A 224,530-nucleotide genomic window follows, 5' to 3' on the forward strand; every position below is an offset into this window, starting at 1 on the left:
CCCCCGACTCACCCGGCTCCCTCGCCTCACGGCCCCGTATAGGCTCAACAGCCGTAAGGCCGAGGTTGGTTGAGGCGAGGAGATGGCATATGGGCGTGGCGATCCGGGCGGCGGGCGAGGGTGACCGGGGGCTGGTCGTGCGGCTGCTGGACCAGGCCTTCCAGGACGATCCGGTCAGTGGCTGGGTCTTTCCCGGGGACGAGTACCGCCGTACGACCCACCACCGGCTGATGGCCGCCTTCACCGACATCGTGCTCGACGAAGGCCGGATCGATGTCGCCGAGGACGGCAGCGCGTGCGCGTTGTGGCTGTCCGTGCCCGCCGAAGCGCATGACGCCGTCGACGACGGGCCCGCCCAGCTGCGGGCCGCCGTCGACCCGGGGAACGAACGCGTCGAACTGATCGGCCGGCTGACGGCCCGGATCCACCCCGCCGGCCGTGCCCACGAGTACCTGTGGATGATCGGCGTGGCACCGGAGCGCCAGGGCGAGGGGATCGGCGGCGCGCTCGTCCAGCACGTCCTCGATCGCTGCGACCGGGAGGACCTGCCCGCCTATCTGGAGGCCAGCAGCGCTCGCAGCCGCGTACTGTACGAGCGCCTCGGGTTCGAACTCGCCGGGCGCCCCCTGGAGCTTCCGGACGGCCCGCGGATGTGGCCGATGTGGCGCGAACCCCGCGGCTGACCCGGTAGCCCTCCGGTACGACCGTCCAGCTCTCCGGTGCGGGCGTCGCCACGACCCCTCCACCAGTCCCTCCGGCACCCCGGCGCCAGGCCGTACACCGCCGTCCAGGACACCTGGCAGGGGCAGATGCCCCAGGACGGGAGAAGGTCGTCGCGGCCCGTGCAGCAGGCGCACAGGGTGACCGCGGGCACCCCGGCCGCGGCGTCCACCGCGCGGAACGTCAGTGCGGCTCGGGCGTGCCGAGGTTCGGCAGCGGATTCGCGGTCACCGACTTCGCCCTGGAGCGGGTGCGCACGTTCGGCGACGGAGTACTCGTCCGTACGTACGCGCGGCGGCGCCGACCGGCCTACGCTGAGGGCATGGACAGCTCAGAACGCGTCTGTCCGGAGTGCGGACAGCCCGTGGAGACGGTGGTCAAGCGCCACAAGACACTGGGGGCATGGGTGCCGGTATGGGTGTCGGGCCCCTGTAGCAACCCCACGTGCGAGGCATACGCCCCCCGGGCCGCCGAGTCCGGCGAGCCCGGGGAGACAGCCGCGAAAAAAACCTGAGACCCGTGTCGAGAAGCCCGGCCCGGCTCCGACGTCCCCTGTGAGAGCCGCCCGCTACGGGCGGCGCGAGCCGAAGGAGCTCAGTCATGAAGTACCTGGTCATGGTGCAGTGCACGCAGGCGGACTACGAGGGCATGAGCGGCAAGGCCAACGAGCACTCCCCGGCCTGGAGCCAGGAGCACGTCCAGGCCATGTACGCCTTCATGGGCGCCGTCAACAACGACCTCGCCGAGAGCGGCGAGCTGGTCGACGCGCAGGGCCTGACCGAGCCGGCGAAGACCCGGCTGGTCGGCCTGGGCGACGACGGCAAGAGCGTGATCACCGACGGCCCGTACGGCGAGACGAAGGAGCTGCTGGCCGGCTACTGGGTCCTGGACTGCGCGAGCCTGGAGCGCGTCACGGAGATCGCCGAACGCATCATCCAGTGCCCCCAGCCCGCCGGGGCCACCAACTACCCCGTGGTGATCCGGCCCATCGACAGCGGCTCCGCGGACGTCTGAGCACAGCCGCATGGGCCGAGCCGCCGAGGTCGAGGACTTGCTGCGCCACAACGCGCCGCAGGTCCTCGGCGCGCTGGTGCGCCGGTACGGGCACTTCGACACCGCCGAGGACGCCGTACAGGAGGCGCTGCTGGCGGCGACGGACCAGTGGCCCTCGGCGGGAGTGCCGGACAACCCGCGCGGCTGGCTGATCAAGGTGGCCTCGCGGCGGCTGACCGACGCGCTGCGGTCGGAGGAGGCGCGACGGGCCAGGGAGGAGAGGGTGGCGGCGCTGACTCCGCGCGATGCGTTCACCGCCCCGCCACCGGGAGTGGACTGGGCGCCCCGCGAGGACGACACCCTCACGCTTCTCTTCCTGTGCTGCCACCCGGACCTCACCCCGCCCGCCCAGATCGCGCTCACCCTGCGTGCGGTCGGCGGTCTGACGACGGCGGAGATCGCCCGCGCGTACCTGGTCCCCGAGACGACGATGGCGCAGCGCATCAGCCGGGCCAAGCAGAAGGTGCGGGGGGTGCGCTTCGGGCGGCCGGACAGCTGGCAGAACCGTCTGCCCGCCGTGCTGCACACCCTCTACCTGATCTTCAACGAGGGCTATACGGCGACGTCCGGAGCGGTGCTGCAGCGCCGTGAACTGGCCGGCGAGGCGATCCGGCTGACCCGTACCGTCCACCGGCTGCTGCCCGACGACGGAGAAGTGGCCGGCCTGCTGGCTCTGATGCTGCTCACCGACGCCCGCCGCGCGGCACGCACCGGCCCGCACGGCGAACTCGTGCCCCTCGACGAACAGGACCGCGCCCGCTGGGACAAGGCCGCGATCGAGGAGGGCGTAGCGCTGGTCATCCGGGCGCTGTCCCGGGGCGGCGCGGGCCCCTACCAGGTGCGCGCGGCCATCGCCGCCGTACACGACGAGTCGCCGTCCGCGGAGGCGACCGACTGGCAGGAGATCCTCGGTCTGTACGAGGTCCTGGTCCGTCTGGTCCCGGGCCCCGTCGAACGCCTCAACCGCACGGTGGCCGTCGCCATGGTGGACGGTCCGGAGGCCGGGCTCGCCGAACTCGACCTGCTGGAACCGCAGTTGGGTCACCGCCTCGACGCGGTGCGCGGCCACCTCCTGGAGCGCGCGGGCGACCACGAACAGGCCCGCTGCGCCTACGAGTCGGCGGCAGCGGCAACCCTGAGCCTTCCCGAACAGCGCTATCTCCAGGGGCGGGCGGCACGGCTGAAGCCGTAACCTGGGCCCATGAACGGTGAGTTGGGGGGAACGCGCCGCCGCATGTGGCGCCGGGCCGTGCTGGTGTGGGCCATCACCGTGGCCGTCGGCGGAGGGCTCACCCTGTGGCTGCAGGACTCCACGCGGCCGCGGCCACCCGTCGGCTGGGAGCGCGAGAACCCCTCCGAACCGGCCGCCCCGCTACTGAAGGCCACCGCCTGCCCGATCGACGAGGGAGCCACGGCCTACGCGTGCGTGTACGCGTGGCCCACTCCTTGAGAGAAGGCCGATGAACCCGGGCAGGGGACGCGGTACGGCAGGCGGGTTCACCGTTCCATGAACCGCAGCATGTTCCCCGCCGGATCCCGGAAAGCGCAGTCCCGGACCCCGTACGGCATGTCCGTCGGCTCCTGGATCACCTCGGCGCCCGATTGCCGGACGCGGGCGAAGAGGGTGTCGCAGTTTTCGGTCGTGAAGTTGACGCCGCGCAGCATGCCCTTGGCCAGCAGCTGCTCCATCGCCTCCCGGTCGGCGGGGGACAGGTCGGGGTTGGCCGCCGGCGGCTCAAGGACGATCGACACGTCCGGCTGCAGCGGCGACCCGACGGTCACCCACCGCATTCCCTCGTACTTGACGTCGTTGCGGATCTCCAGGCCCAGGACGTCGCAGTAGAAGGCGATCGCCTTGTCGTGATCGTCGACGGCGATGAAACAGTTGTTCAGTTTCAGGTCCATGTATCCAACCTAAGGTCGTTACCGGCGCTCCGCCCGTGTCGGGCGGGTGTACGCCCGCGCCACACAGGGCGGGATCACCGCGCTCTCCTCGTGCGAGCGAGCCCGGTAGGAGCTCGGTGTCTCGCCGACCAGCTCGGTGAACCGGGCGCTGAAGGAGCCGAGAGAGGTGCAGCCCACCGCCATGCACACCTCCGTCACGGTCATGTCGCCGCGGCGCAGGAGGGCCTTGGCCCGTTCCACCCGGCGGGTCATGAGGTAGCCGTACGGTGTCTCGCCGTAGGCCTCCCGGAAGCTGCGCTGGAAGTGGCCCGGCGACATGAGCGCGGTGCGTGCGAGGGCCGGGATGTCGAGGGGTTCGGTGTACTCGCGGTCCATGCGGTCGCGCGCCTTGCGCAGCCGCACCAGATCCTCACGGTTCACCACGTCAGCATCGCACGATCCTCACCGTCCGGGTGCCTGGTTCTGGAGCGGGCTTTGCCTCACGTTCGCCTGCCGTATGGAAGCGCTTGTTCCCATGAGGCAATGGACCACATCACGTTCCTCGTGGCGGTCGTCATCGTCACGGCACTGGCTTTCGACTTCACCAACGGATTTCACGACACCGCGAACGCGATGGCCACTTCCATCGCCACCGGCGCCCTCAAACCCAAGACAGCGGTGCTCATCAGCGGAGTTCTCAACATCGGCGGTGCGTTCCTGTCCACCGAGGTCGCCAAGACGATCTCCGGCGGCATCGTGGACGATGCCCTCGTCAGTCCGGGGATGATCTTCGCGGGGCTGGTCGGGGCGATTCTGTGGAACCTGCTGACCTGGCTGGTCGGGCTGCCGTCCAGTTCCTCGCACGCCCTGTTCGGCGGGCTCATCGGCGCCGTGTGGGTCGGCGCGGGATCCAACGGCGTGCACTTCGACAAGGTGGTCGACAAGGTACTGATCCCCGCCGTGGCCTCGCCGGTCGTGGCCGGCGTCGCGGCCCTGATAGCCACCTACCTCGCCTACAAGCTCACCGCCCGCGGCCGCAAGGACTCGGTCACCAAGGGCTTCCGGCTCGGTCAGATCGCCTCCGCCTCGCTGGTCTCGCTCGCCCACGGCACCAATGACGCGCAGAAGACCATGGGCATCATCACGCTGACCCTGATCTCCGCGGGTGCGCTCGGGCACGACGCCGGCCCCCCGGTGTGGGTGATCGGTTCCGCCGGTCTCGCCATCGGCCTCGGCACCTACATCGGCGGCTGGCGGATCATCCGCACGATGGGCAAGGGCCTGACCGAGATCCAGTCCCCGCAGGGCTTCGCCGCCGAGACGGCCTCCACGACCGTCATCCTCACCTCCGCCCACCTCGGCTTCGCCCTGTCCACCACGCAGGTCGCCTCGGGCTCCATCCTCGGTGCGGGCCTCGGCCGGCGCCTGGCGGAGGTGCGCTGGGGTGTCGCCGGCCGCATGGTCGCCGCCTGGCTGATCACGCTGCCCGCGGCCGCGCTGGTCGGAGGCGTCTCCGCGAGCGTGGTCAAGCACGGCGGAAACCTCGGCACCGTCGTCGTCGCCCTGGTCGGTGCCGCCGTGGCCGCCGGCATCGTCGTCGTCTCGCGCCGCAACCCGGTGCACGCCGACAACGTCAACGACCACCACGAGGTGGCCATCCGCACCGAGCCGCCGGCCAGCGTCGGCGCGGCCGCCTGAGACACGGAGAGTTCGCATCATGAACATCGACTGGAGCGCACTCGGCCAGGTCACAGGGGTGAGCATCGGCGTCACCGTGGCCGTGGTCGTCGTCTTCGCCCTCGGCGTCCTCGGCCTCTCCCGATTCGAAGGGGCACGGCAGGACGGCGGTGGGACCGGCGCTGGAACCGGTGGCGGGGTCTCGTCCCTCGGTCTCGCCCAGGCCGGCCTGTGCTTCCTCGCCTGCGCCGCCGTAGTGGCGTACGGGATATACCTCATCGTGCCGCAGTTCCACTGACCCCGGGAGCAAGGATGAACATGCCGCCCCTGCTGTCCGAGTCGGCCGACCTGACGGTCGACTACACCGACCCCGACGACCCCGTACTCATCCGCCCGGACGGAAGCCCCATCGACACCTGGCGGGAGAACTACCCGTACGGGCACCGGATGGAGCGCAAGGAGTACGACTGGCACAAGCGGCTCCAGCAGATCGAACTGCTGAAGCTGCAGAGCTGGATCAAGGAGACCGGGCGCCGGCTCGTCATCGTCTTCGAGGGACGCGACGCGGCCGGCAAGGGCGGCACCATCAAACGCTTCACGGAGCACCTCAACCCCCGCGGCGCACGCGTGGTGGCGCTGGAGAAGCCGACGGAGCGCGAGAGCGGCCAGTGGTACTTCCAGCGCTACGTCGAACACCTGCCGACCGCGGGCGAGATCGTGCTGTTCGACCGGTCCTGGTACAATCGGGCGGGCGTCGAGCGGGTCATGGGCTTCTGCTCGGACGACGAGTACCGGCGTTTCATGCGCCAGGCGCCGCTGTTCGAGCGGATGCTCGCGGACGACGGCGTCGACCTGCTGAAGTTCTGGTTCTCCGTCTCGCAGGGCGAGCAGCGCACCCGCTTCACCATCCGCCAGGTCGACCCGGTACGGCAGTGGAAGCTCAGCCCCATGGACCTGGCCTCCCTGGACCTCTGGGACGACTACACCGCCGCCAAGGTCGCCATGTTCCGTGAGACGGACACCGAGTACGCGCCCTGGACGGTGGTGAAGAGCAACGACAAGAAGCGCGCCCGCGTCGAGGCCATGCGCAGCGTGCTGGCCCGCTTCGACTACTCCGACAAGGACGAGGAGGTCGTCGGCAGCCCCGATCCACGGATCGTGGGCGCGGCGCCGGGCCTGCTGGAGGCGGGGGAGGACGACAACGACGGTCGTCAGTAACGCCGAAGCCGTCAGGAAAGCGGAAGAGGCCCGGCCGGTTTCCCGGCCGGGCCCCTTCGGTGTGCCCGTGGACCCGCGATGGTGCACCGATCGCCGGTCCTCGCGAACCGGGCGGTCGTCAGGCCTTCTTGGTCTCCCAGAAGATCTTGTCGATCTGGGCGATGTAGTCCAGAGCCTTCTGGCCCGTGGCCGGGTCGGTGGACGCCTTGGCGGCCGAGAGGGCCTTCAGGGCGTCGTTGACCAGCTGGTGCAGCTCCGGGTACTTCTCGAAGTGCGGGGGCTTGAAGTAGTCGCTCCAGAGCACCGAGACGTGGTGCTTCGCGAGCTCGGCGCGCTGCTCCTTGATGACGGTGGCGCGCGCCTGGAAGTGCGGGTCGTCGTTGCCGGCCATCTTTTCCTGGACGGCCTTCACCGACTCCGCCTCGATGCGGGCCTGGGCCGGGTCGTACACACCGCAGGGCAGGTCGCAGTGTGCGCTGACCTTGACCTTGGGGGCAAACAGGCGGGAAAGCATGGAGCGTTCCTTCCTCGTGATCGTCTTCTCAGGTGCGACATTACTCCCTGGGAGAGGCGTTTTCGCGAGTGCCCCCATGGGCTTAGGACAAAAGTCCGGGGTCAGACTGAGACTGGTGGAGGAACGTACCGGGGAGGTGCCGGGGATGCCGGAGCTGTCGCAGGACGTCGAGCGCGAAAGGGCTCTGCTGCCCTTCGGGGTGGCCGAGGTGACCGGGCCGTCCATGGTGCCCACGCTCCACCACGGGGACCGTCTCGTGGTGCAGTACGGGGCCCGGGTCAGGCCCGGTGACGTGGTCGTCCTCAGGCATCCGTTCCAGCAGGACCTGCTGGTCGTCAAGCGGGCGACGGAGCGCCGCGAGGGCGGCTGGTGGGTGCTCGGCGACAACTCCTACGCGGGCGGTGACAGCACGGACTACGGGACCGTCCCGGAGGACCTCGTGCTGGGCAAGGTGCGGTTTCGGTACCGGCCGCTCAGGGCGGGTCAGCGCTCGCCGTTCGCGCTCGCGCGCTGGGCGCTGTCGGCCGCCAGGCCTGTCTTCCCGGACCGGTCGGCCTCCAGGCGCTTGCGGGCGCGGTAGGCGGCCACGTTGGCGCGGGTCGCGCAGCGGTCGGAGCAGTAGCGCCGGGAGCGGTTCGTCGACGTGTCCAGGTAGGCGTTGCGGCACGGCGCCGCCTCGCACAGGCCCAGACGGTCGACGCCGTACTCCGTCAGATGGAACGCCAGACCCATCGCCGCGATGGCCGCGAAGCCCGCGGTGGCGTTCGACGGGTGGTCCGCCAGGTGCATGTGCCACAGCGGGCGGCCGTCGTCGTCCCGGTGGTCGTGGCCCGAGATCTGGGGGCTCACCGGGAACTCCAGCAGCAGCGAGTTGAGCAGGTCGACCGCGAGGGTCTCGTCCCCCTTGTCCGCCGCCTCGAAGACCGCACGCAGCCGGGCCCGGACCGAGCGGAAGCGGGTGACGTCGGCGTCCGTGGCGCGCCGGGCCGCCGACGCGTTGGCGCCGAACAGCTCACGGACGGCCCCGACCGTGGTCAGGGAGTCGTTGCCCCGGGCCGGCTCCTCCGTGTTGACGAGTCGCACGGCGTAGTCGGAGTAATAGGCCAGTTGCACTTGTAGTCCTTACAGAGGAGCTCTATGGTCGTGTGCGGGAGGAGGTAACGGCTGCCTACGCTCCCAGGGTATTACGCGACGGACGGGAGAAGGGGACTCCATGAACACCACGACCCACACCGGTGCGGCGGGAACCGACTGGCAGGCCTGGCAGTCGAGCTGGGACCGGCAGCAGGAGTGGTACATGCCGGACCGCGAGGAGCGGTTCCGGATCATGCTCGACATGGTCGAGGCCTGTGTCGGGCCCGAGCCGCGCGTCCTGGATCTCGCCTGCGGCACCGGCAGCATCACCGCGCGCCTGCTGAGCCGCTTTCCCAAGGCCGTCAGCACCGGCGTCGACCTCGACCCGGCCCTGCTCGCCATCGCCCGCGGCACCTTCGAGGGCGACGGCCGAGTCACCCTCGTGGAGGCCGACCTCAAGGACCCCGAGTGGCCCGCACGGCTGCCGTACGAGACGTACGACGCGGTCCTCACCGCCACGGCCCTCCACTGGCTGCACAGCGAACCCCTCGCGGACCTGTACGGCCAGGTCGCCGAACTCGTCCGCCACGGCGGCGTCTTCATGAACGCCGACCACATGATCGACGAGACCACGCCCAGGATCAACGCGGCGGAGCGGGCGCAGCGGCACGCCGGTATGGATCAGGCCAAGCGGAACGGCGCGCTGGACTGGGACGAGTGGTGGCAGCTGGCGGCCGAGGACCCGGTCCTCGCCGAGCCCACGGCCCGCCGCTACGAGATCTACGGCGAGCACGCCGACGGCGACATGCCGTCCGCGGCCTGGCACGCGCGCGTGCTGCGCGAAAAGGGGTTCGGGGAGGCGCGGGCGGTGTGGTGCTCGCCGTCGGACACGTTGGTCCTCGCGTTCAAGTAGGTCCTGGCGCGGCGCACTTGTGCGTCAAGGGTCGCTTGCGGAGTTGCGCATAAGTGCAATCGTCCTAAAGGATCTTCCCTGACCGCCTGACCGCCTGACCGCCTGACCGCCTGACCGCCTGACCGCCTGACCGCCTGACCGCCTGACCGCCTGACCGCCTGACCGCCTGACCGCCTGACCGCCTGACCGCCTGACCGCCTGACCGCCTGACCGCCTGACCGCCTGACCGCCTGACCGCCTGACCGGGGGTGGCCGTCGTGCCGCCCGCCGAAAACGAGGGAAAAGGTACGCAATGAAGATCAAGAGGACAGCCGCCGTTGCGGTCATGTGTGCGGCGCTGCCCTTCGCGGGGCTGGCCGCGGCGCCTGCGGCCTACGCGGAGTCCGGCCACGGGGGCTGCTCGACCTACTCGAACATCGACACCTTCCCCGACGACAACCACGTCATCATCTGGAAGTCCTGCATAAGCAAGAAGTCCAACGGCGTGGGGCACCCGAGTGCGATCGTCTCCATGGGCAAGAAGCACGCGAAGTGCACGATTCTGATCAGGGTTCTCACGACCGGTGAAAGGATCGTGTCCAAGAAGTCCTACCCTTGCCCCAGCGGCAAGGTAGTCAACAAGAAGTACGCCGGCAAGGACTTTCGCGGCAGTGGGCAGTACACGACCTTCGTGCAGATGAAGGGGATCAGCACCGAGGGCAATCTCTCGCCGCGCAGCCCCTGGCTGAACCTGTAGTGACCGCAACGGCGGATGGTGCCCGCCCCTGTGTGGGGACGGACATCATCCGCCGTCGGTGGATTCTCAGAGGACCTTCGACAGGAACGACTGCGTCCGCTCGTGCTGAGGGTTCGTCAGGACGTCGCGCGGGTTGCCGGATTCGACCACCACGCCGCCGTCCATGAAGACCAGGCTGTCGCCGACCTCGCGGGCGAAGCCCATCTCGTGGGTGACGACGATCATCGTCATGCCGGACTCGGCCAGGTCGCGCATGACGTCGAGGACGTCGCCGACCAACTCGGGGTCGAGGGCCGAGGTCGGCTCGTCGAAGAGCATCAGTTTCGGGTCCATGGCGAGCGCCCGGGCGATGGCGACGCGCTGCTGCTGGCCGCCGGAGAGCTGCGAGGGGTAGCCGGCGGCCTTGTCGGCGAGGCCGACCCGCTCCAGCAACTGATGGGCGCGCTCCCGGGCCTGGGACCGGCTGACACCCTTGACCTGGACCGGGGCCTCCATGACGTTCTCTACGGCCGTCATGTGCGGGAACAGGTTGAAGCGCTGGAAGACCATGCCGATGTCCCGGCGCTTGACCGCGACCTCGCTGTCCTTCAGCTCGTAGAGCTTGTCGCCCTTCTGGCGATAGCCGACCAGTTCCCCGTCGACCGACAGCCGCCCGGCATTGATCTTCTCCAGGTGGTTGATGCACCGGAGGAAGGTCGACTTGCCGGAACCCGAAGGGCCGATGAGGCAGAAGACCTCGCCGGCTTTCACCTCCAGGTCGATGCCCTGGAGGACCTCGAGCGGGCCGAAGCTCTTGTGGACACCCTCGGCCTTGACCATCGGGATGCTGGAGTCGCGCACGGGCGTGTCCGTCTTGCTGAGCTTGTCGGTCATGCCGCGCCTCCCTTCGGACGGCCGATGGACAGCAGGTTCTTCCTGATCCTCTGCAACGGGGTGGGCGGCAGGCTGCGGCTGGAGCCGCGGGCGTAGTACCGCTCGACGTAGTACTGCCCGATGCTGAGGATCGAGGTGAGGATCAGGTACCAGGCGGCGGCCAGGAACAGCATCTCCACCGGCGCGCCGGAGGTCTGGCCGATGTCCTGGGCGTAGCGCAGGAGCTCGGGGTATTGCACTGCCGAGACCAGCGAGGTGGTCTTCAGCATGTTGATGACCTCGTTGCCCGTGGGCGGCACGATCACGCGCATGGCCTGCGGGATGACGATGCGGCGCAGGGTCTTGCCGTGGCTCATGCCGAGGGCGTGCGACGCCTCCGTCTGTCCTTCGTCGACCGAGAGCAGACCGGCACGGCAGATCTCGGCCATGTACGCGGCCTCGTTGAGACCGAGGCCGAGCAGCGCCGTCAGGAACGGCGTCATGAAGTCCGACCAGTAGTTCTTGTAGATCGGCCCGAGGTTGATGTACTCGAAGACCAGACCGAGGTTGAACCAGACGAACAGCTGGACCAGGACCGGGGTACCGCGGAAGAACCAGATGTAGAACCACGCGATCGACGAGGTCACCGGGTTCTTCGACAGGCGCATGACGGCGAGCAGGACGCCGCCGACGATGCCGATCACCATCGAGGTCACCGTCAGGAGCATCGTCTGGCCGACGCCCTTGAGGATGCGGCTGTCGAAGAAGTAGTCCGGAACGGCACCCCAGTTGATCTTGCCCTGGGCGAACGCGTAGATGATCGCGACCAGGACCCCGATGGCGATCACGGCGGAGACGTACCGCCCGTAGTGCCGGACCGGGATGGCCTTGATGGCCTGCGGTCCGGCCGGGGGAGTGTCCTCGGGGCCCGCCGTCTTGTTGATGTCAGCAGTCACGGGTATTGCCTTTCAGTGGCCGCGGGCCGCGGTCACTTGCCGCCGTTGACGGTGGCTGCCTTGACGGCGCCATCGGCGACGCCCCACTTCTGGATGATCTTGTCGTACTCGCCGCTCTTGATGATCGCGTCGAGCGCGGCCTTCAGGGCGTCCCGCAGCTGGGTGCTGCTCTTGGCGACCGCGATGCCGTACGGGGCGGCCTCGACCTGGTCGCCGACGATCTGGAAGTCCTTGCCGCCGCCGGAGGTCTTCACGGCGTACGCGGAGACCGGGAAGTCGGAGGAGCCGGCGTTGACGCCGCCCGCGCGGACGCGGGTCTGGGCCTGCTGGTCGTTGTCGAAGGACTCGATGGCGAGCGTCTTGCCGGCCGGGCACTTCTTGGCCTCGGCCTTGGCGAGGTCCTCGGAGACCGTGCCGCGCTGCACCGCGATCTTCTTGCCGCACAGGTCGGACCAGGACTTGATGCCCTGGTCGTTGCCCTTCTTGGTGTAGATCGAGACACCGGCGTTGAAGTAGTCGACGAAGTCGACGCCTTCGCCGACCTTCTTGCCGGTCTTGGAGTCGATGCCCTCCTGGCGGTCCTTGGTGTCGGTCATCGCGGACATGGCGATGTCGTACCGCTTGGAGCGCAGACCCGTGATCAGGGTGTCGAAGGTGCCGTTCTGGAAGTCGAACTTGACGCCGAGCTGCTTGCCCATGGCGGCCGCGAGGTCGGGGTCGATGCCGGCCGTGTTGCCGGAGCTGTCCTTGAACTCGACCGGCGCGTACGCGATGTCGGAACCTACCTTGATGACGCCCTTGTCGCGGATCGAGGCCGGCAGCTTGTCGGCCAGCGGCGCCGTGCTCGTGGACGTGCTGCTGGCCGAGTCCTTGTTCTTGGTCTGGTCACCGCAACCGGTGAGGATCAGGGCGCCTGCGACCGCGATCGCACCGACCGCTGCCAAACGGGTGCGTGCGGCGGTCGTACGACGGGTGGAGCTTGCGGTCATTTTGGGTTCCTCCGGCGGATGGGTGGAGTTGCCGATGAGTCGACGAGAACACACACCTTCGGGTGTCACGACCTCGTGTGTTTACGGCATCTTGCCATTCGGACTCAGCCGTTCAGACGACCCGCCATGTCAAAATCAGATAACGGGTGACCCCCGAACCGCACCAGGTTGGTACAACATGGCCGGACCATCTGCGGGAATCCGCCGTTCCGGCCGTAAGTTCTCCGGCTCGTCCCGTGATACGGGATGCGTGCTCCGAGGCGTCGATCACTGTTCGACCGCTGGTCAAGGGTTCGTCGAGGATGTGTCCCCATATTTCGTGACGATCCTTGTCGCCGGGACGTGACCTTCCGGTTCCACGGTGTGACCTTGGACTTATTGGACTCGTCTCTGCCCGGTGCGTCCGGTAAGAAGGTTCTTTACACCCCTCATCCGGGGCTCAGGGCGCGTGTGCGGCGCGCCCGTCGCGTACGACCCGTACGCATCACCGAAACCGGGTCGGACGCGGTGCCCGCCCACCCCTCACCAGGAGTGGCCACCCTCAACCAATGAAGACTTAAGGGGTAAAACAAAGTGGCAGCGGAGATCGTCAATCCTCGCAGCGACAGCAAGACGGATCAGGACGGCGGGGCCGAGCCCCTCGATTCCTTCGATCCCGCGTTCGCGCTGCACCGCGGCGGCAAGATGGCTGTGCAGGCCACCGTGCCGGTCCGTGACAAGGACGACCTGTCCCTCGCATACACACCGGGCGTCGCGCGGGTGTGCACCGCGATCGCCGAGCAGCCGGCACTGGTCCACGACTACACGTGGAAGTCGTCCGTCGTGGCCGTGGTCACCGACGGCACGGCCGTGCTCGGGCTCGGCGACATCGGCCCCGAGGCCTCCCTTCCGGTGATGGAAGGCAAGGCGATTCTGTTCAAGCAGTTCGGCGGCGTCGACGCCGTGCCGATCGCGCTCGCCTGCACGGGCGTGGACGAGATCGTCGAGACCGTGGTGCGGCTCGCCCCGTCCTTCGGCGGCGTCAACCTGGAGGACATCTCGGCACCGCGGTGCTTCGAGATCGAGCGCAAGCTCCAGGAGCGGGTCGACATCCCGGTCTTCCACGACGACCAGCACGGCACGGCGGTCGTGACGCTGGCGGCCCTGCGCAACGCCGCGCGGCTCACCGGCAAGGGGCTCGCCGATCTGCGGGCCGTCATCTCCGGCGCCGGTGCGGCCGGTGTGGCCATCGCCAAGATGCTGGTCGAGGCCGGCATCGGCGATGTCGCCGTCGCGGACCGCAAGGGCGTCGTCTCGGCCGACCGGGAGGACCTCACGCCGGTCAAGCGGGAGCTCGCCTCCTTCACCAACAAGGCCGGCATCACCGGGGCCCTTGAGGCGGCCCTGGAGGGCGCGGACGTCTTCATCGGCGTCTCCGGCGGTACGGTCGCGGAGGAGGCCGTCGCCTCGATGGCCGAGGGGGCGTTCGTGTTCGCCATGGCCAACCCGAACCCCGAGGTGCACCCGGACGTCGCGCACAAGTACGCGGCAGTCGTGGCGACCGGGCGGTCGGACTTCCCGAACCAGATCAACAACGTGCTGGCGTTCCCGGGCATCTTCGCCGGTGCGCTGCAGGTGCGGGCCTCCCGGATCACCGAGGGCATGAAGATCGCGGCGGCCGAGGCGCTGGCAGGGGTCGTCGGCGACGACCTCGCTGCGGACTACGTCATTCCGTCGCCCTTCGACGAGCGGGTCGCTCCGGCGGTCACGGCGGCTGTTGCGGCGGCCGCCCGGGCCGAGGGTGTTGCGCGGCGCTGACTCGCCGCGTCGGCTGAATGGCCCCGCCCGTTCGGATGCTGACTCTGTCGGGGATCTTGGCGGTCTGCTCAGTCTCTGGCGGACCGCCAAGACCTTGGCCGGGTGATTCCGTGCTGGTCCAAGTAGTTCTGGAAGGCGGTCGGCGGCCGGGACGGAGGTGCTTCTCCGGTCGGCGGCCGTCGGCTGAGGCGCTCGATGCTCGCGGCGATGGCTGTGAACACGTGCTGTAAGTGGGCTTTGTGCTGTCCTCGGTAGCGGCAGCGGCGCAGGCCGTGTCCGTGGGCGAGCTCGTTGATGGTGCCTTCCACTCCGGAGCGGACCGCGTAGCGGGCCTGCCATTCGGGTGTCTGCTGTTCGGCGCGGACGCGGAGTTGCAGGTCGCGGAGTTCTCGCGGGGGGAAGCCCACGCTCCGGGCGCTGTCGGCGGTGGTCGTGCAGCGGGTGCGGACCGGGCAGGGACGGCACTGGCTCTTGGTGAACCGTGCGACGATCAGAGGTGCCGCGGTGGGTGAGGAGGTCGGGTAGGGGCCGTGCCATCCTGCGCTGGTCTCGCCCTGCGGGCAGGTGACCTGCCGGCGGTCGAAGTCGATGTGGAAGTCGTCGCGGCCGAAGCCGTTGTTCCTGCGGTTCTGGCGGGTGGTGTTGACCGGCAGTGGTCCGGTGACCGTGACCTGGTGTTCGCGGGCTGCCTGTTCCAGATGGACCAGGGAGGTGTAGCCGCCGTCGACCAGATGCTCGGCGGGCAGCAGCCCGCGGCGCTTGAGCCGGGTGTGGATGCCGGGCAGAGCCTTCGCGTCGTAGCTGGTGGCGTCGGTGGTCGCCACATCGGTGATCACGTTGACGCCGTCAGGAGAACAGGTCTCGGTGAGATGTGCGACGAACCCTCTCCAGCGGGTGACATGTCCGCGGCGCGCGTAGCGGGCCGTCGGGTCGTAGGGCGAGACAACCGCGACGGCCGAGGGCGGCAGCCCGCCGTCCTCGGCGGTGCGCCAGCGCAGGCGGCCGGCCCCGTCGCGGTAGTAGTTCTGAACCATGATCTGCCGCAGGGCCTGGACCCGGGGCCCGGACAGGCGTTCCGGCCCGTGCTGCCCGAGGTGCCCGATTAGCCGGGCGGCGTCGTTGCCAGTGGCGAGGATCCTGGTCTTGGGGCGGGTGGGGTTCTTGCCCAGACGGACCGGGCGGCCGTAGCGGCGCCCCCACTCCTCGTCGACCAAGCCGGTCAGCAAGTGCGGAGCTATGCCGGCCAGCTCTTCCAGCGCGGCGCGGACAGCTTCGGTGACCAGTTCCAGGCGGGTCAGGTCGCGCACCGCGGCCAAGACGTGGGTGGAGTCCGTGCGCTGGGTGGTGCGCTCGCGGACGAGACCGGCCTCCTTCAGGCGCGCGAGCGCGAGGTCCAGGAGACGGTCGGCTCGGCCGTCCTCGGTGAGACGGTCGCGGAAGTCGGCCAGCACGCTGTGGTGGAAGCCGGGATCGTCCAGTTCCATGGCCGGCGCGTACTTGAAATCGATGCGGCAGCGAACCGCTTCGGCCGCCTGCCGGTCCGACAGGCCGAGCAGGAACTGCAGCACGCAGACGGTGGCCAGCTGGGCGGGTGAGAGCCCCGGGCGCCCGTCACGCGGGTACCAGTCGGCGAAGTCCTCGTCACGCCACAGCCTGCCCAGGTGGTCTCTCACCCACATCGCCGTCGTACCGCCCGGATTGCTCGCTCGCGCCATCCGCACGGTCAGAGAAGGGACTTGCTCACCAGAACGGGCACGGAGCGACAACGGGCACCTCGACATCTGCATCGGTCCTGAACAGATCCGAGGACGCCCGTTGATCATGCTGCCCCGCCGGGGATCCTCAAGATCCCCGACAGAGTCAGCATCCAATTGGGCGGGGCCAATTCTTTGCCTGCTCGCTCGCCCGTTCGGGTGGACGAGGGGTGGATAGGGGTCGATGGTGTGGACGGCGTCTGTGGGTGGTTCGCCGCCGGACGGGCTGCGATGCGCCGGGGCCGGGCCGGGCCGGGTCGGGGCGCGGGGCACGCGAGGTACGGGGCCGGGTCGGGATGCCGCAGCGCCATCCTTGTCGCAAGAACGCCACCCCTGTGACAAGAGGGTGTGTGTCACAGCGCCTCCCGGTTCCGTCGAGGCGGGGCGCCGCCTATGGTCAACTTCATGTTCGCCGTCTACGCCGCCCGAATCGACCGCGACCAGCCGCTCAACGGCCTTGAACTGGGGGACCGTCCGGCTCCCCCGGCCCGGTCCGGCTGGAGTGTCGTCAACGTCAGGGCCGCCTCCCTCAACCACCACGACCTCTGGTCCCTCAAGGGCGTGGGTCTGCCCGAGGACAAACTGCCGATGATCCTCGGCTGCGACGCCGCCGGTGTCGACGAGGACGGCAACGAGGTCGTCCTGCACTCCGTGATCGGACAGAGCGGTCACGGTGTCGGCCCCAGTGAACCCCGTTCCATCCTCACCGAGCACTACCAGGGCACCTTCGCCGAACAGGTCGCCGTGCCGACCTGGAACATCCTGCCCAAGCCCAGGGAGCTCTCCTTCGAGGAGGCCGCCTGTCTGCCGACGGCCTGGCTGACGGCGTACCGCATGCTCTTCACCAACGCGGGTGTACGGCCCGGCGACTCGGTCCTCGTCCAGGGCGCAGGCGGTGGTGTCGCCACCGCCGCGATCGTCCTCGGAAAGGCAGCGGGGCTGCGGGTCTTCGCGACCAGCCGTGACGAGGCCAAGCGGAAGCGGGCCGTGGAACTGGGTGCCGTCGAGGCGCTCGAGTCGGGGGCCCGGCTGCCGCAGCGGGTGGACGCCGTCATCGAGACCGTCGGCGCGGCGACGTGGTCGCACTCCGTGAAGTCGCTGAAGCCCGGCGGCACGCTCGTCATCTCCGGTGCGACGAGCGGTGACCGGCCCTCCCACGCCGAACTGACGCGCATCTTCTTCCTGGAGCTCAAGGTCGTCGGTTCCACGATGGGCACCAAGGACGAACTGGAGGACCTGCTCTCCTTCTGCGCCGCCACCGGAGTGCGTCCCGTCATCGACGAGGTGCTGCCGATGGACCGGGCCCGTGAAGGCTTCGAACGGATGGCGTCCGGCGAGCAGTTCGGGAAGATCGTGCTCACCAACGGCTGAGGGCCGCGCCCGCACCTTCTGTCATCAACGGCCGACCTGGCTGCCCGCCAGGTCGGCCGTCCGCGTTTGTCAACCATGGTTGACAGAGTGGGGGTGTCAATGTAAGTTGACACCATGACCGAAGCAACGGATCTCGCCGAGCGCGCGGGCGACCGCGATCCACGGGTCGGACTACGCGCCGTCGCCGCGCTGCGCAGGCTGCTGGAGCAGTTGGAGTCGGTGCAGGTGCGCAGTGCGCGCAATCAGGGCTGGTCGTGGCAGGAGATCGCCGCGGAACTCGGTGTGAGCAGGCAGGCCGTGCACAAGAAGTACGGGAGGCATTGATGTTCGAGCGGTTCACGAAGAACGCCCGCGTGGTGGTGCAGGCGGCGGTTGCGCACGCGGACGGGGCGGGGGCACCTGTCGTCGACACCGAGCACATGCTGCTCGCGCTCCTCGACCGCGAAGGCAGCCGCGCCTCGTTCGCGCTCGCCTCGCTCGGGGTGGCCGGTGAACGCAAGGAGTCGGTACGGGAGGCGGTGACCGAGGCCCGACGCCGGGCCGGACTGTCCCAGGCCGAGACCGACGCCCTGGCCGGGCTGGGGATCGACGTGTCGGAGATCGTCGCCCGGGTCGAGGAGGTGCACGGAGTCGGGGCCATGTCCGGCGGCCGCAGGGACAAGGGCTCGTGGTCCGGGCGGCATCCCTTCAGTCGCGGTGCCAAGCAGACCCTTGAGAAGTCGCTGCGCATCGCCGTCGCCCACGGCGACCGGCACATCGGGGACGAGCACATCCTCCTGGCCCTGACCGTCCGTCCCGGTCTGGCCAGCGAACTCCTCGCCGACCGTGGCGTCACGCACGAGTCACTGACCCGGGTGCTGTACGGCAGCTCAGAGGCGAAGGCCGGCTGAACACGGGCGGCGCGCACACCGGGTTCGCCCTGGAGGACGGTTGTCCCGCCTCTCTGCTGCAGGGAGGGCAGGCGCCCGGAGAGGGGTGGCGGCTGGTGGTCCGACTGGCCTCCCGCGCGCTGCCCTTCCGCGTCAACGTCGGTGACGCGGACTTCGGTTACGTCTTCCTCTCGCTGGACGGCGAGCAGGGCCGCTTCCTGTGGAGGTGTGCCTGAGGCTTCGCCGGGCGCACCGCCGGAAGCGGCCTCCGATGCCGTGACTCAGACCCTCGGCGCGCGCAGTATGGCGCCGATGTGTGCCGCCGCCGTCGACAGGTGGCGGCGGGCGTCGCGGAGCTGGTCGTCCGTGACGCCGTGGTCGCGGGCCGCGTCGCGGATGTCGTCCCGGAAGCGGTCGAGCAGACGGTCCAGGTCGCGGGTCGGGTCGCCGGTGGCATCCTCGTGCGCCCAGGAGGGTTCGTACTCGGCGGGGAAGTCCTCCTTGGTGTGCGAGTACTCGGGCTGCGGGGCCGAGGCGCCGGCGGTGCCCCGGCCGAACCCGAAGTCCTTCCCGAACTCCTTGCCGAAGTCCTTTCCGAAGTCCCCGAACTCCTTGGCCAGTTCGGTCAGGCCCTCGCGCACCCCCGTCGGCCAGTCGCCTCGCGCGAAGTGATCCTGCACCTGCTCCTGCACCCGTCGGCCGATGCGCTGAAGCTCCTCCTGTGCCTGGGCCCGGGCCCGCTCCTGCGCCTCCTTGGCCTGGCGCCGAGCCTGTTGTGCCTCCTCGCGGGCCCTTCGGCTCTCGTCCTTGGCGCGCCGGGCCTGCTCCTTCCACTCCTGCTTGACGCGGCGCATCTCCTCCTTGGCGGTACGCCACGACTCCTTGTCGGCGTAGTCGGCGAAGTCCCCCAAGGGGGAGTCCTGTTCGCCGCGTCCCTTGGTGCCACCACCGCGGCGCGCCTCGCTGGCAGCGGCCCGCATCTCGCGCCGCAGATCGCCCGCCGCGCCGCGCACATCGGCCCGGATCTCGGCGGCGAGCTCCGCCACCGACTCGCGGATCTCCACCTCCAGGTCGGCCAACTCGCCGCTGCGGTCGGCCAGTTCGGCGCGGCCCGCGTCCGTGATGGCGTAGACCTTGCGGCCGCCCTCGGTGGTGTGGGTGACCAGGCCCTCGGCCTCCAGCTTGGCCAGACGGGGGTAGACGGTGCCTGCCGACGGTGCGTACAGCCCCTGGAAGCGCTCCTCCAGGAGGCGGATCACCTCGTAGCCGTGGCGCGGGGCCTCGTCCAGCAGCTTCAGCAGGTAGAGGCGGAGGCGGCCGTGGGCGAAGACGGGAGGCATGTCAGAGCACCTTCTTGTCGGTCGTGCCGTCGGCCGGGGCGTCACTCGCACCGTCGCCCCCGCCGGAAACGGAATTGTCCCCCGAGTCGCCGTGCGGTTCGGCTGCCGGGGTGCTTGCCGGGCCGGCCTCCGTGGCCGTGTCCTCGGCCGGCGGTCGGATGTTCTCGGTGCGGATGTCCTGAAGGGCGATGTCCTCGGGGCCGGTGTCCTCGGGGTCCACGTCCCAGGGCTCGTCCTCGGCCGGAGGCCTGCGCAGCAGGGCGATCGAGCCCGAGACGGTCGTCGCCTTCAGGCTGCCGCTGCCCGTACCGAGCCGGCCGGTGATTCTCTTGGCGCCCCACTGGCCGCTGACCCGGAGATCCTCGAAGGCGTTGGAGACGGTGCCGCTCGCGGTGTTCGCCTCCACCTGCGCGTCCGCCGGGTGGGGGAGCCGGATGGCGATCTCGCCCGAGACGCTGGTCAGGCTGATGTCGGTCGGACGGCCGGCCGGGTCCAGGTCGACGATCATCGAGCCGCTCACGGAGTCCGCCTTGACGGACGACCCCGCCTCGACCACCGTCAGGTCCCCGGAGACGGAGTTGAACCGGAGGTCACCGCTGAGGGCCTGCGCCTCCACGTTCCCCGAGACGGTGTCCGCGCGGACCGGGCCGGTCAGCCTCACCAGTGTCGTGTCACCGGTGACGCCCTTGACTTCCGCGCGTCCGTCGAGCCCGGACACCATGGCCGCGGCGCCGACGACACCCACCTCGACGCGCGTGTCGGCCGGGACGGCGAGGGAGACGACGGCGCTGCGCCGCCAGCCCTTGCGGTCGAGCCACTTGAGGAAGCCCTTCCAGGGGAGGTCCTCGTAAGCCACGGTCAGGGTGCCGCCCCGCTGGCTCACCGCCAGCGGCGGACCCTCGATCTGGGTGACCTCCAGGCGGGCGGAACCTTCGTCGGTCCCCACCACGTTCACCGTTCCGTTGACGATGCGTACGTGGAGCTCCTGTACGGGCTCGTCGAACGTCAGTTTCCTGGGTTCCGTGACGGACCACTCGGACATGGTGAGACCTCCCCGTCGCAACGCGCCATATCGCGTCTCCTGCAATTCACGATATATCGCGGTCGTCGAAAGTCAAGACACGTCGAGACACCCGTTCTGGTGATCTGCGCTTCCCCGAAAATGAACGATGGCCCCAAGCGCCCTGGTTTGTGGCCATGTCGATGGAGGCCCTTCGCAGCGGTTCCGCCGGTCCTGCCTGGACCGCCCCCGGTGCCCTGCTGCTCTGCCGGGCGGAACCAGGGTCCGTCGCCCCGCCGCCCACCTGCTGCTGTGCGAGCGCATGCTGCTCACCGGCGCGGGCTCGGGCCGGAGCGTGCTCGTCCCCGAGGGTTCGCCGTGGCTGTACGGCGATGAGCCCGTCGACCGCGTCCTGACCGGCTGGGCCACCGCCCTCGCCGTCGGCGTCCCCTGGCCCGTGCTCGCCCTGTGGGGGGGCGTCTACCGCGCCGGATACATGCTCGGGTCCGGCTTGCGCCGACCGGTCGGCTACATCTGGCTCGCGAACGGCACGCCGGCCGGCGAGGACGGGGCCACGCACACCTTCGCCAACCGCCTGGGCCTGGACCCCGTACGGGAACTGCGGTCCCTCGAAGAACTGACGAAAGCGGACTCCGGAGCGGACGCCCGCGCCCGTCTGCGCGGCCTGCTCGCGGTCCTCACGCGCGCGGACGTGTCCCCGCCCGCCGGCCGCACTCCCGGCGAACCCGCCGACCGTCTCCACGAGACCACGTCCGGCCGGCCCGGACACCCAGCAGATCGAGTTGCCGGCCGGCGCGAGGCGGTGCGCACGCACTCGACGCGGTCGACCGCGGTCGGCTGGGCCCCTGGATGCCCTGGGCAGGCAGCAGGCACCCCGAAGGCGCCTGCCCTGTCCCTGGCCCAGGCGGCGGCGCGCCTCCCGCTCACCGTGCGGGGCCCGCGGCGGCGCAGCGGGGGACGGACGGCCCATGGCGGGCGCGCTGCTGCCGGGGAACGGGGCGGTGGGGGTGGCGTACGAGCCGATGCGGCCGTGCGACTGATGGCCGGTCGGGCTATGCGTCGTCCTCGTCCTCGTCGTCCAGCCGCGCCAGCCATGTCGCCAGGCGCTCCACCGGCACTTCGAAGTCCGGATTCAGATCGACGAACGTCCGCAGCTGTTCGGCGAGCCACTCGAAGGTGACTTCTTCCTCGCCACGCCGCTTCTCCAGTTCTTCGATGCCACGGTCCGTGAAGTACATGAGGCCAAGGATAAGTGTGCTGAAACGGCCGGGCCGCACCCCGCTCGGGGGTGCGGCCCGGCCGCGCGTGACAGAGGCCGCGACTACGCCTCGAACACCTCACGCACCAGCTGCTCCTGCTCGGACTGGTGCCGCTTCGCGGAACCGACCGCCGGGGACGAGCTGTGCGGGCGCGAGATGCGGCGCAGGCGCTCGCCGTGCGGGACGTCCGCGCCGACCGCCAGGTCCAGGTGGTCGATCAGGTTGAGGGCGATGAACGGCCAGGCACCCTGGTTCGCCGGCTCCTCCTGGGCCCACAGGTACTTCTCGACGTTCGGGTACTTGGCGATCTCCGCCTGGAGTTCGGCACCCGGCAGCGGGTACAGCCGCTCGACGCGCACGATCGCGATGTCCGTGGCGCCGCGCTTGGTGCGCTCGGCCTCCAGGTCGTAGTACAGCTTCCCCGACACGAAGACGACCTTGCGGACCGCGGCCGCGTCGACCGTCGAGTCGCCGATGACCGGGCGGAACTGACCCGACGTGAACTCCTCCGCCTTCGACGCGGCGGCCTTGAGGCGCAGCATCGACTTCGGGGTGAAGACCACCAGCGGCTTGTGGTGCGGGTTGTGCACCTGCCACCGCAGGAGGTGGAAGTAGTTCGACGGCAGGGTCGGCATCGCGACCGTCATGTTGTTCTGCGCGCAGAGCTGCAGGAAGCGCTCGATCCGGGCCGAGGAGTGGTCCGGGCCCTGGCCCTCGAAGCCGTGCGGGAGGAGGAGGGTGACGCCGGAGGTCTGGCCCCACTTCTGCTCCGCCGCCGAGATGTACTCGTCGACGATCGTCTGTGCGCCGTTGACGAAGTCGCCGAACTGCGCCTCCCACATCACGAGGGACTCGGGTCGGGCCAGCGAGTAGCCGTACTCGAAGCCCATGACCGCGTACTCGGAGAGCAGGGAGTCGTAGACGTTGTAGCGCGCCTGCTCTTCGGAGAGGTACTGGAGCGGGGTGAAGTCCTCGCCCGTCTCGCGGTCGATGAGGACCGCGTGGCGCTGGCCGAAGGTGCCGCGGCGGGAGTCCTGGCCGGACAGCCTGACCGGGGTGCCCTCCAGCAGCAGCGAACCGATGGCGAGCGTCTCGCCCATGCCCCAGTCGATCGTGCCGTCCTCGACCATCGTCGCCCGGCGCTGCAGCTGCGGAAGCAGACGGGGGTGGACGTGGAAGTGGTCGGGGATGTTGACCTGGGACTCGGCGATCCGCTTGACGACCTCGGAGGAGATCGCGGTGGTCACCGGGACGGGGAACTCGGCCTGCGGGTCCGACACCGGGGCGACACCCGGCTGCGAGGTGGCCTCGCGGACCTCGGTGAAGACCTTCTCCAGCTGGCCCTGGTAGTCCTGCAGGGCCTGCTCGGCCTCTTCCAGGGTGATGTCGCCGCGACCGATCAGGGACTCGGTGTACAGCTTGCGCACCGAGCGCTTCTTGTCGATCAGGTCGTACATCAGCGGCTGGGTGAAGGCCGGGTTGTCCGACTCGTTGTGACCGCGGCGGCGGTAGCAGATGAGGTCGATCACCACGTCCTTGTTGAACGCCTGGCGGAACTCGAAGGCCAGCCGCGCGACGCGGACCACGGCCTCCGGGTCGTCGCCGTTCACGTGGAAGATCGGGGCCTCGATCATGCGGGCCACGTCGGTCGCGTACATCGACGAACGCGAGGACTCCGGCGCCGCCGTGAAGCCGACCTGGTTGTTGATGACGATGTGGACCGTGCCGCCGGTGCGGTAGCCGCGCAGCTGCGACATGTTCAGGGTCTCGGCCACCACGCCCTGGCCCGCGAAGGCCGCGTCGCCGTGCAGGGCGACCGGCAGGACGGTGAAGTCCGTGCCGCCCTTGTTGATGATGTCCTGCTTGGCGCGGACGATGCCCTCGATGACCGGGTCGACCGTCTCCAGGTGGGAGGGGTTGGCGGCCAGCGAGACCTTGATCTGCTCGCCGTCCAGGCCGGTGAAGGTGCCCTGGGCGCCCAGGTGGTACTTCACGTCGCCGGAGCCGTGCATCGACTTCGGGTCGAGGTTGCCCTCGAACTCCCGGAAGATCTGCGCGTACGACTTGCCGACGATGTTCGCGAGCACGTTCAGCCGGCCGCGGTGGGCCATGCCGATGACGACCTCGTCCAGCCGGGACTCCGCCGCGCTGTCGAGGACCGCGTCCAGCAGCGGGATGACGGACTCGCCGCCCTCCAGGGAGAAGCGCTTCTGGCCGACGTACTTCGTCTGCAGGAAGGTCTCGAAGGCCTCCGCCGCGTTCAGGCGGCGCAGGATGCGCAGCTGTTCCTCGCGCTCCGGCTTGGAGTGCGAGCGCTCGATGCGGTCCTGGATCCACTTGCGCTGCTTGGGGTCCTGGATGTGCATGAACTCGACGCCGGTGGTGCGGCAGTACGAGTCGCGCAGCACGCCGAGGATGTCGCGCAGCTTCATCAGGGACTTGCCGGCGAAGCCGCCGACCGCGAACTCCCGCTCCAGGTCCCACAGGGTGAGGCCGTGCTCGGTGATGTCCAGGTCGGGGTGCTTGCGCTGGCGGTACTCCAGCGGGTCGGTGTCGGCCATGACGTGGCCGCGGACCCGGTAGGAGTGGATCAGCTCGAAGACGCGCGCGGCCTTGGTGACGTCGTCGTCGTGCGAGGCGTCGATGTCCTTGAGCCAGCGGACCGGCTCGTAGGGGATGCGCAGGGCCTCGAAGATCTCGTCGTAGAAGCCGTTCTCGCCGAGGAGGTAGTTCGCGACGACGCGCAGGAACTCGCCGGACGCGGCGCCCTGGATGACCCGGTGGTCGTAGGTCGACGTGAGCGTCATGACCTTCGCGATGCCGAGCTTGTTCAGGGTGTCCTGGGAGGTGCCCTGGAACTCCGCCGGGTAGTCCATGGAGCCGACGCCCATGATGACCGACTGACCGGGCATCAGACGCGGGACCGAGTGCACGGTGCCGAGGCCGCCCGGGTTGGTCAGGGAGACCGTGACACCGGTGAAGTCGTCCATCGTCAGCTTGCCGTCGCGGGCGCGGCGGACGATGTCCTCGTAGGCCTGCCAGAACTCGAAGAAGTTCAGCGTCTCGGCCTTCTTGATGCCGGCGACGACGAGCTGGCGGTCGCCGTTGGGCTTCACCAGGTCGATGGCCAGGCCGAAGTTGACGTGCTGCGGCTTGACGAGGGTGGGCTTCCCGTCCTTCTCCGCGTAGTGCCAGTTCATCGACGGCATGGCCTTGATGGCCTGCACCATCGCGTAGCCGATCAGGTGCGTGAAGGAGATCTTCCCGCCCCGGGCGCGCTTCAGGTGGTTGTTGATGACGATGCGGTTGTCGAACAGCAGCTTCACCGGGACCGCGCGCACGGACGTGGCCGTGGGCAGTTCCAGCGAGGCGTTCATGTTCTTCGCGACGGCGGCGGCGGGGCCGCGCAGCGTGACCAGCTCCGGCCCGTCGGGGGCCGCGGGCGCGGCCTTGGCCGCAGCAGGCTTGGCCGCGGCGGGCTTCGCCGGAGCCGGAGCAGGGGCCGCGGCGGCCGGCTTCGCGGGAGCGGGCGCCGGAGCGGCGGCCGGGGCCGGTGCGGGAACCGCGGGGGCGGCCGGAGCCTGCGCAGCCGGGGCGGGGGCCGCGGGCGCCGGGGTGGTGGCCCCCGCCGCCGCATTACCCGCCGGAGCCGGGGCGGCAGCGGCGCCCGGCTTGTAGTCGGCGAAGAAGTCCCACCAGGCTCGGTCTACCGAATTCGGGTCCTGGAGGTACTGCTGATAGATCTCGTCGACGAGCCACTCGTTGGGGCCGAACGCCGCAGCGGGGTTCTTGCCCGCTTGGTCTGCGTCGGTCGAGATGCTCGAGTTACTGGGGGACTGTGGCGACACGGCGGCAACCGCCCTCTTCCGCTTCACAAGGTGATGGACAGCGGAAATAAAGGCTACGCCCCCAAGACCCCGAAGGTCAGGCCGGGCCGGTTCATCGTCGTGTAAGTCACACCGGAAAGCGTGTTTCGGGCCTGGAAATGGCGGGAAACAAACGCGGTTTCGCTACAGATCAGAGGCACTGGGAAACACCGACACAGGCCCTGCACGCGCGGCGTACGGGCATCGGCCTGATCACACGTGTCCAGCAGCGCGGACGTCGGTGGATCTTGAGGCTCCGGTTCGGACTTTACGTCAACTTTGAACGGATGTCTCTCCCGGGAGGGTGACGAGGATCCGGCAGCCACGCTCGGATTCGGCCACTCCGATCCCGCCTCCGTGGAGGTCGACCGCCCAGCGGGCGATCGCGAGCCCGAGGCCCGTACCGCCGTCGCCGCCCTGCCCGTTGGACGCGCCCGCGCCGCCCCGGTTGAAACGCTCGAAGACCCGGTGCCACTCCGAGCGCGGAATGCCCGGACCCTCGTCCAGCACCTCCAGCTCCAGCGACTCCGACTGCAGCCCGCGCCGCGCCTTCACGGTCACGCGCCCGTGCGGCGGACTGTGCTTGACCGCGTTGTCGATGAGGTTCGCCACCACCTGGTGGATGCGCTCGGGGTCCGCGTGCGCCGTCAGTTCCGGCGGGGACACGTCGAGGTGCAGATGGACGTCCGTACGGGTGTGGCTGCCGGAGCCCGAGGCGATGCCCGCGCGCGCGGGCACGGCCATGTTGGCCTCCTTCAGCACGCCCGACAGATACGGCCAGACCTCGAAACGCCGCTGGCGCAGCGGTACGACGCCGTTGTCCAGCCGGGACAGGTCCAGCAGCGTTTCCACCAGCCGGCCGAGGCGCTCCGTCTGCTTCAGAGCCGTGCGCATGGTCTCGGGGTCGGCGGTCGTGACGCCGTCGACGATGTTCTCCAGCACCGCCCGCAAGCCCGCGATGGGAGTGCGCAGCTCGTGCGAGACGTTCGCGACCAGCTCCTTGCGCTGCCGTTCCTGGGCCTCCAGGTCGTCGGCCATGCGGTTGATCGTCTGCGCGAGGTCGCCCAGCTCGTCGCGGCGGTTCTCGCGCACCCTGCGGGTGTAGTCGCCGTGTGAGATGGCCCGGGCGACCGCGTTCATGTCGTCCAGGGGTGCGGTGAGCGAATGGGCCACGAACTGCGTGATCAGCAGTGTGGCGACCATCGAGAAGACAGTGATGAAGCGCAGCTCCGTCGCCGTGCGCATCGCGATCATCATCAACCCGGTGGTGATGAGGACGGCGATGACGACCAGTGCGCCCAGCTTGGTCTTGATCGAGAACGGGCGGACGCCGCCCCAGGGCTCCTCCCCGGGGCTTCTCCGTGCGGGCGGACCGCCACTCATGGCGTCGGGGTCTCCAGCGCGTAGCCCACGCCGTGCACCGTGCGGATCCGCTCGGCGCCGATCTTCCGGCGCAGTGCCTTGATGTGGCTGTCGACGGTCCGGGTGCCCGACGCGTCGGCCCAGTCCCACACCTCGGCCAGCAGCTGCTCACGGGAGAGCACCGCGCGCGGGGTGTTCGCCAGGCAGACCAGCAGGTCGAACTCGGTGGGCGTGAGATGCACGTCCTCCGAGTGCACGCGCACCCGTCGCTGGGCGTGGTCGATCTCCAGCTCGCCGAGCCGGAGGATGCCGCTTCTGGGCGTAGCCGCCGCCAGCGCGGCACGCTCCACCCGGCGCAGCAGCACATGCACGCGCGCGGCCAGCTCTCGCATGGAGAACGGCTTGGTCATGTAGTCGTCGGCGCCGACCCCGAGCCCGACCAGCATGTCGGTCTCGTCGTCGCGCGCGGTGAGCATCATCACCGGCACCGGGCGCTGGGCCTGCACACGGCGGCAGACCTCCAGGCCGTCGAAGCCGGGCAGCATGATGTCGAGGATCAGCAGGTCGGGCTGCCAGGCCTCGGCGGTGTCGACGGCCGCCGGACCGTCACCCGCGGTCTGCACGAGGAAGCCCTCGGCGCGCAGGCGGGCCGCGATGGCGTCGACGATGGTCGCGTCGTCCTCGACCACCAGGACCCTGCGCTGCGCGCCCGGGGTCGCTGTCGTGCCGTTGTGGGATGTGTGGGTCTGCTCCATCGCCCGCCCCTGAGTTGCTTTCGGAATCCGTGGGGTGATCCGTATTTACTGGCGCAGGCATGCGCATGCCTGCGCACGCTTGCGATTGACGCTTGAATGATCTGCGCCAGGCAAGCAGGGTACGGGGAGTCACCGCGCCGCGGCTATCCAGGTCGGACGGCGATGTGCACGACGTCGGGAACGCCCCGGGCAACCGGGATCTCTTCGGTACGCACCTGTTGGAACCCGGCATTCCACAAGGTTTCTTCGAAATCCGGAGACGGCTGGGCGGACCACACCGCCAGTACCCCGTCCGGCTTCAACACCCTTGTGCAGCTTGTCAGTCCGGCCGGTGAGTAGAGATCGTCGTTGCCCTCGGTGACCGTCCAGCCGGGGCCGTTGTCGATGTCGAGGCAGAGGGCGTCGTACGTGTCGGATGTCTCATTGACGTAAGTGATCAGGTCCGCCTCGACGATCTCCGTGCGGGGGTCGGCGAGGGCCCGCGCCGAGAAGGCGGCGAGGGGGCCGTCGCGATGCCAGTCGATGATGGCGCGCTCGCGCTCCAGGACCGTGATCGCGCCCCAGTAAGGGTCGGCCGCCGCGTGCGCCAGGGAGAACCCCACGCCCAGGCCTCCGATCAGCACGTCCGGTTGCGTGCGCCGGCCCAGGGCGGCACGTGCGATGTCCACGAGGAGCCGCTCCGAGCGGCCGTCGGAGGTGTCCATCAGGAAGCAGCCGTTGGCGATGATCTGCAGCAACGCGCCGTGCCGGCGCAGCACGACCTCGCCGTACGGTCCCTCGCGCCGGTCCAGGACCAAAGGGGTGTCGCGGCTGGCGGTCATGGCCCCATCCTGCATGGGCTGCAGGGCGCGCCGCGGGCCTCACGCCGCGAGTGCCGTGAGAAAGAGGAGCGCAGGCGAGCCGTTGGGTGGCGCTGGGGGGCTCCGGTGGGGACGAGCTGGTCGCCGTACGCCGCCGCAGCCACCGTTTCCGGGGCGGTGAAGGCGTTCGAGGAACGGTGAAGGACGGCGGGAGGACGATCGGGCGGCACCCGGCACCGCCGTGAACCGATGCGCGCGGACCTCCGCGGCGACGCCATCGGCGACGCGTCCGTCCACCGCGCCGGAGAACGGGACCCGGCGACCCGGCCGACGCGCGCCGGCATCGGGGCCGATGGCACGGAACTGCCCCCGGACGCGTAAGAAGCCTGAGAGGTTGCTGTGAATCGCCTCTCGCGTGGCGTCGGTCACAGACAGGGGCCCCTGTGGTTGCCGAGGGTGGGGCGCAACAGAAGGAGCGCCTCACCGTGGAACCCACCGCGACGGCCGAGAACGAGCCCTCGGTCGCGCCCGCGCCCGGCGCGTCCGGGCTCCTGGACGGTATGCCCCGCCAGCGCGGCCCTGCGAGCATCGCGGCGCCCAGCCTGCCGGTGCCCGTCCGCACGGCCCGCGCCCTCCGTCCCTGGCGCCTCCTGCCGACCCCCACCGGCACCCCGTTCACCTTCGCCTACGCGGCCGTCCTGGTCCTCACCTCACTGATCACCGCGTATGCCTCCCCGTCTCTCCTCCACACCCTCTACCAGGCCTCCAGTACCGACGTGGCGCACCTCGTGCAGACGCCCGTCCTGGTGCTGCTCGCCAGCGCCCTGTGGGTGGCGGGCGGGATCACCTCGCCGTACATGGTCGTGTTCCTGCTCGTCCTGACCGCGCTGGAGCGGCGGGTGGGCGGGGCGCGCGCGGCCGTCGTCTTCCTGCTCGGGCACGTCCTGGCCACCCTCGCGACCGAGGGCACGGTGGGTCTCGCGGTCCTGGTGGGCCACCTCCCCGACAGCTCCCTGCACCGCCTGGACTACGGCATCAGCTTCGGCGTGGCCGCGGGCGTCGGCGCCCTGGCCGGACTGCTGACACCGTGGCTGCGCTGGCCGTTGCTGGCGCTGTTCGGCGGGATGCTGGTCGAGGACCTGATCGAGTTCACGGACCCGATGACCAACTGGGGCCACCTGATCTCGCTGGCGATAGGCATCGCGACATGGCCGATGGTCAGACGCCGGCACCGGGACGGTCCCGGCGCGGCCCGCTAGCGGCCCTGGGAGGCCCGGGGTTTTTGGGAGTCGCAGCCTGTGAGCGAGGGCGCGGACCCGCAGCGCCGTTCCTGTGAACGGCGTCGGGGGTTTGTGGCGTCGGCTATGCGAGGCCGGCATGCCCCGTTCAGGGCCGGCCCGCCGGGCCCACGAACCTCGCGCTCGTCAGCGGAGCCACGGCGCGCCAGCCCAGCGCCTCGTACAGCGCCCGCCCCGCCGGTGTCCCGGCCAGCACGCCCGTCTCGGCGCCCTGCTCGGCCGCCGCGCGCTGCAGGGTCCGCATGACCACGCTCCCGAGCCCCCGTCGCCGATGTGCCGGCGCGGTCTCTATCCGGTCGGCGACCGCCGTCGCGCCGTTCGCCGCGATCTGCCCGCGGGCCGCGAGTGACCCGTCCGGCGCCGCGACCAGCACCGTGGTGACACCGCCCCGCGTCCAGCACCGCAACCGGTGGCCGTACGGAACCTCGGTCTCCTCTGCTCCCGTCAGCGGAATCGTCATCAGATGCCCCGGCTCCGGATCCACCCACCAGCCCGCCCCCACCCACTCCCGCGCCACCGACGGATCCTGGAACACCTTCAGCCAGACACCGGCCCCGGACACCGAGCCGGCCACCTTCCGCACGGTGTTCTCGTCGACATCGTCGTTCGTCGCGCCGAAGACATGGCGCGAGACCTGGTCCACCAGCCCCACGTCGACCGTCCAGCCCCACGGTTCCGCCATCGGGGGAGCGGCCCGGCGCGAGAGGACCCACCCGTGCACCCATGCCCGTACGACCTCGTCCACGACACCACCCCTGTAATAACTGCAATCCACTTTCATCTATTACTGAAACGAAGATATGCGCAGCTCACCCCTGACCGGCAGAGATGATCGCTCACGGCGAACACGGCCTCGGGAACATTCGTGGAGTCCCGTGCATTGAGTCGGCATAACTCAACTTGACTGCCGGAGGGTAGATCATGGCTTCGACGTCCACACCGCTCACCCTGCCCGTGCTGCCACTCGACGACGAGGTCGTGCTGCCCGGCATGGTGGTGCCGCTGGACCTGAACGACCCCGACGTACGCGCCGCGGTGGAGGCCGCCCAGGCCGCCGCCCGGTCCGAACCGGGCAAGCCGAAGGTCCTGCTGGTGCCACGCATCGACGGCGCATACCCGGGCACCGGCGTGCTCGGCACCGTCGAGCAGGTCGGCAGGCTGGCCGACGGCGACCCGGGCGCCCTGATCCGCGGCCGGGGCCGCGTGAAGATCGGCGCCGGCACCACCGGCCCGGGCGCGGCGCTGTGGGTCGAGGGGACGAGGATCGACGAGAGCGTGCCGGAGCCGCTGCCCGGCCATGTCACCGAACTGGTCAAGGAGTACAAGGCCCTCGCCACCGCCTGGCTGCGCAAGCGCGCCGCCTGGCAGGTCGTGGACCGCGTCCAGGCCATCGACGACGTGTCCCAGCTCGCCGACAACTCCGGATACTCGCCCTTCCTGACCACCGACCAGAAGATCGAACTGCTGGAGACCGCCGACCCGATCGCCCGTCTCAAGCTCGCCACCCAGCAGCTGCGCGACCACCTCGCCGAGCAGGACGTCGCCGAGACCATCGCCAAGGACGTCCAGGAAGGCGTCGACAAGCAGCAGCGGGAGTTCCTGCTCCGCCGCCAGCTGGAGGCCGTCCGCAAGGAACTGCGCGAGCTGAACGGCGAACAGGACGGCGAGGAGTCCGACGACTACCGCGCCCGTGTGGAGGCCGCCGACCTCCCGGAGCACGTGCGGGAAGCGGCGCTGAAGGAGGTCGACAAGCTGGAGCGGTCCAGCGACCAGTCCCCCGAAGGCTCCTGGATCCGCACCTGGCTGGACACCGTCCTCGAACTCCCGTGGAACACCCGGACCGAGGACGCGTACGACATCATGGGCGCCAAGGCGGTCCTCGACGCCGAGCACGCGGGCCTGGAGGACGTGAAGGAGCGGATCACCGAGTACCTGGCGGTGCGCAAGCGGCGCAGCGACCGCGGCCTCGGCGTCATCGGCGGCCGGCGCGGCGGTGCCGTCCTGGCCCTCGTCGGCCCGCCCGGCGTCGGCAAGACGTCTCTCGGCGAGTCGGTGGCACACGCGATGGGCCGGAAGTTCGTCCGCGTCGCCCTCGGTGGAGTGCGCGACGAGGCCGAGATCCGCGGCCACCGCCGTACGTACGTCGGCGCCCTGCCCGGCAGGGTCGTCCGCGCCATCAAGGAAGCCGGTTCGATGAACCCGGTCGTCCTGCTCGACGAGATCGACAAGGTCGGCTCGGACTTCCGCGGCGACCCCGCGGCGGCGCTGCTGGAGGTCCTGGACCCGGCGCAGAACCACACCTTCCGCGACCACTACCTGGAGGTCGAACTCGACCTCAGCGACGTCGTCTTCCTCGCCACGGCGAACGTCCTGGAGGCCATCCCGGAGGCCCTGCTCGACCGTATGGAGCTGGTCCGCCTCGACGGCTACACCGAGGACGAGAAGGTCGTCATCGCCCGCGACCACCTGCTCCCGCGCCAGCTGGAGCGGGCGGGCCTGGACGCGGACGAGGTGACTCTCGACGAGAGTGCCCTGCGCAAGCTCGCCGGCGAGTACACGCGCGAGGCGGGCGTCCGCACCCTGGAGCGGTCCATCGCCAGGCTGCTGCGCAAGGTCGCGGCCGAGCACGAACTGGGCGGGCGCGAGCTGCCGTTCACCATCACGGACGGCGACCTGCGCGCCCTGATCGGACGCCCGCACCACGTACCGGAGTCCGCCCAGGACCCGGCGGAGCGCCGTACCGCGGTCCCCGGTGTCGCCACCGGCCTGGCCGTCACCGGCGCGGGCGGAGACGTGCTGTTCGTGGAGGCGTCCCTGGCCGACCCGGAGACGGGCGCGGCGGGCCTGACCCTCACCGGCCAGCTCGGTGACGTGATGAAGGAGTCGGCGCAGATCGCGCTGAGCTTCCTGCGCAGTCACGGCGCCGAACTGGAACTGCCGGTGGCCGACCTGAAGGACCGGGGCGCCCACATCCACTTCCCGGCGGGCGCGGTCCCGAAGGACGGTCCGAGCGCCGGCGTCACGATGACGACGGCGCTGGCCTCCCTCCTGTCCGGCCGCCTGGTCCGCACGGACGTGGCGATGACGGGAGAGGTCTCACTGACCGGCCGGGTCCTCCCGATCGGCGGCGTGAAGCAGAAGCTGCTGGCGGCGCACCGCGCGGGCGTCACCACCGTCATCATCCCCAAGCGCAACGAGGCCGACCTGGACGACGTCCCCGCGGAGGTGCTGGACAAGCTCGACGTCCACACCGTCACGGACGTCCGCCAGGTCCTGGAACTGGCACTCGCGCCCGCCACGAGCGACGCGACGCCGAAGGTTCCCGTGGCGGCGTGACGGACGCCGCGGGATGAGGGAAGGCCCGGGCCCCGTGAGGGTGGCCGGGCCTTCGCCACATCTGTACGGAGGGATCAGCCGCACCGGTGTGCTACTGGCGTGGACATGCCAGGAATTGCCCCGGTAAAGAAGCTACGCACGTAGAAGAGAGGGTGGGAAGAGGGGCCGGATGCTGCCATTGGTCCAGCCCTGCGAAATACTTGGAGAGCTGCGGCAACGACGGGGTCTGGCGGAAACTTTCAGGATCGGGAAACCGAGGCAGGGGCTGACGTGCACGAAGGCGATAACGGGGACGAGCGCCGCCTCCCGGCGCAGGCGTCCCCGAGTGGCGCAGACCATGAGTACCTGTCGCTGGAGCGTGAACTCACGGTCCTGTTCAGGCGCGCCCGCGCCAACCAGGGCGAGATGGCCCGAGAGGTCCACCCCGACCTGGAGACGGCGGCGTACGGACTGCTCATCCGGCTGGACGAGTGCGGCCGGCAGCGTGCGACGGAACTCGCGGCCTACATCGGCGTCGGCAAGGCGACCATGTCCCGCCAGCTGCGCGCCCTGGAGGACCTCGGGCTGGTCGCCCGCGAACCCGACCCCGCCGACGGCCGCGCCTGGCTCGTCCACCTCACGGACGAGGGGCACCAGCGGGTGAGCAAGGTCCGCGACGCCCGGCGGGCGCGGTACGTCAGCCAGCTGTCGCACTGGGAGCGGCGCGAGGTGGCCGAACTGGCACGGTTGCTCGGGCAGTTGAACCGTGGAATGGAGAGGTAGGGGCGGCGAAGCGGAGGGGCGCCGCGCCCATCGCGCGGAGCGTCACAGCTCCACGTAGACCACCGTCGCGTCGTCGTGTGTCTTGCTCCGCCGCAGGAACACCCGTTCCGTGTCCGCGGTTTCGAGCGTCCGCACCCGCTCGACGAGCGCCCCCGCTCCCTCCTTCCGTACGAGCCGGAAGCAGTCCGCCCAGTCACCCTCGCGGAACTTCTCCACCCATCGCGTCGCCCCGTCGGTCAGCGCGGCCAGCGCACGGACCTCCCCGCGGGGGAGCGCCCCCGTCACGGCCCGCTCCGCAACCGACGGATCAGCGGCCGCCGTGAAGAAGCCGCCCTCCTTGTTCCGGACGGTGGAGTCCACCAGGGCGTCCGTCGCCAGGGCCGAGCGCGGCAGCCGGTGCAGGCGGTCGTCCAGTACGGCCGTCACCGAAGCCTGAGACGACTCCAGGAGCAGGGCCGAGTCGGACAGGACCAGGTACTCGACGGTCTTGAGTCCCCAGCGCGCCACAACGACCGTCGCCTGTGGGGTGCGTGGGTGAGAAAGGTCACAGGTATCCGCATGCGCCTCGGCCGTGCGGGCGATGGCCCGGGAAAGGGACTGGGACAGCGGAACATCCGGGAGGGAAACAGTCAGTTCGGTCAGGGCGCCACCGAGGCGGGCGACATACCAGGGGACCGAATGCAGACAGCCCGTCTCGTCGCGCGGAGGCGTCACTCCGTCCAGCACGACGAGGGCGCCGCCCTGGCCGGAAGCGGGCAGGGCCACCGCGGCGAAGTCCTCGTTGGGGCGGGTGGAATCGCCGGGCTCCGAGACAAGTTCCGTACGCATCCAGCCAGTCTGCACGACGTCTTCACAGGGTTCGCCAAAAGGTGCCACTGGTTACCCAATCCACGCACCCGCGCAGGTCAGGCGCCTGGTTTGGGGTGGAATCCGTTGTTCCGGGAATGCGTGTCGGCGAATGGTGCCACCGCCGGGCGCAGACGTCCAACCGGCCTGCCGCGCAAGGCCGCTGCGCCCGTCCGAGGAACTTGCTCGCCAACTCCCCTCCGATGTTCACTCCTTCGGGTGGCGGGTCAGGTGATGCTCGGCCACTGCCCACCGGCACTGGGAGGGTCGGGGACCGTATCGGCGGTACGCACGGTCGGCGTCAGTTGACGGAGCGTCACCCGGGCCCATGAGTATCACGAGTCAGGAATGCGAGCACCGGTGCAGAAGACGCGGCCTCGTCGCACAGGCAAGCAGACGGACCCCGCAGCGGGCGCGGAGGGCGCGCCCGGCAGCACCGGCACCACCACCGGCAAGGGCCGGCCCACCCACGTACGCAACCGGCTCGTCGTCGCCGTGGCCGTCGTGGCCGCCGCCATCGCCGGCGCCGGTGCCCCCTCCGTCCTCGCCGCCTCCGGTCAGCTCAAGGACTCCCAGGACCTGGTGACGCTCGCCGAGCAGACCCAGGACGCCCTCAATCTCGCCCACTCGCTCGCCGACGAGCGCGACGAGGTGACGTCCTACATCGCCGCCGGCCGGGCCAAGTCCAAGGCACCCACCGAGCAGGCGAGCGCCCGTGTCGACCGGCAGGTCGAGGACCTGCGGGAGAACACCGGCACGTCCGCCTCGCTGCGCGGCGACCTGGACGGCATCGCCGCCCTGCGCCGCTCCGCGCTCACCGGCAAGAGCAGCGCTCTCCAGGCGCACGACGCCTACTCCGCCGCCATCACCGAACTGCACGGCCTCGCCGAGCAGCTGGCCCAGCAGGTGCCGCCCCGGGCCGGTTCGGGCGCGTACGCCCTCGCCGAGCTGGACTCCGCCGTCCAGCAGTCCGCCGCCGCCCGCGGGCTGCTCCTCGCCGCGCTCAGCGTGCCGACGTCCCAGCAGTCGGTCATCAGCCCCGTCACCGGCCTGCCGACCACGATCACCACCTCCTCGGCCGCCGACACCAAGCAGCGAGGCGCGCTGACCGCCGCCGCCCAGCAGGCCAGGCTACGCTCCGACGCGGCCCTGGCCGACTTCCACGACACCGCGCCCAAGGCCGCCCGGGCGTCGTACGACTCGACGGTCACCGGTGCCGAGGTCAACTCGGCCGAGCAGTATCTGGCCGCCCTCACCGACCAGCCGACGCTCTCCCAGTCCGAACTCGGCACCAGCGCCACAAAGGTCGACGCCGCGCTCTCCGCCCGGATCGACGCCATGCGGGGTGCGGAGTCCGCCCTCTACGACCGCCGCACCAAGGACCTCGCCCAGCTGCGCGACGACGACGTCAGCACGCTGGAGCTGCGCATCGCCGTCCTCGGCGCCCTCATGCTGCTCGCGGTCGGTGTCGCCACGGCGATGGCCCGCAGCCTCACGCGCCCGCTCTCCGTCCTGCGCCGCGGCTCGGCCCGGCTCGCCGAGGCGGAGGACCCGGCCGCCCAGGAACCGGTCACCTTCACCGGCCGCAACGACGAGTTCGCCCAGGTCGTCCGCTCCGTCAACGCCCTGCACGCACACGCCGCCGCCCTGCACGAGCGGATCGCCACCCTGGAGGCCGACCGCAAGCACCTGGTCGGCCAGCGGCAGAAGATGGCCGAGGCCCGCGAAGAGCTGCGCACCGATCTCGCCGACTCCGCCGCCCAGTTGGAGCGTCTGCGCGAGAGCATCGGCGGCAGGTTCGTGAACCTGGCGCTGCGCACCCTCGGTCTGGTCGAGCGCCAACTGGCCGTCATCGAGGGCCTGGAGGAGCGGGAACACGACCCGGACCGCCTCGCCACCCTCTTCAAGCTCGACCACTTCGCCACGGTGATGCGCCGGCACAGCGAGAACCTCCTCGTCCTCGCCGGCACCGAGCACGTGCAGCAGAGCGCGCATCCCGTGCCGCTCGTCGACGTCGTCCGTGCTGCGGTCAGCGAGATCGAGCGCTACGAGCGCGTCCGTATAGCCGTGCTGCCGCCGCACGCGCACGTCGCGGGCTTCGCAGCGGACGACCTCTCGCATCTGCTGGCCGAACTGATGGAGAACGCCACCACGTTCTCCCCGCCCGACCTGCCCGTCGAGATCTCCGGCTGGCTTCTGGAGAACGGCGAGGTCATGCTCTCCGTGCAGGACGAGGGCATCGGCATGACCGGCGAGCAGATGACGCGCCTGAACGCCCGCGTCGCCGAGTTCGACCCGGAGTCCCCCTACGACCACGAGGGCAACGAGGGACCCGGCCTCGGCCTCGGCCTCTACGTCGTCGCGCGACTGGCCCACCGCCACGGCGTCCGCGTCCAGTTGCGCGAGCAGAAGCAGGGGGGCGTCGCGGCGGTCGTGGTCGTGCCGGGCGGCCTGCTCGCCTCGGCTCAGCCGTCCGCCGTCCCGTCCGCCACCGCGCCCACCACGGGCGCCACCCCCGCCTTCTCCCTCCCCGGCGCCGACGCCGAGGCCAACTCCAACATCCTCTACGGCCGTTCGACCTCCACCGACCCCCTGGTCACACTGGCGGAGAACGCGATACGAGAGCGGCCGGAGCCGGAGCCGGAGGCCGTACCTGTACCGGCCGCCCCGACGGAACCGGAGCCCACGGCCACCCAGCCGCAGCCGACCTCCGACGACGCACCGCCGACCGCAGGCCCGCAGCCGGGGTGTGAGGGACCGGCGGGCATCGACCCGCAGCCTGGCTTCGGCGCACCGCCAACCGCAGGCCCGCAGTCGGTGTCCGATGCGTCGGCGGAATCCGAGGCGCGGTCGGAACTCGGTGCGCTGGCGGACGTTGAGCCGCTGTCGGTGTCCGATGTGCCGGCGGAGTTCGAGGCGCGGTCGGAACTCGGTGCACCGGCAGACGCCGAACCGCACTCGGTGTCCCATTTTCCGGCGTACGCCGAGTCGGAGTCCGCCGTACCGGCGGAATCCGAACCGCAGTCGGTGTCCCCTGTACAGGCGTACGCCGAGTCGGAGTCCGACATGCCGGCGGAATCCGAACCACACTCGGAGTCCGACGTACCGGCGTACGCCGAACCGCAGTCGGAGTCCCCTGTGCCCGACGTGCCGGCGGCCGAGGTCACGATGGAGCTGCTGATCTCGTCATTCGTGCCCGAGGCTCAGGACGAGCCGGTGGCCGAGACGCCGGAGAGCCACGACCGGCCCGCGCGTGAGACGGGCGAGGCCTACCCGCGGCCGGCGGCCGGGACGGTCCCGCTTCCGGCTCAGCGTGCGGCCGCCGACGCCGAGTTCGCCCCGCAGGGGCCACCCGCACCCGACGACGAGGGCGGTACGAGTGGTGTCGGTGGGTACACACCTGACGAAGGCGCCGCCGAGGCGGAACACACCCGCACTCCGGACGAGGAGCCCGTCACCGCCAAGGGCCTCCCCAAGCGCACCCCCAAGATCGTCGCCCCCACTCAGTCCGCGCCCCCACGCCGGCGCTCGGTGGATGCGGAAGCCCTCCGCAGGAGACTCGGCGGCTTCCGTCAGGGCGCCCAGGCCGGCTACCGCGACGTAGAGACGGAGATCGCCGAACGGACGGCCCAGACCCAGGTACCGGCTCAGGCACCGACCCGGGTACCGGCCACCGAACATGCCGTATCCGAAGAAGCCACGGGGGGCACCGTCGAGGAGGCAAGCAGTTGACCGCGCCCAGTACCTTCGGACTGAGCAGTGAAGCCCGCAATCTGCACTGGCTGCTGACGAACCTGGTCGAGGAGGTGCCGGGCATCCAGTCAGTGGCGGTTGTCTCCTCCGACGGCCTGCTCCTTCTCTCCTCCGACCCGGGCCGAAACGCCGCAGCCCGCGAGGCCCGCGGAACCAGGCCCACCGGCCCCAGGGGCTCCTCGGCAGACCTCGCCGCGATCGTCTCCGGCATCGGCAGCCTCACCATCGGCGCGGCCAAGCTGATGGGCTCCGGCAACGTGAAGCACACGATGGTCGCGATGGAAGAGGGCAGCCTGTTCGTGATGTCGATCAGCGACGGCTCGCTGCTCGGCGTGCACGGCTCGGCGGACTGCGACATGAGCGTGGTCGCGTACCACATGGCCCTGTTCGTCGGCCGCGCCGGCCACGTGCTGACCCCCGAACTCCGCAGCGAGCTACGGAAATCCCTGGAAACGCAGTCCACGGGGAGCACCCGATGAGCAGTACGCCCAAGAAGCTGCCGGTGCGCCGCGGCGACCGCAAGCCGGCCCGCGTGCGCCCGTACTCGCTCACCGGCGGCCGTACCCGCTTCGGCCACGTCCTCCTCGTGGAGACGTTCGTGGCGGCGCTGGAGGCCCCCGAGGAGCGCAAGGAACTGACGAAGGGGTCCCTCAGCACCCGGGTCATGCCGGAGATGCTCGCCATCGTCGAACTGTGCCGCCGCATGCGCACGGTGGCCGAGATCGCCGCGCTGCTGAAGATGCCGCTCGGCGTGGTCCGCGTGCTGCTCAGCGACCTCGCGGACCAGGGAAGAATCCGCGTGTACGGAACAGGTACCGGTCACGGCACGGGCCGTCCGGACCGGGCTCTGCTGGAAAGGGTGCTGAGTGGACTCCGTCGTCTCTGACGCCGCTCGCGGCGTCTTTCCGCTCCTCGACGAAGAGGGGCCCGAACAGCCCTGGCAGACGGATCGCACCCGCGCCCCCATCGCCACGAAGATAGTCGTGGCGGGCGGTTTCGGCGTCGGCAAGACCACTCTGGTCAGCGCCGTCTCGGAGATCACGCCCCTGCAGACCGAGGCGCTGATGACCGAGGCGAGCGAGGGCACCGACGACCTCACCGACACGCCCGGCAAGCTGACCACCACCGTGGCCATGGACTTCGGCCGCCTCACGCTCGACGACGACCTGGTGCTCTACATGTTCGGCACGCCGGGTCAGCAACGGTTCTGGTTCATGTGGGACGACCTGGTGCGCGGCGCGATAGGCGCCGTCGTCATGGCCGACACCCGCCGTCTGAAGGACTCCTTCCCGGCCCTCGACTACTTCGAGAGCTGCGGACTGCCCTACGTCGTCGCCGTCAACCACTTCGACGGCACCGAGCTGTTCGAACCGGCGGACGTGCGGGAGGCGTTGACGATCCCCGCACACATACCCGTAATGATCATGGATGCGCGGCGGAGGATCTCGGTGATCGAGACTCTCCTGTCCCTCGTCGGCCACGCGCTCGACGAGACCCCCGAGTAGTAGCCCCTCTTAGGAGTAGTCACCCGCATGCGGAAGATACTCGTCGTAGGAGCCGGTCAGTCCGGTCTCCAGCTCGCCCTCGGCCTTCAGTCGCAGGGGTACGAGGTCACCCTGATGTCGAACCGGACGGCGGACGAGATCCGTTCCGGCCGGGTCATGTCGACGCAGTGCATGTTCCACACGGCACTGCAGCACGAGCGCGATCTCCAGCTGAACTTCTGGGAGTCCCAGGCCCCGAAGATCGAAGGACTCGGCGTCTCGGTCGCGGCCCCCGGCTCGCACGACCCGGGCCCGACACAGCGTGCGATCGACTGGGTGGGCAGGCTCGACGGGTACGCGCAGTCGGTCGACCAGCGGGTGAAGATGGCCGGCTGGATGGAGACGTTCGCGCAGCGCGGCGGCCAGCTGGTCATCCACGGCGCGGCGGTCTCCGACCTCGACTACTTCTCCCGTACGTACGATCTGGTGATGGTGTCGGCGGGCAAGGGCGAGCTGGTGTCCATGTTCGGCCGGGACGCGTCGCGTTCGCCGTACGGCGAGCCGCAGCGCGCCCTCGCGGTGGCGTACGTCCATGGGCTCGGCCCGCGCCCGGAGCACCCGGAGTTCGAAGCGGTCCGCTGCAACCTGGTCCCGGGCGTGGGCGAGCTGTTCGTCATGCCGACGCTCACCACCTCCGGGCGAGCGGACATCCTCTTCTGGGAGGGCATACCCGGCGGCCCGCTCGACGTCTTCAACGGCGTCAAGGACCCGGCGGAGCACCTCTCCCTGACCCTGGAACTCATGGAGCGGTTCACGCCCTGGGAGTACGCGCGGGCCACCAAGGTCGAACTGACCGACGCGGGCGGCGTGTTGGCCGGCCGCTACGCCCCCACCGTGCGCAACCCCATCGGCCGTCTGCCCGGCGGCGGCCTGGTCCTCGGTGCCGCGGACGTCGTCGTCGCCAACGACCCGATCACCGGGCAGGGCTCCAACTCGGCTTCCAAGTGCGCCGCTTCCTACCTCTCCTCGATCGTCGAGCACGGCGAGAAGGAGTTCGACGAGGCCTGGATGCAGGCGACGTTCGACCGCTACTGGGACACCGCCCAGCACGTCACCAAGTGGACCAACGCCATGCTGGCCCCGCCGCCGGAGCACATCCTCAACCTCATCGGCGCCGCGGGCCTGCTCCAGCCGGTCGCCGACCGTTTCGCCAACGGGTTCAACGACCCGGCCGACTTCGAGAACTTCTTCTACGAGCCGGCCAGGACCGAGGCCTACCTCGCGTCGGTCACCGGAGCCTGCTCGCCGACCGCCTGATCACCGACCGTCCGGCCGTCGACCGGCTGATCACCGACCGTCCGGCCGTCGACCGGCTGATCACCGACCGTCCGGCCGTCGACCGGCTGATCATCGACCGTCCGGCCACCGTCCGGCCGGACGGCTCCCAGGACCGGATAGGTCGCGATCGGCGAGAGCTTCACCTTCTCGCCGGTGCGCGGCGCCTGGATCACCATGCCCCGGCCCACGTACATCGCGACATGCGTGGCCTCGGGGAAGTAGACCACCAGGTCACCGGGGCGCAGCTGGTCGAGCGGGATGCGCGGCAGCTGCGCCCACTGCTCCTGGCTGGTCCGCGGGATCGGCTTGCCCGCGTGGTCCCAGGCCTCTGACGTCAGCCCCGAGCAGTCGTACGACCTCGGGCCCTCGGCGCCCCACTGGTACGGCTTGCCCAGCTGCCGCACGGCGTACCGCAGCGCCCGGTCGCCCTCCTGCGACGCCTCGTTCTTGTCACTCAGCGCGCCGGACGCCGTGATCCGCTGCTGTGCCCTGTCGACCCCGTTCTTCTCCAACTCGGCGAGCGCGGCCAGCTGTTCGGGGGTGAGGGAGACGAGGAGTTCCTCGACGGCCTTCAACCGTCCCTGTACGTCGTCCCGGTCCTTCTTCTGCCGCGCGGCCAGGGAGAGCTGGTCGTCGAGTGCCTTGCGCGCCTTGCGGGCCAGGACGTCGGCCTTCTTCTCGGTGCCGGTCAGCCGGCCGACCGTCTCGGCCCGCTCCCGCGCCAACTGGCCGATCACATGGCCCTGGTCGAGCGCCTGCTGCGGGTTGCGGGCCAGCAGCAGGCGTACGTACGAGGAGATGTCGGTGCTGCCCTGGTACTGCTGCCGGGCCAGGCGGCCCGCCGCGCCCCGGCTGTCCTGCAGCGAGAGGCGGGTCCGGGCCAGCGCGCGGTCCAGACGGGCCACCTCGGCACGCTGCTTCTTCAGTTTCTCCGCGGTGGCGTCGTAGGTCTCGGTGGCCCGCTCCGCCTCGCGGTAAAGCCGCTGAAGGTCCGTCAGCTGCTGGGCGACGGTGCGTTCGCCGCCGGGCCCGGGCTCGGGCACGGCTGCGGCGGGCAGCGGTGCGAGGACGGCGCCGGCGGCCATCGCCGCCGTACACACCAGACGCAGAAGCCTTCCTGACACGTCATCACCTCCCGTGCGGGGCGGTCTCTCCGCTCCGTACAGTCAGCTCTTGACGTACGTGGCACGTAATCGCACCGGCTGTGCGCGGTTCGGCGCAATCACGTCACCCGTCGGTGTCGTCCGGCTTGCCGCCCGGCGTGGCGTCCGGACCGGTGTCCGGCTTGGACCACGGCCACTTCAGCCTGTCGATCCTGCCCGTGGGGTCGTACTCGTACTTCCACCCCTGCGGCAGTCCGAGGCGCTTGCTGTGGCCGCGTGGGACGCGCCGGTAGACGAGCACGGTGGGCGGGCCCCCGGCGGCGTCCGGGAGGGGGATGCGGTACGTCTTGGGCGGGTGCCCGGTGGGGCCCACGAGGACCGGCAGCACACGGCCGTCCATCGGGCCGCCCTCGAAGGGGGTGTGTTCGCTCTTCACGGCACCAGTGTCAGACATTCTCCGCCAGCGCCCGCACCAGCGCGGCGGTCTGCGGGTCCCGGCCCGCGGTCACCGAGAGGACGGCCGTGAACTGCTCGACCAGCCAGTCCCGCAGCTCGTCGACCGGCGGCTGCTTGTCCTCGTCGAGCCAGATCAGGGAGGCCGCCTCGACCGCGGTGATCCACATCCGTACGGTCATGCGCAGCAGCAGTCCGGGATCCGTGACCTCCAGATGGCTCAGGATGTGCTCCGCTGCGGCCCGGCGTACGCCGTCCACGATGGCGGTCGTCCGGGACGTCCCGACCACGCTGCCGCCCTGCAGCAGTGCGCTGAAGCCGGCGTCATGCTGGTCGACGAAGGCGAGATAGCGGTCGAGGGCACGGGCCAGACGGCGCAGGAGGGGGCCTTCGCGGGCCTCGTCGAAGCACTGCTGCAGTTCGTCGGCGGCGGACCGGAGCGCGGCTTCGTACAGCTGCTGCTTGCCGCCGGGGAAGTACCGGTACACCAGTGGCCGCGACACCCCGGCCGCCTCTGCCACGTCGTCGAGGGAGACCTCCTCGGGGGCGCGGTGTGCGAAGAGACCGAGAGCGGCTTCGAGGAGCTGACTGCGGCGCTCCTCGACGCTCAGGCGGCGGTAGGCGGGCGCGGCAGGCGTCATGGGTGCAGCGTAGTCGGGCGGCTGCACGTGCGTCGTGGCTGGTCGCACGGGCGCGACCCGGCCCGCACGCGGTGCTCTTCGGCCCGCACGCAGTGTCCTTCGGCCCGCACGCGGTGCTCTTCGGCCCGCACGCAGTGTCCTTCGGCCCGTACCCGGTCCGCACGTCGTGCCCGGCGGGCGACACCCGGCCCGCACCCCGCGCCCGTCGGCCCGCATCCGGCCGCGCCCGTCGGCTCCCACCCAGCCCGTACCCGGTGCCCGTCGGCCCCACCCGGCCCGCACCCTGCGCCCGTCGGCCCGCACAGCGCCCTTCGGCCCGAACGCGGCGCCCGTCGGCCCAGGCCCGGACCGCACCCGGTGGCCGTCCGCCCGCACCCGGCCCACCGACCCGCACCCGGCCCCTCGACCCGCAACGGCGGTGACGCCCTGTACGCCGGTGCCCGGCTGGCCCGGCGCGGCGCCGGGGTCGCCGCCGCCGGCCGCCCCCGCCCCGCATCAGGCCAGCAGGCCCGACGACCTCCACAGCCGCCGCCCGACGCCTCGCAGCACGCCTATGTCATCCAGAAAGTCGGTCAGCCTCTTCGCGCCGCTCTGCATGACCTCCCGCCGATGCCCGCTGGCCTTCACCTGTGCCATCGCCTCCCGCTGGTCCAGCCCGACGTTCGTGTAGACCTCGGGATTGACGAAGGCGACCGAGAACACCCGCGCGAACTCGCCGGAGGTGACCCGGGTGAACTCCTGCGACCACCTCGGCGCCGTCACCATCTGCCGCCGCAGCTCCTCACGGGCGTACCGGACATGCCGGGCCTCCTCGACCACGTGGATGCGCGTGACGCCGCGGACCAGCGGCTGCACGCGCTCGTCCGGGAACGTCAGCCGCTGCATCCAGTCGAGGACCTCCTCGCCGAGCAGGGTGGCCGTGAAGGAGCCCGGCGTGGTCGAGATCGTCTTGAACAACCGGCCCAGGTTCTGGTGCACGCGGGCCACCGGGTACCAGGGCGCGTCCCCGCGCTCGATCAGCCGGGCGAACATCTTCGAGTGCCGGCATTCGTCCTCGATCTCGGTGAGCGCGTACCGCACGTGCGCGCTCGTGGCCGCCTTGTCGTAGACGTGCCGGACCAGCAGCTGCATGAGGATGAGCTCGAACCAGATGCCCAGCGAGGCGAGCGCCGCCGCCTCGTGCTGGGAGAGCAGGATCCGCTGCTCCTCGCTCATCCGCTTCCACATCGGCGTCTCGTACAGCGACACCAGCTCCGGCGGCCAGAACCACTTGCCCTCCTCAAAGGGCGCGTCCCAGTCCAGCTCCTTGTCCGGGTCGAAGGAGTGCCTGGCGGAGGAGGCGAGAAGGCGCTCGGCCACCTGTTCGCGGTCCTTGAGCAGCCCGAGCGCATCGCGCAGACCGTCCAGCGCGTCGGCTTCCGTCAGGGTCGTCATGGTTCTCCCACCTAGTTACCCGGGGTCACATCCTCCACCGCTTATGAGACTGCTTGTCAGCAAGCTCGTCAATCCCCTGCGCGCGACTTGTTGACCCCGCGTCTACCACGTGTGAGCCTGCGGGACATGCCGACTTACGACCTGTACGCCATGGACGCGGGAGAGCCCCACTGGCAGGTGCCGGCGACCGGCGCGGCGCGTTTCGCCTGGGAGTACGACGACGGCCGTGACCGCCTGCTCGCCCTGTACCAGAAGGGCAAGGACAAGCAGTGGGACGGGCAGCGGCGGATCGACTGGGATCTGGAGGTCGATCCGTACGATCCGCTCGGGACCCCGGACGAGTCGATGTCCCTGTACGGCACCAGGCACTGGGCCAAGATGACCGACAAGGACAAGGGCGAACTGCGCAAGCACTACGCCTCCTGGCAGTTCAGCCAGTTCCTGCACGGCGAGCAGGGCGCGATGATCTGCGCCGCGAGGATCGTCGAATCGGTCCCCGACCTCGACGCCAAGTTCTACTCGGCGACCCAGACGATGGACGAGGCGCGGCACGCGGAGATCTACGGCCGTTTCCTGCACGAGAAGGTCGGGATGCTGTACCCGATCAACGACAACCTCCAGTCCCTGCTGGGCGACACGCTCCGGGACTCGCGCTGGGACATGCCCTACCTCGGTATGCAGGTCCTGATCGAGGGCCTGGCGCTGGCCGCCTTCGGCATGATCAGGGACACCACCGACAAGCCCCTCCCCAAGCAGATCCTGGCCTACGTCATGCAGGACGAGGCCCGGCACGTGGCCTTCGGGCGCATGGCGTTGCGCGACTACTACAAGCAGCTCAGCGACGCCGAACTGCGCGAACGCGAGGAGTTCGTCATCGAGGGCTGCTACTTGATGCGCGACCGGCTGCGGGGCGTGGAGGTGCTGGAGAACTTCGGCATCCCGACCGCGGAGGCCGAGGAGTACAGCGAGCAGTCCGAATTCCTGGCGCTGTTCCGGCAGTTGCTGTTCTCCCGCATCGTCCCCTGCGTCAAGGACATCGGGCTGTGGGGCAAGCGGCTGCAGCAGGCGTACGTGGACATGGGCGTGTTCGAGATGGGCGACTCGAACCTGGACCTGCTGATGGCCCAGGACGAGGAGATCGCGGAGCGGTTGGACGCAAAACGGTTCGCGGTGGAGGAGCAGGAGCGGGTGGCCGAGGTGACAGGGGCGATCGAGGCCGGCGCGGCCGAGGGGTGACGGACGGGCGCGGGGTGACGGACGGGCGCGGGGTGACGGTCGGGTGAGCGGTGACCGAGGGGGGACGGGCACCCGCATGGAGTAGCGTGCTGACGTGTCCACGCCTCCCCCGCCCCAGGGCCCCTACGGGCCGCCGCAGAATCCCTACGGCCGGCAACAGCCGCCCCAAGGCCCTCACGCCCCCGGCCCGTACGGGCAGCCGCCCGCGCAGCCGTACGGCCAGGCTCCGGTCCCGCCGTACGGACAGCCGTACCCCCAACAGCCCTTCCCGCAGCAGCCCTACGGCTGGGGTCCGCCGCCGAAGAAGCGGCGGGTCGGGCTGGTCCTCGGCATTGTGGGCGGGGCCGTCGGAGTGATCGTGGCGGTCCTGGTGGGGCTCGCGGTGCTCGGGTCGAAGGCCGAAAGCGGTTTTCCCGACGCCGACTTCGCCCTGACGCTGCCCAGGACGCTGCTCGACGGGCGCTACGAACTCACACAGGACCTCTCCGACACCCAGGGCCAGAAGATCGAGAAGGAGATGGACGGAGCCTGGGACGCCAAGGTCACCGATGCCAAGGTCGGGCAGTACAGCCTGAGCGGCGACGAGGCCCAGGGGGAACTCGTGGTCTCGGGCATGTACGGGCGGTTCCGGCACGTCGACAAGGGCCGCGACGGCATGCTGAAGGGCGTCGCCGAGACCGACGGCACGACGGTGGCCGTGCGGCCGAAGGACTTCCGGCCCGGTGGCTCCGGCATCACGGTCACCTGCGAGGTGGTCACCCACAAGCAGCTGAACACGACGCTGACCTACCCGGTCTGCGCCTGGGCGGACGACAACACGGCGGCGGTGGTCGCCGAGGTGACCGCGAAGACGATCACCCAGTCCCCGTCGGACGTCGACCTGGAGGCCGCCGCGAAGACGACCCTCCAGGTCCGCTCGGGGACGGTGAAGGCGATCCGCTGACGGCCGCCGCTAGACCGAGCACCCCAGACCGTCCGGCACCTGCAGCGGCACCGGCTCCGCCCCCTGCGCCGGGAACGCCGTCCGCAGGGTGAAGGCGTACGGCGTCGGGCCGTTCGCGCGCAGATGCAGTACGCGGGACTCCGCCTCGGCGACCGTGGGGCGGTGTCCGGACGGGACCCACCACAGGGCCACCATCGCCTCCTGCACCCGCTCGAACCAGTCCCTGCGGCGGGCGAGCATCTCGCGGTGACGGCCCTGGTACATGTACGCCGTCAGCGCGTCCGCGTCGCGCCAGACCGACATGTTGACGATCAGCCACTCGTCGCCGAGGACGGCCACGTCCGTCGCGTCGCCGGTCTCGTCCTGCAGCCGCCACACGAAACCGTCGGCGGCGTCCGCGTCGGCGTTCACGGGGTCGAGGTTGTCGACGAAGTCCTTCAACTGCTCGGAGTCCAGCGGGGCCCTGAGGCGGCCGATGTTCACCTGGGCGAGTTCGTACGCGACGGCAGAAGTCATGTACCGAACGGTAGGTCGGGCTGTCCGGGATTCATAACCCCCGTCTCATTCCCTGGAGTTGAGCACCGACTCCATCACCGCCCGGGCGATCGGAGCCGCCACCCCGCCCCCGGTGATGTCCCCGCGCTCCGCCGAGCCGTCCTCCACCACCACGGCGACCGCGACCTTCGGTTCCAGGTCGCGTTCGTCCTGCGCCCACGACACGAACCAGGCGTACGGCACACCGGCGTTGCCGATGCCGTGCTGGGCGGTACCGGTCTTGCCGCCGACGATGGCGCCGGGGATCGCGGCGTTGGTGCCGGTGCCCTCCCTGACGACGTCCTCCATCAGCTCCTTCATCCGGTCGGCGGTCTCCGGGCGCATCGCCTGGCGCGTGGGGCGCGAGCCCGCCGTGGCCACCGTGGCACCGCCCCGCGTCGTCGTCCGCTCCACCAGATACGGCGTCCGCACCTGCCCGCCGTCGGCCACGGCCGCCGCGACCATCGCCATCTGCAGCGGCGTGGCCCGCGTGTTGTACTGCCCGATCGACGACAGTGCCAGCTGCGCCCTGTCGACCCTGGTGTCGAAGGTGCTCGGCGTCACCGAGAAGGGGATCCGCAGATCCGCGTTGTTGAAGCCGAAGGCCTGCGCCGTCCGCGCCATGTCCGCCACGCCCACGTCGACACCCAGCTTCGCGAACACGGTGTTGCAGGACCACTCGAAGGCGTCCCGAAGCGGGGCGTCCTCGCAGCCCTCGCCCTCGTTCATCAGCGAGGTGGTGGTGCCCGGCAGCCGGTACGGGTCGGGCGAGCCGGTCGCCCTGTCGAGGTCCGTGACGACACCGGCGTCCAGCGCTGCCGCCGCCGTGACCACCTTGAACGTCGAACCCGGCGGGTACGTCTGCCGCACCGCCCGGTTGAGCATCGGCTTGTCCGGATCGGAGTTCAGCCGGTACCAGGACCGAGCCGTCGCCGCGGCGTTCCCCGACAGCACGGTGGGGTCGTACGAAGGACTCGACACCAGCGCCAGCACCCGCCCCGTCGACGGCTCGATCGCCGCCACCGCGCCCTTGCGCCCGTCCAGCCCTTCGTAGGCCGCCCGCTGCGCCGCCGCGTTGAGGGTCGTGACGACGTTGCCGCCCCGGCCCTGGGCCCGCGTGAGGCCGTTCACCAGGGGGAACGGCGAGAGCATCGGGTCGGTGCCGGACAGGACGGCGTCCCCGCTGTGCTCCAGGAGCGTCGTGCCGTACACCTGGGAGGCGAAGCCGGTCACGGGCGCGTACAACGGGCCGTCCCTGTAGGTCCGTTCGTAACGGAGCTGCTCGTGGGAGTCCCGGGAGCCGGTGACGCTCTCGCCGCCGACCAGGATGTCGCCGCGCGGCTGGTGGTAACGGGCGATGGCGGAACGGCGGTTGGCGACGTTGCCGTCGTAGGACTGGGCCTTGTAGATCTGCAGGCGGGCGGCGTTGACGAGGAGCGCGGCGAGCAGCAGGGTGCAGAAGAAGCCGGCGTGCCGGATGTGCTTCGTCATCACGCAGCCACCTCCCCGTCGTACTGGCTCGGTGCGTCGCACTGGCTTCGTGCCGAATGGCTCACCCGGATCAGCAGCGCCACGATCGCCCAGTTGGTCACCACCGACGAGCCGCCCTGCGCGAGGAACGGCATCGCCATGCCCGTCAGCGGGATCAGCCCGGTCACCCCACCCGCGATCACGAACACCTGGAGCGCCACGATCGAGGCCAGCCCGACCGCCAGCAGCCGGCCGAAGGGGTCGCGCAGGGCGAGGCCGGCCCGGTAGCCGCGCTCCACGAGCAGCCCGTAGAGGAGGAAGATCGCGGACAGGCCCGCCAGGCCCAGCTCCTCCCCGGCGGTGGCGAGGATGAAGTCGGACTTCGCCGCGAAGCCGATGAGGATCGCGTGGCCCACGCCCAGGCCCGTCCCGAGGAAGCCGCCCGCCGCGAAGGCGAACAGGGACTGGGCGACCTGGCCCGGGCCCTGGCCGGCCTCGATCGACGCGAAGGGGTGCAGCCAGTCCTGGACGCGGCTGTGCACGTGCGGCTCCAGCCAGCCGACGGCCACGGCGCCCAGGGCGGCCAGCAGCAGCCCGACGGCGATCCAGCCGGTGCGGCCGGTGGCGACGTACAACAGGACGACGAACAGCCCGAAGAACAGCAGCGAGGTGCCGAGATCGCGCTCCAGCACGAGAACGCCCACGCTCAGCAGCCAGATGGCGAGGATCGGGCCCAGCACCCGCCCCGTGGGCAGCTGGACCCGCCTGAACCGCCATACCTGACGTCCGGTGTAAGCCAGCGCGTTGCGGTTGGCCGCCAGATACGCGGCGAAGAAGACCGCCAGCAGCACCTTCGCGAACTCGCCCGGCTGGATGGAGAATCCGGCAACGTGGATCCAGATGCGCGCGCCGTTCACGGCCGGGAAGAGGATCGGGAGCAGCAGCAGGACGAGCGCGCCGACGACGCAGACATAGGCGTAGCGCTGCAGCACCCGGTAGTCGCGGAGCATCAGCACGACCACGGTGAACAGGGTGACCCCCAGCGTGGACCACACGAGTTGGGTGGGGGCCGCGTGGTCGTGCGGGGTCTCCAGGTCGAGCCGGTAGATCAGCACCAGACCGAGGCCGTTGAGCAGGACGCCGATGGGCAGCGGCAGCGGGTCGGCGTGGGGGGCGCGCAGCCGCACCGCGAGGTGGGCGAGGAGTGCGAGCACGCCGAGCCCGGCGCCGTAACCTGCGGCGCCGGGAGGGACGGTGCCGTTCCTGGCGAGGCCGACGGCGCAGTAGCCGTACACGGACAGCAGTACGGCGATGACGATGAGGGCGAGTTCGACGCCACGGCGCGACGGCGGGCGTACCGCGCGAGCGGGGACGTCCGCCTGTACCACGGTGGTTCCGGTGGTTCCGGCCTTGATCATGTCCGGAACCTACCCAAATCGTGCATCTTGTGATCTCTTGGTCTCAGCACCAGCGTGGCGGGGTTCCGATGGTGTCGATGTAGCGGGCCGAGCCCCAGGCCCAGGTGCCGTCCGTGAGGAGGTACCACTGGCGGTTGCCGTCCACGCTCTGGCCGTTGGTCCTGCAGAAGATCGAGACCCGCTCGCCCCGGTGAGCCACGCGGATCACCTGGCTGCCGCGGTTCGGCGCGCTGCGCAGCAGCAGCTCGCTCGCGGTCACGACGCCCCGGGAGAGCCGTTGGTCGTCGTGGTGGTCGTCGCCCTGGTTCCAGTCGCCTTGCTGGCCCGAGCCGTCCGAGTTGCCCTGGCCGCCCTGGCTGTCCTGACCGCCTTGGCCGCCCTGGCCGCCCTGGCTGAAGCCGGGGTCGCCGCCGTCGCCACCGCCCCAGTCGTCGTCCGCGAGGGCGGGAGCGACGGCCACGGAGGTGACGAGAGCGCCGGCGGCGGTGGTTATGGCGAGGCGGGTGAGTGTGGATCGCAGGGACATGGGAGTACCTCCACGAAATGGGGCGAGGCTGACTGATCGCCACATTAGGAGCAGTCAAACGGTGCCGCCCGTCACGCTGGTCCATAGGAGCGTCCCGCGCCTCGCGCCTTGCACCCTGCGGTTCGCGTCCCGCGCCTCGCACCCTGCGGTTCCCGTCCCGCGCCGGGCTCCGACTAGTGGCGGAGCGTCAGCGTGGCCACCGCCCCGCCGTCCACCGTGTTCGCGAACTCCAGCCGCGCCCCCAGCATCTCCGCCTGCCCGACGGCGATGGTCAGCCCGAGCCCGTGCCCCTTGGCGCCGCCCTCGGTACGGAAGCGCTGCGGCCCGTGCTCCACGAGATAGTCCGGGTACCCGCACCCGTGGTCCCGCACGGTCACCACCGGCCCGTTCACGGTCAGCGACACCGGCTTCCGCCCGTGCTTGTGCGCGTTCGCGACGAGATTGCCCAGCACCCGCTCCAGCCGCCGCCGGTCGGTCTCGACCAGGGCGTCCCGCAGTACGACGACCGAGGTGTCGGTCCCGGACACCCGCACCACCCGCGCCGCCAGCGCGCCCAGTTCCTCCGTGTCGAGCTCCAGCCGCTCCCGCCCGGTGTCGAGCCGGGAGATCTCCAGCAGGTCCTCGGTGAGCGTGCGCAACGCGGCCACCCGGTCCCGCACCAGCTCCGTCGGCCGCCCGGGCGGCAGCAGCTCGGCCGCCGCGTGCAGCCCGGTCAGCGGGGTGCGCAGCTCGTGCGCCACGTCCGCCGTGAACCGCTGCTCGCTCAGCAGCTTGCCCTGCAGCGAGGCGGCCATGGAGTCCAGCGCGGCGGCCACCGCGGCCACCTCGTCCTGGGGATGCGTCGTATCGTACGTGCGGGGATCGTCGACACGCGCGTCCAGGTCGCCACCGCTGATCCGGCGGGCCACCTGCGCCGTGGCATGCAGCCGCCGCGTCACCCGGGTCACCGCGAAGGCGCCCATCAGCAGCGTCACCCCGATCGCCAGCCCGGACGACCACAGGATCGACCGGTCGAGCCCGGCGATCGTGCGGGACTGCTGCGCGTAGTCGACCTCGATGGCCAGCGCCCGGTTCCGGTCCGCGGGACCCGCTGCCCACATCGTGGGATGCCCATGGTGATCGGCGACCATCGTGCCGCGGTCCCCGTCCACCGCCAGCTTCCGCAGCGCCGCCGGCAGGCCCGGGGGATCGACACCCGTGCCCGGCAGCAGCGTCTCCCCGGCCTCGTACGCCTTCGTCGCGTCCGCCAGCCGGGACAGCGCGAGTTTGCGGGCCTGGCCGACGGTCTGGTTGGTCACCGACACGTGCACCAGCACGCCGAGCATCGCGGCGAGCGCACAGCACATCACCGTGATGAAGAGGGCGGCCTTCACGGCGAGCGTGCCTGCCCACTGGGGGAGCGCGAGCCTCGTCATGGGGTCGCCGAGGGGGAGGCGGACGGGGAGGCGGCGGGGGAGTGGGACGCGGAAGCGGAGGGGGAGAAGGACGGGGAGGCGGAGGGGGTCGACAGACGCTCGCGCCTGCCGAGGTGCAGCATCTCGTCGTGGGTGAGCAGCATGACCCGCTGGTCCGGGTCCCAGGTCCACTGGAAGCGGTACTCGTAGTCGGCGAGGTCGGAGGGAGCGTGGATGATCACGGAGCGTCCGGCCAGCTCGACACCGCTCACGGCGTCGTTGTTGGACATGACCTGGATCACCCGGCCGCCCTCGACGGTGTAGACGCGCACGGCCGTCTGATTGCCGGGCAGCAGACGGAAACCCAGGGTCAGGTCGGCGTGTCCGTCACCGGTGATGTCCCGGTAGTAGGCCTTGAGCAGGGGGCATCTGGCGTTCACCGGCTTCTCGCCGCAGGAGGCCATCCGACGGGCCGTCTCGCGGTACGGCGCTTTCGAGCCGTCGTAGTCGTCCGGGTGATGGGCGATCTCCGCCTTCACCACGGCCACCGGATCCACCTTGCGGATGTCGCCGCCGGGGGCCGTGACGCCCTTCACGGCCTCGGCCTCGCCGTTGTCGTAGTTCCAGGCGGGACTGGAGGCGGGAGTCAGGCTCGGCCACAGCTTGGCCGGGCTGGTCGCGGTCGAGGTCGCCCCCGCGCCCTGCAGCCCGCCCGCGTCACCACAGCCCGCCGCCGAAAGGGCGAGAAGGGCGGTGACGAGCGCTGAGCGTGCGGCGCGAGTGCGGAGCACTGTTCTCCTGTGGCTGAGACTGATCGGTGACCTGGTACACCCTATTCGTCCGGCGAAACGATTAACCCGCTACTCGGCTGCTCGGGTGCCTCGCCACCCGGCCGCCTCGCTACCTGCCGGCCGGCCACGTGTTCGCTGGAGGCTCGCCCGCGGCTCTGCCCGGCCTGCGCCCGTGCTCCTGCGCGCCCGCGCGCCTACTCCGCCAGTTCCTCCAGCAGCCGGGCCGTCGGCAGCCCGGCCCGCAGATAGTCGACGAACAGATCGTTGTGCAGCGCCCACGGCGAGCGGTGGGAGCGGATCAGCCGGATCGCCTGCTCGGCGGAGTACCCCCGGCGGACCAGGGCGTGCGCGATGACCAGCCCCGAGCGGTTGTACCCGTGGTAACAGCGGACGAGGACCTTGCGGCCCTCGTCCAGTGCCTCACTCGCGGCCTGCGCCAGGCGCATCACGCCCGCGAGCTGTGTGCCGTCCAGCGGCCCGTCCGGAATCGCCCACACATGGTGCTCGACGCCGGGGTCCGGCCCGTGCCCCGGCAGTCTCAGCAGGGTCTGCACGAGATCGAACTCGCCCCGCACCACAGCGAACTCCAGTTGCCCGGTGTGACCCCTGAACTCGTGCCCGCCCATCCACAGTCCGGGCACTATCTCGCTCCATGGACTGCCCGGAGCCGGTACGTCGGGTTGCTTCCTGCGGGTACGCAACAAGGCCTCCCCAAGTGCCCCTCCCAACTCCTCTCAAAGGTAGCCGGGTTCTTGCCCGGGGAGCACCCCGCCTGTTCCCATGGTCAAGGGGTGATGGTGCATGACCGGACTGCGTGTCATACCGTCCTGGCGGCACGGCCAGGAGCGGCTCTACGTCTGCCACCCGGACGGGCGGAACATCGCCTGGTACGACCGTGAGGCCGCCCGGGTCAACCTGCTCAGCGAGGACGAGAGGGAACCGGTGCTGCAGGCCCTGGGCCCCTTCCTCACCGGCCCGGTCGCGGTCGGCCCGCCGCCGGTCCCGACCCCCGCCGAACTGGCCAGGCTCTCCCTCCACCCGGACGACGACCTGGCGCCCAACCGCCCCGGCGAGGCGCTGCTCATCGCCCTGGACCGGGACCCTGGGCCCAACCACCGTCTGCGTACGGACCCGCGCCGCCGGGCCCTGGCCGCCGAACAGGCGATCGGCGATGCCCTGGACCGCCTGGAAGGCGCGGGCTGGCACACCCTGCACTCCGTCCCGCTGCCCGGCGGCGACCGAGTCCACCACCTGGCGATCGGCCCCGGTGGCCTCTTCGCCGTCCACAGCCTCTACGCCCGCAAGCAGCGGGTGACGGTCGCCGACCCCATGGTCACCCTGGGCCGCCGCGACCCCCGGCCCCTCCTGCGCCGCGTCCGCGCCGACGCCGACCGGGCCTCGTACGCCCTGACCGCCGAGATCCACCCGATCCTGGCCCTCGCGGAACCCGGGGACGTCTCCATCCCCGCTCCGCTCCGCGCGGTCCGCGTCATGAAGGACACGGAACTCGAGAACCTGGCCCGCCTCGGCGGCGTCCTCAAGCCGGCAGACGTGGAGGCCCTGCACGCGATGGCACGGGACCGGCAGACGTGGACACGGGTGTGAGGGGCGCCGACGGCGGCTGACCGGGTGCGAGGCGGCCCGGCCCGACGGGGGCCGGCCGTTCCTTCCGGCCTGACGGGGGCCGGCCGTTCCTTGCGAGGGCGCGTCCCCCTCCCCTCCTGGTCCTCCTCCCCGGCCCCGCCAGTACGGCTGCTCAGGGCAGCGATCCCGCGCCGTCCGGATCGAGCAGCGGTGCCAGCAGGTCGCCGTAGTCCTGCACACGGGGCGCGATGTCGGTTGCCAGGAAGGTCAGTTGGGTGGGCGCCCCGCACTCCTCGACCTCGCTCCAGGTCACCGGCGCGGACACGGTGGGCTCGCGACGGGCCCGTAGCGTGTAGGGAGTGGCGGTCGTCTTCCGGGCGGCGTTCTGACTCCAGTCGACGAACACCTTCCCGGGCCGCAGACTCCGCGTCATCCGATGCAGGACGAGCCGCGGCATGGCCCGCTCGGCCTCCACGGCCAGCCCCTTGGCGTACTCGCTGACCTGGTCGGACGGAGTCGGCCGCACGGCGGCGAGCAGATGCAGCCCCTTGGACCCGGAGGTCTTGGCGCAGGCGTTGATCCCGTCCCGCGCGAGCCGCTCCCGCAGCCACAGGGCGACCTCGCAGCAGTCCACGACGGTGGCGGGCGGACCGGGGTCGAGATCGAAGACGACGCGGTCGGCGGCCCCGGGGTCCCCGACGACCCACTGGGGCGTGTGGAACTCGGTGACGAGATTGGCGGCCCACATCAGACTCGCCAGATCCTGTACGAGCACCATCTGTGCCGGGCCCTCCACCCGCGGTACCTCGGCGGTGGTGACCCAGTCGGGCGTACCAGGAGGCACGTTCTTGGTGAAGAAGACCTGCCCGTCGTGCCCGTCGGGATACCGCAGAAACGAAACGGGCCGATCCCGCAGGTGGGGCAGCAGGACGTCGGCGGTGGTGGCGTAGTAGTGCAGCACCTCGGCCTTGGTGAACCCGCTCCCGGCATACAGCACCTTCTCCAGGTTGCTGAGCGCGAGCCGTCTCCCCTCCACCTCTGTAATCGGCGTCATACGATGAGAATCTAACGCAAACTCCGCAAACTTTAAGATAACGGTGGAAACCGATCGAAAGGGTGCTGCACGTGCGATCCATATGGAACGGCGCCATCTCGTTCGGCCTGGTCAGCATCCCGATCAAGCTGGTCAACGCCACCGAGAGCCACTCGATCTCCTTCCGCCAGATCCACCTGGAGGACGGCGGCCGCATCCGTTACAGGAAGGTCTGCGAACTGGAGGAGAAGGAGGTGAGCGGGGCGGAGATCGGCAAGGGCTACGAGGACGCGGACGGCACGATCATCCCGATCACCGACGAGGACCTGTCCCACCTGCCGCTTCCCACGGCGAAGACGATCGAGATCGTGGCCTTCGTGCCGGCGGACCGCATCGACCCGCTCCAGATGGACGCGGCGTACTACTTGGCAGCAGGAGGCGCCCCGGCCGCCAAGCCGTACACGCTTCTCCGTGAGGCCCTCAAGCGCAGCAACAAGGTGGCGATCGCGAAGTACGCGCTGAGGGGGCGGGAGCGGCTGGGCATGCTGCGCGTGGTGGACGACGCCATCGCCATGCACGGACTGCTGTGGCCCGACGAGGTCCGCGCCCCCGAGGGCGTCGCCCCCGACACGAACGTCAACGTCAACGACAAGGAACTCGACCTGGCAGACGCCCTGATGGACACCCTGGGCGAGATCGACCTCGACGAACTCCACGACGAGTACCGCGAGGCCCTGGAGGAGGTCGTGGCGGCCAAGGCGGCCGGCGAGGCACCACCGGAATCACCGGAGCCGGCCAAGGGCGGCAAGGTCCTGGACCTGATGGCGGCCCTGGAGAAGAGCGTGAAGGCCGCCAGGGAGTCGCGCGGCGAGGAGGCGGCACCTTCGGAGGAAAAGGCGGAGGTCAAACGCCTCCCCGCCCGCAAGTCGGCCCGCGCGACCCCAAAACAGACCACGGGCAAGAAATCGACGTCGACGGCGAAGAAGACGGCCGCCAAGAAGACATCGGCGTCAGCGAGGAAGTCGACGGCGAAGACAACGAAGTCGACGCAGGGGACGAAGAAGACAGCGGCGAAAAAGACCACGAAAAAGACGACGCCCCGCAAACGCACGGCGTGACAATCCCCTACGCCCCGCCCGCGGGCCGCTGCACGCCCATTACGAACGTTCGGCGCCTCTCACCCTCGCTTCCTCATCCACGCCTGGAGTTGTTCCGCATCGGATCGATCTTGCACTCGTTGTGCGTGCGGCCTCGTGAGGTGCGGTAGAACCGGTTGCTCGTATCGCCGTAGGCGAAGTCGATGCGCCAGTGACAGAACCCGCTGCTCAATGCCCCGACGAAGGCGCAGTCGACGCCCGCGTTCTGATACGTGAGCTTGTTGCCGCTCCCTCGAATGACGTGTGCACAGGCACCCTGTCGGAACCTTGACCGTCATGCCGCCCACGCTGTATTCGAAGGTCTTCACAGGAGCCGAACCGATGGCGTCGGTAGCCTGGGCATCCCCGGAGGCGGTTAAGAGCAGGGGCTCCCGCCGTGAAGAGGGCGGTGGTGAGACGGGCGGCGTCCCGTCAGATCTTGATGACGGTGACGCGCCCGCGGCAGAGCGTGGCGACATCCTCGGGGTCAGAGGTGAGGACGGTGACGGGGCCGGGGGCGGCCAGCGCCGTAGCGCTGAGTATGGCGTCGATGGCGTACTTGTGGCCGTGCAGGCCGGCGTCGGCGAGGAGCGTGGCGGCGTGACGGGCGATGGACTCGGTGACCGGCTCGATGACGAGGCGGGACAGGGTCCATTCCAGAGCTGGGCGATTGATCCGCGGGTGGATCACTTCCACGAGGGTGGCTGCGGAAGCGATCACCCGTAGGTCGTCGGCGCGGGCGAGGGTGAGCCAGCCGGTGACCGTGCGGTCGCGCAGGACTGCCCTGGCCAGCCCCCCGCTGTCGAGGACCAGGGTGCCGCCGGGGGTGGCGGGGGAGGGGGTCACGCGGCGTTCGCCCCGCCTTGGGCCTGCTGCTCTCGGGCTTTGTGGAGTTGGTCGCGCAGAGCTTGAATCTCTTCGTCGGTGATGGGGCCGTGTTCGGCCTCCGCCACCGTGATGAGTTCGTTGAGGTTGTCCCGCTCGATCTGGCGGGCGACGGCTGCGGCGACGTAAGCGGACAGTCCGGAGGGGCCACCGCGGGCCTTGGCTGTATCCGCGCCACCTGCACTGCGCGCCCGCGGGATGGCGGGTGCCACGCCTCAGAAAATGACACTCTGTAGATGGTCAAGGGCTGCCTTCGCGAGGTCGTGAGACCCTTCACCGGTCCCCAAGGCGGCCTGGGTGGCTACCGGCTGCAGAAATCCTCGCAGGGTAGCGAGAGAGCGGCGGATCCGGCCTCGGTCCGGTGAAGGGGACACGACTTCGACGAGGATTTCGTTGGCGCTTGCGGAGGCGTCTTCGGCGTCCTCAGGGGGAAGGCCGAACTGAGAGAGTTGGGCGAGCGTTTGCGTTACTGCTTCCGCCAGCTTCTCGAATCCGGGGGTGACCTGCTCCATGGTGTTCTGGGTCTGAGTCACATTTTGGTTGTTCCAAGCGATCTGAGCTCCGTTCACGTCGCCGTGGAAGACCGGTCCGGTGTAGTGGTTGGTCGTTCCGGCGCTGCTCCTGCCGGAGTTCGCCGCGAAGTCGTCGGCACTGGCGCTGCCCGACATTGCCATGTCTCCACCCTTCGAGGTGAGGCGGGGGAAGGATAGGCCGGTCGTGTCCGGGGAGTCCGATCCGGCGGCGATGTAGCCCTGCTCGCAGAGGTACGCAGCCTGTTTCGCGAGTTCGGCGAAGGTGTAGGTCATGCCGGTGCGCTGCAGCGCGTCGGACCGGAGGAAGTCGTCCCAGCCGGGCGGGAACTGGTTCACCACCTCTTGCTCGTGCAGCCAGCCGATCATCGCGCTGCGCAGGGACACAGTTCGAGCAGCGGGATCGATCCGTTTGATGTCCAGCTCGCGGGGGCTCAGGCCCGACTCGGCCAGCTGGCGCGACGCCTGGGCGTAGCCGCCGATGATTGAGGTCTGGACCGTCGTCTTGGTGGAGCGCAGCTCGCAGGGCACCCAGACGGATTCCCCCTGCGGAAAAGTAATCACCCGAGCGTACGGCTGTCCCGAGTGGCCCAGGACGAATTCGCCGAGCGGCAGGACGGCTGGCGACCACCAATGCGGGCCGTTGACCGGGCCTGGTCCGTCGGTGAGCTGGGCGTACGACGGCGCGATCTCATCGGTCGTCCCGATGATCGGTGCCATTGACGTGTTCATGACGACGATCACGCAGATTCCGGCCCGGGTGCTGTTGTCGGAGATCTGCCGCAGCAGGCGGGCCGAGGACTCCTGGAACCCGGCGGGATATCCCGCCACGACGACGACCTGATGTGCCTCAGGGGAAACCCCGGGCTGAGCGTTGTAGGCATCCAGATTGTCGAACTCGTTCTTCAAGCAGGTGCGCTCGAGGACGGCCATCCGGTCAACCACGCGCAGCAGGGCAGACTCAATGCCGCCGGGATCGGTCCACACCTGACCGTCGATGATGAGCGAGTTGCTCTCGGCCAGATGGAGGAACGCTCCGGCGCTTCTGCCGCTGTGCAGCGCGTCGATCCACGTGATCTTGAGACGGTTCGGTGCGGCCTTGGACATCTGATCGGCGACGATCCCCTGCGCCGCCGCCATAGCCTCCGCGTAGGACAGACTCGGGCCGTCCGGTACGAAGACCAGGTTGGTGTTGCACAGGTCGATCCAGGGGAGACTGGCCCACGGGCGGTGCGGTAGCACCTTGCGCCGCATGAGCCACCGGGGGAACGCGCGTTCCTTGTACGAGTGGGCTGGATCCGCGGCCAGCCTGTCGCCGATGTAGGTGTCCTGCGGGAACGCGAACGATGCCAGATAAGAGTCCTCGCCCGGCTGCATGCGATCGGCGTACGGTTCGTAACCGTCAAGGGCAGTCTGCGATTGTCGCACCGACTCCTCGAACGAGGAGTTCGCGGCCGCCAGCGCCCTGCCCCAGGCTGCGACCGTCTCGCTGCACGCATGATCGATCTCCGGCGGGCGTGCCCCGGTGGAGCCTGAACCTCCCAGACTCCACCGGCCTGCTCTGATCGCCTGCTGAATTGCCGAGTTGAGGCCGGCCAAGGGCACCTGGGCCGCGCGGAGTGCGGCAGCGGATGACGAGCTGAGAGTCCCACGGGTCAGGTCCGCGCGGACTGCGGCGTCCACGCTGTTCAAGTACGTGAGTCTGTCATGCGCTTCTGCGGTTCGGCGGTGCAGTTCCAGGTTCTGCCCGGCTATCAGTGCGGCAAGCCCGTTGGGATCCTCCCTGGCCTCGTTCACCCATTCTGGGCTGGCGTCCGCTCCGGACGGGGCGGGTGGCGGATTTGACTCGTCTGCTGGAGTTCTGAGCATGGTGGTTTCCTCGCTACCGCCGCTGCTGATTGGTGAGTAACCGGCCGTCAGCCCAGCCGGCCCAGTTCCACATAGAGCCCGCAAACTCCGTGTTGGAGTTCCTCGATTATGGGATCGAGCGCCCTCTGTGCCGCGACGGGGGCGAGATTGCCGATGGATATCTGTTTGGCTTCGAAGTCTCCCGGGCCGCTCGCCCACGTCTGGATGTAGGGCCAGACGCTGTCGAGGCTGTGCGAGAGGGTGAGCGCCGCCACGCCTTTCAGGGCGACGTCAGTGCGGGCCGCCATGGTCTCGTCGAGAATCACAGACGCTGCCGCGTCGGCAACAGCGGATCCGGCTGAGTTGGCGACGGCTGTTGCCGACGCCTGGCGGGCAGCTTTCACGGCGGCCGTGTCGTAGAAGTTGTCCTTCTTGTAGTTGGCCGCCACGAATCTCTCCGTCTCGTCGGGGCCGCTGGAGAGTGCCATGACCAGTGTGCCTGCCGCTTCGGCTGTCTGGAGGTCACGGATCGGGGGGAGGCCGGCCAGAGCCGAGGCCAACTGCTCGCCGGCGCCCGGCACGAGCAACGACCAGCGTGGGACCCAGGTCCTGATGAGCCAGTCGAGTGCCATGCAGGCGCGCAGCGTCTCATGGTCTGCCGCAGTCGGCGGACTGTTTGTCGACGCAGAGCGCACTTCCTTGATTATTTCTTGCGGAAGTACCTTGTTGAGTTCCCGTCCGAGGACATTCATAACCGGCGAAGGAGTTCGCTCCGGGAGCCGTTGGGGCGGTGCTGGCTGACTCGGGACGGGATTTGGGTTTTTCCTGCCAAACAACGGCACTGGCACTCCATTTCTAGACCAGAGTTCGGCTTGCTTTGACGGTTACTGCGCGCAGTTCGCTGCAAGTCCCAACGGGCTTCGTTGTTCTCCCGGCAGTGCTCCTCGCTGGCAGGTGAAGCCTGAAGGGGAACTCTCAAGGCCGTGTTACGAGCTCGACGGGAGAAGTCGCTGGTACGTCGTCCGTTGCAGTCGGCTGGAGGAGTCGAGTGTGTAGGCGGGAACTTTCGGGGCCGCGCTGGACAGGAAGCCCGGCCCGCCGTTGTTCAGGATCGTCTTGCCGGCTTTTCCAGCGACGACCCAGTCGATCTCGACGGCGAAGGCACACAAGCAGGTGGTGTTGTCCAGGGTGAGCTCGAAAATCTCGGGATCGTCCGGCGAGATCTTGTAGGGGAAGGTCACCGGTGGGTGCGCAGCAGCCCCCGCGATGATGGGTGGATCACTCTTGTCCAGATCGGTCCGGAACGGTCTGACGTCAACTCCCGCTCCGCACCCTCCGTCCGCGACGGCGATGCCAGCGGTGGGAGGTGCTTTCCGCTGCAGGTCCAGCACGCGCATGCCCACCAGCAGTACGGCCTCTTTGGACGATGTCTGGCTGGTGATGTCGACGGCTACCGGCCCCAGACGCCTCTGCCCCCTTTGCTGTCCCCGCTGGTAGTCGTCGGCCGTCTCCGCGTAGTAGTTGACGCTGGAGGCACATTGCTCCTGCGCCTGGATGTGTACGTACGACGGGAGCTTCGCATTGCCGGGATTCACCGGGCGTGGCACTGGGATCCCCTGCGGCGTCCCTCCGGAGAACCCCAGCGCGTACACGGTGTACGCGCCTCCCGCGGCCAGAACCAGCGCCAGTGCCGCGAACACTCCCGTCTCCCGCCGCCGCCACCACTTCCGTGCCTGCGGCGTTGGCGGGGGCGGGCTGTAGTAGTGGATGTTCTGGACGCCCTCGGTCTGGAAGGGGCCGTGGAAGGTGTTGTCGCGGAATGCGAAGTCGTCCTGCGCGCCGTACGGTCTGTTGTCGTCGGTCATGATGCGGCGCCGCGATGGATGTGCTGGACGCCCTTTGCCTGGACTGCACCGCGGAAGGTGTTGTGGTGGAACTCGATGTGGTCTCCGCCAGGCTGGCTGCCGGGGGCTGGGGCAAGGGATTGGAGATGGGCCACCGCGTGTTCGAGGTCGGCGGCGAAGCCGGTGTCGGTTTCGTCGGCTTCCTCGAGTGCGAGCAGGACCCGCTGCCGGGTGCGGTCGCTGGGCGACTCGCGCCCGCTCGCCGCTTCCTCCGCCAGCCGGTGCAGCGCGGGGTCTTGGCCGAGTTTGCGGCTCACTACGTCGTGCAGGCGGTCCATTCCGGCGTCCAGCGCCCGGTCGACTTCCCCGTCCGCCCGGCCGGCCACGCGCTGAGCCTTCCGGACTGCCCACGCGAACAGGTAGCCGACAGCGATCTCGATGCCTGTCACCGCACCCCCCACGGCCAGTGCTGATCCCACATCAGACGGTACCGCCAACTGGGCGGCGAATCACGCTAATCGCCCGGAAAAGATGTCTTGCAACTGGGTATGTCTCGTGCAGGCGATGTCCTCCGGGACGACGGGGAGCGGTGAGACCAAGGCGGCGCGCGGTTTCGACCCGGCGGCGGTGTCGAGCGAGCCGCCGTCGGACATCAAGGCCGTCAAGCTGGCGCACGCGTTCCTGGACAGCTGGTCCAAGCAGCACCTCGACCAAGCCGCGAGCTACACCGACGCGTCGACCGCGGCCGTAGCGGCCCTGCGGGGGTACACGGACGGCCTGCACCTGAAGACGCTGACCTTCAAACAGGTCACCTCGGCGGGGCCGTCGACGGTGACGGCGGGCGCCACCAAGGTCACCTTCGCCGTCACGGCCCGGGTGGCGGGCGGCACCTGGACCTATCAGAGCGCGGTGGCGGTACTGCAGAGCACGAACGGCGAGTTGGCGGTGCACTGGAACAACTCGGTGCTCTATCCCGGCCTGGGCGACGACCAGTCGCTGACCGCGGGCAGGTTTCCCGCCGGTGTGAGCACCGCCAAGGTCGTGGCGAGTGACGGCAGGACCGACCTCGCCCGCTTCTCCTCGCTGCACGACATCGTGGCGACGATCCGCAAGAACGCCACTCCGACCGGCGGCAGCACCGGCACCGGCGTCGCCGTGGTCGACGCGGCCGGCGACGGCGTGAAGGCACTGCGGGTGTTCTCCAAGGGGAAGGCCCCCGTCTTCAAGACGACTATCGACGCCTCCCTCCAGGAGGTGGCCGAGACCGCGGTCAAGGACCCCCACCTTCAGGACAAGCCCGCCGGGACGGTGGCGCTGGACTGGAGGACCGGTCACATCCTCGCGATCGCCCATGCCGGCGCGGACGGCGACATCGCTGTCAACGGCATTAAGTCGCCGGGCTCCACCATGAAGATCATCACCTCGGCGGCCCTTTTCGACCAGGTGGGCCTCACCCCGAACAGTCCCGCCCCGTGTACGGACTCGCTGACGGCCAACAGCCAGCTGTTCCACAATGATTCTGGAGTGCGGGCCAATGCGGCCTCCACCCTCTCCCAGGCGTTCACGGTCTCGTGCAACACCGCCTTCATCAAGGAAGGCTTCCACTATCTCGTGCACGACGGAGACGCCTCGGCCCTGCACGACGAGGCCGTCAACGTCTTCGGTATGGGCAGCTGGTCCATCGGCGGCGGGGTCGCCACCACCGACCCGAGCATCCCGGGGGACGTCCAAGGCGGTGACCAGGCGGCCCAGTTCATCGGCCAGGGCAGGGTCACGGCCACCCCGCTGTTCATGGCGTCCGTGGCAGCCACGGTGCGGGGCGTCGGCTTCAAGCAGCCCGTCATCCTGCCCGGGCAGCACCAGGAAACCGCGCCCCGGTCCATCTCCGCCCGCACGGCCGGCTACCTGCAGTCGATGATGCGCTCCGTGGCCACCAGCGGCACCGCCGCACCACGCCTGGGCGGTCTGACGGGCGTCGGCGCCAAGACCGGCACCGCGGAGGAAGGCGACCACACCAACGGCTGGCTGACCGCCTACAACTCGAACATCGCCGTCGCCGCCCTGGTCGAAGGCGGCCGCTCCGGTGTGGACTCCGCCGGGTACGTCGTCCGGCACCTGCTCACCAGGAGCTGACGCATGGTCGGCAATGACAGTCGTGGGCGCGGCACCGTCCATTCGTTGGCCCTGGCCATCAACGCGTTTCGTCTTTGCTCGGGCGGGATCCTCTGTTGCTCATTCCAGGTCAGGCCGTGAGCCGGTAGGCGAGGTGTACGAGGCAGCTGCTGTGGGTGTGGTACCAGCGGTCTCGGGATCCCGTTGACCGCGGTGGCGCAGAAGGCGTGCTGGAGGCGAGCTTTCGGCAGTCCCCGGTAGCGGGCCCGGCGCATGCCGGAGGGGTCGCTCGCTGTAACTGACCTGCTCCCTACCGGAGGAGAGGCGTGGAACGGGATCTACGTCCCGAGCGGTACGGTGCGCAGGTGTCCTTGCCTCCGTCCGTATCGCGCCCGCTGCCCCGGTATGGCCCTCCGCGCCCGGGCGGCCTGCGGCGTCGGCCGTGGTGGCATCGTGCATGGGGGCTGTGCGCGGTGCTCTTGGGCGCTGTCGCAATGCTGTGGGCGGCCGGTGGGTTCACTGCCCTACCTTCGGCGGTGGCGGAAGAGCGGGGATTTCTCTCTGCGGTCCCGTGCGCCGAGGCCGGTATTGGTGTCAGCCAGGCGGACTGCCTGCACACCGTGCGAGCCACCGTGAGGGGAACGGTGATCCAGCACTCCGGGAGAGAGGATACGTACCGGCTCGAGCTGTCGGGCCCCGTTCCGGCGTCCGGGGCGCTCGACATGGGCTCTGCGGGCCCTCTTCTGAAGCGGTTGCACCCGGGAGACCAGGTGAGCGTCACCGTCTGGCGGCACTATGCAACGGCCGTCAGCCTGGGCGGTGTCACCCAAGAGACCAACGAGAACCCCGTGGGTGACCCGGATATCGACACTGCTCTGGCGCTGGGGGCGCTGGCCTGCGGAGCGTACCTGGTGTGGGCCGGTGGCTTCGCGCTGCTGGGAGCGCGCGGCACCGCCGAGCGTGGCTTGCCCGCTTGGCTGGTCCCGCTGGGCAAGGCCACAGTCGGTGCGGCGCTGGTGGCGTGGCTGGCGTGTCTTGTCGGCGTCGGGTGGGGAGGACCTGTGGCGGTGGTGGTGGCCTGGCTGGTGATGCTGCCGGTGGTGGGGTGGATCGCAGCGGTACGAAATCGCCACGCCTGGCGCCGCTGAGTAACCGCTGAGTAACTTGGGCGAGGGCTGTCTGCCCGGTGACCATCCGCGCGAGGTCGGCGCCGCGCAGCTTGCCGTAGGACTTGTGGATGTTGCGGCCTGAAGTACGTGTGCGGGTGCGGGTGTTGAGCCATGCGCCATGCGCCGCCTCCCTAGGGTGCGTCTCCTTGCGGTTCCGGTGGTACCGCGTTCAGTCCGCCCGCGTAGATACTGAGCATCTCCGGGGCCCAGCGGGTCATCCCGTCGACCGACAGCGGGTCCGTGCCGAGGACTTCGGCCAGGCGGTCGCGCAGCAGGAACAGGGCGAGGTCGTTGGCGAGGAGCAGGGCGGCGCGCACCGCCGGATCCCTTCCGGGGGCGGCCAGTCCCGCTGCCGCCAGGCCGTCCAGCGCGGCCCTGCTCGGTTCGTACAGGCGCCGGAACAGCAGCTGCGCGGCGTCCGTGTCAGACAGCAGGAGTCGGCGCAGGTAGCTGGGCAGCGGTGAGTCGTCGGGCAGGTGCCGGGCGAACACCTCGCTCAGCGAACTCGCCCCGGCCCCGGGATCCAGCAGCTCCGCCCCGCCGTCACCTGTCAGCTCACCGAGCATGGCCTCGAAGACGTCCAGGACGTACTGGTCGACCTCCTGGCGCAGGCCCTCCCTCGAACCCAAGTGTGCATGACCAGCCCTGGCGACACGTCGGCGGCTGCGGCGATCTGTCGCATCGTCACCGCCTCCCACCCGCTCGCGGAGAACAGGCGCAGGTCCTCGTCACGGATGACTGCGCGGGTGGTCCGGTCGTCACGGATTGAACGCATGTACAGGATACTAAACGAACGTTCAATCGCCGTCGAGGGGGGAGGCGCAACTCCTTGTGTCTACGGGGCACATCACCGGGTACGGGGTCTCGGCGGGAGCGTGCCCGCGTAGGCCGGAGCGGACGGCGGGGCGGTCGCGGTGGGCACGCCGTCCGGCAGCACCTCATCGGACTGCTGTGAAATGGTGACCGTGGGCGCGCCGCCGGGGGCGCCCGAACGGCCGGACGCCTGGGAGAGGGCCTTGACGGCCACGAGCACCGCGGCACAGCGTGCCGATCACTCCTGGGCGCTGGGCGACACCGACCGCCGACTCGGCCCCCCGAGTGCAAGTTTTGCACAGTGCAAAATCTGATCGCCAGAGCTATTGGGATGGGCTTGGTCTGGAGTTGAACCCGCGTAGTGCCTGGGCTTCACGGCAGCCGGGTTCCCGGGCCGGCGTTCAGGCGTACGAAGGGGATGGCCCGGCCGGCCTCCCGGAACCCGGAGTCGGTGCCGTTCGACGGCAGGCCCAGGAACGCGCACAGGCGGCGTGCGGTTCGTGGGTGGCGCCGGGCGTAGCGGGCCATGATCTCGGCGTTCTCGTCCGGTGTGGGGAAGTGGGCCGTGACGGCGTGACGGCGGGTGCCCACCTCGATGAGGGTCTTCGGCTCTGCGCGCAGATTGCGGTACCAGGCCGCCTTCGGGCCGAAGCCGGACGCGACGGTCCAACTGCCGTCGTCCGGCTCGTGCTCCACCACTTCGAGGACCACCCGCCGGTCGAGTCCGGTGACGCGGCCGGTGTGGTGCAAAAGGAGCAGTCGTTTGCCGAAGATCCAGCCCAGCCCGCAGCGGAAGAGAAGTATCGGCAGGCGGACGAGGAACCGCCGCCAGCCGACGGGGAGCCGGGGTCGGTCCGGTGCGGTCTGTCTGTGGGGCATCTTCGCCTTCCGACGTCGGACATGTCGGCTCTCGGCCTCTATTGGGTAAAGGGCTCGACCGAGAGCACCTTCCTCACAGAAACCTTTGCATAGTCTAAACGCGGGGAGGGGTGTCTGTGCCACAAGCGAATCAGACAGCTCTCATGCGCTGGAATTTCTCTGGAGGACGCATGACCGAGCGGACGCCGACTCAGGGTTCTGCGGTGTTGTCCTGGATGCCGGTGGCGGCGATGGCCGTGGTGGCCGGGGCGGATGTCGTCGCCGGGCCGGGGGTGGGACTCCTGCCGCTGGTCTCGCTCGGGCCGGCGTTCTCCAGTCTGGTCGGCGGATGGCGGCGTACGGCGCTGATCGGTGCGCTGGCGCTGCTCGTGTGCGTGGCACTCGGGCTGTACGACGGGCTGTTCGAGGAGCGGCGGGGCTTCACGGCGATGGCGTCGGTGGCGGGGGTCACCGGCGTGGGCATCGCGGCCGCGGTGACACGCTCGCGCAGGGAGGCGGAGCTGGCCAGTGTCCGGTCGATCGCGGAGGTGGCGCAGCGGGTACTGCTGCGCCCGGTGCCGCGGACTGCGGGCCCGCTGCAGGCGGCGGTGTCGTACACCTCGGCCGTCGCCGAGGCGCGGATCGGCGGCGACCTGTATGAGGTGGTGGCCTCGCCGCACGGGATCCGGGTGATCGTGGGCGATGTGCAGGGCAAGGGGCTCGCCGCAGTGGAGACGGCCGCCGTGGTGCTCGGCGCCTTCCGGGAGGCGGCCCACGACGAACCGGACCTGGTCGGGTTGGGTGAGCGGCTGGAGCGGAGCGTGGCCAGGGAGTTGGAGGGGGAGAAGTTCGTCACCGCCGTGCTCGCCGAGATCGGTTCGGACCACGGGGTCGTTTTCTTAAACTACGGTCATCCGGCGCCGATGGTCGTACGCCGCGACGGTGGCGTCGACTTCCCGCAGCCGCTCGCGTACGCCCTCCCCTTGGGACTGGGTGCCCACGGCAGCGAAGGGCCCAAGCCCTATCGGGTGGACTTCGCCCCCGGCGAGCAGCTGCTGCTGTATACCGACGGGGTCACCGAGGCCCGGGACGCGAACGGCTCCTTCTATCCGCTCGGCGAGAGGGCGGACCTGCTCAAGGAGCCCGATGCCGGCCGCGCCCTGGAGGGGTTGCGCGAGGACCTGGTGCGCCACGTCGCTGGACCGCTCCATGACGACGCCGCGATGCTGCTGCTGCGGTACCACGGTCATGGGGAAGGAAAATCTGTTCCCATCGGGTGAGGGGGCACCGCCTTCGGCACTGTAGAAAGGAGGTATGCCGGAGCGTGAGAACCCCGCGGGGACGATGGACGACGTCGATGCGGTCACCCGTGCGGTGCTGACCGCGTCCCGCCTGCTGGTGGCGGTCTCCGCCCGCTCGCTCGCCGAGGTCGAGGAACGGGTGACGCTGCCGCAGTTCCGCATGCTGGTCGTGCTGTCCACCCGCGGCGCCACCAAGCTGGTGACGCTGGCCGATCTGCTCCAGGTGGCGCCGTCGACGGCGATGCGGATGGTCGACCGGCTGATCGCGGCCGGGCTCGCCGACCGGCAGACCAACCCGGGCAACCGCCGCGAGACACTGCTGCAGCTCACCGAGGAAGGCCGGCGCACCGTCGAGGACGTCACCGCCCGGCGCCGCACCGAGATCGCCGCCATCGTCGAGCGGCTCTCCCCGATCCAGCGCCTGGCGCTCGTGGAAGCCCTGGGCGCCTTCAACAAGGCGGGAGGCGAGCCCCCCGCTCCCGCCCCGGACGACCCAGAACCGCATCCGCTCGGCTGGGTCGTCGACGGCGTGATGGCGCACGACACCTGACGCTCCTCCCAGTCGCTGTCACGATTCCCGGACGGCTCTTCTCCGAGTCCGAAAGATTTTGCATAATGCAAGGGAATTGGGAACGTCGGCTGCGTAGTGCTCCGGCAGTGCGCCCGACGCGTGGGCGCCGGTCGCGGAGTGCGTCTGCGAGCGGTGGAGTGAGCGGTCGCCGCGGACGGGAAGAATGCGGGGGGTGTGACGCGCGTGTGCCGGAAGCGTCATCACTCATCCCCGTTTGAGCGTCACCTGCTGGCGTACTTGCGCACCTCGGTGTGGGGCCCGGCGGAGTTCGTCGGGCGGCCGCCCTGGTGGCTCGTGGGAGAGGGGCTCCTGGCGGGGTTCCTCGGTGCCGGGGCGATCGTCGGCACGGCACTCTTCGGTGCCTGGACCGGCAGACTCTCGCTGGCCGACGGTGAGGCGGGCATGGTGTGCGCGGAGGCGCTGGCCGTGTATCTGTCCTTCGTCAGGGCCGGACGCGCGCTGATCGGCATCGCCGCGCTGCTCGGTGTGTGCCTCGCGCTACAGGCCCCGCAGGCAGCCGCCGGGATAGTGCTGGCCGAAAGGGGTCAGGTGCAGTCCGTGGTGGTGACGTCGGTCGAGGACGGCCGGGCGGCGGAAGGCGGGCATGCCCGCTATCTGTGTTCGGTGGCGGGCACCGACGGCGTCCCGCTCAAGGTGCGCATCTGGCGGGGCTGCGGAGAAGCGACCCGGCCCGGAGACGCGCTCGCCGTCGTGTCGGATCCCGAAGGACGGGTGCCCCCGCGCGGTGCGCAGGCGGGGGCCGGTGTGGCGGGGCCACTGCGCGACCTGACCCCCTGGGCCGCAGCCCTCATGGCGGGGAGCCTGGTCGCCGTCGTTCGCTCCTACCGGCTCTCCCGCCCCGCCGAGGCCGTGACCCCGTTCGGCACGGGTCAGGCCGGCCACCGCTGATCAGCCAGCCGAGGGGCTGGGCGTCGGGGAAGCGGTGTTGATGCAAATCGGGGCGGGCGGTGAGGACGACGATCGGGGCGCCGGCTGGGCTGCGTCACACCCCGAGGTCATCCGGCCGTGGGAGAGGGGGACGGCGAGGGCGTTGTGGCCGGGCCCGTCGGTACGCCCTCGGTCGGCAGTCCGGGGGGCACGGTGAGGGTGACCATGGGCGCCCCCGGCTGCGGCACCGGTGGTGTGACCTGGCTGGACGGAAGCTTCGGCGGGGTCGTCTCCTGGAAGTTGACCTGGTCGAAGTTGACCAGCCCGGTGTTCTCCATCTGCGTGATGTGGTCCAGGACCACGTCGTTGGCCTGGTCGGCCAGTTGGCGCACGAGGGTGTTCTTGGTGGTGGAGCGGACCTTGGCGATGGTGTTGAAGATCGAGCCGTGGGTGACGCGGAGGATGTTGGCGAAGTCGGAGTCGAACTGCTTGCCGGTGTCGGACTTGAACGTGTCCAGAAAACCCTGCTGCTGAGGGGTGGGCTGGTTGGGGATGGTGATGTTCAGCTCGGGTGCGATCTTGCGGCAGCTGGCGTCGAGTGCGGCGTGTCCGATGACCAGGTGCCGGCCTGCCTCGCGTACGGCCGCCGTCGTGCCCTTCTTCATGGCCAGGTCCCCTGAGGGGCCTTCCCACAATCCGGCGGAGCGCACGAAGACGACGAAGTTGCGGTCGGCCTCGGTGAGCGGCCCCCATGGGGTGCTGGCGATCACGCGCGACTGGTTCATGGACGCGTTCTGGATGCCGAGCATGCTCGGATAGGCCAGAGCGGCGAGCGTGACGCTCAGCGCGCCGCCCACAAAGACGGTTCCGATCGTGCTGCGCGATATGGGCATCGTGCCTCCCGGTGTGGACGGCGGGTACGTCGGCAGGTACGGGCCGGCAACGGAAAGAGAATCCTTGCTCCAGGTAAAGCTTGCACTATGCCAAGTTGGGTTTCTGGGTCTGCCGCCTCTTAATGGACCCGCAGCCACCGGGCCTTCGACGAGGTGCCGCTGCCGTCCGTGGCGACTGCTGTGTACCAGCCCGGCGGTACAAGTGACGGGTCGTCGGGGATGCGGACGGTGAGTGACCCGCTGGTGTGGTGGACCATGTCCAGGGCTACGGAACGATGGTCGAAGTCCGTGACGTGGGTGGCCGATCCGGGCCGCATGAGGCGGACTCGGGTGATGCTGGCAGCGTCGAGGGGAGCGGAGGGTGACCTCGGCACCGCGCTGGACATCGGTCGTGCCACCGAGTTCCAGGCGGGGACGGGCGCCGTGGAAGAGGTAGGGCGGTGAGTAGTTGTTCGAAGCGACCGGGGCGGGTGTTGGCCTGGTCGGAGAAGAGGGGGTCGGAGCCGAAGTCCGGCGGGCCCTCAGTACACGGCCGTGGTCGGTAATACCAGATGCATGATCCACATGCGCTGCCGGTATCCGCGCAGTGCCATGTCCTCAGCGATCGCCAGTGCGCTCGCCCCGGCTGGGGCCAGACTGACCCGGCTCAGCGCCTCCAGCCAGACCGGGGGCTGGTGGTGCGGCTCCATCGCCGTCACCTCTCGTGCAGGCGGGCGGCCGTGACACGCCCGGGCCGCATGATGCGCATCTTGCGGCTTTCGCAGGCGGGGCAGCGGGTGACTGCAGTGGTGACGGCACGCGCCTGCCACCGAGATGGTAAACGGCGGTGATCCGCGCGTGCTCGTCCACGGTCAGGTCGATGTCGTAGGTGTCCTCCCAGCCGTGCCCGCAGCCGTCTGTGTGCATAGTCCGCTCGGGGCGGTTCTGGTGTCCAGGCCCCTTACCAATTTTTGCGCAGTGCAAAACAGTCTGGGTGGGGTCTGGGTGGCCCAGGGCCTCAGGAGGCCGTGTGTACCGCGCGCAGCGCGCTCTGGTGGCTGAGCCAGCCGACCGGCTTGCCGCGTTCCGAGTCAAGGACCGGAACGCCGGTTCCGGCGGCCGACAACAGGGCGTGCATGGCCTGTGCGAGAGGTTGGTCCGCCGTGACCTGGGCGGGTGCCTCGGCGAGCTGCCCGACCCGGGTCGGCGCATTCTCCGGTTGTTCGGCGAGCGCTTCGGCCACTGATTGCGCGGTGACGACACCGACGTAGCGCCCGGTGTCGTCGACCACCGGGAGGGCGCCGTGGCCGGACAGGCTCAGCAGGTCGGCGGCGTCGGCCAGGGTGGTGGACGCGAACATGGGGGAGGGCAGTGTTTCCATGACCGCGTCGACGTGCTGGGTGCCGATCCGTGCGCCGGGGGCCGGGCCGTCGAGGTCGATGCCGCGGCGGCGCAGCTTGAGGGTGTAGATGGTGTCGCGCGAGATCAGCCGGCTGACGGCGGTGGCCAGCACGATCGCGAGCATCAGCGGCAGGATGATCGAGTACTCACCTGTGAGCTCGAAGAGGATGACCACCGCGGTGATCGGCGCGCGGGCCGCACCGGCGAACACGGCGCCCATGCCGACCAGCGCGTACGCGCCTACCGCGCCGGCCGAGTGGGGCAGCAGGTGGTGGACGCCGATGCCGTACGCCGAGCCCAGCATCGCCCCGATGAACAGGCTCGGGGCGAAGACCCCGCCGGAGCCGCCGACGCCGATGGTCAGGCTGGTCGCCAGCATCTTGCCGACCAGCAGCAGGAGCAGGAAGCCGACCGCGTAGCCGCCTTCGGTCGCCTTCTGCAGCACGGGGTAGCCGACGCCGTACATCTGCGGCAGGGTGAGCAACAACACGCCGAGCGCGAGGCCGCCGACCGCCGGGCGCAGCCACTCCGGGCCGCGCCAGAGCCAGTCGCAGGCGTCCTCGATCATGTACAGGAAGCGGGAGAAGCCCACACCCACCGCCGCGGCGCCGACGCCCAGCAGCGCGAAGAGGCCGTACTGGGTGAGATGGCCGACGTGGAAGTCCGGGAGGTTCAGGAAGGCGTTGTTGCCGAAGGCGGTGCGTCCGATGATGCTCGCGGTGACGCTGGCCAGGACCGTCGCTCCGAAGGCTTCGGCGCTGAAGGTGCCCAGGATCAGCTCCATGGCGAAGAACACGCCGGCCAGCGGCGCGTTGAAGGTGGCCGCGATGCCGCCCGCCGCACCGCACGCGACCAGGAGCTTCATCCGGCCCTCGGACACCTTCGTGACCCGGCCGAGCGTGGAGCCGAGGGCCGAGCCGATCTGCACGATCGGGCCCTCACGGCCCACCGAGCCGCCCGAGCCGATGCACAGGGCGGAGGCCAGCGTCTTGACCACGGCGACCTTGGGGCTGATCCGTCCGCCGCGCTGGGCGACGGCCAGCATCACCTCGGGCACCCCGTGGCCGCGCGCCTCCTTGGCGAACCGGTTCACCAGCGGCCCGTACAGCAGACCGCCGATGACGGGGGCGAACAGTACGAAGTACGGGCCGAGCCAGGGCAGGTGCGGATTGTCCGCGCCGGGCGAGGCGGCGTAGTCGGCGTGACCGGACAGCAGGTGCGTGAAGGTCTTGATGCACCAGCGGAAGATGACCGAGCCCGCGCCGGCCCCGGCTCCGACCGCGACGGCCAGGGTCATCAGCCCCCAAGGGGCGTTCCGCAGTCCTGCGAGTCTCGGTACGGGCGTGAAGCCACTCGTTGTGGTGCCCGTCATGTTCTGTCCGTTCGTTGTTGCCGGTATGGCGCTCATCGCTCCCCTTTCCTACCTTTGCATTATGCAAAACTAGTCAAGGGTGCGCGTCACGGGACCTTGTCCGCATGTCGGGGCCGAAGGGCCCCTTGGTGTGCGGGCCTGGTTGCGGGAGCGTGGCCAGGATGTCCTCATGCGGAGGTGAACGGTGGGTGATCAACTCTCCTCACCGGTGATCGTGGTCGGAGTGGACGGGTCTGAGGCGAGTCGGCGGCGCTGCGCTGGGCGGCCCGCCAGGCCGAACTGACCGGTGCGCAGCTGCGCCCCGTGCAGGCGTGGCGACTGCCGACCACCTACGGCATGCCGGTGGACTTCTCGGACGGCGACTTCGAAAAGCAGGCCCGCGGGAACCTGCGCGCTACGGCCGAGCAGACTCTGGGGGAGTATCCGGGTATAGCCGTCGCGCCTGCGGTCGTCGGAGGCCATCCGGCGGCGGTGCTGACCGAGGCGGCCAGGGACGCGGACCTGCTGGTGGCCGGCAGCCACGGGCACGGCGCCTTCACCGGAATGCTCCTCGGTTCGGTCAGTCACCACTGCTTGTACCACGCCACCTGCCCGGTTCTCGTCGTTCGGGCGAGCAGCGTCTGACCCTCCCGCCAGGGTCAGGCGGCTTCGGCGTGTGCCTCGACGTCCTCGATGCCGCTGGGGCGTCCGGCCATTGTCCATCGGACGTACAGTCCGGCCGCGATGAGCAGAGTGGCGGCCAGGGAGAGCATGGGCCAGCCGCGCAGCAGGTTCACCGCGAGGGTGAAGGCGACGGCCGCGGCGGCCAGGCCGTTGACCCAGGCCAGGGCCGTCTTGTGCTCGCGGGTGGCGAAGCGGGCCATGGCCACCAGCCCCACCAGGAAGCTGACGAACACGGCGACGGCGTAGAAGAGCACGAGCTCCTGTTCCTGGCCGGCCGCGGCCATGATGATCAGCGCCGCGGCGGCCAGGTAGACCAGGACCGACCAGTACGGGGTGTGGTGCTGGTTGGTGCGGCCCAGCACCGGCGGCAGTACACCGGGTCGCTCGGCCGTGCCGGACAGGGCCTTCAGTAGTCCGGGTCCGGCCTGGAAGGAGGAGCTCGCGGCGGCGAGCAGCAGCAGTGAGCTGGTCAGCTGGAAGGCGCCGTAGAGCCAGCCTGGTCCGGCGGCGGCGTGCGCGATGTCGGCGATCTGGGTGGAGTCGGCCCCGGGGATGCCGATGTGCAGCCGGACGGCAAGTGCGGTCAGGGCCAGGGTCAGGCCGCCGACGATCACGACGAGGAGGGCGAGGGTGCCGCGGCCGAAGCGGCGGCGGTGGGTGTCGTCGAGCTGGCCGAGCTGGGCGATCGCGGTGGACGGCGCCTCGATGCCGGTGGCCAGTGCCATCGCGACCGGGAAAGCCAGTACCACCGCGAGGACCGTCGAGTGGCCCGGGTCGGTCGTCGCGGCGGCACGGCCGACGGTGTGGGGCGAGGTGAAGCCCAGGACGAGGACGGCCACGGAGATGACGACGAAGGCGACGGTCATGACGGCGAACAGCAGCCTGCCGCCGTGCCCGAACCAAGTCAGCCCGGCCACCACGACCAGCAGTACCAGGGCCAGCGGGATGCGCCACGGGGACAGCCCCGGGAACAGGGCGATCACCGCGCTGGCCGCCGCGGAGATCGAGATGCCGATGGTCAGTACGAAGTCGACGACCAGGGCGCCGATGGGCAGGAATGTCCAACGCGGCCCGAAGGCCCGCGCGGCCGCGGCCGCCGCGCCGCCGCCCTTGGGGAAGCGCCGCACCAGCTGCCAGTAGTTGGCGGTGACGACCACGACGAGTCCGATGACCAGGCTCATCGTCGGAAGCAGCAGCGCGAGGTCGCCGTGCAGGGCGCGCAGTGCGGCCTCGATGGCGTACGCGACCGAGGAGACCGGGTCGGCGATCACCGCGAAGGCGAACGCGAAGAAGAGAACGGGGCGGCGCGGGCCACGGCCGCGCACGGCGAGGGACGGGGCTGTCGCGACGGCGGCAGCCGGCTTTGACGAGGTCACGCGAGGACCTTCCTGGGATGGTTCGTTCAGGACACTTCGCCGACCCGTCTTCCCGGCACACCGGTCATGACAGTACGTCAAGAGACCATCAGTGAGGCGTTAGGGAAGCATCAAGATTCCCCGCCTCCGGGTGGCCCGGACAGGACCATCTTGCCCTGAGCTTTGCATAATGCAAAAGTGGGGAGGGGGTGAACGCTCGGGGAGTGGAGAGGCGAAACGCACCGATGAGAGCAGTGATCTGCGGAGCCGGTATCGCCGGGCTGTCGCTGGCCGGCCGCCTGCACAACGTGCTCGGCTGGGAGGTCGTCGTCCTGGAGAAGGCTCCGCAGCCCCGCACCGAGGGATACATGATCGACTTCTTCGGGCCGGGCTACGACGCGGCCGAGGCCATGGGTGTGCTGCCCTGGCTGGAGGAGCTTGGTTATCCGGTTTCCGAGGCGGCCTTCCTCGACGACGACGGCCGGTGTCGCGCGCGGCTCGACTACGGCCGGTTCGCCCGTTCCCTGGACGGACGCCTGCTCAGCATCATGCGACCGGACCTCGAACTCGCCCTGCGGGAACGGCTGTCCTTCGCCGTCGGCCTGCGCTTCGGCGTCGGCCCGGCACACATCGACCCGAGTCCCTACGGCGTCCACGTCACCCTCACCGACGGCAGTTCCCTCGACGCCGACCTCCTCGTCGGGGCCGACGGACTGCATTCCACCGTGCGGGCCATAGTCTTCGGCGAGGAACAACGGTTCGTGCGCTATCTCGGGTACCACACCGCCGCTTTCACCTTCGACGACCCCCACGTCCACGCGGAACTGGGCGACCGGGTCTGCCTGACCGACACCGCCGGGCGACAGATGGGTCTCTACGCACTCAGGGACGGCGCGGTCGCCGCCTTCGCCGTTTACCGCAGTGCCGACCCCCGTCGTCCAGAGGATGCGAGGGCTGCCCTTTACCACGAGTACGGCTCCCTCGGCTGGCTCGTACCCCGCGCCCTGGCCGGGTGCCCGCCCTCCTCGCGGGTCTACTACGACCAGGTCGCCCAGAGCGATCTGCCCAGCTGGAGCCGGGGGCGGGTCGTGCTGCTGGGTGACGCCTGCCAGGCCGTGTCCCTGCTTGGCGGGCAGGGCGCCTCCCTGGCGGTCGCGGGGGCCTATGTCCTGGCCGACCAACTCGCCTGTACGCGTCGCGTCGAGGACGCGCTGCACGGCTACGAACGCCTGTGGCGGCCCGTCATCAGGGACAGACAGCGCACCGCCCGAAGAACGGCCCGCTGGTTCGTCCCCGAAACGGCACGGCGGCTGCGCGTCCGCCGAGCTGCCCTGCGCTTCGCCGGCCTACCGGGCGCGAGTCGTCTCGCCGGCACCTCACTGGCAGGGAAGCAGCGGCCCTCGCTGCGACAACTCGCCGCAGTGCCCGTCTAGTCGGACTCGGTTCCGGTACCGCCTCGGGCGCCGTGATCCCTCGGACAGGACCCACTCGGCGGCATTTCGTACATTTGGGAGACCCGCATGTCACCACGTTCCCGGCCCGGTCCCGGTGCCCTGACCCCTCGGCTGCGCGAAGCCCTGGACACCGCCGACTGCCGGTCGCTGGCCGACGTCCTGCACCCGTACGTGTGCTGGAACCCGTCCGACGGAAGCGGCCCGGGCTGTCACACCCGCTCCCACGTCCTCAGCCGGTGCGCCCGCCTGCACGCTCTCGGGCTGCGGGCCCATATAGAGGAGACCTTCACCTACCCGGCGGCTGTGGTCCTCGGCCTACGGATCCACGGCACCGTGCCTCCGGCCGACCCGCGGACCGTCGTATACCACGTGTTCGACGTCGCCGACGGACTCGTCACCCGCGTCACCGGCTATACCGACCGATCGCAGGCCCTCGACGCGGCCTTCCCCGGCGCCACGGCGGCGGGCCCGGGGCACTGAGACCCGCCCGGGAAGCGGCGGTCAGGTCAGGACGAGGCCACACGTGCCTGGAGGCGGACCAGCCCGGCCACTGCGAACTGGAGGGACACCGGCAGTGTGTGCCCGGCGGTGATGCCGCGGACGTGATGCAGTTCCACGCGCGGCCCGTCGCCGTGGAAGGTGACGGTGGTACCGGACAGCAGCAGGATGCCCGCGGTGGCCAGCGACCCGTTGCCCTCGGCGGACCTCCCGCCCACCAGGACGCCCCTTCCCTCGTCCGGAGTAGCGACCATGCCGAGGTGCTCGGGCACCGCACCGGCGTTGCGCACCGACATGGAGAGCGTGCTGTTCCTCCAGGTTGAGCCAACGAGTTGGAGTGCGGCACGAGCGCGAGGACCGCCGGGTCTCAGGCGGGGTGGTCGCGGGCGGCGAGGCGGGCGAGGTAGGCGTTGTAGGCGGCGAGTTCGGCGTCGTGGTCCCGGTCGGCCTGGCGGTCGGTGCGGGCGGCGGTGCGCCGGTCGCTGCCGGCCCACTGCACGAGCACGGCCATCAGCACGAGCAGGGTGGGGATCTCGCTGAAGGCCCAGGCGATGCCGCCGCCGGTGTTCTGGTCGGCGAGGGGGGTGAGGTGCCAGGTGGTCGGAGGGTGTGCGAAGAACGTGGCGATCAGGGTGGTCGACATCATCACGGCGATGCCGAAGAAAGCGTGGAAGGGCATGCCGATGAACAGTTCCAGCATCCGCAGCAGGTGGGAGGTGCGGCGTGGAGCCGGGTCGACGCCGAGAATGGGCCAGAAGAACAGCAGACCGGTCACCAGGAAGTGGGCCAGCATCCACTCGTGGCTGAGCCAGCTGCCCATCAGGAGATCGAACAGGGGGGTGAAGTACAGGCCGTAGAGGCTGGCGATGAACAGTGGCAGGGTGAACAGCGGCGAGGAGAACACCCGGGCCGCGCGACTGTGCAGGAACCGGGTGAGCAGTTCCCGGGGGCCGGTGCGGCCACGTGCGGCGGTGGGCAGGGCCCGCAGGGCGAGCGTGATCGGCGCTCCGAGCAGGAGCAGGATCGGGGAGAGCATGGACAGCACCATGTGCTGCACCATGTGGACGCTGAACAACTCCATGCCGTAGCCGCCCACGCCGGTGCAGGTGACCGCCGCGACGGTGAGCACGCCCGCGGTCCACCACAGGGTGCGGGCGATCGGCCAGCGGTCGCCGCGCCGCCGCAGTCGCCACACGCCCAGACCGTAGGCGGCCAGGGCGAGGAGACAGGCGAGGGGCTCCACCGGCAGCGGCTGGGGATGCCAGGCCAGCAGCCGCCCCAGGGTCGGCGGAGCGGTCGGCATCCACATCGGACCGGTCATGTTCATGTGCTGCACGCCTGTCATGTCATCCCTCCAGCAGGCTCTGGCCGACGTACTCGCCCGGCGCGGCGCCGCCCGGCACGGCGAAGACGGCGTTGGACTCGTGGCGGATGAAGCGGGTGAGGTGGTCGGCGCCGTCGAGTTTCGTCTGCACCTTGACGAAGGCGGCGGGGTCGGCCTGCCAGGCGATGAACAGCAGTCCCGCGTCCGGTTGCCCGTGGGTGTCGTAGCCGTCGTGGTAGGAGAAGCCGCGGCGCAGCATGGCCGCCTGGTCGTTGGACTCGGGGGCGGCGACGCGGATGTGGGCGTCGGCGGGGATGGCGAGGGCGCCGTGGGAGGTGAACTTGTCCAGGTCCATGGGTGTGGCCTCGCGCGCGTCGTCGGGGGCCGACAGGGGTGCGCCGGTGTCCTTGCGGCGGCCGATGACCTGTTCCTGCTCCGTGCGGGAGAGGTCGGCCCAGTCGTCGAGGCGTATGCGGATGCGGCGTACGACGGCGTAGGAACCTCCGTTCAGCCACGCCTCGTCGCCGTGACCGTCGGGGACGAAGATCCTGGCGGCGAAATCCCTGTCGGTGGGCTTGGGGTTGGCGGTGCCGTCGAGCTGGCCCATCAGATTGCGGACGGACTTCGAGTGGGCGGTGACGCCGGGGGCGCGGTTGAAGCCGCTCATCTGCCAGCGGACCTCGGCCGTTCCAGTCGCTTCCCGCTGGAGGATGCGCAGGGCGTGGAACGCGACGAGGGGGTCGTCGGCGCCGATCTGGATCCACAGGTCGCCCTCGCTGCGCTTCGGGTCGATCGCGTCGGACGGGAAGCGGGGGACGGGCACGAGCGCGCCCGGGGCGCGATGGGCCAGGCCGGTCCTGGTGAAGAAGGTGCGGCCGAATCCGAAAGTGATGCTCAGTCTGCAAGGGCCGGCGTCGAGGGCGATCTGGTCGTCGCCAGTGGGCGGGTGCCCCTGGGCCATCGCCTCGGCCGCGGTCGACCAGCGTCGCATCAGCGCGGCGGCCTCCTTGCGGCCGGCGTCTGCGCCCAGGTCGAAGGCGATGAGGTGGCCCACCGCCTGCGGGGCTGTGGTGATGCCCGCCTGGTGGATGCCGCGGAAGGGGACGGCGCTGTCGCCGACCGCGGTGAGCGGGGTGGGATCGTGTCCGGCGGCGTAGGCGACCGTGCCGCCGCCCGCCCCGGCCAGGAGTCCCACGGTGCCGGCGGCGCCCGCTGTACCCAGCAGCCGTCTGCGGGAGATGACGCGCTGTCCTTCGTGATGGTGTGTGCTGTCTTCGCGCATATCGAAGCCTCGTTGAACCTCTGGAGTACGGATGCCTGAGGGCGAGGGCCGCCGCTGTGGTCGAGCGCGCGGGCAGGCCCTCGCCGTGGGTCAGTTCGAGGGCTGGTACGTCGTCGGCTCGACCGGCGCCCGGACCGTGATGGAGTCGGAGGAGGCGAAGCGCAGCCGCAACGTGATCGTCTCGCCCACGGTCGGCTTCTTCTTGAAGCCCATCAGCATCAGATGGTCGCCCCCGGTGCGCAGCACCAGGCTCCCGCCCGCGGGGATGCTGAACGCCTGCACCGGTTCCATCTGGTTCTCGGCCGTGGTGCGGTGCATGGTGACGCTGGTGGCGGCGTCGCTGGTCACGCCGGTGAGTTTGTCCGGCTGCCGGCCGGTGTTGGTGACGGTGAAGTAGCCGGCGGCCATGTCGTCGGTCACCGGCTGCCGTATGTAGGCGCCCGTCACCTGCAGAACAGGGGTGTCGTAGGCCGGTGTCGCCGTCGGCGACGACGAACAGCCGGTCAGCGCGGTGGCGGAGACGAGGAGTGCGGCGGCGAAGGTGCGGGTCACGGCATCCGTCCCTTGACGATCTTCGGCAGGTCGGTGGCGTAACGCTCTTCGGAGGTTCCCGAGGTGTAGAAGAGGTGGGCCTTGTCGTCCTTGGGTGAGAACGCGAACACCTCGGCGCCGTGGCTGACGGTCACGCTGCCGTCCTGGTGTTTCACCGGTGCGGAGATGCCGACGCCCAGGCTCTTCGCCGCGCCCTGAATGCTGGTGAAGTCGCCGGTCAGGCCGATGAACCGGGGGTCGATGGCGCCGAGCCACTGCTTCAGGCGCCGCGGGGTGTCGCGGGTGGGGTCCGTGCTGACGAACACCACACGCAGGTCGCGCCGGTCGGCCGCCGGCAGTCTGCGCGCGGCCAGCGCGAGGTCCGCCATGGTCGTCGGGCACACGTCCGGGCAGTGCGTGTAGCCGAAATACAGCAGCGTCGGGTGGCCCGCGGTCTGCTCGACGAGGTCGTAGGAATGGCCGTTCTGGTCGGTGAGACGCAGATCGGGTTTCGCGTCCGGCGTGTCCAGCGTGACGGTGCCAGGAGTCACCGAGGAGGACGGGGTGGAGATGACGGCGGCCGGCTGGCCGGCCGACGCGTCGTCACAGGCGGCCAGGCCGAGACCGGCCGTGGCCACGAGCGTCGCGGCCACGGCGACGCGGCGCGCGGGAAAGACATGCATGAAGGGCTCCTGCAGGTGAAGCGGCGGCGTACAGCGATCTCCGGACAGGGCAGGGCGGCGTACGCACGGGTGGGAGAGGCGAGACGCCCTCGCTGTGCCGGCGCTTTGCGAGCAGCCGAACGGCATACGTACGGAGTGGAGTCCGAGGCGTGCACCGACAGCCGGACTGTCCGCCGCAGGCGGGGATCTCACCCGATGGCGCCAGGGCGGCCTCGCCCACCCCGCCGAGTTTGGACGCAGGAAGGTTCAGGCCGCCGGGACCGCCGAGGGCGGACCACGGCGGACGACGCACGCCGACAGGCGCCAGGAGAGCAACCGGCGGATGTCGGCTCGCGCGGCGGATGCGGCGAGCGCGCACCGCATCCGTTTCAGCAGTGCGGCGAGCGGAACCAGGAGCGAAGCGGCGGTGACGAGCAGGCCGCACAGCGTCCGCAGCAGGAGGCAGCGGGCCACCTGCCACGCTGTCACCGCCGGGAGCCGGACGGTCTGCCACACGGCGATCTCAGTGCGGCGCAGTACCCACCCCGTCACGACGACCGCGGCCACGTGCGCGGCGAGCATCGGAGGTGTGAGCATCGAGCCCAGCGTCATCGCGTGCCCGCCGTGACCGGTCATCCCCGCCATGGCCGGCACACTGTGTGCGGCGCGGGCCGGATCGATCCGTGCCTCTCGCAGGATCCTCGTCGCCCTCTCCGGCGTGAGCTGTGCCGATCCGGCGCCGCACAGGAACCGTTGGGCCAGAGCCACCACCTGAGCGGACCGGTCAGCGGGAGCCGGCGCCATGGAACCCTGGCCCAGGGAGAAGACCAGGTGAAGACCGGTCCCACCGGCCAGCAGGCTGAGCGCGATGGCGGGCAGGGAGCGTTCCCGACCGGCCAGCGGGCCCACCACGCACACCACGCCGGCCCAGCCGGCAGCCAGGGACCACACCGGGATCGCGGCGCCGGAGGCCAGCGCGTGCCCGCTCGCGGACAGCGCCACGCACACCGCCGAGAACACCGCGGCCCTCAGCAGTCTCAGATCGGTGGCAGCCCGTACCGGGATGTTCATGGCGCACGCCACTATTCCAGCCGCCCCCGCGGCGGTGAACGCCGGGGTGTTCTGTGTCGGCGGGCGGTGGCCCGGCCCGGCTGTCCGCCGCGCCGGGCCCGGTGGTTCACCCGGTGGCTCGCCTCCTTCCTGTCGGACGTGTCCCGCGCGTCATACGTACGGCGACGAGGCCCCCGCCCACGACCACGACGGCGACCGCCGCCAGGACGACGAGCGCGGTGGTGCGACCGAGTCCGAGGATCGTGTCGTCCGGGTCCGCGCTCGTCGCTGTGACCGGCGCGGCCAGGGCCAGGCCCTTGCAGGCGGTGGGAGTGGTCACCGCCCGGGCACTGTCGGCGACCTGGAACTGGAACGCGTTCGTCTGAGTGTCTCCGTCGGAGGCGGTGACGGTGTAGGTGAGGGTGTTCACCCCCGCCTGCAGGGGGCTGACGGCGGCGCAGGTGACGGAGCCGTCGGCCACCACGGGCCGCCCGACCGGCACCACGGTGCCGGTCGGGCCGACCAGGCTGACCTTCGGGGTGGTGCCCGGCTGCAACTGGGCGAAGGTCAACTCGACGACGCTGGTGCCGATGCCGACCGTGGAGCCGGGCGCCGGCGTCGCGTCCTTCAGCGCGGTGTGGGCGTAGGCGGGCGTGCCGCCGAACAGCAGCAGCACGCCCAGACACCCCAGCAGGGCGGCCGACGCCCTCAGAAATCGAAGTCCGCGCATGCGATCCGGTTGTCCATCGCTTCCATGGGGTGGACGACGAGGGCGACCGCGCCCTTGCCGGTCTTCTTCGCGTTACCGACCGTCGTCATGCCCATACCGGACTTGTCGGCGGTGAAGGTCAGCCACACCTCGTTCGGCGGCTTGGCCGCACCGCCCTTCGTGAACTGGAAGTGCTCGCCTCCGTCGGCGGCGGAGCAGTGCTGGGCGTGGAGATGGGCCATGTAGTGGTGGCCCGGCTTCAGACCGGTCAGGGACACCGTCACCGTGGTGCCCTTGGAACCCTGAGCCAGCCAGGCAGTGCCCTTGACGTCGTCCATGCCGGGCGGACGGGTGTCCAGCAGCTGGAACGCGCCCTTCACCACAGAGGCTCCGGACACCTTGTAGGCGGGGGTGGCCTTCGGGTCCCCGTACGACATGTTCATGTCGGACATGCTCTTAGAGGGGGACATCGAGGACGAGGCAGCGGCCTTCTGCGACGTGCTGCCCGAGGAGTCGCCTCCGCAGCCGGAGAGCAGGGTGGCCGTCGAGGCCACGGTGACGCAGCAGGTGACGAGACGGGCGAAGACGCGGCCCGTGTGTGGGTACGTGGACATGGAACTCCTGATCGATGGCGGGCGGGGCCGTTGCCGGCATCGGCACGTCGAAACGGCCGACATCAGGGCTCGGCCCGGGCCGGAGCTGGAGAGAAGGGGTCGACGGCATACGGGCGCATAGACCATCCGCCTGTCCCCAGGCCCCGCGGCCCGCCGGATTCAGACCGGGATCACGGTCCCACGGCGAGCAGTGGATCGGGAGACGGGCGGCTGACTGCCGAAGGGCTCCGGCGGCGGACCTCGGCGCACGACCGCGTATCTCAACGAGGCGGGCGTCGGCCGACAGCGCTCCTCACCGCCGGAGGCGGGCCCGCACGACGAGGGCCCGGGCTCGGGCACCGTACGGAAGAGGACCCGGCAGACCCGGCGCAGCGGCGCGAACACGACCGCCGCGAGAGCACCGCCGATCCGGTGGGCCGCCGTCTCACCCCGCCACAGCCACAGCCCGCAGACGACGGCGGCCAGCAGGTGCGCCAGAACCATCCCGGTGGAGCCCAGGTGGGGCAGGCCGGACGCGAGCGGTGAGCCGGAGGGCATCGTCATGGATCCCAAGGGCATTCCCATGGACCCCGAGTGGGGCACCGCCGTGCCCATGCGGGGGGACGTCGCGACGGGGGCGTGTGCCAGCTGGTGGGCGAGGGCGAACAGCAGGTGCAGCAACCCCTGAGTGACGACCGTGGCGCCGACGACCACTGCAGGGCCGCGCTCCCGCCCGGTCAGCCACCAGGCGCCCGAGACCGTCCCGGCAAACGCGTAGGCGATGGCCCACCAGGGCAGCGTGTCCCCGGACATGAGCGCGTGGCCCAGCGAGGTCGTGGTCACACAGACGGCCGCGAACACCGCGGCCCGCATCAGCCGCGAGACGTCGACGGCACCTCCGGCGACAGTGGACGCACCCGGCCCGGGGCTCGGTCCGCCGCGGCGGCTCCCCTGGGGCATCCGGTCACTCCTCGACATCAACGGCCTTGTGTCGGCTTGCCGTTACGTACGGACGGCCGGGTGGCGGTGTTCACGCGGCGCTACCAAGACGCCCCGCGTGGCAGCGCCTGCGGGTCATCGGCCGACCTTTACCGTCTTCGACACGGTGACCTGGTCGATGTCGGAGACCCGGACCGTGGCCTTCATCGTCCAGGTCCCGGCGATCGGCAGGTTGAGGGCGTCGCTGCCCCAGTAGCCGCGCTCGTCGACGAGCTTGGCGTCCAGTGGGCCGATCTGCTGGTCGGCGAGGGTGAAGGTCAGCCGTAGTTCGGGGATGCCGACGGGGCTGTTGTCGGCACCGTAGACGATCGCCTCCACCACGTTCCGGCCGACCCAGCCCGGTTCCAGGGTGACCTGCACCTTGCCGCGTCCCGACAGGGTGTTCTTGCCGGTGTCGTATGGGATCAGGGTCAGGGACACCTCGGGCTGCCCGGCCACCGAAGCGGCGGAGGCGGTCTCGGTGGCACGGCCCGTCTCGGTGCCGGTCAGCGCCGTCGTCAGCACGAGGACCAGCACACCGACCGCCACTTCGGTCAGGACGGACCTGCGCAGACCGCGCCGGTGTGTCTCCGGTCCGGCGGATTCGTCGGTGCCGTCCTCGCCCCTGTGAGCGGTGGGAGGGTTCTCGCCGTGTTCCACGGCCACCAGCACCCGCTCCTCCTGCGGCGCGTGAAGGATGCGGGCGGTCCAGCGCCGGGAGTACGAGGCCGCCAGCAGCATCGCCAGCACACCCCAGACCTTGAAGACGAGGATCCTGCCGTAGGTCGTGGAGAACGCGTCCCAGGAGCCCAGCCCGCGCCAGGACTGGTAGACACCGGTGACGGCCAGTACGGCCACCGAGACCAGGGCGACGTGGGAGAAGCGGGCGACGGCAGCGGGCGGGAGGGGATCGTCGTCCGGTGCCCGGTACAGCGCGAGCAGGAGTGCGGCCAGCCCTCCGAGCCATACCGCCATGGCCAGCAGGTGCAGCATGGCGGAAGCCACGGCCACCGGTACCTGGATGCCGACGGACGCGTGCTCGGCCGCCGCCCAGGTGGCGGCCAGGCCCAGGACGAGCAAGCAGGCGCTCGCCGTAGTACGCCGACCGGGCATCTGCTCCACCCGCCGGTTCCGCGCCGCCACGGCCACCACCACAAGCAGCATCAAGCGGGTCAGCAGCGCGAGTCCGGGCCGGCTGTCTGCCGTCTGCCGCAGCGTGCCCGGGTCGAACACGCTGCTCAGCCCGTCACCGCTGTCGTAGGGCCCTCGCAACAGCACCAGCAGCACCGTGGACACGAACAGCGCCCACCAGCCGACCAGGAACGGGCGGCGCACCACTCGCGCGGCCGTGGCCGAGCGCCAGCAGGCCACGACGAACATGGCGAGACCGATCAGCAGCGCCAGCCCGGCGTAGGCGACATAGCGGCCGACTCCGTACAACGCGCCGACGGTGGGATCCACGGCCGGCGGGGGAGCGGCGGCGGCGCGGATCGCCGACGGCTTGCCGACGGAGAAGGTGAAAGCGCCGGACACGGCGTGGCTGTCCGCCGAGACCACCCGCCAGGACACCGTGTACGTGCCCTGCGCCAGTCCGCTCACCAGCGGCACGCTGGCCGTGTTGCCCCGCCCGCCCGCGTGCCGGGGATCGCCGTCCGTCACCGGCCGGTTGTCGGGATCGAGCACCCGCAGGGAGTCCTCGACGAGTGCGACCGACTCGTCGAAGGTCACGGTGATCTGCCTCGGCACGGACTTCAGCACGCTGTTCTCGCGAGGGTCGCTTCCGGTCAGCACCGCGTGTGCCGAGGCGGGAGCCGCACCTTGGATGAGGGCATAGACAAGGACGGCGACCACCACCAGGAGCGAGCCGAACGTGCGCCGTCGGTTGGTCAGTTGTCCTTGCACCACGCCATGTCTCCGGGGCCGGTTGCTGTGTCATGGATACGTACGCAGGTGTATGGCGCCACGCTCACTTTGGCGATGCCCGACCAGCGGGCATTCTGCGCTCATTTGCGGTGACGGTCCGGCGACTGGTTCCCGACTGCGCGCGGGTGGGTCGCGCCACGCTCGCGTTACCCGCCTGGCGACCTTGACCGCGAGCGCCCGGGGAGCCGACGAGAACGGCCGACGCCGCCAGGGCGTGCCAGGGACCAGGGAGCCCGACGCCGCGCAGGACGAGGGAGCCCGAAACGCAGAGGAACCAGGACGTGACCACGACGGCGGACGAGGCCGCAACGACCAGGAGGCTCACAGCGTCGCACGAACTGTCGTGTCCGGTCCTACGAGGCTGCTGCCCGTTGGATCGAGTAACGACAGCAAACTACGCGGCTTGAGCGTCACCTCCTGCACCTTGGCGGACGTGACCGTCGTTCAGCATCTTTGGGTGGAGTGAATGGCGCCGTCCTGGAGACAGATCGGGCAGTCGCACTCCTGGCGCTCTTGCCCACGTCATCGGATGTCTCCGCGGCCTGCAGTCTCACCAATGGCCCCCGGACAGCAGTTGTGCGTTCGAGGGCGCAAGCGGAATGGGAACGGAGCAGCGGGCATTCGGGCGGAAACGGCAACGACCCACCAGACCGTTTGCGCTTTGGTGTGTTGTTCGGCACATTCAGGCAGGTCACGTGCGGTTTGCGAGTGGAAGTGACGTCGGGAAACCGAGACGCGCGGCACGGTCGCTACTTGGCGGCGTGTACAGCCAATGAGTCTTTGGTGAATGGCCTTTGAGCTGCGGAAATGAGTCAGAAGGAGAACGCGATCACGGTTGCCTCGCTCGAAAAGAGCAAACGGTCAAAAGACCGTGTGCGTTTTGACGTGAACGCAAAAACTCCCGACCTGTATTTCTGCAGGTCAGGAGTCTTTTCCGGAGTGCCCCCGGCAGGATTCGAACCTGCGCACACGGCTCCGGAGAGCATGCTCATGACATGCTTGATTATGGCCCTGACCTGCACGGGAGACGCGCGGGCTGCGTGGCTTCGCCTCGCTCACACGCCCCTCACACGCACGCCAGGAAGGGGCGGGAGGTCACTTCCGGCCGCTGAGATCGGACGGGAGGCGACAACATGAGGGGCTGCAACACCCCGGGGTGTTGCAGCCCTGTACTCAGGTCGGACAGGTGGGACACCCGCGAATCTCGCTGTCCCATCTGTTTGTGCAGGCCAGCGCTCTAACCGGACAGTCGGACACGTGGGACACCACCTTTGGCGCCCTGCGAGGCGCTGCGCCCTGTTCCGCCTGACGGCCGTCGCCGCGATGATGTCTGGTCATGAAGGAACTTGCTCTCGCTCTGGTGGCTGCGGTGTTCGGACTGGTGGGCACAGTTGTTGGTGCGCGGGCCGCAAAGAAGGGGGCCTTGATCAGTGCGCAAGTCACCTTGCAGCAAGTTCGCGATCAAGCCGACGTCGATCAAGCCCACTGGCTTCGGCAACAGCGGCTTCAGGCGTACGAAAGTTACCTAGCAGCCTGGGACGAGTGTCTTCGCATTGTTAACTCTGTGGGTTTGCCGGGAGACTCGGAATCGTCGAGGCTCAACCCGCTAAAAGAAGCAGCCGACCGGATGACAGAGCGTGCCCGGAGGATCGACATCCTGGGACCGGCCGAGGTGGCGAGGGCAGCGGAAGAACTCGCCGACAGCATGCGGCGTGACGTGGATATAGCCACCAAACTGCTGAAACTCACAGAGGAATACATTCCGACCAATGGCCGTATAACGACAGACACGGCGCCAGCCATGACGGCCGCTAGGGAGGCGCTGGACGAAGTCGCAAGGCAGGCGCAAGACATTACGGCGGAGGCAAATGGCAGCACTGGAGTGCCCCAAGGGGCGGCGGCTTTTTTCGCGAGTATCGATCGGGCCCAGGAACTCGCCAACGCTGCAATCTCCCGCGCGTATGAGGACACCGATGGGTTTTCCGAGTTCCTTGACCAAGCAACTGCGATCGTCGATGAACTGAAACACAACCAGGACGCCCGCGAGCGTACTCGCGAGCGGTTCACAACGGCTGCGCGTCAGACGCTCGCTTCAGCAACTCCCCCTGCTCCATAGCGACGGGAGGGGCTGCAACCCCCGCGGGGGTTGCAGCCCTGTACTCAGGTCGGACAGGTGGGACACTGGCGAATGTCGCTGTCCCACCTATTTGTGCAGGTCAGGGCTCTAACCGGACAGTCGGACACGTGGGACACTCCCTATGGCGCCCTACGTCGACCGAGGGCCACCGTGGGAAGCTGGAAGCAGTGAGCCGCTGTCAAGCGAGATCATTGAAGGGGAGGCTAGGTGCCGCCGGTCAGTCCGCGAGACACGTACCTAGAGGTCTCGGATTCTCTGCGTCAGAAGATCGAGAAGGGCAAGATTCTTGAGAAGCTGCCGTCTCAAGCGAAGCTGATGGAGAGCTACGGCGTGAGCCGCAGCACCATCGAGCGTGCGTTGGGTGACCTGAAGAGTAAGAGCGTGATCGAGTCTGTACAGGGGGCTGGCTGGTACGTGGCGGGGACGGGCGACCGCCGCCCACTCGTCGAGAAGGTGACGGACCTCTTGCGGACTGAGGGAGTCAAGGTCGGAGACCCCTTCCCCACCGAGAAGGAGCTGTGCGAGCGGTTCGAGGCTTCGCGGACGGCGATCCGCTCCGCCATTGCGCAGATGGAAGGACAAGGGCTCATCGGCAAGGGAGCGACGCGCGGGCGGGAAGTCCGCGCGCTTCCCATCGGGCAGGGGGACCGCAAGGCATGACGACGGGCGAGCGCACTGAATTCGACGCAGCGTCAGCCGAGAGTATTTTGCGGAAGGCGTGCGATGCCGCCCACTTGGATCCGGACCGTATCGAGATGCAGCGGTTTGGCGACCACGCTGTGTTTCGCATCGACTGCGGCCGGATCATTTCGCGCGTCGGTCGGAGCCCTGACCGACTGCCGTCCGTCCGCCGAGAAGTAGCCGTATCTCAGTGGCTCGCAGCCGAGGGATACCCGGCTGCCCGGCTCGTCACGGAAGCCCAACAACCCGTCGTAGTCGACGGCCATCCGGTGACCTTCTGGGAGGGATTGGCCGACGGCGACACGTATGCGAGTACGCGAGAGATGGGCGAATTGCTTCGGCGGCTCCACAAATTGGATCCGCCGCCCTTTTCGCTCCCTGAACTCCGGCCCTTCGACAAGGTGAATCAACGGTTGCAGCACGCCGCGATCCCGTCGGACACTCGGACCTATCTCGTCTCTCTGGCAGATGAGTTGGCGAGCGAGTACGACCGGCTAGCGTTCGCCCTGCCGACCGGTCACCTGCACGGAGACTTCAACGTCGGCAATGTTCTGCGTGATGCTGCCGGGCGCCCGAAGGTTATCGACCTGGACGGCTTCGTGATCGGTCCGCGCGAGTGGGACCTTATGCAGACGGCCATGTACTACGACAGCTTCGGATGGCACACAGAGGCCGAATACGCCGATTTCGTGGATGGCTACGGCTTCGACGTCCGGAAATGGTCCGGGTACGCCGTCCTTCGCAGCGTGCGCGAACTACTGATGGTCACCTGGCTTTCCCAGAACGCTGGCACGAATCCGCGCGCTGCCGAGGAAGTTGAGAAGCGTGTTGAGACGCTGCGCTCGGGAGGCTCGCGCCGCGACTGGGCGCCTTTCTAGGGACGTTCGTCGACCTGTAGCCAGAGGCGGAAGCCGCGGGCCTGTTCCGCGAATACCCGGAACTCCGCGGCTCGCTTCACGCCGTCTGTGATGCGGCCTTGGAACTCCCGTACATACTGTACGCAGCGCGCAGACTTCAGTCCCTCGCCGAGTTGCAGGGCATTGAGTGCGATTTCAAAGCCACGGCCGATCTCGCCCTGACCGAGGTACGCATCTGCCTGCACCATGGTCGCGAAGAAATCGCTTCGAGTATTCAGGCCGTCCCCGACGATGGAGCCCGCACCCCGCTCCGTCGCCTGCCCGGATCGTCCCAAGTCGCGGAAGCAATGGCCGATCTCGGCTGCAAGCTCAACTTCGTCGAAGTACGCGATGTACGCAGGATCGCTGTCGGCTGTCCGCTGACTGAGCTTGCGTTCCGCCTCCACTAGTACTACAGCCGGTGGTTTCACGGTGAGTGTGCGCGTGCGGCTCGGGTGCGGTAGTGGCTGGTTCGGGCTCGGGTCTGGTGGCGGGTGCGCCAGCGGTGCCAGTGCATGGCGAGCCAGGTCCGGGCGGTGCGTGCGGGGGCGAGGACGATCCGGTCGTACAGGCGGCGGATCTCGTTCACGGTCGGGGGTCGGGTGTCGTCGGTGGGGCGGGTATGAGCCGGCTCCGGACGGTGACCAGGAAAGCCATGGCGAGCATGCACACGGTGGTGTGCCGGTACCACGAGCACCATTTGCGGACCTCGTGTTCGTCCAGGCCCACCTGTCCCTTCGCGACCTGGAACGACTCCTCCACCATCCAGCGTTGTCCGGCGGCGACCACCAGCTCGGCCACGGTGGCGCCGGGGTGGGTGTGGCACAGGAAGTAGGCGATCTCCCGGACGAGTGCGCCGGTCTTCCTGTCCTTCTTGTTGGGCACGGTCGAGCGGCGGATCAGCAGGTGACGCTCCAGCCCGGTGGAAACGGAGGCGAGTTGGACGGCGGCCCAGTCGTACTCGCGAGGGCCCTTGGCGCCGTCCGCGCACGAGCGGCGCTCGAAGGCATCCTCGGGTACCAGCGCCCACAGCTCGCGGGCCTGCCGGGTGCGGCCGTCGGGCAGGGGCAGCACCTCGTCCTTCGGGATGGCGAGCACGTAGCGGACCTGGTGTTCCTCCAGCCAGGCGCGCAGTGCACGGCACTGCCCGTAGGCCTCGTCGGCCAGGAAGTAGGTGAACGGCACCGAGGCGGCCAGTGCCCGCTCCAGCATCCGCCGGGCCAGCTCCGGCTTGGTGGCCACCGCGCTCGCGCGTTCGGGCGGGACGCCCTGCTCGGCGCAGCGGCGTTCGTGCTCCGCGGTGGCGCCGGCCCAGTGCTTGCCGAGGTAGAGCTCGGCGTCGATCAGAGTGCGACCCCGGCGAGATCCGTAGGACAGGTGCACGCTGACCTGGGCGTTCTCGATTCTGCCCGCAGTTCCGGTGTATTGACGCTGGACACCGGCGGTCTTGGTGCCCTTCTTGATGTCGCCGGTCTCGTCCGCGATCAGCACCGCGTCGTCGGCGGCCAGGGCGGCGACCGCGTGGGCGCGGACCCGGTCGCGCAGTTCGTCCGCATCCCATGCGGCCTTGGCCAGGAAGCCCTGCAACCGGTCCGGGCTGGGGTGGCCGGCAGCCTCCGCGAGCTGCCACAGGTTCTTGCGCGGCACCTCGCTCAGCAGCCCGCGCACCATCGCCCGCAGATTCTCCCGGGAAGCCGGACGCGCAAACACATCGTCCACCGAAGCGCACAATGCCTCCAACTCCCCCTCAAGCTGCCGCACTTGGCCCTCGGTCAGCTCGTCCGTCCGCACCACGCCCAGCGGCAGTCTCAATCCCACGAACGGAGCAACGAGCCAACCACCGTCACGTCACGTGAACCACCGGCTGTAGTACTAGGGCAAGGTCGCAGCCCCGATCATCGCCGAGCCGGGCAAGGGCCCGGGCCTCCATTGCGATGTGATGTGCCGCCATCGTCGGCCCCAGGCTGCCGGCGGGTCCTGTGTACGCCGCACGCGCCAGGGTTGCGGCGTCCTGGTACCGACCGAGGAAGGTCGCCTGATGGCTCATCGCGGACAGGATGCTGCTGCCGAGCAGGCGGTCACCCGCCGCTTGGGCCATACGCAGCCCCTGAATGAAGTACCGCTGTGCGATGCCGTGTAGGCCGCTGTCGTACGACATAAATCCGGCGAGCAAGAGAGCTTCGGCTACGGCCGAGTGGAGTTCCTTGCCGATGGTGTCGGAGTACTTCCCCTCCAGCATCGGACGGACGTCCGTGTGAAGGTACTGAATTAGGGCTCGCCGGGCGTGGCCGCCGCCGAATTTCCCGTCAAGCATGCTGAACGCGTCCGCGGTTGAGCGCACCATCTCAATGTCAACCGCGCCGATCGCCCGGTTACCCAGCCGCGCTAGCTCTCCGTCGGGAGGGGCGACGATCCAGCGGAGGGATGCCGTGTTCCACGCGGCAGAGTCTGGGTGCGCTCGGACCAGAACCTCAGTCTCAGCAAGGTCGGCCCGCCATAGGTCGGTCACGGTCTTGGCCGTGGTTTCGGGCTTGTCCGCGAAGTCCAAGCCCAAGTCGGGCTGTACCGCAGAAACTGCCGCGTTGCCCATCCCGATGTCGTCGATCGTGAGTCGGCGCCCAAGCTTGCGCCCAATCGCGTCGGCGATGAACTGCGGCATGTTGCCCCGCGGGATCGAGCCGTTGAGCCACCTGCCGACGTACGTGTGATCACAGGTGACGTCTTCGCCCGATCGAGCGCCAGCGGTGATCACCGCGCGAGCAAGCGACTTGTTCGAGAAGTCAGCTTCCTGCATGAGCGCGGCCAGCCTGGCGTTCCGGTCTGCCATCGAACCCCCATGAGCGGCCGAAGTCCCAGCTTGACTCGACGTCACTCTACGCAGGTCAGGCCTGAGATGCAGGGGGGTTACACGTCGGAGTGCACGAGTGCACCCCCAAGTGCACGCTCCCGAAGTGCCCTCCGCTTGACGACAGTTGAGTCACCACCGCGAAGCAGGCGGTTTCGAGATCGAAAAAGCCAGAGCGCTTGACGACCCGGAATCGATCTGTCAGCGTGAGTGGTAGGTAATACACACCACGCACTGAGCGGGTGTGCAGCACCGATGTACGTCCGGCGGGTCCTGTGGCTTTGCGGCTACGGGAGCTCCTTCCAGGGGTTACCGCGCTCGCCGGGGAGTGCCAGTGCCTTGAGAACTGAACAGTGGACCGAGGAACTACCGCCTGTCCTCAGCACCAAGAAGGCGGCCCGCGCGGAGAACGACCCGCGCACTCTTCGACCTTTCCGCAGCTCAACGGCTGCGGCCGGTTGCCTGATCCGCATCTCTCGCAGGTGCGGTGAGGGGGAGCCGGGATCGTCTCGGACCTCCGTGACTTCGAGGGGGAACCTTCCATGCTGCTCGCCATCGGTGACGTCGTCCGTATCCGCAGCAACAAGGCGCTGGGCACGGTGGCCGGGATCGCCAGCCACCGCGCCGGCAACCTGGTCGACGTCCAGATGAACGGCAACACCCTGCGGCCGGTGAGGCCGCAGGACATCGAATTGGTCGCCCGCGGCTTCAAGCCGATGACCACCGGCCGCGCCATTGCCACGCTGCTGTTCTTCCTGTCGGAATGGCCTCTGCGGTTGCCAACGGCGTCTACGTCCGCGGCCTGGGTGCCAACTGGGCCACGGTCACCTTCGTGGCCTTCACCTCGGTGACCGCCTTGACCGGCGGACTGATCAACCTGTTCAACCGCCCGCGCCGGGTCCGTATCTGACCCGCCGCCGCTTCCGCTGAACGGCCGCCGTCTCGCCAAAGGCCTGCGGCCAGCTCCGGCTTCACGTCCCTCCAAACTGAGGAAGAACCATGAATCAGAACGACCTGGACAACATCGCCCACCGCATCGGGTCGGCCGCGATGGAGTTCGCCCCTGGCCACCGGCCGACCGCCGCTCAAGTGGCCGACGCCGCTTCGATCCTGCACGGCATGCTTCAGACTGCCGAGCCCTACGGCGTGACGTTCGCGGACTTCGACGGCGTCGCCCACTTCGCACGGCTGGCCATTCAGCTGGTCCAGTCCCGCGACGCGAGCCGGTGACCGCCGTGAATGCCGCCACCTTCGCCGCCGTGTTCGTCGCCCTGTACGTCGCTCACAGCGTGGGCGATCACTGGATGCAGACCTCCCACCAGTCCGCACACAAGGGCCGTCCCGGCTGGGTCGGCCGCCTCGCGGACGCCCGGCATGTCGCCACCCTGACGCTCACGAAGGTCGCCGTCCTGCTGCCGGTCGTCTGGCTGCTCGACCTGCGCCTGTCGGTGCTCGGCATGGTCGCAGGGCTCGGCATCGACGCAGTCACGCACTGGTGGGCCGACCGGCGCACCACGCTGGCATGGCTGGCCAAGGTGACCGGCAAGGGCGAGTTCTACCGGCTCGGTGCCCCGCGCGCCGGCATGGGCGACAACCCCAGCCTTGGGACCGGCGCCTACGCACTTGACCAGTCCTTCCACCACCTGTGGCTGCTGGTCGCCGCGCTGGTCATCGCCACCGTCTGACCCCGCATCACCGCCCCGGCATCTCGCCGTGAGGGCGCCGGATCGAATCCGGCCCGGGGCACTCACCCCGCCGCGCTCGCGGCCGGGGGTGCCGGAGCAGTCGCCGTCTCGCCAAAGGCCTGCGGCTGCTCCGGCTTCCTGTCCCTCCGATTCAGGAGCCTCCATGCACGCCTACATCGGCGGCCATCAGGCCGTGAACGACCTCGATTTCATCGAACTCGCCCTGGGTACCCCGCTCGAACTCTGGCTCGGGGTTGAGGGGGAGACCGAGATGGAGCGCGCGGCCCGGCTGGACGCCGCGCGGGACATCCTCGCCGAGAATCCGACCCTTCCCGACGACGTCAGCCGCATCGCCGCCGAGGCCATCGAGGCCTACGCGCCGGAGCTGTTCAACGTCCTGCCGCTGGCGCGCCCCGCGCGGCGCCGCCGGAGCTCCCGGAAGGGGGCCGCGGCATGACCACCATGACCGAGACAGTCCGGCCGAAGGTGCCGCCGCTGTCGAAGCCGGAACTGTGGCTGTTGGGTGCGGTCGCCGTGTTCGCGGCCGGGGTCGGCGGGCTGGGCCTCGCATCGTCGTTTGAGGCGGTATCGGCCGCGGGTGCCCGGTGGGGGTTTGCTTCCCCGTGGATGCTGCCGGTCGGCATCGACGTGGCCATTCCGGTGTTCACCGCGGCGTTCTTGCTGCTGATCCGCACGGACATGCCGTTGGGCTGGGTGCGGTTCGTGCCGTGGGCGCTGACCGGGGTGACGTGCTGGCTGAACATCGCGGCCGGGCAGTCACTGTCCGCGAAGGTGGCGCACGGCACCATGCCGCTGCTGTGGGTGGTCCTGTCCGAGGTGGCCGCCCACGTTTACGCCTCCCGCATCGGCGCGGTGACCGGCCGGCGGATGGAGAAGATCCGCCGTTCGCGCTGGCTGCTCGCCCCGCTGTCCACCTTCACCCTGTGGCGCCGCATGACCCTGTGGGAGATCACCTCCTACGGGGATGCGCTCGCCCGTGAGCGGGAGCGGCAGTTGGCCCGCGCGCAGCTGCGGCAGCGGTTCGGCCGTCGGTGGCGTTCCAAGACGCCCCGGCCGGAGCGGGTGCTGTTGAAGCTGGGGGAACTCGCCCCGGCCGGTGACGACGTCCCGCCGGTGCCGCCGCAGGATGCGGAGCCGCCGAAGCAGGACACGCCAAAGGCGCCGCGCAAGCGCCCCAGCAAGACGGCCAAGGGCAAAGCGTCCAAGGCGCCGCGGACCCCGGCGGAACTGCTCGCCGAGGCGCGCGAGGTGACGGCCGACTGGAGCGATGACGCGATCAACGCTGAGGCGTTGCGTACCACGCTGCACTGCTCGGCAGCCAACTCCCGTGTGCTGCGGGACCTGTTGCTGACCGAGCGGGCCGACGGCCGCCGCCTGCACCCCGTCGACGGCAACGAGGACGGCGAGGGGGCTGCAGCATGAACACCCTCGCCACGGTCCTGCTGTCCGCGCTGCCGCTGGCCGCGGGGTGGGCGGTTCACGTGTGGTGGCTGCGCGGCTGCCTGAACACGGCCCGGCGTGACCCGCTGACCGGGCTACGTACCCGCGACGGCTTCACCCGCCGCGCCGCCGTCCTGCTCAAGGACCCGCGGGCGGTCGTGGTGCTGGCCGACGTCGACCGCTTCAAGCACATCAACGACACCTACGGGCACGCCGCCGGGGACGCGCTACTTCAGGCGACTGCGGACCGGCTCGCCCACCACGTCGGCCGTACGGGGGTGGCCGGGCGGCTCGGGGGTGATGAGTTCGCCGCCGTCCTCATCGACGACCACGGCACCGCGGCCGACCTGCTCGCCGTGCTGCACGGCGTGCTTGCCCGGCCGGTGGACGGCCAGGACCCGGCCGTTCGCACGACCGTCTCGCTGGGTTGGGTACGTGCAGCGGACTTCCCCGCGGATGACCTGTCCGGGCTGCTGCGGCGGGCCGATGAGGCGATGTACGCGGCCAAGCAAGCCCGCGCCGGAACCCGCCGCGCGGGGCTGGGCTGGCTGTTCGCCACCGTCACCGGACGGCGCGCAGGCCGCACCGGCGCCCGCACAGACGCGGCCGTTGTGGGGGTCGCGGCATGAAGTCTCAACCCCTCGTTGGTGCCGCCGTGTTCACCGCGGTGATGCGTGCGTCCGGCTACCGCTGCCAGTGCGAGGGCGAGTGCGGCAAGGCGCACGCCAAGGGCGACGGCCGGTGCCCGCACGAGCACGACGGCTACACCAGCAAGCACGGGCGCCGGGTACGGCTGATGGCCGCACCCGCCGACCCGCTCGCCTCGGACGTCGCCGCCGCCCGCCTGGCCGCGGGCCAGCTGCGGGCCTGGTGCCCCGACTGCCACACGGCCGCCGCCCGCCGCGCCCGCGCCACGGCGCCCGTGGACGACGCGCCCGGCCTGTTCGACCTGTAACCCATCTGCTCACGGCGGGCCCTGCCGCCCGCCGACGACACACCGCCCCGAGGAGGGGTTGACCATGGCCAAGCCCAACACCAGCCGTCTGGACCGTGAGATCCGGCTGGCGGAACGCAAGATCAAAGCGGTGCAGAACGACGAGATGTGGCCGCTGACCGGTGCGGAGCGACGCAAGGTCAGGGGCGCCCTGGTGGGCGGCTCCTACCGGGTGCTGCGCGGCAAGAGCACGGGGCGCGCCGAACGCGCCCTGGAAGAGGCCTGGAACACCGTCAACGCCCGGCTGTCCGCCGAGCTGAGCGGGTTGCAGAGGGAGCGGCAGCGGATCGTGGACGAGGCCGCCGCCACCAAGGCCGCGAAGAAGTCTTCGGGGTGGTTCTGATGTTCCAGGCCGGTGACATCGTTCAGATCGTCTCGTGTGAGCGGGATTCCCGCCTGGTGGGCAAGCGCGGCTACATCATCGACGAGGCGCCGCCGTTCAACGGCGTCTGGGCCGTGCATGGCCTCCCCGGTGTGCTGACCGCCAACTCCGGCGGGTTCGAGGCCCACGAGTTGCGCAAGGTCGGCCACAACCCGAGCAAGGCGCCCAAGCCCCGCAGGGAGTCGAGGTGGTGGTGAGCATGGACCGCCGCTGCCCCGCCGCCCACCCGGACGACCCGACCCCCTGTGTCGGCGCGCACGATGCCGTGACCGTCCTGGACCGCAGCAATGCCGGAGCAACCGGCTGCGAGCATCACGCGGCCCGTTTGCTGGCCTCCTTGACGGGCGGTCGGGTGTTCTCTCACCCCGAGCACTACGGGGCCGCGACCCGCGTCTACCAGGCCGCGTGCGACCTGCGCCCGTTCGCCTGGTACGAGGACGCCCCGCGCACCGAGCCGTCCCAGCTCAGCCACACGGAGAACCGCGAGCGGCACGGCCGCTGACCCGCGCCGACGCGGCATGCAGCCCCGGCAACCACGCCGTGAGGGCGCCGGATCGAATCCGGCCCGGGGCACGCACCACCGGCCCGGCCGCACGACCCACACACATCGTGTGGGCACCTGTTGCGCACCTGGGCTGACCCTTTCCACACGGGCCCGACCGCTCACCTCCTACAGCGTTCGGCCGGGCCCACCTCCCGCAGATCCGGAAGGACTCTCAGTGAAACACCCCGACGACGACAACGAACTCTTCAACCGGCTGGAAGCCGAGATGGCCGACTCCGGCACCCCCGCGCGGGGCGAGGTGGTCGACCTCGACAAGGCCCGCACCGCCCGGGGCGAGTCGGCCGACTCCGCCCCCGACCGGTCGACCGACTCCCGAGCCCCCGAGTCGCCCGACTCGCAGCCGACCGAGTCGGGTGAGGGTGGGCCGACTCTGGTCGACCAGAAGGTGCCGACCGTGTCGGGCCCGGGTCTGGTCGACCGCATCAAGAACTCCAAGCGGCTGGACGTCTTCCCGGCATGGACGAAGTCCCGGGCGGAGTTCACCGAAGCACTCGGCTGGCTGGCCGGACACGTCGGCCACACCATCGCCTTCCACGCGGTCCGCGTACCGTTCCTCTACCTGCCCAAGCTGGTCTGGCGCTCCCCGCGCGGGGCGCTCAACCTCCTGGGTCGGATCGGCCGTTGGGCCATGGACGCCGAGGGCGAGCGGCTGCGCCAGTACACCGCCACGAGCGAGCAGGTCGACGAGTACCTGAAGCTCTCTCGGCAGCGCGATCGCCGGGTACGACTGCGGACCATCCTCACCATCCTGGGCGGCATCATCGCCCTGGGTATCGGCCTGTTCCTGGTCTTCGGGGCGCAGCCGATGACGCAGGTCATCGCCGTCACGCTGCTCGTGCTGGGCTGCGGGGTGGCGGGGGCGCCGGCCGATGCGCCGCTGGCCACCCGCGCGGTCATCAAGACCGAGGTACAGAAGCTGACCAGCGACATCGTGGTCAAGGCCATGGCCTCCATCGGCATCGGGCAGATTGCGTCCGCGGTCGCCAAGGGCCAGGACGGCATCCGGTTCGTCGCACCGATCACCCGCGAGGGGCCCGGCTGGCGCGCGGACATCGACCTGCCGCTCGGGGTGACGGTCGCCGACGTCGCCGACCGCCGCGCCCGACTCGCCTCCGGCCTGCGCCGCCCGCTCGGGTGCGTATGGCCGGACGCCGACCCCAACGAGCACGAGGGGCGCCTCATCCTGTGGGTGGGGGATAGGGACCTGTCCAAGACCGGCATCGTCAAGTGGCAGCTCGCGAACGCTCGTCGGCACGACATCTTCAAGCGCAACCCGTTCGGCATCGACCCGCGCGGGCGGGCTCAGTCGGTGCCGATGATCCAGCACAACATCCTGATCGGCTCGCTGCCCGGCCAGGGCAAGACCGCCTCGGTGCGGGTGCTGGCCTGCGGCGCCGCCCTGGACCCGTCGGTGGAGCTGTGGCTGCACGAGAACAAGGGCACCGGCGACCTGGACTCCCTGGAATGCGTCAGCCACCGGTTCGTGTCCGGCATCGACGACGATTCGATCAAGTACGCGGCCGATTCCCTGAAGCTGCTGCGGGCGGAGGTCATGCGCCGCGCGGCTGCGATCAAGAAGCTGCCGCGGGACCTGTGCCCGGACAAGCGCATCACCCGCGCCATTGCCGACAAGCGGTCGCTGAAGCTGTGGCCGCTGGTCGGCGTGTTCGACGAGTGCCAGAACCTGTTCGCCCACCCCAAGTACGGCAAACAGGCAGGTGAGGACGCCGAGTTCATCATCAAGCTGGGCCGCGCCCTGGGCGTGATCCTCATCCTTGCCACGCAGCGCCCGGACAAGGACTCGCTGCCCACGGGGATCAGCGGCAACGTGTCCATCCGCTTCGCCCTCAAGGTCGCCGGGCAGGTCGAGAACGACATGATCCTGGGCACGTCCGCGTACAAGAACGGCGTGCGCGCGACCTCGTTCCGCCCGGAGATCGACGCCGGTAACGGCTACCTCGCCGGGGCCACCGCCCTGCCGGTCGTGGTCCGCACCGCCTACCTGGACGACAACGCCACCCACGCCATCGCGCAGCGCGCACACGCGCTGCGCAAGGCGGAGGGCACGCTGTCCGGGCACGCGCTCGGGGAGGAAGCCGAGAGCACGTCCGGGCCGTCGTACGACCTGCTCGCCGACGTCGCCGCCATCGTGCCCGCGAGCGAAGAGCGGGTGTGGAACGAGCGGATCGCCGCCCGGCTGGCGGAACTGCGGCCGGAGGTCTACGGCGGCTGGAAGGGCGAGAACGTCACCAGCGCGCTCAAGCCGCACGGCATCAAGACCCGCGACGTGGCCGGGACGACCGACGACGGCACCCGCACCACCCGCCGCGGCATCGCCCGCGCCGACCTCCTCACCGTGATTGCGGAGCGTGACGATAAGCGGGGCGCCGCCTAGCCCCGAGCGGTGCTACCGGTAGCAGGCTGCCCTGCTACCGGTAGCACCCCCGCTAGCACCCCATATCGCACCTGATCTGCGATCTAGTAAATAGCACCCCACCTGCGGAAACCCCGAAAACCGCCCGGGAGGGCCCCTCGTGACCCCCATAGCCCTTGCTATCGCCTGCCTGACGCTCGTCACGCTCTGTTATGTCGGTGTGTGTGCGGGCAGCCCGTTCGGCACCTGCCGCAAGTGCCACGGCTTCGGCTTCGCCACCACCACCGACCGCAAGGGACGCCCCAAGCGCGGCAAGACCTGCCGCCGCTGCAAGGGCCGCGGCAAGCGCGTCCGCGTCGGCCGCTGGCTCTACAACCGCGCCTCCCGGATCTACCGCGAAGGCACCCGCTGACCCACCGGAAGGAGACCCGCCGGCATGGCCGTGACCATCTCCCTCGCCTTGCTCTTCGGCGCCCTGCTCGCCGTCCTGCTCCGCTTCGGATCACTCAAGCCGGGCGGCGCGTTCGTCGCCGTGATGTTCGGCTTCTACCTCGCCTCCACCGGCGCCGCCGACACCGTCAACCACCTCATGCGCGCCCTCGTCGACGCGCTGCCCAACCTGTGAGGAACGCCGTGAACGAACCCATCGTCGCCCGGCACTGGCTCACCATCGCCGCGCCCAAGGCGGCGCCCGCCGTGGCTACCACGACCGTGCTCGCGCTGGCCCGGATCTGGAACGCCAACGGCGCCGAACACTCCGTCGGCAACGCCGCCCTCATGACCGTCCTCGCCGCCGGGGCCGCAGCGGGCGGCGTCTCGCTGGCCCGCGCCGGAGAGGGCGTGCTCGCCGCCACCGCCTACGCCGTCTCCGGCAGCCTCGCCCTCGCCGGGGTTGCCGGATACTCCGACGGCCTGTCCCTGCCGCTGCTGCTGTGGGCGCTGGCCACCGTGCTCGCCTACTGCTTCGCCGCCCGCCACTGGCGCCAGGACCGCCGCGAGACGCTCGCCCACGAGCGGCAGGCCAGCGAGCGGCGCGAGGAACACGCCCACATCGAACGCGTCGAGACCCTCCGGGCTCAGACACAGGTGGAGGTGGCCCGCACCGGAGCCGCATACGCCGAACAGCTCGCCGCCGCTCTGGTCCACCGTGCCGCGCTGCCCGGCTTCGACCCCGTCGCCCTGGAGCGCACGGGACTGCCCGAACTCCCCGCCGCCGAGAGGAAGTCCGCATGAGTGCCGTCCTGTGTTCCGTCGCCGCCCGCATCGCCACTGCCCTGGATGCCGCCAACGGCACGGGCGAGCACGGAGCGGCGATGCGGCTGATCAAGGTCGTTGAGGAGGCGGGCGAGGCATCCGCCGCCTACATCGGTGTGACCGGCCAGAACCCCCGCAAGGGCACCACCCACACCCGCGCCGACGTCGCCGACGAACTGTGCGACGTCATCATCGCCGCCGCCGTCGCCCTGCACTCCTTCACCACGCACCCGCCCGCAGTCCTGAGCGCCAAGCTGCATGCCGCCGCCCGGCGGCTGAACGCCGACACCACCCACACCGCGCACTGACCCGAGGGAGACAACCGCCATGGCACGCAGCACCGTTGCCCGCCGCGCCACCTGGTACCCCGTGATCGACGACCGCCGCGACAACGGCAGGCGACTGACCGCCCACCAGGCCGCTACCAGCATCCGCAGCGCCCGCAGGCAGCCCGCCAAGGCCGTGGACGCCGTCCACGTGTACGCCACCACCGACCGCGACGGCACGCCGCTGCACATCGGCTACGTCCACTACACGCCCGGCTACTGGACCGGAGTCACCGACGTCATCGACGTCTATGAGATCCCCACCGACGCCCTCACCGACCTCTGACGATCCGAGAGAAGAACCGTGTTCGAGATCCGCGTCATCTGCCCACCCGGCGACGCCGACCGCATCAGCGCTGCCCTGTCCACCGCGTTCGACACCGGTCCGGCGCGGACGTACCCCACCCGCGACCGCAAGCACACACGGCTGTACTTCACCGCCACCCACCGCACCTCCGGCACCAGCCCGACCAACACTGAAAGCGAGTGATCCACATGTCCGTGGGAGAGACCCCCATCACCGTCGTCGGCAACCTCGCCGCAGACCCCGAACTGCGCTTCACCCCCTCCGGCGCCGCGCTGGTCAAGTTCTCCATCGCCTCCACCCCGCGCAGCTACGACAAGACGTCGGGCCAGTGGCAGGACGGAACCGCGATGTTCCTGCGCTGCACCGCATGGCGCGACCTCGCGCAGCACATCGCCGAGAGCCTGACCAAGGGCATGCGCGTGGTCGTCACCGGCCGTCTGCGTCAGCACAACTGGCAGAACGAGCAGGGCGAGAACCGCTCCATGCTCGCGCTGGAAGTCGACGACATCGGCCCCTCGCTGCGCTTCGCCACGGCCAAGGTCGACCGCGTGCAGCGCAACGGCGCCACCTCCGGCCCGGCCGCCGACGCGTGGAACACCGCGGCCCCCGCCGGGGCCGCTCCGACTGCGGGTAACGAGCCGCCGTTCTAGATACGCCCGGGGTGGGTGCCGTCTCGCCAAAGCCTGCACCCACCCCGGTTCTCCGTGTCCCTCCAAAGAACAGGAGAGCTACCAGCATGACGCAACTGCACCCCTTCGACCAGCAGACCTCAGCGTTTGACGCTGCGTCGCGGGGCTGGCACGGCTTCCCCCTCATTCCCGGTGACAAGCGCCCCGCCGTCCGCGACTGGGAGACCCGCGCCACCGTCGACCGCGAGCGCATCACGCGATGCTGGACGCACGCCCCCTACAACCTCGGCATCGCAACCGGCCCCTCCGGCCTGGTCGTCATCGACCTCGACACTCCCAAGGGCCCGGACGACACGCCGCCGGCCGAATGGGCGGCGCACGGCGTCACCGACGGCGCCGACGTGCTCGCCGTGCTCTGTAAGCGCCACGGCCAGCCCTTCCCCGCCGACACGTACACGGTCCGCACATGGAGCGGCGGCACACACCTGTACTTCACCGCCCCTGAGGGCGAGCCCCTGCGCAACACCGCCGGGGACAGCGCCCGCGGGCTGGGCTGGAAGGTCGACACCCGCGCGGCAGGCGGCTACGTGGTTGGCGCGGGCAGCGTCGTCAACGGCCACCGGTACACGACCGTCCATGACGCGCCCGTGGCTCCTCTGCCGGACTGGCTGACCGCTCTCCTGCGCCCGGCGCCACTGCCCCCGCAGCGACCGGTCACGGTCCCGCTGACCACCCGCGACCGGCGCGGCAAGTTCCTGAACGCCGCGCTCAAGGGCGAGTTGGCGCGCGTCGCCAACTCCGGCGATCACGAGCACAACAACGCGCTCTACATCGCCTCCGTCGCCCTGGGGCAGTTGGTCGCCGGGGGAGAGCTGGACGCGTACGAGGTGACCGAGAAGCTTGTCGAGGCGGCGCTGAGCGTCGGCCAGGGCGAGCGCGAGGCACGGCGCACCATCGCCTCTGGCCTGCGGGCCGGAGCCAATCGCCCCCGGACGGTCGCGGCATGAACAGCAATCCCGTTCCCCCACCCTCAGACGAGCACGACAAGGGCCGTAGCCCCATCCCCCCACTGCACCTCTACTCCGTGCCCACCGACCCCGAGACGGCCCCTGAAGCACCGCCGAAGCGGGAACGCCCCCGCACGGCGTGGACCGCGGATCAGCTCATGGCCGCGGACTTCCCGGAGCCGAAATGGGCCGTGCCCGGCATCCTCGCCGAGGGTGTGACCCTGCTCGCCGGTCCGCCCAAGGTGGGCAAGTCGTGGCTGTCCCTCGGACTTGCCCTTGCGGTGGCAGCCGGGGGACACGCGTTTGACTCCGTGCCGGTGAAGGTCGGCCCGGTGCTCTACCTCGCCTTGGAGGACACCCCGCGCCGTCTCCAGACCCGCATGGGCAAGCTTCTGGGAGGGCAGGCGGCTCCGGCCGGGCTGACGCTGGTCACCGAATGCCCGCCATTCCCTCAGGGTGGCAGCGAGGCCATCGCCGGATGGTTGGAGCGCAACCCGGACGCACGCATGGTCGTCGTTGACGTGTTCGCCAAGATGCGCGGTCCCGCTCCGCAGGGCGTGTCCGCGTACGACGCGGACTATGTCGCCGTCACCTACGCCAAGCGGATCGCCGATCACTACGGCATCGCCGTGGTGCTCGTCCACCACGTCCGCAAGATGGCCTCGGAGGACTTCCTGACCGAGGTGTCTGGCACCAACGGCATCGCCGGAGCCGCAGACGCCACGCTCGTACTGAAGCGGGCCCGCGGGCAGGCGGACGGCATCCTGCACGTCACCGGACGCGACGTCGACGAAGCCGAGTACGCGCTTCAGTTCCAAGCCGCCTCCGGTGCCTGGCAGATGCTCGATGGCCCGGTGACCGACCACACCATCGGCGACACCCGCGCGGCCATCCTCCGGCACGTCCGCGCCCACCCTGGCGCCCGACCGAAGGACATCGTCGCTGCGCTGCCGCAGCTGGATGCCGAGAACGTCCGCCGCACCTGCTCCCGCATGGCCGCGGACGGACAGCTCACGAAGGACGGCGCCGGTCGCTACTACCCGGACACCGAGACCCGAACAGAGGGCACGCCGGGGGTGTCCCAGCTGTCCGACTGTCCCAGTACCCCCCCTGACCTGCGGGGACAGGTGGGACCGCTGGAATCGGGACTGTCCCGGCTGTCCGACTCCCGTTCTGCTGACGAGAACTCGGAGGGAACTGACCGTGGCGCGTGACGAGATGCTCACGATCTCTCAGGTCATTGAGGAAATCGGCGTACCTCTGTCGACCTTCTACCGCTGGCGGCAAACGAGGAAGGGGCCGAAAGCCATCAAGCTCCCGAACGGGTCCGTGCGCATTCGTCGTTCGGAATTGGAGCGCTGGATTGCTGCTCTGGAGGAAGCCGCGTGAACCATCGCAAGACCAGTGCAAATCCGGGCGCTCGTGAGGGCGAGCGCCCGGCCGCGCCCGAAGAGCCCACGCTCTCTACCGACGTCCGGGTCTGGAAAGTCAGCAAGATTTCCAGCAAGTCGGCGCCTTACCAACTCCGCTGGAAAGTTGCCGGGAAGGTGTGTCACGCGACTTTCGCGACGTCGACTCTTGCCGAGAGCCGCCGATCTGAGCTGTGGCACGCCATGCGTAAGGGCGAGGCTTTCGATGTGGAAACGGGGCTTCCCGAATCTGAACTCCGAACAGCGGCAGAGAAGGCAAAGGCGAACACCCGGCCGGACCCGTCGTGGTGGGATTTTGCCCGTGAGTACATGGGAGTTCGTTGGCGAACTGCCGCAGCAAAGACCCGTGAGGGCCTGGCGGACAGCCTCGCTACCGCAGCTCTCGGCATGATGGGGGAGAGCCCGGGGGCGCCGGATTTGGAAGACGTGCGGCGTGCCGTGCGGTGGGCGGTCGTACCCAATCACAAGGACGAAGAGCCCCCGCCGGACTTGGAGAAGGCCTGCGCATGGCTCGCAGCTCATGCCCTCCCGCTGTCGGCTCTTGCGGACTCCAAGGTCGTTCGAGACGTGCACTATCGGCTGTCGTTCAGGCTGGACGACAAACCCGCGGCAACGGATACGTACAGGCGTCGCCGTCGCGGTTTCAACACGGCAATGGAGTACGCGATTCAGGAGGGGTACCTTGACGAAAATCCGCTCGCGGGATTGAAGCGGCCTACCTCTCAGGGAAGCGACAGAGTAGACCGCAGGGTTCTGGTCAACGAGACACAAGGGAGGCAACTCCTCATGGCTGTCTCATATGTCGGCTCCGTTCACCGCAACAGGGGGCGTCGCCTGGTCGCATTCTTCGGCTGCATCCTGTACGCCGCGATGCGTCCGGCGGAAGTGGTCGGGCTTCGGCTGGCTGACTGCCATCTTCCCGAAAAGGGATGGGGAACTCTGACTCTCCGTGAGACGCGTCCCATCTCGGGCAAGAGTTGGACCGACTCAGGAGATCGTCACGACAAACGGGGACTGAAATCACGGGAGCCTGGCACAGACCGGCCGGTACCGATTCCGCCCGTGCTCGTGGCGATGCTCCGGGCACACCTGAAGGAATTCGGCACAGCCAAGGACGGGCGGCTCTTCCCGAATGAGCGAGGGGACTTGCTCGGCACGTCCAGCTACTGGCGGGTGTGGCAGGAAGCCCGACCCCTGGCACTCCCCCCGGACAAGGTGGACTCACCCTTGGCGCGCAAGCCATACCACCTTCGGGCTACCTGCATCACGAACTGGCTCCGCGCCGGCCTTCCGGTAGCCGAGGTGGCCCGCCGTGCGGGCAACTCACCGGAAGTCATCCACCGCCGCTACGCGGGCGTCATCGACGACAGTGAAGAGGAGAACAACAAGAAGATCGAAAAGACCATGGGGTGGGACATCGACCCTCAGTGACTACCCGTCAGGGGCGCTACAGTCACCGATCATGCGAACGTATGGAAGGCGTGTAGCGCCCTTCATCCTTGTGACTCTGCTGGCTGGCTGTGCCACAAAGACCACAACGACAAAGGTTGGCGGGGTGACGACAACCGTCGTCCAAGACAGCCAGTGGGTCACGGCACTGATATCTGCTGGGGCTGTCCTGATCAGCTCGTTTCTAGCTGCATGGACGGCTCACCACTACACAAGCCGCACGGAGAAGGCAAGGCAAGACCACGCTGACAAGCAGGAAGATTCCAAGCGACGCCACGAGTCAAAGCTTGTCGAGGAGCAGCGAGTGAGAGACCAGGTGATCGCGACGGCGACGGTCATCTCCAAGATGCTCCAGGACTTCCGCGATAAAGCCGGGGCTGCTGCTCAGGCAGTCAACGTCGACGCAGCTGAGCTGTATGACGAGTGCACAACGCTTGTGCGCAAGCATCATGACGATGCGCTCCCCGTGATCGAGGTCATGCCAGACGCTGACCTCCGGGAGTATGCCAACCAGGTCTTCGAGGAGTACGGGTACTGGGCTGCCGACTCTGCAGACGCCATCACGAACGACACCAGCCTGCCCGGCGCAGGCGGCTTGGATAGCAGCAGAGCACGGTTCTATCACCACGCTCGGACGATCATCAGAAACGCCGCGGTGTGATCCACACGCTCCTCACACACAATCAGAGCGTTGTGGCCAACCGAACCGTAGCTCGAAGAGCTGCGGTTTTTCCATGATCGACGTGTTCTCGTCGGTGGGCCCGGGCAGCACCGGGGCGGGTGGTTTCCTCGTCCTGGAGGTGGTCGGTGCCGTCGGTGATCGCGTTGATGGAACGGCGTGAAGTGCGGGCTCGTGAAGTGCTGGACGGGGCGGAGGCGCGGCTGCGCGAGGCCGAGGAACAGGCCGCCGAGGCCCGTCAGCGGTGGGAGTTCGCCCGGATCGGGCGGGAGGAGCTGATGGACGAGCTTGCCGCGACGGGTGCGCAGGCGGCCACCGATGCCGGGGCGGTTGCCGATGTGCCGCAGGAGCCGGACAGCGAGGCCAAGGTGCCCTCGCGCAGGGGGCGTGAGGGCTATGACGAGCGGCCGTCGCAGTGGCACGTGGGCCTGGAAGGACGGTCGTTGTGCGGCATGTACCGGCAGATTTTCGAGACGGTCGTGGCCGCCGACGGCCTGGTGGACGTGGCCACGGTCGCGGACACCCTGGGGCTGGGACGGGAAAAACTCGCGGTGGAACGGGTGCGCCATCGCGCCTATGCCCTGCATGCGAAGGGCTGGCTGGAGCGGGAGAGGGGCCTGTTCAGGCCGGCTGCGGGCCCGGGCGGCGGCCCGGCCGGCGATCGGGCCAGTGCCGGCGCTCGCCGGCGATCCGGCGGGTGAGGGTGATCAGGCCGGCCCACCAGACCATCTGCTCGTGATGGTCCGGGCGGCGTTCGTGGTCGCGGTTGAGACGCCGGGCCCGCGAGAGCTGACCCAGGGTGCGTTCCACGACCCAGCGGCGGGCCAGGACGGTGAAGCCGCGTGTCCCGTCCGGGCGTTGAACGACCTCGACCCTCACGCCGTGCCGGGCGAAGGCATCGGCCAGGGGCTGCCCTTGGTAGGCGCTGTCGGCCCAGACGATTTTCAGCAGCCGTCCGGGCTCGTCCATGTAGCGGTCCAGGAGCGCGGGCGCGGGCTTGGAGTCGTGGACGTCGGCCGGGGTCACGATGACTTCCAGCAGGTCACCGCAGGTATCGGTGAGGATCGAGCGCTTGCGGCCGTCGCGCTTCTTGTTCCCGTCGAAGCCGCGTGACATCACGACCGTGTCCGCGCCGTCGACGGACTGCGCATCGATGATCCCGGCGGTCGGCTCCGCGCTGCGGCCCCTCGCCACCCGGTCGGCGCGGCGCAGCCGCTGGTACAACTCCCGGACGTATCCGTGCGCACGCCAGCGGCGGAAGAAGTCGTACACCGCCCGCCACCAGGGGAAATCCCGTGGCACGGCACACCACTTCGCGCCGTTGTCGACCACGTAGCGCACCGCGTCGATCATGTCGCGGTGGCAATGCGCCTCCGGACGGCCGCCCCTGGACTCCATCCAGGCCGGCATCGGCATCGACGCCCGGACCAAAGCCCATTCCGCGTCGCTCATGTCGGTCTCGTAGTACGACTCCCGCCGCCTTGGAGCGATCGCCCCGAACTGGTGGACGTAGCAGTCGCATTCCAGGGTGATGGGGTTGGACGTCTCGGGCACGGCAGTGGTCCACTGGGCGGGCAACGGGTCTCCTCGGAGGACTTGGTCGACTCAACCGTGTCCCTACCGAGGGGCCCGTTCTTTCATGCCCGCCACCCGCACCGCACGAGCGCCCGAACCGCCCCCGGCTACCGCTCGAACGCAATCCGATTGGCCACAACGCTCTCAGTGCGCAGCAATGAGAAAGAGCGGGAGTCAGTGAGACTGACTCCCGCTCTCTCATGTCGGCATTCGCCCTGGTCAGAGCTTAATTTTCGGTGTCTGACCGGCGAGTGCCCCCGGCAGGATTCGAACCTGCGCACACGGCTCCGGAGGCCGCTTGGAAACTGGGCAACGCAGCAGGTCGCGGCCATGCACGCGGCAGATTAAGCGGGACGAGTCCACGAATAGGCCACGGCTGGCTGAGCACCGCTTTGAGGCCTGGGCCGCTTCCTTGTCCTCCGCGTCGAGTTCGCCTACTAGCCCCCCGCACGTGAGCTCCATACCTGCCACGGAGGGGGCTCACGCGCGCGGAACGCCTGCTTAGTTCTGGTGCTCCGGAACGCAGTTGGCGCACGGCCTCCACCTGGTGGGCATGTGGCCATCGAGCGGGAAGGTAAGCAGTTCCCCGCCGCGGTATCCCCTCTGGAACAGGGTGCAGTCGGTGCCGGAGTGGTAGAAGTCGCTTGTCTCGGTGGTGACGAACTCAGCGTCGAGTTCCCACGTGCCGGGGCGCATGTAGCGTCCGTACCGCTCACGCACGCCGGCCCGGATGCTGCCATCCCGGTCACCCCGGCGCGTACGAGTATCGACGCCGCAGGCTTCGGCGAACTCGTAGACGTCGAAGTTGGGGTCGTGGTAGCCCAGGACTTGTGCGGTCACCCACATGACGTTGGTGCGGACGGCGTCCGTTTCTTTGCCGGTGAGTTCGCGGTCGTCGTGGTTGTTGTCGCTGGCGCGGTTGTGGCCTGCGCGGTCACGCCGGTAGGGCGCGTCCTGCCAGTCGTGATTGTTGATCTCGCGGGCGAAGTCGCGCGCGAGCTTACTGAGAGCCATAGTGTCCGCCGATAGGACGTAGAAGACGCCATCCCCCGACGGGCGGCGTCACCGCCTGTTCGGGGCGGCTATGCGACCGTACGTCCCGAAATCGTCCGAGCACAAGAGTCGGCCGGTACGGGCGGTGGTGTCCTTGAGCACAGTGAAACGGGTCCATGCAGCCACGCCGCTGGGCGCCAAGCAAACGGACCCAGGCCTCTGACCGGGCCTTCTTCGTGGCGCGAGTAGTGAGAACCGAGTGTCAGTGCATGGGCATGGTGGGGCCTGTTGCTGTCGTTGTAGTACCCGGCTGCTGTACAGCTGTCCCCGACGATCCTCGTTGCCCGGGTGCGACTGCCTAGGCCGCATGTCCTGGCGACTTTGATCGTTTTGAGGTGTGTCACATCTGAGGCTCAGAGTGAGGGATGATCCAGTGGAACTATGGCTGAGGAGACTTCGTGGATGCTGGCGATCTCGCTACGTGGGTGGGTTCTTCCTTCGCCGCCATTGCGGCGGGGGCCACGATCTGGACGCTCAAGAGCCAGCGCGACCAGATCGACGAGCAGCGTCAGTTCATTGCGGAGCAGTCGGCCACGCTGGCACTAGAACGGGCCGAGCTGTGGGCTGCTGCTCAGGACCGCAAGATTGCTCAGGCTCGGCAAGTAGGGATGACCGTGCAACTGTGGGCACGAAGTGGAGTCCCGGGAGACGCGAATGGTGAACCCATCCCCGACACCTTCAGGATCGAGGTACGCAACCTGAGCATCGAACCCATTCACGAGGTCACGGTCCGATTCGGGGAACAGGAGGCGCATGAGGCCTCAGCGGCCGTAGAGACCGACCTGATTCGTAGGGGCTTGACCGTAGTCACGGACGGGCCACGCCTGAACGTGCCCGTTCCGCTGGTCGGGGCTGGGCGTATCTACCTCTTCACTTCGGGCCCGTTGTTTGAAGAGGTCGACCGCCACCGTCCGGCCCTTCTCTTCACAGACAATGCTGGCGTCCGGTGGCGGCTCAACGAGCACGGCGACCTACGGGAGTTTGTGCCCGCTGGCTAGTTGCACGTCAGCCCAAGCGACGGTGCAAGACGGCCGTACTTGAGCACGCCCGGCTTGGGAAGCTTGGGTTTTCTAGAGCCAGTTGCGGTATTGGCCTGGGGCGGAGCGTGATCCAGCCTCGGGGAGATCCGTAGCCAAGTCCCCACTGTTCCCCGTGAGTCCCCGCAGGATCTGGCACGCGAATGGCACGACTTGCGCCCTCGCCTCAAGGCCCCCTGGGCGGAGACTCTGCCTTAGCGTCTGAGCCCCAGCCGACGACCGTCAGCCAGGATAGCGGGTGGGCCGCCGATCAGGCGCGCGTGTGCCAGGGCACCCACCACCGGGTCTCAGCCACGCTGTCCTGTGACGTCCGTCAGAGCAGCCGTGCCGGCGGAAGCGTGGTGATGATGCCTTGGGCGATGACCTCTTCGTCCCGAAGTAACTTGGGTGGGGGCGCTGCCTTGGGCTGGTGTGCCTTTCACCTGTGCTGATGGTTCGCAGGCGTTCGCGGTGTTCGCCGTTGTCCACTGACGTTGTCTCGCAGTTAGACACTCACCCGGCCAAGGGCTTAGAAGATGCTGGCACGTGAAGCCAGGCAAGAACGGCCGTACCAAAGAATCCTGACCTTCCTGGCATCGCTACGGTCTACTACCAATGGTCACTGGCTGGTAATCGACGCCATGTGGCTGAAATGCAACGAAGGTTCATTCGCAACTGGTAGCCTCACAAAAGGGATGAAGTACGGCATTACTTCCTTCGCTACAACTCGAGACGCTACTCTTCAGGTCACTGAGCGCGGCAGGGTAGTGACGGGGAGCTGCACAGTAGTTACGATCTTCGCCTGATAGACCGTCAACTGGGGTGGGGAACATGACGACTGACTCAACGGGAACTGCGCACGGGCTCGCTGACAAGCTCTCGTCGGATGATGGCAGCTCGGCCCAAGAGATCCCCGTAGAGATCAGTTTTGAGATAATCCGACTTTTCTCGGAGGGGCTCTACCAGAGCCCTCATAAGGCAATTGAAGAGCTGGTCTCCAACGGATTCGATGCTGGAGCGTACAACGTACACGTTGTTACGCCTAGGTCTCTTGCTGAGGATCCTGCCGGCTCCGATTCGTTATGGGTTCTGGACGATGGATGCGGCATGGACGCCGACGGGTTTCAGCGTTTGTGGCGGGTTGCCGAGTCCACTAAGGCTGCCGGAGAAACTGTGCGTGGGCGGGCGCCGATCGGGCAGTTCGGAATTGGCAAGCTGGCTGCCTATGTTCTTGCTCGGCGACTGACCCATATCAGCAAAAGAGACGGCCGATACTTCTACGCCTCTATGGACTTCCGGAAGGTAGAAGGGCGGCGGCAAAATGATCCTTCGGCCCCTCCGGTAGCAATCGAGCTTCACCAAGTTGAAGAAGACGATGCGCGAGATCTTCTCGCAGAGATTGAGTCCAAGGATCCCGCCGCATGGTCCCTTCTGTTTGGTGATAAGCCTGCCGAGAGTTGGACTGCGGCAGCTCTGAGTGACTTCAAAACGCTATTCGAGAAGTTCAAGCCTGGTGTTCTCAGCTGGGTACTTCGAACTGGCCTGCCGTTGAAGTCAGACTTCCGAATTTTCCTCAATGGTGCCGAGTTGCGATCCGCTAAAGAGGACGCTACGGTGCTATTTGAGTCCCCAGTAGGCGGATCAGGTGACAAAGTAGCGGAAAAGCTCTCGCTGGAAGTCACAGCGACTGGTCTCAAAATTCCGGGGCTCAATGGTGAGATCACCGGCAGTGTCACGCTATACGAGAAACCACTCGCTGCCGGGAAGTCCATGCAGTATGGTCGCAGCAACGGGTTCTTTATTCGTGTTCGCGGCCGTGTAATTAACCTAGAGGATGAGCTTTTTGGACTGGAGGCGCTCAACCATGCAGTCTGGTCCCGCTTCGCCCTCGATGTCGAGGCGGACGGGCTGAGGGAACACCTTCTCTCATCCCGAGAAGGTGTTCGTGATGTTCCCGCGATAGACCTCTTCCGGGACTATCTCCGAGCGAAGTTCAATGAGGCGCGGTCTGTCTATAGCGCTGAAAACAAGAACAAGCTTATCGGAATCGACCTAGCGCAATTGCTCCACGGAGCATCGCCAAGTGTGCTAGGTGACCCGCTGGTCTCGGCAGTTCGCCAAGCAATCACTCAAGAATTGCAGCCGTCTCACTATATCTCAGCACCCACACACGTTGAGGAAGAGAGCCGAGCAGAGTGGTTCGATGGCTTCCGTCTGGAGGTCATGCAGCAACCAATCCTTGATGTACAGCTAACTAAAATGGGGCCCTACGACCGCCTCGCCGAGTACGATGCGTCCAGCCGCGTGCTAAAAATCAACGAAGAGCATCCCTTCATCGCGAAAATCATCGCTCACTCGAAAAATCAGACCCCGGCAACTCTATTTGCTACGTCAGAAATTCTCACCGATGCGTTTCTACGTGAGGGCGGTATTCCTCCTGAGGTAACGGCTGAGGTATTCGCGCTGCGCGATAGGGCGTTGCGGCAAATCGCGGGTGACTACGGGCCAGATCCAGTAGAGGTGTTGCGCCACCTGTCAATAGCAGACCAGGACAAGGATGCGCTCGAAAAAGCTGTCGGCCAAGCTTTCATCGTCCTAGGTTTTGAGTATGAAAGGCGCGGCGGCAACAAGGGCGGCGCTGATGGCGTTCTGGATGCGCGTCTCGGGAAGAGTGAAACGCAGCTAGAGGATTTCCGTGTCGTCTACGACGCTAAGACCACTGCTAGTACAACCATTTCAGTTGATAAGGTGCACTTCGATGCGCTTTGGGACTTCAAGAATACCGAGTCGGCTCAATTCGGGTTCATCATCGGGAAAAAGTTCGCCGGACAGAATGACCCGGAATCGGCTGTAAACCGTCGGACGGCACAGGGTCGTGAGGACCGTCCCATGACGGTAATGCTTACCGAGCACCTGCGCCACCTGGTCGAGCTCCACTATCAATTCGGTATTACCTTGAATCAGATCAGGGCCCTGTTTGAGGAAGCGTTGACCGTAACGGAGGTGGGCTCATGGTTGCAGAATCTTGAGCGAGAGCTCTCCCAGGAGCAGCGTCCGGTACCACTTCGGAAACTGTTGAAAAAGCTGGAGGAGTGCAAAGAGGACACGCTAAGCGAGCCTAATGTCAATGCAGTTCGCGTCATGGATCCGCGTTTGAAGCAGTATGAGCCTGAACGTCTCGTGGCAGCGCTCCAAGCCGTGCAGACGATAGTCGGCAGTCGGTGGATTGAGGTCAACAAGACCAGCGGGAATGTGCGCTTGTCCCAAACAGCGGAGAGTATCATCAACGAGGTTGACAGGCGCCTACAAGACGACCTAGGTCTGCCTGCTGTTGCCGACGAGACCTCGGAGTCGTGATCGATGAGTACGCTTGCCCCGCATCCGTTTCCTGCCCGCATGGCACCCGAGCTGGCGTTACGAGCCTTGGAACGTCAGCCTGCAGGCAGTGTCGTCCTTGATCCAATGTGCGGTTCCGGCACTGTCCTCAGAACCGCTTTGATCGCTGGGCATCGAGCGATTGGTGTGGATATGGACCCGTTGGCGGTGCTGATGGCGAGTGTTTGGGCTAATCACCGTTCGGCGACTGGTCTCGCACAGGCTGCTGATGAAATCACCTCGGAAGCCGCTAATATGCACGCCGATGAAATCCATCTCCCGTGGATCGACGATGACCCAGAAACCAAGAAGTTTATCAAGTTCTGGTTCGCGGAGCCTCAGCGTAGCGACCTTCGAAAGGTTGCATATCTAGTTGCGCGGCGCAATGATCATCTCAAGGCTTCTCTGCAACTTTCGCTTAGTCGCATCGTAATCACGAAAAAGCGTGGGGCATCGCTTGCGCACGACGTATCGCACAGTAGGCCTCATAGGGTAGGCACCACTAACGACTTCGACGTCATGGATGGATTTCGTAAGGCTGCCGTACAGATAGAGCGTCGACTCCTTGTCGAACTTCCGGACAACGCGTCTGTTCGCTTGGGCGACGCCCGAAGCATGCCGTTCGTTCCGTCTGGGTCAGTTGATCTGGTTGTCACCTCTCCCCCTTACTTGAATGCGATTGACTATCTTCGTGGGCATCGAATGGCTCTAGTCTGGCTCGGCCATTCCGTCAGCGCTCTGCGAGAGATTCGTAGTGCCAGTGTTGGGACTGAGAGAGGGTTGAAGAGCGACGGCGCCTTGGAGGGTTTGGTTATTGATACTGACCTCGACTCTCTTCCTCAAAGGACGCTCGGAATCCTTTATCGATATGCTCAAGATATGAAGGGTGTGGTTGCGGAGCTACATCGAGTGCTCAAGCCGAGTTCGCTGGCGGTTTTGGTGGTGGGAAATTCCACGGTGCGTGGAACATTTGTCGATAATGCATCAGTTGTTCGGCGCGCCGCTGAGCAGTTGGGATTCGTAACTCAGGACATCTCTGAGAGGGATCTTCCTGCAAACCGTCGCTACCTGCCTCCACCTTCCTCTGCCGGAGAGGCGCTCGATCAGCGCATGCGGAAAGAAGTAGTTCTTACCATTCAGAAGTGATACGAGCTTCGGCTGAAAGGTAAGGTCGGCGGAGCGGCTTTGGCGCGAGTGATCATGGCCCGTAAGCTTCCGGCGCGTCGGGCAGTCTGCGGACCTGCCCGGTAAAGCACGACGTTGGGGCCACGATCTTCGAGGCTCGCGCCAAAGTGGCTCCGTAAAGCTGTGGAGCCGACCGCCCCAGCCACGACGTACCCCTTCTCTGGCATCAGGTGGCTGCATGCTTTGAGCGCGGCACGGACGCCGGCCGGGCTGGAGCGGGGCGGAGACAGGAGCGCAGGCCCGGCCGGGGGCCGGGCCGCGCGCGGTGAGCGGAGCGAACCGCCTTGAACCCGTAAAGAAGGTTGTTACTCAGGTGGTGGCTGGGATGTGCCACAGTGGGGCTGTGTACCGCTCCGGTTGGCTGTTGATGAGCAGTCGGCGCAGGTCATCGCGCTGTGAGCCGTCGAGGTTCAGGACCTCGGTGAGGTGGCGGAACGTCGTGTGAGTGATTCCGCGGCTTCGGGCCTCTGCCTCGAACTGGGCGAGTTGGGGCAGTACCGACTCGGCGTCGAGCTTCGGCCGTTGTTGCTCCTTGAGCCAGAGGGCCTTGTTGCGCTCGTAGTCGATTTCGGAGAAGCCACAGATCTCGCGGCTCAGTGCCTCCGCTTGGGCCAGGGTGGTTGTCGACATGACGGCGCGGGCCAACTCGTTGCGGCTCAGGGCCTCGTCCAGGTCGACCTCGTGGACCGTCGGGCTTTCGTCGGTGAGGGGGATGGGAAGTCCGGCGTCGCGGACCTCGCATGTACCGCGGACCCCTCGGGCTGTGGCCGCGAGCATGCCTGTTGCCTCTGAGGGGTGCCACTCCAGGACTGGGCTGATTGGCTCTGCGTCCTTCGCCGTGAAGGTTTGGACGACTGGGCCGAGCACGCCTCGCAGGTCCTCGTGTGACAGCTCGCCGTCCAGGCCGGGGCCTGCGATCAACAGGCGGATGGGTGCGTTCACTTGGCCGCACGCTGCCAGTGTCAGAGAGTCGGCGAGTGGGCTTTTCAGCGTCGGTTCGTCGCCTCGGGCCAACACGTCGCCGCCGACGTCCAGGAGATCGATCGAGGTCGGCTTTAAGTGGGAGACCAGATCTTCGACTTGGTGTGTGACTCCCTCGGCGCCGTACCTCGGGTCGATCAGCGCGAACCTGTGCCGGAGTTCTGCGGCGAGTCGTGGGAGCGTGGAACCTGCCGGTGCGACCGGGCGTGCATCCGCCGGCACCTTCCAGACTGCTGGGGTGAGCGGTTCGAGGCCGGTGAAGTCGTTGGCTCCTCGGGGGCCCGGTAGCGGGTCGATAAGCAGGCGGTCCCACGCGTACGTGAGGATCACCGCCTGGCCGCCGGTGTCCCCGTACAGGGCGGCGTCAAGCATTGCGGCGGCGACTGCGTCGCCCCCTCCTCCTGCTGCGACGATCAACCGCGTCATGTGCCCAAGACTACGGGGTCGGCTCTTGACCACTCACCCTATAGTGGCTAGAGGCTATAGCCACTTGGACGAGGAGGGGACATGCCTCAGATTGAGGAGGCGCAGCCGAAGTATCTTCAGATCGCACACTTCATCCGCGATCAGATCCTTCGGGGTGACTTGCGGCCGGGAGACGAGGTTCCCTCGGAGCGGCAGTTGGCGGCGGACTGGAAGGTGTCCCGGCCGACGGCGGCGCGGTCGCTGGAAGCGCTGAGCCATCAAGGGCTCGTCGAGAAGCGGCAGGGCTCGGGCACGTATGTGCGGAGCCTCGAAGTGAACCGCCGGGCAAGGGAGTTGTACGGGCGGGCCCGGCAGACCGGGAAGATCTACACCCCCGGTGAGTACGCGGTGATCACGTCGGCCGGGTGGCTGGACGCGCCGGATCATGTCGCTGAGGCGTTGGGTCTGGTGAAGGATCGTCGGGCCGTGCATCGCCGGCGTGTGACCAACAACCAGGACGGGCCCATCACGCTGTCCACTTCGTGGTTCGCGCCGGACGTAGGGCAGCGGGCGCCCAAGCTGCTGGAGCCGGAACGGATCCAAGAAGGCACTCTGATGTACGTCGAGAACACGACGGGGCGGCAGGGGAGTTACGCCGAGGATCGCATGTGTGCCCGGCAGGCGACGGACGAGGAGGAGGCAGACCTCCAGCTTGAACCGGGATCGGCTGTCTTGATCGTGCATCACGTCGTCTTTGACCTCCAGGACCGGCCGTTGGAGTTCGCTGAAGCCACCTACCCGCCGCAGCGTTGGGCGTTCGAGCAGGGTTATCCGCTCACCTGATGGTTCATCACTTCGGCGAACGGCTTGCGCGACGCAAGTGGCTAATGCCACCATCCAGTAAGTGGCTAAGGCCACTTGATCGGGAGGAGGCACGGTGTGACGAGTCAGCGGCCGGACCAGGGAGAGCACTTACCTTGCCGGAGTTGCCGGGGGCGTGGCTGGAAGCGGGTCAGTTCGCGTACGTCCCTGGCGCTCGCCGCTGCCGCCGACCGCACCCGTGCCACATCGAAGCGGCGCTGCCTCGACTGTGACGGCAGCGGCAAGGAGTGAGCGCGGATGGCTTACAGGATCGACCGCTACCCCTCTGAAGACTCGCCGAGGCTCGGAGCAATGACCTTGCATCCGGCACCGGAATCCGTACCCCGGGCGCGACGCTGGTTCCGGAAGTTCATCGCCCCCTACAATCCGGCCTGCTCGGTTGAAGACTGCGCGCTGATGATCTCCGAATTGGTCACCAACGCCATCCGCTATGGGCAGGCTGACGATCCCTGGGTAGTGCGGGTGGAGTGGTTCCGTGAGGAGACATCGCTGCGGGTCGACGTGCACAACCCGGGCTTCCCGGCGAACGTCCGGCTGAGGCGCCCGGACGCCAACGACGCCCACGGTCGCGGGCTGCTGCTCGTCGACTCAATCGCCGAGTCGTGGCACTCCGGGCCCAGTTGCTTCGGGGGGACGGTGGTCTCCTTTGTGGTCGCCGATGCCTGGCCGTCGTGACGAGGGGAATACCTTCTGTTGGTACTGCGCCGGCGGATTCGTCGCTAGTCTGGTTGACCAGTTGACTTGGCCAATCCTGACAGGCGGCGGCGTTCATGGCGTATGAAGTGGAGGCACCGAAGTACGTACGCCTCGCTCAGACGATTCAACAGCGCATCGAGGACGGCAGCTACCCGCCCGGCACCCGTGTGCCCAGTGAGAACCAACTGGTGCAGGCCTTCGGAATGTCCCGTCCAACCGTCGTCCGGGCGCTGGAACTGCTGAAGCGTGACGGCTGGCTGGAGTCCCGCCAGGGATACGGCACGCTGGTGCGCGGGCGTCCGGCAGTCGTCGAGCACAAGGAACGTCGGGGGAGTGAAGTGCTCGCGCGTGACGAGACGCAGACCCCGGGGCGGCTGGTCGAGGTCGGTCATGTACCTGTTCCGGCGCGCGTCGCCTCTGCGCTTGGGTTGCCGAAGCGCGCCAAGGTCCTCCTGCGCCGGTTCCTGGTCATGGACGACGGTGAACCCTCCGAGCTGGTCTCGTCGTACTTTCCCGCCGGCCTGGTCGAGGGCACCGAGTTGGAGAGTGTTGCCCCCTTGAGCGGCGGCGCCCGTGCTCACCTTGAGGCGCGAAAGAAGGCTCGCTTCGACCATGTGAAGGAGCGTGTCTCGGCTCGGCTGCCTGAGCGGGATGAGGCCGAACTTCTGGAGCTCCCGGACGGTGTGCCCGTCCTTAGCGTCCTGGTCGTCGCGTGCGACGCTTCCGGTCAAGCTCTGCAAGTCTCTGACGTGCTGCTTCCCGCCGATCGGCAGGAACTCGAAGACACTTATCGGCTGAGCTGAGCTGAGCCTGCGGGCTGCCCACTGCCTGGCTGTGATGGCCTGCCTCAGGTGCGGCGGGTGGCGAGTCGGTAGACCACGTATGTAAAGCCAAGGATGGCGTCGACCGCCGCCCACAGGCCGATGATGAGTCCCACGCCGATTGTGGTTCCGGCGCCGCCGGCGTCCTCGCACAGCTTCAGATGCGACGTCGTTTCTTCGGCTGTGGGGTCATCCCGCCCTGGTAGGAACTGCTCGGCGGGGATCCTTGCGGTGGTGTCGGCCAAGTGTCCGGAGGCGGTGCGGGCCCTTGCGAGTTGCGCGGATCCCATGACTGCGGTTCTTGAGCGCGGTGTTTTCTGCTCATGTCGCGCCTTCCTCTGTGTTGCTCGCTTCATGGTGCGCCTGCGCTATCGATGGCGCTCGTAGGTGGCCACTGAAGCAGCTTGACAAGTCAACTTGGCATCCCTAACGTCGAACTTGCTAAGTCAACTTGTCAGGTGGCGAGTTGATCGACTCAGAAGGAGAAATCTCTGTGCGTGTGATCCGCGTTGACGCCTCATCCGCCACGATCCTGCTGACCGAAGCTCCGGCGCCGAAGGTGCGCGACCGGCAGACCGGTGAGATCGCCAAGGACACCGTGAGCGGTGAGGCGCTGATGACCGTCGGCGTTGTCTTCATCGACGAGGGGGACTCGTCGCTCATCCAGGTCACAGTTCCAGAAAGCGGTGTGACGGAGGGCCTGGCCGTTGGCTCTCCGGTATCGCTGCCGGGCCTCATCGCCCGGCCGTGGGAGAGCGTGTTCAACGGCCAGCAGCGGCACGGCATCGCCTACCGCGCGACCGCGATCGCGCCGGGCGCTTTCCCGGTCGCTCAGGCGGGCTGATCGTCGTGACGGACCTGATCACGTTGGCCGAACTGGGCGGCTCGCTCGCTGTGATAGGTGGCGCCGCCTACGTCCGGCACGCCACCCCGGCGGCGTACTGGTCCACGGTCGGGCTGCCGGTCTCGGTGGCCCGGCTGCTGGCCTCGTACTCCTCGACCATGGACGCCTGCGGCCTGACCGTCGAACCGTCCCGGTTGCGGGTGTTGGCCATCAAGGCGACCAGCCGCCGGGAGATCCGTCCCGTCCCACCCCGCCGGGGCGTCATCCGTCCCACCACGACTGGCCTGCGTGTCCGGCTTCGGCTGGCCCCGGGCCAGGAACCCGCCGACGTCGTTGCCTCGGCGGAACGGCTCCGCCACGCCTGGAGTGTCCACGGCGTGTACGTGAAGGACGTGAAGCCCGGTGTCGTCGAACTGCGGCTCATCGGCTTCGACGTCCTGCGCAAGGTCCGGATGCCTCGGCGGAGCGATGGCGGGTTCCTGAAGGTGCCTGTGGCGCTGCGGGAGGACGCTACGGCGTTCTTACGCGACTACCGCGCCGTGCCGCATGAACTCGTCCTCGGCGCAACGCTGTCGGGCAAGTCCATGTACCTGCGGAACCTGATCGCCGGTCTGGCCCGGCAGCCCGTCGCTCTGGTCGGCGTCGACTGCAAGCGCGGCGTCGAATTGGCGCCGTTCGCCTCACGGTTCGCCGCGCTGGCGACCGACCCGGACGAGGCGGCTGAACTGTTGCCCGTCCTGGTCAAGGAAATGGAGGACCGATACGACCTCATCAAGGCCCGACAGGGCATCGCCCCCGGCACCCCCGACGAGGAGATCACCTCTGACATCTGGGGCCTGCCTGAAAGCGAACGGCCCACCCCCATCGTGCTGTTCGTCGACGAGGTGGCCGAACTCTTCCTCGTCGCCACACGAAAGGACGAGGAACGCCGAGACGAGATGGTCACTCACCTCATCCGCCTCGCCCAACTCGGCCGCGCGGCCGGCATCTACCTGGAGGTCTGCGGACAGCGCTTCGGCGCCGAACTCGGTAAGGGAGCAACCATGTTGCGGGCCCAACTCACCGGCCGCGTCTGCCACCGCGTCAACGACGAAGCCTCGGCCAAGATGGCTCTGGGTGACATCGCTCCCGAAGCGGTGTACGCCTCCTGCGCCATCGCTGCCGAGCTGCCGGGTCTGGCCGTGGCCGGTGACACTTCCGGCGGCTGGTCCCGCATTCGCACCCCCTACCTGTCCCTCGCCGACGCTGCGGCTACCTGCCGCGACACCGCCCTCCTAGCCCCGGACGTTCCGGCACTCACGCCCTTCCGGCCGTACGTCCCGCCCGTAGTCCCCGCGCGTCTCGCCTCCGAGACAGCGGAGGACTGACCGATGCGCAACCATCGAATCCGGCTTGATCCGGTCCTGGTCCAAGCCGCCATCGCCGCCGCCCTGTCCTTCGCCCACCTGCACGACCTCGCTGCGGCGGCCGGACAGGACGGCTGGAAGGCGTGGGCCTACCCGATCAGCGTTGACCTGCTCCTCGTGGCGGCGTGGCGACGGCTGCGCTCCGGCATGGCGAAAGCCGCTGGCTGGTGCTGGTTCGTCGTCGCGCTGACGGCGTCACTGGGGGCCAACGTCGCCACGGCCGGTCTGCTCGACCTGGGCGACGTCCCGGCCTGGCTGCGCATCCTCGTCGCCGGGTGGCCCGCGGTCGCCTTCCTTGGTGGAACTCTCCTCGCGCACGGCACCCCGGACGGCGAAGAGGTGCCAGTACCGGACCAGTACGAGGCCCCCGAGAGCGGCGTCACGCCGACTGCCCCCGAGCTGCCCGCCGTCGACCTGCAACCGGCTGCACAGCCCACCGCAGCTGCCGTCCCGCCCGCCCTCGTTGCCCTGGCCCGCAAGGTCGCCGACGACCACCGGACCCGAACCGGAACGGACATCGACACCCCAACCCTTCGTACCCGGCTCGGCGTCCCGCTCCCGCTCGCCGAAGCCATCGCTGCCCAACTCACCTGACCCCGGAGGACTTTCCACCTTGCGTCCGTCCACGCTCCGCGCGCTCAAGCGTGCCGCCGAGCTGACCCGACAGAACCACCTCACCGAAGCCGTGCTGATCGCCGAACCGGTGATCCTCGCCGCCGACAGCTACGAGGGCCACGAGATCTTGCGCTGGCTTGCCGACCACGCCGCCGACTTCACCGGCGAGTCACCAAAGGAGCTCCCCTGATGCCCGCCAACCGCCGCTTCCGCAACGTTGTCCGCATCGGACCCGTCCAGGTCGGCACCGCCTACGACGGCCGCGGACGCGAGAAGCACACCGCCGTCTGTATGGCCCCCCGCTGCGGCTTCTCCCACGACTACGACACCCGCGCCGCCGCCGAACTCGCCGCCCGCACCCACCGCTGCCACGTCCGCTGAGGAGATCCCGTGACCGTCTCGCTCCCGCTGGTCTTCGTCCTGGGCGTCGTCGCCTGGGCCGCGATCAAGTTCCTGGGCGTCCGCATGTGGGTCGCCGTTGTGATTGCCCTGTTCGGCTTCTGGCTCTCCCACACCTTCCTGGCCCCCGCCATCGAATCCGGCACCCGTTCCGGGGTCGGCGTCGTCAATGGCGACAACCGCTGAGAGGAGCTCCGCCATGTTCCGCCCCAAGCTGCCCGACGTCCCCACTCCGCAGTCGCCCCCAATCCCGCGGCAGCACCACCAGCACAGCCCGGCCCCAGCCGCTGGACGCTCGCTCAGCCCTTACGCGGGCCCGGTCGCCGTCGTCCTCGTCGGCGGGGTCGTCCTCACCGCGCTCCTGGCGGCCGTCGCCATCACGGCCATCTCCGTGGCCATCGCCGCCGTGGTCCTGCGCTCCCTGCTCAACAACGCCAACAGGCGCTGACTGGCCGCCGGGGCGGCAAACGCCGCCAAGCATCCCGCCGCCCCGGGGCACGTCCCTCCCAACCGCAGAACAGCCGAAAGGAAGTCCCATCATCACCCGGCAGACTCCGCCCCCGCTGGCGGAACTCTCCATGCTGGCCTCCCTCGGAACCATGCCCGAGCTGGCCCGCCAACTCTCCGGCCTGGGCGGCTGCACGCACCCGGTCCGTCTCGACGGCCACCGCACCGAATACGCGGTCGACACGGCGACCGGCGAGATCGGCCAAGCCTTGCGCCACCTCGACTCGACCGCCCTCCCTGCCGGCCAACTCCTCGTCCGCTGCAACAACCGCCGCGCAACTCGCTGCCAGGCCTGCGCCGAGACCTACCGTCGCGACACGTACCACCTGATCACCGCCGGATTGCGCGGCGGCAAAGGCACTTCGGACCAGGTCGGCACACACCCGCGCGTCTTCGCCACCTTCACCGCCCCCGGATTCGGCCCGGTCCATAACCTCCGATCCGACGGGCGCCCCTGTCGCTGCGGCACCCGGCACGACGAGGACGACAACGCGCTGGGCACTCCGCTGGACCCGGACCGGTACGACTACGAAGCGGCCGTGCTCTGGAACGCTCACGCCGGGCTCCTCTGGCGACGCTTCTCCATCTACCTCCGCCGGGAAGTCGCCAAGCGCGCCGGCCTCACCCAACGCACCTTCCGCGACCACGCACGCATCTCTTTCGCCAAGGTCGCCGAATACCAGAAGCGCGGAGCCGTGCACTTCCATGCGGTCATCCGCCTCGACGGCCCAGAAGGCGGGGACACCCCACCGCCCGCCTGGGCGACGGCAGAGCTCCTGACGGACGCCATCCAGGCCGCAGCCACGGCTGCACGCGTCGACGGCCCGGAGATCGACGGCCGCGCGCACACCTTCGCCTTCGGCCGCCAACTCGACGTCCGCACAATCCGATCCGCCGACTTCGACAACGACCAGGAGCTGACCGAACGGGCCGTAGCGGCCTACATCGCCAAGTACGCCACCAAAGGCGCTGAGACAGCGACCGGCACCCTCGACCGCCCCCTCAAGTTCCTCGCCGAGCTCGCCCAAGCACGCATCTCCGAACACGCCCGTCGCATGATCCGCGTCGCCTGGACCCTCGGCGCACGCCCCGAACTCGCCGAGCTCCGCCTTCGGGCCTGGGCTCACATGCTCGGCTTCCGCGGCCACTTCTCCACCAAGTCCCGCCGCTACTCCACGACCCTCGGCGCTCTCCGCAACGCACGCGCTGACTGGCGCCGTGCACAAGCCACTCACGCCGTGCCTCAGGAAGAAGAAACCACGTTCGTCCTCGCCCACTGGGTGTTCGCCGGCACCGGCCTGAGTGCTGGCGAAGCCTGGCTCGCCGCGTCCCTGGAACCGGCCCCCGGAACGGAAGGAGAACCGACATGGACCGCCGTCGCGACGAGCTGATGACCGTTCGCCAGGTCCTGGACGAGCTGGGCGGCGTTTCTCGCCGGACATTCTACCGCTGGCGGGAATTGGGGCAGGCCCCCGAAGCAATCAAGCTCCCGAACGGGGAACTCCGCGTGTGGCGGAGCGACTTCACCGCTTGGCTGCACGGCCTTGGAGAAGTGGCGTGAAGTCGCACGATGTGCGGGTGTGGGGCATCCGCAAGCGGCCATACAAAACACCGTCGTACGACGTGCGGTGGAAGGTCGGCGACGCGCCACCATTCTCCGAGACCTTCCGGACCAAGGCGCTTGCCGACAACTTCCGCGCGAAGCTGCTCCGGGCCGCGCAGAAGGGGGAGGCCTTCGACACGGAAACCGGTCTGCCGGACTCCATGGCACCGGTCAAAGGCTCCCTCACCTGGTACGACTTCGCACGGGCGTATGTAGCCATGAAGTGGCCGCACGCGGCTCCGAACTCTCGCGACAGCCTGAACGAGACCATGACACTCGTCACGACTCAGCTCCTGGGGGAGCGGCCCGGCCGTCCGGCAGACGATGTGTTGCGGCGGGCCCTGCGCGGTTGGGCCTTCGTCGTCCAGAGCGAGGAAGAGCACGCGCCGCCGGTGGACATCACGAACGCCCTCCGGTGGGTAGGCAAAGCCTCGCTGCCCCTGACGACGCTCAAGAACCCGGCAGACATCCGCAGCGTCCTCGACTCGCTCAAGCTCACCCTTTCCGGTGCCCCGGCGGCTGCTGAGACGGTGCGGCGTAAGCGGGCCGTCCTCTTCAATGCCCTGGCGTACGCGGTCGAGCGGGGGGACCTCCCGGAGAACCCGGTCACGCTTGTGAAGTGGAAGCTGCCCAAGGTGACCAAGGAAGTAGACCGCCGGGTCGTGGTGAACCCTCGGCAGGCTGCCGAACTCCTTGGCGCCGTTTCGTACGTCGGCGGGTACCGCCGGGCTCGTGGGCGCCGACTCGTCGCGCTCTTCGCCTGCATGTACTTCGGGGGTCTGCGGCCCGCGGAGGCCGTGGCCCTACGTCGTCCGGACTGCACGCTGCCGGACACCGGGTGGGGCTCGCTGATCCTGGAGAAGAGCCGTCCCACCGTCGGCAAGCGTTGGACCGGAACGGGAGAGGTCCACGACAACCGAGGCCTCAAGAATCGACCCGTGAACGAGACTCGCATCGTGCCGATTCCACCTCGCCTCGTGCGCATGCTCCGCACCCACATTGAGGAGTTCGGCACAGCCAAGGATGGTCGGCTGTTCGCCAACGAACGCGGGGGAGTGGTCGCCTCGACGACGTACTGGCGTGTCTGGGACGAGGCCCGGCACCTGGCGCTCACTCCGGAACAAGTGGCCTCGCCGCTCGCCGCCCGGCCGTACGACCTGCGGCACGCCGCGCTCTCCTCCTGGCTTAACGCGGGCGTGGACCCCACCGAGGTGGCGGAGCGCGCGGGCAACAGCGTCGAAGTGCTCTTGAGCCGGTACGCGAAGTGCCTCGACGGCAGGCAGGACCTTGCCAACCGACGGATCGCCGAACTCCTCGGGGAGGACGACGGCCAGGAGGAGGAGCTCGGCGACGAGTCCTGATCACTTACCCACACGCTTGCGGGATGATGGCCCCTGGACTACGTCCGGGGGCCTCGTCGTTTTCCGGGCTGACCTGCGGATTCCTGGCCCACGGCCAGTCCACGCATAGTCCACAGCCCCCGACATACAGCCGCTCCGAGCGGCACACGCCTGCACATACGCGAAGACCCCGGCCTCAGCGTTTCCGCTGGTGACGGGGTCTTTGGGCACCTCATACAGGGTGCCCCCGGCAGGATTCGAACCTGCGCACACGGCTCCGGAGGCCGTTGCTCTATCCCCTGAGCTACGGGGGCGTGACCGCTGCGCTGTGGGCGCTGCGACGGGTAGAACCCTACCAGCTGATCCAGGGTGTTCATGAACGGGTTTTCCGACGTCGATCGGGGCGCCACCCCTCCCTGCCCCCGCCGCCACCTTGCTGTTGTCCGCCCGTCCCCCCTGCCGTTGCTCCCACCTTTGTGCCCCCTGCCCCCGTGCCCCCTGCCGTCGCTCCGGCTGTTACCCCTGCCGTTGCTCCCACCGTCGCCTGCCCGCCACCCCACCGCACCCCGCCCACCCCCCGCTCAGGGCGGAAGTGGGGAAAACCCGGACGCGGTGGCCGGTCCCGACCTACTCTCGAGTTGTGCCAGGCGCGTCGGGTCGGGTGCTTGTTGTGGACGACAACAAGGTCATCCGGCAGCTGATCAGGGTCAATCTCGAGCTGGAGGGTTTCGAGGTGGTGACCGCGGCTGACGGTGCCGAGTGTCTGGATGTCGTTCATCAGGTGCGGCCCGATGTCGTCACCCTCGATGTCGTCATGCCCCGCTTGGATGGGCTCCGCACCGCGGCCCGGCTTCGGACCGATCCGCGCACCCGTGACCTTCCTCTCGCCATCGTCAGTGCCTGCACCTCGTACGAGGTCGAGACCGGGCTGGATGTCGGCGTCGACGCCTTCCTCGCCAAGCCCTTCGAACCTGCCGAACTCGTGCGCCTCGTGCGGGAGTTGGCCGAGCGGGGGAGGAGTGGGCGGGGCCGGGGCGATGGTGGCGAGTCGGGGCTCGGGAGTGTTCTCGGCGTGGGGGAGACCGAGCGGGCCGGGCGCGCCGGCGGCTGACAGGCGCCCGTGCCGAGCCGTGTCCGGTGTCCTCCCTGCCGGCCGGGTGCGCCTCGTCCACATCCCGGACCCTCGCCCAAACCGGTTCGCATACCCACCCCCCTCCTCCCATACGCTTGTCCCGTGACCCCCGTCGAGCTCTCCCGTACCGTGCTGTGCGCGGTGCGTCGTGCTGTCGACGAGGGGGAGCTGAGCGTGGCCGTACCGCGACGGGCCGTTGTCGCGCCTCCCGGGCCCGGTGGCTGTGGTGACTACGCCACCAACATCGCCCTCCAGCTCGCGCGGCCGGCCGGGCTGCCGCCTCTGCGTGTCGCGGAGATCCTGCAGCGGCACCTCGTCCGGACGGACGGTGTCGCCGAAGTCGTCGTCACCGGGCCGGGGTTCATCAACATCAGCCTGCAGGGGGCAGCGGGTTCCGCCGCAGCCAATCTCACCCGCGAGATCCTCCGCGCGGGCGCTGCGTACGGTCACGGCGACGCCCTCGCCGGGCAGGTCGTCGAGGTGCGTATCCCGTACGACGTCCGAGCCGAAGTCGTCGCCGACGCCCTCGTGCGCATCGTCGGATCCCAGGGCGGTCGCGTCGAGGTCGCCCACGGCGAACCCGTGAACCTGCGGCCCGTCCCGGCGCCCGACGACCCCGCCCTCCTCGGCCCCGATGCCGCACGCTGGGCGCTCCTGCACCCCGCAGCCCACGACCGGCCCCGTATCACCGCCGATCACCTGGTCCAGCGCGAGAGCAACCCGCTCTTCCGCGTCCGTTACGCCCACGCCCGCACCCGGGCCCTCAGCCGTAACGCCGCCGACCTGGGCTTCACCCCCGAGCCCGGTCACGTGGAAGCAGAAGTAGAAGTAGAAGTAGAAACACAAGCAGAAGCACGCGCAGAAGCACGCGCAGAAGCCCAAGCCGAAGTGGACGCATGCCCGAAGGACGACATCAGCCGTCTTCTCGCCGTCCTCGCAGACCACCCCCGTGTCCTCGCCCGTGCGGCAGCGCACCGCACGCCCGACAGTCTGGCCCGGCAGCTCGTCACCGTCGCCGATGCCGTCCTCGCTGTCCTGCCCAGCGTGCTCCCGCGCGGCGACGAGAAACCCTCGGCCGCCCACCGTGCCCGGCTCGCGCTCGCCGAAGCCGCCGGGGCGGTGCTGGCCGGTGGCCTGTCCTTGCTCGGCATCGACGCACCCCTACACCTCTGAAAGACGACTGAAGATGAGCCGTTCCGCACACCCCGCCGGGCCCCGTCACGCCGACGTCCTCCCCGAGGGTCATTACTCCGCCCCGCCCACCGATCTGAACGACCTCGATCCGAAGGTGTGGGCCCAGACCGTCAGCCGGGACACGGGCGGTGTCGTCACCGTCGGTGGCATCGACGTCAAGCGGATCGCCGAGGAGTTCGGCACGCCCGCCTACGTCCTCGACGAGGCCGACTTCCGGGCGCGGGCGCGGGCCTGGCGCAGTGCCTTCGGGGCCGACGCCGACGTCTTCTACGCCGGCAAGGCGTTCCTGTCGCGTGCCGTCGTGCGCTGGCTGCACGAGGAAGGGCTCAATCTGGACGTGTGCTCCGGGGGCGAGCTGGCCACCGCCCTCTCGGCCGGCATGCCCGCCGACCGCATCGCCTTCCACGGCAACAACAAGTCGGCGGAAGAGATCCGGCGGGCCGTCGAGGCGGGTGTCGGGCGGATCGTGCTCGATTCCTTCCAGGAGATCGTCCGGGTCGCGCACATCGCGAAGGAACTCGGCAGGCGGCAGCGCGTGCAGATCCGTATCACCGTCGGTGTGGAGGCGCATACGCACGAGTTCATCGCCACCGCCCACGAGGACCAGAAGTTCGGCATTCCGCTGGCCGGCGGGCAGGCGGCGGAAGCGGTCCGCCGTGCGCTCCAGCTCGACGGGCTCGAACTCATCGGGATCCACAGCCACATCGGGTCGCAGATCTTCGACATGTCCGGGTTCGAGGTCGCCGCGCACCGGGTGGTCGGGCTGCTGAAGGACATCCGTGACGAGCACGGTGTCGAGCTGCCGGAGATCGACCTCGGGGGCGGGCTCGGGATCGCGTACACGAGCGACGACGACCCCCGTGAGCCGCACGAGATCGCCAAGGCGCTGACCGAGATCGTCACGCGGGAGTGCGAGGGCGCCAAGCTGCGCACCCCTCGTATCTCCGTCGAGCCCGGGCGGGCCATCGTCGGGCCGACCGCCTTCACGCTGTACGAGGTGGGCACCATCAAGCCGCTCGACGGGCTGCGCACGTACGTCTCCGTCGACGGTGGCATGTCGGACAACATCCGGACCGCGCTGTACGACGCCGAGTACAGCGTCGCCCTCGTCTCGCGCACCACCGACGCCGGGCCGATGCTCGCCCGCGTCGTCGGCAAGCACTGCGAGAGCGGCGACATCGTGGTGAAGGACGCGTTCCTGCCCTCCGACCTGGCACCGGGTGACCTCATCGCGGTGCCTGCCACGGGCGCGTACTGCCGGTCCATGGCCAGCAACTACAACCACGTGCTCAGGCCGCCCGTCGTCGCCGTGAACGACGGCGAGGCCCGTGTCATCGTCCGCCGCGAGACAGAGGAGGACCTCCTGCGCCTCGACGTCGGGTGAGTCATCCCGAGGAAGAGCGGCAGGAAGAGCGGCAGGAAGAGCGGCGGGACGGGCGGGTGGAAGATCTCCTGTCTTCCACCTCCGTACAAATGAAATCGATGTCTCACGATCCGGACATGGGATAGAAACTCCCGTCCGGTGAGTGAGACTGGTCGAACCGTAGACGGTATGAGGAAACGAGGTCGGATGATGCGTACGCGTCCGCTGAAGGTGGCGCTGCTGGGCTGTGGGGTTGTCGGCTCAGAGGTGGCGCGCATCATGACGACGCACGCCGACGACCTCGCCGCCAGGATCGGGGCACCCGTGGAACTCGCGGGTGTGGCCGTACGGCGGCCCTCCAAGGTCCGTGAGGGCATCGACCCCTCCCTCGTCACCACCGACGCCACCGCGCTGGTCAAGCGCGGCGACATCGATGTGGTGGTGGAGGTCATCGGCGGGATCGAGCCCGCCCGCTCCCTCATCACCACCGCCTTCGCGCACGGCGCCTCCGTCGTCTCCGCCAACAAGGCGCTGCTCGCCCAGGACGGCGCCGCGCTGCACGCCGCCGCCGAGGAGCACGACAAGGACCTCTACTACGAGGCCGCCGTCGCCGGCGCCATCCCGCTGATCCGCCCGCTGCGCGAGTCTCTCGCCGGCGACAAGGTCAACCGCGTGCTCGGCATCGTGAACGGCACGACCAACTTCATCCTCGACAAGATGGACAGCACGGGAGCCGGGTACCAGGAGGCGCTCGACGAGGCCACGGCGCTCGGGTACGCCGAGGCCGACCCCACCGCCGACGTCGAGGGCTTCGACGCCGCCGCCAAGGCCGCCATCCTCGCCGGCATCGCCTTCCACTCGCGGGTGCGCCTCGACGACGTCTACCGCGAGGGGATGACGGAGGTCACCGCCTCGGACTTCGCCTCGGCCAAGAACATGGGCTGCACCATCAAGCTGCTCGCCATCTGCGAGCGGGCCCAGGACGGCGGATCGGTCACCGCGCGCGTGCACCCCGCCATGATTCCGCTGAGCCACCCGCTCGCCTCCGTGCGCGGCGCGTACAACGCCGTGTTCGTGGAGTCCGACGCGTCCGGGCAGCTCATGTTCTACGGACCCGGTGCGGGCGGTGCGCCCACCGCCTCCGCCGTGCTCGGCGACCTCGTCGCCGTCTGCCGCAACCGACTCAGCGGGGCAACGGGGCCCGGCGAGTCGGCGTATGCCGCGCTGCCCGTGTCGGGCATGGGTGACGTCGTCACCCGCTACCACATCAGCCTCGACGTCGCGGACAAACCGGGTGTTCTCGCCCAGGTCGCCACCGTGTTCGCGGAGCACGGTGTGTCGATCGATACGGTTCGGCAGCAGGGCAACAACGGCGAGGCCTCCCTGGTCGTCGTCACCCACCGCGCGTCCGACGCCGCTCTGAGCGGGACCGTCGAGGCGCTGCGCAAGCTCGACACCGTGCGGGGTGTCGCCAGCATCATGCGGGTTGAAGGAGAGTAACCAGCAATGACCCACCAGTGGCGCGGAATCATCGAGGAGTACCGGGACCGGCTGCCCGTCTCCGACACCACTCCGGTCGTGACGCTCCGCGAGGGCGGCACGCCCCTCGTGCCCGCGCAGGTGCTCTCCGAGCGCACGGGCTGCGAGGTCCACCTGAAGGTGGAGGGCGCGAACCCCACCGGGTCCTTCAAGGACCGCGGCATGACCATGGCCATCACCCGGGCCAAGGAGGAGGGCGCGAAGGCCGTGATCTGCGCCTCCACCGGCAACACGTCGGCCAGCGCCGCCGCCTACGCCGTCCGCGCGGGCATGGTGTCGGCCGTTCTCGTTCCGCAGGGCAAGATCGCGCTCGGCAAGATGGGCCAGGCCCTCGTGCACGGCGCCAAGATCCTCCAGGTCGACGGCAACTTCGACGACTGCCTCACCCTCGCCCGCGCGTTGAGCGACAACTACCCCGTGGCGCTGGTGAATTCGGTCAATCCCGTGCGCATCGAAGGCCAGAAGACGGCCGCCTTCGAGATCGTCGACATGCTCGGCGACGCGCCGGACATCCACGTCCTCCCGGTCGGCAACGCGGGCAACATCACCGCGTACTGGAAGGGCTACCAGGAGTACGCCGCCGACGGCATCGCCACGCACACCCCCCGGATGTGGGGCTTCCAGGCCTCCGGCAGTGCCCCGATCGTGCGCGGCGAGATCGTCAAGGACCCGTCGACCATCGCCACCGCGATCCGCATCGGCAACCCGGCCTCCTGGCAGTACGCGCTGGACGCGCGGGACCAGTCCGGCGGCTTCATCGACGAGGTGACGGACCGTGAAATCCTGCGCGCCTACCGGCTGTTGGCCGCGCAGGAGGGCGTGTTCGTCGAGCCGGCGTCCGCCGCGTCCGTCGCCGGACTGCTGAAGGCCGCGGAGCAGGGCAAGGTCGACCCGGGCCAGCGGATCGTGTGCACGGTCACCGGCAACGGCCTGAAGGACCCCGACTGGGCCGTCGCCGGCGCCCCGCAGCCGGTCACCGTCCCGGTCGACGCGGTGACGGCGGCCGAGCGCCTCGGTCTGGCCTGACCGGGAACTCCCTCCAACGGGTGCACAGGGGGCTTACGACGCGCATCGTGCGCCTCCTGTGCGCCCTATGTCGCCACGGAAGCTTCCTTCGATAGGCTGTACTGAACCCGCCCGCCGCATATGCCTCCGCACATGGAGCATGTGGACGGTGCCGCGCCGTCATTGCGGCCTGAGGGTCCTGGTACGTCGCCGATGTCGTATCGAAAGTCTTCGACCATCACGCAGCTCAAGGAGAGTCATCGAGAGATGGCCGGTCCCGCCTTCCGCGCCGCCGCCGTAAGGGTGCGCGTCCCCGCCACCAGCGCCAACCTCGGCCCGGGCTTCGACGCCTTCGGCCTGTCGCTGGGACTCTACGACGACGTCGTGGTCCGGGTGGCCGACACCGGGCTGCACATCGACATCGCGGGTGAGGGCAGCGGCACGCTGCCGCGTGACGAGAAGCACCTCCTCGTACGGTCCCTGCGCACCGCCTTCGACCTGCTCGGCGGGCAGCCGCGCGGCCTGGAGATCGTGTGCGCCAACCGCATCCCGCACGGCCGCGGCCTGGGCTCCTCCTCGGCCGCCATCTGCGCCGGCATCGTCGCCGCGCGCGCCGTGACCATAGGCGGAGAGTCGAAGCTCGACGACACGGCCCTCCTGGAGCTCGCGACCGAGATCGAGGGCCACCCCGACAACGTGGCGGCCTGTCTGCTCGGCGGTTTCACCCTCTCCTGGATGGAGGCGGGCGCCGCGCGTGCGATCAGGATGGACGCCGCCGATTCCATCGTTCCGGTGGTTTTCGTGCCCGGAAAGCCGGTCCTGACCGAGACCGCGCGCGGCCTGCTCCCGCGAACCGTGCCGCACGTCGACGCCGCCACCAACGCGGGCCGTGCGGCCCTGCTCGTCGAGGCCCTCACCAGGCGCCCCGAGCTGCTGCTGCCCGCCACCGAGGACCGCCTCCACCAGGAGTACCGCGCGCCCGCGATGCCGGAGAGCGCAGCGCTGGTGGAGCGGCTGCGGGCCGACGGAGTCCCGGCGGTCATCTCCGGAGCGGGACCCACCGTGCTGGCGTTGGCCGACGCCGACAGCGCCGACAAGGTCGCCCATCTGGCAGGCGAAGGGTGGGCCGCCAACCGGCTCGAACTCGACGCCCAGGGAGCGAGTGTGCTGCCGCTCGCAGCCGCCAGTGACATGTAAAAACCGGCGGTTGCCGGATTTCGAGAGGGGGAATGTTTGTTGGATCCGGTAGTGTTAATCTCAAGTCTGCACCCGACCCCACCATGGCGAGGTGCTTCCTGTCCCCGTCCGGGACAGACATTCTTCCGGGAGCCTCCCAAGCCGCACTGTGTTCCGTACGACGTACGCGGGCAGTACCTCGTACGCGGGCACTGAGCGACTTGCCGGGCACGCTCCGGAACAGGTGCGACCAGGCCACGTGACACCTACATCGGTGCCGCGGTCACGGCCTCGGGAAGCGCCGTCCCAGAAATTGCCTCCGCCACTTTTGGCGGACCACCGCCCCGGCACGGTCCACACAGCAAGGACCGCAGCCGGAAGCACAACCGGTCGCCGAGCCAGACAGGCCGACGTCCGCTCCAGGGAAGGACCCTTCGTGAGCGACACCACCGATCTGATGGGCGCACGTGTCGAGGAGACCGCTGCCGCGCCCGCCACGGACGCCTCCGCGCCTGCCACCGGTGCAGGCTCCCGGCGACGCCGCGGTACCGGCCTCGACGGCATGGTGCTGGCAGAGCTGCAGCAGGTCGCATCCGGCCTCGGCATCAAGGGCACCGCGCGCATGCGCAAGAGCCAGCTGATCGAGGTCATCAAGGAGGCGCAGGCGGGAGGTGGCGCCGCGGCCCCCAAGGCCGAGGACGCCGCCGAGACCAAGCCCAAGCGCCGCGCAACCTCCAAGGCTCGTACGGGCGACGACGCAGCGCCCGCCGCCGCGAAGAAGGCCGCCGCCCCGGCCGAGAAGGCTGTGGCCCAGCAGCAGATCGAGATTCCCGGCCAGCCGGCCGGTGGCCCCTCGCGCGATGGGGGTACCTCCCGCGCGAGCGAAGCCGAGCGCGGGGGAGAGGCCGAGCGTGCGGGAGAGGACGCTCCCGCCGAGCGTCGTCGTCGCCGTGCCACCTCCGAGGCCGGCGCCCCGGTGTCGAGCACCGAGACGATCGTCGCCGAGGCGAAGAGCGAGCCCAAGGCCGAGAACCCGGCGCAGAGCCAGCCGCAGGGCGACGCCGGTGACGGCGACGGCCGCCAGGGCCGCCGTGACCGCCGGGACCGCGACCGCGGGGGCCGCGGTGACCGCGACCGCCGCGGCAGCAAGGGCGACGAGCAGCAGGGCGGCCAGGGCGGTGGCCAGCAGCGCCAGGAGCGCCAGGACCGAGGGGACCGGCAGCAGCAGGGCGGCGCGCGCCAGGACCGCCAGCAGCGCGACAACGGGCCGCAGGACGACGATGACTTCGACGGCGGCCGCCGCGGCCGTCGGGGCCGTTACCGGGACCGTCGTGGCCGTCGTGGCCGTGACGAGATCGGCGGCGCCGAGCCGCAGCTCGCCGACGACGATGTCCTGATCCCCGTCGCGGGCATCCTCGACATCCTCGACAACTACGCCTTCATCCGTACGTCGGGCTACCTGCCGGGCCCCAACGACGTGTACGTCTCCCTCGCCCAGGTCCGCAAGAACGGCCTGCGCAAGGGCGACCACGTCACCGGTGCCGTGCGCCAGCCCAAGGACGGCGAGCGCCGCGAGAAGTTCAACGCGCTCGTCCGCCTCGACTCGGCGAACGGGATGGCGGCCGAATCCGGGCGCGGCCGCCCGGAGTTCAACAAGCTGACGCCGCTGTACCCGCAGGACCGCCTCCGTCTGGAGACGGACCCGGGCGTCCTCACCACCCGCATCATCGACCTCGTCGCGCCGATCGGTAAGGGCCAGCGCGGTCTGATCGTGGCCCCGCCGAAGACCGGCAAGACCATGATCATGCAGGCGATCGCCAACGCGATCACGCACAACAACCCCGAGTGCCACCTGATGGTCGTCCTGGTCGACGAGCGTCCGGAAGAGGTCACCGACATGCAGCGGTCGGTGAAGGGCGAGGTCATCTCCTCGACCTTCGACCGCCCGGCCGAGGACCACACGACGGTCGCCGAGCTCGCCATCGAGCGTGCGAAGCGCCTGGTGGAGCTGGGCCACGACGTCGTCGTCCTGCTCGACTCGATCACGCGTCTGGGCCGTGCCTACAACCTGGCCGCGCCCGCTTCCGGCCGCATCCTGTCCGGTGGTGTCGACTCGACCGCCCTGTACCCGCCGAAGCGCTTCTTCGGTGCCGCGCGCAACATCGAGGACGGTGGCTCGCTCACCATCCTGGCGACGGCCCTGGTCGACACCGGGTCCCGCATGGACGAGGTGATCTTCGAGGAGTTCAAGGGCACGGGCAACGCCGAGCTCAAGCTCGACCGGAAGCTCGCCGACAAGCGCATCTTCCCGGCGGTGGACGTCGACGCGTCCGGTACCCGTAAGGAAGAGATCCTGCTCGGCAGTGACGAACTCGCCATCACCTGGAAGCTGCGGCGGGTGCTGCACGCGCTCGACCAGCAGCAGGCGATCGAGCTGCTGCTGGACAAGATGAAGCAGACGAAGTCGAACGCTGAGTTCCTGCTGCAGATTCAGAAGACGACGCCGATGCCGGGTAATGGTGACTAGTCGCCGTTGAGCCGGTGGCTGTTCGTCGGCCGCGGGTTCGTCGTGGCTGATCGCGCCCACGCGGCGGAGCCGCATATTGATACGGCCCCGCGCCCCTTAAGAGCCTGCCCTCCGTCACGCAAGTGACGGAGGGCAGGCTTTTGGCGCTGATAGGGACGGGCGTCCTGTTGTGCCCCTTTCACGTCCTGTCTCCCTGGGGGGGAACTCTTTGCGCACGCCCTTGTCCGGTAGCGGTCGTCGTAGACGCCGGATTCGTATTGCACTGCCCATTGCCGCGGCCGGAGTGGCCGCCGCGGCTGCCGGTGCGTTGCCGGCCTCGTCCGCGGGTGCCGCCACCGGCGTACCGGCACCGACGGCCAAGCCCGCCACCAGCACCGTCTCGACCACCGTGCTGAAGAGGCGCATCGCCGGCGCGCTCGCCAGCGACGGCACCGCGGGACAGGCGACGCCGAAGTCGTCCCTCAGCGCGAGCACCACCGGCTCCTCCGTGAGCCCCTACGTCATCGGCGGCACCGACACCGCCGTCACCTCGGCGCCCTGGATGGCGCAGCTCTGGTACTACGACGACCAGGGCACCACCGACGAGAGCGACGACCTCGGCTTCTTCTGCGGTGGCACCGTCGTCTCGCCGACGAAGATCCTCACCGCCGCGCACTGCGTCAAGGACGAGAGCGGCAAGAGCTACGACTGGAAGGCCTACGGCGCCGTCCTGACCGGCACCTCGCAGCTGCCGGCCACCGACAGCTCCGGCCACACCGACCTGCACGGCGGCACCGTCTCGCTGCCGCTCAGGCAGTGGAACCACCCGTCGTACAGCGCGACGACCATCAACAACGACGTCGCCGTCCTCACCCTGGCCTCCCCGGTCACGGCGACGCCGCTGCGCATGACGACATCCGGCGACACCGCCTCGTACGCCGGCGGCACCAGCGCCAGGCTCTACGGCTGGGGGCGCACCGCCTCCACCAGCCAGGACATCTCCGAAACGCTGAAGTCGACCACGCTGACCATCCACGCCGACAGCACCTGCTCCGGCGTCTACGGCAGCGGATACGTCAAGGGCCACATGATCTGCGCCGGCTCCCAGAGCGGCAGCGACAGCGGTACCAAGGCGGCCTGCAACGGAGACTCCGGCGGACCGCTGGTCGTGAACAACCGGATCGTCGGCGTCGTGTCGTGGGGCGTCGCGAACTGTGTGAAGAAGGGCTACTACAGCGTCTTCTCGAAGGTCAGCACCTACGTCGGCGCCGCCTACGCGAACGTCGACGACGCCGACCTCGGTCACAAGGACGGCAAGGCCGACCTGTTCGTACGCAGCTCCTCGACCAAGGAGGCGTTCGAGAAGGACTCCCAGGGCACCTCGCTGGCGGCACGGGTCTCCCTGGGGTCGTACGACGGGGTCAACCTCGTCCTGCAGACCGACCTGAACCGGGACGGCTACCAGGACATGGTGGTGCGCCAGAGTTCCGGCGGCGACGTCTACTGGCTGCACTACGTGCCGGCCGGCGGCTCCTGGGCCAGAACGAAGATCTTCACCGGCTGGACGACCCGCACCCGCATCGTCGCCCCGGGCGACATGACCGGCGACTACCTTCCGGACCTGCTGTCGGTCGACTCCGGCGGCACCCTGTGGATCTACCCCGGCAAGGGCAACGGCGCCTTCGCCTCCCGGGTGAAGGTCGGCACCGGCTGGAACCAGTACAACTCCCTGCGCGGCAAGGGCGACTTCACCGGCGACGGCAAGGCCGACCTGCTCGCCCGCAGGAGCAGCACCGGGGACCTGTACCTATACAAGGGCACCGGCAAGTCCGGCACGGACGCCTTCTCGGCCCGCGTCAAGGTGCGCAGCGCCTGGACCGGCTACAACGCCTTCGACGCGGTCGGCGACGTCAGCGGCGACGGCAGGGCCGACTTCCTGGCCCGTACGCCCGGAGGGACCCTCTACCTCTACAAGGGCACCGGTAAGGCCACCACGGAGATCTTTGCCACAAGGGTCTCGGTCGGTACCGGTTTCCAGCAGTACGACCTCTTCGGCTGAAACAGCAGGTGAGCGAGTTACGCCCGCGCGCTTTCGTGACGCTCTGTGCCCAACCTTCCACGGGTTGGGCACACTGCGTTGTGCAACCCTTTCTCGAGTTCCTCCGTCTGACCGTACGGAGCGACGATGGTGCGGTACGACGTGTATCCCGTACCGACCGACAGGCCTGTCCCTGAAAGCAGGGGGTAACCGACCGTAACGAGAACGAGGAGCACATGTCCGCCGAGAGCACGCCTGGACCCGGCATACCGGGAGAACCCGGTACCAACGGCACGCGGGGCAGCACCAAGGGCCGTCGCCGCAAGCCCCGCAGCAAGCGCCGCAAGGGTCTTCTGATCGCGGCCTGGACCACCGCGGGCATCGTCGTGGTCGGCGGCACCGGGGCCGGATACGTGTACTTCAAGCTCAACGGCAACATCAAGAGCGTCGACATCGACTCGGCGCTGGGCACCTCACGGCCGACGAAGGTGGACAACGGCTCGGAGAACATCCTCGTCCTCGGCTCCGACTCCCGCTCCGGCAGCAACAAGAAGCTCGGCGGCGGCGCGGACGACGGCAGCGCCCGCTCCGACACCGCGATGATCCTGCACGTGTACAAGGGCCACAAGCGGGCCAGCGTGGTCTCCATCCCCCGTGACACCATCATCGACCGCCCCGAGTGCACCGACGGCAAGGGCGTCACCCATGACGCCGCGACCGGCGTGATGTTCAACTCCGCGTACTCCACCGGCGGTGCCACCTGCGCGGTGAAGACCGTCGAGTCCGTCACGGACATCCGCATGGACCACTATCTCGAGGTCGACTTCAGCGGCTTCGAGAAGCTCGTCGACAAGCTCGGCGGCGTCCAGGTCACCACGACCAAGGACATCAAGGACTCCAAGAGCCATCTGGACCTCAGGGCCGGCAGTCACAAGCTCGACGGCGAGCAGGCCCTGGGCCTGGTCCGCACCCGGCACGGCGTCGGCGACGGCTCCGACCTCGGCCGCATCCAGCTCCAGCAGGCCTTCATCAAGGCACTCGTCGACCAGGTCAAGCACATCGGTGTCTTCTCCAACCCGAAGAGGCTCTACGACCTCGCCGACACCGCCACCAAGGCCGTGACGGCCGACTCCAAGCTGGGCTCGGTCAACTCCCTGATGTCCTTCGCGAACGGACTCAAGGGCATCGGCTCCTCGAACATGCACATGGTCACGATGCCGGTCCAGTACGACCCGGCGAACCCCAACCGCGTGATCGTCGAGAAGTCGAAGGCCCAGCAGGTGTGGACGGCCCTCAGAAACGACCGGCCGATCCCGAAGACGGCCACCGAAGGCAATGCCACGGGCGAAGCCAGGGGCGTCGTCGGCTCCGGCAGGGAATAGATCACCCCAACCCCCGGTTTTGGGGGATGGCCCCAGTCCTGGCAGACTGGTACGTCGGCTCCGGTTCACGCCTCCGCAATCCGCGGCTGCGACCCGGCGCCCTCCCGAAACTAGGAGACACCTTGAAGCGCGACATTCACCCCGAGTACGTCGAGACGCAGGTCAGCTGCACCTGTGGCGCGTCGTTCACCACCCGTAGCACGATCTCCAGCGGCACCGTCCGTGCCGAGGTCTGCTCCGAGTGCCACCCGTTCTACACGGGCAAGCAGAAGATCCTCGACACCGGTGGCCGTGTGGCCCGCTTCGAGGCCCGCTTCGGCAAGGCTGCAGCCGGCTCCAAGAAGTAGCGAGCTCCAATCCGCCGGTCCACGGCCGCGCCCTGAAACAGGCGCGCCGGGACCGGCGTTTTTGGTCGCCCGCCTTCCCCCTCTTTCCGCATTTCAGGAGCCCAAGATGTTCGAGGCCGTCGAGGAACTCGTCGGTGAGCACGCCGACCTGGAGACGAAGCTCGCCGACCCGTCGGTCCACGCCGACCAGGCCAACGCGCGCAAGCTGAACAAGCGTTACGCCGAGCTCACCCCGATCGTCGCCACGTACCGCTCCTGGAAGCAGACCGGCGACGACATCGAGACGGCGAAGGAATTCGTCGCCGACGACCCGGACTTCGCGGCTGAGGCCAAGGAGCTGGAGAAGCAGCGCGAGCAGCTCACCGAGAAGCTGCGTCTGCTGCTGGTCCCGCGTGACCCGAGTGACGACAAGGACGTCATTCTGGAGATCAAGGCCGGTGCCGGCGGTGACGAGTCCGCGCTCTTCGCGGGCGACCTGCTGCGCATGTATCTCCGGTACGCCGAGCGCGTCGGCTGGAAGACCGAGATCATCGACTCGACCGAGTCCGAGCTGGGCGGCTACAAGGACGTCCAGGTCGCCGTGAAGACCAAGGGCGGGAACGGTGCCACCGAGCCCGGGCAGGGCGTCTGGGCCCGCCTGAAGTACGAGGGCGGCGTGCACCGCGTGCAGCGCGTGCCGGCGACCGAGTCCCAGGGCCGTATCCACACCTCCGCGGCCGGTGTCCTCGTGACACCCGAGGCCGAGGAGGTCGACGTCGAGGTCAACCCGAACGACCTGCGCATCGACGTCTACCGCTCCTCAGGACCCGGCGGGCAGTCGGTCAACACCACCGACTCCGCCGTGCGCATCACGCACATTCCCACCGGAGTCGTCGCCTCCTGCCAGAACGAGAAGAGCCAGTTGCAGAACAAGGAGCAGGCACTGCGTATCCTGCGCTCCAGGCTGCTCGCAGCGGCGCAGGAGGAGGCGGAGCGGGAGGCCGCCGACGCCCGCCGCAGCCAGGTCCGCACCGTCGACCGCTCCGAGAAGATCCGTACGTACAACTTCCCGGAGAACCGCCTCTCGGACCACCGCGTCGGCTTCAAGGCCTACAACCTGGACCAGGTCCTGGACGGCGACCTCGACGCGGTGATCCAGGCCTGCGTCGACGCGGACTCGGCGGCCAAGCTGGCAGCCGCGTAAGGCGCACGTACGCACGACCTAGTACGACACGGAGGACTTGCGTGAACCTGCTGCTCGCAGAGGTGGCACAGGCCACCCAGCGGCTGGCCGACGCCGGCGTGCCCTCGCCGCGCAATGACGCGGAGGAGCTGGCCGCGTTCGTGCACGGCGTGAAGCGGGGCGAGCTGCACTCCGTGAAGGACTCGGACTTCGACGCCCGCTACTGGGAGGCCATCGCCCGGCGCGAGCAGCGCGAACCGCTGCAGCACATCACCGGGCGGGCCTACTTCCGCTACCTGGAACTCCAGGTCGGACCGGGGGTGTTCGTGCCGCGCCCGGAGACCGAGTCCGTGGTCGGCTGGGCGATAGACGCCGTGCGCGCCATGGACGTCGTGGAACCCCGCATCGTCGACCTGTGCACCGGCTCCGGCGCGATCGCGCTCGCGCTCGCCCAGGAGGTCCCGCGCTCCCGTGTACACGCCGTGGAGCTGTCCGAGGAAGCCCTCCAGTGGACCCGCAAGAACGTGCAGGGGTCCAGGGTCGACCTGCGGCAGGGCAACGCGCTCGACGCCTTCCGCGACCTCGACGGCCATGTCGACCTGGTCGTCTCCAACCCGCCCTACATCCCGCTGACCGAGTGGGAGTACGTCGCTCCCGAGGCACGGGACTACGATCCCGAACTCGCCCTGTTCTCAGGGGAGGACGGCCTCGACCTCATCCGCGGTCTTGAGCGGACCGCACACCGGCTCCTGCGCCCCGGCGGCGTCGTCGTCATCGAGCACGCCGACACCCAGGGCGGCCAGGTGCCGTGGATCTTCACCGAGGAACGGGGCTGGGCCGACGCGGCCGACCACCCCGACCTGAACAGGCGCCCCCGGTTCGCGACGGCCCGCAAGGCGCTGCCGTGAGCACCGCCCAGACTCTTTCCCGGAAGTACGTGTACGAGGAGGCCCGCTAGACATGGCACGGCGATACGACACCAACGACGCGACGGACCGTACGACGGGTCTGCGCGAGGCCGCGTCCGCCGTCCGTCGTGGCGAGCTGGTCGTCCTCCCGACCGACACGGTGTACGGCATCGGCGCCGACGCGTTCTCCTCGGAGGCCGTCGTCGATCTGCTGGAGGCCAAGGGCCGGGGCCGCAACATGCCCACCCCCGTGCTGATCGGCTCCCCGAACACGCTCCACGGCCTGGTCACGGACTTCTCCGAGCTGGCCTGGGAACTCGTCGACGCCTTCTGGCCGGGCGCGCTCACGCTCGTCGCCAAGCACCAGCCGTCCCTGCAGTGGGACCTGGGCGACACCCGTGGCACCGTCGCCGTGCGCATGCCACTGCACCCCGTCGCCATCGAGCTGCTCACCGAGGTCGGCCCCATGGCCGTCTCCTCCGCCAACCTCACCGGCCACCCGGCGCCGGAGGACTGCGACGCCGCGCAGGAGATGCTCGGCGACTCCGTCTCCGTCTACCTCGACGGCGGCCCGACGCCCGCCAACGTCCCCTCCTCCATCGTCGACGTCACCGGCCCGGTGCCGGTGCTGCTGCGAGCGGGCGCGCTGTCGGCCGACGAGCTGCGGAAGGTCGTACCCGACCTCGAGGTGGCGAATTGACGGCCCCTGACGCGGGGCGTGGCATAGGCAACGGGGACCGTGCCACGGAGATCACGACGACGTTCGTCGGGCTTCCACGCGACTGTTTCCGCATCCTCCACGTCAGCACCGGCAACGTATGCCGCTCGCCCATCACCGAGCGGCTGACCCGCCATTACGTGACGCAGCGGCTCGGCGTGCTGGGTGGCGCGCTGATCGTGGAGAGCGCGGGCACCTGGGGCCACGAGGGCGCCCCCATGGAGGCGAACGCGGAGGCGGTCCTCGCCGACTTCGGCGCGGACGCCTCCGGTTTCATGGGCCGGGAGCTGCTCGACGAGCACGTCATCATGGCCGACCTCGTCCTGACGGCGACCCGCGACCACCGCGCCCAGGTCATCTCCATGGGCCACTCGGCGGGCCTGCGCACCTTCACACTGAAGGAGTTCACCCGCCTGGTGCGGGCGATCGACCCGGCGACCCTGCCCCCGCTGGAGGAGGGTGTGGTCGCGCGCGCCCGGGCCCTGGTCCGCGCGGCGGCGGCTCTACGCGGGTGGCTCCTGGCGCCGACGGCGGAAGCGGACGAGGTGTACGACCCCTACGGCGCCCCGCTGACCTTCTTCCGGTCCGTCGGGGACGAGATACACCAGGCGGTGGAACCGGTCGTCACGGCGCTCACCGGTGTACCCGCAAGGGCGTAACAACCGAGCATCTCACGGGTCCCGGGCCTACATTGGTCGTACGTCACCGTCGACGCCCCGGAGCCCATCATGCCGGTCATCCGTACCCTTGAGGCCGATGTCCTGCGCCGGCAGGACCCGGAGCTGGCCGAGATCCTGCTCGGTGAGCTCGACAGGCAGTCGACGACGCTGCAGCTCATCGCCGCCGAGAACTTCTCCTCGCCCGCCGTGCTGTCCGCGCTCGGCTCACCCCTGGCAAACAAGTACGCCGAGGGCTATCCCGGTGCCCGGCACCACGGCGGCTGCGAGATCGTCGACGTGGCCGAACGCCTCGCCGTGGACCGCGCGAAAGCCCTGTTCGGCGCCGAGCACGCCAATGTGCAGTCGCACTCCGGGTCCTCCGCCGTACTGGCCGCCTACGCGGCGCTCCTGCGGCCCGGCGACACCGTCCTCGCCCTCGGCCTCCCGTACGGCGGTCACCTCACGCACGGCTCGCCCGCCAACTTCTCCGGCCGCTGGTTCGACTTCGTCGGGTACGGCGTCGACGCGGAGACCGGTCTCATCGACTACGAGCAGGTGCGCACGCTCGCCCGTACCCACCGCCCCAAGGCGATCGTGTGCGGGTCGATCGCCTATCCCCGGCACATCGACTACGCCCTTTTCCGCGAGGTCGCCGACGAGGTCGGCGCCTATCTCATCGCCGACGCCGCCCATCCCATCGGACTCGTCGCGGGGGGCGCGGCGCCCAGCCCGGTGCCGTACGCCGACGTGGTCTGCGCGACCACGCACAAGGTGCTGCGCGGGCCGCGCGGCGGGATGATCCTGTGCGGTGCCGAGCTGGCGGAGCGGGTCGACCGGGCCGTTTTCCCCTTCACCCAGGGCGGCGCGCAGATGCACACGATCGCCGCCAAGGCCGTCGCGTTCGGCGAGGCGGCAACACCGGCGTTCAGGTTGTACGCCCATCAGGTGGTCGCCAATGCCAGGGCGCTGGCGGCTCTGCTGGCCGCCGAGGGCCTGGTCGTCACCACCGGCGGCACGGACACGCACCTCATCACCGCCGACCCGGCCCCCCTCGGCGTCGACGGGCGCACCGCGCGTGGCCGGCTCGCGGCGGCCGGCCTGGTGCTCGACTGCTGCGCCCTGCCCCACGGCGACGCCCGTGGCCTGCGGCTCGGCACGGCGGCGGTGACCACACAGGGGATGGGGGAGGAGGAAATGGCCACAATCGCCTCGTTGCTGGCGGGTGTGCTGAGCGGCGGGACCGAGAGCCAGAAGGCGCGTGATCAGGTGCGCGAGCTCACCGGTAGATTTCTGCCGTACACCGGCTGAGCGGGGGTAGACGCACCTGCGTACACCTGGATGCAGCCTGCGTGCACAGGCACGCGTGCAACCATCGTCGCTACCCGGAAGTCCCCACTCATATGCGTCCGTCGCTAGGGTGTGGGGCTGAGATGGCCAGCGAGACCTGTGGGGAAGCCTGTGCGTGAATATCTGCTGACGCTCTGCATCACGGCCGCGGTGACGTACCTGCTGACAGGGCCGGTACGGAAGTTCGCGATCGTGGCCGGAGCCATGCCGCAGATCAGGGCCCGTGACGTGCACCGGGAGCCCACTCCGCGCCTCGGCGGGATCGCCATGTTCTTCGGCCTGTGCGCCGGACTGCTGGTCGCCGACCACCTCACCAACCTCAGCGAGGTCTTCGAGAAGTCGAACGAACCGCGGGCGCTGCTCTCCGGAGCGGCGCTGATCTGGCTGATCGGCGTCCTGGACGACAAGTTCGAGATCGACGCCCTGATCAAGCTGGGCGGCCAGATGATCGCCGCCGGCGTCATGGTCATGCAGGGTCTGACGATCCTGTGGCTGCCCATCCCGACCGTCGGCAACGTCGCGCTGACGCAGTGGCAGGGCACCCTGCTGACGGTGGCGCTCGTCGTCATCACCATCAACGCGGTGAACTTCGTGGACGGCCTCGACGGCCTGGCCTCCGGCATGGTGTGCATCGCGGCCTGTGCGTTCTTCCTGTACGCCTACCGGATCTGGTACTCGTACGGCATCGAGGCCGCCGCCCCGGCCACGCTCTTCTCGGCGATCCTGATGGGCATGTGCATCGGCTTCCTGCCGCACAACATGCACCCGGCGCGGATCTTCATGGGCGACTCCGGCTCGATGCTGATCGGCCTGGTGCTGGCGGCGGGCGCGATCTCCATCACCGGACAGGTCGACCCCGACGCGCTGCAGCTGTTCACCGGTTCCGAGAAGGCGGCCGTGCACCAGACGGTGCCCGTCTACATTCCGCTGCTGCTGCCGCTGACGATCATCGCGGTGCCGACCGCCGACCTGGTGCTGGCGATCGTCCGCCGCACCTGGAAGGGGCAGTCGCCGTTCGCCGCCGACCGCGGGCACCTGCACCACCGGCTCCTGGAGATCGGGCACTCGCACAGCCGGGCCGTGCTGATCATGTACTTCTGGTCGGCCTTGATCGCGTTCGGTGCGCTTGGCTACTCGGTCAACTCGGCGTCCATGTGGATCGTCCTGGGCGTCGTGATCCTCAGCTCGATCGGTCTGCTGCTGCTCCTGCTGCCGCGCTTCACACCGCGTGCCCCGCGCTGGGCCGAGCACTTCGTGCCGCCGCGCTACCGCCGTCGCAGGGCCGTCGCCGAGTCCGCGTCGACCCCGGCGCAGCCGGCCACGGCCGAGGAGGAGCAGCGCCCTCCGGTCGCCGCCGGTGCGACGGGAGTGAACGGTGCGACCGCCCTGGGGGCCCGACCGCGCTTCCTGGACCGGCGCAAGGCCGGTACGTCGCGCTGACCTCGGCAAGGTAAGAATCTGACTAGAGCATTGCCAACTCGTGGGGGAGTAAAGCCCCCCAATACCAGACAAACACACCCGGTTTTTGCACAGACGCGCACTGTCACTCTCATGTGTGACAGCGAGCACACCAACTAGGTAAAGACCACATCAAATAGTTTGTGATACGGTTCACGAGAACCCCCGGACAGAGCCGAAGGACCGTAGTGCGACGGTTTATTGGCCGTGAGTTCCCCTCTCGATCCGGGACTACGCTCGTCCATGACGACACCCCCCCGCCCCCTGTGAAAGCGGAGTTGCCGCCATGCCGTCCAATGACGCCCGGAACCTCTTGCAGACCGCTGTGCCCACAGCGGCTGCCGGCGCGATTGTCGTCGCCGTCAGCGCTGGGGTCGCGGGCGGCAAGGGTGCGCTCGGTGCGGCTGTCGGCACGGTGCTCGCGATCCTCTTCATGGGAATCGGTCTGTACGTACTGCAGTGGGTGGCAAAAACGCTCCCGCAGTTGTTCCAGGCCATGGGGCTGATGCTCTACGTCGCCCAGCTCCTGCTGCTCCTGATCTTCGTGGCCGTCTTCAAGAACACCCATCTCTTCAACGCGAAGACGTTCGCCGTCTCGCTCGTCGTCTCGACCGTCGTGTGGATGGCTGCGCAGGCTCGTGCGCACATGAAAGCCAAGCTTTTCTACATCGACCCGGACTCCGAGAAGAGTGGCAAGTCCGAGAAGACCGGGTCGTCGTCGTGAGGGGTAGGGGCGGGATAAGGGCTTGTGAGATCTCCTGCTATCGTCCGGTGCCAACTGCGGCATCGCGGGCGCGGGCATTCGAGCTGACGCTTGCTCAATCGCGAGGCTTGAAGCCCCCCAGCCGCCCTCGCATCCGTAACACCAGTCCGGTGCCGACCAGCGGCTTCGCGCCGCGCCGACACAACGAGGTTGCCCTACCTATGCGTCACGCCGAAGGAGCCCGTGGTGAGTGCTGACCAGACCCAGCTCGCCTTTGACTGGAGCTGTCGGATCATGTCCGACAACGGGTGTGGCTTTCCGGCTCCGGGCCTGCACTCGTTCCTCTTCAAGCCGATTGCCACGGTGGGGGGTTACGAGTTCAACAAGGTGATGTTGCTCGCCCTCATCACGACTCTTCTCGTCATCGTTTTCTTCTCGGCAGCCTTCGGTAAGGCCAAGGTGATCCCGGGCAAGCTGCAGATGGTCGGCGAGGCCGGTTACGACTTCGTGCGCCGCGGAATCGTCTACGAGACGCTCGGCAAGCGCGAGGGCGAGAAGTACGTCCCGCTCATGGTCTCGCTGTTCTTCTTCATCTGGATCATGAATATCTGGTCCGTGATCCCGCTGGCACAGTTCCCGGTGTCCTCGGTCATCGCCGTCCCGATGGTTCTCGCCGCGATCGTCTGGTTCACCTGGGTCTCCCTGACCTTCAAGCGACACGGCTTCGTCGGTTTCTTCAAGAACATCACCGGCTACGACAAGTCGCTCGGCGCGGTGTTGCCGCTCGTCATGGTCATCGAGTTCTTCTCGAACCTGTTCGTCCGCCCGTTCACGCACGCGGTACGACTCTTCGCCAACATGTTCGCGGGTCACCTGATGCTGGTGATGTTTACCGTCGCCTCCTGGTACCTGCTGAACAGCTACATGATCCCGGCCGCCGGCGTCTCGTTCGTGATGACCGTGATCATGATCCTCTTCGAGCTTTTCGTGCAGGCTGTTCAGGCGTATGTCTTCGTACTCCTGGCCTGCTCGTACATTCAGGGTGCTCTCGCCGAGCACCACTGAGCCCCATCAACACCCCGGTCGTCCGGTGGCCAAACCCCCACCGGTCCGTAAAGAGAAGGAAGAATCAGCATGGCTGCCACTGAGACCCTTGCCGCCGTCACCGGCTCGATCGGCTCCGTCGGTTATGGCCTCGCCGCCATCGGCCCCGGCGTCGGCGTCGGCATCATCTTCGGTAACGGCACCCAGGCCCTCGCCCGCCAGCCCGAGGCGGCCGGTCTGATCCGCGCCAACCAGATCCTGGGCTTCGCCTTCTGCGAGGCGCTCGCCCTCATCGGCATCGTTATGCCGTTCGTGTTCGGTCAGTAATTCACCCCTGACCACACGTAGCGACGAAAGGCACTGATGTGATCGCCAACCACTTGGTACAGCTGGCGGCCGAGGAGAAGCAGAACCCCCTCGTCCCGGCCGGTCCCGAGCTGCTCGTCGGCGCCCTTGCCTTCGCCATCGTGTTCTTCTTCTTCTGGAAGAAGCTGCTCCCGAACATCAACAAGGTTCTGGAGGAGCGCCGCGAGGCGATCGAAGGTGGCATCGAGAAGGCTGAGGCGGCTCAGGTCGAGGCCCAGAGCGTCCTCGAGCAGTACAAGGCCCAGCTCGCCGAGGCCCGGCACGAGGCCGCGCGTCTGCGCCAGGAGGCGCAGGAGCAGGGTGCCGCGCTCATCACCGAGATGCGCGCCGAAGGCCAGCGGCAGCGCGAGGAGATCGTCGCCGCCGGTCACGCGCAGATCGAGGCCGACCGCAAGGCCGCCGCGTCCGCGCTGCGGCAGGACGTCGGTCACCTCGCGACCGAGCTGGCCGGCAAGCTCGTCGGCGAGTCCCTTGAGGACCACGCCCGGCAGAGCCGTGTCATCGACCGTTTCCTTGAGGACCTTGAGGAGAAGGTCGAGGCCACCCGATGAACGGAGCGAGCCGCGAGGCCCTGGCAGCCGCACGCGAGCGTCTCGACGCGCTGACGGACACGACGTCCGTCGACGCGACGCAGCTCGCCGACGAGCTGGCCGCCGTCACCGCGCTGCTCGACCGCGAGGTGTCGCTGCGTCGGGTCCTGACCGACCCGGCGCAGGCCGCAGAGGCCAAGGCCGAGCTGGCCCAGCGTCTGCTCGGCTCCCAGGTCGGCGGGGCGACCGCCGACCTGGTGTCCGGCATGGTGCGCTCCCGCTGGTCGCAGTCGCGTGACCTGGTGGACTCGCTGGAGGAGCTGGCGAACACCGCCGAGCTCACCGCGGCCCAGCAGGCGGGCTCGCTCGACGACGTCGAGGACGAGCTGTTCCGGTTCGGCCGGATCGTCGCCTCGAACACCGAACTGCGCGCCGCACTGACCGACCGCAAGGCCACCACCGCCGCCAAGATCGAGCTGCTGCACCGGCTGCTCGGCGGGCGGGCCGCCGCGACGACCGAGCGTCTTGTGACGCGCCTTGTGACCACGCCGCGGGGACGTAGCCTGGAGTCGGGACTCGAGTCCCTGTCCAAGCTCGCCGCCGAGCGCCGGGAGCGCCTGGTCGCCGTCGTCACCTCGGCGGTGCCGCTGAGCGACTCGCAGAAGCAGCGCCTGGGCGCCGCTCTCGCGAAGCTCTACGGCCACACGATGCACCTCAACATCGACGTGGACCCCGCGGTCCTCGGCGGGATCCGGGTGCAGGTCGGCGACGAGGTCATCAACGGCTCGATCGCGGACCGCATCGAGGACGCCGGCCGCCGACTCGCGGGCTAGCAGCAACTTCACAAGCAGCACAGCAGTACGTACCTACGGCCCGGTTGGGCCGTGCAGAGGATTCCTGGGGGTCGCCCCCAGACCCCCAAGTTGAAACTTCGGGCCCAACAAGGAGAGCAGGGAACCCAGATGGCGGAGCTCACGATCCGGCCGGAGGAGATCCGGGACGCGCTGGAGAACTTCGTCCAGTCGTACAAGCCGGACGCGGCCTCGCGCGAGGAGGTCGGTACGGTCACCCTTGCCGGCGACGGCATCGCGAAGGTCGAGGGCCTGCCCTCGGCCATGGCCAACGAACTGCTGAAGTTCGAGGACGGCACCCTCGGTCTTGCGCTCAACCTCGAAGAGCGCGAGATCGGTGCCATCGTCCTCGGTGAGTTCAGCGGCATCGAGGAGGGTCAGCCGGTGCAGCGCACCGGTGAGGTGCTCTCCGTGGCAGTCGGCGAGGGCTATCTCGGCCGCGTCGTCGACCCGCTCGGCAACCCGATCGACGGTCTCGGCGAGATCGAGACGTCCGGCCGCCGCGCCCTTGAGCTGCAGGCTCCGGGCGTCATGGCCCGTAAGTCGGTGCACGAGCCGATGGAGACCGGCTACAAGGCCGTCGACGCGATGACCCCGATCGGCCGTGGCCAGCGTCAGCTGATCATCGGTGACCGTCAGACCGGCAAGACCGCCCTGGCCGTCGACACGATCATCAACCAGCGTGACAACTGGCGCTCGGGCGACCCGAAGAAGCAGGTCCGCTGCGTCTACGTCGCCATCGGCCAGAAGGGCTCGACCATCGCCTCCGTGCGTGGTGCCCTCGAAGAGGCCGGCGCGCTGGAGTACACGACCATCGTCGCCGCCCCGGCGTCCGACCCGGCCGGCTTCAAGTACCTGGCGCCGTACACCGGTTCGGCCATCGGCCAGCAGTGGATGTACGACGGCAAGCACGTCCTCATCATCTTCGACGACCTCTCGAAGCAGGCCGACGCCTACCGCGCCGTGTCCCTGCTGCTGCGCCGCCCGCCGGGCCGTGAGGCCTACCCGGGTGACGTCTTCTACCTGCACTCCCGTCTGCTGGAGCGCTGCGCGAAGCTCTCGGACGAGCTGGGTGCCGGTTCGATGACGGGTCTGCCGATCGTCGAGACGAAGGCCAACGACGTCTCCGCGTTCATCCCGACCAACGTCATCTCCATCACCGACGGCCAGTGCTTCCTGGAGTCGGACCTCTTCAACGCCGGTCAGCGCCCCGCGCTCAACGTCGGTATCTCCGTCTCCCGAGTCGGTGGTTCCGCACAGCACAAGGCGATGAAGCAGGTCTCCGGCCGACTGCGCCTCGACCTCGCCCAGTACCGTGAGCTGGAGGCGTTCGCCGCCTTCGGTTCCGACCTGGACGCCGCGTCGAAGTCGCAGCTGGAGCGCGGTCAGCGACTGGTCGAGCTGCTCAAGCAGCCGCAGTACCAGCCGATGCCGACCGAGAACCAGGTCGTCTCCGTGTGGGCCGGTACCACCGGCAAGATGGACGAAGTCCCGGTCGCCGACATCCGCCGCTTCGAGAAGGAGCTGCTTGAGTACCTGCACCGCAAGGAGCAGGGCCTCATGACCTCCATCAAGGAGGGCGGCAAGATGTCGGACGACACCCTCACCGCTGTTGCCGACGCGATCGCCGAGTTCAAGAAGCAGTTCGAGACCTCGGACGGCAAGCTTCTCGGCGAGGACGCCCCGGCCGCGGCCAAGTGACGTAAGGAAGGGACCTGACTCATGGGAGCCCAGCTCCGGGTCTACAAGCGTCGCATCCGATCCGTCACCGCGACCAAGAAGATCACCAAGGCGATGGAGATGATCGCCGCCTCGCGTGTCGTCAAGGCGCAGCGCAAGGTGGCGGCCTCCACGCCGTACGCGACCGAGCTCACCCGCGCGGTCACGGCGGTCGGTACCGGTTCGAACACGAAGCACCCGCTGACCACCCAGGCCGAGACGGTCGCCCGGTCCGCTGTGCTGCTCCTCACGAGCGACCGCGGACTGGCCGGCGCCTTCAACTCCAACGCCATCAAGGTCGCCGAGCAGCTGACGGCGCGCCTTGAGGCGGAGGGCAAGGAGGTCGACACGTACATCGTCGGCCGCCGTGGTCTGGCCCACTACAACTTCCGCGAGCGCAAGGTCGTGGAGTCGTGGTCGGGTTTCACCGACGAGCCCACGTACGCGGACGCCAAGAAGGTCGCGGGTCCGCTGATCGAGGCCATCGAGACCGAGACGGCCGAGGGTGGTGTGGATGAACTCCACATCGTCTTCACCGAGTTCGTGTCGATGATGACGCAGACGGCGCTCGACGACCGCCTGCTGCCGCTCAGCCTCGAAGCTGTGACATCAGCGGCTACCGACGCGGGCGCCAAGGAGGCCGCCCCCAAGGGCGAGATCCTTCCGCTGTACGACTTCGAGCCGTCGGCCGAGGACGTCCTCGACGCCCTGCTGCCGCGCTACGTCGAGAGCCGTATCTACAACGCGCTGCTCCAGTCGGCCGCCTCCAAGCACGCCGCCACGCGCCGTGCGATGAAGTCGGCCACCGACAACGCGGGAGAGCTCATCACCACGCTCTCCCGACTTGCCAACGCGGCCCGCCAGGCCGAAATCACCCAGGAAATCAGCGAGATCGTCGGTGGCTCCGCAGCCCTGGCCGACGCCTCCGCGGGGAGTGACAGGTAATGACGACGACAGTTGAGACGGCCGTTGCCACGGGCCGCGTCGCCCGGGTCATCGGCCCGGTCGTCGACGTGGAATTCCCCGTCGACGCGATGCCGGAGATCTACAACGCGCTTCACGTCGAGGTGGCCGACCCGGCCCAGGACGGCGCGAAGAAGACGCTGACCCTGGAGGTCGCCCAGCATCTGGGTGACGGCCTGGTCCGCACCATCTCGATGCAGCCCACCGACGGCCTGGTCCGCCAGGCCACCGTCACCGACACGGGTACGGGCATCACCGTCCCGGTCGGCGACTTCACCAAGGGCAAGGTGTTCAACACCCTCGGTGAGGTGCTGAACGTCGACGAGCAGTACGAGGGCGAGCGCTGGTCCATCCACCGCAAGGCCCCGCGCTTCGACGAGCTTGAGTCGAAGACCGAGATGTTCGAGACCGGCGTCAAGGTCATCGACCTCCTCACCCCGTACGTCAAGGGTGGAAAGATCGGTCTGTTCGGCGGTGCCGGCGTCGGCAAGACGGTGCTCATCCAGGAGATGATCTACCGCGTCGCCAACAACCACGACGGTGTCTCCGTGTTCGCCGGTGTCGGCGAGCGCACCCGTGAGGGCAACGACCTCATCGAGGAGATGGCCGACTCGGGCGTCATCGACAAGACCGCCCTGGTCTTCGGTCAGATGGACGAGCCCCCGGGCACCCGTCTGCGCGTGGCCCTCGCGGGTCTGACCATGGCGGAGTACTTCCGCGATGTGCAGAAGCAGGACGTGCTGTTCTTCATCGACAACATCTTCCGCTTCACGCAGGCCGGCTCCGAGGTCTCGACCCTGCTCGGCCGTATGCCCTCCGCGGTGGGTTACCAGCCGAACCTGGCCGACGAGATGGGTCTCCTCCAGGAGCGCATCACCTCGACCCGTGGTCACTCGATCACCTCGATGCAGGCGATCTACGTCCCCGCGGACGACCTGACCGACCCGGCCCCGGCCACCACCTTCGCCCACCTCGACGCGACGACGGTTCTGTCCCGTCCGATCTCCGAGAAGGGCATCTACCCGGCCGTGGACCCGCTGGACTCCACGTCCCGGATCCTGGACCCCCGCTACATCGCGGCGGACCACTACAACACCGCGATGCGCGTCAAGACGGTCCTGCAGAAGTACAAGGACCTCCAGGACATCATCGCGATCCTCGGTATCGACGAGCTGGGCGAGGAGGACAAGCTCACCGTCCACCGTGCCCGTCGCGTGGAGCGCTTCCTGTCCCAGAACACCCACGTCGCCAAGCAGTTCACCGGCGTCGACGGGTCGGACGTCCCGCTGGACGAGTCGATCACCGCGTTCAACGCGATCTGCGACGGCGAGTACGACCACTTCCCGGAGCAGGCGTTCTTCCTGTGCGGTGGCATTGAGGACCTCAAGGCCAACGCCAAGGAGCTGGGCGTCTCCTGAACTCGGACCACTGAGTTCGTCTGAGGGGGCGGGGCTCGTCCCGCCCCCTCTTCCACGCCCACTAGACTTGTAACCAACACCCGGCCGAACCGCCGGGTGGTGACCCGAGGAGCCACCTTGGCTGCTGAGCTGCACGTCGCGCTGGTCGCGGCCGACCGAGAGGTCTGGTCCGGCGAGGCCACCCTGGTCGTCGCGCGCACCACGTCCGGCGACATCGGCGTCATGCCCGGTCACCAGCCGCTGCTAGGTGTGCTGGAGTCGGGCCCGGTGACCATCCGTACGAGTGATGGCGGAACCGTCATCGCCGCGGTGCACGGCGGTTTCATCTCGTTCGCGGACGACAAGCTGTCGCTGCTGGCCGAGATCGCCGAGCTGTCCGACGAGATCGACGTCCAGCGCGTGGAGCGCGAGCTCGAGCGCGCCAAGGCGGAGGGCGACGCCGCCGCCGAGCGTCGCGCGGACGTACGACTGCGTGCGGCGACGACGAGCTGAACCCGCGCAGAGCTGTATGACATCACTCAGCCGCGGCCGGCACCGGAGCAATCCGGAGCCGGCCGCGGCTGAGGCAGATATAGATGTTTTTTCCGTTCCGTTACCTATTTTCGGTACCTAGGAGACGAGGAGGTCGGTGTCGATGGTCCTCGCTCTGACTGTGTGCGGAGTCGTTGTCGCCCTTGTGGTGCTGGCGCTGTTCGTCTTCGGCCTGCGCCGCAGACTGATCCAGCGCTCCGGAGGCACCTTCGACTGTTCCCTGCGCTGGGACGTCCCGGAGAAATCCGACACCAACGGAAAAGGCTGGAGCTACGGAGTCGCCCGCTACAACGGCGACCGCATCGAGTGGTACCGCGTCTTCTCCTACGCCTATCGCCCGCGCCGTGTCCTGGAACGCGCCGCCATCGAGGTCGCCGGCCGCCGCCTCCCGGAAGGTGAGGAGGAACTGGCCCTCCTCTCCGACGCGGTCATCCTGACCTGCCTGCACCGGGGCACACGACTGGAACTCGCCATGAGCGACGACGCGCTGACCGGGTTCCTCGCCTGGCTGGAGGCCGCCCCGCCCGGACAGCGAGTGAATGTGGCGTAGCCACGCTCACTCGCTGGGTGGGGGTCCTCCGGACGAAGTCCGCGGGAGCGTCAACGCCGCCTGACAGAGCTACTGCAGGCCGCTGTTGATGGCGCTCACCAGCTCGCCGTTGCCGGTGTCGCCGCTGAACTCCCAGAAGAACGCGCCGCCGAGGCCCTGGGACTTGGCCCAGCTCATCTTTCCGGTGATCGTCGACGGGGTGTCGTACGACCACCAGTTGCTGCCGCAGTGCGCGTAGGCCGTGCCCGCGACGGTGCCGGTGACGGGGCAGGACGTCTTGAGGACCTTGTAGTCCTCGATGCCCTGCTCGTAGGTTCCCGCGGCCGGGCCCGTGGCGGTGCCGCCGGGGGCGTCCTGGGTGACGCCCGTCCAGCCGCGGCCGTAGAAGCCGATGCCGATGAGCAGCTTGCTCGCGGGGACGCCCTTCGCCTTGTACTTGGCGATCGCGTCGGCCGTGGTGAAGCCGGGCGTCGGGATGCCCGCGTAGGAGGTGAGCGGGGAGTGCGGGGCGGTCGGTCCGTCCGCGTCGAAGGCGCCGAAGAAGTCGTACGTCATCACGTTGTACCAGTCGACGTACTGGGCGGCGCCCGCGTAGTCCGCGGCGTCGATCTTGCCGCCGGAGGTGCCGTCGGCCGTGGTGGCGGCGGTGACCAGGTTGTTTGCGCCGAACTTGGCGCGCACGGCCTGCATCAGATTCTTGTAGGCCGCCGCCCCGCTGGTGTCGCAGCTCAGGCCGCAGGCGTTCGGGTACTCCCAGTCGATGTCGATGCCGTCGAAGACGTCGGCCCAGCGCGGGTCCTCGACCAGGTCGTAGCAGGACTGCGCGAAGGCCGCCGGGTTCTTGGCCGCCTCGCCGAAGCCGCCCGACCAGGTCCAGCCCAGGAACTGACGGCGGTGGTGCCGGTGTTCTTCACCGTCCACCTGCCTTCGAAGCCGGTGCCCCAGTCCTGGGTCTTGGCGTAGGTCGCCGTCGCGGTGGCCGCGGCCTGGGCGGGGCTCGCGAGGCCGACCAGACCGGCCAGCGGGAGCAGCAGGGTCGCGAAGCCTGCCGCGGCTCTGTGTCTGAAGCGCATGGTGCGCCTCCTCTTTTCAAGAAGCGGTGGGGCGCGACTGAGCCTTCACGCCCACGGTGCCGCGAGAATAGAAAGGTCTGGACCATCGGTCAAGAGGTCTGGACCACTAGCCTTCGGGCCCGCTCAGATCCCCAATTCCTGCGCCAGTACGGCCGCTTGGACCCGGCTGCGCAGTTCCAGCTTCCCGAGAAGACGGCTGACGTGCGTCTTCACCGTCGCCTCCGCCATGTCGAGACGGGCGGCGATCTCGGCGTTGGACAGGCCCTCGCCGAGGCGGGACAGCACCTCGCGTTCGCGGCGGGTGAGACCGTCGAGGACGGCCGGGTCCGCAGTCGGTTCGCGTACGGGCCTGGCGGCGAACTCGGCGATCAGCCGGCGGGTGACGGCCGGAGCGATCAGACCCTCGCCGCGCGCGACGGTCCGTACCGCCTCCAACAGGTCCCTCGCGGCGGTGTTCTTGAGCAGGAATCCGGCGGCGCCCGCGCGCAGCGCCCCGAAGACGTACTCGTCGAGGTCGAAGGTGGTGAGGACGAGGACGTCGGCCAGGTCCTCGGCGACCACCTGCCGGGTCGCCGACACGCCGTCCAGTCGCGGCATCTGAATGTCCATCAGAACCAGGTCAGGGCTCAACTCCCTTGCCAGGGACACCGCCTGCTCGCCGTCCGCCGCCTCGCCCACCACCTCGATGTCGGGCGCGCTGCCCAGGATGAGGACGAGCCCGGCACGGACGGCGGACTGGTCCTCGGCGACCACGACGCGGATCATTCTGGGTCTCCTCCGGTCACGGGAAGCGTGGCGTGCACGGCCCACCGCGCGCTGTCGGGACCGGCCTCGAACGTGCCGCCCAGCAGCGCGGCCCGCTCCCTCATTCCCACCAGTCCGGCGCCCGAACCGGGGGCCCGCGGGCCGTCCCGGTGACCGTACGGGCTGGTCACGCGGACATCGAGCACGCCGTCGCACTGGACGAGGGCCACGGTGACCCGGCCCGGGAAGGCGTGTTTGAGGGCGTTGGTCAGGGACTCCTGGACGATGCGGTAGGCGGCGAGTTCGACGGGGGCGGGGACCTGGCCGTGGTCGGTGTCCAGGCGCACGTCGAGGCCGTTGGCCCGGGCGCCGTCGACGAGCGCGCCGATCCCGTCCAGCGTGGGCACGGCGGCCGGCACGCTGTCGCCGCCGTCCCGGAGCAGCCCGATGAGCCGCCGCATCTCGGCGAGCCCGGCCACGCTGTTCTCCCGGATCACCGACAGGGCGTCCTTCGAGGTCCCCGGTCTGTCGATCGACAGGGCGGCCGTGGAGTGGATGGCGATCGCGGAGAGATGATTGGCCACCATGTCGTGCAGTTCCCGGGCCATCCGCGCACGCTCGGCCAGGACCGCCTGGGTGCGGTCCATCTCGGCGAGCAGCGCGGTCTGTTCGGCGCGCAGCCGGGCGGCGTCGGCCGCGTCGCGGTGGTCGCGGACGATCCAGCCGGTGGCCGCGGGCCCGAACGCGACGATGCCGATCACCACGCCGATCAGCAGCGCCTGCGGCACGCGCCACACCGCGAACGGCACGAGCGCCCCGGCCGCCGTGAGCAGCCCGGTGATCCAGGGGATGCGGCGGGCCGAGGCGGGCGGGCCGTACAGGACGGCGGCGTACACGAGGTCGGTGAACATCAGGATCGTGGCCAGGTTGCCCTGGGTCACGATGTCGGCGCAGATCGCGGCCGTCCCGGCCAGCAGGGCCGTGCGCGGGGCGGCCCGGCGCAGCAGCTCGCAGCAGGCCATGACGACGAGCGGCGGCAGGACCGGCCAGGGCCCGTCGAGGAGCGTGATCGGATCGCCGGGGCCGCGGCTGCTGAGGCCGATGCCCACCAGCAGCAGACCACCGAGCAGCCCGCCGACGGCGACGTACACGTCGAAGCGGTGCGGGCGGGGGAGTCGTACGGCCATGGCTCCATCCAACACGCACCGCACGCCACGCACCTGATCCCCGGGGAGGGGCCGGCGCTGCATCTTTCGATGTACCGCGACCTCGTCACCGGTGACGACGAAGACGTCCCGTCCGGCCGGGAGCCTGGAAGGACGAGGGAAGGAGCGGGTCGTGATCGTCGGGCTGATCGTCGCGTGCGAGGTCGGGTTCTGGGTGCTGCTGGCGGCCGGGCTGGCCGTCCGCTATCTGCTGAAGTGGCGGCGCACCAGCGTGGCGCTGCTGTGGTGCGAGCCGGTGCTGGAGGCCGTCCTGTTCGTGGTGACGACGATGGACCTCGGAAACGGCGCCGAACCGAGCTGGGAACACGGCCTCGCCGCGCTCTACGTCGGCTGCACCGTGGCGTACGGCCCCTACACGATCCGCCGGCTGGACGGTCACGCGGCCCACCGTCTGGCAGGCGCCCCGCGTCCGCCCCGGCCGCCGCGCTACGGCATGGCACGCGCCCGCCACGAGGGCGCCCTGTGGCTGCGCACCCTCCTCGCGGCCGTGGTCGCCTGCGCCCTGCTCCAGGCCGCGATCCGGTACGTCGGCGACGGCGACACCTCGACGCTGCGCAGCTTCCAGTGGGCGTCGCTGCGGGCCCTTGGCATCCACGGGCTGATCGCACTCACGTATCTGATCTGGCCCAAGAAGCAGCCGCAGGCCCCTGCCGCCCGCCCGGAGCAGGACCGTGCGCCGAGCGGACGATGAGCAGGGGAGGGGCAGGGAAGGCGGCGGGGAGCGCTGTGGCTCAGCGCTCCCCTCCCGGCACCCACAGGACGTCGCCGGTGTCCTTGTTGGCGGTGCGGGCCAGAATGAACAGCAGGTCGGAGAGCCGGTTGAGGTAGGTCGCGGTCAGCGGGTTCATCAGCTCGCCGTGCACCTCCAGCGCCGCCCACGTGGAGCGCTCGGCCCGGCGTACGACCGTGCAGGCCTGGTGGAGCAGGGCCGCGCCCGCGGTGCCGCCAGGCAGGATGAAGGACCGCAGCTTCTCCAGCCGTTCGTTGAAACGGTCGCAGTCCGCCTCCAGCTTGTCGATGTAGAACTGCTCGACCCGCAGCGGCGGGAACTCGGGCTTCTCCACCACCGGCGTCGACAGGTCCGCACCCACGTCGAACAGGTCGTTCTGGACGCGGGTGAGGACCTCGACGACCTCCTCGTCCAGGCCGCCCAGTGCGATCGCCGTGCCGATCACCGCGTTCGCCTCGTTGGCGTCGGCGTAGGCGGAGATCCGCAGATCGGTCTTGGCGACCCGGCTCATGTCGCCGAGGGCGGTGGTGCCCCGGTCGCCGGTCCTGGTGTAGATGCGCGTCAGATTGACCATGTGGCCAGCGTAGTTACGCTCCGGCCGTCCGGAACCCGCCTGTGCCCACTGTCACGGCCCGCGCCGTGGGGGCCCGGGGCCCGCCGGGTGAGCGTCGGCAGCTCAGCAGGAGGGCCTTCCGGCCAGTCTCGAACAGGTCCTGCGCGAGGAGAGCGGCGCCGCCGCCGACGATGGGATGCCGCACCTGATCACGGGTCAGCTCGGCCGGGCGCAATCGGCGCAAACGGTCACGAGAGGTACTCCTCGTCCTCGACGGCATCGACGAGCTGTTGGGCGTGAAGGTGCCCAACTAGGCCGTCCGAGGCACGGAATGACCGGCGCCGGTGTGATGTCCGTCAGATGAGACGTGACGCGCATTACTTACCGGTCACACAGCACCGGCCGAGCGCTAAGGTCCGCCGAAGAGGCAACCTGAAAAGGGTGTAAGGCGTTTCAAAGGGGAGTCGTAACTGTGGCACGGAAGCTTGCCGTCATCGGCGCCGGCTTGATGGGTTCCGGTATCGCCCAGGTCTCCGCCCAGGCGGGCTGGGACGTCGTTCTGCGGGATGTCACCGACGCAGCGCTCACGCGTGGCACCGACGGCATCAAGGCCTCGTACGACAAGTTCGTCAGCAAGGGGAAGCTGGAGGCGCACGACGCCGACGCCGCCCTCGGCCGCATCACCGCGACCACCGACCTCGACGCCGCAGCCGACGCGGACGTGGTCGTGGAGGCCGTCTTCGAGAAGCTGGAGGTGAAGCACGAGATCTTCCGCGCGCTCGACAAGATCGTGCGCCCGGACACCGTGCTCGCCTCCAACACCTCCGCGATCCCGATCACCAAGATCGCGGCGGCCACCGCGCACCCCGAGCGGGTCGTCGGCGTCCACTTCTTCTCGCCGGTGCCGATGATGCAGCTCGTCGAACTCGTCCGCGGCTACAAGACGAGCGACGAAACCCTCGCCACCGCGCGGGAGTTCGCCGAGTCGGTCGGCAAGACCTGCATCGTCGTCAACCGCGACGTCGCCGGCTTCGTGACGACCCGTCTCATCTCGGCGCTCGTCGTCGAGGCGACCAAGCTGTACGAGTCGGGCGTGGCGAGCGCCGAGGACATCGACCTCGCCTGCAAGCTCGGCTTCGGTCACGCGATGGGCCCGCTGGCCACGGCGGACCTGACCGGCGTCGACATCCTGCTGCACGCCACCGGCAACATCTACACCGAGTCGCAGGACGAGAAGTTCGCACCGCCCGAGCTGATGCGCCGGATGGTTGACGCCGGTGACATCGGACGCAAGAGCGGGCAGGGCTTCTACACGTACTGAAACACCAGTACGTACAGCCACTGACATCGCACAGACCTCGCGAGTATCACCCGCGGGGGTGAATTCGGTATCGGTTCGCTTACAGACGGCAACCTCGTCGCCGCTGAAGCAGTCAGACGTTGCACAGCCACCGTCACGGAGTACGCCACCGCACTCTCGGGGAGCGCATATGTACATCAGGGGCGACCACGCCGAGCTGGTCGTCGGGGGCCGCCTCGACGTCCGCAGCGCGGCGGACGCCCGTACGGTCCTGCACTCGGCCGTCGACGACGGAGTCGGCGACCTGGTGCTGGACCTGTCCGGACTGGACTCCTGGGACGCCACCGGGCTCGGGGTGATCATGGGTGTCCACCGGCGGGCCGGCCGCTGCGGCCGGCGTCTGGTGCTGCGCGAGGTGCCGCCACAGATGCAGCGTCTGCTGGTGGCCACCCGACTGCACCGGATCCTGGCGATCGAGGGTGGCATCGGCGTGGAGTCACTGCCTCGCGTGTGACCCCTTCGAACGGATGTGAACCGGGAGGCGGGGGAGTCCCGGCGCAGGTCCGCGCGGCAGTCGTCGCGCGCGATCCTCACGAGACTGTGACGTCTCGCACGGCGCGGTACCCCGGGCTGTCGTAGATACTGAGCGAAGGTTTAAGGTTCGGTCGCCCGCTGCCTGACATCCCTGCAAGCGGGTCCGGACCAGAAGCGACAGCGCGGTGTGCAGCAAGGCCGGGAGGGGCTCAAGGCACACACGACGCTTTTGGGGGGCTTGAAACCTATGGACCCGAACAGCCGGGGACCCGAGGAGTACGGCCACGACGATGGGGGCACCTCCCGCTCGAGTGCATTCGAGAGCGCGGGCGGCAGCTCATCACGCCAGCGCCCGCCCAGGGACCCCCTCACGCCGGACTTCGGCCAGCACACGCCCGCACTGGCGCGCACGGTGCAACTCGTCACGGGCGACTACCTCCTCACCGTCAACCCCGTCGACGGCAGCGAGATAGAGGCCTGCCCGCCGGGCGAGCGCCCGGGGCGGCCCGAGAAGTACACGGCGGCCGAGCGGGCCGAGGTGGACCGCACGGCCGGGCCGCCCGTTCCGCCGGGCCCGGCCCAGCCGTCGCTGCCGCTCCTGGCGCGCCAGGAGGAGCGCGAGCGCCTGGTGCGGCTCCTGGCCCGCGGCCGGTCCGTTCGCCTCACCGGCCCCGCAGGCTCCGGCCGCACCAGCCTCCTCGACCTCGTCGCCGAGGACTGCGAGGACCTCGCCCCCGACGGCGTCGTCCGCCTGAGCGGCTTCCACCGCACGGCGAACGACCTGCTCCACGACCTCTTCTACGCCGTCTACAACGCACCCCTGCACCGTCCGGAACAGGACGAACTGCTCGCGCTGGTCCGTGACATCGGCGCGGTCGTCGTCCTGGACGACGTCGAGTTCGGCGGCGCAGGACTGGACGAGCTGCTCGACGCGACGCCCGAGTGCGCCTTCGTGATCGGCACGACGCCCGACGTGCCCGCGCCCTCCGCCGACTCCGCCCTCGAAGAGGTCTTCCTCGGCGGTCTCGACCGCGCGGGCGGCGTGGAGCTCATCGAGCGAGCCGTCGGCCGTGTCCTCACCGAGGAGGAGGCCAACTGGGCCGGCGACCTCTGGTTCGAGTCCGAGGGCCTGCCCCTGCGCTTCGTCCAGGCCGGTGCCCTGCTGCGCCAGCGCGACGAGCAGCGCTCCCGGGCCGACGCCGTCGACGAGTTCGGCGTCTTCCAGGACGCGATTCCCGCCGACGCCCCCTTCGACACACGGCTCGACGCGCCCCTCGACAGCGAGGACGGCGCAGGCGTGCCCCTGCCGTCCCTCGGCGAGGCCGCGGCCCCCGCTCCGCTGCTGGCCTCGCGGCTCAGCGAATCGGGGCGTGCCACCCTGCGGTTCGCCGTCGCGCTCGGCGGCGAGGTGCCGCACCGGGCCCATCTGCCCGCGCTGGTCGGAGACACCCACGCCGACGCCGCCCTCGGCGAACTGGCGTCCTGCGGTCTGGTCTCCCCGGTCGGCTCCCGCTACCGGCTCGCGGCCGGGGTCCTCACCCAGCTCGTGGCCGCCGGATACGTCGACGACGCCGACGCGCGGGCCCTGTCCGCAGCCCAGCACTACGCCTGGTGGGCCGGGCACCCGTCGGTCACCCCGGAGCGCGTGTGCGCCGAGGCCGACGCCCTGCTCGCCGCTCTCGGCGTCCTGGTGCCGGGCACGACGGCGCCGGCCGAGGGCGAGGAGAGCGTCACCGTGCAGCTGGCCCGCACGGCGGCGCCGGCCTTCGCCGCGGGTCTGCACTGGAGCGCCTGGGAGCGGACGCTGCGGTTCGGTGCCGAGGCCTCCCGGCTCGCCGGCGAGGTGTCCGAACAGGCCTACTTCCACCACGAGCTGGGCATCCTGGCGCTCTGCGGCGGACAGCTCGACCGGGCCCGCGCCGAGCTGGAGGCCTCCATCGGCCTGCGCGGCGCACTCGCCGACAAGCGTGGCACCGTGGCGGGCCGCCGCGCCCTGGCTCTGGTCGCCGACCGCTCCGGCACGACGCCGGGGCTGGGCTCGACGGCGGGCGAGGAGGTCCCGCACGCGCGCTACGAGGAGTCGCAGTCGCCGCCCCGGGGAATCCCCGCCGCGCTTCCGGGCGTGCCGCCGCCCGGTGAAGCCTCGACGCTGGTCGTCCACCGAGGCATGTCCGGTCCGGCGCCCAAGCCCCACCGGGCCGGCATCCGGGGCCTGGCCCGGCGCAACCTCGTCGCGGTCGGCGCGGGTGCGCTGCTCGCAGCCGTGCTCGGCACGGTCGTGACGCTCGGCGCGACCTCGAACAACGATGCCAACAACCCGTCCGAGAAGGTCGGCGTCAACCCGTCCGCCAGCCAGGGCGCCGACGACGGCAGCCTGGCCGCCGACAAGCCGAAGAGCGGCAACGGCGACACCGGCGCCGCGACGAGCCGCCCGACGGACCCGGGCCCCGACGGCACGTACGGCACCTCCGACGATCCGACGCCGCCGTCCGACACCCAGCGGCCGTCGGACGACCCGAGCGGCACGAAGGGTTCGGGAGGCGGTTCGTCGCACTCGCCGTCCAAGTCGCCGACGACGAAGCCGTCCACCTCGGGGACGCCGACCAAGACGCCGACGACTCCTGCGACCACGCCGTCGTCTACGCCGCCGACGTCGCCGACGACGACGCCCCCTCCGACCGACCCGCCCTCGACGAGCCCGTCCACCTCCAACTCGGCCAGCGGACCGGCGTCCAGTGCCCCCGCGTCCTCCAGCGCCCCGGCCCAGACGAGCAGTTCCGCGAGCGCGCCGACGAGCAGTGCGGGAACGCCCAGTGGTTCCGGCGCGGTGATCTGAGGCTCCGCGCAGACGGCGAGGGCCGGATCCGTCTCACGGACCCGGCCCTCGCCGTCGTAGAACCGCCTTCTTGGCCGCTGTCCCTCAGAACAGCCGGAGCTTGTCGTCCTCGATGCCCCTCATGGCGTTGTAGTCCAGCACCGTGCATCCGATGCCGCGGTCCGTCGCGAGGACACGGGCCTGGGGCTTGATCTCCTGGGCCGCGAAGACGCCGCGGACCGGGGCGAGATGGGGATCGCGGTTCAGCAGCTCCAGGTAGCGGGTGAGCTGCTCCACGCCGTCGATCTCGCCGCGCCGCTTGATCTCGACCGCGACGGTCCGCCCCTCGGCGTCCCGGCACAGGATGTCGACCGGGCCGATGGCCGTCATGTACTCGCGGCGGATGAGCGTGTAGCCGTCGCCGAGGGTCTCGATGCGGTCGGCGAGCAGCTCCTGAAGGTGTGCTTCCACGCCGTCCTTGATCAGGCCAGGATCCACGCCCAGTTCGTGCGAGGAGTCGTGGAGGACTTCCTCCATCGTGATGATCAGCTTCTCGCCCGCCTTGTTGATGACGGTCCACACGCCGTCCTCGTCGCCGGAACCCTCCTTGAGGGTGCAGGGCGGCGACATCCAGTTCAGGGGCTTGTAGGCGCGGTCGTCCGCATGGATCGACACGCTGCCGTCCGCCTTCACCAGGATCAGGCGGGGCGCCGAGGGGAGATGGGCGGTGAGCCGGCCCGCGTAGTCGACGGAGCATCGGGCAATGACGAGACGCATGGTCGGCAACGCTACTCGACGGGTGCGGGTCGACGCGATTCGCGTCGGCAGAGCGCCCCTGTTGTCCCGGAAGACCCGAGACAACCCTTGTTCATTTGTGGCTGATTGTGCGCCTAATGAGGGCTCTCCATGTACGCATTTTTGTGGTGCGGTCACCGTCCGTTGCTTACCGTAGAAACGGGAGGTCGCGAGTCGGGTACTGAGCGTGTTCGGTATCGCGAACTCCCTTATCTGTCCGGCAACCCCTGTCGACCACGGGGGTGCGAGAGGAGAACCCATGTCGCTCGACGTCTCACCGGCCCTACTCGAAAAGGCCGAGCGAGGCGAGGTCGACGAAGCCGAATTCGTCGACTGCGTCCGGACCTCCCTGCCCTACGCATGGGAGATGATCAGCTCCCTGGTGGCCCAGCTGAAGGTCGACGGCGGCAACTTCGCCGACAACCAGACGCCCCCGCCGGACGAGCAGGCACGCGGACAACTGCTGCGTGCGCTCGCGAGCGACGCCATACGCGGCGCGCTGCAAAGGCACTTCGGTGTGCGGCTGGCCTTCCAGAACTGCCACCGCGTGGCGGTGTTCCCGCTGGACGCCTCGGTCGACGAGACGCTGGCCCGCTTCGCCTCGGTCCGCAGTCAGCTGCTCAACCAGTCCCCGGAGTTCCGGGACTGCTGAGAGGCAGGCCGCTTGCTTGCCGCTCCGTACGCGGGAGGTGTGTCAGTACTGGGGCGGCAAGCTCCTTGCAGTGCAGGCCCGTTCAACCGAGGTGCGGGAGCACCTCGGCACCCAGCCGCCGTAGATTCTCCTCGGTGGCCGCCAGGTCTCCCGAGCCCTCGACGAGCAGCGCGAAGCGGGAGATGCCGGTCCGCTCGCTGGTCGCCGCGAGCCGGTCGGCGCACAGGCGCGGGGTGCCCACCGGGTGCAGTCCGCAGAGCAGTTCGGTGTAGGCCAGCGGACCGCGCATCTGCCGCGTCCGGCCGTCCACCGTGACATGCGCCTCCAGCCCCTGCTTCAGCCAGCCCGGCATCGCCTTCGTCAGGGCCTCCACCGCGTCCGTACGCCGGTCCGCGATCTGGCAGATGCCGGCCGAGACATGGGCCGCGCCGAGGATCTCGTCCGCCGGATGCCCGGCGGCGCGCGCCAGCTGCCGCCACAGGGCGACCATCTCGGCCTTCTCCTCGTCGCCCACATGCATCCCGAGGAGCATCGGCAGCCCGCGCTCGGCGGCCGTCCGTACGCTCGACGGCGAGGTGCACGCGACGACGACCTCGGGGCCCGCCGTGTCCGTGAGGGACTCCGACGGCCTTGGTACGACGGGGACTTCACGGAAGGCGAAGCGGTCCCCGGCCGCCCCGACCGACGGCTCGCGCAGCCAGCGAACCAGCAGATCGAGTGATTCCGGGAACCCCTTCTCGTACGCCTCGATGCCTGACCCGAACACCTCCAGGTCGACCCACGGGCCGCCGCGCCCCACGCCCAGCGAGAAGCGCCCGCCGGAGGTGATGTGCAGCAGCGCGGCCTGCTCGCCGACCGACACCGGGTGGGCGGTGGGCAGCACGGTCACCGCCGTGCCGACCCGGATCCGGCGGGTGCGGCCGAGCAGTAACGCCGCCAGGGTGATCGCCGACGGACAGGTCCCGTAGGGCACGAAGTGGTGCTCGGCCAGCCAGACCGAGTCCAGACCGGCTTCTTCGGCGACCTCGGCCGAACGGACCGCGCGGTGCAGCGCCTCCCCCTGGCCCTGCCCCGGGAACTGGGCCGCCAACACGAAACTTCCTACGTGCATCGCTTTTCCTGCTTCCTTGGCCCCGACACGGAGCTCCCCCACCCGCATAACCGTCTGACACGTGCCGAGGACACGGCCTGGCGAAGGGATTTGCGGATTGTCTGCAGAATGGGCGCGCTCGCGGCGGCCGGCGGCGCCCGGTCCTCTACGCGTACCCCTGTCCGCGCCCCGTAGGCTGGACAGGACCCGTGCTTCCTGTATAGCCCCGTGAGGTGTCCCGTGTCCCCGCGTCGCAACCGACCCAAGGGAGCCGACCCGTCGGTCTCGTCCGGCCGGAGCGCCGAGGACGACCGCCCCGGCCGCTACGGCGGCTGGCAGTCGACGGAGAGCTGGCAGGGCGAGGAGTGGAGCGTGCGGCACGTCGCGGGCGCCAGCGCGCAGGGCAAGACCTACCGCTGCCCCGGCTGCGAACAGATGATCCCCTCCGGCGTACCGCATGTCGTGGCCTGGCCGGAGCACTCGGGCGTCGACGAGCGCCGTCACTGGCACAAGGCGTGCTGGAACGCGAAGGACCGCCGCACCACGCGGGTGCAGCGGTCCCGTAACGCGCCGAAGTTCTGACCCCGGGCCAGAGGCTAGACGTCGCGCTTCTGCAGCAGCACGAACGCGCCGGCGAACGCGGCGGCGGTCACTCCCAGGGCGATCCACACCGGGTCCCAGCCGGTCGGGCCCGAGTTGCTGAGCGACGTGGTGTAGAAGGCGCCGAGCTGGCTCGGGATCGAGTAGTCGAACAGTGCCTGGCGCACGTCCTCCAGCGCCGACGAGAACATGAACAGCGCGATCACCAGGGGCGCCAGCACGAGGCCGATCATGAGGGTGATGGCGCCCGCCGAGTGGCGGATGATCGAGCCGACGACGAGTGAGAACAGGCCGAGCAGCGCGATGTAGAGCGAGATGCCGAGTGTGCCCTTCAGCCACTCACTGCCCGACGGCTCCTTGGCGCCGTCCAGCATGCCCACGTCCGCGAGGGCGACAAGGAGCACCGACACGAACGTGACGGTGAACGCCACCGAGAAGAACACGATCGCCTTCGCCGCCAGCACCCGTCCCCGGGAGGGGCATGCGGTCATCGTCGTCCGGATCATGCCGGTGCCGTACTCCGATGCCGTGGTCAGCACGCCGAGCGTGATGATGCACATGCTGCCCAGGAGCAGCCCGAAGACACCGAAGGACAGCGGGTTGTCGCCGGACAGATCGGCCTCGCCCGCGTTGGCGGAGACCAGCGCTGCCACCAGTACTCCGATGCCGACGACGAGCAGCACGAACACGCCGAGCGTCCATGTCGTGGAGCGCACCGACCTGATCTTCGTCCACTCCGAGGCGATCACGTGCCCGAGGTGCGTGCGCACGACGGGGATCGGCGAGGTGTAGGTGGGGTACGGCGAACCGGGCGCGGCCGCCTGCCAGTCGGGTGCGGCGGCCTGCGGCATCGGGGGCTGGGGCGTGCTCATCGGGCGTCCTCGGGCTTGGTCAGGTCGGCGGGGGCGGCGACAGGGGCCTGGGGCGCCTGGGGCGCCGACTGGGCGTACGGGTTGGCCGGGCCCGCCGCGGGGGCGCCGGGGGCACCGTAGGGGCCCGCCGAGGGCTGCCCGGAGCCGTACGGGCCGGCGGGCGCCGCGCCCTGCGGACCCGGGGCGCCCTGCGGCATCGCGAAGGCCTGGCCGCTCTGCTGGGGCGGCGGCGGGGCGTACCAGTCGGGCTGGCCCTGCCCCGGCACCGGCATCGGCGGCTGCACGCCGGGCGGCAGCGGCTGCATCAGCCCGGCCTTCTGGTCGATGGTCGAGCGGTAGTCGACGGCTCCCTGCGTCATCCGCATGTACGCCTCCTCCAGCGAGGCCTGGTGCGGCGACAGCTCCCACAGGCGTACGTCGCTGTCGTGCGCGATGTCGCTGATGCGGGGGAGCGGCAGTCCCGTGATCCGCAGGGCGCCGTCCTGCTCCGGCAGTACGTGCCCGCCCGCCTCGGTGAGCGCGGACGTCAGCTTCTCGCGCAGCTGCGGCTCGGTGTCCGGCGTGCGCACGCGCGCGAAGTCGGCCGAGTTCGCCGAGATGAAGTCCTTGACGCTCATGTCGGCCAGCAGCTGACCGCGGCCGATCACGATGAGGTGGTCGGCGGTCAGCGCCATCTCGCTCATGAGGTGGGAGGAGACGAAGACGGTACGGCCCTCCGCCGCGAGCGACTTCATGAGGTTGCGCACCCAGTGAATGCCCTCGGGGTCGAGGCCGTTGACCGGCTCGTCGAACAGCAGCACCTGCGGGTCGCCGAGGAGCGCGGCGGCGATGCCCAGGCGCTGCCCCATGCCGAGGGAGAAGCCCTTGGAGCGCTTCCTGGCCACATCCTGGAGCCCGACCACGCCCAGTACCTCGTCGACCCTGCGCGCCGGGATCCCGGACAGCTGGGCCAGGCACAGCAGGTGGTTGCGGGCCGACCGCCCGCCGTGCACGGCCTTGGCGTCGAGCAGGGCGCCCACCTGGCGGGGAGCGTTGGGGAGCCTGGGGTACGGGTATCCGCCGATCGTCACCTGCCCCGCGGTGGGGTTGTCCAGGCCGAGGATCATGCGCATCGTCGTCGACTTGCCGGAGCCGTTGGGTCCGAGGAAGCCGGTGACGGCGCCGGGCCGCACCTGGAAGGAAAGGTTGTACACGGCGGTCTTGTCGCCGTAGCGCTTGGTCAGGCCGACAGCCTCGATCATGCTCCGCACCCATCGAAAGGATCAGGACAGCAGGGCACACGCCCCCGTAAGGGTTAGGAGGATATCGAGGCGCTGACGGTTCCGCTCAAGAGGAAGTAAAAGAGCTGCTCCCGCTCACGTCTTTGCTCACGCGTCCCGCCTCTTCAGCAACAGGTATCCGCCGAGCAGTGCGGCGACGGCCCACAGCACCATGATCCCGAGTCCGCCCCAGGGGTCGTAGGGAGTGTCGTCGCCGACCGGCGTCACGACCTGCATGATCTTGCTGCCGGCCTGGTCGGGCAGGAACCGGCCGATCTTCTTCGTCGCGTCGACATTGCCCAGGATGTTGGAGATCAGGAAGAAGAACGGCATCAGGATGCCCAGCGACAGCATCGGCGAGCGCAGCATCGCGGCGACGCCCATCGAGAACACCGCGATGAGGGTCATGTAGACACCGCCGCCGATCACGGCGCGCAGGACGTGCGGATCGCCGATGGCCGCCCGGTGCGAGCCGAGCATCGCCTGCCCGAGGAAGAAGGCGACGAAGCTGGTGACCATGCCGACGACGAGGGCGAGCCCGGCCGCCACGGCGATCTTGCTGAACAGGAAGGTGCCGCGCTGCGGGACGGCGGCCAGCGAGGTGCGGATCATGCCGGTGCTGTACTCGTTCGAGACGACCAGCACGCCGAACACGATCATGGCGAGCTGGCCGAGGCTCATGCCGGCGAAACTGATGAACGTCGGGTCGAAGGAGAGCCTGTCCTGCTGGCTCATGGTGTCGAACTCGTGCCGGGACAGCGCCGAGATGAGCATGCCGAGCGCGACGGTGACGACCACGGAGAGGGAGAGCGTCCACACCGTGGACGCCACTGACCGGATCTTGGTCCACTCGGACTGTACGACCTGGATCGCCGCCATGCTCAGCTCCTCTTCCAGTCCTCGCCCCAGTGCGGCCGCTCAGGGGGCGCCGGTGCCTCGTGGGGTGTGTCGGCGTGCGCGTGGTACTCCACCGACTCCGCGGTCAGCTGCATGAACGCCTCCTCCAGGGAGGCCTGCTGGGGGCTCAGCTCGTGCAGTACGAGCTGGTGCTGCGCGGCCAGCTCGCCGATCTGCTCGGCCTTGCCGCCGTCCACCTCCAGCACCCCGCTGCCGGACTCGACGACGGTGACCCCGGCCTCGTGCAGCACGTCGAGCAGCCGCTCGCGCTGCGGGGAGCGGATGCGGATGTACGACCGTGAGTTCCGCTCGATGAAGTCGGCCATGGAGGTGTCGGCGAGCAGTCGCCCCTGTCCGATGACCACGAGGTGCTCGGCGGTCAGCGCCATCTCGCTCATCAGGTGGGAGGAGACGAAGACCGTACGGCCCTGGGCCGCGAGCGACTTCATCAGGTTGCGGATCCAGTGGATGCCCTCGGGGTCGAGACCGTTGACCGGCTCGTCGAACATCAGGATCCGCGGGTCGCCCAGCAGCGCGCCGGCGATCCCGAGCCGTTGTCCCATGCCGAGCGAGAACCCCTTGGCCTTCTTCCGCGCCACCGCCGTGAGGCCCACGGTGTCGAGGACCTCGGCCACTCGCCGCTTCGGGATGCCGTTGCTCTGCGCGAGGCAGAGCAGATGGTTGAAGGCGCTGCGGCCGCCGTGCATGGCCTTGGCGTCCAGCAGGGCGCCGATGTACTTCAGGGGTTCCTTCAGGCGGTCGTAGTGCTTTCCGTCTATACGGACGTTCCCTGCGGTGGGCCGGTCGAGCCCGAGCATCATGCGCATCGTCGTCGACTTGCCGGCCCCGTTCGGCCCGAGGAAACCCGTCACCAGGCCAGGTCTGACGGTGAACGTGAGGTTGTTGACCGCCAGCTTCTCGCCGTAGCGCTTGGTCAGGCCCTCGAGCTCGATCATGCGGCCACGCTAAGACGCCGGTTGGGCCACTGCCACCCGGGCAGGCAGCCGGGCGAGAGCCGGGGCGGCCGGCCGCAGGCCCGCCGTCGCGACCGGGCAGGGGCAGGGACATTCGGCGAGCGGGCCGGGAGTCGGTGCCAGGCGGGCGCCGGCGCCCTGGGGTACGGGCAGCAGCCCCGTCGGGGGGCGGCATCGCCCAGGACGTCGTCCGCGGGGTGGTGAGGGGAGGCCGGGCAGGCCAGAGGCCCGCACCTTCGGGGGAGACGGTGCGGGCCTCTGATCGTGCTGCCGGTTACCGGGACTGCTGCGCCGGAACCCCACGGGAGATCGGCTCGTCCTCGGCCGGCGAACCGGCGGCGGCCACCGCGGCGCCCGTGAGCGTCGCGAGCATCTCGCGGACGTTCGTCAGCTGGGCGTTGATGCTGTCGCGGCGGTTGGTGAGGGCGGCCAGCTCGCGCTCGGATTCCGAACGGATCCGGTCGGCCTTGGCGTTGGCGTCGGCCACGATGTCCTCGGCCTGGCGCTGAGCCGTCTCCACCGTCTGGCGGGCGCGGCGCTCGGCGTCCGTGCGCAGCTTCTCCGCCTCCAGGCGCAGCTGCTCCGCGCGGTGCTCGATCTCCGCGAGACGCTTCTCCGCCTTCTGCTGACGCGACGCGAGGTCGCGCTCGGACTGCTCGCGGCGCTTGGCGAGGTTCGTCTCGAAGTCGGCGGCGGCCTGCGCGGCCTTGGCGCGGGTCTCCTCGAAGAGGGCGTCGGCCTCCTCGCGCTTGGACTGCGCGTCCTTCTGCGCCTCGGAACGCAGCTGAGAGGCGTCGCTCTTGGCCTTCTCGACGATGCGGACGCCCTCGTCCTCGGCCTTGGACTTACGCTCCGCAGCGAACGATTCTGCGTCGTTGCGGACCTGCTGGGCCGCCGACTCCGCGAGCTCGCGGTGCTGTTCGGCCGCGCGACGCGCCTCCTCGCGCAGATCCTTGGCCTCCTCCTCGGCGAGGCGGAGGATCTTCTCGACACGCGCGCCGAGGCCTGCGTACGACGGCTCTGCGTCGGTCACCTGGGCCTGGGCGTTCTGCGTCTCGAGGTGGAGTTCCTCAATGCGCTTTTCCAGGGCGGTGATACGGGCCAGAGCGCTGTCACGGTCGGAGACGAGCTTCGAGATGCGTTCGTCCACCTGAGCGCGGTCGTACCCACGCCGCACAAGCTCGAAGCCGTAGGGGGAAGTGTCGCTCATGGGGTTCCTGTCAAATGAGACCGGTGAGGTGATAGGGGGAATCCTAGGGGCCTAAGCGGTGTGTCATCGAGCGGATACGTGTTTGATCTGCAGAATGACACCCCTTTTGGGTGGCTGACCGCAGGACGGCTTGCCAAAAACTTGGTCAAAGGCCCCAGACTGCGCCGGATTCGGACCTGTCGATCAGCTGTCCGACGGCTTACCCGAACGAGGGGCGCCGACCGTCACACCCGCCTTGACGCCGCCGTCCTTGCCCGCTGTGGGAGCCTCGAAAGACTCCAACGCCTCCAGCACGTCCTGGACACGGGAGATCTCGGCGTTGATGTCCTCGCGCCGGCGGACCAGGATCTCCAGCTCCCGCTTGCCTTCCTCGACCGTGCGCCTGGCCTCGCGGATCGCCTCGGCCTTGAGTTCCTCGGCCTCCTTCACGAGCGCCGACTTCTTCAGCTCGGCCTCCTTCAGGAGCCCCTCGGCCTTCTTCACGGCGGCGATACGGACCTTGCCCGCCTCGGAGTTGGCCTCCGAGACCAGCTCCCTGGCCTTCGCCTGTGCCTTGGCCAGCTGCTCCTCGGCGGCCTTGATGAGCGCGTCGCACCGGTCGCCCGTGGACTTCATCGTCTCGGCGGACTCGCGCCGGGCCCGCTCGTGCAGCGCCTCGATCTCGCCGGTGATCCGCTCACGCAGCTCCTCCGCGCGCTCCCGGATCTGCGTGGCGTCCCGGCGGGCGCCGACGAGCAGCTCGTCCGCGTCCGTACGGGCCTTCTCCACGCGCGAGTTGCCCTCGACCGTGGCCTCCGACACCAGGCGGTCCGCCTCCGTGCGGGCCGCGCCCACCATGGAGTCGGCCTGCGCCTCGGCGTCGGCGGTGGTCTTGTGGGCCTGCTGCTGTGCCTCGGTGAGCAGCTTGTCGGCCTCGGCCGTGGTCTCCGTGATGAGCGTGTCGACCTGCTCGGCCACGTCCGAGCGCCGTTTGTTGGCGTCCCTGCGGGCCTCGTCGAGGGTCCGGTCGGCTTCCTCGCGCGCCGAGTTGACCAGCCGCTCGGCCTCCGTGGCCGCCTCGGCCTTGACGCGCTCGGACTCGCTGCGCACCCGCTCGGCGTGCTGCTGCGCGGAGCCGACCGTCTCGGCGGCCTCGGCCCGCAGCCGCTCCGCGTCCCCGGTGGCGTCCGCGATGAGCCTCTCGGCCTTGGTGACCGCCTCGGCCCGCACCCGCTCGGCCTCGGCGACCGTGTCGGAGCGCAGCCTGTCGGTGTCCGCGACCGTCTCCGTCGTGAGCCGCTCCGCCTCGCTGCGTGCCTCGGTGATGAGGGTGTCCGCCTGGGTGGCGGCGTCCGACCGGATGCGGTTGGCGTCGTCGCGGGCGTCCGCCCGGGTGCGCGCCGCGGCCTGGTCGGCCTCGGCGATCGCGTCCGACGCCTCCGTACGCACCCGTTGTGCGTATTCGGCGGCCTCCGAACGCAGCCGCTCCGACTCCGCGATCGCCTCCGAAACCGTGCGCTCCGCGAGCGACTTGGCGGCGTCCGTCTCCTCCCGCGCCTCGCGCCGGATCCGGCCCGCGTCCTCGGACGCCCGCTCCCGCTCGGAGTAGGCGTCCGCACGGACCCGGTCCGATTCCTCCTGCGCCTCGCGCCGGGTGTGGTCCGCCGCGTGCTCGGCGGCGCTGCGCAGCCCGGTGATCTCCTCCTGGGCCTGCTCGTGCAGCCCGGCCACGGAGTCCCGTACCTGCTGGGCGTGTTGCTCGGCGGCCGACACCATCTCGTTCGCGCGCCGGTCGGCCTCCTCGACCAGCCGGACCGCCTCGGCCTGTGCCTCCTCGACGCGGTTGCGCGCCGAGGCCAGCAGCTCCTCGCTCTGCTCGCGGGCCCGCTCGCGCTCCTGGTCGGCCTCGGCGCGCGCGGCGCCGAGGGTTTCCTCGGCCTCGCGACGGCGCCGGCCGGCCTCCTCCTGCGCGGCGGCCAGCGTCTCCGAGGCCTCCGTGCCGAGTCGCTCGGCGGCGGCCTGCGCCTCCGCCCGTACCCGGTCGGCGGTGTCCTGGGCCTCCGACTTCAGCCGCTCGGCCTCGGCCGCGGCCTCCGACCGCAGGCGTATGGCGACGGCCTCGGCCTCGGCACGCGAGGTGGACGCGTCCGAGGCGGCCTCGTTGCGCAGCCGGTCGGCCTCCGCCTCGGCCTGCTGCTGCAGGGTGCGGATCCGCTCGGCGGCCTCGGCGCGCAGCCGCTCGGCCTCCTCGGCGGCCTCGCGGCGGATGCGCGACGCCTCCTCGCGGGCCTCGGTCAGCGCCCGCTCGGCGGCGGCGAGCCGGTCCTCGGACTCCGCCTGCAGCCGCGTCAGCTCCTCCGCGGCCTCCGCTCGGCGTGCCTCTATGGCCCGCTCGGTCTCCTCGTGCAGCTCGCGAGCGGCCAGCTCGGCGTCAGCCTTGATGCCTTCGGCCTGCTCGACGACCTCCTCGCGGTGCCGCTCGGCCTCCTGACGGGTGCGCTGCAGCGTCTCCTCGGCCTGCCGGCGCAGCGTGGTCGCCCGCTCGATGGCCTCCGTACGGACCTTCTCGCTGTCCGTCGTGGCCTTCTGGCGCAGCTCGTCCGCGTCCTGCTTGGCCTTCGCCAGCAGCTCCTCGGCGGTCTTGGCCGCCTCCTCGATCTGCTGGACGGCCTCCTTGCGGGCCTCCGCGCGGATCTTCTCGCCCTCGGCGACCGCGTCGGCACGCAGTTGCTCGGCCTCGCCGCGCAGCCGGCGCGCCTCCTCCTGCAGCTCGACCGTCTTGGCGCGGTACTCCTTGGTGTCGTCCTTCGCCGAGCCCTTGAGCTGCTCGGCGATGTCGTGGGCCTCGGCGCGCAGCCGGTCCGCTTCGGTCTCCGCCTCGCGGCGGATCCGCTCGGCCTCCTCGGCGGCCGCCTTGGTGGTCTTCTGCGCGTCCTCCTGCGCCTTGTTGAGGACGTCCTCGGCGGTCTTGGCCGCCTTCGACAGCTGGGTCGCGCTCTCCTCGGCGGTGATCGTGCGGGCCTTCTCGGAGGCCTCCGCGACGATCCGCTCGGCCTCGGCGCGGGCGTCCGCGACGGCCTGCTCGGCGTCCGACCTGGTGGACTCCGCCTCCTTGGTGGCCTCCTCGACCAGCCGGGCGACCTGCTCCTTCGCCGTACGCGTGCGCTGCTCGTTCGTCGACTCGGCGCTCGTGAGCGCCTTCTCGGCCGCCGCCGTGGCCTCGGTGACGAGCTTGTCGGCCTCGGCCTGCGCCTTGCGCAGCGCCTCCTCGGCCTCCGCCATGCGCTGCTCGGCGGTCCGGCTCATCTCCTGCGCCTGGCGGCGGGCGGAGTCCGACTCCGAGACGGTGGAGGTGCGCAACTGCTCGGCGTGGTCGGTGGCCTCCTGGGCCTGCGTGGACGCGGCGTTCAGCAGCCGCTCGGCGTCCGTGCGGGCCCTGAGCAGCAGCTGCTCGGCCTCCGCACGGGCCGCCTCGGCGTCGGCCTCCAGACGCTGCCGGGCCTCGGACGCGACCCGCTCGGCCTCCGCGCGCGCGGCGGCCATGGCCTGCTCGGCCTCGGCGCGGGACTCCTCCAGGAGCCGGCGGGCCTGGGACTCCGAACGGGCGCGCAGCTGCTCCGCCCATGCCACGTTCTCGTTGACGTGCGACTCGACGGTCTGCCGGCGCTCCGACAGCTCCTGGTCGAGCTGCTGGCGCCGGGTGACCGCCTCCTGGTGCAGCTCCGCCTGCAGCCGGGCCGCGTTCTCCGCGTGCTCCTGGAGGATGCGCTGGGTCTGCGCCCGCGCCTGGCTCAGCTCGCGCTCGGCGTCCTGGCGCAGCTGGTCGGCCTGGACCTGCGCGTTGCGCAGCAACTGTTCGGCCTGGTAGCCGATGTCGCCGCCACTGGCGTCGTAGGAGGGCCGGGACATGATGGTGCGGCGCGCCTCGTGCAGCTTGGCGCGCAGCACCTCGACCTGGTAGCCGAGGTCCTCGGCGTGCTGGATCGCCTTTTCCCGCTCGGTCTTCAGCCGCTCCATCTCGGCCTCGAACCGAGAGAGGTGGTCGACGTCAGCCGCCGGCTCTCGCTCCTGGCGTTCGTAGCCCCGCACTGCGCGGTCCCATCCGTCCCCTGGTCGCAAGTCTGGCCATACGAGCTCCGTCCATCCGCCGAACGGGGCCCCCGGGGAATGGTGTCAGATCAACGGCGGAGCACGGGCTGCTGCCCCGACGCCCGCCCCCCGAAACCCGGTCCCGGCGGTCCCGGCGTCAGAGGTGGCGTCGTCCGCCCTCAGGGCGGGCCGCGCGTCGACCGGCACGTGCGGTCGCAAGGCGCCGGAAGGTCCTCGTGGCGGGGAGCCACCAGGGCCTTTCGGCAGCGCGGCGAGCGTGCGTGCCAGGCGTCGTACGGCGGGCGCCACCTCTGACGCCAGGACCGGGTCACCCCCCAAGAAGCGGCGACCGCCCCCAACCCTACCGGCCCATATGTACGGGGGTCAGTGCTCAGGTGACTCAACAGGCGCCGAAGTGACCAGTTCTGTCAGAACGCCGTGGCAATCCTTGGGGTGCAGGAACGTGATCCGTGACCCCATGGAACCGCGTCGCGGCTCTTCGTACAGAACGCGTACGCCCTTGTCGCGGATGTCCGCGGCCTCGCTGTCGACATCCGCCGTTCCGAAAGCGATGTGGTGGACGCCCTCGCCGTTCTTGTCGAGCCACTTGGCGACGGTCGAGTCCGGACGCGTCGGCTCCAGAAGCTGCAGGTAGGAGGCGCCGCCGTCGGACGTGTCGTTGATCTTGAGCATGGCCTCGCGCACGCCCTGCTCCTCGTTGACCTCGGAGTGGAACACCTCGAAGCCGTACGTGGCCCGGTAGAACTCGACGGTTTGGTCGAGGTCGAAGCAGGCGATCCCGATGTGGTCGATTCGCGTCAGCATGGTGTCAGTGCAGCGCTCCCCCGGTAGTTACGCAACGTGCGCGCGATCACACCGACGGCCGGGTGACGGCACGGAGTGCCACTCAGTACATTCGAAGTAAACCCTCGTTCACTCCTCGGCAGTGCAGCCGGTAAGGGGATCGCAGCTCATGTCTGGATCGAACAGCACGACCTCGGTGATCGTCGCGGGCGCCCGTACGCCCATGGGACGGTTGCTGGGCTCGCTGAAGTCCTTCTCCGGAGCCGACCTCGGCGGCTTCGCGATCAAGGCCGCCCTCGACCGTGCGGGGATCGGCGGCGACCAGGTGCAGTACGTCATCATGGGCCAGGTGCTGCAGGCCGGCGCGGGCCAGATCCCGGCCCGCCAGGCCGCCGTCAAGGCCGGCATCCCGATGAGCGTCCCGGCACTCACCGTCAACAAGGTGTGTCTGTCCGGCCTCGACGCCATCGCGCTCGCCGACCAGCTGATCCGCGCCGGCGAGTTCGACGTGATCGTCGCGGGCGGCCAGGAGTCCATGACCAACGCGCCCCACCTGCTGCCGAAGTCCCGCGAGGGCTTCAAGTACGGGGCGATCGAGATGCTCGACGCCATGGCGTACGACGGCCTGACCGACGCCTTCGAGAACATCGCCATGGGCGAGTCGACGGAGAAGCACAACACCCGTCTCGGGATCGCCCGCCCCGAGCAGGACGAGATCGCCGCGCTGTCCCACCAGCGCGCCGCCGCCGCCCAGAAGAACGGCATCTTCGAGGCCGAGATCACCCCGGTCGAGATCCCGCAGCGCAAGGGCGAGCCGGTCCTCTTCAGCAAGGACGAGGGCATCCGCGGCGACACAACCGCGGAGTCCCTGGGCAAGCTGCGCCCGGCGTTCACCCGGGACGGCACGATCACCGCCGGCTCCGCCTCGCAGATCTCGGACGGTGCGGCGGCCGTGGTCGTGATGAGCAAGGCCAAGGCGCTGGAGCTGGGCGTGGACTGGATTGCGGAGATCGGCGCGCACGGCAATGTGGCGGGTCCGGACAACTCCCTGCAGTCCCAGCCGTCCAACGCGATCGCGCACGCCCTGAAGAAGGAGGGCCTGGAGGTCGAGGACCTGGACCTCGTCGAGATCAACGAGGCCTTCGCGGCCGTGGCCGTGCAGTCAATGAAGGACCTCGGGATTTCCACGGAAAAGGTGAATGTCAACGGCGGCGCGATCGCCCTGGGCCACCCGATCGGCATGTCCGGCGCCCGGCTCGTCCTGCACCTGGCGCTGGAGCTCAAGCGCCGGGGCGGCGGCGTGGGCGCGGCCGCGCTGTGCGGCGGCGGCGGTCAGGGTGACGCGCTGATCGTGCGGGTACCCAAGGCCTGAACCCGTCGCCGGGCAACTCTCTGAACGGAGCTGTGATGCAGGACGTCTCCACCCTGGTGGCCCAGGCCAGGGAAGGCCGGCCGCGGGCCGTGGCCCGGCTGATCTCGCTGGTCGAGGGGGCGTCCCCGCAGCTCAGGGAGGTCATGGAGGCGCTTGCTCCGCTCACGGGGAACGCGTACGTGGTCGGCCTGACCGGTTCCCCGGGAGTCGGCAAGTCCACGTCTACCTCCGCGCTCGTGACGGCGTACCGCAAGCAGGGCAGACGGGTCGGCGTCCTGGCCGTCGACCCGTCGTCGCCCTTCTCGGGCGGCGCCCTCCTCGGCGACCGCGTCCGCATGTCGGACCACGCCTCGGACCCCGGCGTCTACATCCGTTCCATGGCGACCCGCGGTCACCTGGGCGGCCTCGCCTGGGCGGCCCCGCAGGCGATCCGCGTGCTGGACGCCGCGGGCTGCGACGTGATCCTGGTCGAGACGGTGGGCGTGGGCCAGTCGGAGGTCGAAATCGCCTCCCAGGCGGACACGAGCGTGGTGCTGCTGGCCCCGGGCATGGGTGACGGCATTCAGGCGGCGAAGGCCGGAATCCTCGAGATCGGCGACGTCTACGTCGTCAACAAGGCGGACCGGGACGGCGCGGACGCCACCGCCCGCGAGCTGAACCACATGCTGGGCCTGGGCGAGTCCCGTGGCCCCGGTGACTGGCGCCCGCCGATCGTCAAGACGGTCGCCGCGCGCGCCGAGGGCGTCGACGAGGTCGTCGAGGCACTGGAGAAGCACCGCGCATGGATGGAGGAGCGGGGGGTGCTGGCGCAACGCCGCCTCGCCCGTGCGTCGCGCGAGGTGGAGACCATCGCGGTGACGGCCCTGCGTGCCCGCATCGGCGACCTCCACGGAGATCGCCGGCTGAGTGTGCTGGCGCAGCGGATCGTCGGCGGGGAGCTGGATCCGTACGGTGCCGCGGACGAGCTGGTGGCGGGGCTGACGGAGGGCTGAGACGGGCCTTCCCGCGGGCCCGTCGCCAACTCCCCACCCCCGCTGCTACGTTGGCGCACATGTACCTCCTCCTGGCATAGGGCACGCACGGGCCCGCGCACGGTGAGCGGCGACCGGCCGCACACCCGGCGCGGCGATCAGGCGTCCCCTGTCCCGCCTCTGAGTCGAGGAACTCCCGTGTCTTCCATACCGGCCGGACGGCCGTCGTACGCCGCCGTCCTCCGTATCCCGCATGCCCGCCGCACCTTCGCCGCCGCCCTGCTCGGCAGGCTGTCCTACGGCGTCGTCCCGCTGTCCGTGATGCTCGCCGTGACCCGGGCCACCGGGTCCTACGCGGTGGCGGGCACCGTCATGGCGCTGTTCGGCGGCACCAGCGTCTTCCTGTCGCCCGCGAGGGCGGCCCTGACCGACCGGCACGGCCCGCGCCGCGCGCTCGTCCCGATGGTTGTCGCCTACGCCGCTCTGCTCGGGCTGCTGACGGTGCTCCTCGGGCGTCCGGGCGCCGCCTCGCCGCCGGCTCTCGGGGCGGTGACCGCGGCGGCGGGCGCCTGCACTCCGCCGCTGGGCCCGACCATGCGCGCCGTCTGGGGCCGACTGGCCCCGGACCGTGATCTGTTGCAGCGTGCCTACGGCCTCGACGGCGTCGCCGAGGAACTGCTCTTCGTCTCGGGGCCGTTGCTGGTCGGCGTCCTCGTGGGCTTCGCTCCGCCGACGGCCGGGATCGTCCTCGGCACGGCGCTGGTCGTCGTCGGGACCGGCGGGTTCGTGTCGTCGCCGGCGGTACGCGTCATGCGGTCACAGAACGGGCCGGCGCGGCACCGGTCCGACGGGCGGCCGGTGCTGTTCGGGCTGCGCCGGCCCGTGACCGCCGCCGCGGCCGTCGGGTTCGCGCTCGGCGCGGTCGATCTGCTGGTCGTCGCGTTCACCGGAGGGCACGGGTACGGCGGTGACAGCGTGGCCTGGGTACTGGCCGCCCTGTCCGCCGGAAGCGCCGTCGGCGGACTGCTCAACGGGGCGGTGACCTGGCGGGCCCCGGCCGGGAGGCGGCTGCCCCTGCTGACCGCCGGGCTGGGACTCGCGCTCCTGGGCGCCGCCCTGGTTCCGGACCTCGTCACGCTCGCCCTGGCCGCCACGGTCGCCGGGTTCTTCGTCTCGCCGGCGATCACCACGGCCTACCTCATCGCCGACGAGTCCGCCGCACCGGACACCCGCGTCCGCGCCGGCGCCTGGGTCAACACGGCCGTCAACGCGGGCGGCACGGCCGGAACCTCAGCGGCCGGCGTGCTGGCCGGGACCTTGCCGACGGGCTGGTGTTTCGCGACGACAGGCGGCGTCGTACTGCTGACGACGGTGACGGCGCTGACGACGGTGACGGTCGCCGGACCGGGCCGGGCCGGAGCAGCCTGACGTGCCCGCAGGCTCCCGCGTGTTGCCCGAGGCGACGCCGTCGGGCCGTGCACGAGGCCGCACGGCGGTACTGGACGCGTCCGCAGGCAGGGCGGTACGGATCTCGGCGGGTGTGGTGGACAGCCGGTGTGGCACAGCGGCGCCGGCCAAAGGCTGGCCACCGTCGCACACGAGGCATGCCGGCTGCGCGGGGGCGCCGGCCGCCGTCGCATCCGGGCGTTGGCGCACACGCGCCCCCGGCTGTCCGCCGGCCGTTCCAGGTCCGGCAGCCGGCGTTGGTGCGATCGGCTGACGTGCGGCGGGCGGGCCGGCGCCGCCGCATGACGGCGTCGCGTGGCGGGCGGAGAGCGGGCCGTGCGGCCCCCGGGAGTCCCAGGTGCCGCACGGCCCGGTGAGTCCTGGCGGGCGGACCCTAGGGCCGACGCCCCCGCTGCCCGCGGAGGTGTTGCGCGATGGGCTTCAGGGCCTTGTCGAGTTCCGCCATGGCCTCGGGGGACAGCAGATCGATGAAGTGCCGGCGCACGGACCCCACATGGTGCGGCGCGACCTTCTGCATCGTATCCAGGCCGTGCTCGGTGAGGACCGCGTAGAGCCCGCGGCGGTCGGACTCGCAGTTCTCACGGCGGACCAGGTTCGCGTTCTCCATCCGGGTGATCTGGTGGGAGAGGCGGCTCTTGGACTGGAGGGTGGCGGATGCGAGATCGCTCATGCGCATCCGTACGTCCTCCGACTCGGAGAGGTTCACCAGGATCTCGTAGTCGTTCATCGTCAGGCCGAACGGCTGCAGGTCCCTCTCGAGCTGGTACGTCAACAGCCTGTTGACCTCCAGGTGGGTGCGCCAGGCGCACTGCTCCGCATCGGTCAGCCAGCGGGTGGCCGTCTCGGTCTCCATGAATCAAGTCTACCTAAAATGTTGAAAGGCGAACTAGTGAGGGTGGTGTGACGGTGGCGTGCACACGTTCGACGTCACACTCCGCAGACTACCGCTCACAGCCCGAAGCGACGTTGGAGGTCCCCCAGCTGTCCGGGAAGGCGCGGTGCGCCGGCTTGCTGTGAAGGGCCTGTGTGCGCCCCGCCGCCACCGGGTACGCCGGCCTGCTGGGGAACCGCTCCGACGGCCTGCTCGGCCATAGGGGTCTCCGACGACTGGAGCAGGACCGTGCCGGCCCCGATGAACTCGAACTGGTGCTCCTCCCCGGAGGCCCCGCCGAGGCCCGTCATCGCACGTAGACCCCCCATGACGCCCGTCAGGTAGCCGTGGTCGTAGTGGTGGCACGGCGAGGGGCAGTCGGCCCAGCCGACGAGTGCCTGCGGGTCCACCCGGATCGGCGGTTCGATGAACACCACCGGACCGTTAGATGCAGCCACGAACTTTCCGGTTCCGATCAGGGTCAGAAAACCCGGCACGATTGATTGCTTGAGAGCGAGACTTGGCTGAAAAGCGAGCAGGTTGCCCGAGCGAATGGTCAGGTTGCCGTCTTCAAGGTCGTACGAATTCACGTCGAAGGCCCGGTCGGCGAGGAGCATCTTGCCCGAGCCCTCCGCCACGACCCAGTCGCTCGCGTGCAGTGGCGAATGAAAGGACGTACGGACAAGTCGGTCGAGTCGGCCGTGTCCGATGCCGTTGAACTCCATCGAGCCGTAGTAGGCGATCATCTTCCCCTTCTGCAGGAACCACCGGCTCCCCTTGAGCTCGACGCAGAAGGTGTACTTGTTCACGTTGTCGTCGACCGGCAGGGTCATGGGTTCGTAGACCGTGGGGCCGTCGGCGGCTCCGTAAGTGTTCACCTTGCCTCCTGGGCCCAACGTTCGAAGCGGAGCGGCATTCGGTCTCCCGTGCGGCGAGGTCGGGGGAGCTGGATCGCGGTCGAGTCATTCGGTGTCCGATGGGGCGAGGTCCCGCCCAGCCTCCAGGCGGTACACGATTTCGGAGTTGAGAGACCTGCGGGCGGACTTGGCCTGGGTCGCCAGCCATGCATGGAGGTCGGCAGGGAGTCTGAGTGTGATGCGTACTTCATCATCCATGCCTTCCAGCGTAGTGGTAAAGTGGTGTCATGACGACACCGGATATGGCTTGGAGTGCTGGACATGCCCGGTACGCCTATCGGCTCCGTGTGCCGTCGGCCGCCCGTACGGCGCTGCTCGCGGAATGGAGTCGGTGCCGCTGGATCTGGAACGAGTGCGTCGCCCGCTCGAAGAAGGCGCACCGTGGCGGAGAGAAGTGCGGCCCGGCCCGGTTGGACAAGATGCTCACCGAGGCGCGCGCCAGCACTCCATGGCTTGCTGAGGGCTCCTCTGTTCCGCAACAGCAACTCATCCGGGACTTTGGCAAGTCCCGGGCCAAGGTGCTCAAGGACATCAAGGACCGGTTGCCCATCAGGCAGCGAGCCGGGCTGCCGAAATACAAGAAGAAGCACGAGGCCGACCCCACCCTCAACTACACGCGGCGTGGCTTCAGCCTCAAGGCCGGCCGCCTGCATCTTGCGGGCGGCATCGAGTTGACCGTGGTGTGGTCGCGAGACCTCCCGGCCAAACCGTCCAGTGTGCGGGTGTACAGCGACAGCCTCGGCCACTGGTACGCCTCGTTCGTCGTCCCCGCCGAAGTCCGGACGCTTCCCGAGACCGGCGCGGTGATCGGGATCGACTGGGGTGTGAAGGAAACCGCAACGACGACCAGCGATACCCACGATCTGCCTCACGCCGAACACGGCAAGAGAGCAGCGAAGAAGCTGACGCGCTACGACCGGATGATGGCTCGCCGCAAGCCGAAGCCGGGGCAGCCCGGCTCGAAGGGTTCTCGCGAGGCGCAGAGGCTGCGCGCGAAGACGTGCAAGAAGATTGCCCGGCAGCGCGAGGATGCTGGCCGCAAGTGGGCGAAAAAGGTCGTACGCGACCACGACGTCATCGCGGTCGAGGACTTCCGACCGAAGTTCCTTGCCAGGACCACGATGGCGCGCAAGGCAGCCGATGCTGCCATCAGCGCCACCAAGAAGGCCCTGATTGAGATGGGTCGCAAGCACAGACGGGATGTCCGTCTGGTGCACCCGGCGCACACCACCATGGACTGCGCAACGTGCGGAGCGAGAACCAAGCACGCACTTCCTCTTTCGGAACGTACCTACACCTGCACCGCGTGCGGAGCCGTATCCCCCAGGGACAAGAACTCCGCGCGCGTGATGTTGGTCCGGGCTGGTCTGAACCCGGCTGGTGCTGATCGCGTAAGACTCGATCGTCCGCAGGGCGATCGAGCGGCGTGAGCCAGGAATCCTCTCCCGTCAGGGAGTGGAGCAGTCAAAGCTTCTCCTCCGAGGCCTGCACGTAGACCGCGCCGCTGCCACTGAGCTCCAGCTGGAAGGCCTCGCCGGAGCCGCGGCCCACCATCTCGCGCCAGCCCAGCGCCGTGGACAGCTTGTTGCGGACGTCGCCGTGGTGGGCGACGTACGCCTGCGGGTCGACGTGGACGGGCCGCTGGGGGGTGATCGGCAGCTCGAAGACGCCGCCATGGGCCATCACGGCGACGGAACCATGGCCCTTGAGAGTGGTCGTGAACAGCCCCTGGCCGGTGACCTGACCCCGCACCATGCCCATGACGCCGCCCTGCGAGCCCATGAACATCGTGCCCTGCTGGAGCGTGCCCTCGAAGGCGAGCAGGCGGTCCGCCTCCACGTACAGCGTGTCGCCGGTGAGGTGGATGACCTGGACGTGGTGGCCGCCGTGCCCGAACAGGACGGTGCCGTTGCCCTCGACACTCATCAGCGGCGTGGCCTCGTTGGCGACGCGGCGGCCGATCATCGACATCACCCCGCCCTGGCCGCCCTGGATGTCGGGCGTGAAGGACACCTCGCCCTTGTAGGCGAGCATCGCGCCGCGCTGGCTGTACCACCGCCGGCCGGGCAGGACCGTCGTCTCGACCATCTTGGAGTTGATCTCGCGCATGGTCATGTCACACATCACCCGCGATCGTGTTCCGCTCGCTCGGCTGTACGTACACCAGCCCGTCTCCCTCGAAGCGGATCTGGAAGGCCTCGCCGCCGCCCTCCCCGAGGAACGTGCGGAAGGTCACACCGGACTGGAAGGACTGCCGCAGTCTCCCCTGATGCGCGATGTAGGCGCCGGGGTCGACGGTCAGCGGGTACTGCGCGCTCACCCGCAGTACCACCGCCGGGCCGTCCGACACGACCGCCGCCTGGCCGTGGCCCTCGACGGTCGTCGTGAACAGTCCGTTGCCCTGTGCGGCGCCGCGCATTCCGGTGAAGGTCGTGCCGGTCCTGAGGCCGGCGTCGGTCGCGAGCAGATTGCTCGACTCCACGTACAGCTTGTCCCCCTGGAGACTGACGAGGTTGATCTCGGAGGCGCGGTCCGCGAACCAGCACGTCCCGTGCCCCTTCACCTCCATCACGGTCATCTGCTCGCCGGTGATCCGCCGGGTCACCATCCCCCGGATGCCCTCACCGCCGCCGCTGAGCTTCTTGAAGGCCATCCGCCCGTCGTACGCGACCATCGAGCCGTTCTTCGCCTTCACGGCGTCCCCGGTCATGTCGACGGCGAGCACCTTGCTGCCTTGAAGTCGGAACATCGCCACGCTGCGAAGGTAACCGCGGGCGGCTGCGCCGAACAGGGCTCACAGGTGGAGAGGGACCCTGACCGCACCCTGAGAGGGACGGTTTGTCAGAATGGACGAACGCTTGTGCTTACATTCACAAAGAGCGACCGTCTCCCACCGAAGGTGACCCGTGGACCTCAAGACCGCCACCGCCCTGCGCCGGCTCCGACTCGTCTCGGCCCCCGAGGCCGTGTCCTTCCTCCTGCTGCTGGTCTGCTCCGTGCTGAAGCGGACCAGCGACTTCAACGCGGTGCCGGTGATGGGCATGGTCCACGGCGTCCTGTTCATCCTGTACGTGATCTTCTGGGCCGACGCCTGGAACCGCACCAAGTGGCCCCTGAAGACCGCGGCCTTCTACTTCGTCCTCTCCGTCCTGCCCACCGGCGGCTTCTTCGCCGAGCGCAGGCTCAAGCGTGAAGCCGAGAACGCCGTCAACGCAGCCATCGCCTCGCGCGCCCGCCAGGAAGGGATCGTCAACGCATGATCGTCGCTTTCTCCGTGACGCCGCTGGGAGTCGGCGACGAGGTGGGGGAGTACGTCGCCGACGCCGTGCGCGTCGTCCGGGCGTCGGGTCTGCCCCACCGCACCGACGCGATGTTCACGAGCATCGAGGGCGAGTGGGACGAGGTCATGGACGTCGTCAGGCGCGCCGTCGCCGCGGTCGAAGCTCGGGCGCCGCGCGTGTCCCTCGTCCTCAAGGCGGACATCCGCCCAGGAGTGAAGGACGGCCTCACCGCCAAGGTGGAGACGGTGGAGCGGTATCTCGCCGAGTAGTCGGCCGGGAACCGGGGCGCCCCGCGGGGCCGTCGCGTGCGGCGGGCGCCGTTGCCCGGCAGTGCGGCCGGGGGAGCCCTACGAGGGCGCCGCGGTGCGGTCGGCGGGCCCGGCCTGCGGGCCGCCGATGCCAGAGGCCGGGGCGCTGGGCGCGGCGCGCCGTCCGCCGCCCGTCCACGGCGGACCGAAGGGCGAGACGGGGCTGACCAGCATGTGACCGGCCGGTAAGGTCGATGCCGTGCCGAAGCCGCTCAGTCTTCCCTTCGATCCGATCGCCCGCGCCGACGAACTCTGGAAGCAGCGCTGGGGGAACGTGCCGTCGATGGCGGCCATCACCTCGATCATGCGCGCGCACCAGATCCTGCTCGCCGAGGTCGACGCGGTGGTGAAGCCGTACGGACTCACGTTCGCGCGGTACGAGGCGCTGGTGCTGCTCACCTTCTCCAGGGCGGGCGAGCTGGCGATGTCCAAGATCGGCGAGCGCCTCATGGTGCATCCGACGTCGGTGACCAACACCGTGGACCGCCTGGTGAAGTCGGGCCTGGTGGCCAAGCGCCCCAACCCCAACGACGGGCGGGGCACGCTCGCCTCCATCACCGACAAGGGCCGCGAGGTCGTCGAGGCGGCCACCCGCGACCTGATGGCGATGGACTTCGGCCTCGGTGCCTACGACGCCGAGGAGTGCGGGGAGATCTTCGCGATGCTGCGGCCGCTGCGGGTGGCGGCGAGCGACTTCGACGAGGACTGACCCCGCCCAAGATCTCCCGGAACGGGCGGTTACGCTCGACGCCATGAAGAAGAGCGTGCTGACCCGCTACCGCGTCATGGCCTACGTCACCGGTGTGCTGCTGGTCCTGCTGTGCCTGAGCATGATCGCCAAGTACGGCCTGGACGTCGACGGCGCCGCGGACTTCACCCGCGTCGTCGCCATCGCGCACGGCTGGCTCTACGTGGTCTACCTGATTTTCGCCTTCGACCTGGGCTCCAAGGCGAAGTGGCCGGTGGGCAAGCAGCTGTGGGTGCTGCTCGCGGGCACGATCCCGACGGCCGCCTTCTTCGTCGAGCGGAAGATCAGCCACGAGCTGGAGGCCAAGGCCGCCGACCCGTCTCCCGCGGTCGCCAAGGCGTAACCCCGCCGCCGCACGCAATACGCGTGCGGCGGTTCTCCATCGACATGTACTAGGGCGTCCAAGTAAATTCGGTGGTATGAACGCTGACGCCATCGAGGAGGGCCGCCGTCGCTGGCAGGCCAGGTACGACGCCTCGCGCAAGCGTGAGGGCGCCGGGGGTCCGGGCGCGAAGCCCCCGGGCCCGGGGAGCTGGACGCGCACCACGCTCTCCGGGGATCCCGTGGAGCCCGTGTACGGGCCCCGGCCCGGGGACGTGTACGAGGGCTTCGAGCGGATCGGGTGGCCGGGGGAGTACCCCTTCACGCGCGGGCTGTATCCGACCGGATACCGGGGGCGGACGTGGACCATCCGCCAGTTCGCCGGGTTCGGGAACGCCGAGCAGACCAACGAGCGCTACAAGACGATCCTCGCCAACGGCGGCGGGGGACTGTCCGTGGCCTTCGACATGCCGACCCTCATGGGACGGGACTCCGACGAGCCGCACTCCCGGGGCGAGGTCGGGCACTGCGGAGTCGCCATCGACTCGGCGGCCGACATGGAGGTGCTGTTCCGTGACATCCCGCTGGGTGACGTCACCACCTCCATGACCATCAGCGGGCCGGCCGTCCCCGTCTTCTGCATGTACCTCGTGGCCGCCGAGCGGCAGGGTGTCGATCCCCGGGTGCTCAACGGCACGCTCCAGACCGACATCTTCAAGGAGTACATCGCCCAGAAGGAGTGGCTCTTCCAGCCCGAGCCGCATCTGCGCCTCATCGGCGACCTGATGGAGTACTGCGCCGCCCGGATCCCCGCCTACAAACCGCTGTCCGTGTCCGGCTACCACATCCGCGAGGCCGGGGCGACGGCCGCGCAGGAGCTGGCCTACACGCTGGCCGACGGGTTCGGGTACGTGGAGCTGGGGCTCAGCCGCGGCCTTGACGTGGACGTCTTCGCGCCCGGGCTGTCCTTCTTCTTCGACGCGCACGTGGACTTCTTCGAGGAGATCGCCAAGTTCCGCGCGGCACGCCGCATTTGGGCGCGCTGGATGCGGGACGTCTACGGAGCCCGGTCCGAGAAGGCGCAGTGGCTGCGCTTCCACACGCAGACCGCCGGTGTCTCCCTGACCGCCCAGCAGCCGTACAACAACGTCGTACGTACGGCAGTGGAGGCGCTCGCGGCGGTGCTCGGCGGCACCAACTCGCTGCACACCAACGCCCTGGACGAGACGCTCGCGCTGCCGAGCGAGCAGGCCGCGGAGATCGCCCTGAGGACCCAGCAGGTGCTCATGGAGGAGACCGGGGTCGCGAGCGTGGCCGATCCGCTGGGGGGTTCGTGGTTCGTCGAGCAGCTGACGGACCGGATCGAGGCGGACGCGGAGAAGATCTTCGAGCGGATCAGGGAGCGTGGGCTGCGGGCGCATCCGGACGGCCGGCACCCCATCGGTCCGATCACCTCCGGAATCCTGCGCGGGATCGAGGACGGCTGGTTCACCGGCGAGATCGCCGAGTCGGCCTTCCGGTACCAACAGGCCCTGGAGAAGGGCGAGAAGAGGGTCGTGGGCGTGAACGTCCACCACGGATCCGTCACCGGGAACCTGGAGATCCTGCGGGTCGGCCACGAGGTCGAGCGGGAGCAGGCGCGGGTGCTGGGTGCCCGCAGGGCCGCCCGGGACGAGGGGGCGGTGCGAGCCGCGCTCGGCGCCATGGTCGCGACCGCGCGCGACGGAGCGAACATGATCGAGCCGATGCTGGACGCCGTACGCGCGGAGGCGACCCTCGGTGAGATCTGCGGGGTACTGCGGGACGAGTGGGGGGTGTACACCGAGCCGGCGGGCTTCTGACGCACCGACAGACAACGCTCGCCCCGTCGCCCCGTCGCCCCGTCGCCCCGTCGCCCCGTCGCGGCACCGGGCACGCGCCGCCACTGCCTCAAGGCCGTGCGAGGTGCTCCCACTCCTCGGACCGGTCACAGGCCCGCACCCGGCTCGTACGAGGGCCCGCACCCGGCTCGTACGAGGGGCCCGCACCCGGCCTCGGGCGGGGGCCTGTACTCGGTTCGGGCGAGGGCCTGCACCCGGCGAGGGCGAGAGCGTGCACCGGGCGCCGCTCCTTGACGGGCGAACGTCGCCTGCCGGCGCTAGGGGGCCTGTGACGCCCCTGACAGGCCCAGGAGCAGTACGCGGGTGAAGCCGCGGGCCCACTCCTCGTCCGCCGGCTCCGCGCTCACCAGCGTGCGGTGGACCACCGCCCCGGCCACCATGTCGAAGATCAGGTCGACCGTGCGGGCCGCCTCCCCCGGATCGGTCTCCGGGGGCAGCTCGCCGCGGATCTGGGCGCGCGCCCGGCCCTCCAGAACCAGCCGTTTCTGCCGGTTGACGATGGAGCCGCGGATCCGCTCCCGCAACGCCTCGTCGCGGATGGACTCCGCGACCACCGCCATCAGGCCGCTCCTGGCGTCCGGGCGGGCCAGGATCGCGGCGAACTGCAGGACGACGCCCTCGATGTCGGCGGCCAGGGTGCCGCGGTCGGGGAGTACGAGTTCGTCGAAGAGCTCGGCCACCGCGTCGACCACCAGCTCGTTCTTGCCCGCCCAGCGGCGGTAGAGGGTCGTCTTCGCGACCCCGGCGCGCGTCGCCACGTCTCCCAGGGTGAGCTTCGACCAGCCCAGCTCCACCAGCGCCTCCCGGGTGGCCGCGAGGATCGCGGCGTCGGCCTCGGCGCTGCGCGGGCGTCCCGAGGCGCGTGGGGCGGGAGTGCGGCTCTGCATCCACTGACCATAAACCGGCGGTTCCTGTGTGGCCGTGAGGGAGATCACCGGGGGGTGGTGTACGGGAGGCACGCGGTGCCATTACGCTACGACTCGTAGCGAAACCACTGGCGTGGCGTGGGGTGGGGACCCGGCGCCGAACACAGCGCAGTACGACCGGCTTTCACATGGCTTTTCACACACCGCGCGCGGACGGGGGAGGATAGGCGCATGCAGCCACGGAACATGTCCATGAGCGGAGTCGTCGACCTCGCCGCGGTGAAGGCGGCCCAGGAGGCCAAGACCAAGGCGGAGCAGGCCCGCGCCGAAGCCGCCCGGCAGGGCGGCGGCCCGGGAGCCGTCTCCCCGGCCGATCTGGTGATCGACGTCGACGAGGCCGGATTCGAGCGCGACGTCCTGCAGCGGTCCACCGAGGTGCCCGTCGTCATCGACTTCTGGGCCGAGTGGTGCGAGCCCTGCAAGCAGTTGAGTCCCGTCCTGGAGCGGCTCGCCGTCGAGTACGCCGGGCGCTTCCTCCTTGCCAAGGTCGACGTCGACGCCAACCAGATGCTGATGCAGCAGTTCGGGATCCAGGGGATCCCGGCGGTGTTCGCCGTCGTCGCCGGGCAGGCGCTGCCCCTCTTCCAGGGGGCCGCAGGCGAACAGCAGATCCGGCAGACCCTCGACCAGCTGGTGCAGGTCGCCGAGGAGCGGTTCGGTCTGACCGGACTGGCGGTCGACCCGGACGCCGAGCCGGGCGGCGGCCAGGCGGAAGCCGAGGCGATGCCGGCCGGCCCCTACGACGCGCTGCTCGAAGCTGCCGTACGCGCCCTGGATTCAGGGGACTTCAGCGGTGCCGTCCAGGCCTACCGGAACGTGCTCGGTGACGATCCGGGCAACCCGGAGGCCAAACTGGGTCTCGCCCAGGCCGAGTTGCTCCAGCGCGTGCAGGGGCTCGACCCGCAGCAGGTGCGCAAGGGCGCCGCCGAGAAGCCGGCCGACGTGCAGGCGCAGATCCTCGCGGCGGACCTGGACCTGGTCGGCGGTCATGTGGAGGACGCCTTCGGGCGGCTCATCGAGACCGTGCGGCGCACAGCGGGTGACGACCGGGACACGGTACGTCTGCGGCTGCTGGAGCTTTTCGAGGTCGTCGGGGCGGATGATCCGCGAGTGGCGGCGGCTCGTCGGGCGCTCGCGCGGGCCCTCTTCTGAGCGGGGCGGCAGGCCGGTTCTGACCTGTCGTTAAACGCCGGGGCATGTGGTGCCCGAGTGAAAGATTTGCCGACGGAACGTCAGTGCGGCCGCGCTTTACCAAATCTTGGTAAACGCGGCCGCTGTTACTGCAAGTAAGTTTCTGGCGTTGATCTGTCGGTTTCTGTCCAATGATCAACGGTTTTGTCTCTACCCCTGACTGCACCCTCCGTCGCCGCCCGAGACCTGTGGGTCGTTGTTCGGTTATCCGGCCGTTACTACCCAGTAACGAAGCCCCTTGTGCGGGCGGCGAGAATGCACCACGATCGGCGACGCTCGGTCCATTCCCGTACCCCGGCAGCCGGTTGGGTCGCGGGGCTTCCTGGGTCCCCACCGAGCAGGGACGGCGTCACTGACGCCGGCCCTTGGGCAGGGGGGTCTTCGCCACAATCCGGCGGAGCCTGTCCAGCAAGGTTGTGCGTGATGTGTGTCAGGCGCGACCAGTGGTTGTCGCTCGGGGGTGATCGCCGGTGATCGGTGCGCGGTTTCAGCGCCTCCGAGCAACGGGCGCTCTCCTTCCCGAGGACGTAGCACTTCTCCCATCCCTGCCCGACTGAGCCGCCAACTGGGGGCAGTCAGGGTCAGGAGATGTACGTCCGAGAAGGAGGAAATATGGAGTCCCAGGTGCGTGGCGGGACCAGATGGAAGCGGTTCGCTGTGGTCATGGTGCCCAGCGTCGCCGCTACGGCCGCGATAGGTGTCGCCCTCGCGCAGGGCGCTCTCGCCGCGTCGTTCAGCGTGTCCGGCCAGCAGTTCAAGGTGACGGCCGACCAGCTGGAAGGCACCGGCTTCTCGCAGTACGGAGCCATTGACTCGGGGTACACCCTCGACGGCAAGAAGACGGCGCACCCGGTCGCGGTCTCGGCGTTCAAGTCGGCGACCATCAAGAACCTGTGCCAGTCGGTCGTGACCCCGGACATCCCGGTGATCGGCAGTGTCAGCCTGATCCTGAAGGCCGGTGGCGGCAGCCAGCCGGTCGAGGCCGACAACCTGTACATCGACCTCGATGACCTGAGCGCCGACGCGACGTTCAAGAACATCGACATCGGTGTGGCCGCCAAGGACGCCAGCAAGGGTCCCGGCATCCACAGCGGTGACACCGCGAACCCGTACGGATTCGCGCAGCAGGCCGACTCGGCCTCGCTGAGCAGTGTGAAGCAGACGGCGTGGGCCACCACTGCCGGAACCTTCAAGCTCAGCGGGCTGAAGATGTCCGTCTCGACGGGCACTCACGAGTGCTACTAGGCACTCGCTGACGGGCGGGGGAGCCAACGGCGCCCCCGCCCGTCGCCCTTCCATCAACTTCTTCACACGTACTGCAACTCACCACCACAGCACCATCACCACAGTAAAGCCGTACAGGGAGCTGTATTCCATGAGCGCCGAGACTCCTGCCGTACCCGCCGGCCAGTTCAGTCGCCGGAGGGTGCAGTTCCGCGCCTGGCGGGGCACGCGGCCGTTCTGGGCCGGCCTGTTCGTCATGCTCGCGGGACTCCCCATCGCCTACTTCCCGTACGCCCACCTGCAGGTCGGGCATCTGACTCTGGCGATGGCCACCACCGCGGGCGCCGGGTCCCTGATCATCGGTGTGCTGCTGGTGGTCCTGGGCTTCAGTCTCTGGTTCCAGAAGCACGTCCGTACCTTCGCGGGTATAGCGGCGATCCTGCTGGGACTGGTCTCCATCCCCGTCTCCAACCTCGGTGGCTTCCTGGTGGGCTTCCTGCTCTCGCTGGTCGGCGGGGCCATGGCCGTGTCCTGGGCGCCGGGCGAGCCGCCGGCCGAGGCCGCGCGGGAGGGTACGCCGCAGACGGGTTACGCCCCCGAGGCCATGGACTCGGACACCACCATCCTCAAGCCCGTGCTGGGTGAGTCGAACGATCTGTCAGGAACGAGCCCGGCGAACGGGGCGAACGGGAGGCACAGTGCCGGCTGACGAGGTGACCCACGGGACGGATGTGGACGAGTTCCGTGTGAGAACCGGGCCGCGGCACGCGGCGCCCAAGAAGCCGCTGTTCACCAGGTTCCACATGCCGGCCGGCAAGGCGATAGCCACGGTGGCGATGCCGACGGCGGTCCTCATGGGAATGGGGTTCACGTCCTCGCTCGCCCTCGCGGACAGCGGCGGTTCGGGTGCTCCGACGGCGAAGAGCCTGACCGCGGACGAGTACAAGGACTGTGTGGCCGCTCTCGGCGACGACGCGTCGGCCTCGCCGTCGCCGTCGGCCTCGGCGAGTTCGAGCCCGTCGGACGAGAAGGCGACGCCTTCGCCGTCGTCCACCTCCTCGAAGGACGCCTCCGACTCGGGCAAGGCGGGATCGTCGGGTTCAGGTTCCGACGACAAGGCGACGCCCACGCCGTCCGCCTCGGAGAGTTCGAGCAAGGACACGTCGAGCGGCGACACCGCCACGCCGAGCCCCTCGGCGTCCGCGAGCAGCGGTGGCGGTCTGCTGAACGACCTCGGCGACGCGATCGGCGGCCTCTTCACAGGGGGCGGCGGCAGCTCCACGCCGAGCGCCGGCCCGACGCCGTCCGGGTCCTCCTCGGCGAGCGCGAGCAAGGACTCGTCGACGTCCCCGGGCAAGAGCGTCACGGACAGCGTCAAGGACACGACCAAGAAGGTCACCGACACGGTGGGCGACACCGTGAAGGACACGACCGACACGGCGTCCAAGGCGGCCGACAGCGCCACCAAGACGGTGGAGAAGGCGGCCGGCGAGGCCACCTCCTCCGCGAGTCCCTCGGCGAGCTCCGGTGCCGACGCGGCGAACTGCCCGACCGCCACGGACGACGAGGGCGGCGTCGACAACAAGGTGACGCTGCCGGACGACCCGTGGTACCTGGACGCCAGCTCGCTGCTGCTGCAGAAGGCCGACTACCAGGGCGTCGTCAAGGTGAAGACGGCCAACGGCACCACCAAGAAGGTGCTGAAGTACGTCGTTTCCGGCGGTGTCGACATCGGTGACCTGCACCAGACGGTCAAGGACAAGAACGCCGGCAAGACCTACCACGTGCAGGCCGGTTCGGGTACGACGTCCACCTTCCGCGACGGCTCCGTCACGATGTACACGGAGTCCATCTCGGGCAACCTGTTCGGGCTGATCCCGATCACGTTCAGCCCGGACAGCCCGCCGCCGCTCAACATCCCGCTGATCTACTTCACTCACGTGAAGGTCGTGCAGGCCGGTCAGTTCGGCGGCACGCTGCACATCCCCGGGATGCATGTGTACACGACCGACGGAACCGGCTGAGCGCCACCACAGACCCGTTCGGGAGCCGCGCACAGAGCTGAGGGCGCCCCTCTTCGGAGGGGCGCCCTCAGTGCGTGCACACCCGTTTGCGGCCGCGGCTCAGCGGGTCGGCGTCGTGCGCAGGGTGTCGATCCAGGCCAGTGTGAGGGCCGCCAGCTCGTCCTGCTGCTCCTGGAGATAGAAGTGCCCGCCGGGCAGCACCCGCACGTCGCAGGAGCCGGCGGTGTGCTCCGCCCAGGATCCGGCCGCCTCCGGTGTCACCAGAGGGTCCCGGTCGCCGACCACGACCCTGACGGGGCAGGCGAGCCGCTGTCCTCGCGGGTGGACGTAGGTCTCGAGCGCCGTGTAGTCGCCGCGCAGCGCGGGAAGCGTCAGCCTCATCAGGTCCTCGTGGGCCAGGACCCGCGGGTCGGTGCCCGACAGTCGCCCGATCTCGGCCATGAGCGCGGCGTCACCGAGGTGGTGGATCGTCCGTTCCCGGGGCGCGGAGGGGGCGGGGCTGCCGGAGACGACCACTCCCAGCGGGCCCGCGCCGCGTGCTGTCAGGCGGGCGGCGACCTCGTACGCGACGACGGCGCCCATGCTGTGCCCGAACAGGACGCAGGGCCCGGTGCCGTGGGCGACGACGGCCTCGGTCGCCCGGTCCGCGAGGGCGTGCAGGTCGTGCACGGGCGGCTCGGCCGAGCGGTCCTGCCGCCCCGGGTACTGCACGGCCAGGACCTCGACCTCGTGCCGCAACCGCGCGGAGAACTTCAGATACGTCCCGGCCGATCCCCCCGCGTGCGGGAAGCACACCAGCCGGACGGCCGCGGCGGGGGAGGGGTGGAAGCACTTGATCCAGTCGGTGGTTCCGTCCCGGTCGGGCTCAGTGTTCGGCAACGAGTTCCTCCGAGACGTCCCACAGCTCGGCCGCGCGGGCCGCGTCGTGCGACTGCGGGGAGCTCTCGCGCCGCCGGCGCCCCGAGAAATAGGTCCCGGTGACATCGGCGACGTCGGGGGAGGCGGTCAGCCAGGCCAGGTCGCTGCCGGAGCCGGCCACGGAGCGGGTACCGGGCAGGATACGCACCAGTACCGGGGCCATCGCGTGGTAGATCCGCTGTGTCCACTGCGGCCAGTCCCGGTCGAGTCCCGTCTCCGGCATCAGGCCCGGGTCGAAGGCGTTGACGGTGATGCCCTGTTCGGCGACTCGGGGGGCAAGCTCGTACGTCAGGTAGAGGTTGGCGAGCTTGGAGGTGGCGTAACGGACGCGGCCCGCCTTGGGGGAGCCGCCCAGCTCGGTCTGCGCCGGGTCCGCGAGTGCCTTGGGGTGCTGCCAGTGCGGCGCGGGGAAGCCCATCGACTTGCGCGGGCCCTGATGCACCTCGCTGGACACCAGCACGATCCGGCCCGGCGCCACGATGTGGTCGGCGAGCAATTGGATGAGCAGGAAGTGGCCCAAGTGGTTGGTGGCGAAGGTGAGTTCGTGTCCGTCGGCCGACTGCTGCACTCCGTTGACGACCTGGACGCCCGCGTTGCACACCAGCGCGTGCAGCGGTGGCCGGGCGGTGTCCGCCAGCAGCTTCGCGGCCGCCGAGCGGACCGAGTCCAGTGAGGCGAGGTCGAGTTCGAGAACCTCCAGAGCGGCGCCGGGAGTACGGGCCCGGATGCGCTCGGCCGCGGCTTCGCCGCGCTCGACGCTGCGGCAGGCGAGGATCACATGGTGGCCGAGGGCGGCGAGCTCCCCGGCGGTGATCTCCCCCAGTCCGGCGGAGGCGCCAGTGACGATGATCGACGTGGTCACGTTGAATTCCTCTTGTTGCGACGGGAGTTGAGGCGCGGACATAGGTCTGTGGATCACTCTGTCATGCGGGTCTGTCGCCCGAGGCCGCCATGGCCCGTGATGTGTCGGGCAGCGGGGTGTCCCGCAGCGCGCTGGCGTGGAGGTCGGTGGAGCGGATGAAGACGAAGCCGATCACCGCGCCGACCGAGGCGAGCACCCCGCACGCGAACAGCACGTCGTTCAGGCCGTGCACGAACGCGGCGCGCGCGGCGACGGTGACCTGGTCGGCCAGGGCGGGCGGAAGGCCGGCGGTCAGTTCCCTGCCCCCACCGGCGGCCGCGGCCCGGCCGGCCTCCGCGGCGTGCGGGCCGAGCTGCCGCCCGGCGTCCGAATGGGTGAACGCGTCGACGACCCGGTTCTGGAACAGGGCTCCGAACCCCGCGATGCCCACGGCGACCCCCACCTGCTGGAAGGTCTCGCCGATGCCCGAGGCCATGCCCGCCTTGGCCGGTTCGGTCACCCCGATGCAGAGCGACGCACGCGGCGGGTTGAACATACCGAGCCCGACACCGCTGACGATCATGCTGGGCAGCAGCGCGGTCCACGAGTCGCCGACCGTCACCCGGCCCATCAGGAAGAGGCCGACGGCGATGCAGGCGAGCGCGGTCCCGACGAGCAGCCGCGGCGGGAGCGACACGGTGAGCGGGCCGGTCGCCGCCGCGGCGGCGAACAGCGTCAGTGTCAGCGGGAGGAAGCGCACACCGGTCTCCCAGGGGGAATGGCCGAGCACGTTCTCCATGTAGGAGCCCTGGAGGAAGATGGCGGACAGCACCGTCGCGTTGGCGATGAAGGCAGTGAGGGAGATCCCGTTGAACGTGGGTATCCGGAACAGCGACAGGTCCAGCATCGCCGCGGCGCCCCTGCGCCGCTCCAGCGGGACGAAGACCGCCAGCAGGACGACCCCGGCCGCGAACATGCCGAGGATCAGCGGGCTGGTCCATCCCTCGGCCTGGCCGCGCATGAAGCCGAGGACCACCAGGGTCAGTGCGGCGCTGAAGACGGCCAGGCCCGCCCAGTCGACGCCGTGCGGCTGGGGATCACGGGACTCCTTGAGCCGCCATGCGCCGACGAGTACCACCGCCACGCCGATGGGGACGTTCACCAGGAAGATCCACCGCCAGCTCAGCAGGTCGGTGAGCGCCCCGCCGATCAGCGGCCCGAAGGCGATGGCCAGGCCGGAGACCGCCCCGAAGACGCCGAAGGCGAGGCCGCGGTCCTTGCCCCGGTACTCGTGACCGATCAGCGCGGGGCCGACGGCGAAGAGCAGGGCCGCGCCCAGGCCCTGGGCCGCCCGGGCGAGGTTCAGCGCCGTCACGTCAGGGGCGAGGCCGCAGGCCAGTGAGGCGAGGGTGAAGACGACGAATCCGGTCTGGAAGACCCGTTTGCGCCCCAGCCGGTCGGCGAGCGAGCCGCCGGTGAGCAGGAAGACGGCCAGGGTGAGCGCGTAGGCGTCCAGCACCCACTGAAGGTCGGAGAAGTCCGCCCGGAGCGCGGTGCGCATGTGCGGCAGGGCGACGTTCACCACCGTCAGGTCGAGCATGAGCATGAACGCCGCGGTGGACACGATCGTGAGCGTCCACACGCGCGCGTGGGGCAGTCCGTTGGGTGTGGCCGACAAGTCCAGCTCCTCGGTGATGGTGGGCAACCGGCCTTGCGCCGACCGGTCTTGCGTCCGGCTTGTGTCGAACGGCTCCGTCGCGCACCGGTGGTGCAGGTGGCTCAGCCACGCGAACCGGTGGTGGCTCAGCCCGTCGTGATGATGTTCTCCAGGGCCCGGGACACCGAACGGTCGGCCAGGGCGGTGGTGGTCAGCGCCGGCGGCATGGCGCCGGTGGAGCCGGGCAGCAGGGAGCTGTCCACCGCGAACAGGTTGCCGTGGCCGACGAGTTGGCCCGCCGAGTCGGTGGCCTCTCCCAGGACGACGCCCCCGGTGGAGTGAGAGGTCAGCAGGGGGGTCACGATGTCGAGCCCCAGCCCCGTGGCGGCGTTGAGCCGCTGCGCGGTGCCCTGCACGGCAGCGGTGACGCGCAGGATCCGGGGGTCTGCGGCGGGCCAGTACAGCTCCGCGCTGTCGCTCAGCGCCCGGTAGGTGAAGCGGCCGATCGGGGGCGCCACGGACATCGCGAGGGCGGTGTCCGTGAGCGGTCCGAGCGCCGGGTAGCCCAGCGGGAAGCTCAGCAGGCTCACCGGAGCCTTCGGGTTGTCCCAGTCGGTCGCGAGAATGTGGGCGGGCCCGCCCTGGGCCTTGCTGGTGAGCGGCAGACCGGCCCGGGCGACGATGTGGTCGCCTCCGCTGCCCCAGTTGCGCCCCACCTGGTCGTTGAGGTGCGGCAGATGACCGCGCGCCTTCGCCCGCACCAGCAGGCGGGTGGTGCCCAGTGACCCTGCGGCCAGGAAGACATGGCGGGCGGTGAACCGCGGGCGGGCCAGCTCGTGGCCCTGCTCGTCGATCTGCCGGCAGTCGATCACATAGCGGTCCCCGTCGGCGCGGATGTCCAGCACCTGGTGCAGAGGCAGCACCTCGGTGCGTCCGGTGGCCTCGGCGGCGGCCAGGATGGTGCGGTCCACGCTGCGCTTGGCACCGCTGTTGATGCCGAGCATGGCGTCGCCGACGATCGCCGAGCGGACCGCCGTACCGGCCATCTCGGCACGCACGGTCTGCCAGTCGATCGCCATGTCGACGCGCCGGGTCCCCAGCCCCGCGCGCTCGGCGGCGGCCAGGAAGTCACGCGCGTTGGCGTAGTACGGCGAGGCGAGCACGTCGTCGGGGATGGGAGCCACGCCGATCAGCCCGCGCGCCCGGGGATACCAGGTCCCGGCCATCTCGGCGTAGTCGAGCCGGGTGCCGAAACTGGCGCGGAACAGCTGCTCCGACGGAGCCTCCATGACGGCGTAGTTGACCAGCGAACCGCCGCCGACACCGGCACCCGCCAGACACGTCACCCCGCCGCCGGCGTAGGCCTCCAGCACGCCGGTGAACAGGCTGACCGGTTCCCGGCTGAGGGGCGAAGTGGTGGACAGCCAGGAGGCCCGTCCGTCCGGGCGGGCCTGAGGTGCGAAGGTGTCACCGGAGGGGGTGATGGGCCAGCGTCTTCCCCGCTCCAGGACGACGGAGTTGATTCCGGCCTGGGCGAGCCGCAGGGCCGCCACCGACCCGGCGTAGCCGCTGCCGATGACGACGGCGTCCACGGGCTCGGAGGCCTTCGCCTCGGTGCTGAGCAGGGGTACGGACAGCGCCGCAGCTCCGGCTGCTCCCGCACCGCGCTTGAGGATCTGTCGTCGGGTGGGCGCAGGCTGGGTCATGGGTGGCGTGGGCTCTTCTCTTCGGAGGCTCTTCAGCGCTTCGCTTCGGCGCTTCACGATTCCGGGCGGGCCCGCGCCGGGGCAACCCCTGACTTCGGCTGCCGGTAACAGGGGTTGTAACCACAGGTAATAGGGGTCCCCCGCCTATGCCCAGAGTGAAATGTGAGGGGACGGGGAAGGAGTTGCAGGAGTCTGCCGGGGGCTAAGGGTGTTTGCTGGGTGGGGGTTCCTAGGCTGATCGGTGTACCGGGCAAGGGGGCAGTGCGGCCCTCTGATGTACCCGGCATGAGGGGGCGGGGTGGCCCCCCTACCTGCGGAAGCTCCGCGCGGTGGCGGTTTTTCTGCAAATTTGAATTGCCTAATGGGGGAAATAGAGAGAATGAACTTATGTGAACGGGACGGAGAGATCCGGCAAATACGAGGTCTACTGGCCGAAAGTAGAGAGGGTCACGGCAGGGTCGCCCTCATAAGTGCCGCCGCGGGTTCGGGGAAGACCGCGCTCTTACGGGAGTTGGATGCGGAACTCTCCGACGATGTGATCTCCCTCGGCGCAAGCTGCGTCCCGCCCGACCGCGATGTCCCGTACGGCATGCTGACCGAGCTTCTCGAAAGTCCCGCACTCGGAGCGGAGGACGCCCGGCGGGCCAGGAAGCTGCTGGAGAACCGCACCGTTCTGGCCGGTTCCGGCTTTTCGAGACTCATCCGGGACATGGCCGAGCAAAAGCCGGTCGTCATCACCGTGGACGGTATCCACGACGCGGACCCCGAATCAGTGGTTCACCTGGTGCGGGTGGTGCGCCGAGTGCCCTCCGACAGAGTGCTCGTGGTTCTCACCGAGCGTCCGCAACCGGCCGAAGCCTACTCGGCGCTGCACAGCGAACTGCTCGGGCGGCCGCACGTCAGCTTCATCCGGCTCCGCCCGCTGTCTCCGCGAGGGGTGCGGGAGATGGTCGAAGCCGACACCGGGGCGAGGGCCGCGGACCCGCCGGCCGCCGACCTGCACGCACTCACCGGAGGCAGCCCGCTCCTGGTCCAGGCGCTGCTCCAGGACCTGCGCGCGTCCGGACAGACCGCTGTCGCCGACGTCCCGCCCGGTGGCCCCGCCTTCGGCCACGCTCTGCTGGGCTGCCTGCACTCCGCGGGCCCCACGACCCTGGCGGTGGCCCGCGGGATCGCACTGCTGGACGGGGCGGCCACCCATGCGCTGCTGAGGCGGCTGCTCGACCTGCCGCTGGAGGCCGTCGCCCGCGCCGTGGCCGAACTCGACGCCGTCGGGCTGGTGCACGGCTGCCGGCTGCGCCACCCCGCGGCGGTCCGGGTGATTCTGGGCGAGATGGCGCAGGAGGACAGGACGGCGTGGCACCGGCGGGCGGCGCGGCTGCTTCTGGACTCGGGCGCCGCCGCGGCGGGTGTCGCCCGGCAACTCCTGCACGTGGAGCGCGTCGCCGAGACCTGGATGGCACAGGCTCTCGTCGACGGCGCCGGCGAACTGCTCGACGAGGACGACGGCGAGCAGGCCCGGGCATGCGCGCTCCTCGCCCTGCGGGCCGGCATCGGTGACCTGCGGCTCCAGGCGGAGGCGGTCGCCGCGCTGGCCCGCGCCGAACTGCTGCTCTGTCCCGCCGCGGCACCCCGGCTGTACCCCTACCTGTCCGCCGCGATCAGACACGGCCATCTCTCACCGCGCCTGGCCCTCGAACTCCCCGGGATTCTCTGGTGGCACGGCCGGGCCGGGCAGAACCAGCGGCTCTACGGACACCTCGCGCGACTCGTGGACGGCGCGAACCCCGGGCCTGCCATGGAACTGCGCGCCTGCGGCACGATGCTCACCACGGTCTTCCCGCAACTCGCCGAGCGCATACCGGACCTGCGGGACCAGAGCAGTGATCTGGAGCTGGCCAGCGCCGCGTTCACCACCGCCACCCGCATGAAGGTCTCCATGCACCTGCGCACCGTCCAGACGCAGGGCCCCAGAGCCGACGCCGTGCGCAGCGCCGAGCATGTGCTCGGCGCCACCCGGCTCACCCACCGCACCGTCGAGCCGCTCGCCATGGCCGTGGCCACGCTCCTCGGCTGCGACCGGCCCCGGTCCGCCCGCAAGTGGGCCGACCGGCTGCTCACCGACGCCACCGACCGGGGCGCCGCCCACTGGGAAGGCCTGATGGCCGCCCTGCGCTCCCAGGCCGCCCTGTACGAGGGCGATCTGGTGGGCGTCGAACACTATGCGCGGCGGGCGCTGCGCCGGATGCCGCCGCAGGCGTGGGGCGTTGGACTCGGCACCGTCTACGCCTTGCTGCTGCGCGCGTTCACCGAGACGCGACGGCATGGCGAGGCCGCCGAGCTGCTCAGCAGGCCGGTGCCGGAGATGCTGTTCGAGAGCACCCCCGGGCTGTTGTATCTGCACGCCAAGGGCTGTCACCATCTGGCCACGCACCAGTACGAGGCGGCACTCGCCGACTTCCACGCCTGCGGTGAGCTGATGGCGAAGTGGGGCATGAGCCGTTCCACGATCGGTCCGTGGCGCTGCGGGGCGGCACAGGCGCTGCTGGAACTCGGCGAACCGGACGCGGCCGGGCGCCTCGCGGAGGAACAGCTGTCGGCTCTGGCGTCCGGCGGACACTCCCGGGTGAGAGGAATGGCGCTGCGTGTCCTGGCCGCCACCCGGGCGCCCGAGCAGCGGTCCGAACTCCTCGTCCAGGCGGTGAACCAGCTGCGGTACAGCGGTGACCGGGTCGAGCTGGCCAAGGCCCTCACCGATCTGGAGGACACCCAGCGCCTGCTCGGCGAGAGTGGACCCGCCGGCAGAGCGGTCAGGCCCAGCCTGCACGCGGTCATCGGAGGCCGGGCGGCCCTGCCCGTGCAGCTGACGGCGGTCAGCGCCCCCGACGCCCCGTCCGCCCACCCGGAGCCCGCCGAGGACACCTCCGCCGACCCGCTGAAGCACCTCACGGACGCCGAACGACGGGTGTGCGACCTCGCCGCCCGGGGCCGCAGCAACCGGGAGATCGCCGGTGAGCTCTTCATCACCGTCAGCACCGTCGAACAGCATCTGACCAGGATCTACCGCAAGTTGAACGTCAAGGGGCGCCAGGACCTGCCCGTCGAGCAGGCCGAGGCACACCCCGACACCCTGCACGCCACGCCCCCTACCCGACTGCGCAAGGTGTGACCGCGGGCGCTCGTGAACGGGCCGCACCGTTCACGAGCGCCCGCCTCCACCCGGTCGCTCCCCTCAGGGGTGTTCAGGGGGTGCTCAGGGGCGCTGAGGGAGGCCTAGGGGTGGTGCCCGGTGGGTGGGCATCCGCAGGTCAGACGGGCGCCCGCGAACCCCTGTAAGCCGGATAAGGGTTGTCACGGACGCCGTGGGTGACGAAGCCTTTTGTGTATCTGAGCTGCCGCATCGCCGCGGTGGCGCTCCCCCGGCCCTCCGAGCCGGGGCCCGCAGCGCACGGGCCGACATCGACGTCGGCGAGTGGTGCGCCGTTGCCGATTCCGAATCCTGACCTGACCTTTCCGGGGGAACCGTGCCTGCGCATGACGAATTCACCGAGCCGATCGCTGTGGTGGGGGTGGGGTGCCGTTTTCCGGGTTCTGGGGAGGGTGTGGAGGGTTTTTGGGATCTGTTGACCGGCGGTGAGTCCGGAGTGGGGTTGGTGCCGGGGGACCGGTGGGATGTGGAGGCGTTCTTCGACGCTGATCCGGAGGTGCCGGGGCGGTCGTATGCGCGGCATGGCGGGTTTGTTGACGGGGTGCGGGAGTTTGATGCGGGGTTGTTCGGGATTCCGCCGCGGGAGGCGGTGCGGGTGGATCCGCAGCACCGGCTGGTGCTGGAGGTGGCGTGGGAGGCGCTGGAGCATGCGGGGATCGCGCCGGATTCTTTGCGGGGCAGTCGTACGGGTGTGTTTGTGGGGATGGGTGGGAGTGACTATGAGCGTTTGACGGCCTCGGGTGGGGATGTGTCGGGGCTGGATGGTTATACGGCGACGGGGGGCGCGCTGAATTTCGCGGCGAACCGGGTGTCGTACGTGCTGGGGCTTGAGGGGCCGAGCATGGTCGTGGACACGGCCTGCTCCTCCTCGCTGGTGGCGCTGCACCTGGCGTGCCAGGCGTTGCGGGCGGGGGAGTGCGAGCGGGCGCTGGTCGGTGGGGTGAACCTGCTGTTGTCGCCGGGGACGACGGTGGCGTTGTCGAAGGCGCGGATGTTGTCGCCGGAGGGCCAGTGCAAGACCTTCGACGCGTCGGCGGACGGGTATGTGCGGGGTGAGGGCTGCGGTGTGGTGGTGCTGCGGCCGTTGGCGGACGCGCTCGCGGACGGGCAGGACGTCCTGGCGGTGGTCAAGGGCTCCGCCGTCAACCAGGACGGGCGCAGCAACGGCCTGACGGCCCCCCGCGGTTCCGCCCAACAGGCGGTCATCCGGCGGGCGTTGGCGGTTGGTGGGGTCGCGCCCGGTGATGTGGGCTATGTGGAGGCGCACGGGACCGGCACGCCGCTGGGCGATCCGATCGAGGTGCGGGCGCTGGCCTCGGTGCTGGGCGAGGGGCGCGCGGTGGACCGGCCGGTGGTGCTGGGGTCGGTGAAGACGAATATCGGGCATCTGGAGGCGGCGGCGGGTATCGCGGGTCTGATCAAGACGGTGCTCGCGGTCGGTCGTGGGGTGATTCCGCCGCATCTGAACATGTCGACTCCCAATCCGTTGCTGGCGTGGGACGAGTTGCCGGTGCGGGTGGCGACGGAGCTGACGCCGTGGAACGAGGAACGGCGAGTGGCGGGAGTGTCGTCGTTCGGGTTCGGCGGGACCAACGCGCATGTGATCGTGGAGTCCCCGCCCGCGCCCGCCGACACGACCGTCCATGAGGTCGCGGGCGAGGTCGCGGAGGGTCCGGTGGTGGTGAAGGTGTCCGGGCGCAACGAAGACGCCCTGCGCGCCTCCGCACAGCAACTGGCCGCAGCGATACGTGCGTTGGGCGAAGACGTGCAGCCGCGCGACGTCGCGTGGGCGGCCGGCGTGGGCCGCGCGGACCTGCCGCAGCGGGCCGCCGTCGTGGCCGCCTCGGCCACCGAACTCGCCGAACGGCTCGACCAGGTCGCCGACGGAACGCTGCGTGGACGGCCCGCCGCCGGCGCGCCCCGGGTCGGGTTCGTGGTGCCGGGCCAGGGAGCCCGGCTGGCCGGCGTGCTCGCCGGACTCCACGGCCGACTGGACGCGGTGACCGAGGCCGTCGACGAGGTCGCCTCGGTGGTGGGCGGGCTGTCCGCACCGCCGCTGTTGGTCCTCCTGGACCCCGGCGCCGAGGCGGCGGCCGCGCTGGCGGAGACCGACGTCGCCCAGCTGGCCCTCTACACGACCGGGGTCGCCCTGGGCTCGTGGTGGAAGTCCGTCGGCGTGGCACCGGACGTCGTGACGGGGCACAGCGTCGGCGCCTACGCGGCCGCCGCGCTCGCCGGGGTCTTCAGCGTCGCCGACGGCGCCCGCCTGGTCGCCGCGCGCGCACGGCTGATGGCAGACCTTCCCCGCACCGGCACCATGGCCGCGCTGTTCTGCGGGCCCGGGGACCTCGCCGGGATCCCCGGCATCGAGTCGGGAACGGTGGAGATCGCCGCGTACAACAGCCCACGGGAAACCGTGGTCTCCGGGCCGCGGGAAGCGGTGGCGGACGTCGTGGCGCGGATCCGTGAACGCGGGACGCGCGCCGTGCCCCTGCGGGTGTCGCACGCCTTCCACTCCGCCCAGATGGACCCCGTACTGGCACCCTTCGCGGAGGCCTTCGACGGGGTACGGCTGCACGAACCCGCCCTGGACTTCGTATCGGATCTGACCGGTGAACTCGCCGGGCCGGAACCGGCCACCGTCGACTACTGGCTGCGGCACGCGCGGCAGGCGGTGCGGTTCGCGGACGCCGGGCGAACCCTGCTGGCGGACGACACGCGGATCGTGGTGGAGCTGGGCACCGGCGGGCTGCTGCCGCACGTCGTCTCCGCCGCGGGCTCCGCCGTCGTGACCTGCCTGCCCTCCGTGGCCTCGGACGGGGACTCGCACCGACGGCTGCTGGAGTCGCTGGCCCGGGTCTGGGCGGACGGCGTACCGGTGGACTGGGCCCGGGCCAACGGCCCCCGCCCGGCCCGCCTGCCCAAGCTGCCCACCTACCCGTTCCAGCGTCAGACGTACTGGGAACCGAGCAGTCCGCCCGTGCCCCCCGGCACCGTTGCCGCGCCGGCCGCCACGCCGCCCAGGACCGCTCCACAGCCGGCCCCGGCCGCCCGGACCGCGCCCCTGGCCGCCTCCTCGGACAGCCGTGACGAACGCGTCGCCGCGCTCATCGCCCACCTCAGGCGCGAACTGGCCGCCGTGATGGAACTCGACGACGCCGGCGCACTCGACGCGGACACCGGACTGTTCGATCTCGGGCTCACCTCGACGATGGTGGTGGAACTGCGCGTCGGGATCGAGCGCGCGCTGGGGCGCCAGATCCCCACCACGGCCGTCTTCGACCACCCCACCATCCGCCGCCTCGCCGCATACCTCGCCGACCTGGACGTGGCGGCCCCCGCCGCACCCGACCGGTCCGTCGAACGAGCCGGTGGAGCGGGGACCGGCACACAACCCCTCGCCATCGTCGGCATGGGCTGCCGCTTCCCCGGCGGGGCCAACGACCTCGACGCCTACTGGCGGCTGCTGGCCCGAGGCGGCGACGCCACCTCCTCCGTGCCCGAGGACCGGTGGGACCGGGACGCCTTCTACGACCCGGACCCGGCCGCGCCCGGCAAGGCGTACACCTACCGCGGCGGCTTCCTCGACGTACCCGTGGACCAGTTCGACGCCGAGGCCTTCGGCATCGCGCCCAGGGAAGCCCGCAGCATGGATCCGCAGCAGCGGCTGCTGCTCGAAGTGGCCTCCGAGGCGCTCGCCGACGCCGGCTGCACCACGGCGCGGCTGGCCGGCTCGCGGACCGCGGTCTACGTCGGCATCAACACCAGCGACTACATGCAGCTGCTGTCCGCCGACGGCACCCACGGCATCGACCCGTACCAGGCGACCGGCAACACCTTCAGCGTGGCCGCCGGACGGCTCTCGTACCTCCTCGGCGCCCAGGGCCCCAGCATGGCCGTGGACACCGCGTGCTCCTCCTCACTGGTCGCCGCCCACCTCGCGGCCCGCAGCCTGCGCTCCGGCGAGGCGGACCTGGCGATCGTGGCCGGGGTGAACCTGATGCTGGCCCCCGGCACCACCGTCAGCCTGGCCAAGCTCGGCGCGCTGTCCCCGGACGGCCGCTGCAAGACCTTCGACGCCTCGGCCGACGGGTACGGCCGCGGCGAGGGCTGCGGGGTCGTCGTCCTCAAACGGCTGTCCGAGGCGGTCGCCGACGGGGACCGGGTGTGGGCCGTGCTACACGGCTCCGCGGTCAACCAGGACGGTCGCAGCGCGGGCCTCACCGTCCCCAACGGGCAGGCCCAGCAGGCCGTCATCCGGGAGGCGCTGCGCAGTGGCGGCACCGACCCGGCCGAGGTCGGCTACGTGGAGGCCCACGGCACCGGCACCCCGCTCGGCGACCCGATGGAGATCGGCGCCCTGGTCGAGGTGCTGCGCCCGGACCTGGAGACGGCGGCCCCGCTGACGGTCGGCTCGGTGAAGACCAACATCGGGCACCTGGAAGCCGCCGCGGGGATCTCCGGCCTCATCAAGGTGGCGCTGTCCCTGCACCACGGCAAGATCCCGCCGCATCTGCACTTCGACACCCCCAACCCGCACCTTGCGTGGGACCGGCTGCCGGTGGAGATCCCCGCGAAGCTCACCGAGTGGAAGCAGGCCGGCGGCACCCGCACGGCCGGGCTCAGCTCCTTCGGCTTCAGCGGCACCAACGCCCATCTGATCCTGGGCGAGGCCCCGCCGGACGGCCGCCGGGACTCCTTCGGCGCAGACACCCCGCAGGCCGTTCCCACAGCGGAACCCTCCGCCGAACTCCTGCTGCTGTCCGCCCGCACCCCGGACGCCCTGACCGCCACCGGCGAGGCGTACGGCCGCTTCCTCGCAGCGGTGGAAGGCGAAGGCGCCAACGACCGGGCGCCCGAGGGAGCCCTTGCCGACCGGCCCGGCTGGGCGGACATCACCCGCACCGCCGCGCTCGACCGCGACCACCTGACGCGGCGCACCGCCGTCGTCGCCCGCTCCGCCGGCGAGGCGGCGAAGACACTGACCGCCGCCGCGAACGCGGCACGGGCCACCGGCATCCGGCACGGCGCGGTCGTCCCCGCCGAGCAGCGCCGGCTGCTCTTCGTCTACAGCGGGCAGGGCTGCCAGTGGCCCGGCATGGGACGCGGCCTGCTCGCCGACCCCACCGCCGCCCGGGTGCTGCACCACTGCGACGTCGTCGTCCAACGGCTCGCCGGCTGGTCGCTCGTCGACGAACTCGTGGCCGACCGCGCCGGCTCCCGGCTGGCCGACACGGTGATCGCGCAGCCCGCGGTGCTCGCCGTGCAGGCCGCGCTGACCGAGGTGTGGCGCAGCTGGGGCATCACGCCGGACGCGGTGCTCGGCCACAGCGTGGGCGAGGTCGGCGCGGCGTATGCCGCCGGGGCGATCGACCTGGACACCGCACTGGAGATCGTTGTCCGCCGGGGCGAGGTCATGGGGGCCGGCCGGGGGCAGGGCGCGATGGCCGCCGTCGGGATGGGCGCCGGCCAGGTCGCCGACCTGATCGCGCCCTACGGCGACCAGGTCACCGTCGCCGCCGTCAACTCCCCGGTCAGCACGGTGCTCGCCGGCGACCCGGCGGCCCTGGCCGAGGTGGAGAAGCGCGCCCGAGAACGCCGCGCCCAGTGGGCGACGGTCCAGAAGGAGTACGCCTTCCACAGCCCCTACATGCTGCCGTTCCAGGCCGACCTGGAACGGGCGCTGGCCCACCTCCCGGCTCCCGCGCCCGCCGGCCTGCCCGTCCTGTCCACCGTCACCGGCGGGCCCGCCGAACCCGGCGCGTTCGACACCGGCTACTGGTGCGCCAACATGGTCAGCCCGGTGCGCTTCGCCGACGCCGTACGGGCCGCCGCGGGCGACGAGGCCCACACCGCTGTGGTGGAGATCGGACCGCACAGCGTGCTCCGGTCCGCGGTCACCCAGACCCTGGCGGACCGCGCCGAGCACCTCACCGTGCTGGGCTCGATGCGGACCGGCGCCGACAGCCGCAGCACCCTGCTCGACGCGGCCGGCGCACTGCACGCCCTCGGCTACGACCTCGCACACGAGGCGATCCAGCCGCCGAACGCCCCGCGGGTCTCCCTGCCGGCCTATCCCTGGCAGCGACAGCGGCACTGGCTGCCGGCCAGGCCGGTGTCCACCGTGCCCGGAACGCCCCGGCACGCCGACGACGTCGACACCCAACTGACCGAGAACAGCTACGAGTTGGAGTGGCGCACCGCCGAAGCCCCGCAGGGTCCGGAAGAGGCGGGCGAGGGCACCTGGCTGCTCGTCGCCGACCGGCAGGGCGTCGCCGGCCGGGTCGCCGCAATGCTGCGGGCCACCGGCGCCGACTGCCGGCTGCTCACCCCCGAAGAAGCCGAGGGGCCCCTGCCGGTGGACCTGCCGGTCCGCGGCCTGCTGCACCTCGGCACGCTGGACGCCGCCCCCGACGCACGCACCCCGGGTGCGGAACTGGACGCCGCACTCGCCGTCTCCTGCGGCCCCCTGCTGTGGGCGGCCCGCAGCCTCGGCGTCACCGACGGGCACCCCGCCCCCCGGCTGTGGCTGGTCACCCGCGGCGGCGCCGCAGTCGACGGCACCGGCACGACCCCGTCGCACGCCCCGGTGTGGGGCCTGGGCCGGGTGGTGGCGCTGGAACACCCCGAGGTGTGGGGCGGCTCGCTCGACCTGGACCCGGCGGCGGCCGACCTCGACGCCGACGCCGCGGCCGTCGTCGCCGAGGTGCTGCGCGCCGACGGTGAGGACCAGGTCGCCTACCGGGGCGGCGCACGCAAGGTCGCCCGGCTGCGCGCGGCCGACGCACTCGACCCGGGGACCGCCGTGCGCGTCGACGCCGACACCGCCTACCTCGTCACCGGCGGCCGCGGCGCACTCGGCCTGCGGATCGCCCGCTGGCTCGCCGGCCACGGAGCCCGCCACCTGGTCCTGACCGGCCGCCGGCCACTGTCGGACGACCCCGACGACCCGGCCGTACGCGCTGTCGCGGAACTGCGGGACGCGGGCGTCGCCGTGCACACCCCCGCCGTCGACGTGGCCGACGCCGAGGGCATGGCCGCCGTCTTCGACGCATGCGGCACCGAGTGGCCCGCGCTGCGCGGAGTGGTCCACGCGGCCGGCCTGTTCGACCCCTGCGCCATACAGGACATGAGCTGGGAACAGCTGCGCACCGTGCTGCGGCCCAAGGTCGAGGGCACCCTGGTCCTGGACGCGCTCGCGGACCGGGCGGAACTGGACTTCTTCGTGATGTTCTCCTCCGCCTCCTCGGTGTGGGGCTCGGCGCTCGCCGGGCACTACGCGGCGGCCAACTACTTCCAGGACGTGATGGCCCACGACCGCGCCGGGCGCGGGCTGCCCGCACTCGCCGTCAACTGGGGCTGGTGGGCAGGCAGCGACATGGTCTCGCCCGAACACGTCGGCTACTTCGAGTCGATGGGCCTGTACGTGCTGCCCGACCGGGTCGGTTTCACCGCGCTCGACCGGCTGCTGGGCGACGGACGCCACCAGATGACCGTCGCGCCGGTGAACTGGGACATCTTCCGTCCGGTCCTGGAGGCCAAGCGGCGCCGTCCGCTGCTGGAACTCCTGGGCACCGCCACCACGGCGACGGACACCGTGGACCAGGAACTCCTGGACCGACTGCGCGAGGCACCCGCCGCGGTGCGCCGCCGGCTCCTGGAGGACCGGCTGCGCGAGGAGACCGCCGTCGTGCTCGGCGGCACCCTCCTGGAACGCGACGCGGGCTTCTTCGAGGTGGGCATGGACTCGATCACCAGCGTCGAGCTGAAGACCCGCGTGGACGCGGTACTCGGCGTACGCCTGCCCGCCACCGCCACCTTCGAGCACCCGACCATCGCAGCGCTGGCCGAGTACCTGCTCACCGAGGTGCTGCCGCCCGAAACCCCTCGCACAACCGAGCCCGCCCTGCCCGAGGACGAACCGGCGGAGGAGTTCGACGACCTCTCCGAGGACGAACTGCTGCGCCTCCTCGGTGAGGAACTGGAGCGCTAGCCGCACATGAGCGGGTCCACGTCCACGAACACCATCATCATGCCCGGCACTGGGGGAATTTCATGACAACGGCCACCAACGGCAGCACCGCTCACGACCGTTCCGACCTGCTGCGCCGCGCGCTGGTCGAGCTGAAGACCGCGCGCGCCGAGGCCGCCGAGGCCAGGAAGGCCCTCACCGAGCCGATCGCCGTGGTGGGTGTGGGGTGCCGCTTTCCCGGCGCCGGCACGGGCGTCGAGGGCTTCTGGGACCTGCTGACCGGGGGCCGCTCGGCGATACGCGAGATACCGGCGGACCGGTGGGACGCGGACGCCTACTTCGACGCGGATCCGGACGCGCCGGGTCGGACGTACGCGCGTCATGGCGGATTCGTCGACGGGGTCCGGGAGTTCGACGCCGGGCTGTTCGGGATCCCGCCACGCGAGGCGGCACAGGTCGACCCGCAGCACCGGCTGGTGCTGGAGGTGGCCTGGGAAGCCCTCGAACACGCCGGGATCGCACCGGACTCGCTGCGCGGCAGCCGTACCGGTGTGTTCGTGGGGATGGGCGGGAGTGACTACGAGCGGCTGACTGCGGCCGCCGGGGACGTGGCCGGACTGGACGGCTATACGGCGACGGGCGGCGCCCAGAACTTCGCGGCGAACCGGGTGTCGTACGTGCTGGGGCTTGAGGGGCCGAGCATGGTCGTGGACACGGCCTGCTCCTCCTCGCTGGTGGCGCTGCACCTGGCGTGCCAGGCGCTGCGGGCCGGGGAGTGCGAGCGAGCGCTGGTCGGCGGCGTGAACCTGCTCCTGTCCCCCGGCACGACGGTGACCCTCTCCAAGGCCCGCATGCTGTCGCCGGAGGGCCAGTGCAAGACCTTCGACGCCTCGGCGGACGGCTACGTGCGCGGTGAGGGCTGCGGCGTGGTGGTGCTGCGGCCGTTGGCCGACGCCGTGCGGGACGGGCAGGAAGTACTGGCGGTGGTCAGCGGCTCCGCCGTCAACCAGGACGGCAGGAGTTCGGGTCTCACCGTGCCCCGGGGATCCGCCCAACAGGACGTGATCCGGCGCGCGTTGGCGGTCGGCGGGGTCGCGCCCGGTGATGTGGGCTATGTGGAGGCGCACGGGACCGGCACGCCGCTGGGCGATCCGATCGAGGTGCGGGCGCTGGCCTCGGTGCTGGGTGAGGGGCGTGCGGCGGACCGGCCGGTGGTGCTGGGGTCGGTGAAGACGAATATCGGGCACCTGGAGGCTGCCGCCGGTATCGCGGGCCTGGTCAAGGCGATTCTCACGGTCGGACGTGGAGTCATTGCGCCGCATCTGAACCTGACTACTCCCAATCCGTTGCTGGAGTGGGACGAGTTGCCGGTGCGGGTGGCGACCGAGCTGACGCCGTGGGACGAGGAGCGGCGGGTCGCGGGCGTGTCGTCGTTCGGGTTCGGCGGGACCAACGCGCATGTGGTCGTGGAATCCCCGCCCGCGCCCGCCGAGACCATCGCCGATGCCGCCCACGACGTCGTGGGTGAGGGTCCGGTGGTGGTGAAGGTGTCCGGGCGCAACGAGGACGCCCTGCGCGCCTCCGCACAGCAACTCGCCACGTTCGTACGGGACTCTGCGGCCCCGGACGCACTGCGCGGGGTGGCCTGGGAGTCCGGCGTGGGCCGGGCGGACCTGCCGCAGCGGGCCGCCGTCGTGGCCGGATCGCTGACCGAGCTCGCCGACGGGCTCGGGCGGATCGCCGAGGGCGGGCTGCTGCCCGCCGGTGTGGTGTCGGGCCGGCGTGACGAGACCGGCGCGCCCAGGATCGCCTTCCTGGCGCCCGGCGGGGAGGCCACCGGAGTGCCGGCCGGCCTGTACGGGCGGATCGACGTGGTGACGGAGACGGTCGACGAGGTGTGCGGGGCCGTGGACCTGCCACCGTCGGCACTGATCGTCTCCGACGCCGAGCCCCAGGACGGCGGTGTGCCGGACGCCGACGGCGCCCTGAGCGGCCCCGGCGAAGTCCGCGACGGTTCGCCGGCACCCCAAAGAGGCGCGGGTCCGCAGCCATCGGCGGCCGCACCGCGTGGCGCGACCAGCCCCCACGATGCCGCAGCCGGCCGGCGGCCCCTCCCCGCACCTCTCGCGGAGCGCCTCGCGGCGTACGCGACGGCGGTGGCCCTGGGAGCCTGGTGGAAGTCCGTCGGCGTGGCACCGGACGTCGTGGCCGGTCATGGCGCGGGCGCCTACGCGGCCGCCGCGCTCGCCGGAGTGTTCACCGTCGCCGACGGCGCGCGCCTCGTCGCCGCCGCCGACGACCGGGAGACGCTGGCGAAGGTGCTCGCCGACATCGAACTGCGGCTGCCCGAGGTCGACTTCGTGTCGGACGCCACCGGCAAACCGGCCGGCGCCGAGGCGGTCACCGTCGACTACTGGCTGCGCCAGGCCGCCGAACCCGTCCCGTTCGAGGACGTGCTGTGGTCCACGCTGGGCATCCGGACCCGGGTCCTGGTCGAGCTGGGCTCGCCGGACCGGCGGCCGATGCTCGCTGAACTGGTGTCGGAGGGCGGACTGACCCGCGTCGCCTCCGCGCACCCCGCGGACACCACCGCCGACGCGCACGAGTGCCTGCTGCGGGCGCTGGCCCGCGTGTGGAGCGAGGGTGCCGACGTGGACTGGGCCAAGGTCAACGGCCCGCGGCCCGCGCGGGTACCCAAGCTGCCCACGTACCCCTTCCAGCGCCGTACGCACTGGATGCGGCCCGCCGCCCAGGACACCGCCGCCCAGAACGCCGCCGCGCAGCCCGCCGCCGGTGACCCGGGCGCGGCGCTGCGCCCCCGCGTCCTCAAGGCGGCCACCGGGGACACGATCGGCGAAACCCGGCTGTCGCTGTCGGTCCTGCCGTTCCTGGCGGAACACCGGGTGCACGACCGGCTCGTCGTACCTGGCGTGGTCTACCTCGAACTGCTGCTGCGCTGCGCGGCCGAGACCTTCGACGGCCCGGTGCGCATCGAGGGTCTGGAGCTGTCCCGGCCGCTGGTGCTGGGCGACGACGACGCGGCGACCGTCCAGGTCGTCATCTCTCCGGCCGAGTCCGGCCGGGCCCGGGCCCGGGTGTTCAGCGCGGACCCCAAGGGCGGCTGGCAGCAGCATCTGACCGTCGTGGTCGTCGAGGACGAGCCCGTCTCCTCCGAGGAGCCCGGCACCGGCCCGCAGGCCTCGGCGGTCGACCTCCACGCCGTACGGGCACGCTGCGCCGAGAGCCTCGACGCGGACACCTTCTACCGGCAGGCCTGGCACCCCTCCTTCCGGCTCGGCCCCAGCTTCCGCCTGGTCCAGAGCGCCTCGCGGGGCCCCGGAGCGGCGGCGGGCACCCTGGCCCTGCCCGGTCCGGACGCCGAGGGGATCACCGCGGGGATCCGGCCGGAACTGCTCCTGCTCGACGCGTGCGTGCAACTGGTCGCGGTGGCCGCGCACTCCGGCTCCGAGGGCTGGGACGAACGGCCCGTACGGCTGGGCACCGGCTACCAGAAGATGATCGTGCACCGGCCGGTGGAGGGCGCCGCACTGGAGTGCGCCGCCACGGTGCGGGACACCGCGGACGGTTCGGTCATCGGTGACATCTCGCTCACCACGACGGACGGCACACCCGTCGTCGACCTGCTGGGCGTTTCGTTCCGGCCGGTCGGCCCGCAGATACTGAGCCGGCTGATCGCCGAACGGGCCACCGGCGAGGGCGGATCCGGGGCGCCGGACGCGGCACCGGCACCGGCCCGCGAGGTGCTCCTCGCGGCGGACCCGGCCCGGCGGCAGCGTCTCCTGCTCGATCACTTCGTCCGGGTGATGGCCGGCATCCTGGCCGCGGAGCCCGAGGAGGTCCACCCGGACACCCCGGTGACCGACCTGGCCGACTCGCTGATGATGGCCGAGCTGCAGACCATGGTGGACCGGGACCTGGGCATCGCGATCCCGATGGAAATGATCTTCGACGGCAGCGGGCTGCGCAGCCTGGCCGCCTGGGCCGCCGAGGAGCTGGCCGAGACCGCGGGCACGGCAGACACGGCCGTCCCGGCGAACGCCGCGGACGCCTCAGCCGTCGCCGGGGCGGCGGAGCCGGCACCCCCTGTCGCGCCGAAGCCCCGCCCGCGCCGCCGCAAGACCATGACGGTCGAGGAGATGGCCGAACGGGCGCGGCTGGAGGAGTCGATCGCCCCCGCCCTCCCGCCGGAGCCCGCGGGCACCGCCCCCGAGGCCACCCTGCTCACCGGCGCCACCGGATTCGTCGGCGCCTTCCTGCTCGCCGAACTGCTCGACCGTCGCTCCGGCGACGTCCTGTGCCTGGTCCGAGCCGACGACGAGGCGCATGCGCTGCGGCGGATCCTGGCCAATCTGGAGGCCTACGGCGTCGACCCGGAACCGTACCGGGACCGCATCGTGCCGCTCGTCGGCGACCTCGGCGAGCCGTTGTTCGGGCTGGACGACGGCACGTTCGCCGCACTGCACGCCCGCGTGGGCTCGATCATCCACTGCGGCGGCATGGTGAAGTGGACGTACCCCTACAGCGGCCTCGAGGACGCCAATGTCGCCGGCACCCGGGAGGTGCTGAGGCTGGCCACGGCCGGCGCGGCGCGGCCCGTGCACTTCATCTCCACGGTCGGTGTCTTCTCCTCCATCGACTACACCGCCGACCTGGTGCACGAGAGCGACGACCTGCACAGCAGCGGAGCGCTGGCGGTCGGCTACGCGCAGACCAAGTGGGTGGCCGAGCAGATGGTCCGCACCGCCCACGAACGCGGCGTACCGGTCACCATCCACCGCATCAACACCGGCGGGCACAGCCGTACGGGCTCCTTCAACCGTCTCGACCATCTGAACATGATGCTCAAGGGCTGCATCGAGGCCGGCATCGCCCCGCAGGACGTGCGGATGCCCGTACAGCCCGCGCCGATCGACTACGTGGCCGCCGCCGTCGTGGAAGTGGCCGGCCGTCCCGAACTGAGCGGCCGCACCTTCCACCTGGTCAACCACGGGTCGCTGAGCTGGTCCCAACTCTTCGACCACGTCGAGGAGTTCGGCTACCCGATGCGACGGCTGCCGTTCGACGAGTGGAAGGAGCGGGTGACCAACCGCAGCTCGGGAACCATGGCGCTGCTCGGCCTCGCGCCCTTCCTCAACGACACCGTCGACGACGTACGGCTGCCGCTGTCCGACTCGGCCCAGACCCGCTCGGCTCTCGACCCGGCCGGACTGGTCTGCCCCTCCCTGGACGCCGACCTCGTCCACACCTATCTGCGGCGCTTCGTCGCCACCGGCTTCATCGACGCGCCGGCGCGGCCGGACGCACCGCAGCACGCCTGAGCCGGACGCACCAGAGCACCCTCTGACAGGAGTTCACCGATGACGACCCTGGCCATCGATCTCACCAGCACCGAATACCGGCTCAACCCCTGGCCGCTGTACGCCAGGCTGCGCGACGAGTCCCCCGTCCACCATGTGCCGGGCGGCGCCGCGGACGGCACGGACTTCTATGTGCTGAGCCGCTACGACGACGTCGCGCTCGCCCTGAAGGACAAGAAGCTGTTCTCGTCCCAGATCCGGCGGGACGACTACATGAACCTGCCGATGCTGGTCAACCGCGACGCCCCGGAGCACACCCGGCTGCGCCACATGGCCAACCGCGCGTTCAACGCCCGTCTGGTCCGCACGCTCGGCGACTGGGTGCAGACCCTCGTGGACGACCTGATGACCGAGGTGCTCTCGCACGACCGGGTGGAGTTCGTCGAGGCGTTCACCACCATGCTGCCGCTGCGCGTGGTCGGCGGCATGCTCGGCATCCCGCTCGACCGCAAGAAGGACCTGCGCCGCTGGTCGCAGGCGGTGATGGACAGCTTCGCGGTGGCCGCGGGCATGGATCCCGACGAGGCACCCGGGTTCTTCGAGGACCTGATGGAGTTCGGGAACTACATGGGCGACCTGGCCGCCGAGCGCAAGGGCAAGCCCAACCAGGAGGACATCCTGGGCGAGCTGGTCGTCCAGCACGAGGCGGGCGACCTGACCCGCGACGAACTGGTCACCATGGCCTGGTCGTTCGTCGCCGCAGGGCACGAGACCACCATGAACCTGCTGGGCGGCGGCTTCCACATGCTGCTCAGCGACCCGGAGCTGGCCAAGCGGATGCTGGCCGCGCCCGAGCGCTCCGGCGACTTCGCCGAGGAGTATCTGCGGCTGAACAGCCCCACCCAGTGGCTGCTGCGCCGCGCCAAGGAGGACGTCGAACTGCACGGGTCCGTCATCCCCGAGGGCGCGCTGGTGCACGTACTGCTCGGTGCGGCCAACCGGGACCCGCGCCACTTCCCCGACCCCGACACCTTCGACCTGGACCGCCCCAACCGGGGCGACCACATGGCCTTCGGCGCGGGCCCGCACTTCTGCCCGGGCGCCGCCCTGTCCCGGCTGCTGGCCGACCGCGCCTTCCACGCCTACTACGACCACCTCGACCGGTTCTCCCTGGACCCCGGGGCGCCGGCCCAGTACCGCACCCGGCAGGGGTCGTACGGCATCGCGCGGATGGACGTTCTGGTGACACCGACCACGGGGGACAAGTGATGACGACGGCGACCACCCTTCCCACGACCTCTGCGACAGCCCCCGATCCGGCGGCGGAGACGACCCTGGACCGGTTCCTGTACCACGCCGACCGGCAGCCCACCGCACCGGCGTTCACCTTCCTCGACGACGACGGCGAGGTACAGCGGACGCTGTCCTACGGCGAGCTGGACGCGACGGCACGCAGCATCGCCGCAGGGCTGCGGGCCAGGCTGGCGCGCGGGGAGCGGGCACTGCTGCTGCTGCCCGAGGGCCTGGACTTCGTCCCTGCGTTCTTCGGCTGTCTCCAGGCCGGCGTCATCGCCGTACCGGCGTACCCGCCGCTGCCGCTGCAGAACCGGCAGCGGATGGAGACCCTGAAGTCCATCGTCGACGACTGCCGGCCTGCCGCGGTGATCGTGGCCGTACCGCCCGAGATGCTGGACACGGTGCGCTCGGTGATGCCGGATTTGGCGGATCTGTGGTGGACCACCGTGGCGGAGCTGTCCGCCGCCGCCGCCGACGCCCCGGACGACCACCGCCCCGGCCCTGACGACATCGCCTTCCTGCAGTACACCTCCGGCTCCACGGCGATGCCGAAGGGAGTGACGGTCACCCACCGGGCGCTCGCCCACAACGAGGAGATGATCCGGGAGTCCTTCGAACACGAGAAGGGACTCACCGGCGTGGGCTGGCTGCCGCTCTTCCACGACATGGGCCTGATCGGCCACGTGGTGCAGCCGCTGTGGATGGGCGGCCACTCGATCCTGATGTCGCCGCTGACGTTCATCAGGCGGCCCGTCCGCTGGCTGCGCGCGATCTCCCAGTACCGGGCCACCACCAGCGGCGCACCCAACTTCGCCTACGACATGTGTGTCGCCCGCATTCGCGAGGAGGACTGCGAGGGCCTGGACCTGAGCAGCTGGAAGGTCGCCTACACGGGCGCCGAACCGGTCCGGGACCGCACCCTGCGCGCCTTCGCCGAACGCTTCGCCGCCCACGGCTTCGACCCCGCCGCCGCCTACCCGTGCTACGGGCTCGCGGAGGCGACCCTGCTGGTCACCGGTGCCCGGGTGGCGGACGAGCCCACCCGGCTCACCGTGGACGACGAGGCACTGGGCGCCGGGCGAGTGGTGCCCGCCGAGGCCGGGACAACCCTGGTCAGCAGCGGGATCACCCGCATGGACCGGGAAGTGGTCATCGTCGACCCGGACACCGCCGAACCGGTCGGGCCCGGCCGGGTGGGCGAGATCTGGATCGGCGGGCCGGACCTGCCCACCGGCTACTGGGGCAGGCCCGAGGCCAGCGAGGAGGTCTTCGCCGCCAAGCCGGCCGGCGCCGGTGGCGGCCCCTACCTGCGCTCCGGCGACCTGGGCTTCCTGCACGAGGGCGAGCTGTACGTCACCGGGCGCTGCAAGGACCTGATCATCGTCGGCGGCCGCAACCACTACCCCCAGGACCTCGAATTCACCGCGGAGCAGGCCCACTCCGCGCTGCGCACCGGCTGCTCCGCGGCGTTCGCGGTCGAGGACGGCGGAGCCGAACGCGCCGTGCTCGTGGCCGGCGCCGGGCAGGGCGCGGCCGGGGCCGACGAGGCCGCCGCCGCCAAGCGCGCCGAGATCGCGCGCGTGGTGCGCAGCGCTGTCGCCGCCGCGCACGGAATCACCCTCGACGACGTGGTGGTGGTCGGCCCCAACGCGGTGCCCAGGACATCCAGCGGCAAGGTGCAGCGTGGTGCCTGCCGGGCCGCCTACCTGCGAGGAGAGTACGCCCAGTGAGCACGAGGACCATGACCAGGCGGCAGGTGCGGAGCTGGCTGGTCGGCCGGGTCGCCGAGCATCTCAAGGTCGCTCCCGAGACCGTCTCCCCGCAGGCCGTCTTCAGCGAGCTGGGACTGTCCTCCGTTCAGGCGGTCGAACTCACCGCGGAGCTGGAGGACTTCAGCGGCCTGAAGATACCTCCCACGATGGTCTACGAGTACCCCACGATCGACGACGTCGCGGCGTACGTCGCCGGCCAGTGACACGAGGAGACCCCACCATGGCACTCAGTCCTGTCCCCGGGGCGCGGATCGCGGCTCTGGGGCACCATCTCCCGGCCACCGTGCTGTCCACCGAGGCCGCCGCCGAGCGGCTCACGGTGGACGCGGAGTGGATCGTGGCCCGCACCGGAATCCGGGAGCGCCGGCTGGCGGACCCGGACGAGACGGTCGCCGACATGGCGACGAGCGCGGCACGTCACGCGCTCACCAAGCTGTCCGCGGACCCCCGCCACGCCGACCCGGCGCAGGACATCGACACGGTGATCGTGGCGACGTCCAGCGCGGAGTCCACCATGCCCACCACCGCGGCCCGGGTCGCCGCCCGGCTCGGGCTGGCGCAGCCGGCGGCGTTCGACCTCAACAACGCCTGCGCCGGGTTCTGCCATGCGCTGGCGGTCGCCGACGCGCTGATCAGGGCGGGCAGCAGTCGCGGCGCGCTGGTGATCGGCGCCGACAAGGCCAGCGCCTGGCTGGACTGGACGGACCGGGACACCGCGATCCTCTTCGCGGACGGCGCCGGCGCGGCCGTGGTGCTGCCGCACGAGCGCCGGGCCATCGGTCCGGTGCGGTGGGGCAGTGTGGGGGAGCGCGCGGACCTCATCACCATCGACCCCGTCGACCGGGTGCTGCGCCAGGAGGGCCGGGCGGTCTACCGCTGGGCGACCGGGCTGGGTTCCACGGCCCGTGAGGTCTGCGACAGCGCCGGCGTCAAGCCCGGCGACCTGGCCGCGTTCGTCCCCCACCAGGCCAATCTGCGCATCGTCGACGCACTCGCCCGGCACCTGGAGCTGGACGGTGTCCCCGTCGCCACCGATGTCGTGGACACCGGCAACACCATGGCCGCGACGATCCCGATCGCCCTGTCCCGCATGACCAGCCGCCCGGAGGCCGAGGTACGGGGCAACGTGCTGCTGTTCGGCTTCGGCGCGGGGCTGGCGTACGCCGGACAGGTCGTCGATCTGCAGCTGGCGTCGACGTCCCCGGCCGCGGCGTCCCGTGAGCCGGTCGCGGTGAGCGTGGGCCGCGGTGACTGAGCGTCCGGCATCCCGGCCGGCCCGCCCCGAGGGCCGGCCCGCGTCCCCGACGGAGGAACAGGCTCCGGGCGGTCGGGCCCAGCACGATCAGGCCCAGCACGCACCGGTTCAGCACGAACACGTTCAGTACGACCACGCCGTCCTTCGGGCCCTCCTCACCTTCACCGGCGGTCTGGCCGGCCCCAGCAGCGCGAACCCGGGCTGATCACCGAGCGGATCACCGAGCTGAACAACCGAGGGCGCCCCCTGTCGCAGGGGGCGCCCTCAGCGCCGTACAGAAGCCTTCAAGGCCCTTTGCGGGTACGTCAGTTGCTGCCGCCGGCGATGTGGTGGACGCGGAGCATGTTGGTGGTGCCGGGGACGCCGGGGGGCGAGCCGGCGGTGATGATGACGATCTCGCCCGGGTTGAAGCGGTTGATCTTGGCGATCTCCTGGTCGACCATGTCGACCATCTCGTCCGTGGTGTTCACGAACGGCACGACGTGCGACTCCACGCCCCAGCTGAGGGTCAGCTGGTTGCGGGTGTTCTCGTCGGTGGTGAAGGCGATGATCGGCTGCTGGGCGCGGTAGCGCGACAGACGGCGGGCGGTGTCGCCGGACTGGGTGAAGGCCACCAGGCCGCGGCCGCCGAGGAAGTCGGCGATCTCGCACGCGGCACGCGCGACCGAACCACCCTGCGTACGCGGCTTCTTGCCCGGCACCAGCGGCTGCAGGCCCTTGCTCATCAGCTCCTGCTCGGCCGCGACGACGATCTTCGACATCGTCTTCACGGTCTCGACCGGGTACGCGCCGACGGAGGACTCCGCCGACAGCATGACCGCGTCCGCGCCGTCCAGGATCGCGTTGGCGACGTCGGACGCCTCGGCGCGCGTGGGACGGGAGTTGGTGATCATCGACTCCATCATCTGGGTCGCCACGATCACCGGCTTGGCGTTGCGGCGGCACAGCTCGATGAGCCGCTTCTGCACCATCGGGACCTTCTCGAGCGGGTACTCGACGGCCAGGTCACCACGCGCGACCATGACGGCGTCGAACGCCATCACGACGGCCTCCATGTTGTCCACCGCCTGCGGCTTCTCCACCTTGGCGATGACCGGGACGCGGCGCCCCTCCTCGTCCATCACCCGGTGGACGTCGTCCACGTCCTTGGCGTCGCGGACGAAGGACAGCGCGACCATGTCGCAGCCCATGCGCAGCGCGAAGCGGAGGTCCTCGACGTCCTTCTCGGACAGTGCCGGCACGTTGACGGCCGTGCCGGGCAGGTTGATGCCCTTGTGGTCGGAGACGACACCGCCCTCGATGACGATCGTCTTCACCCGCGGGCCCTCGACGTCCAGGACCTTCAGCTCGACGTTGCCGTCGTTGATCAGGATCTGGTCGCCACGGTCCACGTCACCGGGCAGGCCCTTGTACGTCGTGCCGCAGATGGACTTGTCGCCCGGGACGTCCTCGATCGTGATGACGAACTCGTCACCCCGCTCCAGCTCCACCGGACCCTCGGCGAAGGTCTCCAGCCGGATCTTCGGTCCCTGCAGGTCGGCGAGGACACCGATGGCCCGGCCGGTGTCCTTGGCCGCGGCCCGGACGCGGTCGTACCGCCCCTGGTGCTCGGCGTGGGTGCCGTGGCTGAAGTTGAACCTGGCCACGTTCATTCCGGCCTCGATCATCGAGACCAGCATTTCGTGGGAGTCGACCGCGGGGCCGAGAGTACAGACGATTTTCGAACGGCGCATGGGGCGATCCTATCGGTTTGTTTCGCCGCGGAATATTCCGTCTGGCGGAAGATACAAATGGGCGGGTCGGTGCTCAGCTGCGTTACCGCTCAGTCGCCGAGGGCGGCGCCGCATATCAATGCCGAACGACCAGTGCGTAGGTCTGTGTGGCGATTTCCAGTTCTTCGTCGGTGGGCACCACGGCGACCTTCACCCGTGCGTCCTCGGGCGAGATCAGCCGCGGTTCGTCACTGCGTACGGCGTTCAGCGCGCCGTCCACCGCCAGGCCCAGGGTCTCCAGGCCCGCGACGGCCGCCTCCCGCACCGGCGCCGCGTTCTCGCCGACCCCGGCCGTGAACGCGATCGCGTCCACGGTGCCGAGTACGGCGTAATAGGCGCCGATGTACTTCTTCAGACGGTGAATGTAGATGTCGAAGGCGAGCTTCGCCTCTTCGTCGCCCTCGTCGACCCGGCGCCGTATCTCCCGCATGTCGTTGTCGCCGCACAGGCCGACCAGCCCGCTCTTCTTGTTGAGAAGAGTGTCGATTTCACCGATGGACATTCCGCCAACTCGCGCCAAATGGAAGATGACGGCCGGATCCAGGTCTCCGGAGCGCGTACCCATCACGAGCCCCTCCAAAGGCGTCAGCCCCATGGAGGTATCCACGCACCGGCCCTTCGCGACCGCCGAGGCCGAGGCCCCGTTGCCCAGGTGCAGCACGATCACGTTCACCTCGGACGGGTCCTTGCCGAGCAGCTTCGCCGTCGCCCGGGACACATAGGCGTGAGAGGTCCCGTGGAAGCCGTAGCGCCGGATGCGGTGCTCGTCGGCGGTCCGCACGTCGATCGCGTAGCGGGCGGCCGCCTGAGGCATCGTGGTGTGGAAGGCGGTGTCGAATACGGCGACCTGGGGCAGGTCGGGCCGCAGGGCCCGGGCCGTACGGATGCCGGTGAGGTTGGCCGGGTTGTGCAGCGGCGCCACCGGGATCAGCCGCTCGATCTCGGCGAGCACGGTCTCGTCGATCACGGTCGGCTCGGTGAAGGTCTGCCCGCCGTGCACGACGCGGTGCCCGATCGCGGCGAGTTCGGGCGAGTCGAGTCCGACACCGTCCCTGGCCAGCTCCTGGGACACGGCCTTCAGGGCGGCCTCGTGGTCGGCGACCGGGCCGCTGGACTCGCGGGTCCCGCCGCCGTTCGCGAGGGGTGTGTGCCTGATGCGCGAGGTCTCCTCGCCGATCCGCTCCACGAGGCCCGCGGCCAGCCGGCGGCCGTCCCGCATGTCGAGCAGCTGGTACTTCACCGACGAGGAGCCGGAGTTGAGGACGAGGACGCGGGAGGGACTCACTGTGCGGTCGCCTTCTCGTTCGAGTTCTGGGCCTGTATCGCCGTGATGGCGACGGTGTTGACGATGTCCGAGACCAGGGCGCCCCGGGAGAGGTCGTTGACGGGCTTGCGCAGACCCTGCAGCACCGGGCCGACCGCGATCGCCCCGGCCGAACGCTGCACTGCCTTGTAGGTGTTGTTGCCGGTGTTCAGGTCGGGGAAGATCAACACGCTTGCCTGGCCGGCGACTTCGGAGCCCGGCAGCTTGGTCTCGGCGACGGACGGCTCCACGGCGGCGTCGTACTGGATCGGCCCCTCGATCCTCAGGTCGGGGCGCCTCTCCCGCACCAGCTTCGTGGCCTCGCGCACCTTGTCGACGTCGGCGCCCGAGCCGGACGTGCCCGTCGAGTACGACAGCAGCGCGATCCGCGGCTCCACGCCGAACTGCTCGGCGGTGGCGGCCGACTGGATGGCGATGTCGGCCAGCTGCTGTGCGTTCGGGTCGGGGTTCACGGCGCAGTCGCCGTAGACGAGGGTCTTGTCGGCCAGGCACATGAAGAAGACGGACGAGACGATGTCGGCATCGGGCTTCGTCTTGATGATCTCGAAGGCAGGCCGGATCGTCGCGGCCGTGGAGTGCACGGACCCCGACACCATGCCGTC

221 protein-coding genes, 2 tRNA genes and 4 pseudogenes (1 of these 227 running past the window's edge) are annotated in these 224,530 nt (G+C 69.7%); 134 read left to right on the top strand and 93 right to left on the bottom strand.

What is annotated here, in order from left to right:
- Window positions 1–89: 89 nt before the first annotated feature.
- The 5 genes and pseudogenes from OOK07_RS29035 (at window position 90) to OOK07_RS29060 (ending at window position 3,223) form a co-directional block, all read left to right on the top strand.
- Window positions 90–683 (top strand): GNAT family N-acetyltransferase, encoded by a 594-nt coding sequence (locus tag OOK07_RS29035; protein ID WP_266799367.1) that lies wholly within the window; start codon window positions 90–92, stop codon window positions 681–683.
- A gap of 227 nt (window positions 684–910) precedes the next feature.
- Window positions 911–1,021: pseudogene (locus OOK07_RS29040) on the top strand (dihydrofolate reductase family protein); the annotation flags it as partial.
- 299 nt (window positions 1,022–1,320) lie between these two features.
- Entirely contained in the window at window positions 1,321–1,734 is a 414-nt protein-coding gene (locus OOK07_RS29050) for a YciI family protein (RefSeq protein WP_266799371.1), read from the top strand.
- Window positions 1,735–1,744: 10 nt separating this feature from the next.
- On the top strand, window positions 1,745–2,965 hold the full coding sequence (locus tag OOK07_RS29055) for an RNA polymerase sigma factor (RefSeq protein WP_266799373.1): 1,221 nt from the start codon (window positions 1,745–1,747) through the stop codon (window positions 2,963–2,965).
- Window positions 2,966–2,974: 9 nt separating this feature from the next.
- Window positions 2,975–3,223, top strand: a complete 249-nt coding sequence (locus OOK07_RS29060) for a hypothetical protein (protein ID WP_266684700.1) — start codon at window positions 2,975–2,977, stop codon at window positions 3,221–3,223.
- A gap of 47 nt (window positions 3,224–3,270) precedes the next feature.
- On the opposite strand, the gene OOK07_RS29065 is transcribed toward OOK07_RS29060, so the two are convergent.
- Entirely contained in the window at window positions 3,271–3,678 is a 408-nt protein-coding gene (locus tag OOK07_RS29065) for a VOC family protein (protein WP_266684702.1), read from the bottom strand.
- A gap of 18 nt (window positions 3,679–3,696) precedes the next feature.
- Window positions 3,697–4,098, bottom strand: coding sequence for a helix-turn-helix transcriptional regulator (locus OOK07_RS29070; RefSeq protein WP_266799375.1), 402 nt, complete (start codon window positions 4,096–4,098; stop codon window positions 3,697–3,699).
- A 102-nt stretch (window positions 4,099–4,200) separates the two neighbouring features.
- On the opposite strand from OOK07_RS29070, the gene OOK07_RS29075 reads away from it, so the two are divergent.
- Genes OOK07_RS29075 through ppk2 form a run of 3 tightly spaced genes read left to right on the top strand, consistent with a single transcriptional unit; the run spans window position 4,201 to window position 6,552 of the window.
- Entirely contained in the window at window positions 4,201–5,355 is a 1,155-nt protein-coding gene (locus OOK07_RS29075) for an inorganic phosphate transporter (protein WP_266684706.1), read from the top strand.
- A 19-nt stretch (window positions 5,356–5,374) separates the two neighbouring features.
- The gene (locus OOK07_RS29080; protein ID WP_266684708.1) at window positions 5,375–5,632 is read left to right on the top strand and encodes a hypothetical protein; all 258 of its coding nucleotides are present in this window, start codon (window positions 5,375–5,377) and stop codon (window positions 5,630–5,632) included.
- Between the two features lie 20 nt (window positions 5,633–5,652).
- A complete protein-coding gene (ppk2, locus tag OOK07_RS29085; RefSeq protein ID WP_266802063.1) occupies window positions 5,653–6,552 on the top strand; it encodes a polyphosphate kinase 2 in 900 nt (299 codons plus the stop codon).
- A gap of 118 nt (window positions 6,553–6,670) precedes the next feature.
- On the opposite strand, the gene sodN is transcribed toward ppk2, so the two are convergent.
- Window positions 6,671–7,066, bottom strand: a complete 396-nt coding sequence (gene sodN / locus OOK07_RS29090; RefSeq protein WP_023546844.1) for a superoxide dismutase, Ni — start codon at window positions 7,064–7,066, stop codon at window positions 6,671–6,673.
- Window positions 7,067–7,211: 145 nt separating this feature from the next.
- Here sodN and sodX point away from each other — a divergent pair, with 145 nt between their 5' ends.
- On the top strand, window positions 7,212–7,646 hold the full coding sequence (gene sodX, locus OOK07_RS29095) for a nickel-type superoxide dismutase maturation protease (protein WP_266802064.1): 435 nt from the start codon (window positions 7,212–7,214) through the stop codon (window positions 7,644–7,646).
- Here sodX and OOK07_RS29100 read toward each other — a convergent pair.
- Window positions 7,550–8,179, bottom strand: coding sequence for a CGNR zinc finger domain-containing protein (locus tag OOK07_RS29100; protein ID WP_266684747.1), 630 nt, complete (start codon window positions 8,177–8,179; stop codon window positions 7,550–7,552). The genes sodX and OOK07_RS29100 overlap by 97 nt on opposite strands.
- A 100-nt stretch (window positions 8,180–8,279) precedes the next feature.
- On the opposite strand from OOK07_RS29100, the gene OOK07_RS29105 reads away from it, so the two are divergent.
- A complete protein-coding gene (locus OOK07_RS29105; RefSeq protein WP_266799376.1) occupies window positions 8,280–9,053 on the top strand; it encodes a class I SAM-dependent methyltransferase in 774 nt (257 codons plus the stop codon).
- A 292-nt stretch (window positions 9,054–9,345) separates the two neighbouring features.
- Window positions 9,346–9,789 (top strand): hypothetical protein, encoded by a 444-nt coding sequence (locus tag OOK07_RS29110; protein WP_266684749.1) that lies wholly within the window; start codon window positions 9,346–9,348, stop codon window positions 9,787–9,789.
- 66 nt (window positions 9,790–9,855) lie between these two features.
- Here the strand turns inward: OOK07_RS29110 and OOK07_RS29115 are convergent, their stop codons facing one another.
- Genes OOK07_RS29115 through OOK07_RS29125 form a run of 3 tightly spaced genes read right to left on the bottom strand, consistent with a single transcriptional unit; the run spans window position 9,856 to window position 12,586 of the window.
- Entirely contained in the window at window positions 9,856–10,662 is an 807-nt protein-coding gene (locus tag OOK07_RS29115; protein WP_323182996.1) for an amino acid ABC transporter ATP-binding protein, read from the bottom strand.
- Window positions 10,659–11,597 carry an amino acid ABC transporter permease gene (locus OOK07_RS29120; RefSeq protein ID WP_266684751.1) on the bottom strand — a complete coding sequence of 313 codons (939 nt, stop codon included), beginning with the start codon at window positions 11,595–11,597 and terminating at the stop codon, window positions 10,659–10,661. The genes OOK07_RS29115 and OOK07_RS29120 overlap by 4 nt, the downstream gene beginning before the upstream one ends.
- Window positions 11,598–11,629: 32 nt before the next feature.
- The gene (locus OOK07_RS29125; RefSeq protein ID WP_266684753.1) at window positions 11,630–12,586 is read right to left on the bottom strand and encodes an ABC transporter substrate-binding protein; all 957 of its coding nucleotides are present in this window, start codon (window positions 12,584–12,586) and stop codon (window positions 11,630–11,632) included.
- A gap of 573 nt (window positions 12,587–13,159) precedes the next feature.
- Here OOK07_RS29125 and OOK07_RS29130 point away from each other — a divergent pair.
- Window positions 13,160–14,383 (top strand): NAD(P)-dependent malic enzyme, encoded by a 1,224-nt coding sequence (locus OOK07_RS29130; RefSeq protein ID WP_266684755.1) that lies wholly within the window; start codon window positions 13,160–13,162, stop codon window positions 14,381–14,383.
- Between the two features lie 68 nt (window positions 14,384–14,451).
- On the opposite strand, the gene OOK07_RS29135 is transcribed toward OOK07_RS29130, so the two are convergent.
- Window positions 14,452–16,098, bottom strand: coding sequence for an IS1182 family transposase (locus OOK07_RS29135; protein ID WP_266802066.1), 1,647 nt, complete (start codon window positions 16,096–16,098; stop codon window positions 14,452–14,454).
- Window positions 16,099–16,542: 444 nt separating this feature from the next.
- Between OOK07_RS29135 and OOK07_RS29140 the strand changes: the two genes are divergently transcribed.
- The 3 genes from OOK07_RS29140 (at window position 16,543) to OOK07_RS29150 (ending at window position 18,398) form a co-directional block, all read left to right on the top strand.
- Window positions 16,543–17,508 (top strand): zinc-binding dehydrogenase, encoded by a 966-nt coding sequence (locus OOK07_RS29140; RefSeq protein ID WP_266799378.1) that lies wholly within the window; start codon window positions 16,543–16,545, stop codon window positions 17,506–17,508.
- A gap of 114 nt (window positions 17,509–17,622) precedes the next feature.
- Entirely contained in the window at window positions 17,623–17,832 is a 210-nt protein-coding gene (locus OOK07_RS29145) for a helix-turn-helix domain-containing protein (protein ID WP_007384656.1), read from the top strand.
- Window positions 17,832–18,398, top strand: a complete 567-nt coding sequence (locus OOK07_RS29150) for a Clp protease N-terminal domain-containing protein (RefSeq protein WP_266799380.1) — start codon at window positions 17,832–17,834, stop codon at window positions 18,396–18,398. Before OOK07_RS29145 ends, OOK07_RS29150 begins: the two co-directional genes overlap by 1 nt.
- Before the next feature lie 260 nt (window positions 18,399–18,658).
- Here OOK07_RS29150 and OOK07_RS29155 read toward each other — a convergent pair whose 3' ends face one another.
- Together OOK07_RS29155 and OOK07_RS29160 are read right to left on the bottom strand one after the other, a co-directional pair.
- On the bottom strand, window positions 18,659–19,717 hold the full coding sequence (locus OOK07_RS29155) for a PadR family transcriptional regulator (protein ID WP_266684764.1): 1,059 nt from the start codon (window positions 19,715–19,717) through the stop codon (window positions 18,659–18,661).
- 1 nt (window position 19,718) lies between these two features.
- Window positions 19,719–20,759 (bottom strand): DUF4097 family beta strand repeat-containing protein, encoded by a 1,041-nt coding sequence (locus OOK07_RS29160; protein ID WP_266684766.1) that lies wholly within the window; start codon window positions 20,757–20,759, stop codon window positions 19,719–19,721.
- A 155-nt stretch (window positions 20,760–20,914) separates the two neighbouring features.
- Here OOK07_RS29160 and OOK07_RS43760 point away from each other — a divergent pair.
- Window positions 20,915–21,778: pseudogene (locus OOK07_RS43760) on the top strand (hypothetical protein).
- Window positions 21,779–21,790: 12 nt separating this feature from the next.
- On the opposite strand, the gene OOK07_RS29165 reads toward OOK07_RS43760, so the two are convergent.
- The 5 genes from OOK07_RS29165 to OOK07_RS29185 all read right to left on the bottom strand — a co-directional run bounded on the left by OOK07_RS29165 (window position 21,791) and on the right by OOK07_RS29185 (window position 28,801).
- Window positions 21,791–21,976, bottom strand: coding sequence for a DUF6104 family protein (locus OOK07_RS29165; RefSeq protein ID WP_037620917.1), 186 nt, complete (start codon window positions 21,974–21,976; stop codon window positions 21,791–21,793).
- Window positions 21,977–22,059: 83 nt separating this feature from the next.
- Window positions 22,060–25,845: a multifunctional oxoglutarate decarboxylase/oxoglutarate dehydrogenase thiamine pyrophosphate-binding subunit/dihydrolipoyllysine-residue succinyltransferase subunit gene (locus OOK07_RS29170; protein ID WP_266799382.1), complete on the bottom strand. Its 3,786-nt coding sequence runs from the start codon at window positions 25,843–25,845 to the stop codon at window positions 22,060–22,062.
- A 291-nt stretch (window positions 25,846–26,136) separates the two neighbouring features.
- On the bottom strand, window positions 26,137–27,246 hold the full coding sequence (locus tag OOK07_RS29175) for a HAMP domain-containing sensor histidine kinase (protein WP_266684773.1): 1,110 nt from the start codon (window positions 27,244–27,246) through the stop codon (window positions 26,137–26,139).
- Window positions 27,243–27,980 (bottom strand): response regulator transcription factor, encoded by a 738-nt coding sequence (locus OOK07_RS29180; protein ID WP_266521446.1) that lies wholly within the window; start codon window positions 27,978–27,980, stop codon window positions 27,243–27,245. Before OOK07_RS29180 ends, OOK07_RS29175 begins: the two co-directional genes overlap by 4 nt.
- 143 nt (window positions 27,981–28,123) lie before the next feature.
- A complete protein-coding gene (locus tag OOK07_RS29185) occupies window positions 28,124–28,801 on the bottom strand; it encodes a spermine/spermidine synthase domain-containing protein (RefSeq protein WP_266684775.1) in 678 nt (225 codons plus the stop codon).
- Window positions 28,802–29,029: 228 nt separating this feature from the next.
- On the opposite strand from OOK07_RS29185, the gene OOK07_RS29190 reads away from it, so the two are divergent.
- Together OOK07_RS29190 and OOK07_RS29195 are read left to right on the top strand one after the other, a co-directional pair.
- A complete protein-coding gene (locus OOK07_RS29190) occupies window positions 29,030–29,161 on the top strand; it encodes a hypothetical protein (protein ID WP_266799385.1) in 132 nt (43 codons plus the stop codon).
- Between the two features lie 104 nt (window positions 29,162–29,265).
- A complete protein-coding gene (locus tag OOK07_RS29195; RefSeq protein ID WP_266799387.1) occupies window positions 29,266–30,039 on the top strand; it encodes a rhomboid-like protein in 774 nt (257 codons plus the stop codon).
- Window positions 30,040–30,166: 127 nt separating this feature from the next.
- Here OOK07_RS29195 and OOK07_RS29200 read toward each other — a convergent pair whose 3' ends face one another.
- The gene (locus OOK07_RS29200) at window positions 30,167–30,823 is read right to left on the bottom strand and encodes a GNAT family N-acetyltransferase (RefSeq protein WP_266799388.1); all 657 of its coding nucleotides are present in this window, start codon (window positions 30,821–30,823) and stop codon (window positions 30,167–30,169) included.
- A gap of 176 nt (window positions 30,824–30,999) precedes the next feature.
- Here OOK07_RS29200 and lon point away from each other — a divergent pair, with 176 nt between their 5' ends.
- Entirely contained in the window at window positions 31,000–33,414 is a 2,415-nt protein-coding gene (gene lon, locus OOK07_RS29205) for an endopeptidase La (RefSeq protein ID WP_266799390.1), read from the top strand.
- A gap of 270 nt (window positions 33,415–33,684) precedes the next feature.
- Window positions 33,685–34,176 (top strand): MarR family winged helix-turn-helix transcriptional regulator, encoded by a 492-nt coding sequence (locus tag OOK07_RS29210; protein ID WP_266684785.1) that lies wholly within the window; start codon window positions 33,685–33,687, stop codon window positions 34,174–34,176.
- Window positions 34,177–34,218: 42 nt separating this feature from the next.
- Here OOK07_RS29210 and OOK07_RS29215 read toward each other — a convergent pair whose 3' ends face one another.
- A complete protein-coding gene (locus OOK07_RS29215; protein ID WP_266799392.1) occupies window positions 34,219–35,004 on the bottom strand; it encodes a protein phosphatase 2C domain-containing protein in 786 nt (261 codons plus the stop codon).
- Window positions 35,005–35,382: 378 nt separating this feature from the next.
- Between OOK07_RS29215 and OOK07_RS29220 the strand changes: the two genes are divergently transcribed.
- Genes OOK07_RS29220 through OOK07_RS29240 form a run of 5 tightly spaced genes read left to right on the top strand, consistent with a single transcriptional unit; the run spans window position 35,383 to window position 41,576 of the window.
- The gene (locus OOK07_RS29220; RefSeq protein ID WP_266799394.1) at window positions 35,383–38,754 is read left to right on the top strand and encodes a sensor histidine kinase; all 3,372 of its coding nucleotides are present in this window, start codon (window positions 35,383–35,385) and stop codon (window positions 38,752–38,754) included.
- Window positions 38,751–39,254, top strand: coding sequence for a roadblock/LC7 domain-containing protein (locus tag OOK07_RS29225; protein ID WP_266799395.1), 504 nt, complete (start codon window positions 38,751–38,753; stop codon window positions 39,252–39,254). The genes OOK07_RS29220 and OOK07_RS29225 overlap by 4 nt, the downstream gene beginning before the upstream one ends.
- A complete protein-coding gene (locus OOK07_RS29230) occupies window positions 39,251–39,661 on the top strand; it encodes a DUF742 domain-containing protein (protein WP_266684793.1) in 411 nt (136 codons plus the stop codon). The genes OOK07_RS29225 and OOK07_RS29230 overlap by 4 nt, the downstream gene beginning before the upstream one ends.
- Complete coding sequence (locus OOK07_RS29235; protein WP_266684795.1) at window positions 39,642–40,280, top strand: GTP-binding protein; 639 nt, start codon at window positions 39,642–39,644, stop codon at window positions 40,278–40,280. The genes OOK07_RS29230 and OOK07_RS29235 overlap by 20 nt, the downstream gene beginning before the upstream one ends.
- A gap of 27 nt (window positions 40,281–40,307) precedes the next feature.
- Window positions 40,308–41,576 carry a styrene monooxygenase/indole monooxygenase family protein gene (locus OOK07_RS29240; RefSeq protein WP_266799397.1) on the top strand — a complete coding sequence of 423 codons (1,269 nt, stop codon included), beginning with the start codon at window positions 40,308–40,310 and terminating at the stop codon, window positions 41,574–41,576.
- Here OOK07_RS29240 and OOK07_RS29245 read toward each other — a convergent pair.
- The 4 genes from OOK07_RS29245 to OOK07_RS29260 all read right to left on the bottom strand — a co-directional run bounded on the left by OOK07_RS29245 (window position 41,534) and on the right by OOK07_RS29260 (window position 45,228).
- A complete protein-coding gene (locus tag OOK07_RS29245; RefSeq protein WP_266799399.1) occupies window positions 41,534–42,721 on the bottom strand; it encodes a C40 family peptidase in 1,188 nt (395 codons plus the stop codon). The two genes, OOK07_RS29240 and OOK07_RS29245, sit on opposite strands and share 43 nt — an antisense overlap.
- Window positions 42,722–42,824: 103 nt before the next feature.
- Window positions 42,825–43,136, bottom strand: coding sequence for a DUF8847 domain-containing protein (locus tag OOK07_RS29250; RefSeq protein WP_266521479.1), 312 nt, complete (start codon window positions 43,134–43,136; stop codon window positions 42,825–42,827).
- A 10-nt stretch (window positions 43,137–43,146) separates the two neighbouring features.
- Window positions 43,147–43,794 carry a TetR/AcrR family transcriptional regulator gene (locus tag OOK07_RS29255; protein WP_266684801.1) on the bottom strand — a complete coding sequence of 216 codons (648 nt, stop codon included), beginning with the start codon at window positions 43,792–43,794 and terminating at the stop codon, window positions 43,147–43,149.
- Between the two features lie 495 nt (window positions 43,795–44,289).
- Window positions 44,290–45,228, bottom strand: coding sequence for an AurF N-oxygenase family protein (locus OOK07_RS29260; RefSeq protein ID WP_266684803.1), 939 nt, complete (start codon window positions 45,226–45,228; stop codon window positions 44,290–44,292).
- A gap of 126 nt (window positions 45,229–45,354) precedes the next feature.
- On the opposite strand from OOK07_RS29260, the gene OOK07_RS29265 reads away from it, so the two are divergent.
- On the top strand, window positions 45,355–46,464 hold the full coding sequence (locus OOK07_RS29265; protein WP_266684805.1) for a ferritin-like domain-containing protein: 1,110 nt from the start codon (window positions 45,355–45,357) through the stop codon (window positions 46,462–46,464).
- A gap of 94 nt (window positions 46,465–46,558) precedes the next feature.
- Window positions 46,559–47,407, top strand: coding sequence for a hypothetical protein (locus OOK07_RS29270; RefSeq protein ID WP_266799401.1), 849 nt, complete (start codon window positions 46,559–46,561; stop codon window positions 47,405–47,407).
- Between the two features lie 9 nt (window positions 47,408–47,416).
- Here OOK07_RS29270 and OOK07_RS29275 read toward each other — a convergent pair whose 3' ends face one another.
- The 7 genes from OOK07_RS29275 to OOK07_RS29305 all read right to left on the bottom strand — a co-directional run bounded on the left by OOK07_RS29275 (window position 47,417) and on the right by OOK07_RS29305 (window position 54,241).
- On the bottom strand, window positions 47,417–47,923 hold the full coding sequence (locus OOK07_RS29275; protein ID WP_266799402.1) for a DUF3291 domain-containing protein: 507 nt from the start codon (window positions 47,921–47,923) through the stop codon (window positions 47,417–47,419).
- Between the two features lie 45 nt (window positions 47,924–47,968).
- Window positions 47,969–49,432 (bottom strand): penicillin-binding transpeptidase domain-containing protein, encoded by a 1,464-nt coding sequence (locus OOK07_RS29280; protein WP_266799403.1) that lies wholly within the window; start codon window positions 49,430–49,432, stop codon window positions 47,969–47,971.
- A complete protein-coding gene (locus OOK07_RS29285) occupies window positions 49,432–50,829 on the bottom strand; it encodes an FtsW/RodA/SpoVE family cell cycle protein (protein ID WP_266684813.1) in 1,398 nt (465 codons plus the stop codon). The genes OOK07_RS29280 and OOK07_RS29285 overlap by 1 nt, the downstream gene beginning before the upstream one ends.
- 43 nt (window positions 50,830–50,872) lie before the next feature.
- A complete protein-coding gene (locus tag OOK07_RS29290; protein ID WP_266799405.1) occupies window positions 50,873–51,355 on the bottom strand; it encodes an SH3 domain-containing protein in 483 nt (160 codons plus the stop codon).
- A 173-nt stretch (window positions 51,356–51,528) separates the two neighbouring features.
- Window positions 51,529–52,770, bottom strand: a complete 1,242-nt coding sequence (locus OOK07_RS29295) for an ATP-binding protein (protein WP_266799406.1) — start codon at window positions 52,768–52,770, stop codon at window positions 51,529–51,531.
- A complete protein-coding gene (locus OOK07_RS29300) occupies window positions 52,767–53,540 on the bottom strand; it encodes a hypothetical protein (protein WP_266684817.1) in 774 nt (257 codons plus the stop codon). The genes OOK07_RS29295 and OOK07_RS29300 overlap by 4 nt, the downstream gene beginning before the upstream one ends.
- 194 nt (window positions 53,541–53,734) lie before the next feature.
- Window positions 53,735–54,241: a protein-tyrosine phosphatase family protein gene (locus OOK07_RS29305; protein ID WP_266799408.1), complete on the bottom strand. Its 507-nt coding sequence runs from the start codon at window positions 54,239–54,241 to the stop codon at window positions 53,735–53,737.
- Between the two features lie 100 nt (window positions 54,242–54,341).
- On the opposite strand from OOK07_RS29305, the gene OOK07_RS29310 reads away from it, so the two are divergent.
- Window positions 54,342–55,145, top strand: a complete 804-nt coding sequence (locus OOK07_RS29310; protein ID WP_266799409.1) for a nuclease-related domain-containing protein — start codon at window positions 54,342–54,344, stop codon at window positions 55,143–55,145.
- 151 nt (window positions 55,146–55,296) lie between these two features.
- On the opposite strand, the gene ligD is transcribed toward OOK07_RS29310, so the two are convergent.
- The gene (ligD, locus tag OOK07_RS29315) at window positions 55,297–56,178 is read right to left on the bottom strand and encodes a non-homologous end-joining DNA ligase (RefSeq protein WP_266799410.1); all 882 of its coding nucleotides are present in this window, start codon (window positions 56,176–56,178) and stop codon (window positions 55,297–55,299) included.
- A 71-nt stretch (window positions 56,179–56,249) separates the two neighbouring features.
- On the opposite strand from ligD, the gene ku reads away from it, so the two are divergent.
- Window positions 56,250–57,275 carry a non-homologous end joining protein Ku gene (gene ku / locus OOK07_RS29320; RefSeq protein ID WP_524540325.1) on the top strand — a complete coding sequence of 342 codons (1,026 nt, stop codon included), beginning with the start codon at window positions 56,250–56,252 and terminating at the stop codon, window positions 57,273–57,275.
- A gap of 450 nt (window positions 57,276–57,725) precedes the next feature.
- Here the strand turns inward: ku and OOK07_RS29325 are convergent, their stop codons facing one another.
- From OOK07_RS29325 to OOK07_RS29350, 6 genes are all read right to left on the bottom strand, one after another.
- The gene (locus OOK07_RS29325; RefSeq protein WP_266799412.1) at window positions 57,726–58,139 is read right to left on the bottom strand and encodes a PIN domain-containing protein; all 414 of its coding nucleotides are present in this window, start codon (window positions 58,137–58,139) and stop codon (window positions 57,726–57,728) included.
- The gene (locus tag OOK07_RS29330; RefSeq protein WP_266799414.1) at window positions 58,136–58,390 is read right to left on the bottom strand and encodes a CopG family transcriptional regulator; all 255 of its coding nucleotides are present in this window, start codon (window positions 58,388–58,390) and stop codon (window positions 58,136–58,138) included. The genes OOK07_RS29325 and OOK07_RS29330 overlap by 4 nt, the downstream gene beginning before the upstream one ends.
- Window positions 58,391–58,393: 3 nt before the next feature.
- The gene (locus OOK07_RS29335) at window positions 58,394–60,400 is read right to left on the bottom strand and encodes a hypothetical protein (protein WP_266799415.1); all 2,007 of its coding nucleotides are present in this window, start codon (window positions 60,398–60,400) and stop codon (window positions 58,394–58,396) included.
- A 224-nt stretch (window positions 60,401–60,624) separates the two neighbouring features.
- Window positions 60,625–61,188: a hypothetical protein gene (locus OOK07_RS29340; RefSeq protein WP_266799417.1), complete on the bottom strand. Its 564-nt coding sequence runs from the start codon at window positions 61,186–61,188 to the stop codon at window positions 60,625–60,627.
- Window positions 61,189–61,542: 354 nt separating this feature from the next.
- Window positions 61,543–62,421: a hypothetical protein gene (locus tag OOK07_RS29345; protein WP_266799419.1), complete on the bottom strand. Its 879-nt coding sequence runs from the start codon at window positions 62,419–62,421 to the stop codon at window positions 61,543–61,545.
- On the bottom strand, window positions 62,418–62,849 hold the full coding sequence (locus OOK07_RS29350; protein ID WP_266799420.1) for a hypothetical protein: 432 nt from the start codon (window positions 62,847–62,849) through the stop codon (window positions 62,418–62,420). The genes OOK07_RS29345 and OOK07_RS29350 overlap by 4 nt, the downstream gene beginning before the upstream one ends.
- A 115-nt stretch (window positions 62,850–62,964) precedes the next feature.
- Between OOK07_RS29350 and OOK07_RS29355 the strand changes: the two genes are divergently transcribed.
- Together OOK07_RS29355 and OOK07_RS29360 are read left to right on the top strand one after the other, a co-directional pair.
- A complete protein-coding gene (locus tag OOK07_RS29355; RefSeq protein ID WP_266799422.1) occupies window positions 62,965–64,533 on the top strand; it encodes a penicillin-binding transpeptidase domain-containing protein in 1,569 nt (522 codons plus the stop codon).
- Between the two features lie 749 nt (window positions 64,534–65,282).
- A complete protein-coding gene (locus OOK07_RS29360; RefSeq protein ID WP_266799424.1) occupies window positions 65,283–65,660 on the top strand; it encodes a hypothetical protein in 378 nt (125 codons plus the stop codon).
- Between the two features lie 152 nt (window positions 65,661–65,812).
- On the opposite strand, the gene OOK07_RS29365 is transcribed toward OOK07_RS29360, so the two are convergent.
- The 4 genes from OOK07_RS29365 to OOK07_RS29375 all read right to left on the bottom strand — a co-directional run bounded on the left by OOK07_RS29365 (window position 65,813) and on the right by OOK07_RS29375 (window position 67,373).
- On the bottom strand, window positions 65,813–66,310 hold the full coding sequence (locus OOK07_RS29365; RefSeq protein WP_266799425.1) for a TetR/AcrR family transcriptional regulator: 498 nt from the start codon (window positions 66,308–66,310) through the stop codon (window positions 65,813–65,815).
- Window positions 66,232–66,456 carry a helix-turn-helix domain-containing protein gene (locus OOK07_RS43505; protein WP_353963544.1) on the bottom strand — a complete coding sequence of 75 codons (225 nt, stop codon included), beginning with the start codon at window positions 66,454–66,456 and terminating at the stop codon, window positions 66,232–66,234. The genes OOK07_RS29365 and OOK07_RS43505 overlap by 79 nt, the downstream gene beginning before the upstream one ends.
- A gap of 72 nt (window positions 66,457–66,528) precedes the next feature.
- A complete protein-coding gene (locus OOK07_RS29370; RefSeq protein WP_266799427.1) occupies window positions 66,529–66,714 on the bottom strand; it encodes a hypothetical protein in 186 nt (61 codons plus the stop codon).
- Window positions 66,715–66,866: 152 nt separating this feature from the next.
- On the bottom strand, window positions 66,867–67,373 hold the full coding sequence (locus OOK07_RS29375; RefSeq protein WP_266799429.1) for a nitroreductase family deazaflavin-dependent oxidoreductase: 507 nt from the start codon (window positions 67,371–67,373) through the stop codon (window positions 66,867–66,869).
- 170 nt (window positions 67,374–67,543) lie between these two features.
- Here OOK07_RS29375 and OOK07_RS29380 point away from each other — a divergent pair, with 170 nt between their 5' ends.
- The 3 genes from OOK07_RS29380 (at window position 67,544) to OOK07_RS29390 (ending at window position 70,133) form a co-directional block, all read left to right on the top strand.
- Window positions 67,544–68,632 (top strand): PP2C family protein-serine/threonine phosphatase, encoded by a 1,089-nt coding sequence (locus OOK07_RS29380; protein WP_266799431.1) that lies wholly within the window; start codon window positions 67,544–67,546, stop codon window positions 68,630–68,632.
- 34 nt (window positions 68,633–68,666) lie between these two features.
- Window positions 68,667–69,203 carry a MarR family winged helix-turn-helix transcriptional regulator gene (locus tag OOK07_RS29385; RefSeq protein ID WP_266799433.1) on the top strand — a complete coding sequence of 179 codons (537 nt, stop codon included), beginning with the start codon at window positions 68,667–68,669 and terminating at the stop codon, window positions 69,201–69,203.
- 258 nt (window positions 69,204–69,461) lie between these two features.
- Entirely contained in the window at window positions 69,462–70,133 is a 672-nt protein-coding gene (locus tag OOK07_RS29390; protein ID WP_266799434.1) for a hypothetical protein, read from the top strand.
- A gap of 107 nt (window positions 70,134–70,240) precedes the next feature.
- On the opposite strand, the gene OOK07_RS29395 is transcribed toward OOK07_RS29390, so the two are convergent.
- The 4 genes from OOK07_RS29395 to OOK07_RS29410 form a co-directional block, all read right to left on the bottom strand.
- The gene (locus OOK07_RS29395; RefSeq protein ID WP_266799435.1) at window positions 70,241–71,005 is read right to left on the bottom strand and encodes a DUF4142 domain-containing protein; all 765 of its coding nucleotides are present in this window, start codon (window positions 71,003–71,005) and stop codon (window positions 70,241–70,243) included.
- A gap of 119 nt (window positions 71,006–71,124) precedes the next feature.
- Window positions 71,125–71,322 carry a galactose oxidase-like domain-containing protein gene (locus OOK07_RS29400; protein ID WP_266799436.1) on the bottom strand — a complete coding sequence of 66 codons (198 nt, stop codon included), beginning with the start codon at window positions 71,320–71,322 and terminating at the stop codon, window positions 71,125–71,127.
- A gap of 204 nt (window positions 71,323–71,526) precedes the next feature.
- On the bottom strand, window positions 71,527–71,694 hold the full coding sequence (locus OOK07_RS29405; RefSeq protein WP_266799438.1) for a hypothetical protein: 168 nt from the start codon (window positions 71,692–71,694) through the stop codon (window positions 71,527–71,529).
- 308 nt (window positions 71,695–72,002) lie between these two features.
- The gene (locus OOK07_RS29410) at window positions 72,003–73,682 is read right to left on the bottom strand and encodes a chloride channel protein (RefSeq protein ID WP_266802067.1); all 1,680 of its coding nucleotides are present in this window, start codon (window positions 73,680–73,682) and stop codon (window positions 72,003–72,005) included.
- Between the two features lie 378 nt (window positions 73,683–74,060).
- Between OOK07_RS29410 and OOK07_RS29415 the strand changes: the two genes are divergently transcribed.
- Window positions 74,061–74,381: a universal stress protein gene (locus OOK07_RS29415; protein ID WP_323182998.1), complete on the top strand. Its 321-nt coding sequence runs from the start codon at window positions 74,061–74,063 to the stop codon at window positions 74,379–74,381.
- 14 nt (window positions 74,382–74,395) lie between these two features.
- Here the strand turns inward: OOK07_RS29415 and OOK07_RS29420 are convergent, their stop codons facing one another.
- Complete coding sequence (locus OOK07_RS29420) at window positions 74,396–75,796, bottom strand: APC family permease (protein WP_266799439.1); 1,401 nt, start codon at window positions 75,794–75,796, stop codon at window positions 74,396–74,398.
- 224 nt (window positions 75,797–76,020) lie between these two features.
- On the opposite strand from OOK07_RS29420, the gene OOK07_RS29425 reads away from it, so the two are divergent.
- Both OOK07_RS29425 and OOK07_RS29430 read left to right on the top strand, forming a co-directional pair.
- Window positions 76,021–77,208: an FAD-dependent monooxygenase gene (locus OOK07_RS29425; protein ID WP_266799440.1), complete on the top strand. Its 1,188-nt coding sequence runs from the start codon at window positions 76,021–76,023 to the stop codon at window positions 77,206–77,208.
- A gap of 87 nt (window positions 77,209–77,295) precedes the next feature.
- Window positions 77,296–77,709, top strand: coding sequence for a nuclear transport factor 2-like protein (locus OOK07_RS29430; protein ID WP_266799442.1), 414 nt, complete (start codon window positions 77,296–77,298; stop codon window positions 77,707–77,709).
- Window positions 77,710–77,735: 26 nt separating this feature from the next.
- On the opposite strand, the gene OOK07_RS29435 is transcribed toward OOK07_RS29430, so the two are convergent.
- From OOK07_RS29435 to OOK07_RS29480, 10 genes are all read right to left on the bottom strand, one after another.
- A complete protein-coding gene (locus tag OOK07_RS29435) occupies window positions 77,736–78,023 on the bottom strand; it encodes a hypothetical protein (RefSeq protein WP_266799443.1) in 288 nt (95 codons plus the stop codon).
- 71 nt (window positions 78,024–78,094) lie between these two features.
- Window positions 78,095–79,072 (bottom strand): cytochrome c oxidase assembly protein, encoded by a 978-nt coding sequence (locus OOK07_RS29440; protein ID WP_406312541.1) that lies wholly within the window; start codon window positions 79,070–79,072, stop codon window positions 78,095–78,097.
- A gap of 1 nt (window position 79,073) precedes the next feature.
- Window positions 79,074–80,333, bottom strand: coding sequence for an iron uptake transporter deferrochelatase/peroxidase subunit (gene efeB, locus OOK07_RS29445; RefSeq protein WP_266799445.1), 1,260 nt, complete (start codon window positions 80,331–80,333; stop codon window positions 79,074–79,076).
- A 90-nt stretch (window positions 80,334–80,423) separates the two neighbouring features.
- The gene (locus OOK07_RS29450) at window positions 80,424–80,885 is read right to left on the bottom strand and encodes a copper chaperone PCu(A)C (RefSeq protein WP_266799447.1); all 462 of its coding nucleotides are present in this window, start codon (window positions 80,883–80,885) and stop codon (window positions 80,424–80,426) included.
- A complete protein-coding gene (locus tag OOK07_RS29455; RefSeq protein ID WP_266799449.1) occupies window positions 80,882–81,547 on the bottom strand; it encodes an SCO family protein in 666 nt (221 codons plus the stop codon). Before OOK07_RS29455 ends, OOK07_RS29450 begins: the two co-directional genes overlap by 4 nt.
- A 246-nt stretch (window positions 81,548–81,793) precedes the next feature.
- Window positions 81,794–82,597: a hypothetical protein gene (locus OOK07_RS29460; protein WP_266799450.1), complete on the bottom strand. Its 804-nt coding sequence runs from the start codon at window positions 82,595–82,597 to the stop codon at window positions 81,794–81,796.
- Window positions 82,598–82,703: 106 nt separating this feature from the next.
- On the bottom strand, window positions 82,704–83,306 hold the full coding sequence (locus tag OOK07_RS29465; RefSeq protein WP_266799451.1) for a copper resistance CopC family protein: 603 nt from the start codon (window positions 83,304–83,306) through the stop codon (window positions 82,704–82,706).
- Window positions 83,285–83,899, bottom strand: coding sequence for a superoxide dismutase family protein (locus OOK07_RS29470; RefSeq protein WP_266799453.1), 615 nt, complete (start codon window positions 83,897–83,899; stop codon window positions 83,285–83,287). Before OOK07_RS29470 ends, OOK07_RS29465 begins: the two co-directional genes overlap by 22 nt.
- Before the next feature lie 159 nt (window positions 83,900–84,058).
- Window positions 84,059–84,838, bottom strand: coding sequence for a hypothetical protein (locus tag OOK07_RS29475; RefSeq protein ID WP_266799455.1), 780 nt, complete (start codon window positions 84,836–84,838; stop codon window positions 84,059–84,061).
- Window positions 84,839–84,952: 114 nt separating this feature from the next.
- Window positions 84,953–86,761: a copper resistance CopC/CopD family protein gene (locus OOK07_RS29480; protein WP_266799457.1), complete on the bottom strand. Its 1,809-nt coding sequence runs from the start codon at window positions 86,759–86,761 to the stop codon at window positions 84,953–84,955.
- A gap of 1,354 nt (window positions 86,762–88,115) precedes the next feature.
- Here OOK07_RS29480 and OOK07_RS29485 point away from each other — a divergent pair.
- Together OOK07_RS29485 and OOK07_RS29490 are read left to right on the top strand one after the other, a co-directional pair.
- Complete coding sequence (locus OOK07_RS29485; protein ID WP_266799458.1) at window positions 88,116–88,895, top strand: hypothetical protein; 780 nt, start codon at window positions 88,116–88,118, stop codon at window positions 88,893–88,895.
- Between the two features lie 228 nt (window positions 88,896–89,123).
- Window positions 89,124–89,576, top strand: coding sequence for a GntR family transcriptional regulator (locus tag OOK07_RS29490; RefSeq protein ID WP_266799459.1), 453 nt, complete (start codon window positions 89,124–89,126; stop codon window positions 89,574–89,576).
- A 32-nt stretch (window positions 89,577–89,608) separates the two neighbouring features.
- On the opposite strand, the gene OOK07_RS29495 is transcribed toward OOK07_RS29490, so the two are convergent.
- Window positions 89,609–89,863 (bottom strand): hypothetical protein, encoded by a 255-nt coding sequence (locus OOK07_RS29495; RefSeq protein ID WP_266802336.1) that lies wholly within the window; start codon window positions 89,861–89,863, stop codon window positions 89,609–89,611.
- Between OOK07_RS29495 and OOK07_RS29500 the strand changes: the two genes are divergently transcribed.
- Window positions 89,753–90,475 carry a phosphotransferase enzyme family protein gene (locus OOK07_RS29500; protein WP_266802069.1) on the top strand — a complete coding sequence of 241 codons (723 nt, stop codon included), beginning with the start codon at window positions 89,753–89,755 and terminating at the stop codon, window positions 90,473–90,475. The two genes, OOK07_RS29495 and OOK07_RS29500, sit on opposite strands and share 111 nt — an antisense overlap.
- On the opposite strand, the gene OOK07_RS29505 is transcribed toward OOK07_RS29500, so the two are convergent.
- Genes OOK07_RS29505 through OOK07_RS29520 form a run of 4 tightly spaced genes read right to left on the bottom strand, consistent with a single transcriptional unit; the run spans window position 90,472 to window position 93,320 of the window.
- The gene (locus OOK07_RS29505; RefSeq protein ID WP_266799460.1) at window positions 90,472–90,900 is read right to left on the bottom strand and encodes an NsdA family TPR-like regulatory protein; all 429 of its coding nucleotides are present in this window, start codon (window positions 90,898–90,900) and stop codon (window positions 90,472–90,474) included. The genes OOK07_RS29500 and OOK07_RS29505 overlap by 4 nt on opposite strands.
- Window positions 90,901–90,920: 20 nt before the next feature.
- Complete coding sequence (locus OOK07_RS29510) at window positions 90,921–91,082, bottom strand: hypothetical protein (protein ID WP_266796903.1); 162 nt, start codon at window positions 91,080–91,082, stop codon at window positions 90,921–90,923.
- On the bottom strand, window positions 91,079–92,311 hold the full coding sequence (locus OOK07_RS29515) for an IS701 family transposase (RefSeq protein WP_266799461.1): 1,233 nt from the start codon (window positions 92,309–92,311) through the stop codon (window positions 91,079–91,081). Before OOK07_RS29515 ends, OOK07_RS29510 begins: the two co-directional genes overlap by 4 nt.
- Before the next feature lie 25 nt (window positions 92,312–92,336).
- Window positions 92,337–93,320: an NsdA family TPR-like regulatory protein gene (locus tag OOK07_RS29520; protein WP_266799463.1), complete on the bottom strand. Its 984-nt coding sequence runs from the start codon at window positions 93,318–93,320 to the stop codon at window positions 92,337–92,339.
- Window positions 93,321–93,880: 560 nt separating this feature from the next.
- Between OOK07_RS29520 and OOK07_RS29525 the strand changes: the two genes are divergently transcribed.
- From OOK07_RS29525 to OOK07_RS29640, 24 genes are all read left to right on the top strand, one after another.
- The gene (locus OOK07_RS29525; RefSeq protein ID WP_266799464.1) at window positions 93,881–94,189 is read left to right on the top strand and encodes a hypothetical protein; all 309 of its coding nucleotides are present in this window, start codon (window positions 93,881–93,883) and stop codon (window positions 94,187–94,189) included.
- A 148-nt stretch (window positions 94,190–94,337) separates the two neighbouring features.
- Window positions 94,338–94,568, top strand: a complete 231-nt coding sequence (locus OOK07_RS29530) for a hypothetical protein (protein WP_266799466.1) — start codon at window positions 94,338–94,340, stop codon at window positions 94,566–94,568.
- A gap of 5 nt (window positions 94,569–94,573) precedes the next feature.
- On the top strand, window positions 94,574–95,023 hold the full coding sequence (locus OOK07_RS29535) for a DUF3307 domain-containing protein (protein WP_266799468.1): 450 nt from the start codon (window positions 94,574–94,576) through the stop codon (window positions 95,021–95,023).
- 163 nt (window positions 95,024–95,186) lie between these two features.
- On the top strand, window positions 95,187–95,480 hold the full coding sequence (locus OOK07_RS29540; RefSeq protein WP_266799470.1) for a hypothetical protein: 294 nt from the start codon (window positions 95,187–95,189) through the stop codon (window positions 95,478–95,480).
- Window positions 95,477–96,466, top strand: coding sequence for a DUF2637 domain-containing protein (locus OOK07_RS29545; RefSeq protein WP_266799472.1), 990 nt, complete (start codon window positions 95,477–95,479; stop codon window positions 96,464–96,466). The genes OOK07_RS29540 and OOK07_RS29545 overlap by 4 nt, the downstream gene beginning before the upstream one ends.
- Window positions 96,463–97,113, top strand: coding sequence for a GGDEF domain-containing protein (locus OOK07_RS29550; RefSeq protein WP_266799474.1), 651 nt, complete (start codon window positions 96,463–96,465; stop codon window positions 97,111–97,113). Before OOK07_RS29545 ends, OOK07_RS29550 begins: the two co-directional genes overlap by 4 nt.
- Entirely contained in the window at window positions 97,110–97,439 is a 330-nt protein-coding gene (locus tag OOK07_RS29555; protein WP_266799476.1) for a hypothetical protein, read from the top strand. The genes OOK07_RS29550 and OOK07_RS29555 overlap by 4 nt, the downstream gene beginning before the upstream one ends.
- A 64-nt stretch (window positions 97,440–97,503) precedes the next feature.
- Window positions 97,504–97,821: a hypothetical protein gene (locus OOK07_RS29560; protein WP_266799477.1), complete on the top strand. Its 318-nt coding sequence runs from the start codon at window positions 97,504–97,506 to the stop codon at window positions 97,819–97,821.
- Entirely contained in the window at window positions 97,812–98,057 is a 246-nt protein-coding gene (locus OOK07_RS29565; RefSeq protein ID WP_406312548.1) for a hypothetical protein, read from the top strand. The genes OOK07_RS29560 and OOK07_RS29565 overlap by 10 nt, the downstream gene beginning before the upstream one ends.
- A 2-nt stretch (window positions 98,058–98,059) precedes the next feature.
- The gene (locus OOK07_RS29570; protein WP_266802071.1) at window positions 98,060–98,362 is read left to right on the top strand and encodes a hypothetical protein; all 303 of its coding nucleotides are present in this window, start codon (window positions 98,060–98,062) and stop codon (window positions 98,360–98,362) included.
- Window positions 98,363–98,579: 217 nt separating this feature from the next.
- Window positions 98,580–100,820 (top strand): FtsK/SpoIIIE domain-containing protein, encoded by a 2,241-nt coding sequence (locus OOK07_RS29575; protein ID WP_266799478.1) that lies wholly within the window; start codon window positions 98,580–98,582, stop codon window positions 100,818–100,820.
- Window positions 100,821–100,959: 139 nt separating this feature from the next.
- Complete coding sequence (locus OOK07_RS29580) at window positions 100,960–101,211, top strand: hypothetical protein (RefSeq protein WP_266799479.1); 252 nt, start codon at window positions 100,960–100,962, stop codon at window positions 101,209–101,211.
- Window positions 101,212–101,235: 24 nt separating this feature from the next.
- Entirely contained in the window at window positions 101,236–101,424 is a 189-nt protein-coding gene (locus OOK07_RS29585) for a hypothetical protein (protein ID WP_266799480.1), read from the top strand.
- 8 nt (window positions 101,425–101,432) lie between these two features.
- Window positions 101,433–102,032, top strand: coding sequence for a hypothetical protein (locus tag OOK07_RS29590; RefSeq protein WP_266799482.1), 600 nt, complete (start codon window positions 101,433–101,435; stop codon window positions 102,030–102,032).
- Window positions 102,029–102,361, top strand: coding sequence for a MazG-like family protein (locus OOK07_RS29595; RefSeq protein WP_266799484.1), 333 nt, complete (start codon window positions 102,029–102,031; stop codon window positions 102,359–102,361). The genes OOK07_RS29590 and OOK07_RS29595 overlap by 4 nt, the downstream gene beginning before the upstream one ends.
- Before the next feature lie 19 nt (window positions 102,362–102,380).
- Window positions 102,381–102,665 (top strand): hypothetical protein, encoded by a 285-nt coding sequence (locus tag OOK07_RS29600; protein WP_266799486.1) that lies wholly within the window; start codon window positions 102,381–102,383, stop codon window positions 102,663–102,665.
- A gap of 18 nt (window positions 102,666–102,683) precedes the next feature.
- Window positions 102,684–102,869 carry a hypothetical protein gene (locus OOK07_RS29605; RefSeq protein ID WP_266799487.1) on the top strand — a complete coding sequence of 62 codons (186 nt, stop codon included), beginning with the start codon at window positions 102,684–102,686 and terminating at the stop codon, window positions 102,867–102,869.
- Window positions 102,870–102,874: 5 nt separating this feature from the next.
- On the top strand, window positions 102,875–103,336 hold the full coding sequence (locus OOK07_RS29610; protein ID WP_266799488.1) for a single-stranded DNA-binding protein: 462 nt from the start codon (window positions 102,875–102,877) through the stop codon (window positions 103,334–103,336).
- Window positions 103,337–103,422: 86 nt separating this feature from the next.
- Window positions 103,423–104,322 (top strand): bifunctional DNA primase/polymerase, encoded by a 900-nt coding sequence (locus OOK07_RS29615; protein ID WP_266799489.1) that lies wholly within the window; start codon window positions 103,423–103,425, stop codon window positions 104,320–104,322.
- Window positions 104,319–105,536 carry an AAA family ATPase gene (locus OOK07_RS29620; protein ID WP_266799490.1) on the top strand — a complete coding sequence of 406 codons (1,218 nt, stop codon included), beginning with the start codon at window positions 104,319–104,321 and terminating at the stop codon, window positions 105,534–105,536. The genes OOK07_RS29615 and OOK07_RS29620 overlap by 4 nt, the downstream gene beginning before the upstream one ends.
- Window positions 105,520–105,711 carry a helix-turn-helix transcriptional regulator gene (locus OOK07_RS29625; protein ID WP_164192116.1) on the top strand — a complete coding sequence of 64 codons (192 nt, stop codon included), beginning with the start codon at window positions 105,520–105,522 and terminating at the stop codon, window positions 105,709–105,711. Before OOK07_RS29620 ends, OOK07_RS29625 begins: the two co-directional genes overlap by 17 nt.
- The gene (locus OOK07_RS29630; RefSeq protein ID WP_266799492.1) at window positions 105,708–107,183 is read left to right on the top strand and encodes a tyrosine-type recombinase/integrase; all 1,476 of its coding nucleotides are present in this window, start codon (window positions 105,708–105,710) and stop codon (window positions 107,181–107,183) included. Before OOK07_RS29625 ends, OOK07_RS29630 begins: the two co-directional genes overlap by 4 nt.
- 31 nt (window positions 107,184–107,214) lie before the next feature.
- Window positions 107,215–107,862, top strand: a complete 648-nt coding sequence (locus tag OOK07_RS29635) for a hypothetical protein (protein WP_266799493.1) — start codon at window positions 107,215–107,217, stop codon at window positions 107,860–107,862.
- A gap of 146 nt (window positions 107,863–108,008) precedes the next feature.
- Window positions 108,009–108,581 (top strand): hypothetical protein, encoded by a 573-nt coding sequence (locus OOK07_RS29640; protein ID WP_266675690.1) that lies wholly within the window; start codon window positions 108,009–108,011, stop codon window positions 108,579–108,581.
- On the opposite strand, the gene OOK07_RS29645 is transcribed toward OOK07_RS29640, so the two are convergent.
- From OOK07_RS29645 to OOK07_RS29655, 3 genes are all read right to left on the bottom strand, one after another.
- Window positions 108,502–109,458, bottom strand: a complete 957-nt coding sequence (locus OOK07_RS29645) for an IS5 family transposase (RefSeq protein ID WP_266675692.1) — start codon at window positions 109,456–109,458, stop codon at window positions 108,502–108,504. The two genes, OOK07_RS29640 and OOK07_RS29645, sit on opposite strands and share 80 nt — an antisense overlap.
- A gap of 249 nt (window positions 109,459–109,707) precedes the next feature.
- Window positions 109,708–109,766, bottom strand: a tRNA-Ser gene (locus OOK07_RS29650).
- Window positions 109,767–109,956: 190 nt separating this feature from the next.
- Window positions 109,957–110,469 carry a hypothetical protein gene (locus tag OOK07_RS29655; protein ID WP_266799495.1) on the bottom strand — a complete coding sequence of 171 codons (513 nt, stop codon included), beginning with the start codon at window positions 110,467–110,469 and terminating at the stop codon, window positions 109,957–109,959.
- 437 nt (window positions 110,470–110,906) lie between these two features.
- On the opposite strand from OOK07_RS29655, the gene OOK07_RS29660 reads away from it, so the two are divergent.
- The 3 genes from OOK07_RS29660 (at window position 110,907) to OOK07_RS29670 (ending at window position 116,045) form a co-directional block, all read left to right on the top strand.
- Window positions 110,907–111,506, top strand: coding sequence for a hypothetical protein (locus OOK07_RS29660; RefSeq protein WP_266799497.1), 600 nt, complete (start codon window positions 110,907–110,909; stop codon window positions 111,504–111,506).
- A gap of 849 nt (window positions 111,507–112,355) precedes the next feature.
- Window positions 112,356–114,881 (top strand): ATP-binding protein, encoded by a 2,526-nt coding sequence (locus OOK07_RS29665; protein ID WP_266799499.1) that lies wholly within the window; start codon window positions 112,356–112,358, stop codon window positions 114,879–114,881.
- Window positions 114,882–114,920: 39 nt separating this feature from the next.
- The gene (locus OOK07_RS29670) at window positions 114,921–116,045 is read left to right on the top strand and encodes a class I SAM-dependent methyltransferase (RefSeq protein WP_266799501.1); all 1,125 of its coding nucleotides are present in this window, start codon (window positions 114,921–114,923) and stop codon (window positions 116,043–116,045) included.
- Between the two features lie 348 nt (window positions 116,046–116,393).
- On the opposite strand, the gene OOK07_RS29675 is transcribed toward OOK07_RS29670, so the two are convergent.
- The gene (locus OOK07_RS29675) at window positions 116,394–117,491 is read right to left on the bottom strand and encodes a DUF1152 domain-containing protein (RefSeq protein WP_266799503.1); all 1,098 of its coding nucleotides are present in this window, start codon (window positions 117,489–117,491) and stop codon (window positions 116,394–116,396) included.
- A gap of 81 nt (window positions 117,492–117,572) precedes the next feature.
- Here OOK07_RS29675 and OOK07_RS29680 point away from each other — a divergent pair, with 81 nt between their 5' ends.
- From OOK07_RS29680 to OOK07_RS29690, 3 genes are all read left to right on the top strand, one after another.
- Complete coding sequence (locus OOK07_RS29680; protein WP_266799504.1) at window positions 117,573–118,313, top strand: GntR family transcriptional regulator; 741 nt, start codon at window positions 117,573–117,575, stop codon at window positions 118,311–118,313.
- Between the two features lie 276 nt (window positions 118,314–118,589).
- Window positions 118,590–119,027, top strand: coding sequence for an ATP-binding protein (locus OOK07_RS29685; protein ID WP_266799506.1), 438 nt, complete (start codon window positions 118,590–118,592; stop codon window positions 119,025–119,027).
- Window positions 119,028–119,122: 95 nt separating this feature from the next.
- Window positions 119,123–119,851 carry a GntR family transcriptional regulator gene (locus OOK07_RS29690; protein ID WP_266799508.1) on the top strand — a complete coding sequence of 243 codons (729 nt, stop codon included), beginning with the start codon at window positions 119,123–119,125 and terminating at the stop codon, window positions 119,849–119,851.
- Between the two features lie 44 nt (window positions 119,852–119,895).
- Here the strand turns inward: OOK07_RS29690 and OOK07_RS29695 are convergent, their stop codons facing one another.
- A complete protein-coding gene (locus tag OOK07_RS29695) occupies window positions 119,896–120,159 on the bottom strand; it encodes a hypothetical protein (RefSeq protein ID WP_266799510.1) in 264 nt (87 codons plus the stop codon).
- Window positions 120,160–120,362: 203 nt separating this feature from the next.
- Here OOK07_RS29695 and OOK07_RS29700 point away from each other — a divergent pair, with 203 nt between their 5' ends.
- The 10 genes from OOK07_RS29700 to OOK07_RS29745 all read left to right on the top strand — a co-directional run bounded on the left by OOK07_RS29700 (window position 120,363) and on the right by OOK07_RS29745 (window position 126,604).
- Window positions 120,363–120,713: an SCO3933 family regulatory protein gene (locus OOK07_RS29700; RefSeq protein WP_266802072.1), complete on the top strand. Its 351-nt coding sequence runs from the start codon at window positions 120,363–120,365 to the stop codon at window positions 120,711–120,713.
- A gap of 5 nt (window positions 120,714–120,718) precedes the next feature.
- Entirely contained in the window at window positions 120,719–122,080 is a 1,362-nt protein-coding gene (locus tag OOK07_RS29705) for an FtsK/SpoIIIE domain-containing protein (protein ID WP_266799511.1), read from the top strand.
- A 3-nt stretch (window positions 122,081–122,083) separates the two neighbouring features.
- Complete coding sequence (locus OOK07_RS29710; protein ID WP_266799512.1) at window positions 122,084–122,713, top strand: DUF2637 domain-containing protein; 630 nt, start codon at window positions 122,084–122,086, stop codon at window positions 122,711–122,713.
- 19 nt (window positions 122,714–122,732) lie between these two features.
- Window positions 122,733–122,924 carry a hypothetical protein gene (locus OOK07_RS29715; RefSeq protein ID WP_266799514.1) on the top strand — a complete coding sequence of 64 codons (192 nt, stop codon included), beginning with the start codon at window positions 122,733–122,735 and terminating at the stop codon, window positions 122,922–122,924.
- Complete coding sequence (locus OOK07_RS29720; RefSeq protein WP_266799516.1) at window positions 122,924–123,115, top strand: mobile element transfer protein; 192 nt, start codon at window positions 122,924–122,926, stop codon at window positions 123,113–123,115. The genes OOK07_RS29715 and OOK07_RS29720 overlap by 1 nt, the downstream gene beginning before the upstream one ends.
- Window positions 123,116–123,124: 9 nt before the next feature.
- Window positions 123,125–123,319 (top strand): hypothetical protein, encoded by a 195-nt coding sequence (locus OOK07_RS29725; protein WP_266799517.1) that lies wholly within the window; start codon window positions 123,125–123,127, stop codon window positions 123,317–123,319.
- A 13-nt stretch (window positions 123,320–123,332) separates the two neighbouring features.
- A complete protein-coding gene (locus tag OOK07_RS29730; RefSeq protein WP_266799518.1) occupies window positions 123,333–123,581 on the top strand; it encodes a SpdD protein in 249 nt (82 codons plus the stop codon).
- Between the two features lie 130 nt (window positions 123,582–123,711).
- A complete protein-coding gene (locus OOK07_RS29735; RefSeq protein WP_266799520.1) occupies window positions 123,712–125,031 on the top strand; it encodes a replication initiator in 1,320 nt (439 codons plus the stop codon).
- Entirely contained in the window at window positions 125,007–125,201 is a 195-nt protein-coding gene (locus OOK07_RS29740) for a helix-turn-helix transcriptional regulator (RefSeq protein WP_266799521.1), read from the top strand. The genes OOK07_RS29735 and OOK07_RS29740 overlap by 25 nt, the downstream gene beginning before the upstream one ends.
- Entirely contained in the window at window positions 125,198–126,604 is a 1,407-nt protein-coding gene (locus tag OOK07_RS29745) for a tyrosine-type recombinase/integrase (protein WP_266799523.1), read from the top strand. Before OOK07_RS29740 ends, OOK07_RS29745 begins: the two co-directional genes overlap by 4 nt.
- 221 nt (window positions 126,605–126,825) lie before the next feature.
- Here OOK07_RS29745 and OOK07_RS29750 read toward each other — a convergent pair.
- Window positions 126,826–126,897 (bottom strand) — tRNA-Arg (locus tag OOK07_RS29750).
- A 230-nt stretch (window positions 126,898–127,127) separates the two neighbouring features.
- Between OOK07_RS29750 and OOK07_RS29755 the strand changes: the two genes are divergently transcribed.
- The 26 genes from OOK07_RS29755 to OOK07_RS29880 all read left to right on the top strand — a co-directional run bounded on the left by OOK07_RS29755 (window position 127,128) and on the right by OOK07_RS29880 (window position 155,192).
- On the top strand, window positions 127,128–127,694 hold the full coding sequence (locus OOK07_RS29755; protein WP_406313379.1) for a response regulator: 567 nt from the start codon (window positions 127,128–127,130) through the stop codon (window positions 127,692–127,694).
- 123 nt (window positions 127,695–127,817) lie between these two features.
- A complete protein-coding gene (gene nrtL, locus OOK07_RS29760) occupies window positions 127,818–128,888 on the top strand; it encodes an ArgS-related anticodon-binding protein NrtL (protein WP_266799524.1) in 1,071 nt (356 codons plus the stop codon).
- 13 nt (window positions 128,889–128,901) lie between these two features.
- Window positions 128,902–130,293, top strand: coding sequence for a diaminopimelate decarboxylase (gene lysA / locus OOK07_RS29765; protein WP_266684829.1), 1,392 nt, complete (start codon window positions 128,902–128,904; stop codon window positions 130,291–130,293).
- Window positions 130,294–130,479: 186 nt separating this feature from the next.
- A complete protein-coding gene (locus OOK07_RS29770) occupies window positions 130,480–131,772 on the top strand; it encodes a homoserine dehydrogenase (protein ID WP_266684831.1) in 1,293 nt (430 codons plus the stop codon).
- A gap of 6 nt (window positions 131,773–131,778) precedes the next feature.
- Window positions 131,779–132,837 carry a threonine synthase gene (gene thrC, locus OOK07_RS29775; RefSeq protein WP_266799527.1) on the top strand — a complete coding sequence of 353 codons (1,059 nt, stop codon included), beginning with the start codon at window positions 131,779–131,781 and terminating at the stop codon, window positions 132,835–132,837.
- A 246-nt stretch (window positions 132,838–133,083) separates the two neighbouring features.
- Window positions 133,084–134,013: a homoserine kinase gene (thrB, locus tag OOK07_RS29780; RefSeq protein WP_266684834.1), complete on the top strand. Its 930-nt coding sequence runs from the start codon at window positions 133,084–133,086 to the stop codon at window positions 134,011–134,013.
- 415 nt (window positions 134,014–134,428) lie between these two features.
- Window positions 134,429–136,519: a transcription termination factor Rho gene (rho, locus tag OOK07_RS29785; RefSeq protein WP_266799529.1), complete on the top strand. Its 2,091-nt coding sequence runs from the start codon at window positions 134,429–134,431 to the stop codon at window positions 136,517–136,519.
- 283 nt (window positions 136,520–136,802) lie between these two features.
- The gene (locus OOK07_RS29790; RefSeq protein ID WP_266799530.1) at window positions 136,803–138,557 is read left to right on the top strand and encodes a trypsin-like serine protease; all 1,755 of its coding nucleotides are present in this window, start codon (window positions 136,803–136,805) and stop codon (window positions 138,555–138,557) included.
- A 215-nt stretch (window positions 138,558–138,772) separates the two neighbouring features.
- Window positions 138,773–139,918: an LCP family protein gene (locus tag OOK07_RS29795; RefSeq protein ID WP_266799532.1), complete on the top strand. Its 1,146-nt coding sequence runs from the start codon at window positions 138,773–138,775 to the stop codon at window positions 139,916–139,918.
- A gap of 122 nt (window positions 139,919–140,040) precedes the next feature.
- On the top strand, window positions 140,041–140,265 hold the full coding sequence (rpmE, locus tag OOK07_RS29800; RefSeq protein WP_055625166.1) for a 50S ribosomal protein L31: 225 nt from the start codon (window positions 140,041–140,043) through the stop codon (window positions 140,263–140,265).
- Window positions 140,266–140,371: 106 nt separating this feature from the next.
- Window positions 140,372–141,448, top strand: coding sequence for a peptide chain release factor 1 (gene prfA / locus OOK07_RS29805; RefSeq protein ID WP_266684842.1), 1,077 nt, complete (start codon window positions 140,372–140,374; stop codon window positions 141,446–141,448).
- Window positions 141,449–141,489: 41 nt separating this feature from the next.
- On the top strand, window positions 141,490–142,335 hold the full coding sequence (gene prmC, locus OOK07_RS29810; protein WP_266684844.1) for a peptide chain release factor N(5)-glutamine methyltransferase: 846 nt from the start codon (window positions 141,490–141,492) through the stop codon (window positions 142,333–142,335).
- 52 nt (window positions 142,336–142,387) lie between these two features.
- Window positions 142,388–143,035 carry an L-threonylcarbamoyladenylate synthase gene (locus tag OOK07_RS29815; RefSeq protein ID WP_266684846.1) on the top strand — a complete coding sequence of 216 codons (648 nt, stop codon included), beginning with the start codon at window positions 142,388–142,390 and terminating at the stop codon, window positions 143,033–143,035.
- On the top strand, window positions 143,032–143,712 hold the full coding sequence (locus OOK07_RS29820; protein WP_266684847.1) for an arsenate reductase/protein-tyrosine-phosphatase family protein: 681 nt from the start codon (window positions 143,032–143,034) through the stop codon (window positions 143,710–143,712). The genes OOK07_RS29815 and OOK07_RS29820 overlap by 4 nt, the downstream gene beginning before the upstream one ends.
- 69 nt (window positions 143,713–143,781) lie before the next feature.
- Window positions 143,782–145,020, top strand: coding sequence for a serine hydroxymethyltransferase (gene glyA, locus OOK07_RS29825; protein WP_266799534.1), 1,239 nt, complete (start codon window positions 143,782–143,784; stop codon window positions 145,018–145,020).
- A 150-nt stretch (window positions 145,021–145,170) separates the two neighbouring features.
- On the top strand, window positions 145,171–146,499 hold the full coding sequence (locus OOK07_RS29830) for an MraY family glycosyltransferase (RefSeq protein ID WP_266684849.1): 1,329 nt from the start codon (window positions 145,171–145,173) through the stop codon (window positions 146,497–146,499).
- A gap of 304 nt (window positions 146,500–146,803) precedes the next feature.
- Entirely contained in the window at window positions 146,804–147,241 is a 438-nt protein-coding gene (locus tag OOK07_RS29835; protein WP_266589960.1) for a Cg1360 family ATP-synthase-associated protein, read from the top strand.
- A 225-nt stretch (window positions 147,242–147,466) separates the two neighbouring features.
- Window positions 147,467–148,285 carry a F0F1 ATP synthase subunit A gene (atpB, locus tag OOK07_RS29840; protein ID WP_524540326.1) on the top strand — a complete coding sequence of 273 codons (819 nt, stop codon included), beginning with the start codon at window positions 147,467–147,469 and terminating at the stop codon, window positions 148,283–148,285.
- A gap of 69 nt (window positions 148,286–148,354) precedes the next feature.
- Window positions 148,355–148,591, top strand: coding sequence for an ATP synthase subunit C-like protein (locus OOK07_RS29845; RefSeq protein ID WP_266799537.1), 237 nt, complete (start codon window positions 148,355–148,357; stop codon window positions 148,589–148,591).
- A 38-nt stretch (window positions 148,592–148,629) separates the two neighbouring features.
- Window positions 148,630–149,181, top strand: coding sequence for a F0F1 ATP synthase subunit B (locus OOK07_RS29850; protein ID WP_266799538.1), 552 nt, complete (start codon window positions 148,630–148,632; stop codon window positions 149,179–149,181).
- On the top strand, window positions 149,178–149,993 hold the full coding sequence (locus OOK07_RS29855; protein WP_266799539.1) for a F0F1 ATP synthase subunit delta: 816 nt from the start codon (window positions 149,178–149,180) through the stop codon (window positions 149,991–149,993). Before OOK07_RS29850 ends, OOK07_RS29855 begins: the two co-directional genes overlap by 4 nt.
- A 129-nt stretch (window positions 149,994–150,122) precedes the next feature.
- Window positions 150,123–151,712 (top strand): F0F1 ATP synthase subunit alpha, encoded by a 1,590-nt coding sequence (gene atpA / locus OOK07_RS29860; RefSeq protein WP_266684852.1) that lies wholly within the window; start codon window positions 150,123–150,125, stop codon window positions 151,710–151,712.
- Window positions 151,713–151,733: 21 nt separating this feature from the next.
- Window positions 151,734–152,675 (top strand): F0F1 ATP synthase subunit gamma, encoded by a 942-nt coding sequence (locus OOK07_RS29865; protein WP_266799540.1) that lies wholly within the window; start codon window positions 151,734–151,736, stop codon window positions 152,673–152,675.
- Complete coding sequence (atpD, locus tag OOK07_RS29870; RefSeq protein ID WP_266684854.1) at window positions 152,675–154,111, top strand: F0F1 ATP synthase subunit beta; 1,437 nt, start codon at window positions 152,675–152,677, stop codon at window positions 154,109–154,111. The genes OOK07_RS29865 and atpD overlap by 1 nt, the downstream gene beginning before the upstream one ends.
- A 117-nt stretch (window positions 154,112–154,228) precedes the next feature.
- A complete protein-coding gene (locus OOK07_RS29875; RefSeq protein WP_266684855.1) occupies window positions 154,229–154,603 on the top strand; it encodes a F0F1 ATP synthase subunit epsilon in 375 nt (124 codons plus the stop codon).
- A 142-nt stretch (window positions 154,604–154,745) separates the two neighbouring features.
- Window positions 154,746–155,192 carry a DUF2550 domain-containing protein gene (locus OOK07_RS29880; RefSeq protein ID WP_266521618.1) on the top strand — a complete coding sequence of 149 codons (447 nt, stop codon included), beginning with the start codon at window positions 154,746–154,748 and terminating at the stop codon, window positions 155,190–155,192.
- A 69-nt stretch (window positions 155,193–155,261) separates the two neighbouring features.
- Here OOK07_RS29880 and OOK07_RS29885 read toward each other — a convergent pair.
- From OOK07_RS29885 to OOK07_RS29895, 4 genes and pseudogenes are all read right to left on the bottom strand, one after another.
- A pseudogene (locus OOK07_RS29885) lies at window positions 155,262–156,077 on the bottom strand (glycoside hydrolase family 18 protein); the annotation flags it as partial.
- A gap of 35 nt (window positions 156,078–156,112) precedes the next feature.
- Window positions 156,113–156,265, bottom strand: a pseudogene (locus OOK07_RS43765) (hypothetical protein); the annotation flags it as partial.
- A 123-nt stretch (window positions 156,266–156,388) separates the two neighbouring features.
- Window positions 156,389–157,030, bottom strand: a complete 642-nt coding sequence (locus tag OOK07_RS29890) for a response regulator (protein WP_266799543.1) — start codon at window positions 157,028–157,030, stop codon at window positions 156,389–156,391.
- Window positions 157,027–158,196, bottom strand: a complete 1,170-nt coding sequence (locus tag OOK07_RS29895) for a sensor histidine kinase (protein WP_266684857.1) — start codon at window positions 158,194–158,196, stop codon at window positions 157,027–157,029. The genes OOK07_RS29890 and OOK07_RS29895 overlap by 4 nt, the downstream gene beginning before the upstream one ends.
- Before the next feature lie 151 nt (window positions 158,197–158,347).
- Between OOK07_RS29895 and OOK07_RS29900 the strand changes: the two genes are divergently transcribed.
- Window positions 158,348–158,926 (top strand): hypothetical protein, encoded by a 579-nt coding sequence (locus OOK07_RS29900; protein WP_266799545.1) that lies wholly within the window; start codon window positions 158,348–158,350, stop codon window positions 158,924–158,926.
- A gap of 40 nt (window positions 158,927–158,966) precedes the next feature.
- Here OOK07_RS29900 and OOK07_RS29905 read toward each other — a convergent pair whose 3' ends face one another.
- Window positions 158,967–159,539: a cob(I)yrinic acid a,c-diamide adenosyltransferase gene (locus OOK07_RS29905; RefSeq protein WP_266684859.1), complete on the bottom strand. Its 573-nt coding sequence runs from the start codon at window positions 159,537–159,539 to the stop codon at window positions 158,967–158,969.
- Between the two features lie 451 nt (window positions 159,540–159,990).
- Between OOK07_RS29905 and OOK07_RS29910 the strand changes: the two genes are divergently transcribed.
- From OOK07_RS29910 to OOK07_RS29920, 3 genes are all read left to right on the top strand, one after another.
- Window positions 159,991–160,839, top strand: a complete 849-nt coding sequence (locus OOK07_RS29910) for a 3-hydroxyacyl-CoA dehydrogenase family protein (protein WP_266799547.1) — start codon at window positions 159,991–159,993, stop codon at window positions 160,837–160,839.
- 169 nt (window positions 160,840–161,008) lie between these two features.
- Entirely contained in the window at window positions 161,009–161,332 is a 324-nt protein-coding gene (locus OOK07_RS29915; protein ID WP_266521637.1) for an STAS domain-containing protein, read from the top strand.
- A gap of 267 nt (window positions 161,333–161,599) precedes the next feature.
- On the top strand, window positions 161,600–164,188 hold the full coding sequence (locus OOK07_RS29920; protein WP_266799548.1) for a P-loop NTPase family protein: 2,589 nt from the start codon (window positions 161,600–161,602) through the stop codon (window positions 164,186–164,188).
- An 84-nt stretch (window positions 164,189–164,272) separates the two neighbouring features.
- On the opposite strand, the gene nucS is transcribed toward OOK07_RS29920, so the two are convergent.
- Window positions 164,273–164,944 carry an endonuclease NucS gene (gene nucS / locus OOK07_RS29925; protein ID WP_266521641.1) on the bottom strand — a complete coding sequence of 224 codons (672 nt, stop codon included), beginning with the start codon at window positions 164,942–164,944 and terminating at the stop codon, window positions 164,273–164,275.
- Between the two features lie 277 nt (window positions 164,945–165,221).
- Between nucS and OOK07_RS29930 the strand changes: the two genes are divergently transcribed.
- Window positions 165,222–165,614, top strand: coding sequence for an SCO5389 family protein (locus OOK07_RS29930; RefSeq protein ID WP_266684862.1), 393 nt, complete (start codon window positions 165,222–165,224; stop codon window positions 165,612–165,614).
- Between the two features lie 82 nt (window positions 165,615–165,696).
- Here OOK07_RS29930 and OOK07_RS29935 read toward each other — a convergent pair whose 3' ends face one another.
- Window positions 165,697–166,725, bottom strand: a complete 1,029-nt coding sequence (locus OOK07_RS29935; RefSeq protein ID WP_266799550.1) for an LLM class flavin-dependent oxidoreductase — start codon at window positions 166,723–166,725, stop codon at window positions 165,697–165,699.
- 219 nt (window positions 166,726–166,944) lie between these two features.
- On the opposite strand from OOK07_RS29935, the gene OOK07_RS29940 reads away from it, so the two are divergent.
- Window positions 166,945–167,286 (top strand): Rv1322 family protein, encoded by a 342-nt coding sequence (locus OOK07_RS29940; RefSeq protein WP_266684864.1) that lies wholly within the window; start codon window positions 166,945–166,947, stop codon window positions 167,284–167,286.
- A gap of 14 nt (window positions 167,287–167,300) precedes the next feature.
- On the opposite strand, the gene OOK07_RS29945 is transcribed toward OOK07_RS29940, so the two are convergent.
- The 7 genes from OOK07_RS29945 to mce all read right to left on the bottom strand — a co-directional run bounded on the left by OOK07_RS29945 (window position 167,301) and on the right by mce (window position 177,409).
- Window positions 167,301–168,176, bottom strand: a complete 876-nt coding sequence (locus OOK07_RS29945) for an ABC transporter permease (RefSeq protein WP_266684865.1) — start codon at window positions 168,174–168,176, stop codon at window positions 167,301–167,303.
- Entirely contained in the window at window positions 168,173–169,417 is a 1,245-nt protein-coding gene (locus OOK07_RS29950) for an ABC transporter ATP-binding protein (RefSeq protein ID WP_266799552.1), read from the bottom strand. Before OOK07_RS29950 ends, OOK07_RS29945 begins: the two co-directional genes overlap by 4 nt.
- A gap of 126 nt (window positions 169,418–169,543) precedes the next feature.
- The gene (locus OOK07_RS29955) at window positions 169,544–170,314 is read right to left on the bottom strand and encodes an ABC transporter permease (RefSeq protein WP_266799553.1); all 771 of its coding nucleotides are present in this window, start codon (window positions 170,312–170,314) and stop codon (window positions 169,544–169,546) included.
- A 2-nt stretch (window positions 170,315–170,316) separates the two neighbouring features.
- Window positions 170,317–171,288 carry an ABC transporter ATP-binding protein gene (locus OOK07_RS29960; protein ID WP_266799555.1) on the bottom strand — a complete coding sequence of 324 codons (972 nt, stop codon included), beginning with the start codon at window positions 171,286–171,288 and terminating at the stop codon, window positions 170,317–170,319.
- Window positions 171,289–171,580: 292 nt separating this feature from the next.
- Window positions 171,581–172,516, bottom strand: coding sequence for a coiled-coil domain-containing protein (locus OOK07_RS29965; RefSeq protein WP_266521657.1), 936 nt, complete (start codon window positions 172,514–172,516; stop codon window positions 171,581–171,583).
- Window positions 172,517–172,699: 183 nt separating this feature from the next.
- Window positions 172,700–176,584 (bottom strand): polarized growth protein Scy, encoded by a 3,885-nt coding sequence (gene scy, locus OOK07_RS29970; RefSeq protein ID WP_266684869.1) that lies wholly within the window; start codon window positions 176,582–176,584, stop codon window positions 172,700–172,702.
- Between the two features lie 384 nt (window positions 176,585–176,968).
- The gene (gene mce / locus OOK07_RS29975; protein ID WP_266684870.1) at window positions 176,969–177,409 is read right to left on the bottom strand and encodes a methylmalonyl-CoA epimerase; all 441 of its coding nucleotides are present in this window, start codon (window positions 177,407–177,409) and stop codon (window positions 176,969–176,971) included.
- Window positions 177,410–177,557: 148 nt separating this feature from the next.
- On the opposite strand from mce, the gene OOK07_RS29980 reads away from it, so the two are divergent.
- The 4 genes from OOK07_RS29980 (at window position 177,558) to OOK07_RS43510 (ending at window position 181,483) form a co-directional block, all read left to right on the top strand.
- Window positions 177,558–178,760 carry an acetyl-CoA C-acetyltransferase gene (locus tag OOK07_RS29980; RefSeq protein WP_266684871.1) on the top strand — a complete coding sequence of 401 codons (1,203 nt, stop codon included), beginning with the start codon at window positions 177,558–177,560 and terminating at the stop codon, window positions 178,758–178,760.
- Between the two features lie 35 nt (window positions 178,761–178,795).
- Complete coding sequence (gene meaB / locus OOK07_RS29985; protein WP_266684872.1) at window positions 178,796–179,752, top strand: methylmalonyl Co-A mutase-associated GTPase MeaB; 957 nt, start codon at window positions 178,796–178,798, stop codon at window positions 179,750–179,752.
- Window positions 179,753–179,929: 177 nt separating this feature from the next.
- Window positions 179,930–181,159 (top strand): MFS transporter, encoded by a 1,230-nt coding sequence (locus tag OOK07_RS29990; protein ID WP_266799558.1) that lies wholly within the window; start codon window positions 179,930–179,932, stop codon window positions 181,157–181,159.
- A gap of 126 nt (window positions 181,160–181,285) precedes the next feature.
- Window positions 181,286–181,483: a hypothetical protein gene (locus tag OOK07_RS43510; protein WP_353962328.1), complete on the top strand. Its 198-nt coding sequence runs from the start codon at window positions 181,286–181,288 to the stop codon at window positions 181,481–181,483.
- A gap of 88 nt (window positions 181,484–181,571) precedes the next feature.
- On the opposite strand, the gene OOK07_RS29995 is transcribed toward OOK07_RS43510, so the two are convergent.
- The 3 genes from OOK07_RS29995 to OOK07_RS30005 all read right to left on the bottom strand — a co-directional run bounded on the left by OOK07_RS29995 (window position 181,572) and on the right by OOK07_RS30005 (window position 183,184).
- Window positions 181,572–182,051 carry a MarR family winged helix-turn-helix transcriptional regulator gene (locus OOK07_RS29995; protein WP_266799559.1) on the bottom strand — a complete coding sequence of 160 codons (480 nt, stop codon included), beginning with the start codon at window positions 182,049–182,051 and terminating at the stop codon, window positions 181,572–181,574.
- Window positions 182,052–182,146: 95 nt separating this feature from the next.
- On the bottom strand, window positions 182,147–182,902 hold the full coding sequence (locus tag OOK07_RS30000) for an AIM24 family protein (protein WP_406313381.1): 756 nt from the start codon (window positions 182,900–182,902) through the stop codon (window positions 182,147–182,149).
- A 129-nt stretch (window positions 182,903–183,031) separates the two neighbouring features.
- Complete coding sequence (locus tag OOK07_RS30005; RefSeq protein ID WP_266684875.1) at window positions 183,032–183,184, bottom strand: Arc family DNA-binding protein; 153 nt, start codon at window positions 183,182–183,184, stop codon at window positions 183,032–183,034.
- A gap of 29 nt (window positions 183,185–183,213) precedes the next feature.
- Here OOK07_RS30005 and OOK07_RS30010 point away from each other — a divergent pair, with 29 nt between their 5' ends.
- Window positions 183,214–184,416: an RNA-guided endonuclease InsQ/TnpB family protein gene (locus tag OOK07_RS30010; RefSeq protein ID WP_266799562.1), complete on the top strand. Its 1,203-nt coding sequence runs from the start codon at window positions 183,214–183,216 to the stop codon at window positions 184,414–184,416.
- Window positions 184,417–184,450: 34 nt separating this feature from the next.
- On the opposite strand, the gene OOK07_RS30015 is transcribed toward OOK07_RS30010, so the two are convergent.
- Window positions 184,451–185,101 (bottom strand): AIM24 family protein, encoded by a 651-nt coding sequence (locus tag OOK07_RS30015; protein ID WP_266799564.1) that lies wholly within the window; start codon window positions 185,099–185,101, stop codon window positions 184,451–184,453.
- Between the two features lies 1 nt (window position 185,102).
- The gene (locus OOK07_RS30020; RefSeq protein WP_266802074.1) at window positions 185,103–185,735 is read right to left on the bottom strand and encodes an AIM24 family protein; all 633 of its coding nucleotides are present in this window, start codon (window positions 185,733–185,735) and stop codon (window positions 185,103–185,105) included.
- A 157-nt stretch (window positions 185,736–185,892) separates the two neighbouring features.
- On the opposite strand from OOK07_RS30020, the gene OOK07_RS30025 reads away from it, so the two are divergent.
- Both OOK07_RS30025 and OOK07_RS30030 read left to right on the top strand, forming a co-directional pair.
- The gene (locus OOK07_RS30025) at window positions 185,893–186,246 is read left to right on the top strand and encodes a DUF3817 domain-containing protein (RefSeq protein ID WP_266684879.1); all 354 of its coding nucleotides are present in this window, start codon (window positions 185,893–185,895) and stop codon (window positions 186,244–186,246) included.
- Window positions 186,243–186,536 (top strand): MTH1187 family thiamine-binding protein, encoded by a 294-nt coding sequence (locus tag OOK07_RS30030; RefSeq protein WP_266684880.1) that lies wholly within the window; start codon window positions 186,243–186,245, stop codon window positions 186,534–186,536. The genes OOK07_RS30025 and OOK07_RS30030 overlap by 4 nt, the downstream gene beginning before the upstream one ends.
- 78 nt (window positions 186,537–186,614) lie before the next feature.
- Here the strand turns inward: OOK07_RS30030 and OOK07_RS30035 are convergent, their stop codons facing one another.
- Entirely contained in the window at window positions 186,615–186,749 is a 135-nt protein-coding gene (locus OOK07_RS30035) for a hypothetical protein (RefSeq protein ID WP_266799567.1), read from the bottom strand.
- Window positions 186,750–186,774: 25 nt separating this feature from the next.
- On the opposite strand from OOK07_RS30035, the gene OOK07_RS30040 reads away from it, so the two are divergent.
- The 3 genes from OOK07_RS30040 to icmA all read left to right on the top strand — a co-directional run bounded on the left by OOK07_RS30040 (window position 186,775) and on the right by icmA (window position 189,485).
- A complete protein-coding gene (locus OOK07_RS30040; protein WP_266799569.1) occupies window positions 186,775–187,284 on the top strand; it encodes a MarR family winged helix-turn-helix transcriptional regulator in 510 nt (169 codons plus the stop codon).
- A gap of 43 nt (window positions 187,285–187,327) precedes the next feature.
- Window positions 187,328–187,666 carry a DUF3817 domain-containing protein gene (locus OOK07_RS30045; RefSeq protein WP_266521676.1) on the top strand — a complete coding sequence of 113 codons (339 nt, stop codon included), beginning with the start codon at window positions 187,328–187,330 and terminating at the stop codon, window positions 187,664–187,666.
- Window positions 187,667–187,742: 76 nt separating this feature from the next.
- On the top strand, window positions 187,743–189,485 hold the full coding sequence (gene icmA, locus OOK07_RS30050) for a coenzyme B12-dependent isobutyryl-CoA mutase large subunit (protein ID WP_266684884.1): 1,743 nt from the start codon (window positions 187,743–187,745) through the stop codon (window positions 189,483–189,485).
- A 296-nt stretch (window positions 189,486–189,781) separates the two neighbouring features.
- On the opposite strand, the gene OOK07_RS30055 is transcribed toward icmA, so the two are convergent.
- Window positions 189,782–190,411 carry a TetR/AcrR family transcriptional regulator gene (locus tag OOK07_RS30055; protein WP_266799570.1) on the bottom strand — a complete coding sequence of 210 codons (630 nt, stop codon included), beginning with the start codon at window positions 190,409–190,411 and terminating at the stop codon, window positions 189,782–189,784.
- A gap of 210 nt (window positions 190,412–190,621) precedes the next feature.
- On the opposite strand from OOK07_RS30055, the gene OOK07_RS30060 reads away from it, so the two are divergent.
- From OOK07_RS30060 to OOK07_RS30075, 4 genes are all read left to right on the top strand, one after another.
- On the top strand, window positions 190,622–191,602 hold the full coding sequence (locus OOK07_RS30060) for a tetratricopeptide repeat protein (RefSeq protein WP_266799572.1): 981 nt from the start codon (window positions 190,622–190,624) through the stop codon (window positions 191,600–191,602).
- A 651-nt stretch (window positions 191,603–192,253) separates the two neighbouring features.
- A complete protein-coding gene (locus tag OOK07_RS30065; RefSeq protein WP_266684889.1) occupies window positions 192,254–192,886 on the top strand; it encodes a DUF6230 family protein in 633 nt (210 codons plus the stop codon).
- Window positions 192,887–193,016: 130 nt separating this feature from the next.
- Window positions 193,017–193,574 (top strand): DUF6114 domain-containing protein, encoded by a 558-nt coding sequence (locus OOK07_RS30070; RefSeq protein WP_266684890.1) that lies wholly within the window; start codon window positions 193,017–193,019, stop codon window positions 193,572–193,574.
- Complete coding sequence (locus tag OOK07_RS30075) at window positions 193,564–194,889, top strand: hypothetical protein (protein WP_266799574.1); 1,326 nt, start codon at window positions 193,564–193,566, stop codon at window positions 194,887–194,889. The genes OOK07_RS30070 and OOK07_RS30075 overlap by 11 nt, the downstream gene beginning before the upstream one ends.
- A 99-nt stretch (window positions 194,890–194,988) precedes the next feature.
- Here the strand turns inward: OOK07_RS30075 and OOK07_RS30080 are convergent, their stop codons facing one another.
- The 4 genes from OOK07_RS30080 to OOK07_RS30095 all read right to left on the bottom strand — a co-directional run bounded on the left by OOK07_RS30080 (window position 194,989) and on the right by OOK07_RS30095 (window position 200,011).
- Window positions 194,989–195,768, bottom strand: coding sequence for a thioesterase II family protein (locus OOK07_RS30080; protein ID WP_266799576.1), 780 nt, complete (start codon window positions 195,766–195,768; stop codon window positions 194,989–194,991).
- Complete coding sequence (locus OOK07_RS30085) at window positions 195,755–196,669, bottom strand: SDR family NAD(P)-dependent oxidoreductase (protein WP_266684895.1); 915 nt, start codon at window positions 196,667–196,669, stop codon at window positions 195,755–195,757. The genes OOK07_RS30080 and OOK07_RS30085 overlap by 14 nt, the downstream gene beginning before the upstream one ends.
- A gap of 61 nt (window positions 196,670–196,730) precedes the next feature.
- Window positions 196,731–198,326, bottom strand: coding sequence for an MFS transporter (locus OOK07_RS30090; RefSeq protein WP_266799578.1), 1,596 nt, complete (start codon window positions 198,324–198,326; stop codon window positions 196,731–196,733).
- A 125-nt stretch (window positions 198,327–198,451) separates the two neighbouring features.
- Complete coding sequence (locus OOK07_RS30095; RefSeq protein ID WP_266684898.1) at window positions 198,452–200,011, bottom strand: GMC family oxidoreductase N-terminal domain-containing protein; 1,560 nt, start codon at window positions 200,009–200,011, stop codon at window positions 198,452–198,454.
- A gap of 379 nt (window positions 200,012–200,390) precedes the next feature.
- On the opposite strand from OOK07_RS30095, the gene OOK07_RS30100 reads away from it, so the two are divergent.
- From OOK07_RS30100 to OOK07_RS30135, 8 genes are all read left to right on the top strand, one after another.
- The gene (locus OOK07_RS30100) at window positions 200,391–203,180 is read left to right on the top strand and encodes a helix-turn-helix transcriptional regulator (protein WP_266799580.1); all 2,790 of its coding nucleotides are present in this window, start codon (window positions 200,391–200,393) and stop codon (window positions 203,178–203,180) included.
- A gap of 391 nt (window positions 203,181–203,571) precedes the next feature.
- Entirely contained in the window at window positions 203,572–211,212 is a 7,641-nt protein-coding gene (locus OOK07_RS30105; RefSeq protein ID WP_266802075.1) for a type I polyketide synthase, read from the top strand.
- A 62-nt stretch (window positions 211,213–211,274) separates the two neighbouring features.
- A complete protein-coding gene (locus OOK07_RS30110; RefSeq protein WP_266799581.1) occupies window positions 211,275–216,530 on the top strand; it encodes a thioester reductase domain-containing protein in 5,256 nt (1,751 codons plus the stop codon).
- A 39-nt stretch (window positions 216,531–216,569) separates the two neighbouring features.
- Window positions 216,570–217,778, top strand: coding sequence for a cytochrome P450 (locus tag OOK07_RS30115; RefSeq protein WP_266684904.1), 1,209 nt, complete (start codon window positions 216,570–216,572; stop codon window positions 217,776–217,778).
- On the top strand, window positions 217,778–219,535 hold the full coding sequence (locus OOK07_RS30120) for a fatty acyl-AMP ligase (protein ID WP_266799583.1): 1,758 nt from the start codon (window positions 217,778–217,780) through the stop codon (window positions 219,533–219,535). Before OOK07_RS30115 ends, OOK07_RS30120 begins: the two co-directional genes overlap by 1 nt.
- Window positions 219,532–219,780, top strand: coding sequence for an acyl carrier protein (locus tag OOK07_RS30125; protein ID WP_266684908.1), 249 nt, complete (start codon window positions 219,532–219,534; stop codon window positions 219,778–219,780). Before OOK07_RS30120 ends, OOK07_RS30125 begins: the two co-directional genes overlap by 4 nt.
- 17 nt (window positions 219,781–219,797) lie before the next feature.
- Window positions 219,798–220,832 carry a beta-ketoacyl-ACP synthase 3 gene (locus OOK07_RS30130; protein WP_266684910.1) on the top strand — a complete coding sequence of 345 codons (1,035 nt, stop codon included), beginning with the start codon at window positions 219,798–219,800 and terminating at the stop codon, window positions 220,830–220,832.
- Window positions 220,825–221,037, top strand: a complete 213-nt coding sequence (locus tag OOK07_RS30135) for a hypothetical protein (protein ID WP_266684912.1) — start codon at window positions 220,825–220,827, stop codon at window positions 221,035–221,037. Before OOK07_RS30130 ends, OOK07_RS30135 begins: the two co-directional genes overlap by 8 nt.
- A gap of 100 nt (window positions 221,038–221,137) precedes the next feature.
- Here OOK07_RS30135 and pyk read toward each other — a convergent pair whose 3' ends face one another.
- The 3 genes from pyk to pta form a co-directional block, all read right to left on the bottom strand.
- Window positions 221,138–222,565, bottom strand: a complete 1,428-nt coding sequence (gene pyk / locus OOK07_RS30140; protein ID WP_266684914.1) for a pyruvate kinase — start codon at window positions 222,563–222,565, stop codon at window positions 221,138–221,140.
- A gap of 115 nt (window positions 222,566–222,680) precedes the next feature.
- Window positions 222,681–223,889: an acetate kinase gene (locus OOK07_RS30145; protein WP_266684916.1), complete on the bottom strand. Its 1,209-nt coding sequence runs from the start codon at window positions 223,887–223,889 to the stop codon at window positions 222,681–222,683.
- Window positions 223,886–224,530: the final stretch of a phosphate acetyltransferase gene (gene pta, locus OOK07_RS30150; protein ID WP_266799586.1), read on the bottom strand. Its footprint extends 1,446 nt past the window's final position; 645 of the gene's 2,091 nt are visible here — the last part of the coding sequence; its start codon lies beyond the right edge, outside the window; it ends in the stop codon at window positions 223,886–223,888. Before pta ends, OOK07_RS30145 begins: the two co-directional genes overlap by 4 nt.

It is taken from the genome of Streptomyces sp. NBC_00078 (assembly GCF_026343335.1).
In the GTDB taxonomy this organism is placed as follows: domain Bacteria; phylum Actinomycetota; class Actinomycetes; order Streptomycetales; family Streptomycetaceae; genus Streptomyces.

Excerpts from the sequence above, each read along its gene's own strand:
- OOK07_RS29035 (WP_266799367.1), top strand. The coding sequence starts at position 90 with ATGGGCGTGGCGATCCGGGCGGCGGGCGAGGGTGACCGGGGGCTGGTC.
- OOK07_RS29050 (WP_266799371.1), top strand. The coding sequence starts at position 1,321 with ATGAAGTACCTGGTCATGGTGCAGTGCACGCAGGCGGACTACGAGGGC.
- OOK07_RS29055 (WP_266799373.1), top strand. The coding sequence starts at position 1,745 with ATGGGCCGAGCCGCCGAGGTCGAGGACTTGCTGCGCCACAACGCGCCG.
- OOK07_RS29060 (WP_266684700.1), top strand. The coding sequence starts at position 2,975 with ATGAACGGTGAGTTGGGGGGAACGCGCCGCCGCATGTGGCGCCGGGCC.
- OOK07_RS29065 (WP_266684702.1), bottom strand. The coding sequence starts at position 3,678 with ATGGACCTGAAACTGAACAACTGTTTCATCGCCGTCGACGATCACGAC.
- OOK07_RS29075 (WP_266684706.1), top strand. The coding sequence starts at position 4,201 with ATGGACCACATCACGTTCCTCGTGGCGGTCGTCATCGTCACGGCACTG.
- OOK07_RS29080 (WP_266684708.1), top strand. The coding sequence starts at position 5,375 with ATGAACATCGACTGGAGCGCACTCGGCCAGGTCACAGGGGTGAGCATC.
- ppk2 (WP_266802063.1), top strand. The coding sequence starts at position 5,653 with ATGCCGCCCCTGCTGTCCGAGTCGGCCGACCTGACGGTCGACTACACC.
- sodN (WP_023546844.1), bottom strand. The coding sequence starts at position 7,066 with ATGCTTTCCCGCCTGTTTGCCCCCAAGGTCAAGGTCAGCGCACACTGC.
- sodX (WP_266802064.1), top strand. The coding sequence starts at position 7,212 with ATGCCGGAGCTGTCGCAGGACGTCGAGCGCGAAAGGGCTCTGCTGCCC.
- OOK07_RS29105 (WP_266799376.1), top strand. The coding sequence starts at position 8,280 with ATGAACACCACGACCCACACCGGTGCGGCGGGAACCGACTGGCAGGCC.
- OOK07_RS29110 (WP_266684749.1), top strand. The coding sequence starts at position 9,346 with ATGAAGATCAAGAGGACAGCCGCCGTTGCGGTCATGTGTGCGGCGCTG.
- OOK07_RS29115 (WP_323182996.1), bottom strand. The coding sequence starts at position 10,662 with ATGACCGACAAGCTCAGCAAGACGGACACGCCCGTGCGCGACTCCAGC.
- OOK07_RS29125 (WP_266684753.1), bottom strand. The coding sequence starts at position 12,586 with ATGACCGCAAGCTCCACCCGTCGTACGACCGCCGCACGCACCCGTTTG.
- OOK07_RS29135 (WP_266802066.1), bottom strand. The coding sequence starts at position 16,098 with ATGGCGCGAGCGAGCAATCCGGGCGGTACGACGGCGATGTGGGTGAGA.
- OOK07_RS29140 (WP_266799378.1), top strand. The coding sequence starts at position 16,543 with ATGTTCGCCGTCTACGCCGCCCGAATCGACCGCGACCAGCCGCTCAAC.
- OOK07_RS29145 (WP_007384656.1), top strand. The coding sequence starts at position 17,623 with ATGACCGAAGCAACGGATCTCGCCGAGCGCGCGGGCGACCGCGATCCA.
- OOK07_RS29150 (WP_266799380.1), top strand. The coding sequence starts at position 17,832 with ATGTTCGAGCGGTTCACGAAGAACGCCCGCGTGGTGGTGCAGGCGGCG.
- OOK07_RS29155 (WP_266684764.1), bottom strand. The coding sequence starts at position 19,717 with ATGCCTCCCGTCTTCGCCCACGGCCGCCTCCGCCTCTACCTGCTGAAG.
- OOK07_RS29160 (WP_266684766.1), bottom strand. The coding sequence starts at position 20,759 with ATGTCCGAGTGGTCCGTCACGGAACCCAGGAAACTGACGTTCGACGAG.
- OOK07_RS29165 (WP_037620917.1), bottom strand. The coding sequence starts at position 21,976 with ATGTACTTCACGGACCGTGGCATCGAAGAACTGGAGAAGCGGCGTGGC.
- OOK07_RS29175 (WP_266684773.1), bottom strand. The coding sequence starts at position 27,246 with ATGAGTGGCGGTCCGCCCGCACGGAGAAGCCCCGGGGAGGAGCCCTGG.
- OOK07_RS29180 (WP_266521446.1), bottom strand. The coding sequence starts at position 27,980 with ATGGAGCAGACCCACACATCCCACAACGGCACGACAGCGACCCCGGGC.
- OOK07_RS29185 (WP_266684775.1), bottom strand. The coding sequence starts at position 28,801 with ATGACCGCCAGCCGCGACACCCCTTTGGTCCTGGACCGGCGCGAGGGA.
- OOK07_RS29190 (WP_266799385.1), top strand. The coding sequence starts at position 29,030 with ATGCGCGCGGACCTCCGCGGCGACGCCATCGGCGACGCGTCCGTCCAC.
- lon (WP_266799390.1), top strand. The coding sequence starts at position 31,000 with ATGGCTTCGACGTCCACACCGCTCACCCTGCCCGTGCTGCCACTCGAC.
- OOK07_RS29215 (WP_266799392.1), bottom strand. The coding sequence starts at position 35,004 with ATGCGTACGGAACTTGTCTCGGAGCCCGGCGATTCCACCCGCCCCAAC.
- OOK07_RS29230 (WP_266684793.1), top strand. The coding sequence starts at position 39,251 with ATGAGCAGTACGCCCAAGAAGCTGCCGGTGCGCCGCGGCGACCGCAAG.
- OOK07_RS29240 (WP_266799397.1), top strand. The coding sequence starts at position 40,308 with ATGCGGAAGATACTCGTCGTAGGAGCCGGTCAGTCCGGTCTCCAGCTC.
- OOK07_RS29255 (WP_266684801.1), bottom strand. The coding sequence starts at position 43,794 with ATGACGCCTGCCGCGCCCGCCTACCGCCGCCTGAGCGTCGAGGAGCGC.
- OOK07_RS29260 (WP_266684803.1), bottom strand. The coding sequence starts at position 45,228 with ATGACGACCCTGACGGAAGCCGACGCGCTGGACGGTCTGCGCGATGCG.
- OOK07_RS29265 (WP_266684805.1), top strand. The coding sequence starts at position 45,355 with ATGCCGACTTACGACCTGTACGCCATGGACGCGGGAGAGCCCCACTGG.
- OOK07_RS29275 (WP_266799402.1), bottom strand. The coding sequence starts at position 47,923 with ATGACTTCTGCCGTCGCGTACGAACTCGCCCAGGTGAACATCGGCCGC.
- OOK07_RS29280 (WP_266799403.1), bottom strand. The coding sequence starts at position 49,432 with ATGACGAAGCACATCCGGCACGCCGGCTTCTTCTGCACCCTGCTGCTC.
- OOK07_RS29285 (WP_266684813.1), bottom strand. The coding sequence starts at position 50,829 with ATGATCAAGGCCGGAACCACCGGAACCACCGTGGTACAGGCGGACGTC.
- OOK07_RS29290 (WP_266799405.1), bottom strand. The coding sequence starts at position 51,355 with ATGTCCCTGCGATCCACACTCACCCGCCTCGCCATAACCACCGCCGCC.
- OOK07_RS29295 (WP_266799406.1), bottom strand. The coding sequence starts at position 52,770 with ATGACGAGGCTCGCGCTCCCCCAGTGGGCAGGCACGCTCGCCGTGAAG.
- OOK07_RS29310 (WP_266799409.1), top strand. The coding sequence starts at position 54,342 with ATGACCGGACTGCGTGTCATACCGTCCTGGCGGCACGGCCAGGAGCGG.
- ligD (WP_266799410.1), bottom strand. The coding sequence starts at position 56,178 with ATGACGCCGATTACAGAGGTGGAGGGGAGACGGCTCGCGCTCAGCAAC.
- OOK07_RS29340 (WP_266799417.1), bottom strand. The coding sequence starts at position 61,188 with ATGGCACTCGACTGGCTCATCAGGACCTGGGTCCCACGCTGGTCGTTG.
- OOK07_RS29345 (WP_266799419.1), bottom strand. The coding sequence starts at position 62,421 with ATGACCGACGACAACAGACCGTACGGCGCGCAGGACGACTTCGCATTC.
- OOK07_RS29355 (WP_266799422.1), top strand. The coding sequence starts at position 62,965 with ATGTCCTCCGGGACGACGGGGAGCGGTGAGACCAAGGCGGCGCGCGGT.
- OOK07_RS43505 (WP_353963544.1), bottom strand. The coding sequence starts at position 66,456 with ATGCGTTCAATCCGTGACGACCGGACCACCCGCGCAGTCATCCGTGAC.
- OOK07_RS29375 (WP_266799429.1), bottom strand. The coding sequence starts at position 67,373 with ATGCCCCACAGACAGACCGCACCGGACCGACCCCGGCTCCCCGTCGGC.
- OOK07_RS29380 (WP_266799431.1), top strand. The coding sequence starts at position 67,544 with ATGACCGAGCGGACGCCGACTCAGGGTTCTGCGGTGTTGTCCTGGATG.
- OOK07_RS29385 (WP_266799433.1), top strand. The coding sequence starts at position 68,667 with ATGCCGGAGCGTGAGAACCCCGCGGGGACGATGGACGACGTCGATGCG.
- OOK07_RS29395 (WP_266799435.1), bottom strand. The coding sequence starts at position 71,005 with ATGCCCATATCGCGCAGCACGATCGGAACCGTCTTTGTGGGCGGCGCG.
- OOK07_RS29400 (WP_266799436.1), bottom strand. The coding sequence starts at position 71,322 with ATGCGGCCCGGATCGGCCACCCACGTCACGGACTTCGACCATCGTTCC.
- OOK07_RS29405 (WP_266799438.1), bottom strand. The coding sequence starts at position 71,694 with ATGGAGCCGCACCACCAGCCCCCGGTCTGGCTGGAGGCGCTGAGCCGG.
- OOK07_RS29410 (WP_266802067.1), bottom strand. The coding sequence starts at position 73,682 with ATGACCCTGGCCGTCGCGGTCGGAGCCGGGGCCGGCGCGGGCTCGGTC.
- OOK07_RS29425 (WP_266799440.1), top strand. The coding sequence starts at position 76,021 with ATGAGAGCAGTGATCTGCGGAGCCGGTATCGCCGGGCTGTCGCTGGCC.
- OOK07_RS29430 (WP_266799442.1), top strand. The coding sequence starts at position 77,296 with ATGTCACCACGTTCCCGGCCCGGTCCCGGTGCCCTGACCCCTCGGCTG.
- OOK07_RS29435 (WP_266799443.1), bottom strand. The coding sequence starts at position 78,023 with ATGTCGGTGCGCAACGCCGGTGCGGTGCCCGAGCACCTCGGCATGGTC.
- OOK07_RS29440 (WP_406312541.1), bottom strand. The coding sequence starts at position 79,072 with ATGACAGGCGTGCAGCACATGAACATGACCGGTCCGATGTGGATGCCG.
- efeB (WP_266799445.1), bottom strand. The coding sequence starts at position 80,333 with ATGCGCGAAGACAGCACACACCATCACGAAGGACAGCGCGTCATCTCC.
- OOK07_RS29455 (WP_266799449.1), bottom strand. The coding sequence starts at position 81,547 with ATGCATGTCTTTCCCGCGCGCCGCGTCGCCGTGGCCGCGACGCTCGTG.
- OOK07_RS29460 (WP_266799450.1), bottom strand. The coding sequence starts at position 82,597 with ATGAACATCCCGGTACGGGCTGCCACCGATCTGAGACTGCTGAGGGCC.
- OOK07_RS29465 (WP_266799451.1), bottom strand. The coding sequence starts at position 83,306 with ATGCGCGGACTTCGATTTCTGAGGGCGTCGGCCGCCCTGCTGGGGTGT.
- OOK07_RS29470 (WP_266799453.1), bottom strand. The coding sequence starts at position 83,899 with ATGTCCACGTACCCACACACGGGCCGCGTCTTCGCCCGTCTCGTCACC.
- OOK07_RS29475 (WP_266799455.1), bottom strand. The coding sequence starts at position 84,838 with ATGCCCCAGGGGAGCCGCCGCGGCGGACCGAGCCCCGGGCCGGGTGCG.
- OOK07_RS29485 (WP_266799458.1), top strand. The coding sequence starts at position 88,116 with ATGAAGGAACTTGCTCTCGCTCTGGTGGCTGCGGTGTTCGGACTGGTG.
- OOK07_RS29495 (WP_266802336.1), bottom strand. The coding sequence starts at position 89,863 with ATGGCCGTCGACTACGACGGGTTGTTGGGCTTCCGTGACGAGCCGGGC.
- OOK07_RS29520 (WP_266799463.1), bottom strand. The coding sequence starts at position 93,320 with ATGGCAGACCGGAACGCCAGGCTGGCCGCGCTCATGCAGGAAGCTGAC.
- OOK07_RS29525 (WP_266799464.1), top strand. The coding sequence starts at position 93,881 with ATGCTGCTCGCCATCGGTGACGTCGTCCGTATCCGCAGCAACAAGGCG.
- OOK07_RS29530 (WP_266799466.1), top strand. The coding sequence starts at position 94,338 with ATGAATCAGAACGACCTGGACAACATCGCCCACCGCATCGGGTCGGCC.
- OOK07_RS29540 (WP_266799470.1), top strand. The coding sequence starts at position 95,187 with ATGCACGCCTACATCGGCGGCCATCAGGCCGTGAACGACCTCGATTTC.
- OOK07_RS29545 (WP_266799472.1), top strand. The coding sequence starts at position 95,477 with ATGACCACCATGACCGAGACAGTCCGGCCGAAGGTGCCGCCGCTGTCG.
- OOK07_RS29550 (WP_266799474.1), top strand. The coding sequence starts at position 96,463 with ATGAACACCCTCGCCACGGTCCTGCTGTCCGCGCTGCCGCTGGCCGCG.
- OOK07_RS29555 (WP_266799476.1), top strand. The coding sequence starts at position 97,110 with ATGAAGTCTCAACCCCTCGTTGGTGCCGCCGTGTTCACCGCGGTGATG.
- OOK07_RS29560 (WP_266799477.1), top strand. The coding sequence starts at position 97,504 with ATGGCCAAGCCCAACACCAGCCGTCTGGACCGTGAGATCCGGCTGGCG.
- OOK07_RS29570 (WP_266802071.1), top strand. The coding sequence starts at position 98,060 with ATGGACCGCCGCTGCCCCGCCGCCCACCCGGACGACCCGACCCCCTGT.
- OOK07_RS29585 (WP_266799480.1), top strand. The coding sequence starts at position 101,236 with ATGGCCGTGACCATCTCCCTCGCCTTGCTCTTCGGCGCCCTGCTCGCC.
- OOK07_RS29595 (WP_266799484.1), top strand. The coding sequence starts at position 102,029 with ATGAGTGCCGTCCTGTGTTCCGTCGCCGCCCGCATCGCCACTGCCCTG.
- OOK07_RS29600 (WP_266799486.1), top strand. The coding sequence starts at position 102,381 with ATGGCACGCAGCACCGTTGCCCGCCGCGCCACCTGGTACCCCGTGATC.
- OOK07_RS29610 (WP_266799488.1), top strand. The coding sequence starts at position 102,875 with ATGTCCGTGGGAGAGACCCCCATCACCGTCGTCGGCAACCTCGCCGCA.
- OOK07_RS29615 (WP_266799489.1), top strand. The coding sequence starts at position 103,423 with ATGACGCAACTGCACCCCTTCGACCAGCAGACCTCAGCGTTTGACGCT.
- OOK07_RS29620 (WP_266799490.1), top strand. The coding sequence starts at position 104,319 with ATGAACAGCAATCCCGTTCCCCCACCCTCAGACGAGCACGACAAGGGC.
- OOK07_RS29635 (WP_266799493.1), top strand. The coding sequence starts at position 107,215 with ATGCGAACGTATGGAAGGCGTGTAGCGCCCTTCATCCTTGTGACTCTG.
- OOK07_RS29655 (WP_266799495.1), bottom strand. The coding sequence starts at position 110,469 with ATGGCTCTCAGTAAGCTCGCGCGCGACTTCGCCCGCGAGATCAACAAT.
- OOK07_RS29665 (WP_266799499.1), top strand. The coding sequence starts at position 112,356 with ATGACGACTGACTCAACGGGAACTGCGCACGGGCTCGCTGACAAGCTC.
- OOK07_RS29670 (WP_266799501.1), top strand. The coding sequence starts at position 114,921 with ATGGCACCCGAGCTGGCGTTACGAGCCTTGGAACGTCAGCCTGCAGGC.
- OOK07_RS29675 (WP_266799503.1), bottom strand. The coding sequence starts at position 117,491 with ATGACGCGGTTGATCGTCGCAGCAGGAGGAGGGGGCGACGCAGTCGCC.
- OOK07_RS29680 (WP_266799504.1), top strand. The coding sequence starts at position 117,573 with ATGCCTCAGATTGAGGAGGCGCAGCCGAAGTATCTTCAGATCGCACAC.
- OOK07_RS29685 (WP_266799506.1), top strand. The coding sequence starts at position 118,590 with ATGGCTTACAGGATCGACCGCTACCCCTCTGAAGACTCGCCGAGGCTC.
- OOK07_RS29690 (WP_266799508.1), top strand. The coding sequence starts at position 119,123 with ATGGCGTATGAAGTGGAGGCACCGAAGTACGTACGCCTCGCTCAGACG.
- OOK07_RS29695 (WP_266799510.1), bottom strand. The coding sequence starts at position 120,159 with ATGGGATCCGCGCAACTCGCAAGGGCCCGCACCGCCTCCGGACACTTG.
- OOK07_RS29710 (WP_266799512.1), top strand. The coding sequence starts at position 122,084 with ATGCGCAACCATCGAATCCGGCTTGATCCGGTCCTGGTCCAAGCCGCC.
- OOK07_RS29720 (WP_266799516.1), top strand. The coding sequence starts at position 122,924 with ATGCCCGCCAACCGCCGCTTCCGCAACGTTGTCCGCATCGGACCCGTC.
- OOK07_RS29730 (WP_266799518.1), top strand. The coding sequence starts at position 123,333 with ATGTTCCGCCCCAAGCTGCCCGACGTCCCCACTCCGCAGTCGCCCCCA.
- OOK07_RS29735 (WP_266799520.1), top strand. The coding sequence starts at position 123,712 with ATGCTGGCCTCCCTCGGAACCATGCCCGAGCTGGCCCGCCAACTCTCC.
- OOK07_RS29740 (WP_266799521.1), top strand. The coding sequence starts at position 125,007 with ATGGACCGCCGTCGCGACGAGCTGATGACCGTTCGCCAGGTCCTGGAC.
- lysA (WP_266684829.1), top strand. The coding sequence starts at position 128,902 with ATGAGCCGTTCCGCACACCCCGCCGGGCCCCGTCACGCCGACGTCCTC.
- OOK07_RS29770 (WP_266684831.1), top strand. The coding sequence starts at position 130,480 with ATGATGCGTACGCGTCCGCTGAAGGTGGCGCTGCTGGGCTGTGGGGTT.
- thrC (WP_266799527.1), top strand. The coding sequence starts at position 131,779 with ATGACCCACCAGTGGCGCGGAATCATCGAGGAGTACCGGGACCGGCTG.
- thrB (WP_266684834.1), top strand. The coding sequence starts at position 133,084 with ATGGCCGGTCCCGCCTTCCGCGCCGCCGCCGTAAGGGTGCGCGTCCCC.
- OOK07_RS29795 (WP_266799532.1), top strand. The coding sequence starts at position 138,773 with ATGTCCGCCGAGAGCACGCCTGGACCCGGCATACCGGGAGAACCCGGT.
- prfA (WP_266684842.1), top strand. The coding sequence starts at position 140,372 with ATGTTCGAGGCCGTCGAGGAACTCGTCGGTGAGCACGCCGACCTGGAG.
- OOK07_RS29815 (WP_266684846.1), top strand. The coding sequence starts at position 142,388 with ATGGCACGGCGATACGACACCAACGACGCGACGGACCGTACGACGGGT.
- glyA (WP_266799534.1), top strand. The coding sequence starts at position 143,782 with ATGCCGGTCATCCGTACCCTTGAGGCCGATGTCCTGCGCCGGCAGGAC.
- OOK07_RS29835 (WP_266589960.1), top strand. The coding sequence starts at position 146,804 with ATGCCGTCCAATGACGCCCGGAACCTCTTGCAGACCGCTGTGCCCACA.
- OOK07_RS29845 (WP_266799537.1), top strand. The coding sequence starts at position 148,355 with ATGGCTGCCACTGAGACCCTTGCCGCCGTCACCGGCTCGATCGGCTCC.
- OOK07_RS29855 (WP_266799539.1), top strand. The coding sequence starts at position 149,178 with ATGAACGGAGCGAGCCGCGAGGCCCTGGCAGCCGCACGCGAGCGTCTC.
- atpA (WP_266684852.1), top strand. The coding sequence starts at position 150,123 with ATGGCGGAGCTCACGATCCGGCCGGAGGAGATCCGGGACGCGCTGGAG.
- OOK07_RS29865 (WP_266799540.1), top strand. The coding sequence starts at position 151,734 with ATGGGAGCCCAGCTCCGGGTCTACAAGCGTCGCATCCGATCCGTCACC.
- atpD (WP_266684854.1), top strand. The coding sequence starts at position 152,675 with ATGACGACGACAGTTGAGACGGCCGTTGCCACGGGCCGCGTCGCCCGG.
- OOK07_RS29880 (WP_266521618.1), top strand. The coding sequence starts at position 154,746 with ATGGTCCTCGCTCTGACTGTGTGCGGAGTCGTTGTCGCCCTTGTGGTG.
- OOK07_RS29890 (WP_266799543.1), bottom strand. The coding sequence starts at position 157,030 with ATGATCCGCGTCGTGGTCGCCGAGGACCAGTCCGCCGTCCGTGCCGGG.
- OOK07_RS29895 (WP_266684857.1), bottom strand. The coding sequence starts at position 158,196 with ATGGCCGTACGACTCCCCCGCCCGCACCGCTTCGACGTGTACGTCGCC.
- OOK07_RS29905 (WP_266684859.1), bottom strand. The coding sequence starts at position 159,539 with ATGGTCAATCTGACGCGCATCTACACCAGGACCGGCGACCGGGGCACC.
- OOK07_RS29915 (WP_266521637.1), top strand. The coding sequence starts at position 161,009 with ATGTACATCAGGGGCGACCACGCCGAGCTGGTCGTCGGGGGCCGCCTC.
- OOK07_RS29920 (WP_266799548.1), top strand. The coding sequence starts at position 161,600 with ATGGACCCGAACAGCCGGGGACCCGAGGAGTACGGCCACGACGATGGG.
- nucS (WP_266521641.1), bottom strand. The coding sequence starts at position 164,944 with ATGCGTCTCGTCATTGCCCGATGCTCCGTCGACTACGCGGGCCGGCTC.
- OOK07_RS29930 (WP_266684862.1), top strand. The coding sequence starts at position 165,222 with ATGTCGCTCGACGTCTCACCGGCCCTACTCGAAAAGGCCGAGCGAGGC.
- OOK07_RS29935 (WP_266799550.1), bottom strand. The coding sequence starts at position 166,725 with ATGCACGTAGGAAGTTTCGTGTTGGCGGCCCAGTTCCCGGGGCAGGGC.
- OOK07_RS29945 (WP_266684865.1), bottom strand. The coding sequence starts at position 168,176 with ATGAGCACGCCCCAGCCCCCGATGCCGCAGGCCGCCGCACCCGACTGG.
- OOK07_RS29950 (WP_266799552.1), bottom strand. The coding sequence starts at position 169,417 with ATGATCGAGGCTGTCGGCCTGACCAAGCGCTACGGCGACAAGACCGCC.
- OOK07_RS29955 (WP_266799553.1), bottom strand. The coding sequence starts at position 170,314 with ATGGCGGCGATCCAGGTCGTACAGTCCGAGTGGACCAAGATCCGGTCA.
- OOK07_RS29960 (WP_266799555.1), bottom strand. The coding sequence starts at position 171,288 with ATGATCGAGCTCGAGGGCCTGACCAAGCGCTACGGCGAGAAGCTGGCG.
- OOK07_RS29965 (WP_266521657.1), bottom strand. The coding sequence starts at position 172,516 with ATGAGCGACACTTCCCCCTACGGCTTCGAGCTTGTGCGGCGTGGGTAC.
- mce (WP_266684870.1), bottom strand. The coding sequence starts at position 177,409 with ATGCTGACGCGAATCGACCACATCGGGATCGCCTGCTTCGACCTCGAC.
- OOK07_RS29980 (WP_266684871.1), top strand. The coding sequence starts at position 177,558 with ATGTCTGGATCGAACAGCACGACCTCGGTGATCGTCGCGGGCGCCCGT.
- meaB (WP_266684872.1), top strand. The coding sequence starts at position 178,796 with ATGCAGGACGTCTCCACCCTGGTGGCCCAGGCCAGGGAAGGCCGGCCG.
- OOK07_RS29995 (WP_266799559.1), bottom strand. The coding sequence starts at position 182,051 with ATGGAGACCGAGACGGCCACCCGCTGGCTGACCGATGCGGAGCAGTGC.
- OOK07_RS30000 (WP_406313381.1), bottom strand. The coding sequence starts at position 182,902 with ATGACCCTGCCGGTCGACGACAACGTGAACAAGTACACCTTCTGCGTC.
- OOK07_RS30005 (WP_266684875.1), bottom strand. The coding sequence starts at position 183,184 with ATGGATGATGAAGTACGCATCACACTCAGACTCCCTGCCGACCTCCAT.
- OOK07_RS30010 (WP_266799562.1), top strand. The coding sequence starts at position 183,214 with ATGACGACACCGGATATGGCTTGGAGTGCTGGACATGCCCGGTACGCC.
- OOK07_RS30015 (WP_266799564.1), bottom strand. The coding sequence starts at position 185,101 with ATGACCATGCGCGAGATCAACTCCAAGATGGTCGAGACGACGGTCCTG.
- OOK07_RS30020 (WP_266802074.1), bottom strand. The coding sequence starts at position 185,735 with ATGTTCCGACTTCAAGGCAGCAAGGTGCTCGCCGTCGACATGACCGGG.
- OOK07_RS30030 (WP_266684880.1), top strand. The coding sequence starts at position 186,243 with ATGATCGTCGCTTTCTCCGTGACGCCGCTGGGAGTCGGCGACGAGGTG.
- OOK07_RS30035 (WP_266799567.1), bottom strand. The coding sequence starts at position 186,749 with ATGCTGGTCAGCCCCGTCTCGCCCTTCGGTCCGCCGTGGACGGGCGGC.
- OOK07_RS30045 (WP_266521676.1), top strand. The coding sequence starts at position 187,328 with ATGAAGAAGAGCGTGCTGACCCGCTACCGCGTCATGGCCTACGTCACC.
- icmA (WP_266684884.1), top strand. The coding sequence starts at position 187,743 with ATGAACGCTGACGCCATCGAGGAGGGCCGCCGTCGCTGGCAGGCCAGG.
- OOK07_RS30055 (WP_266799570.1), bottom strand. The coding sequence starts at position 190,411 with ATGCAGAGCCGCACTCCCGCCCCACGCGCCTCGGGACGCCCGCGCAGC.
- OOK07_RS30060 (WP_266799572.1), top strand. The coding sequence starts at position 190,622 with ATGCAGCCACGGAACATGTCCATGAGCGGAGTCGTCGACCTCGCCGCG.
- OOK07_RS30065 (WP_266684889.1), top strand. The coding sequence starts at position 192,254 with ATGGAGTCCCAGGTGCGTGGCGGGACCAGATGGAAGCGGTTCGCTGTG.
- OOK07_RS30070 (WP_266684890.1), top strand. The coding sequence starts at position 193,017 with ATGAGCGCCGAGACTCCTGCCGTACCCGCCGGCCAGTTCAGTCGCCGG.
- OOK07_RS30095 (WP_266684898.1), bottom strand. The coding sequence starts at position 200,011 with ATGACCCAGCCTGCGCCCACCCGACGACAGATCCTCAAGCGCGGTGCG.
- OOK07_RS30100 (WP_266799580.1), top strand. The coding sequence starts at position 200,391 with ATGAACTTATGTGAACGGGACGGAGAGATCCGGCAAATACGAGGTCTA.
- OOK07_RS30110 (WP_266799581.1), top strand. The coding sequence starts at position 211,275 with ATGACAACGGCCACCAACGGCAGCACCGCTCACGACCGTTCCGACCTG.
- OOK07_RS30115 (WP_266684904.1), top strand. The coding sequence starts at position 216,570 with ATGACGACCCTGGCCATCGATCTCACCAGCACCGAATACCGGCTCAAC.
- OOK07_RS30120 (WP_266799583.1), top strand. The coding sequence starts at position 217,778 with ATGACGACGGCGACCACCCTTCCCACGACCTCTGCGACAGCCCCCGAT.
- OOK07_RS30130 (WP_266684910.1), top strand. The coding sequence starts at position 219,798 with ATGGCACTCAGTCCTGTCCCCGGGGCGCGGATCGCGGCTCTGGGGCAC.
- pyk (WP_266684914.1), bottom strand. The coding sequence starts at position 222,565 with ATGCGCCGTTCGAAAATCGTCTGTACTCTCGGCCCCGCGGTCGACTCC.